Origin of the sequence: Stenotrophomonas sp. CC22-02, from assembly GCF_004365115.1 — a bacterium.
Taxonomy (GTDB): Bacteria; Pseudomonadota; Gammaproteobacteria; order Xanthomonadales; family Xanthomonadaceae; genus Stenotrophomonas; species Stenotrophomonas forensis.
Genome location: NZ_SOCO01000001.1, coordinates 1356917 through 1564883, shown reverse-complemented (window position 1 = coordinate 1564883; position 207967 = coordinate 1356917). Strand labels below are relative to the sequence as shown.

169 protein-coding genes, 1 tRNA gene and 1 pseudogene are annotated in these 207967 nt (G+C 66.4%); 66 read left to right on the top strand and 105 right to left on the bottom strand.

Annotated features, from left to right (window positions below; genetic code table 11):
- Positions 1–536: 536 nt before the first annotated feature.
- From N440_RS07315 to N440_RS07295, 5 genes are all read left to right on the top strand, one after another.
- Positions 537–2810 (top strand): methyl-accepting chemotaxis protein, encoded by a 2274-nt coding sequence (locus tag N440_RS07315; RefSeq protein ID WP_133934580.1) that lies wholly within the window; start codon positions 537–539, stop codon positions 2808–2810.
- A 37-nt stretch (positions 2811–2847) separates the two neighbouring features.
- Positions 2848–3717, top strand: a complete 870-nt coding sequence (locus tag N440_RS07310) for a CheR family methyltransferase (protein WP_040007811.1) — start codon at positions 2848–2850, stop codon at positions 3715–3717.
- On the top strand, positions 3714–4310 hold the full coding sequence (gene cheD / locus N440_RS07305; RefSeq protein WP_008264676.1) for a chemoreceptor glutamine deamidase CheD: 597 nt from the start codon (positions 3714–3716) through the stop codon (positions 4308–4310). The genes N440_RS07310 and cheD overlap by 4 nt, the downstream gene beginning before the upstream one ends.
- Complete coding sequence (locus N440_RS07300; RefSeq protein ID WP_008268640.1) at positions 4307–5380, top strand: chemotaxis response regulator protein-glutamate methylesterase; 1074 nt, start codon at positions 4307–4309, stop codon at positions 5378–5380. The genes cheD and N440_RS07300 overlap by 4 nt, the downstream gene beginning before the upstream one ends.
- 83 nt (positions 5381–5463) lie before the next feature.
- The gene (locus N440_RS07295) at positions 5464–7449 is read left to right on the top strand and encodes a hypothetical protein (RefSeq protein ID WP_133934579.1); all 1986 of its coding nucleotides are present in this window, start codon (positions 5464–5466) and stop codon (positions 7447–7449) included.
- Between the two features lie 70 nt (positions 7450–7519).
- On the opposite strand, the gene N440_RS07290 is transcribed toward N440_RS07295, so the two are convergent.
- On the bottom strand, positions 7520–7945 hold the full coding sequence (locus tag N440_RS07290) for an energy transducer TonB (RefSeq protein ID WP_133934578.1): 426 nt from the start codon (positions 7943–7945) through the stop codon (positions 7520–7522).
- Positions 7946–8510: 565 nt separating this feature from the next.
- Here N440_RS07290 and N440_RS07280 point away from each other — a divergent pair.
- From N440_RS07280 to N440_RS20440, 3 genes are read left to right on the top strand one after another with little or no spacing between them, the layout of a single operon-like run.
- Entirely contained in the window at positions 8511–9149 is a 639-nt protein-coding gene (locus tag N440_RS07280) for a hypothetical protein (protein ID WP_133934577.1), read from the top strand.
- Positions 9146–9853: a hypothetical protein gene (locus N440_RS20445; protein ID WP_243831300.1), complete on the top strand. Its 708-nt coding sequence runs from the start codon at positions 9146–9148 to the stop codon at positions 9851–9853. Before N440_RS07280 ends, N440_RS20445 begins: the two co-directional genes overlap by 4 nt.
- Entirely contained in the window at positions 9850–10620 is a 771-nt protein-coding gene (locus N440_RS20440) for an XVIPCD domain-containing protein (RefSeq protein ID WP_243831299.1), read from the top strand. Before N440_RS20445 ends, N440_RS20440 begins: the two co-directional genes overlap by 4 nt.
- Positions 10621–10712: 92 nt before the next feature.
- Here N440_RS20440 and acnB read toward each other — a convergent pair whose 3' ends face one another.
- The 3 genes from acnB to N440_RS07260 are packed head-to-tail and all read right to left on the bottom strand — an operon-like array spanning position 10713 to position 13978.
- Positions 10713–13304 (bottom strand): bifunctional aconitate hydratase 2/2-methylisocitrate dehydratase, encoded by a 2592-nt coding sequence (gene acnB, locus N440_RS07270; RefSeq protein WP_133934576.1) that lies wholly within the window; start codon positions 13302–13304, stop codon positions 10713–10715.
- A gap of 44 nt (positions 13305–13348) precedes the next feature.
- Positions 13349–13747, bottom strand: coding sequence for a type II toxin-antitoxin system VapC family toxin (locus N440_RS07265; protein WP_008267153.1), 399 nt, complete (start codon positions 13745–13747; stop codon positions 13349–13351).
- Positions 13748–13753: 6 nt separating this feature from the next.
- The gene (locus N440_RS07260) at positions 13754–13978 is read right to left on the bottom strand and encodes an AbrB/MazE/SpoVT family DNA-binding domain-containing protein (protein ID WP_008268694.1); all 225 of its coding nucleotides are present in this window, start codon (positions 13976–13978) and stop codon (positions 13754–13756) included.
- Positions 13979–14279: 301 nt separating this feature from the next.
- Here N440_RS07260 and acnA point away from each other — a divergent pair, with 301 nt between their 5' ends.
- Complete coding sequence (gene acnA / locus N440_RS07255; protein ID WP_053449655.1) at positions 14280–17033, top strand: aconitate hydratase AcnA; 2754 nt, start codon at positions 14280–14282, stop codon at positions 17031–17033.
- Positions 17034–17159: 126 nt separating this feature from the next.
- On the opposite strand, the gene N440_RS07250 is transcribed toward acnA, so the two are convergent.
- Together N440_RS07250 and N440_RS07245 are read right to left on the bottom strand one after the other, a co-directional pair.
- Positions 17160–17603: a hypothetical protein gene (locus N440_RS07250; RefSeq protein ID WP_133934575.1), complete on the bottom strand. Its 444-nt coding sequence runs from the start codon at positions 17601–17603 to the stop codon at positions 17160–17162.
- Positions 17604–17869: 266 nt separating this feature from the next.
- A complete protein-coding gene (locus tag N440_RS07245) occupies positions 17870–19420 on the bottom strand; it encodes a BCCT family transporter (protein WP_006441902.1) in 1551 nt (516 codons plus the stop codon).
- Between the two features lie 170 nt (positions 19421–19590).
- Between N440_RS07245 and betI the strand changes: the two genes are divergently transcribed.
- The 5 genes from betI to N440_RS07220 all read left to right on the top strand — a co-directional run bounded on the left by betI (position 19591) and on the right by N440_RS07220 (position 26397).
- Positions 19591–20181 carry a transcriptional regulator BetI gene (gene betI, locus N440_RS07240; RefSeq protein WP_049455864.1) on the top strand — a complete coding sequence of 197 codons (591 nt, stop codon included), beginning with the start codon at positions 19591–19593 and terminating at the stop codon, positions 20179–20181.
- 39 nt (positions 20182–20220) lie between these two features.
- Positions 20221–21693: a betaine-aldehyde dehydrogenase gene (gene betB, locus N440_RS07235; protein ID WP_133934574.1), complete on the top strand. Its 1473-nt coding sequence runs from the start codon at positions 20221–20223 to the stop codon at positions 21691–21693.
- 101 nt (positions 21694–21794) lie between these two features.
- The gene (betA, locus tag N440_RS07230) at positions 21795–23474 is read left to right on the top strand and encodes a choline dehydrogenase (protein ID WP_133934573.1); all 1680 of its coding nucleotides are present in this window, start codon (positions 21795–21797) and stop codon (positions 23472–23474) included.
- 177 nt (positions 23475–23651) lie between these two features.
- Positions 23652–25328 (top strand): long-chain fatty acid--CoA ligase, encoded by a 1677-nt coding sequence (locus N440_RS07225; protein WP_133934572.1) that lies wholly within the window; start codon positions 23652–23654, stop codon positions 25326–25328.
- A gap of 199 nt (positions 25329–25527) precedes the next feature.
- Positions 25528–26397: a crotonase/enoyl-CoA hydratase family protein gene (locus tag N440_RS07220; protein WP_133934571.1), complete on the top strand. Its 870-nt coding sequence runs from the start codon at positions 25528–25530 to the stop codon at positions 26395–26397.
- 12 nt (positions 26398–26409) lie between these two features.
- On the opposite strand, the gene N440_RS07215 is transcribed toward N440_RS07220, so the two are convergent.
- The 8 genes from N440_RS07215 to N440_RS07180 form a co-directional block, all read right to left on the bottom strand.
- Entirely contained in the window at positions 26410–29133 is a 2724-nt protein-coding gene (locus N440_RS07215; RefSeq protein WP_133934570.1) for a response regulator, read from the bottom strand.
- Between the two features lies 1 nt (position 29134).
- Positions 29135–30274 (bottom strand): two-component system response regulator, encoded by a 1140-nt coding sequence (locus N440_RS07210; RefSeq protein ID WP_133934569.1) that lies wholly within the window; start codon positions 30272–30274, stop codon positions 29135–29137.
- A gap of 217 nt (positions 30275–30491) precedes the next feature.
- The gene (gene lysS / locus N440_RS07205) at positions 30492–32003 is read right to left on the bottom strand and encodes a lysine--tRNA ligase (protein ID WP_133934568.1); all 1512 of its coding nucleotides are present in this window, start codon (positions 32001–32003) and stop codon (positions 30492–30494) included.
- 213 nt (positions 32004–32216) lie between these two features.
- The gene (locus N440_RS07200; protein WP_133934567.1) at positions 32217–33857 is read right to left on the bottom strand and encodes an acetolactate synthase large subunit; all 1641 of its coding nucleotides are present in this window, start codon (positions 33855–33857) and stop codon (positions 32217–32219) included.
- 63 nt (positions 33858–33920) lie between these two features.
- Positions 33921–35306 carry an NAD-dependent succinate-semialdehyde dehydrogenase gene (locus N440_RS07195; RefSeq protein ID WP_133934566.1) on the bottom strand — a complete coding sequence of 462 codons (1386 nt, stop codon included), beginning with the start codon at positions 35304–35306 and terminating at the stop codon, positions 33921–33923.
- 811 nt (positions 35307–36117) lie between these two features.
- Positions 36118–36900: a helix-turn-helix transcriptional regulator gene (locus N440_RS07190; RefSeq protein ID WP_133934565.1), complete on the bottom strand. Its 783-nt coding sequence runs from the start codon at positions 36898–36900 to the stop codon at positions 36118–36120.
- 152 nt (positions 36901–37052) lie between these two features.
- A protein-coding gene (gene prfB / locus N440_RS07185) for a peptide chain release factor 2 (protein ID WP_099551678.1) occupies positions 37053–38178 on the bottom strand; the annotation gives its coding sequence in 2 pieces (ribosomal slippage) (positions 37053–38102 and positions 38104–38178; 1125 coding nt in all).
- Positions 38179–38248: 70 nt separating this feature from the next.
- On the bottom strand, positions 38249–39109 hold the full coding sequence (locus N440_RS07180) for a LytTR family DNA-binding domain-containing protein (RefSeq protein WP_133934564.1): 861 nt from the start codon (positions 39107–39109) through the stop codon (positions 38249–38251).
- Positions 39110–39284: 175 nt separating this feature from the next.
- Here N440_RS07180 and N440_RS07175 point away from each other — a divergent pair, with 175 nt between their 5' ends.
- Complete coding sequence (locus tag N440_RS07175) at positions 39285–40490, top strand: acyltransferase family protein (protein WP_133934563.1); 1206 nt, start codon at positions 39285–39287, stop codon at positions 40488–40490.
- Between the two features lie 40 nt (positions 40491–40530).
- Here N440_RS07175 and N440_RS07170 read toward each other — a convergent pair whose 3' ends face one another.
- The gene (locus tag N440_RS07170) at positions 40531–43425 is read right to left on the bottom strand and encodes a VIT domain-containing protein (protein ID WP_133934562.1); all 2895 of its coding nucleotides are present in this window, start codon (positions 43423–43425) and stop codon (positions 40531–40533) included.
- On the opposite strand from N440_RS07170, the gene N440_RS07165 reads away from it, so the two are divergent.
- Complete coding sequence (locus tag N440_RS07165) at positions 43349–44623, top strand: DUF1176 domain-containing protein (protein WP_243831297.1); 1275 nt, start codon at positions 43349–43351, stop codon at positions 44621–44623. The two genes, N440_RS07170 and N440_RS07165, sit on opposite strands and share 77 nt — an antisense overlap.
- Before the next feature lie 53 nt (positions 44624–44676).
- Here N440_RS07165 and recJ read toward each other — a convergent pair whose 3' ends face one another.
- The 6 genes from recJ to N440_RS07135 all read right to left on the bottom strand — a co-directional run bounded on the left by recJ (position 44677) and on the right by N440_RS07135 (position 53488).
- A complete protein-coding gene (recJ, locus tag N440_RS07160; RefSeq protein WP_133934561.1) occupies positions 44677–46434 on the bottom strand; it encodes a single-stranded-DNA-specific exonuclease RecJ in 1758 nt (585 codons plus the stop codon).
- A gap of 158 nt (positions 46435–46592) precedes the next feature.
- Positions 46593–47510 (bottom strand): phosphoglycerate mutase, encoded by a 918-nt coding sequence (locus N440_RS07155; RefSeq protein ID WP_133934560.1) that lies wholly within the window; start codon positions 47508–47510, stop codon positions 46593–46595.
- A 4-nt stretch (positions 47511–47514) separates the two neighbouring features.
- The gene (gene greA / locus N440_RS07150; protein WP_026347191.1) at positions 47515–47979 is read right to left on the bottom strand and encodes a transcription elongation factor GreA; all 465 of its coding nucleotides are present in this window, start codon (positions 47977–47979) and stop codon (positions 47515–47517) included.
- Positions 47980–47987: 8 nt separating this feature from the next.
- Entirely contained in the window at positions 47988–51230 is a 3243-nt protein-coding gene (gene carB, locus N440_RS07145; RefSeq protein ID WP_133934559.1) for a carbamoyl-phosphate synthase large subunit, read from the bottom strand.
- 149 nt (positions 51231–51379) lie between these two features.
- Positions 51380–52507, bottom strand: coding sequence for a glutamine-hydrolyzing carbamoyl-phosphate synthase small subunit (gene carA, locus N440_RS07140; RefSeq protein ID WP_133934558.1), 1128 nt, complete (start codon positions 52505–52507; stop codon positions 51380–51382).
- 309 nt (positions 52508–52816) lie between these two features.
- On the bottom strand, positions 52817–53488 hold the full coding sequence (locus tag N440_RS07135) for a 4-hydroxy-tetrahydrodipicolinate reductase (RefSeq protein WP_243831368.1): 672 nt from the start codon (positions 53486–53488) through the stop codon (positions 52817–52819).
- 120 nt (positions 53489–53608) lie between these two features.
- Between N440_RS07135 and N440_RS07130 the strand changes: the two genes are divergently transcribed.
- The 4 genes from N440_RS07130 (at position 53609) to N440_RS07115 (ending at position 56037) form a co-directional block, all read left to right on the top strand.
- Positions 53609–54388: a 3-oxoacyl-ACP reductase gene (locus N440_RS07130; protein WP_208322798.1), complete on the top strand. Its 780-nt coding sequence runs from the start codon at positions 53609–53611 to the stop codon at positions 54386–54388.
- Between the two features lie 4 nt (positions 54389–54392).
- Complete coding sequence (locus N440_RS07125) at positions 54393–54788, top strand: MerR family transcriptional regulator (protein ID WP_133934556.1); 396 nt, start codon at positions 54393–54395, stop codon at positions 54786–54788.
- A gap of 67 nt (positions 54789–54855) precedes the next feature.
- On the top strand, positions 54856–55437 hold the full coding sequence (locus N440_RS07120; RefSeq protein ID WP_049457466.1) for an NAD(P)H-dependent oxidoreductase: 582 nt from the start codon (positions 54856–54858) through the stop codon (positions 55435–55437).
- A 138-nt stretch (positions 55438–55575) separates the two neighbouring features.
- Entirely contained in the window at positions 55576–56037 is a 462-nt protein-coding gene (locus N440_RS07115) for a DUF4304 domain-containing protein (RefSeq protein WP_133934555.1), read from the top strand.
- Positions 56038–56141: 104 nt separating this feature from the next.
- On the opposite strand, the gene N440_RS07110 is transcribed toward N440_RS07115, so the two are convergent.
- Genes N440_RS07110 through N440_RS07100 form a run of 3 tightly spaced genes read right to left on the bottom strand, consistent with a single transcriptional unit; the run spans position 56142 to position 58503 of the window.
- Positions 56142–56387, bottom strand: coding sequence for a DUF6587 family protein (locus N440_RS07110; RefSeq protein WP_008266517.1), 246 nt, complete (start codon positions 56385–56387; stop codon positions 56142–56144).
- Entirely contained in the window at positions 56387–58252 is a 1866-nt protein-coding gene (locus tag N440_RS07105; protein WP_133934554.1) for a ferrous iron transporter B, read from the bottom strand. The genes N440_RS07110 and N440_RS07105 overlap by 1 nt, the downstream gene beginning before the upstream one ends.
- Complete coding sequence (locus N440_RS07100) at positions 58249–58503, bottom strand: FeoA family protein (protein ID WP_005409473.1); 255 nt, start codon at positions 58501–58503, stop codon at positions 58249–58251. Before N440_RS07100 ends, N440_RS07105 begins: the two co-directional genes overlap by 4 nt.
- A 119-nt stretch (positions 58504–58622) precedes the next feature.
- On the opposite strand from N440_RS07100, the gene N440_RS07095 reads away from it, so the two are divergent.
- The 5 genes from N440_RS07095 to yeiP all read left to right on the top strand — a co-directional run bounded on the left by N440_RS07095 (position 58623) and on the right by yeiP (position 62194).
- Complete coding sequence (locus N440_RS07095) at positions 58623–59411, top strand: enoyl-CoA hydratase/isomerase family protein (protein ID WP_049457462.1); 789 nt, start codon at positions 58623–58625, stop codon at positions 59409–59411.
- Between the two features lie 2 nt (positions 59412–59413).
- A complete protein-coding gene (locus N440_RS07090; protein WP_133934553.1) occupies positions 59414–59815 on the top strand; it encodes a VOC family protein in 402 nt (133 codons plus the stop codon).
- A complete protein-coding gene (locus N440_RS07085; RefSeq protein WP_133934552.1) occupies positions 59812–60708 on the top strand; it encodes a hydroxymethylglutaryl-CoA lyase in 897 nt (298 codons plus the stop codon). The genes N440_RS07090 and N440_RS07085 overlap by 4 nt, the downstream gene beginning before the upstream one ends.
- A 100-nt stretch (positions 60709–60808) precedes the next feature.
- Positions 60809–61579 (top strand): SDR family NAD(P)-dependent oxidoreductase, encoded by a 771-nt coding sequence (locus N440_RS07080; RefSeq protein ID WP_133934551.1) that lies wholly within the window; start codon positions 60809–60811, stop codon positions 61577–61579.
- Between the two features lie 48 nt (positions 61580–61627).
- Entirely contained in the window at positions 61628–62194 is a 567-nt protein-coding gene (gene yeiP, locus N440_RS07075) for an elongation factor P-like protein YeiP (protein WP_005409468.1), read from the top strand.
- 82 nt (positions 62195–62276) lie between these two features.
- Here yeiP and N440_RS07070 read toward each other — a convergent pair whose 3' ends face one another.
- The 4 genes from N440_RS07070 to N440_RS07055 all read right to left on the bottom strand — a co-directional run bounded on the left by N440_RS07070 (position 62277) and on the right by N440_RS07055 (position 67769).
- Positions 62277–62978, bottom strand: a complete 702-nt coding sequence (locus N440_RS07070; protein ID WP_133934550.1) for an MliC family protein — start codon at positions 62976–62978, stop codon at positions 62277–62279.
- An 83-nt stretch (positions 62979–63061) separates the two neighbouring features.
- A complete protein-coding gene (locus N440_RS07065) occupies positions 63062–63454 on the bottom strand; it encodes a nuclear transport factor 2 family protein (RefSeq protein WP_133934549.1) in 393 nt (130 codons plus the stop codon).
- Positions 63435–66584 carry a multidrug efflux RND transporter permease subunit gene (locus N440_RS07060; protein ID WP_133934548.1) on the bottom strand — a complete coding sequence of 1050 codons (3150 nt, stop codon included), beginning with the start codon at positions 66582–66584 and terminating at the stop codon, positions 63435–63437. Before N440_RS07060 ends, N440_RS07065 begins: the two co-directional genes overlap by 20 nt.
- 36 nt (positions 66585–66620) lie before the next feature.
- Positions 66621–67769: an efflux RND transporter periplasmic adaptor subunit gene (locus tag N440_RS07055; protein ID WP_133934547.1), complete on the bottom strand. Its 1149-nt coding sequence runs from the start codon at positions 67767–67769 to the stop codon at positions 66621–66623.
- A gap of 129 nt (positions 67770–67898) precedes the next feature.
- On the opposite strand from N440_RS07055, the gene N440_RS07050 reads away from it, so the two are divergent.
- Together N440_RS07050 and N440_RS07045 are read left to right on the top strand one after the other, a co-directional pair.
- Complete coding sequence (locus tag N440_RS07050) at positions 67899–68615, top strand: response regulator (protein ID WP_008267289.1); 717 nt, start codon at positions 67899–67901, stop codon at positions 68613–68615.
- Positions 68615–69691, top strand: a complete 1077-nt coding sequence (locus N440_RS07045; protein WP_133934546.1) for an ATP-binding protein — start codon at positions 68615–68617, stop codon at positions 69689–69691. The genes N440_RS07050 and N440_RS07045 overlap by 1 nt, the downstream gene beginning before the upstream one ends.
- On the opposite strand, the gene N440_RS07040 is transcribed toward N440_RS07045, so the two are convergent.
- From N440_RS07040 to N440_RS07030, 3 genes are all read right to left on the bottom strand, one after another.
- A complete protein-coding gene (locus tag N440_RS07040; protein ID WP_243831296.1) occupies positions 69669–71432 on the bottom strand; it encodes a DUF4105 domain-containing protein in 1764 nt (587 codons plus the stop codon). The genes N440_RS07045 and N440_RS07040 overlap by 23 nt on opposite strands.
- 145 nt (positions 71433–71577) lie before the next feature.
- Positions 71578–71877 (bottom strand): DUF2388 domain-containing protein, encoded by a 300-nt coding sequence (locus tag N440_RS07035; RefSeq protein WP_006439835.1) that lies wholly within the window; start codon positions 71875–71877, stop codon positions 71578–71580.
- Positions 71878–71939: 62 nt separating this feature from the next.
- Entirely contained in the window at positions 71940–73328 is a 1389-nt protein-coding gene (locus N440_RS07030) for an FAD-binding oxidoreductase (RefSeq protein WP_133934544.1), read from the bottom strand.
- 169 nt (positions 73329–73497) lie between these two features.
- Here N440_RS07030 and serA point away from each other — a divergent pair, with 169 nt between their 5' ends.
- Positions 73498–74739 (top strand): phosphoglycerate dehydrogenase, encoded by a 1242-nt coding sequence (gene serA, locus N440_RS07025; RefSeq protein ID WP_133934543.1) that lies wholly within the window; start codon positions 73498–73500, stop codon positions 74737–74739.
- Between the two features lie 79 nt (positions 74740–74818).
- Here serA and N440_RS07020 read toward each other — a convergent pair whose 3' ends face one another.
- Positions 74819–75433 carry an NUDIX hydrolase gene (locus N440_RS07020; protein WP_133934542.1) on the bottom strand — a complete coding sequence of 205 codons (615 nt, stop codon included), beginning with the start codon at positions 75431–75433 and terminating at the stop codon, positions 74819–74821.
- A 133-nt stretch (positions 75434–75566) separates the two neighbouring features.
- Here N440_RS07020 and N440_RS07015 point away from each other — a divergent pair, with 133 nt between their 5' ends.
- From N440_RS07015 to mtnC, 5 genes are all read left to right on the top strand, one after another.
- Positions 75567–77042: an amino acid permease gene (locus N440_RS07015; RefSeq protein WP_006439800.1), complete on the top strand. Its 1476-nt coding sequence runs from the start codon at positions 75567–75569 to the stop codon at positions 77040–77042.
- Positions 77043–77124: 82 nt separating this feature from the next.
- Complete coding sequence (locus N440_RS07010) at positions 77125–78552, top strand: amino acid permease (protein ID WP_133934541.1); 1428 nt, start codon at positions 77125–77127, stop codon at positions 78550–78552.
- Between the two features lie 543 nt (positions 78553–79095).
- Entirely contained in the window at positions 79096–79737 is a 642-nt protein-coding gene (locus N440_RS07005; protein WP_008267983.1) for a methylthioribulose 1-phosphate dehydratase, read from the top strand.
- Between the two features lie 92 nt (positions 79738–79829).
- Entirely contained in the window at positions 79830–80387 is a 558-nt protein-coding gene (locus N440_RS07000) for an acireductone dioxygenase (RefSeq protein WP_133934540.1), read from the top strand.
- A 3-nt stretch (positions 80388–80390) separates the two neighbouring features.
- Complete coding sequence (mtnC, locus tag N440_RS06995) at positions 80391–81086, top strand: acireductone synthase (protein WP_133934539.1); 696 nt, start codon at positions 80391–80393, stop codon at positions 81084–81086.
- A 73-nt stretch (positions 81087–81159) separates the two neighbouring features.
- Here the strand turns inward: mtnC and N440_RS06990 are convergent, their stop codons facing one another.
- The 6 genes from N440_RS06990 to N440_RS06965 all read right to left on the bottom strand — a co-directional run bounded on the left by N440_RS06990 (position 81160) and on the right by N440_RS06965 (position 91050).
- Complete coding sequence (locus N440_RS06990; protein ID WP_133934538.1) at positions 81160–83778, bottom strand: glycoside hydrolase family 2 protein; 2619 nt, start codon at positions 83776–83778, stop codon at positions 81160–81162.
- A 61-nt stretch (positions 83779–83839) separates the two neighbouring features.
- Positions 83840–85066: an AGE family epimerase/isomerase gene (locus N440_RS06985; RefSeq protein WP_133934537.1), complete on the bottom strand. Its 1227-nt coding sequence runs from the start codon at positions 85064–85066 to the stop codon at positions 83840–83842.
- Entirely contained in the window at positions 85063–86058 is a 996-nt protein-coding gene (locus N440_RS06980) for a carbohydrate kinase (protein ID WP_133934536.1), read from the bottom strand. The genes N440_RS06985 and N440_RS06980 overlap by 4 nt, the downstream gene beginning before the upstream one ends.
- A 7-nt stretch (positions 86059–86065) precedes the next feature.
- A complete protein-coding gene (fucP, locus tag N440_RS06975; protein WP_008265126.1) occupies positions 86066–87379 on the bottom strand; it encodes an L-fucose:H+ symporter permease in 1314 nt (437 codons plus the stop codon).
- A 59-nt stretch (positions 87380–87438) separates the two neighbouring features.
- Positions 87439–88488 carry a LacI family DNA-binding transcriptional regulator gene (locus N440_RS06970; protein WP_008265359.1) on the bottom strand — a complete coding sequence of 350 codons (1050 nt, stop codon included), beginning with the start codon at positions 88486–88488 and terminating at the stop codon, positions 87439–87441.
- 96 nt (positions 88489–88584) lie between these two features.
- The gene (locus N440_RS06965) at positions 88585–91050 is read right to left on the bottom strand and encodes a GH92 family glycosyl hydrolase (RefSeq protein ID WP_133934535.1); all 2466 of its coding nucleotides are present in this window, start codon (positions 91048–91050) and stop codon (positions 88585–88587) included.
- 1071 nt (positions 91051–92121) lie between these two features.
- On the opposite strand from N440_RS06965, the gene N440_RS06955 reads away from it, so the two are divergent.
- Positions 92122–95199 carry a TonB-dependent receptor gene (locus N440_RS06955; protein ID WP_133934534.1) on the top strand — a complete coding sequence of 1026 codons (3078 nt, stop codon included), beginning with the start codon at positions 92122–92124 and terminating at the stop codon, positions 95197–95199.
- A 184-nt stretch (positions 95200–95383) separates the two neighbouring features.
- Positions 95384–95578, top strand: coding sequence for a heavy-metal-associated domain-containing protein (locus tag N440_RS06950; RefSeq protein ID WP_006436926.1), 195 nt, complete (start codon positions 95384–95386; stop codon positions 95576–95578).
- 75 nt (positions 95579–95653) lie between these two features.
- Here N440_RS06950 and cueR read toward each other — a convergent pair whose 3' ends face one another.
- The 19 genes from cueR to hisS all read right to left on the bottom strand — a co-directional run bounded on the left by cueR (position 95654) and on the right by hisS (position 116464).
- On the bottom strand, positions 95654–96109 hold the full coding sequence (cueR, locus tag N440_RS06945) for a Cu(I)-responsive transcriptional regulator (RefSeq protein ID WP_133934533.1): 456 nt from the start codon (positions 96107–96109) through the stop codon (positions 95654–95656).
- Between the two features lie 13 nt (positions 96110–96122).
- On the bottom strand, positions 96123–98615 hold the full coding sequence (locus N440_RS06940) for a heavy metal translocating P-type ATPase (protein WP_133934532.1): 2493 nt from the start codon (positions 98613–98615) through the stop codon (positions 96123–96125).
- 150 nt (positions 98616–98765) lie between these two features.
- Positions 98766–101723, bottom strand: coding sequence for a TonB-dependent receptor (locus N440_RS06935; RefSeq protein ID WP_133934531.1), 2958 nt, complete (start codon positions 101721–101723; stop codon positions 98766–98768).
- 337 nt (positions 101724–102060) lie between these two features.
- Positions 102061–102792, bottom strand: a complete 732-nt coding sequence (locus N440_RS06930) for a copper homeostasis protein CutC (RefSeq protein ID WP_133934530.1) — start codon at positions 102790–102792, stop codon at positions 102061–102063.
- Positions 102789–103787: a N(4)-(beta-N-acetylglucosaminyl)-L-asparaginase gene (locus N440_RS06925; protein WP_133934529.1), complete on the bottom strand. Its 999-nt coding sequence runs from the start codon at positions 103785–103787 to the stop codon at positions 102789–102791. The genes N440_RS06930 and N440_RS06925 overlap by 4 nt, the downstream gene beginning before the upstream one ends.
- 51 nt (positions 103788–103838) lie before the next feature.
- The gene (locus N440_RS06920; protein ID WP_133934528.1) at positions 103839–104861 is read right to left on the bottom strand and encodes a glucokinase; all 1023 of its coding nucleotides are present in this window, start codon (positions 104859–104861) and stop codon (positions 103839–103841) included.
- Between the two features lie 84 nt (positions 104862–104945).
- Positions 104946–105230 (bottom strand): hypothetical protein, encoded by a 285-nt coding sequence (locus tag N440_RS06915; RefSeq protein WP_006436871.1) that lies wholly within the window; start codon positions 105228–105230, stop codon positions 104946–104948.
- Between the two features lie 35 nt (positions 105231–105265).
- Positions 105266–106855 (bottom strand): calcineurin-like phosphoesterase family protein, encoded by a 1590-nt coding sequence (locus N440_RS06910; protein WP_133934527.1) that lies wholly within the window; start codon positions 106853–106855, stop codon positions 105266–105268.
- 97 nt (positions 106856–106952) lie between these two features.
- Positions 106953–107573 (bottom strand): bifunctional phosphoribosyl-AMP cyclohydrolase/phosphoribosyl-ATP diphosphatase HisIE, encoded by a 621-nt coding sequence (gene hisIE / locus N440_RS06905; protein WP_040007863.1) that lies wholly within the window; start codon positions 107571–107573, stop codon positions 106953–106955.
- Positions 107563–108339: an imidazole glycerol phosphate synthase subunit HisF gene (hisF, locus tag N440_RS06900; protein ID WP_133934526.1), complete on the bottom strand. Its 777-nt coding sequence runs from the start codon at positions 108337–108339 to the stop codon at positions 107563–107565. The genes hisIE and hisF overlap by 11 nt, the downstream gene beginning before the upstream one ends.
- Positions 108333–109067 carry a 1-(5-phosphoribosyl)-5-[(5-phosphoribosylamino)methylideneamino]imidazole-4-carboxamide isomerase gene (hisA, locus tag N440_RS06895; protein ID WP_133934525.1) on the bottom strand — a complete coding sequence of 245 codons (735 nt, stop codon included), beginning with the start codon at positions 109065–109067 and terminating at the stop codon, positions 108333–108335. The genes hisF and hisA overlap by 7 nt, the downstream gene beginning before the upstream one ends.
- Complete coding sequence (hisH, locus tag N440_RS06890) at positions 109064–109666, bottom strand: imidazole glycerol phosphate synthase subunit HisH (protein WP_133934524.1); 603 nt, start codon at positions 109664–109666, stop codon at positions 109064–109066. The genes hisA and hisH overlap by 4 nt, the downstream gene beginning before the upstream one ends.
- Positions 109663–110736: a bifunctional histidinol-phosphatase/imidazoleglycerol-phosphate dehydratase HisB gene (gene hisB / locus N440_RS06885; protein WP_133934523.1), complete on the bottom strand. Its 1074-nt coding sequence runs from the start codon at positions 110734–110736 to the stop codon at positions 109663–109665. Before hisB ends, hisH begins: the two co-directional genes overlap by 4 nt.
- A complete protein-coding gene (gene hisC / locus N440_RS06880; RefSeq protein WP_133934522.1) occupies positions 110733–111824 on the bottom strand; it encodes a histidinol-phosphate transaminase in 1092 nt (363 codons plus the stop codon). Before hisC ends, hisB begins: the two co-directional genes overlap by 4 nt.
- Positions 111821–113116, bottom strand: coding sequence for a histidinol dehydrogenase (gene hisD, locus N440_RS06875; protein WP_133934521.1), 1296 nt, complete (start codon positions 113114–113116; stop codon positions 111821–111823). The genes hisC and hisD overlap by 4 nt, the downstream gene beginning before the upstream one ends.
- Positions 113113–114024 (bottom strand): ATP phosphoribosyltransferase, encoded by a 912-nt coding sequence (gene hisG, locus N440_RS06870; protein WP_049458387.1) that lies wholly within the window; start codon positions 114022–114024, stop codon positions 113113–113115. The genes hisD and hisG overlap by 4 nt, the downstream gene beginning before the upstream one ends.
- Before the next feature lie 34 nt (positions 114025–114058).
- Entirely contained in the window at positions 114059–114367 is a 309-nt protein-coding gene (locus N440_RS06865; protein WP_008267046.1) for a YerC/YecD family TrpR-related protein, read from the bottom strand.
- A gap of 406 nt (positions 114368–114773) precedes the next feature.
- The gene (locus N440_RS06860) at positions 114774–115070 is read right to left on the bottom strand and encodes a hypothetical protein (protein ID WP_133934520.1); all 297 of its coding nucleotides are present in this window, start codon (positions 115068–115070) and stop codon (positions 114774–114776) included.
- Positions 115067–116464 (bottom strand): histidine--tRNA ligase, encoded by a 1398-nt coding sequence (hisS, locus tag N440_RS06855; RefSeq protein WP_133934519.1) that lies wholly within the window; start codon positions 116462–116464, stop codon positions 115067–115069. The genes N440_RS06860 and hisS overlap by 4 nt, the downstream gene beginning before the upstream one ends.
- Before the next feature lie 126 nt (positions 116465–116590).
- Here hisS and N440_RS06850 point away from each other — a divergent pair, with 126 nt between their 5' ends.
- Complete coding sequence (locus N440_RS06850) at positions 116591–117343, top strand: helix-turn-helix domain-containing protein (protein ID WP_006436589.1); 753 nt, start codon at positions 116591–116593, stop codon at positions 117341–117343.
- A 131-nt stretch (positions 117344–117474) separates the two neighbouring features.
- Here N440_RS06850 and thrC read toward each other — a convergent pair whose 3' ends face one another.
- The 6 genes from thrC to N440_RS06825 form a co-directional block, all read right to left on the bottom strand.
- Entirely contained in the window at positions 117475–118761 is a 1287-nt protein-coding gene (gene thrC / locus N440_RS06845) for a threonine synthase (protein ID WP_133934518.1), read from the bottom strand.
- A 29-nt stretch (positions 118762–118790) separates the two neighbouring features.
- On the bottom strand, positions 118791–119705 hold the full coding sequence (locus tag N440_RS06840; RefSeq protein WP_133934517.1) for a homoserine kinase: 915 nt from the start codon (positions 119703–119705) through the stop codon (positions 118791–118793).
- Positions 119702–122206, bottom strand: coding sequence for a bifunctional aspartate kinase/homoserine dehydrogenase I (gene thrA, locus N440_RS06835; protein WP_133934516.1), 2505 nt, complete (start codon positions 122204–122206; stop codon positions 119702–119704). The genes N440_RS06840 and thrA overlap by 4 nt, the downstream gene beginning before the upstream one ends.
- 84 nt (positions 122207–122290) lie before the next feature.
- Positions 122291–122434, bottom strand: a complete 144-nt coding sequence (locus N440_RS20330) for a hypothetical protein (RefSeq protein WP_166671540.1) — start codon at positions 122432–122434, stop codon at positions 122291–122293.
- Between the two features lie 139 nt (positions 122435–122573).
- A complete protein-coding gene (locus N440_RS06830; protein ID WP_133934515.1) occupies positions 122574–123524 on the bottom strand; it encodes a DMT family transporter in 951 nt (316 codons plus the stop codon).
- 158 nt (positions 123525–123682) lie between these two features.
- Complete coding sequence (locus tag N440_RS06825; protein WP_133934514.1) at positions 123683–124381, bottom strand: AraC family transcriptional regulator; 699 nt, start codon at positions 124379–124381, stop codon at positions 123683–123685.
- A gap of 81 nt (positions 124382–124462) precedes the next feature.
- On the opposite strand from N440_RS06825, the gene N440_RS06820 reads away from it, so the two are divergent.
- Positions 124463–125242 carry a DUF6491 family protein gene (locus N440_RS06820; RefSeq protein WP_133934513.1) on the top strand — a complete coding sequence of 260 codons (780 nt, stop codon included), beginning with the start codon at positions 124463–124465 and terminating at the stop codon, positions 125240–125242.
- On the opposite strand, the gene N440_RS06815 is transcribed toward N440_RS06820, so the two are convergent.
- The 3 genes from N440_RS06815 to N440_RS06805 form a co-directional block, all read right to left on the bottom strand.
- Positions 125239–126291 (bottom strand): linear amide C-N hydrolase, encoded by a 1053-nt coding sequence (locus N440_RS06815; RefSeq protein ID WP_133934512.1) that lies wholly within the window; start codon positions 126289–126291, stop codon positions 125239–125241. The genes N440_RS06820 and N440_RS06815 overlap by 4 nt on opposite strands.
- Positions 126292–126358: 67 nt before the next feature.
- Entirely contained in the window at positions 126359–126772 is a 414-nt protein-coding gene (locus N440_RS06810) for a DUF6691 family protein (RefSeq protein WP_133934511.1), read from the bottom strand.
- A complete protein-coding gene (locus N440_RS06805) occupies positions 126769–127206 on the bottom strand; it encodes a YeeE/YedE family protein (protein ID WP_133934510.1) in 438 nt (145 codons plus the stop codon). Before N440_RS06805 ends, N440_RS06810 begins: the two co-directional genes overlap by 4 nt.
- 86 nt (positions 127207–127292) lie before the next feature.
- Here N440_RS06805 and N440_RS06800 point away from each other — a divergent pair, with 86 nt between their 5' ends.
- Positions 127293–127613, top strand: coding sequence for a metalloregulator ArsR/SmtB family transcription factor (locus N440_RS06800; RefSeq protein WP_133934509.1), 321 nt, complete (start codon positions 127293–127295; stop codon positions 127611–127613).
- A gap of 2 nt (positions 127614–127615) precedes the next feature.
- Here the strand turns inward: N440_RS06800 and N440_RS06795 are convergent, their stop codons facing one another.
- From N440_RS06795 to N440_RS06775, 5 genes are all read right to left on the bottom strand, one after another.
- Positions 127616–128044: a BLUF domain-containing protein gene (locus N440_RS06795; protein WP_133934508.1), complete on the bottom strand. Its 429-nt coding sequence runs from the start codon at positions 128042–128044 to the stop codon at positions 127616–127618.
- A gap of 83 nt (positions 128045–128127) precedes the next feature.
- A complete protein-coding gene (locus N440_RS06790) occupies positions 128128–129261 on the bottom strand; it encodes a hybrid sensor histidine kinase/response regulator (protein WP_133934507.1) in 1134 nt (377 codons plus the stop codon).
- Positions 129258–129833 carry a chemotaxis protein CheB gene (locus tag N440_RS06785; RefSeq protein ID WP_133934506.1) on the bottom strand — a complete coding sequence of 192 codons (576 nt, stop codon included), beginning with the start codon at positions 129831–129833 and terminating at the stop codon, positions 129258–129260. Before N440_RS06785 ends, N440_RS06790 begins: the two co-directional genes overlap by 4 nt.
- Positions 129833–130657, bottom strand: a complete 825-nt coding sequence (locus N440_RS06780; protein ID WP_133934505.1) for a CheR family methyltransferase — start codon at positions 130655–130657, stop codon at positions 129833–129835. The genes N440_RS06785 and N440_RS06780 overlap by 1 nt, the downstream gene beginning before the upstream one ends.
- On the bottom strand, positions 130654–133767 hold the full coding sequence (locus N440_RS06775) for a response regulator (RefSeq protein WP_133934504.1): 3114 nt from the start codon (positions 133765–133767) through the stop codon (positions 130654–130656). Before N440_RS06775 ends, N440_RS06780 begins: the two co-directional genes overlap by 4 nt.
- Before the next feature lie 151 nt (positions 133768–133918).
- Between N440_RS06775 and N440_RS06770 the strand changes: the two genes are divergently transcribed.
- Together N440_RS06770 and N440_RS06765 are read left to right on the top strand one after the other, a co-directional pair.
- Positions 133919–135082: a PAS domain-containing sensor histidine kinase gene (locus N440_RS06770; RefSeq protein ID WP_133934503.1), complete on the top strand. Its 1164-nt coding sequence runs from the start codon at positions 133919–133921 to the stop codon at positions 135080–135082.
- The gene (locus N440_RS06765; protein ID WP_006436191.1) at positions 135072–135431 is read left to right on the top strand and encodes a response regulator; all 360 of its coding nucleotides are present in this window, start codon (positions 135072–135074) and stop codon (positions 135429–135431) included. The genes N440_RS06770 and N440_RS06765 overlap by 11 nt, the downstream gene beginning before the upstream one ends.
- A 66-nt stretch (positions 135432–135497) precedes the next feature.
- Here N440_RS06765 and N440_RS06760 read toward each other — a convergent pair whose 3' ends face one another.
- The 3 genes from N440_RS06760 to N440_RS06750 form a co-directional block, all read right to left on the bottom strand.
- Complete coding sequence (locus N440_RS06760) at positions 135498–139187, bottom strand: hypothetical protein (protein WP_133934502.1); 3690 nt, start codon at positions 139185–139187, stop codon at positions 135498–135500.
- Entirely contained in the window at positions 139184–145243 is a 6060-nt protein-coding gene (locus N440_RS06755; RefSeq protein ID WP_243831295.1) for a CshA/CshB family fibrillar adhesin-related protein, read from the bottom strand. The genes N440_RS06760 and N440_RS06755 overlap by 4 nt, the downstream gene beginning before the upstream one ends.
- A gap of 453 nt (positions 145244–145696) precedes the next feature.
- Entirely contained in the window at positions 145697–146260 is a 564-nt protein-coding gene (locus tag N440_RS06750; RefSeq protein ID WP_133934501.1) for a TetR/AcrR family transcriptional regulator, read from the bottom strand.
- A gap of 168 nt (positions 146261–146428) precedes the next feature.
- Between N440_RS06750 and N440_RS06745 the strand changes: the two genes are divergently transcribed.
- Entirely contained in the window at positions 146429–147259 is an 831-nt protein-coding gene (locus N440_RS06745) for a universal stress protein (protein WP_133934500.1), read from the top strand.
- On the opposite strand, the gene N440_RS06740 is transcribed toward N440_RS06745, so the two are convergent.
- Complete coding sequence (locus N440_RS06740; RefSeq protein ID WP_133935989.1) at positions 147207–148100, bottom strand: helix-turn-helix domain-containing protein; 894 nt, start codon at positions 148098–148100, stop codon at positions 147207–147209. The two genes, N440_RS06745 and N440_RS06740, sit on opposite strands and share 53 nt — an antisense overlap.
- 97 nt (positions 148101–148197) lie before the next feature.
- On the bottom strand, positions 148198–148662 hold the full coding sequence (locus N440_RS06735) for a GNAT family N-acetyltransferase (RefSeq protein ID WP_133934499.1): 465 nt from the start codon (positions 148660–148662) through the stop codon (positions 148198–148200).
- Positions 148663–148825: 163 nt separating this feature from the next.
- Between N440_RS06735 and N440_RS06730 the strand changes: the two genes are divergently transcribed.
- The 3 genes from N440_RS06730 to N440_RS06720 all read left to right on the top strand — a co-directional run bounded on the left by N440_RS06730 (position 148826) and on the right by N440_RS06720 (position 151618).
- Entirely contained in the window at positions 148826–149716 is an 891-nt protein-coding gene (locus N440_RS06730; protein ID WP_133934498.1) for a dihydrodipicolinate synthase family protein, read from the top strand.
- A gap of 559 nt (positions 149717–150275) precedes the next feature.
- A complete protein-coding gene (locus N440_RS06725) occupies positions 150276–151160 on the top strand; it encodes a hypothetical protein (RefSeq protein ID WP_133934497.1) in 885 nt (294 codons plus the stop codon).
- A complete protein-coding gene (locus N440_RS06720) occupies positions 151157–151618 on the top strand; it encodes a hypothetical protein (RefSeq protein ID WP_133934496.1) in 462 nt (153 codons plus the stop codon). The genes N440_RS06725 and N440_RS06720 overlap by 4 nt, the downstream gene beginning before the upstream one ends.
- Positions 151619–151903: 285 nt before the next feature.
- Here the strand turns inward: N440_RS06720 and N440_RS20435 are convergent.
- Positions 151904–152341 (bottom strand): annotated as a pseudogene (locus N440_RS20435) (hypothetical protein).
- Positions 152342–152692: 351 nt separating this feature from the next.
- Here N440_RS20435 and N440_RS06710 point away from each other — a divergent pair.
- Entirely contained in the window at positions 152693–153784 is a 1092-nt protein-coding gene (locus N440_RS06710) for an acyltransferase (protein ID WP_166671539.1), read from the top strand.
- A 9-nt stretch (positions 153785–153793) separates the two neighbouring features.
- On the opposite strand, the gene N440_RS20325 is transcribed toward N440_RS06710, so the two are convergent.
- Complete coding sequence (locus N440_RS20325) at positions 153794–153940, bottom strand: hypothetical protein (protein WP_166671538.1); 147 nt, start codon at positions 153938–153940, stop codon at positions 153794–153796.
- Positions 153941–154216: 276 nt separating this feature from the next.
- On the opposite strand from N440_RS20325, the gene N440_RS20430 reads away from it, so the two are divergent.
- Entirely contained in the window at positions 154217–154852 is a 636-nt protein-coding gene (locus tag N440_RS20430) for a hypothetical protein (RefSeq protein WP_243831293.1), read from the top strand.
- Between the two features lie 93 nt (positions 154853–154945).
- Here N440_RS20430 and N440_RS06695 read toward each other — a convergent pair.
- Positions 154946–155022: transfer RNA gene (locus N440_RS06695), tRNA-Arg, on the bottom strand.
- A gap of 183 nt (positions 155023–155205) precedes the next feature.
- On the opposite strand from N440_RS06695, the gene N440_RS06690 reads away from it, so the two are divergent.
- The 7 genes from N440_RS06690 to N440_RS06660 all read left to right on the top strand — a co-directional run bounded on the left by N440_RS06690 (position 155206) and on the right by N440_RS06660 (position 161834).
- Positions 155206–156738: an aldehyde dehydrogenase family protein gene (locus N440_RS06690; RefSeq protein ID WP_053510056.1), complete on the top strand. Its 1533-nt coding sequence runs from the start codon at positions 155206–155208 to the stop codon at positions 156736–156738.
- Complete coding sequence (locus N440_RS06685; RefSeq protein ID WP_208322781.1) at positions 156738–157541, top strand: SDR family oxidoreductase; 804 nt, start codon at positions 156738–156740, stop codon at positions 157539–157541. The genes N440_RS06690 and N440_RS06685 overlap by 1 nt, the downstream gene beginning before the upstream one ends.
- Positions 157542–157719: 178 nt before the next feature.
- Positions 157720–158004: a DUF4190 domain-containing protein gene (locus N440_RS06680; protein ID WP_006435840.1), complete on the top strand. Its 285-nt coding sequence runs from the start codon at positions 157720–157722 to the stop codon at positions 158002–158004.
- Between the two features lie 5 nt (positions 158005–158009).
- Positions 158010–158780 (top strand): class I SAM-dependent methyltransferase, encoded by a 771-nt coding sequence (locus tag N440_RS06675; RefSeq protein ID WP_133934493.1) that lies wholly within the window; start codon positions 158010–158012, stop codon positions 158778–158780.
- A gap of 8 nt (positions 158781–158788) precedes the next feature.
- Positions 158789–159844 carry a quinone-dependent dihydroorotate dehydrogenase gene (locus N440_RS06670; RefSeq protein ID WP_133934492.1) on the top strand — a complete coding sequence of 352 codons (1056 nt, stop codon included), beginning with the start codon at positions 158789–158791 and terminating at the stop codon, positions 159842–159844.
- Positions 159845–159852: 8 nt separating this feature from the next.
- Complete coding sequence (murB, locus tag N440_RS06665) at positions 159853–160914, top strand: UDP-N-acetylmuramate dehydrogenase (protein WP_133934491.1); 1062 nt, start codon at positions 159853–159855, stop codon at positions 160912–160914.
- Positions 160915–160946: 32 nt separating this feature from the next.
- Positions 160947–161834 (top strand): DMT family transporter, encoded by an 888-nt coding sequence (locus N440_RS06660; RefSeq protein WP_133935986.1) that lies wholly within the window; start codon positions 160947–160949, stop codon positions 161832–161834.
- 76 nt (positions 161835–161910) lie between these two features.
- On the opposite strand, the gene N440_RS06655 is transcribed toward N440_RS06660, so the two are convergent.
- The 4 genes from N440_RS06655 to N440_RS06640 form a co-directional block, all read right to left on the bottom strand.
- Positions 161911–162915 (bottom strand): aminoglycoside phosphotransferase family protein, encoded by a 1005-nt coding sequence (locus N440_RS06655; RefSeq protein ID WP_133934490.1) that lies wholly within the window; start codon positions 162913–162915, stop codon positions 161911–161913.
- Between the two features lie 98 nt (positions 162916–163013).
- Complete coding sequence (locus N440_RS06650) at positions 163014–164048, bottom strand: heparan-alpha-glucosaminide N-acetyltransferase domain-containing protein (protein WP_133934489.1); 1035 nt, start codon at positions 164046–164048, stop codon at positions 163014–163016.
- The gene (locus N440_RS06645) at positions 164045–164635 is read right to left on the bottom strand and encodes a TetR/AcrR family transcriptional regulator (protein WP_133934488.1); all 591 of its coding nucleotides are present in this window, start codon (positions 164633–164635) and stop codon (positions 164045–164047) included. The genes N440_RS06650 and N440_RS06645 overlap by 4 nt, the downstream gene beginning before the upstream one ends.
- Positions 164636–164717: 82 nt before the next feature.
- Positions 164718–165527, bottom strand: coding sequence for an APH(3')-II family aminoglycoside O-phosphotransferase (locus tag N440_RS06640; RefSeq protein WP_133934487.1), 810 nt, complete (start codon positions 165525–165527; stop codon positions 164718–164720).
- 184 nt (positions 165528–165711) lie between these two features.
- On the opposite strand from N440_RS06640, the gene N440_RS06635 reads away from it, so the two are divergent.
- Together N440_RS06635 and N440_RS06630 are read left to right on the top strand one after the other, a co-directional pair.
- Entirely contained in the window at positions 165712–166428 is a 717-nt protein-coding gene (locus N440_RS06635) for an SDR family oxidoreductase (protein ID WP_133934486.1), read from the top strand.
- Between the two features lie 96 nt (positions 166429–166524).
- Entirely contained in the window at positions 166525–168471 is a 1947-nt protein-coding gene (locus N440_RS06630) for an EAL domain-containing protein (RefSeq protein ID WP_133934485.1), read from the top strand.
- Here N440_RS06630 and N440_RS06625 read toward each other — a convergent pair.
- Positions 168468–169079 (bottom strand): TetR/AcrR family transcriptional regulator, encoded by a 612-nt coding sequence (locus N440_RS06625; protein WP_053449559.1) that lies wholly within the window; start codon positions 169077–169079, stop codon positions 168468–168470. The two genes, N440_RS06630 and N440_RS06625, sit on opposite strands and share 4 nt — an antisense overlap.
- A gap of 104 nt (positions 169080–169183) precedes the next feature.
- Between N440_RS06625 and N440_RS06620 the strand changes: the two genes are divergently transcribed.
- From N440_RS06620 to N440_RS06605, 4 genes are all read left to right on the top strand, one after another.
- Entirely contained in the window at positions 169184–170260 is a 1077-nt protein-coding gene (locus N440_RS06620) for an MBL fold metallo-hydrolase (protein WP_133934484.1), read from the top strand.
- Between the two features lie 223 nt (positions 170261–170483).
- Positions 170484–171227, top strand: coding sequence for an SDR family oxidoreductase (locus N440_RS06615; protein ID WP_133934483.1), 744 nt, complete (start codon positions 170484–170486; stop codon positions 171225–171227).
- Between the two features lie 16 nt (positions 171228–171243).
- Positions 171244–171741: a DUF1097 domain-containing protein gene (locus tag N440_RS06610; RefSeq protein WP_133934482.1), complete on the top strand. Its 498-nt coding sequence runs from the start codon at positions 171244–171246 to the stop codon at positions 171739–171741.
- Positions 171742–171764: 23 nt separating this feature from the next.
- Positions 171765–172658 (top strand): SDR family oxidoreductase, encoded by an 894-nt coding sequence (locus N440_RS06605; protein WP_133934481.1) that lies wholly within the window; start codon positions 171765–171767, stop codon positions 172656–172658.
- A gap of 93 nt (positions 172659–172751) precedes the next feature.
- Here N440_RS06605 and N440_RS06600 read toward each other — a convergent pair whose 3' ends face one another.
- Positions 172752–173249, bottom strand: a complete 498-nt coding sequence (locus N440_RS06600) for a DNA-binding protein (protein WP_133934480.1) — start codon at positions 173247–173249, stop codon at positions 172752–172754.
- A 33-nt stretch (positions 173250–173282) separates the two neighbouring features.
- Positions 173283–173525, bottom strand: a complete 243-nt coding sequence (locus tag N440_RS20535) for a hypothetical protein (RefSeq protein WP_006435629.1) — start codon at positions 173523–173525, stop codon at positions 173283–173285.
- 222 nt (positions 173526–173747) lie between these two features.
- Here N440_RS20535 and N440_RS06590 point away from each other — a divergent pair, with 222 nt between their 5' ends.
- Positions 173748–176864, top strand: a complete 3117-nt coding sequence (locus N440_RS06590; protein ID WP_133934479.1) for a discoidin domain-containing protein — start codon at positions 173748–173750, stop codon at positions 176862–176864.
- Between the two features lie 97 nt (positions 176865–176961).
- Here N440_RS06590 and N440_RS06585 read toward each other — a convergent pair whose 3' ends face one another.
- From N440_RS06585 to N440_RS06545, 9 genes are all read right to left on the bottom strand, one after another.
- Positions 176962–177936 (bottom strand): ABC transporter substrate-binding protein, encoded by a 975-nt coding sequence (locus tag N440_RS06585; RefSeq protein ID WP_133934478.1) that lies wholly within the window; start codon positions 177934–177936, stop codon positions 176962–176964.
- 16 nt (positions 177937–177952) lie between these two features.
- Positions 177953–179698, bottom strand: a complete 1746-nt coding sequence (locus N440_RS20530; protein WP_133934477.1) for an amino acid ABC transporter permease/ATP-binding protein — start codon at positions 179696–179698, stop codon at positions 177953–177955.
- Positions 179695–180246, bottom strand: coding sequence for a GNAT family N-acetyltransferase (locus N440_RS06575; RefSeq protein WP_133934476.1), 552 nt, complete (start codon positions 180244–180246; stop codon positions 179695–179697). The genes N440_RS20530 and N440_RS06575 overlap by 4 nt, the downstream gene beginning before the upstream one ends.
- Positions 180243–181463 (bottom strand): M20 aminoacylase family protein, encoded by a 1221-nt coding sequence (locus tag N440_RS06570; RefSeq protein ID WP_133934475.1) that lies wholly within the window; start codon positions 181461–181463, stop codon positions 180243–180245. Before N440_RS06570 ends, N440_RS06575 begins: the two co-directional genes overlap by 4 nt.
- Before the next feature lie 4 nt (positions 181464–181467).
- Positions 181468–182811 carry an LLM class flavin-dependent oxidoreductase gene (locus N440_RS06565; RefSeq protein WP_133934474.1) on the bottom strand — a complete coding sequence of 448 codons (1344 nt, stop codon included), beginning with the start codon at positions 182809–182811 and terminating at the stop codon, positions 181468–181470.
- A gap of 18 nt (positions 182812–182829) precedes the next feature.
- Positions 182830–183807 (bottom strand): MsnO8 family LLM class oxidoreductase, encoded by a 978-nt coding sequence (locus N440_RS06560; RefSeq protein ID WP_133934473.1) that lies wholly within the window; start codon positions 183805–183807, stop codon positions 182830–182832.
- 14 nt (positions 183808–183821) lie between these two features.
- Entirely contained in the window at positions 183822–184184 is a 363-nt protein-coding gene (locus tag N440_RS06555; RefSeq protein ID WP_133934472.1) for a DUF3088 family protein, read from the bottom strand.
- A 156-nt stretch (positions 184185–184340) separates the two neighbouring features.
- Positions 184341–184922 (bottom strand): FMN reductase, encoded by a 582-nt coding sequence (gene msuE / locus N440_RS06550; RefSeq protein WP_133934471.1) that lies wholly within the window; start codon positions 184920–184922, stop codon positions 184341–184343.
- 122 nt (positions 184923–185044) lie between these two features.
- Positions 185045–187621 (bottom strand): TonB-dependent receptor, encoded by a 2577-nt coding sequence (locus tag N440_RS06545; protein WP_133934470.1) that lies wholly within the window; start codon positions 187619–187621, stop codon positions 185045–185047.
- A gap of 225 nt (positions 187622–187846) precedes the next feature.
- Here N440_RS06545 and ftrA point away from each other — a divergent pair, with 225 nt between their 5' ends.
- On the top strand, positions 187847–188848 hold the full coding sequence (ftrA, locus tag N440_RS06540; RefSeq protein ID WP_133934469.1) for a transcriptional regulator FtrA: 1002 nt from the start codon (positions 187847–187849) through the stop codon (positions 188846–188848).
- A gap of 5 nt (positions 188849–188853) precedes the next feature.
- Here the strand turns inward: ftrA and N440_RS06535 are convergent, their stop codons facing one another.
- The 4 genes from N440_RS06535 to N440_RS06520 form a co-directional block, all read right to left on the bottom strand.
- Positions 188854–191619 carry a PAS domain S-box protein gene (locus N440_RS06535; RefSeq protein WP_243831292.1) on the bottom strand — a complete coding sequence of 922 codons (2766 nt, stop codon included), beginning with the start codon at positions 191617–191619 and terminating at the stop codon, positions 188854–188856.
- 243 nt (positions 191620–191862) lie between these two features.
- Positions 191863–192366, bottom strand: a complete 504-nt coding sequence (locus N440_RS06530) for a hypothetical protein (RefSeq protein ID WP_133934468.1) — start codon at positions 192364–192366, stop codon at positions 191863–191865.
- Positions 192367–192460: 94 nt separating this feature from the next.
- Complete coding sequence (locus N440_RS06525; protein ID WP_133934467.1) at positions 192461–193048, bottom strand: TetR/AcrR family transcriptional regulator; 588 nt, start codon at positions 193046–193048, stop codon at positions 192461–192463.
- 104 nt (positions 193049–193152) lie between these two features.
- Entirely contained in the window at positions 193153–194103 is a 951-nt protein-coding gene (locus tag N440_RS06520) for an AraC family transcriptional regulator (protein WP_243831291.1), read from the bottom strand.
- Positions 194104–194205: 102 nt separating this feature from the next.
- Here N440_RS06520 and N440_RS06515 point away from each other — a divergent pair, with 102 nt between their 5' ends.
- Positions 194206–195045: an oxidoreductase gene (locus N440_RS06515; RefSeq protein ID WP_133934466.1), complete on the top strand. Its 840-nt coding sequence runs from the start codon at positions 194206–194208 to the stop codon at positions 195043–195045.
- A 48-nt stretch (positions 195046–195093) separates the two neighbouring features.
- Here N440_RS06515 and N440_RS06510 read toward each other — a convergent pair whose 3' ends face one another.
- The gene (locus N440_RS06510) at positions 195094–196863 is read right to left on the bottom strand and encodes an oleate hydratase (RefSeq protein ID WP_133934465.1); all 1770 of its coding nucleotides are present in this window, start codon (positions 196861–196863) and stop codon (positions 195094–195096) included.
- A 213-nt stretch (positions 196864–197076) separates the two neighbouring features.
- On the opposite strand from N440_RS06510, the gene N440_RS06505 reads away from it, so the two are divergent.
- The 3 genes from N440_RS06505 to N440_RS06495 are packed head-to-tail and all read left to right on the top strand — an operon-like array spanning position 197077 to position 198319.
- Positions 197077–197532: an SRPBCC domain-containing protein gene (locus tag N440_RS06505; protein ID WP_133934464.1), complete on the top strand. Its 456-nt coding sequence runs from the start codon at positions 197077–197079 to the stop codon at positions 197530–197532.
- An 11-nt stretch (positions 197533–197543) separates the two neighbouring features.
- Positions 197544–197858 (top strand): metalloregulator ArsR/SmtB family transcription factor, encoded by a 315-nt coding sequence (locus N440_RS06500; protein WP_005416268.1) that lies wholly within the window; start codon positions 197544–197546, stop codon positions 197856–197858.
- Between the two features lie 2 nt (positions 197859–197860).
- Positions 197861–198319: an SRPBCC family protein gene (locus tag N440_RS06495; RefSeq protein ID WP_133934463.1), complete on the top strand. Its 459-nt coding sequence runs from the start codon at positions 197861–197863 to the stop codon at positions 198317–198319.
- A 111-nt stretch (positions 198320–198430) separates the two neighbouring features.
- On the opposite strand, the gene N440_RS06490 is transcribed toward N440_RS06495, so the two are convergent.
- From N440_RS06490 to N440_RS06480, 3 genes are read right to left on the bottom strand one after another with little or no spacing between them, the layout of a single operon-like run.
- Positions 198431–198850, bottom strand: coding sequence for a hypothetical protein (locus N440_RS06490; protein WP_133934462.1), 420 nt, complete (start codon positions 198848–198850; stop codon positions 198431–198433).
- A 3-nt stretch (positions 198851–198853) separates the two neighbouring features.
- On the bottom strand, positions 198854–202735 hold the full coding sequence (locus N440_RS06485; protein WP_166671536.1) for an RHS repeat-associated core domain-containing protein: 3882 nt from the start codon (positions 202733–202735) through the stop codon (positions 198854–198856).
- Positions 202735–205137, bottom strand: coding sequence for an RHS repeat domain-containing protein (locus N440_RS06480; protein ID WP_133934460.1), 2403 nt, complete (start codon positions 205135–205137; stop codon positions 202735–202737). The genes N440_RS06485 and N440_RS06480 overlap by 1 nt, the downstream gene beginning before the upstream one ends.
- 268 nt (positions 205138–205405) lie before the next feature.
- Here N440_RS06480 and N440_RS06475 point away from each other — a divergent pair, with 268 nt between their 5' ends.
- On the top strand, positions 205406–206170 hold the full coding sequence (locus N440_RS06475; RefSeq protein ID WP_133934459.1) for a hypothetical protein: 765 nt from the start codon (positions 205406–205408) through the stop codon (positions 206168–206170).
- Here the strand turns inward: N440_RS06475 and N440_RS06470 are convergent.
- Both N440_RS06470 and N440_RS06465 read right to left on the bottom strand, forming a co-directional pair.
- The gene (locus N440_RS06470; RefSeq protein WP_133934458.1) at positions 206167–206949 is read right to left on the bottom strand and encodes a 3-hydroxybutyrate dehydrogenase; all 783 of its coding nucleotides are present in this window, start codon (positions 206947–206949) and stop codon (positions 206167–206169) included. The genes N440_RS06475 and N440_RS06470 overlap by 4 nt on opposite strands.
- A 169-nt stretch (positions 206950–207118) precedes the next feature.
- On the bottom strand, positions 207119–207958 hold the full coding sequence (locus N440_RS06465; RefSeq protein ID WP_133934457.1) for a type 1 glutamine amidotransferase domain-containing protein: 840 nt from the start codon (positions 207956–207958) through the stop codon (positions 207119–207121).
- Positions 207959–207967 lie beyond the last annotated feature (9 nt).

The following is a 207967-nucleotide window of genomic DNA, read 5'->3' as shown; positions in this document are numbered from 1 at the left end:
CGGACACCCCTGCGCAACCCACCCTCCCGGCCACGGACAGGTTCCGTGCGCGTCCACCCCGGATTGAAGAAAGAAGAGCAAGAGCAACAGCCGCACCGCGTTCGGGGTCAGATCCGTTTTCCCCAGGAAAACGGATCTGACCCCTCTTTCCACCTGGAAACCCAACGCTCTTGCCGTCCGACACCGAAATGCCGAGAGGGCTGGGTCGGGGTGGGCTGGCGGGACCGTGGGCACCATGGATGGCGCCATCGAGCCCCCAAGGACGGGTTTACGGCGTGTCCCGCCATCCCACCCCGACCCAGCCACCCACTGAAAATTCAGAGCCGACCAACTGCCGTTGATGTTGCTGTTGCTGTTGCTGTTGCTTCAAAAGCCTGCCGCAGGCAGCGCCGCAGCCGCCGCTGCAAGGAAACCTGAATACGTTCGAACACCACACCTCAATCCCCCGCCCCCGCGGCCGATAACGGGGTTGTCACGGCGTATCCCGCCGCTGACCGGCTCGGCGCCGCCCGCCCGTTTCGACCTGGTCCTGCTCGATGAATCTCCTGCATCGCTGGCAACACTACTTCAGCAACCTCTCCGTCCGGCGCAAGCTCAACCTGCTGACGCTGCTCATCGCGCTCGGCGTGATCGCGCTCTCGGTGATCGCCGCCCGCATGCAGTACCTGGACCTCACCGAGACCCGCAAGACCGCGCTGAAGACCCAGGTCGAACTGAGCTACGGCATCCTCCAGCACTATCACCGCCTGGCCGGTACCGGCGAGCTCAGTGATGAGGCCGCCAGAGGCGCCGCGCTGCAGGCGCTGGAATCGATGCGCGCCGAGAACGATACGTACTACTTCAACATCTACGACACCGGCTACCACCTGCTGATGCACCCGTTCCGCAAGGACCTGGTCGGCAAGGACATGAAGGACTTCCGCACCGACGACGGCGTGCGCATCTACTACGACCAGGTCGAAGCAGCCAAGGCCGGCGGCGGCTTCGTCAACTACCGCTGGGCCAAGCCCGGCAGCAAGGGCGACGTCGAGAAGGTGGCCTACGCCGGTCTGTTCGCGCCCTGGAACTGGGTGGTCAGCAGCGGCGTCTACATGGATGACGTGCAGAAGCAGGCACTGGTATTCACCGCCATCATGGCAGTCGCCGGCGGCGTGCTGGTGCTGATCGTGCTGGCCCTGAGCTGGGTCATCGGCAACCGCATCGCGCGCCCGCTGAAGCAGGCCACCGCCGTCGCCGAAGGCATTGCCAACGGCAAGCTGGACAGCCACATCGGCCCGCAGCCGCACGACGAACCCGGCCGCCTGCTGCACGCCATGTCGGGCATGCAGCAGCAGCTGCACGCGGTGATCGGCGGCCAGCGCGAAATGGCGCGGCGCCACGATGCCGGCGAACTGAGCTACCGCATCGACGCCACTGCCTTCCCCGGCGAATACGGGCTGATGGTGCAGGAGACCAACGCCCTGGTCGGCGGCCATGTGCAGACCCTGCACGACGTGCTCGACGTGGTGCAGCAATACGCCGTCGGCGACCTCAGCCGCGACATCGCGCGCTATCCGGGCGAGAAGGCCACCATGACCGCCACCGTCGATACGGTGAAAACCAATCTCAGCCGCATCAATGCCGAGATCAAGCAACTGGCCAGCGCCGCCGCCGCAGGCGATTTCAGCCGCCGTGGCGACGCACAGCGCTTCGATCACGATTTCCGCCTGATGCTGGAAAACCTCAACGCGATGATGGCGGTCAGCGATGACAACCTCGGCAAGCTCTCGCAGCTGCTGTCGGCCATCGCCGAAGGTGACCTGACCGCACGCATGCACGGCGACTACCAGGGCGTGTTTGCACGCATGCGTGATGATGCCAACACCACCGTCGCGCAGCTGACCCAGATCGTCGGCCAGATCCAGGCCAGCGCCTCCAGCATCACCCTCGCCGCCGGTGAGATCGCCTCGGGCAACGGCGACCTGTCGCGCCGTACCGAGCAGCAGGCCGCCAACCTGGAAGAAACCGCCGCGTCGATGGAGGAACTGACCTCCACCGTGCGCCAGAACGCCGAACACGCCCGCCAGGCCAACCAGCTGGCCATCGGCGCGCAGGGCGTCGCCTCGCAGGGTGGCGAGGTGGTCGGCCAGGTGGTCACCACCATGTCGGCCATCGAAGCCTCGTCGAAGAAGATCGCCGAGATCATCAGCGTCATCGACGGCATCGCGTTCCAGACCAACATCCTGGCACTGAACGCCGCGGTCGAAGCGGCCCGTGCCGGTGAACAGGGCCGTGGCTTCGCCGTGGTCGCCAGCGAAGTGCGCACCCTCGCCCAGCGCTCGGCCGCCGCCGCCAAGGAGATCAAGGGCCTGATCGACGATTCGGTCGGCAAGGTCGCCGAGGGCTCCAGCCTGGTGCACCAGGCCGGCAGCACCATGGGCGAGATCGTCGCCTCGGTGCAGCGCGTGACCGACATCATGGCCGAGATCTCCGCCGCCTCGCAGGAGCAGTCGGCCGGCATCGAGCAGGTCAACCAGACCGTGGTGCAGATGGACGAAACGACCCAGCAGAACGCTGCGTTGGTGGAAGAAGCCACCGCTGCCGCCCGCGCCATGGAAGACCAGGCCGGCCAGCTGGCCGACGCGGTGGCGATCTTCCGCCTCGACAACCAGGTCTCGGCCGCGATGAAGGCGGTGGCCGCCCACGTCGAGCCGGCCCGCGTCACCGCCAGCGCGCCGCGCCCGCAGGCGGCGCCCGCGCCGGCAGCGGTCCGCCACAGCAGCAACGCCAGCACCTTCGTCGCCAGCGACAGCGACTGGCAGGAATTCTGAGACCCACCCGCGGCGGCTTCGGCCGCCGCCTCTGCCGATGGACACGTCCCCCGTGCAAAGTCCTACTCCCATCGTCACCGGCCCCCGCGAATTCGAGTTCGCCGACCGTGATTTCCGCCGCGTCTGCGACCTGATCTACCAGCGCGTGGGCATCGCCCTCGCGCCGGCAAAGCGCGACATGGTCTATGGCCGCCTGTCGCGGCGCCTGCGCACGCTCGGCATGCGCAGCTTCCAGCAGTACCTGGACCATCTGGAACAGGAGGATGGCGATGAATGGCAGGCGTTCACCAATGCGCTGACCACCAACCTGACCTCGTTCTTCCGCGAGCCGCACCACTTCGACAAGCTGCGCGAGGAACTGCAGCAGCGCAACGGCCGCACGCCGCTGCTGCTGTGGTCGTGCGCCGCGTCCACCGGCGAAGAGCCCTACTCGATGGCGATCACCGCCTGCGAAGCGTTCGGCACCCTGAAGCCGCCGGTGCGCATCGTCGCCACCGACGTCGACACCCAGGTACTGGCCACTGCAGGCCGCGGCGTCTACAACATCGACCGTGTCGCCAACCTCGATCCGGACCTGCGCCGCCGCTACTTCCAGCGCGGCAGCGGCCCCAACGAGGGCCAGTGCCGCGTGCTGCCGGCGCTGCGCGACCTGATCGAGTTCCGTCCGCTAAACCTGCTGGCCCCGCGCTACGACGTCGGCGGCCCGTTCGACGCCCTGTTCTGCCGCAACGTGATGATCTACTTCGACAAGCCCACCCAGCGCGCCATCCTCGGCCGCCTGGTGCAGCACCTGGCCGACGACGGCCTGCTGTACACCGGCCACTCGGAGAACTACCTGCACGCGGCCGACCTCATCCAGCCCTGCGGGCGCACCCTGTACCGCCGTGCGGCAAAGGCCGGCGCATGAATGCCTCGCTGCGTACCGACGATGTGATGCGCTACCAGGACGCGCGCTTCAAGACCATCGCCGCCAAGCTGCTGCCCACCCAGTACCTGGTCGTCGATGACACCACCGCGCTGACCACCACGCTCGGCTCATGCGTGGCGGCCTGCCTGCGCGACCCGGTGCTGAAGATCGGCGGCATGAACCACTTCCTGCTGCCCGAAGGCAACGCCGGCGATGGCGCGCCAGCACGCTACGGCAGCTACGCGATGGAACTGCTGATCAACGACATGCTCAAGCGCGGCGCGCACCGCAAGCGCATCGAAGCCAAGGTGTTCGGCGGCGCCAACGTGCTCAAGGGCTTCACCAGCAACCCGGTCGGCACCCGCAACGCCGAGTTCGTGCGCCAGTACCTGCAGGCCGAGCACATCCCGATCATCGCCGAGGACCTGTGCGGCATCCATCCGCGCAAGATCTGGTTCTTCGCCGATACCGGCCGCGTGGTGGTGCAGCGCCTGCCGCACGCCCATGAAGCCGAAGTGGCCGCGACCGAATCGGCCGTGCGTGCCCGCCTGTCCAAGGCCCCGGTCACCGGTGGCGTGGAGCTGTTCGAATGACCCTGACCGGCAACGCCCCCTGCCGGGTCCTGATCGTCGACGACTCTGCCGTCGTGCGGCAGATGCTCACCGAGATCCTGTCCAGCGATCCGGCCATCGACGTGGTCGGCACCGCCGCCGACCCGCTGCTGGCGCGCGAGAAGATCAAGCGCCTGGCCCCGGACGTGATCACGCTGGACGTGGAAATGCCGCGCATGGACGGGCTGGCGTTCCTGGAAAACCTGATGCGCCTGCATCCACTGCCGGTGGTGATGATCTCCTCGCTGACCGAGCGCGGCGCCGACACCACCCTGCAGGCACTGTCACTGGGCGCAGTCGATTTCGTCTCCAAGCCCAAGCTCGATGTGGCCCGTGGGCTGCAGGGCTATGCCGACGAGATCATCGCCAAGGTGAAGATGGCGGCACGCTCGCGGGTGCGCCCGCTGGTGCGCGCCGCCACGCCAAAGCTCACGCTCGAAGCCGCCCCGGCGATGCGCCCGGCCGCGCCGCAGTTCCGAACCACCGACCGCCTGATCGCGATCGGCTCATCCGCCGGTGGCACCGAAGCCCTGCGCGTGGTGCTGGAGGGCCTGCCCGCCGACGCGCCGGCCGTGGTGATGACCCAGCACCTGCCGGCCAGTTTCAGCACGGCCTTCGCCGAGCGCCTGGACCGGCACTCGGCGATGGCCGTGCGCGAAGCCAGCGACGGCGAAGCGGTGCTGCCCGGGCATGCCTACCTGCCCCCGGGCGGCAAGCATCTGCGCATCATCCGTGACGGTGCGCGCTGGCGTTGCCGGGTCGACGACGGCCCGGCGGTGAACCGGCACAAGCCGGCGGTGGACGTGCTGTTCCGCTCGGTGGCGCAGAGCGCCGGTGGCAACGCCATCGGTGCCATCCTCACCGGCATGGGCGACGATGGTGCACGCGGCCTGCTGGAAATGCGCCAGGCCGGCGCGCCGACGCTGGTGCAGGACGAGGCCAGCAGCGTGGTCTGGGGCATGCCCGGCGCTGCGTTCAAGCTGGGCGCTGCCGAAGAACAGGTTCCTCTCGAGCGGATTGCCGAACGGCTGCTGGCGCTGGCGCGCGGCTGAGCCCACGCGCACCACACCTTTCCCGAACGGCCGGCCAAGGGGACCCGGCCGTTCTTCATCGCGTTTCCCCAAGGAGCTCCACTGTGGCACTACGCCTGACCTGCCTGCCTGCCGCCATCGCGTTGGGCCTGATGCTGTCTCCGCCGGCATCGGCAGAAGAACCCGCTACCGTCCCGGCACACGACGCTGCACTTGCCACCGATGCGGCCCGCACCCACCCGGTCGACGGCGCAGCCGCTCCGCCCTCTCCTGATGACTGGAGCACCCGCATCCAGGTGGTACAGGGCGCGCCTTCCAGCCTGCCTGGACACCGCGATGTCGATCTGAAGCTGCGCCTGGTCTCGCGCGGCGACACCGGCAAAGTGGTCACGCTCAAGCTTGTTCAATTGGCGGCCGCCGCCAAGGCCGGCGGTGGCCGCGTCGATGGCTTCTCGAAGAAGAACCTGCGTGGCACCGTCATCGACTCAGTGCCCAGCCCGGCCGTCGACGAAATCCCCGCACTCCTGCGCCGCCATCTGGCCGAGTACTTCATCGCACATCCGGATGCGCTTCCCGAGCATGCGCAGATCGTCAGCGCAAACGCCGGCCTGTGGTCGCTCACCTACCAGTCGCTGTCGGGCAACGCGGTTCCGTACGATCTGCAGCATGAGGCCACCCTCACCATTGCACAGTCGTCCCCCATCAGCCCGCCCTGGCTGAGCATCACCTGCAGCGATCCCGTACAGACGGCGCCGCTGGAAGACTGGCAGGCAGATGACTACGCGCAGGTCAGGACCGCGGCACGCCAGTTCGCGCAGCGCTGTGTCGACCGGCTCGTCGAGCAGCTGCCCACCGTGTTCCCTTCGCCAGGCGCCCAGCTGGCCGCTGCCATCAGTGCCGCCTCGCCCGATCCAGTGCCACCCCAGGACGAGGCCGCAACGGCCACAGGCGCCGGCCATCCGGCACCGGTTCTGTCCACGGACTGGATGAAGGCGGTCCACATCGACCATGGCACCGGCACCGATGCCAAGGGCAAGCGTTCCGGCGACGCAGACCTGCGACTGGTGACCCGATCGGATATGGGCGTGGCCACGCTGGCCAAGATGAACGTCTTCGCCCTGGCCGTGGTCGGTGCACGCAAGGCGCGTGGCTTCTCCAAGGACACCCTGCGCGGCGACACCGTCGAAGGCGTGTCCAGCCCCGCAGTGGAGCGGGTCCCGGCACTGCTGCAGCAGCGTCTTTCCGAGTACTTCAATGCCTATCCCGACGCAGTTCCCAGCGCCCCCGTGACCGTGCGGGCCGACCCGCACGAATGGGCGCTGGTCTACGGGCAGCTCAGTGGCTCGCAGATCCCCTACGAGCTCAAGCACCGCACCACGATCGAGGTGCTGCCGGCCTCGGGCGCATCGGCCATGACCGTTGACTGCACCGATGGCACCCAGTCGGCTGCGCTGCCACAGTGGCAGGCGGATGACTATGCCGAAGTGAGGAGCGTGTCCGACGAGCTGGCCGAGCAGTGCGTGGCACGATTCGTCGCGCGCCTGCCAGAAGCGTTTCCGTCCGCGATGCGCGCCGCCGCGCCTGCCAGCGCCGTTGCCGCTGCCCTGCCCGCCGGCAATCGCTCCCGCATCCGCATCTTCGGTGCCAACGGCCGCAGCATCACCATGCATATCGGTGGCCAATGCCATGGCGACGCGCGAAGGAAAGTCGTGGTCGCGCGCAGCAACAGCGCAGCCGTAGGCAGCCTGGTGGGCGGCAGCCCGCAGAACATTTCCATCGGAATGCCGGAAACCGACACCGTGCGTGCGATGAAAAGCGTCCTGTTCTCTAACCCGAACTTCCAGGAGTATTCGGTGGAGGCCGGCAAGCCGTTGATCTTCGACGCACAATTCCAGAACGTCGCCCACCTCCGCTGCGGAGCAGCACCGGACTCGCTGTCGATCCAGTTCGTGCCGAAGGCGGGTCAGGACTACGAAGTGATGATGCGGCTCGAGAACGAGATGTGCGTACTGGAGAGCAAGCAGGTGGCTGCCGATGGCAGCCTGCGCGTCAACCTCGTGCACGCCCCCAAGGCGTGTGCCGCGCAGTAAGTCGCCGGCACCGCGGCAGGACCAACGCCGTTGCCAGGCAGTGCCGGGCAACGGCATCACCAACGCGTGATCACAGCTTGAACGACACCGGTACGCGGATCTCGCCAGGCGCGGGTACGCCATCCTCGCTGGCCGGCAGGTAGCGCCACCTGCGTGTCGCCGCCTGCGCCGCCTCATCCAGCTCCGGCCAGCCGCTGCTCTGCAGCACGGTCACGCCGGCCCACTGCCCGTCGGCTGCCACCTGCACCATCAGGATCGCTTCCCCCTCTTTCTCATCACGGAATGCCTGCGACGGATAGCGCGGCGGATTGCTGTGCTTGGTCTCCATCACGATCGACGCCGGCACGTGCGCCGGCCGAGCAAGCTCGACAACGGCCTGCTGCACCGTCTGCTGCGCCATCGCGGCGTGCCCCATCATCAGCGTGGCCAGCACCACCACACTGCCAGTCCAGTGCCAACGGTGAATGCAACGGCCCTTCAATCGATCCTGCAACATCCCTGCACTCCAACAAGCGAGGCGGCAAGTCTAGCGCTGCACGCACAAAGAACCCCAGTTTTCACCGGGGCTCTTCGTTTCAACGGGCTACCGGGCAGTGGCCGGCCATATCTCCACCCTGGAGAATCCGGCATTCGCCAGCGTGCACATTGATGCATGGTTGCAGCAGTCGCTGCACGTCGCCTGCCAGCAAGCGGCCGGATGCTGGACGGCGTCCCATGGGAGGCCCCTGGCGCTGCACCTCGGCCTTTGAGCACAGCTGCACCGGGTCGTATAGTCAGACGTCACAGAGCAATGGAACGCCGATGAACGATACGCCGCAACGCCCCGTGGCACCGGCGCACAAGGATGAAGTGCCGGCGTGCCTCCAACATGAAATGCGCAATCTGTCGCATTTGCCCCGAGATGCCCTTCATGGCACCGTCGTCTGCGGCGTAGCCCCCTATTCCGCCATTCAACGAGCAGGACAATCCATTCGGTGTTCTCGGACGCAGAGAACCATGCTCTGTAGTAGCGCTTTACCGGCGCACCCGTGTAATACCTCCATCAGCGACGTGGACCGCTCATGCTGAAATCCGCCCCCAGCCTTGCTCATGTTGCGTTGATCGCTCTGATCACACTGGCCGTTCCAGGCTGCAACAAGGAACGCTCATATCCGGTCTACCGCGAGAATCCTGCGCCCAAGCATGCGCTGCCGATTGTGATTCGCGTCCACGATGCACCCGTGGAAATTCCGGTCCCCAAGGTCTTCGTCACGTACGAGATAGACCCACTCTGTCTCCCTCCGATCAATAACTACGAGGGAGTTCAGTACGAACCGAACCAGCACAAGGTTGAGCTTCAGGCACATCGCCTCAGTTCTACTGAATTCAGCAGTGTTGTATTCAACGACGGCATGGAAGTTGCAGACTATTACGGTCGCGGCCCGTGCACTTGGACACCCGTGCTCGTGGAAGCTTCATTCGCCTTCATCAACGATGATCGCCCTATCCAAGCAACCGCATGGACTTCATTCACAAAGCTTGAAACCGAGAAACTCTCTACTACCTACGTACATCGCGCCTTACGCCCCATGACTTCAGGGGGATCGCCAGAGTGGACGCCTACCGAGCCTTCGACTTGGTACGAGAAGATGTCTCCAGATAAGCGAAAGAATTACTTCCCAATCGAAATCTCCACGCGGACTGAAGGAACAGCCCAATGAATCCTGGAGCAAATGCAGCCCTCTCAGATCATGTCTACAAGGATCCGCTCCCTGAGCCCAGAGCCATTGTTACCATTGCCGGGACGGAATATCGTGTATTGGCCAGCCTAAACTCCGCCACCGGCTACCAAGGCGTCATTTACCATAATCTCGAATCCAAAGAAGTCATCGTCGCCCATCGCGGCACCGAATTTGATCGTCAGCCCATGCTTGACGGCGGCATAGACGCCGCGATGGTCACCGCCAGGGTCAACGCACAACTCGGTGATGCCCTCGCCCTGACCAAGCAGGCCATCAAGCTGGCTGAAGAAAATGCGTATGGTCCGGTGCACGTCACCGGCCACTCCCTGGGCGGTGCCCTCGCGCAGATCACCGCCCATCACTACAACCTCCCCGGCGACGCCTTCAATCCTTACGGTGCCGCCGGGCTCGCGTATCGCCTACCTGAAGGCCAGCCGGCCAATGCGGCGCCCTTCACCAACCATGTGATGGCAGGCGACCTGGTCAGTGCGGGTGGCCCTCATTACGGCACGGTCGAGATGTATGCGCTGCCCAAGGAACTGGAGGTTCTGCGCAACGCCGAGCACGGCCAGCGTGTCGCCTCGCTCGGAACGCTTGGGATGAAAAGCGGCCATGTCATGTCCGCCGCCGTGGCGGTCAGCTGGGCGACTCCCATCGATTGGTTCATTTCCTTGATCGCATGACCGACAAGGGTCCCGTGCAGTCTGTACTGGACAACCCCCAGGCCCGGGTCACGGATCCTGAAGACCTGCGCCGGATTGCCGACTACCGCAACGATGTTCATCAACTGCGCGCGGCGGCGACCGTGCTTGTCGGCGGCGGACCTGGTCTGCTGCGCGACGGGGTCAATTACCTGCGCGGCACCGGGGAAGCCGGTGCGTACGCCCGCAACGAAGCTGAAGCGGAGCAGCAGGCCCACACTGCGCTCAAGCCTGGGGGGCAACTGATCCAGGATGCAACCGACCGGGGCTCGCCCTCTCTCGGCAATCCCGGCTTCTCTCCCAGGAACCCAGTGCAGGAGAGCATCGAGTCCACCTTGGATAAGGCAGGCCTGGATCCCAGGAAGGAAGGCCACCCAGACCAACCTCTCTACCGGCAGATTCGCGACGGTGTATCCGCCGTGGATGCCAGGCACGGGCGCAGCTTCGATGAAACCAGCGAGCGGGTGACGGCCAGCCTGCTTGCAACGGCCAAGAGCAGCGGCCTGGAACGCGTCGATCATGTGGTCCTGGGCAATCCACCCAGCGACGGCTCCGGCCCTCGCATGTTCGTTGTGCAGGGAGCACTCGACAATCCGGCACACCTGCGCGCGTCGGTCGCGGTCAGCGAGGCAATCAGTACGCCCGTGGAGCAATCGCTCGCCAAGGTCGAACAGATGTCGCAGGCACAGCAGGTTGCCCAGCAAGACCACGCCCAGGAGCAGACCCGGACGGCGATGCGCATGGGCTAGGCCATCTGGCCCGGCGCACACAAAAAACCCCCGGCTTTCACCGGGGGTTCTTCGTTTCAACGGGGTGCCGGCCAGTGGCCGGCACTACCGCATCAGGCAGCGACCGTCTTGGCCACGTCCTGATATTCCTCGATCTGGTCGAAGTTCATGTAGCGGTAGATCTCCGCGCCGCTGGCGGCGATCACGCCCACATCGGCCATGTACTCTTCCTTGGTCGGGATGCGGCCCAGACGCGAGCAGATCGCGGCCAGTTCGGCCGAACCCAGGTACACGTTGGTGTTGCGGCCCAGGCGGTTCGGGAAGTTGCGGGTCGAGGTCGACATCGCGGTGGAACCTTCACGGATCTGCGCCTGGTTGCCCATGCACAGCGAGCAGCCCGGCATTTCCATGCGTGCGCCGGTGGCGCCGAAAGTGCCGTACACACCTTCCTTGGTCAGCTCGGAGGCATCCATCTTGGTCGGCGGGGCCACCCACAGGCGGGTCGGCAGGTCACGCTTGCCTTCCAGCAGCTTGGCGGCCGCACGGAAGTGACCGATGTTGGTCATGCACGAACCGATGAACACTTCGTCGATCCTGGCACCGGCCACTTCGGACAGGGTCTTCACGTCGTCCGGGTCGTTCGGGCAGGCCACGATCGGCTCGTGGATGTCGGCCAGGTCGATCTCGATGACGGCGGCGTACTCGGCGTCGGCATCCGGCTCCAGCAGCTCCGGGTTGGCCAGCCACGCTTCCATCTTCTCGATGCGGCGCTGCAGCGAACGCGGATCCTGGTAACCCTCGGCAATCATCCACTTCAGCAGGGTGATGTTGCTGGTCAGGTACTCGATGATCGGTTCCTTGTTCAGGCGCACCGAGCAACCGGCGGCCGAACGTTCGGCCGAGGCGTCGGACAGCTCGAACGCCTGTTCGACCTTCAGCTCCGGCAGGCCTTCGATTTCCAGGATGCGACCGGAGAAGATGTTCTTCTTGCCGGCCTTGGCCACGGTCAGCAGGCCCGACTTGATCGCGTACAGCGGGATCGCGTTGACCAGGTCACGCAGGGTCACGCCCGGCTGCATCTTGCCCTTGAAGCGCACCAGCACCGATTCCGGCATGTCCAGCGGCATCACGCCGGTGGCAGCGGCGAAGGCGACCAGGCCGGAACCGGCCGGGAACGAAATGCCCACCGGGAAACGGGTGTGCGAGTCGCCACCGGTGCCGACGGTGTCCGGCAGCAGCATGCGGTTGAGCCAGCTGTGGATCACGCCGTCGCCCGGACGCAGAGAGACGCCGCCACGGGTGGAGATGAACTCCGGCAGGGTGTGGTGGGTCTTCACGTCCACCGGCTTCGGGTACGCAGCGGTGTGGCAGAACGACTGCATCACCAGGTCGGCCGAGAAGCCCAGGCAGGCCAGGTCCTTCAGCTCATCGCGGGTCATCGGGCCGGTGGTGTCCTGCGAACCGACCGAGGTCATCTTCGGTTCGCAGTAGGTGCCCGGGCGCATGCCCTGGCCTTCCGGCAGGCCACAGGCGCGGCCGACCATCTTCTGTGCCAGCGAGAAGCCCTTGCCGGTATCGACCGGCTGCACCGGCAGGCGGAACAGGTCGGTCGGGGCCAGGCCCAGCGCTTCGCGCGCCTTGCCGGTCAGGCCGCGGCCGATGATCAGCGGAATGCGGCCACCGGCACGCACTTCGTCGAACAGCACTTCGCTCTTGACCTGGAATTCGGCGATCACTTCGCCATTCTTCAGCGCCTTGCCTTCGTACGGACGCAGCTCGACCACATCGCCGTGCTCCATCTTCGACACGTCCAGCTCGATCGGCAGTGCACCGGCATCTTCCATGGTGTTGTAGAAGATCGGGGCGATCTTCGAACCCAGGCAGACGCCACCGGCACGCTTGTTCGGGATGAACGGAATGTCATCGCCGGTCCACCACAGCACGCTGTTGGTGGCCGACTTGCGCGAGGAACCGGTGCCGACCACGTCGCCCACGTAGGCGACCAGGTGGCCCTTGTCCTTCAGCGACAGGATCTGCTGGATCGGGCCGCGCTTGCCGTCTTCTTCCGGGGTGAACGGCGCGTCGTCGCGCTTGTTCTTCAGCATCGCCAACGCGTGCATCGGAATGTCCGGGCGGGTGGTCGCGTCCGGCGCCGGCGACAGGTCGTCGGTGTTGGTCTCGCCCGGCACCTTGAACACGGTGACGGTCAGGCTCTGCGGCACTTCCGGGTTGCCGGTGAACCACTCGGCATCGGCCCAGCTCTGCAGCACGGCCTGGGCGTTGGCGTTGCCCGCCTTGGCCTTTTCCTGCACGTCATGGAAGGCATCGAACACCAGCAGGGTCTTCTTCAGACCGTTGGCGGCGAGGGTGCCGACGCTGGCGTCGTCCAGCAGCTGCACCAGCGGGGCAACGTTGTAACCGCCGAGCATGGTGCCCAGCAGTTCGGTGGCGCGCTCACGGCTGATCAGCGGGTTCTGCTCGCTGCCCAGGGCGATCGCCGCCAGGTACGAGGCTTTGACTTTGGCAGCGTCATCAACGCCGGCCGGCACGCGGTGGGTCAGCAGGTCGAGCAGGAACTCGGCCTCGCCCTGCGGCGGGTTCTTCAGCAGTTCGATGACATCGGCCGTCTGCTGCGCGCTCAGCGGCAGCGGCGGGATGCCAAGCGCAGCGCGCTCGGCGACGTGGTGGCGGTAGGCTTCCAACATGACAACTCCCGGGTAATGCGTAGGTTGAAAAAACAAAAGTGGGCTCAGGCTTGCGGCACGATCAGCTTCAGGCCCTTGAAGTAGTCGCGGTAAAACGTATCGTTCCAGGTGATCAGGCCGTCGCACTGCAGCAGTGCGTGGGCGCCGACCATGAATTCGTCCAGGCTGCGGCGGCTGCCGCTGCGCTGGCGGTGGCGGCGGTGCATCTCGCCGGCGCGCAGCGCCGATTTGGCTTCCATCGGGTTGAAGTGCACGCCCATTTCTTCCAGCGCTTCGAGCACCTCGGCACCGCCGCGCAGCGAGGCGCAGACCTCGGCCAGGGTCGCGCCACAGACCACCACGCGGCCGCCGACCAGGCTCTGGCGCAGGATGGCTTCCACCGCATCGGCCTGCGGGCCGTTGCTGAGCAGCTCGACCAGCACCGGCGAATCGACGGCGATCATCACCGGTCAGTCCTCGTCGCGGACCGAACGCACGGCGGCGTCGGACGATTCAAAGCCGTCCAACGCGAACTTGCCGCGCGCCCGTGAAATGGCATCGTCAACACTCTTGCGCAGGATGATGCGGCTGCCGTCCAGCTCGACCTTCAGCAGCGTGCCCTTGGTCAGGCCGAGGGCATCACGCACCGCCTTGGGCAGGGTGATCTGTCCGCGTTCTGCAACAGTGGCTTCCATCGGTAGGCCCTCCAGAGTATGCACAAATTATACATACTTCCTCGGGCATACTTCCACCCTGGCCCGGACCGGCACCCCGCCAGCCCTTGCCTCGCAAAGGATCGGCCACAAACGTGACATACGCCATACACCTTCCCCTGTAGTCTGGAACCGATGCCGCAGGCCGGAACCGGTCCGGGTGAATCCATTCAGTTTCGGGTTCATACTGGAACCACCGGGGCCACCAGGCCCGCGGCGACCGCAAGCAGGCCCGCCCATGCGCGAGCCACTGCAAGCCATCCGCAAGAAGGAGTTACCCCGCATGAGCGATTCGTTCTCCACCCGCAGCCAGCTGAACGTCGGCGGCAAGACCTACGACTACTTCAGCCTGCCCACGCTGGGCCAGCGCTTCGATATCTCCCACCTGCCCTACTCGATGAAGATCCTGCTGGAGAACCTGCTCCGGCATGAGGACGGTGGCGCCACCGTCGGCCCGGATCACATCGAAGCCGTGGCCCGATGGAACCCGTCCGCCGAACCGGACACCGAAATCGCCTTCATGCCGGCGCGCGTGGTCCTGCAGGACTTCACCGGCGTGCCCTGCGTGGTCGACCTGGCCGCGATGCGCGACGCCGTGGTCAAGCTGGGCGGCTCGCCCGAGCAGATCAACCCGCAGATTCCCTCCGAACTGGTCATCGACCACTCGGTGCAGGTCGATGTGTTCGGCAAGCCCGATGCGCTGGACCTCAACGGCAAGATCGAGTTCCAGCGCAACCAGGAACGCTACGGATTCCTGCGCTGGGGCCAGAAGGCATTCGACAACTTCAAGGTGGTGCCGCCCAACACCGGCATCGTCCACCAGGTGAACCTGGAAAACCTGGCCCGCGTGGTGATGACCGCCGACAAGGACGGCACGGCCATCGCTTATCCGGACACCGTGTTCGGCACCGACAGCCACACCACGATGATCAATGGCATCGGCGTGCTCGGCTGGGGCGTGGGCGGCATCGAGGCCGAGGCGGCCATGCTCGGCCAGCCATCGTCGATGCTGATTCCGCAGGTGGTCGGCTTCAAGCTGACCGGCAAGCTGCCCGAGGGCGCCACCGCCACCGACCTGGTGCTGACCGTCACCCAGATGCTGCGCAAGCTGGGCGTGGTCGGCAAGTTCGTCGAGTTCTACGGTGACGGCCTGCAGCACCTGCCGCTGGCCGACCGCGCCACCATCGGCAACATGGCCCCGGAATACGGCGCCACCTGCGGCATTTTCCCGATCGACGCCGAATCACTGAACTACCTGCGCCTGTCCGGCCGCAGCGAAGAGCAGATCAACCTGGTCGAGGCCTACGCCAAGGCGCAGGGCCTGTGGCACGAGCCGGGCAGCCCGCATGCCCAGTACAGCACCACGCTGGAACTGGACATGGGCACGGTGAAGCCGTCGCTGGCCGGCCCGAAGCGCCCGCAGGACCGCGTGCTGCTGGAAGACGTGCAGAAGAACTACCGCGAAGCGCTGGTGGGCATGACCGCCAACCGGGACAAGCGCAGCGAGGATGTGTCCTCCTTCGTCAATGAAGGCGGCGGTGCGGCGGTCGGCAACGAGCAGCTGGCCAAGGGCTTCGCCGACATCGAGATCGAGAACCGCAAGGTACGGCTGAAGGACGGCGCAGTGGTCATCGCCGCCATCACCTCGTGCACCAACACCTCCAACCCGGCGGTGATGATCGGCGCCGGCCTGCTGGCACGCAACGCGGCGGCCAAGGGCCTGAACCGCCAGCCCTGGGTGAAGACCTCGCTCGGCCCAGGCTCGCGCGTGGTCACCGACTACCTGGAAAAGGCCGGCGTGCTGAAGGAGCTGGAGAAGATCGGCTTCTACGTGGTCGGCTACGGCTGCACCACCTGCATCGGCAACTCCGGCCCGCTGCCGACCGAAGTCAGCGCCGGCATTGCCGCCGGCGATCTGGTGGTCACCTCGGTGCTGTCGGGCAACCGCAACTTCGAGGGCCGCGTGCATCCCGAAGTGAAGATGAACTACCTGGCCAGCCCGCCCCTGGTGGTGGCCTACGCCATCGCCGGCACCACCGACATCGACCTGACCACCCAGCCGCTGGGTACCGGCAGCGATGGCCAGCCGGTGTTCCTGCGCGACATCTGGCCGAGCAACAAGGAAATCGGCGACGTCATCGCCGCCACCATCGGCCCGGAGATGTTCAAGCAGAACTATGCCGATGTGTTCAAGGGTGACACCCGCTGGAACACCATCGCCTCGCCGGACGGCAACCTGTACGAGTGGAGCGATGCCTCCACCTACATCAAGAACCCGCCGTACTTCGATGGCATGACCATGCAGACCGGCAGCATCGACGACGTGCACGGTGCACGCGTGATGGGCCTGTTCGGCGACTCGATCACCACCGACCACATCTCCCCGGCCGGCAACATCAAGAAGGACTCGCCGGCAGGCCGCTTCCTGCAGGAGCGCGGCGTGCAGCCGGCCGACTTCAACAGCTACGGCAGCCGCCGCGGCAACGATGACGTGATGGTCCGCGGCACCTTCGCCAACATCCGCATCAAGAACCTGATGTTCGGTGGCGAGGAAGGCGGCAACACCCTGTACTACCCGGCCGGCGGTGGCCAGCCGGAGAAGCTGGCGATCTACGATGCGGCCATGAAGTACAAGGCCGACAAGGTGCCACTGGTGGTGCTGGCCGGCAAGGAATACGGCACCGGCTCGTCGCGTGACTGGGCCGCCAAGGGTACCCTGCTGCTGGGGGTGAAGGCGGTCATCGCCGAGAGCTTCGAGCGCATCCACCGCTCCAACCTGGTAGGCATGGGCGTGCTGCCGCTGCAGTTCCGCAATGGCGAGAACGCGCAGAGCCTGGGCCTGGACGGCTCGGAAGTGATCGACATCACCGGCCTGCAGGACGGTGCCAGCAAGCGTGCCACGGTCACTGCCACCAAGGCCGATGGCACGAAGAAGACCTTCGAGGTTTCGGTGATGCTGCTGACCCCGAAGGAGGTCGAATACTTCCGTCATGGTGGCCTGCTGCAGTACGTGCTGCGCCAGCTGGCCAGCAAGTAACGCTCCGCTCCCGGTAGCGTCGGCTGCTGGTCGACGACCCGGCAAAAGGGCCGGATCCTCACGGATCCGGCCCTTTTCGTCTGCACACCGTCCCGCCGGCATCAGGTCACGCGTCCACCCTCCAGATCAGGGCCGCACGCCGAACAGGTGCCACGACCTTTTCACTGCGGGGCCCGTGGTGTCCAGCGACCACAGGCCTTCCTCCCACTCAAGATGCCCATCCGGCGCATCCTCGTTGAACACTGTCACCGACATCTCACCGGCGGGATGCGGCGTATCCTCGATGCGATAGCACACCGCACCGGCGTTTCCCTGGTAGACGTTGGAGAGGAAGCCCGGCGGGCAGCGCACATCCAGCACCCGGTAGCCGCTGCTCTCCTCGCTGGCATAGACATTGGTGTGGATCGAATAGGTCACCAGCCCACCCGGATGTGGTTCCAGCTCCAGGTTCAGTTCTGCCGTTTCACCCAGCGCGATCACCGGGAAATTCAATTGCACCATCGCGCCCGGCACCGCATGCGCACTCATCGAAAGCGAAACCATCAACGCACAGCTCAGGATTCGGGCCATTGCTCAACTCCGGAAATGGATCGTTGAACGATGATTACCGCGAACGGCCCTGCCTGTCTTTCAGAGTGCTACGAAATTCCGTGCGGCCGGTTGCCTCCAGCTGTCCAGCAGCGAACGCTTCACCCTGGGTGGCGTCGACTGCTGGTCGGCCATCCAACAAGAGGGCCGGGTCCTCGCGGATCCGGCCCTTCTGGTTTCTTCGCAGCCAGGCATGGCCTGGCGCTACTGCGTCACCGGCAACGTCGGGATACGTGCCAGATGCCCGGTCACCGGCGCGGTGCGTCCGGGTCGGTGCGCAGCGCCTTCAGCAGGCCCCACATGTAGAACGCCAGGGTGAACGAGAACGGCAGGCCGCACAGCACCACTGCCGTCTGCATCGCACTGAAGTTGCCGGCCAGCAGCAGGCCGACACTGGCCACGGTGATGCCGGCCGCCCAGAACACGCGCAGCCAGATCGGCGCGTCGTGGCCATCTTCCACGCCATCGTCGACGCGACGCGTGCACAGGTTGGCGATCATCAATGTGCCCGAATCGACCGGGGTCAGGAACAGCACGAAGCCGATCACCACCGCGGCACCGGCCACGTACGGCGCGGCAGGCAGGTATTCCAGCAGCTTGAACAGCGTCATCGCCGCATCGTGCTGGGCCACCTCGCCCAGCACCGCCTGGCCGTGGTTCAGTACCAGGTCGATGGCGGTATTGCCGAAGATCGACAGCCACGCCAGGGTGAAGCCAAGCGGGATCAGCAGCACGCCCATGATCACTTCGCGGATGGTGCGGCCACGCGAGATGCGCGCCACGAAAAGACCCACGAACGGTGCCCAGGCGATCCACCATGCCCAGTAGAACAGCGTCCACGAGCCCATCCACTCACGCCCCTTCGGGTCGTTGAGGTACATGTCGAAACTCTTGCGCACGAACGCGCCCAGATAGTCGCCGGTGTTCTGGATCAGGCCGTCGAACAGGTGCAGGGTCGGGCCGGTCACCAGCACGAACAGCAGCAGGCCGCACAGCAGGCGCACGTTGAGGTTGGAGAGCCAGGCGATGCCCTTCTCCACACCCGCCACCACGCCGATGGTGGCCACCACCATCATCACCAGCACGATCGCCACCAGCACCTGCGGCGTGTCCGGAATGTGGAACAGGTAGACCAGGCCGGACTGCACCACCAGCGCGCCGATGCCGAGGTTGGTCACCATCGAGATCAGCGTGGCAAGGATGCCGAAACCATCGACCATGTCGCCGATGCGGCCATGGATGCGCTCACCGAAGATCGGGTACAGCGCCGAGCGCAGCGCCAGCGGCAGGTCACGGCGGTAGGCGAAATAGCCCAGCGCCACGCCCACCAGCGCGTACAGCGCCCAGCCGTGCAGGCCCCAGTGCAGGAAGGTCAGCACCATCGCCTCGCGGCCGGCGGCCACGGTACCGCCGGGCTGGCCGGGCGGATTGAGGAAGTGATCCAGCGGCTCGTAGGCGCCGTAGTACAGCAGCGCGATGCCGATGCCGGCCGAGAACAGCATCGATACCCAGGGCACGTAGCCGAAGGCCGGCGATTCCTCGTTGTGGCCCAGGCGGATGCGGCCATACGGCGAGAACGCCAGCCACAGCACGAAGCCCAGGCACAGCACGATCAGCAGCATGTACCACCAGCCGAACGCCGCCGACACCTCGGCCTGCGCCCATTGCAGCCAGTGCTCGCTGCCTTCGGGATAGAGAACGGTAAGCAGCCCGAGGATGCCGATCGACACCGAGGAACTGAAGAACACAAAACGGTTCAAGCGCAGGGGCGAACGCTTGGGATGAGCCAGGGAAGACATGGGGTCGTCTCATCAAGTCCGAGGGAGCACATGGGCGGGGCCGGACCGGTAAACCGGGCCCATGGCGTGGGGCGCGAGCGCATCCTATGGTTTATTGATTGAACGTTCAATCAATAAAAAGCATAATGGCGGGCAGCCCAATCCTTCGGGTCGCAATCCGTGGAGAGACAATGCCGAAGAAAGGCGTGGAACCGGTACGGCGCGAGCAGCTGATCCGGGCCACTTTCCAGACCATCGACGAGATCGGCATGGCCGATGCAACCGTCGCCACCATCGCGAAGAAGGCAGGGCTGTCCAGCGGCATCGTCGCCCACTACTTCGGCGACAAGGACGGCCTGCTCAATGCTGCAATGCGGCAGATCCTGCGCGAACTGAAGGACGCCGTTGCGCGCTATCGCGCCGACGTCGGCGATGACCCGCGCGACCAGCTGCGCGCCATCGTCGATGGCAACTTCGATGACAGCCAGATCAACGGCACCGCCATGCGCGTCTGGCTCACCTTCTGGGCCGCGAGCATGCACCAGCCGGAACTGGCCCGGCTGCAGCGCGCCAACGACCAGCGCCTGTTCTCCAACCTGTGCCACCAGTTCAACCGCCTGCTGCCCCACCCGCAGGCCCGCCTGGCCGCGCGCGGCCTGGCCGCGATGATCGATGGCCTGTGGCTGCGCGGCAGCCTGGTCGGCGGCCAGTTCAATGCCGAGAAGTCCCGGCGCATCGCTTACGGCTACATCGACTTCCAGTTGCAGGCTGTCGCGCTATAAGCGCTTCAGCACCCGCCCCCTTCCAAGGAGTACGCCCCCATGACCACCCTGCCCGTCCAACAGCTCTACATCCACGGCCAGCGCGTCGATGCCACCAGCAGCAAGACCTTCAAGTCGGTGAACCCGGCTACCGGTGAGGTGATCGCCGAAGTGCAGGTCGCCAGCCAGGCCGACGTCGAGCGCGCCGTGCAGAGCGCGGCCGAAGGCCAGAAGGTGTGGGCCGCGATGACCGCGATGGAGCGTTCGCGCATCCTGCGCCGCGCCGTCGAGATCCTGCGCGAACGCAATGATGAGTTGGCCCACCTGGAAACCCTGGACACCGGCAAGGCGCTGGCCGAGACCACCACCGTGGACATCGTCACCGGTGCCGACGTGGTCGAGTACTACGCCGGCCTGGCCACCGCCATCGAAGGCATCCAGCTGCCGCTACGCGAATCGAGCTTCTTCTACACCCGCCGTGAACCGCTGGGCGTGGTCGCCGGCATCGGTGCCTGGAACTACCCGATCCAGATCGCCATGTGGAAGTCGGCCCCGGCCCTGGCCGCCGGCAACGCGATGGTGTTCAAGCCGTCCGAAGTGACCCCGCTGACCGCGATCCGGCTGGCCGAGATCTACACCGAAGCCGGCGTGCCGGCCGGCGTGTTCAACGTCGTGCAGGGCCCGGGCCGCGAGATCGGCCAGTGGCTGACCGAGCACCCGGTGATCGAGAAGATCTCCTTCACCGGCGGCGTCGCCACCGGCAAGAAGGTCATGGCCAGTGCCGCCTCTTCGTCGCTGAAGGAAGTGACCATGGAGCTGGGCGGCAAGTCGCCGCTGGTGATCTGCGATGACGCCGACCTCGACCGCGCCGCCGACATCGCGGTGATGGCCAACTTCTTCAGCTCCGGCCAGGTCTGCACCAACGGCACCCGCGTGTTCGTGCCGCGCAGCATGCTGGCCGCGTTCGAAGCCGCCGTTGTCGAGCGCGTCAAGCGCATCCGCATCGGCGACCCGATGGCCGCCGAGACCAACTTCGGCCCGCTGACCAGCTTCCCGCACATGGAAAACGTGCTGCGCTACATCGAAAGCGGCAAGGCCGAAGGCGCCCGCCTGCTGACCGGCGGTGGCCGTGCCACCGAAGGTGCGCTGGCCAACGGTGCCTACGTGCTGCCGACCGTGTTCTCCGACTGCCGCGATGACATGACCATTGTCCGCGAAGAGATCTTCGGGCCGGTGATGAGCATCCTGGCCTACGACGACGAAGACGAAGTGGTGCGCCGTGCCAACGACACCACCTTCGGCCTCGCCGCCGGCGTGGTCAGCAAGGACGTCAGCCGCGCCCACCGCATCATCCACCGCCTGGAAGCCGGCATCTGCTGGATCAACACCTGGGGTGAATCGCCGGCCGAAATGCCGGTCGGCGGCTACAAGGAATCCGGCGTCGGCCGCGAGAACGGCATCTCCACCCTCGGCCACTACACCCGCATCAAGTCGGTGCAGGTCGAGCTGGGCGACTACGCCAGCGTGTTCTGATCGGCGCGCCCTGAGCGCGCCCCATCGTCCGGCCACCGTGCCGGTCCGACATTCCGCCGGGACGCCTGCATGCAGCGCGCCCCGGCCTGCAGGAGACACCCATGAGCACCCATAACGAGTACGACTACATCATCATCGGCGCCGGTTCGGCCGGCAACGTGCTGGCCACCCGCCTCACCGAAGATGCCGATGTGAGCGTGCTGCTGCTGGAAGCCGGTGGCCCGGACTACCGGCTCGACTTCCGTACCCAGATGCCGGCCGCGCTGGCCTTCCCGCTGCAGGGCAAGCGCTACAACTGGGCGTACAAGACCGATCCCGAGCCCTTCATGAACAACCGCCGCATGGACTGCGGCCGCGGCAAGGGCCTGGGTGGCTCGTCGCTGATCAACGGCATGTGCTACATCCGCGGCAACGCGATGGACTACGACAACTGGGCCAGCATGCCGGGCCTGGAAGACTGGACCTACCTGGACTGCCTGCCGTACTTCCGCAAGGCGGAAACCCGCGACATCGGCGCCAATGACTACCACGGTGGCGACGGCCCGCTGCGCGTGACCACGCCGAAGGCCGGCAACAACGAACTGTTCGCGGCGATGGTCGAGGCCGGCGTGCAGGCCGGCTACCCGCGCACCGACGACCTCAACGGCTACCAGCAGGAAGGCTTCGGCCCGATGGACCGCACGGTGACCCCGAAGGGCCGCCGTTCCAGCACCGCCCGCGGCTACCTGGACCTGGCCAAGCCGCGCCCGAACCTGACCATCGTCACCCACGCGCTGACCGACCGCATCCTGTTCTCGGGCAAGCGTGCGGTGGGCGTGCAGTGGCTGCACAACGACCAGCCGCAGCGCGCCACCGCGCGCCGCGAAGTACTGCTGTGCGGCGGCGCCATCGCCTCGCCGCAGATCCTGCAGCGTTCGGGCGTCGGCCCGGCCGACCTGCTGCGCAGCCTGGACATCGACCTGGTGCACCACCTGCCGGGCGTCGGTGCCAACCTGCAGGACCATCTTGAGATGTACCTGCAGTACGAGTGCAAGAAGCCGGTGTCGCTGGCCCCGGCACTGAAGCTGTACAACCAGCCTGCGATCGGCGCCGAGTGGCTGTTCCTGGGCACCGGCATCGGCGCCAGCAACCAGTTCGAGGCCGGCGGCTTCATCCGCAGCGACGCCGAATTCGACTGGCCGAACCTGCAGTACCACTTCCTGCCAGTGGCGATCAATTACAACGGCTCCAACCCGATCAAGGCGCACAGCTTCCAGATGCACGTCGGCTCGATGCGCTCGCCCAGCCGCGGCCGCATCCACGTGCGCTCCAAGGACCCGCGCGAACATCCCAGCATCCTGTTCAACTACATGTCGCATGACCAGGACTGGCGCGAGTTCCGCGCGGCGATCCGCATCACCCGCGAGATCTTCGCGCAGCCGGCGCTGGCACCGTACAGCGGCCGCGAGATTTCGCCGGGCAGCGCGCTGCAGACCGACGCGCAGATCGATGCGTTCGTGCGCGAGCACGCCGAAACCGCCTACCACCCGTCCTGCTCGAACAAGATGGGCCACGCCGATGATCCGATGGCGGTGGTCGATGGCCAGGGCCGCGTGCATGGCCTGGAAGGCCTGCGCATCGTCGATGCCTCGATCATGCCGCAGGTGGTGACCGGCAACCTCAACGCGCCGACCATCATGATGGCCGAGAAGCTGGCCGACGTGATCCGCGGCCGCACCCCACTCGCCCGCAGCACCGCGCCGTACTACAAGGCCAATGGTGCACCGGTGCGCAAGGGCTGAGTCAGGCGACCGGTCCGGGCCAGAGGTAGTGCCGGCCGCTGGCCGGCATCCGTCCGAACAACGAGGCCCTACGGGGCCTCTTCGCGTTTTCCCTACGGCGGGGTATGCTGCAATGACCGGCCATTGTCGATACGCTCAGGCCGGAACCTAATACACCACGATTCCTGGAGGGGGAATATGAGTCTGGATCGTCCCTGGCTGCAGAGCTATCCGAAAGGCGTTCCCGCCGAAATCGACGTCAACGAGTTCCATTCGGTCGCCTCGGTCTTCGACGCCTCCGTCGCGAAATTCCGCGACCGTCCCGCCTACTCCAGCTTCGGCAAGGTCATCACCTATGGTGAGACCGATGCGCTGGTCACCCAGTTCGCCGCCTACCTGCTGGGCGAGCTCAAGCTCAAGAAGGGTGACCGCGTCGCCCTGATGATGCCCAACTGCCTGCAGTACCCGGTGGCCACCTTCGGCGTGCTGCGCGCCGGCCTCACCGTGGTCAATGTCAACCCGCTCTACACCGCGCGCGAACTCAAGCACCAGCTGGTCGACGCCGGCGTCAGCGCGCTGGTGGTGGTCGACAACTTCGGCGACACCGTCCAGCAGGTCATCGCCGACACGCCGGTCAAGCACGTGATCACCACCGGCCTGGGCGACCTGCTCGGCGCCAAGGGTGCGATCGTCAACTTCGTGCTGAAGTACATCAAGAAGATGGTGCCCAACTACCACGTCAAGGGCGCGGTCCGCTTCAAGCAGGCGCTCAAGCTGGGCAGCCGCCACACGCTTCCGAAGATCGAGATCGACCACGACGACATCGCCTTCCTGCAGTACACCGGCGGCACCACCGGCGTGGCCAAGGGCGCGATGCTGACCAACCGCAACCTGATCGCCAACATGCAGCAGGCGTCGGCGTGGCTGTCCACCTCGGGCATCGAGCCGGGCAAGGAAGTCATCATCACCGCCCTGCCGCTGTACCACATCTTCGCGCTGACCGCGAACGGTCTGGTCTTCATGAAGTTCGGTGGCTGCAACCACCTGATCACCAACCCGCGCGACATGAAGGGCTTCGTCAAGGAGCTGAAGGGCACCCGCTTCACCGCCATCACCGGCGTCAACACGCTGTTCAACGGCCTGCTCAATACCCCCGGCTTCGACGAGATCGATTTCTCTTCGGTCAAGTTCACCCTGGGCGGCGGCATGGCGGTGCAGCGCGCGGTGGCCGAGCGCTGGAAGAAGACCACCGGCGTCACCCTGGTCGAGGCCTACGGCCTGACCGAAACCTCGCCGGCGGCCTGCATCAACCCGCTCACCCTGCCCGAGTACAACGGCTCGATCGGCCTGCCGATTCCGTCCACCGATGCCTGCATCAAGGACGACAATGGCAACATCCTGCCGCTGGGCGACGTCGGTGAGCTGTGCATCAAGGGCCCGCAGGTGATGAAGGGTTACTGGCAGCGCCCGGATGAAACCGAAAAGGCCATCGACGCCGACGGCTGGCTGCATACCGGCGACATGGCGAAGATGGACGAGCACGGCTTCTTCTACATCGTCGATCGCAAGAAGGACATGATCCTGGTGTCCGGCTTCAACGTGTACCCGAACGAGGTCGAGGACGTCATCGCGATGATGCCGGGTGTGCTGGAAGTGGCCGCAGTCGGCGTTCCGGACGAGAAATCCGGCGAAGTGGTGAAGGTCGTGATCGTGAAGAAGGACCCGAACCTGACCGCCGAAATGGTCAAGGAGCACGCGCGGGCAAACCTGACCGGTTACAAGCACCCCAGAATCGTAGAATTCCGAAAAGAGCTGCCGAAGACCAACGTCGGCAAGATTCTCCGTCGCGAGCTGCGTGATACGCCCGCCCAGTAAGGGTTTGCGGGCAAGCAGGCAGAACAGGGGCCCCGCCGGCGACGGCGGGGCCTTTTCATTGCCGGAACATGGCCGGCCCAGCGCTTGCGGGCGGTTCACGACAGGTGCATAGAATCAGTCGCCGCCGCACGTTCAGCTCGCCCCCTCACTCTTCTCCGTCCGCTCTGCGGTTGGCCGGACGGTCACACGGAGAACTCCCATGTCTGCAGTACGCCCCATCATCACCCGCACCGCCCAGCACCCTACCCTGCGCATCACCGAAGAGACGGAGCGGGATGTCTACTGGATCCACATGCACGCCAACCTGGTCAACCAGCCGGGCCGGCCATGCTTTGCGTCACGCCTGGTCGATGACATCGTCGACTACCAGCGCGACCTGGGCGATCGCCTCAGTGCTTCGCATGCTCTGTCACCCCATGTCGTTCTGGCCTCGGACAGCGACGTGTTCAACCTGGGCGGCGATCTCGAACTGTTCTGCCGCCTGATCCGCGAAGGGGATCGCGCCCGCCTGCTTGACTACGCGCAGCGCTGCGTGCGCGGCGTGCATGCCTTCCATGCTGGTCTCGGCGCCCGCGCCCACAGCATCGCGCTGGTCCAGGGCAATGCACTCGGTGGCGGCTTCGAAGCGGCGCTGAGCTGCCACACCATCGTTGCCGAGGAAGGCGTATTGATGGGCCTGCCGGAGGTGCTGTTCGACCTGTTCCCCGGCATGGGCGCCTACTCCTTCCTGTGCCAGCGGATCAGCCCGCGCCTGGCCGAGAAGATCATGCTGGAGGGCAATCTCTACACGGCCCGCCAGCTCAAGGAGATGGGCCTGGTGGACATCGTGGTCCCGGTCGGCGAAGGCGTGGCCGCAGTGGAACAGGTGATCAAGGACAGCAAGCGGATTCCGCACGCCTGGGCGGCGATGCGCGAAGTCAATGAGATCGCCACCATGGTGCCGCTGCACGAAATGATGCGGATCACCGAGATCTGGGTCGACACCGCCATGCAGCTCGGCGAGAAGTCCCTGCGTACGATGGATCGGCTGGTGCGGGCGCAGGCCCGGCGCAATGGCGACCCGGCCTGACAGCCCGGGGGTTCAGGACGGGCTGCGCTCACTGTCGTCGCGGTGCGGTGCCCCTGCACTACGCGCAGCCAGCGCATTCCTGCCGTTGCGCAGGGCGGCCGTCAGGTTGCCGAGCCGGGTGGTCCACTCGCCCATCAGCTGCCAGTCCGCCATGCGCATGATCTCGCCACTGGAGGCGGCAACCTGGACCAGTCCCAGGTTGCTCGCCACACCGCGCAAGGCGTGGGCATGCTCGCGGAAGTCTTCCCAAGCCTGGCGCTCACCGCAGGCCTGCAGCTGGCCCATGCTGGCGTCGACATCCGCCAGGCACTGGTCGATGAACTTGCGCTCGAAGCCATCGCCCATGCCCAGCGCAGCCAGCTCGTCCAGCACGGCGGTGTCGAGCACGCCATCGCCGACCGGTAACGCGGGCACCGACTGGATGCCGGTTTCGGCACGGGTATTGGCCGCAACGTCGGCCAGTACTTCCAGCAACCGGGTGGCGACCACCGGCTTGGCCAGGAACGCGCGCGCGCCCGCCTGTTCGCAGCGCAGGATCGACTCGGGGGTGACATCGGCACTGAGCACCATCACCGGCACATAGGGCATGCCACTGGCCTGCATCACCCGCAGCTGCTTTAGCAGGTCCAGGCCGCTCATGCCGGGCATGTGCAGGTCGACGATCGCTGCGTCGTAACTGGCCTGCTCAAGCGCGTCGAGCACTTCGGCGCCACCATTGACACAGGTGACCTTGTGGCCGGCCTTCTCCAGCAGGCGCTGCAGCACCATCCGGTTGGCTTCATGGTCATCGGCCACCAGCACCCGCAGGCTGCGCACCCGTGCACGATGGCGCAGGAACGGATTGGAGAACGCAATGACGTTGCCGGCTTCGGCCACCTCGGACGCCGCCACCGGCGCCGCCACGGGGTCTGCAACGTCCAGCGTGATTTCGACCCAGAACACGCTGCCGCGCGGGTTGTTCGGGGCGTAACCGACCTGGCCGCCCATCGACTCCACCAGGCCCTTGGCAATGGCCGTACCCAGGCCGGTGCCCTCGTGGCGCCGGGCCAGGCCGACATCGCCCTGCTCGAATGCATTGAACAGGCGGCCGCGCAGGGCCACCGGCACACCGATGCCGGTATCGACGATCTCGAAGCGCAGGCGTACCCGCTCGCTGCCCAGTGCATCAGGGCTGGACACGTGCAGTTGCACGTAGCCGCTGTCGGTGAACTTGACCGCGTTACCCATCAGGTTCAGCAGGATCTGTTGCAGATGGCCGGCATCGCCCAGCAGGCGCGGCGGCACGTTCTCGTCCACCTGGACGCGGTAGTCCAGCGATTTCGAGCGGGTCTGCGGGGTCAGGATCAGGTTGATCGCCTGCAGCACATCGGCCAGCGCGAACTCGTGCCACTCCACCCGCACCTTGCCCGCCTCGATCGCGGAGATGTCCAGCACCTCCTCCACCAGCGCCAGCAGACTGCGGGTCGAGGCCTGGATGGTGTTCAGGCATTCGCGCTGCTCATCGTCCAGGCGGGTGGTGGCCAGCACTTCGGTCATGCCGGCCAGGCCGTTCAGCGGTGTGCGGAACTCGTGGCTCATGTTGGCCAGGAAACGGCTCTTGGCCTCGTTGGCCTGGCGTGCTTCGGCCACGGCGCGGGTCAGGGCGTGCAGCAGCGAGTCGAAGTACAGCGGGATCGCGCCCAGGCCCAGCAGCAGGCCCCAGCCCAGATAGTCGTGGCCCCGCCAGTACGGCGACAGCATCACCGTGCACAGGAAGGCCAGGCAGCCCATCGCGGTGGCCACGCGCAGATAGGTGCTGCCGTAGCGCATGCCGTTGCCGATCGTCACCCACAGCATCACCGCGTACAACGGTGCCGCCGGCTCGCCCTGGATGGTCATGATCCAGGCCATGCAGGTGTAGTCGGTCAGCATGCCGATCACCCGGCGCACATGCGACACGCCCGGATGCACCAGGATCGCCGCCAGCAGGCCGGCGGAAATGGTCAGTTCGAAGGCCAGGATCAGCCAGGTGGCCGTCAGTGCTTCACCGCCACCACTGAGTGAGCGCCAGCCCAGGTAGCTGATGAACAGCGCGGTGATGACGATGCGGATCAGGTTCTGTGCGTGCTCGCTGTCTTCTCGCCCGGACAGGCGCTGCCTGAAGCGGGCCAGCAGCGAACGCGAGCCGGCAGCGACGGCGGGGGTCGTATCCATGGTCGGATGTCGCATCCTTCGGCGCAGCAGGGAAGAACAGCACAACGGAACCGCCAGCAGGCCCAGCCACAGGGAAAGGGCCAGGCCTGGATTGGCCCGCCAGTAAGGGGTCATCAGTACGGTGGCACCGAAACTGGCCATTGCCAATACGATGGCGGCCAGCAGATAGCGGGGGCCGAAACGCAACCCATTGCCGACCGTCACCCACATCACCACGGCATAGACCCAGGCCAATGGCTCGCCCATCTGGATCATGCCGACGGCGATCAACCCGTAGTCGGCCAGCATCCCGGCCACCCGTCGCGGGTCCGAGCGACCCGGCTTCCACAGCAGCCACGCGAACAGCAGCAGCGACAGGCCGAGCCCGGTCACTATGGTCGCCAATACGCCCTGATACTGCTCCAGCCGATGCAGCCGGGCGCCCGACAACAGCACATAGACCAGGATCAGCGAGATCAGCACGATCCGCACGATCGCCTGGCCATGCTCCGAATCCGGACGCTGCGCCAGCCGGCGCTTCACGCGTGCGAACAGGTCCTGCATGTCACCCACCCGGTCGCGTCGATGCCGTCGAGTGCTGGGCGCAGATATCCATCAGCTGCGGGTGGCCGCGCATCAGCGCATCCACGCAGCGCGGGTCGAACAACCGGCCACGCTGGGCGTACAGATAAGCCAGTGTGGCTTCCATGGTCCATGCTTCCTTGTACGGACGGGGCGAAATCAGCGCATCGAACACGTCGGCCACGGCCACGATCCGCGCCTCCAGCGGAATGGCCTCGCCCACCAGGCCATCCGGGTAACCGCTGCCGTCATAGCGCTCGTGATGACGCAGCGCGATCAACGCACCGACCTGGATGAAGCGGTTCTGGCTGCCGCTGAGCAGCTCATGGCCGATCCCCGGGTGCCGGCGCATGATCGCCAGCTCTTCGTCGTTGAGCTTGCCCTGCTTGAGCAGCACGGCATCGGGAATGGCGATCTTGCCCATGTCATGCAGCGGTGCCGCCATCTCGATCAGCTTGACGTCATCCTCGGGCAGGCCGAGCTGCTCTGCGATCAACCCGGCCACCCGTGCCATGCGCTCCAGATAGGCACTGGTGCCGGCATCACGGAACTCGATCGCACGAGCCAATCGCGACAGGGTTTCGCGTTCGCGTTCCTCGACCTCGTGCATGCTGGCCAGCAGCCGCTGTTCCAGCGACAACGCACGCTGTTTCACGTTCTCGGTCTGCTGGCGCAGCTGCAGCAGGTTGTAGCAGCGCGCGCGCAGTTCGCGCGGTCGGATCGGCTTGACCAGGAAATCGATGACACCCGCTTCCAGCGCCGCCTGCCGGATCGGCTCGTCGCCGACCACGGTGATCAGGATGACCGGAATGTCGCGGTGCTTGGGCAGGCGACGGAAACGACGGGCGAACTCCAGCCCGTCCATCTCCGGCATGCGGTAATCGAGCAGCAGCAGGTCGACCGGATGCGCCTCGCACCAGGCCAATGCGGTCAGCGGGTCACCGAAGTCATACACGCTCAGTTCCGGCGCGATGTCCTCGATGACATGACGCAGCATCGTCCGCGCGGACGTCTGGTCGTCAACAATGACGATGTTCAACGCGTACTCTGCCTGGCTTCTCGACCATGCTGGATCATCAGCAGGCGAGGATACTCTGCCGCTGCGAACGCTCGCACCCTGCATCGGCCTGACTCCCGTGTCATACGTCCCGGTTCATGATCGTCATCACATTGTGAAGCGGACGCTTCACAATGCACCATCCCCCTGGCGCCGATCAAGCCATAACAGGCGTCAAGGTAGTGCATTAACGATACGCCGAGTGCGGGACGCGTCAATCGCGCCGTCTCGTTTCGCGACGGCGCGCACAATCAGGAGTCAGAAAAGTGACCTGCTGCTCCGGTTACTGCTCCGGACGCATGTACGGGAACAGCAGCACGTCACGAATCGAGCTGCTGCCGGTCAGCAGCATCACCAGGCGATCGACACCGATGCCGAGGCCGCCGGTCGGGGCCATGCCGTACTCCAGCGCACGGATGTAGTCGGCGTCGTAATGCATCGCCTCGTCGTCGCCACCCTCCTTCGCGGCCACCTGGGCCTGGAAGCGCTGGGCCTGGTCTTCCGGATCGTTCAATTCGGAGAAGCCGTTGGCCAGCTCCTTGCCGTTGACGAACAGCTCGAAGCGGTCTGTGTAGCCCGGATCGTTGTCGTTGGCGCGGGCCAGCGGCGAGACCTCCACCGGATGATCGGTGATGAAGGTCGGCTGGATCAGGGTGTGCTCGACGGTGGCTTCGAAGATCTCCAGCAGCAGCTTGCCCCAGCCATAGGACGGCTTGACCTTGATCTTCAGGCGCTCGCAATGGCGCAGCAGCGCCTCGCGGTCGGTGCAGTCGGCCGCCGAGATTTCCGGATTGTGGTGGCGCACCGCCTCGTCCATGCGCCAGCGGCGGAACGCCGGGCCCAGGTCGATCTTCGCGCCGTCCCACTCGACCTCGGTGCCACCGTTGACGGTCGTGGCCACGTCACGGATCACGCCTTCGGTCAGGTCCATGATCTCGTTGTACGTGGCATAGGCCTCGTACAGTTCCATCATGGTGAACTCCGGGTTGTGCCGGGTGCTGACACCTTCGTTGCGGAAGTTGCGGTTGATCTCGTACACGCGCTCCAGGCCACCGACGGTCAGGCGCTTGAGGTACAGCTCCGGCGCCACGCGCAGGTACAGGTCCAGGTCCAGCGCGTTGTGGTGGGTGGTGAACGGCTTGGCCGCTGCGCCGCCGGGGATGTAATGCATCATCGGCGTCTCGACTTCCAGGAAGTCGCGGTTGTCGAGCCAGGCGCGCATGGCGCGGATGATCTTCGAGCGCTTGATGAAGACCGCGCGCGATTCCGGGGTCACGATCAGGTCGACGTAGCGCTGGCGATAACGCTGCTCGACGTCGGCCAGGCCATGCCACTTGTCCGGCAGCGGGCGCAGCGACTTGGTCAGCAGGCGGATCGATTCGGCCTTGACCGACAGCTCGCCGGTCTTGGTACGGGTCAGGCCGCCTTCGACGGCGATGATGTCACCCACGTCCCAGCCCTTGAAGGCGGTGTAGGCATCACCGAGGACCGTGCCCTGCAGGAACAGCTGGATGCGGCCGGACTCGTCCTGGATCTGCGCAAAGCTGGCCTTGCCCATGATGCGCTTGGCCATCAGGCGGCCGGCCATCTTCACCTGGCGGCCGTTGCCTTCAAGGGCCTCGGCGGTCCACTGTTCGGCATCGGCGAATTCTTCCTGCAGTCGGCCAGCGAAGTCCTCGCGACGGAAGTCGTTCGGGTACGCGATGCCCTGCCCACGCAGCGCTTTGAGTTTCTCACGGCGCTCGGCGATCAACTTGTTTTCGTCGACGGGGGGGGTATCGGTAGCTTCGCTCATGGATCTGCGGGAATCGTGTAGTGAGGGGGGATGCTGCGCCCGGCACAGCCGGTTCCACAGCATACCAAAACCGCCCTGCCCCCGGCCCCTGGCGGCCCCGCCCGGTAGCCGCCAACCCTGGTTCGCGCCGACAAGCCCCGGTAGTCGCCAACCTTGGTTGGCGCTTCGTGTGTCGACCAAGGTCGACACCTACCGGGCCGCGCGGCGCTGGCGTCAGCGGGTGCCGGGGAACGCCTGCCGCAGTTCGTCCACCAGCACCCGCTCGTTCTCCGAATAGTCGATCGGCACCGACACCAGGTGCACCCCACCCTCGTTGAACGCCGCTTCCAGGGTCGGGATGAACTGCTCGATGGCAGTCACCTCATGGCCCCTGCAGCCATAGGCCTCGGCGTATTTGACGAAATCCGGGTTGCCGAAGGTCATGCCGTAGTCGGTGAAGCCATCCACTGCCTGCTTCCAGCGGATCATCCCGTAGGCGCCGTCGTTGAGGATCAGCACCACCAGGTTCAGGCCCAGCCGGCGCGCCGTTTCCAGCTCCTGGCTGTTCATCATGAAGCCACCATCGCCGCACACCGCCAGTACCCGCCGCTGCGGGTACAGGATCGAGGCCATGATCGCCGACGGCAGGCCCGCGCCCATCGTCGCCAGCGCGTTGTCCAGCAGCAGCGTATTGGCCACCTGGGTGCGGTAGTTGCGCGCGAACCAGATCTTGTACATGCCGTTGTCCAGCGCCACGATGCCGTCCGGTGGCATCACCTGGCGCACGTCATGCACCAGCCGCTGCGGAGTGAACGCTTCCTCCTCGGCACGATCGGCCAGATGCTCCAGGATGGTCGCGCGCAGCGGCAGCAGCGCATCGGCGTTCGGCACCGCACCCTCGATGCGATCGGCCAGCTGGGTCAGCGCACGGCCGATGTCACCGATCACCTCCACCTGCGGGAAGTACACCTGTTCCACCGCCGCCTGCGAGTAGCCGATATGGATCACGGTCGGGCCGCCCGGGCGCATCACGAACGGCGGCTTTTCGGTGACCTCGTGGCCGATGGTGACGATCACGTCGGCCTGGTCGATCGCCATGTGCACGTAATCGCGCTCGGTCAGCGCCGCGGTGCCCATGTACAGGCCCGAGCCACCGGCCACCGCACCCTTGCCCATCTGCGTGGTGAAGAACGGAATGCCGGCACGCAGCACGAACGCCGACAGCGCCTCGCTGGACTGTGGCCGCGACGCCGCCGAAGCGATCATCAGCAGCGGACGCTTGGCGCTGCGGATGATCTCCGCCGCACGGTCGAGGGCCTCCGGGCTGGCAATGGGACGATCCACCGCTTGCGGGGGAATCAATGCCACGCTCTCGACCTCGTTGGCCGCGATGTCTTCCGGCAGTTCCAGCAGCACCGGACCCGGCCGCTCTTCCTGGGCCACACGGAACGCCTCGCGGACAATGGTCGGGATGGTGCGCGCCGAGACGATCTGCCGCGCCTGCTTGGTCAGCGGTTTCATGGTGCTGACGATATCCACGATCTGGAAGCGCGCCTGCTTGCTGGCGACGATGCCCTTCTGGCCGGTGATCATGATCACCGGCCACGCACCCAGCAACGCATACGCCGCGCCGGTGGTGAAGTTGAGCGCGCCCGGGCCAAGCGTGGCCAGGCACACGCCGGGCTTGCCGGTCAGGCGCCCATAGGTGGCCGCCATGAACACCGCCGCCTGCTCATGGCGGGTGACGACCAGCTCGATGCTGGAATGGCGGAGCGACTCGACCACGTCGAGGTTTTCTTCGCCGGGGATACCGAAAATACGCTCGACGCCTTCGTTCTCAAGCGCGGCGACGAGCAGGTCTGAACCCTTGGACATTGGAATGCCGTCCTTTTCGCTGGACTGATGGTGGATCGTTGCAGGAAGGATGAGAGCCGCGCGTCAAGGCTTGTCGAACCACACCGTCTGCGCGTTGACGAATTCACGGATGCCGAAGTGCGAGAGCTCGCGGCCGAAGCCGCTCTTCTTCACGCCACCGATCGGCACGCGCGGGTCGGACGCCGAGAAGCCGTTGACGAACACGCCGCCGGTCTGTAGCCGGCGCGCCAACTGCATGGCCCGCGCGCGGTCGCCGGTCCACAGGTTGCCGCTGAGGCCGAACTCGCTCTGGTTGGCCAGTTCCACCGCATGGTCGGCATCGCGCGCGCGGCTGATCGAGGCCACCGGGCCGAAGGTCTCGGTATCGAAGGCCTGCATGCCCGGCGCCACGCCGGCCAGCACGGTGGGCGCATAGAACGCACCCGGACGATCCAACTGGTGGCCGCCGACCAGCAGCTGCGCGCCGGCCTCCACCGAAGCGCGCACCTGCGCATCGAGCTGCTCAAGCAGGTCCTGGCGCGCCATCGGGCCGATGCGGTTGCCGGGGTCGCGGCCATCGCCAATGGTCAGCGCCTGCACCTTCTGGCAGAACTGCGCCACGAACCGGTCGTAGACCGCGTCTGCGACGATGATGCGCTTGCCGGCGATGCAGACCTGCCCGGTGTTCTGGAAGCGCGAGGCCACTGCGGCATCAACGGCGGCATCGAGATCGGCATCGGCCAGCACGATGAACGGATCGGAGCCACCCAGCTCCAGCACCACCTTCTTCAGCGCCTGCCCGGCCTGGGCGGCGATGCTGCGACCGGCCGCCACGCTGCCGGTCAGGGTCACCGCGGCGATACGGTCATCGGCAATCGCGCGGCTGGTGCCCTCGCGGCTGATGTTGGCGGCGATGAAGGTGCCGTCCGGCAGCCCGGCATCACGCCAGGCGGCATCCAGCAGCTGCGCGGTACCCACGATGTTCTCTGCCGGCTTCAGCAGGAAGCCGTTGCCGCCCATCAGGATCGGCACCGCGGCACGCATCACCTGCCAGTACGGGAAGTTCCACGGCATGATGCCCAGCACCACGCCCAGCGGCAGGTAGGACACGTAGGCCTTGTCATCCGGCACCTGGGTCGGCTCGTCGCGCAGGAACTGCGCGCCGTGGTCGGCGTACCAGTCGCACAGCACGGCGCACTTTTCGATCTCGGCCAGTGATTCGGCCTGGACCTTGCCCATCTCGGCGGTGGCCAGCGCGGCCAGCTTCTCACGGTCACGGCGCAGTACGGCAGCCATCGCGCGCAGAACCCCGGCGCGCTGTTCAAGGCTGGTTGCGCTCCAGGCGGCAAAGCCGGCCTGGCCGCGGTCGAGGATCGCCTCCAGTTCGGCGTCGGTGGCGAAGGGATGGCTGGCGATGAGCTGGCCGGTGGCCGGATCGCGGGAAATGGCAGTGCTGGGGGCAGCGGACATGCAGGTCTCCTGGTATCTCGACGACGGGCAGTGGCCCGTCTCCTGCACAGGAATGTGGACCCGTTCGATGGCAGCAACAAGGCGTCTGCTTATCCTGTGACCTGCACTTACCTGCCTGAATGGGGTCTCTTGGCAGGGCTGCGCCCTGCACCCGCCGAAGCAACAGCAACAGCCCAAGCAACAGCCCAAGCAACGGCACAAGCTGGTTTCCTGTGGGATGGCGGGGTGGGTCCGGTTGCGGGAGACGCCGTAAACCCCCAGACCGGCCCAGCCGCTGGCGGCTGTGCGTTCGGGCGCTTGCGAAGCAGTGCTTCGCAAGCAAAGCGCCCTCACCCTTGGGGGCTTGGCCGCGGCATCCATGCCGCGGACACTCCCGCAACCGGACCCACCCCGCCTTCGACGGTTTCCTGCTGCTGTTGGTGGATGCCGACCTTGGTCGGCACGGGGTCGGATCACATCATGAATATCGATATCTGACAGATGTGTCGACCAAGGTCGACACCCACCAAAAGCCGCGGGAAATTGTCAGAGGTGGGGCGGTGTCGGAGTGCGGGGTGTCAGCCGCATGGGCCCGAGGCATGCCTCGGGCGGGTTGGGCAGGACGCCCAACCCCGGTCTTGCCGTGTGCGCAGGAACGCGCACACGAGCAAGCGGCTGCCAAGCCCCCAAGGACGGGTTTACGGCGTCCCCGCACTCCGACACCGCCCCGCCAAACCACGGATAACCCGCTGTTGCTGTTGCTGTTGCTGTTGCTGTTGCTGTCGCTTCGGCCTCTGCAGGTGCAGGGCTGCAAGCCCTGCCGAACAACCCCCTACTTCCGCGGCAGGTAGGTCACCAGCGAGAGGTCATGCCGGCTCTCCGGCACCAGCGCCACGTACTGCAGGTCCAGCAACCCGCGCGTGGGATGGTTCAGCTTCTTCGCACCCTCGTCGAACCGGCGCACGTCGTGCTCCGGCCACCATTGGCGAAACTCCTCGCTGTGCGCCGCAATGTCCTCGACCAGTGCCAGGAACGGCGCCTTGTCCGGTGCCTGCGCCATCGCCGCACGGAAGCCTGCCAGCAGGCCGCGGGTCATTTCTTCCCAGTTGAGGATCAGCGTGCGGTACGGCGGGTATAGGAACATCAGCCGCAACGTGTTGCGCTCGTGCGGCGCCAGCTGGCTGTAGTCGACGAACAGTTCGGCGATGGCCGGGTTCCAGGCCAGGATGTCGAAACGGGTATTGCGCACGTAGGCCGGGATCGGCTGCATCGCCTCCACCAGCTGGCGCAGGCCATCGGTCACGCTCTCGTCCGGCGATTCCAATGGCACGCCATAGCCGGACAGCGCGAACGCATAGGCGCGCTCGTCGTCGCTCATGCGCAGCACCTGCGCCAGGCGCTCCAGCACCTCGGGCGAGGCGCGCACTTCGCGGCCCTGTTCGATCCAGGTGTACCAGCTGACGCTGACCCCGATCGCCAGCGCGACTTCCTCGCGCTTCAGGCCCGGGGTACGCCGGCGCCCGGCCGGCAGGCCAAGCGTGGTGGGGTCGACACGGGCGCGGCAGGCCTTGAGAAAGCCACCCAGTTCCTTGCGTTCAGCTTCGCTGCGCATCATCGCCCCGTCCTACCCTTTGTAGCGTCGAGCCATGCTCGACGCATCCGCTAGCTCGCGAAAAGCAGCCGAGCATGGCTCGGCTCTACAGAAAGCCGGTTCAACCACCCTCGGCGTTGCGCACGAGGGCGATGATATCCGCGCAGGCGCGTCGATCAGGCATCGACGCGCTTGGAACCCACGGCCAGGCCGGCCTTCAGGCTGGCCTCGACGAACTCGTCCAGGTCGCCGTCGAGCACCTTCTGCGTGTCCGAACGCTCGATGCCGGTGCGCAGGTCCTTGATACGGCTCTGGTCAAGCACGTAGTTGCGGATCTGGCTGCCCCAGCCGATGTCGGACTTGGTGGCTTCCACCGCGTCCTTCTCGGCGTTGCGCTTCTGGATTTCCAGCTCGTACAGCTTGGCGGCCAGCATCTTCATCGCGTTGTCGCGGTTCTGGTGCTGGCTGCGGCCGGTCTGGCAGGCCACCACGATGTTGGTCGGGATGTGGGTGATACGCACCGCCGACTCGGTCTTGTTGACGTGCTGGCCACCGGCACCAGACGAACGGTATACATCGGTACGCAGGTCGGCCGGGTTGATGGTGATGTCGATGTTGTCATCGATTTCCGGCGACACGAACACCGAGGTGAAGCTGGTGTGGCGGCGGTTGTCCGAATCGAACGGCGACTTGCGCACCAGCCGGTGCACGCCGGTCTCGGTCTTCAGCCAGCCGTAGGCATAGTCGCCTTCCACGCGCAGCGTGGCCGACTTGATGCCGGCAACGTCGCCACCGGACACTTCCATCAGCTCGGTCTTCCAGCCGCGCGATTCGCACCAGCGCAGGTACATGCGCAGCAGGATCTCGGCCCAGTCCTGGGCTTCGGTGCCACCGGCACCGGCCTGGATGTCGACGAATGCGGCCGCATTGTCCATCTCGCCGGAGAACATGCGCTGGAATTCCAGCTTCTCGACGTGCGCCTGGTGCTTGTCCAGGTCGGCGACCACGGCCAGCGCGGTGTCTTCGTCCTGCTCGGACTCGGCCAGCTCCAGCAGTTCGGTCGCGTCGGTCAGGCCGTCCAGTACCGAGGCGATGCCGCCCACGGTCTTTTCCAGGCTGGAACGCTCGCGGCCCAGGTTCTGGGCGTACTCGGCGTTGTTCCAGACGTCGGGGCTTTCCAGCTCCCGCGTTACTTCTTCAAGACGCTCTTTCTTGGCGTCGTAGTCAAAGATACCCCCGAAGCGACAGCACGCGATCGGTCAGATCGGTGATGCGCTGGCGGACAGGATTCAGTTCGATCATGTCGGCGGTTATGCATTCAAAAGATGACTGGTAATGATACCGCAGGCCGGGGATGCCCGGAATGAGGGGCTCAGCTCCCGCCCAGCGCCTGCCGCAACAGTGGCAGCTGGCGCCGGCTGCAGGGGACTTTCGCCCCGTCGGCCATGTGCAGCAGGGCCTCGCCGCCGTCCAGCGGCTCGATCGAGCGCAGCTGGTCGCGGTTGATCAGCCAGCTGCGGTGCGGGCGCAGGAACTGGCCCGGGTCCAGCCGCTGCTCCAGCACCGCCATGGTGATCCGCAATGGATAGTCATGGCCGCGTACCCGCAGGTTCACGTAGTTGCCGGCCGCCTGTGCGTACTCCACGTCCCCGGTGGCGACCAGGAACTCCTTGCCCAGCTTGCGTACCAGGAAATGCTGCGGGCGTTCGACCGGCTCCACCGCGGGGCCCACGTCGGGCTCGGCCAGCAGGCTTGCCTCGCCCTGCCTGCGCCGGCCAAACCAGCTGGCAAAGTGTTCCAGTGCGACGAACATTGCAAACGTGCGTACATCCTTCAGGTATTCGTACGCAAAACGCTCCAGCCAGCCGGCATCGTCCTGGTAGCGGTAGCCCAGCGACGCATAAGCCAGATGCCTTACCAGCATCATGCCCACCACATGCAGCAGCGACCAGCCCACGCTCGCCAGCAGGTACAGCGGCAACCGTCGCTTCCAGGTATCGGCATGCAGCGGCCAGCGCTCGCAGCCCCACCACACCAACGGCAGGGTCAACAGGAGCAGGCTGAGGCTGCTGAATTCCCAGATCATCGGCTCCCACAGGCCAAGGTCGGCACCGCGCCGGCCGGCATCCATCACCTCCACCAGGGCATTGGTCACCGCCGAGGCCGACAGGATCGCCGTCCATACCAGCAGTGGGGTTGAGGTACGCCAGCGCGGTGGGCGGCCCTGGGTCATTGCTGCATCCATGTCGTCGCGGTGCTCCAGCCTGCCTCAATGGGCCGAGCGTAGCGGCTCCATTGGTCCCACCACCCCCGCCATTGGTCACTGGATGGGTTCCGGCCAGCCCTTGGCGGTCGCCACGGCAGGTGGCCCGCGTCACGTTGCAGTGACTTTTCGGCACGCCACGACCATGACCCGACGCCACGACATCGACGCCCTGCGGGTATTCGCCTTCGCCCTGCTGATCCTCTACCACACCGGCATGGCCTACGTGGACGACTGGGGCTTCCACCTCAAGAGCGTACATACCGCCGAATGGCTGCAGTGGCCGATGGTGTTCGTCAACCGCTGGCGGATGTCGTTGCTGTTCCTGATCTCGGGCATCGCCATTGCGTTGATGCGGCCGGAAGGCAGGCTGCTGCGCTTTGCAGGCCTGCGCACGTGGCGGCTGCTGCTGCCGCTGCTGTTCGGCATGTTCGTGATCGTGCCGATCCAGCCCTACTGCGAAGGCGTGGCCAATGGTCATGTGGCGCCGGGCTTCGGCCATTTCCTGCTGCGCTACTGGCAGGTGCGGCCGTGGCCGGAGGGTAGCTTCGCCGGCTGGCAATACGGCATCACCTGGAACCATCTGTGGTACCTGGCCTATCTGTGGAACTACAGCCTGGCGCTGGCGCTGCTGATGCCGGTGCTGGGCAGGCCCGGGGTGCGCAGGACCCTGGCCCGCGTTGCCGCGTCGCCCACGCTGCTGATCGGCATTCCGTTCGTGCTGCTGCTGGCCTGGGTGATCTGGCTGGAGCCCATCTACCCGTCCACCAATGCGCTGCTTGGCGACTGGTACCAGCACGCGAAGTACGCGACGGTGTTCCTCGCCGGCTACCTGTTTGGCCGCGAGCCCACATTCTGGGAACGGGTGGTCACCCTGCGCCGCACCACGCTGTGGCTGGCGCTGGCAGCCATCAGCTGGTACATGGGCCTGCGCATCCTCGGCCAGGTGCTGCCGTCGGATTCCCCGCTGCGGCAATGGCCCGAGCCGTTCTGGGACCTGCAGGTCCGGACCAGCCAGTCGCTGTACGTCTGGACCGCGCTGCTGACCATCCTCGGCTGGGGCAAGGTCTTCCTCGATCGCCCGTTCCGTTGGTTGCCGTACTGCACCGAGGCGATCTACCCCTGGTACATGCTGCACCAGAGCCTGATCATCGCCCTGCTGTTCTGGCTAAAGCCGCTGCAGCTGGGGCCATGGATGGAACCGGCCCTGCTGCTGGCCGGTACCGTGGGCGGCTGCCTGCTGATCCACGAGCTGCTGATCCGGCGCTCGCGCTGGCTGCGCCCGCTGTTCGGCCTGCGTGCCCCGCCACGATCATTGCCGACCGTGCGCGACGCGGCGGCGGCCTCATAGAGCCGAGCCCCTGCTCGGCTCCGCATCGGCCCAGGGTGACTCATTCCACCGTGAACTCGCCCACCAGCACGGTCTCGGCGCGGTCCTTCAGCCGCATCGTGACCCTCTGGTCCTTCTGCCTGGGCGTGCCCCAATGGGTGGTCAGGCGCAGCATCAGGGTCGTCGCGCCGGTCACCAGCTGCTGGCGGCTGCCAAAGTAATTCGCCTCTACCTTGTACGTGCCTGGCTTGGCGTTGCGCAGCGAGAACTGCTCTGGACCATAGCCGCCGGTGAAGTCCTGCGACATCTGCCCGCCCTGGTAGGTCAGGCGATTGCCGTAGTAGGCGCGCTCGCCGTTCGGGTCAGTCACCCACAGGTCCATGTCGCTGTTGTCGGCATCCCATGACAGCACCACGCGCAGGTCCAGTGGCATCGCCTGCAACAGCCGAGGGTCGATGCTGCGGGTATCCAGGCGCGGCGTACTGCGTGCGACCAGGTCGGTCAGCTCATCCAGCGCGATCAGGGCGATGCCATCGAAGCGGCTGTCCCACGACCGCACCACCACCTGGTACAGCGGCACCAGCGCCTGCTGTGGCTTGCCTGCGGCCGCCAGTGCCAGGCCCAGGTCACGGAAGCTCTGCGGTTCTTCCTGGCCCATCGCCAGCACCTGCTCGAACACCGGCACCGCCAGTGCAGAGGCGTCGGCCTGCATCAGCCGGTAGCCGAGCACGCGCAGCAGGTGGCGGTTGTCGAGGTCCATCTCGGCCAGGTTCGACAGCACGCGCAGTGCCAGGTCGCGCTGGCCCTGCTCCAGCAGCAGGTCGGCCACGTCGAGGAAGAATGCGCTGCTATCAGCATGTGCCTCACGTTCGGCCAGGTAGCGGTCGTACAGCTGCGACGGCGGCCCCTGGCGCAGGCGTCGGGCGATGGTCGAATCCGGCTGCCATGCCGCCAGCTGGATGCCGAGCTGGCCATCGTTGGCAGCAGCGGATGCGTCGACGAACCCGCTGGTGACTGCGATCGCATCCAGCGCCTTGTTCGATGCAGGTGCTGAGCGGCGCGCGCGTGCGCTGCTGGCGTCCATGCGCTGCTCGGCAGCCGCTGCCATCGGTGAAGGCGCAGCCGGCGGGGCAGGCGCAGGGGCTGCCAGCATCGCCACGGGTGCGGATTCGGCTGCGTAGCCTGCGGATGCCACTTCCAGCGCCATTTCCTTCGCCTGCGGCGGCGCGCCCTTCGGCCAGCTGCGGTTCCACCACTGCTGGCGCTCCTTCCAGCGAGCGGCCACCTCATCCAGGCGCTGGCGATCGGCTGCGGCGCGGTCGCTCACTTGCCGTGCAAAGCGTGCATCGTAGTCGGCGCGCAGCGTGCCGGACGGACGGATTGCATAGCGCAGGTAGTCTTCCAGTGTTTCCAGAACGATCAGCGAAGTATCCGGGCCGACCAGGCCGAACTGCTGTGACAGCAGCTGCATCACCTCGCGGTTGCCACGGCGGTCCACGGCCAACTGCTGCAGGCGTGCCTGCGCCCACAGTCCAGCCAACAGTGCACCGTCCTCGCTCTTCTGCGTCGGCGGGAGCGCCAGCCATTCACTCCCGTCAACACGTACCCGCATCGGCACACCGTCGGCCGCCAGTCGTGCATGCAGCCACAACCAGCCCTGGGCTTCACTGCGACGATCGATCACCACGTCCTGTACGCCACGGCCCGCATCGACCTGCACGTCCAACGGCGACGACAGTAGTTCGCGAGCGGCCGCATCAACATCATTACCCAGCGCGACGAAGCGTCCGCCATGCGCTTCGCTCCAGCCACGCAGTCGCACGGCATCGGTACGCGCGCCTGCACTACTGATCGCGAACAGGCGTTGATCCGGCGCCATCGTCGGCAGCTGTTCCGGCCCATAGGTCAGCAGACCATCGCTGACCAGCAGGTATTCCTTCACGCTGGGCTGCGGCTGCCATTGCGCCAGCGCGCTGGCGCCGTCCGGGCGCACCGCCTGCAGCGCTGCGCGCAGTTCGCTCCAGTTGCCACCATGGATGCGGAAGCGGCGCATTGGCTCGGCACGATCGCGCAGTACGGTCAATGCCACCGTGCCTTCGCCCATCGCGGCGAAGTAGCGATCCAGCAGTGCGAATTCGCGCGTGCGATCGCGCTGACCGGCCGAGCCGGAACCATCCCACAGCAGGCCGATCTCACTGGGCAGCGTGCGGGGCACACGCCGGACCGGCACCGGCAGTTGCGCCAGCAGGTAGTAGCCGTCCTGCCAGGGCGCCACCTGTACCTGTGCCTGCCGTGTCGCCGGCAGGCTCCACTGCAGTTGCGTCGGCAGCTGTGCACCGCGGCCCTGCCACTGCAGCTGGCCTGCGCTGATGCGGAATGGCGCGGTACCTGCCGTGACCGTGCCCGGCGCCTGCAGCTTCAGCTCGACCGATGCGGCATTGGCAGCGAACTGCAGCGGCAGCGCCCATTGCCAGCCCTGGGCAGTGAACACCAGCGGCTCGCGGATCACCAGCTGCACACGACGGCTGCCACCGGCCGGCAGCGGATAGATGCGCAGCCGGAACTGATTGCCGGCGGTCTGTTCCAGCAGGCCGGGGTCGACACCACGGCGGGCGATCTCCTCGAACACCTGGCGGCCACGGTCCTTGGGCACCGGAACGGCATCACGAAGCTCACCATCGATGTCCAACGCGAAGCCGGTAATCTGCTGGCCCTCGGCCAGCGGGAACTGCAGCTCGCCCTCCAGCACGCGCCGGTTCGGGTTGTGGAACTCGAGGGTGATCCGGGTCTGGGCAATGCCGGCCAGCGCTTCACCTTCAATGCGGGCACGCTGCAGCTGCACCGGTTGTTCGGCGGCAGGCGCGGTCAGCAGCGGCGTAATGCGTGGCATCTGGGCGCCAGCGGGCCAGATCGCGAGAGCGAGCATCAACACGGCGCAGCAACGGGCGAAGACCATGACGGGACTCCAGTGGGATCGTGGACCGTTGAACGCACGAACGGCCTGGACGGGGTTGGACCCCGCGCCGCTTTTCTTTGCCTGCGCTGGCAGGCACCATCCGCACATTCCCCCACGCGCAAGGATGCCGATGCGATTCTGCCTGCCCGCCGCCCTGCTGGCACTGGCCTGTCCGGGGGGCGTCGCGGCTGCAGCCGCGGCCGGTAGCCTGTATTTCCAGCACCACGACTGGGTTGTGGCCTGTGACAACACCCTGACCTGCCGAGCCGCGGGTTACGCGGCCGACGAGGACAGTACGCTGAGCGTCCTGCTCACCCGCAGGGGCGGCCCCGGGCAGGCCATCGAGGCACGCCTGTCGCTGCAGCCGGATGAGGGCCAGGCACAGCCCGAGGGCGCACTCCGCCTGCACATCCGGCAGCGGGATCTCGGCGCGCTCGCTCCCGTCAAGGGTGAAGGTACCCACAGCTTGAATGCCGCGCAGACCAGCGCACTGTTGTCGGCTCTGGTACGTGACGGCGGAATCAGCGTGACCGATGCCGCCGGCCACCGCTGGCCCCTATCGGACAGCGGTGCGGCAGCAGTGCTGCTGAAGATCGACGAATATCAGGGCCGCCTCGGCACGCCCGGCGCCATGATGCGCACGGGCAGCAGGCCGGAATCCAGCGTACCCGCCGCACTGCCTGTACCGCTGGTGTACAGGGCCGCTACCGTGGACTCGCCCCCTGACGACGCGGCGTTTGCACGGCTGGCCGCCGCACCCGCCCTGCGCGCGGCACTGCGTGCGACGCTGAAGGACAACAGCTGCGAAGGACTGCTGGAGGCCGACGCCGATGCTCCGCTCAGCAATTCCCCGCTGCAGATCCGGCGCCTGGACGCGCAGCACGTACTGGTCAACGTGCCCTGCTGGCGCGCGGCCTACAACACCGGCGACGGCTACTGGGTGGCCCGACCGCAGGCACCTTTCCACCCGCAGTGGGTGACCAGTGATGCGATTGATTACGCCGACGGCCAGATCATCGCGGCGCAGAAGGGTCGCGGCCTGGGTGACTGCATTTCGCAGAACACCTGGACCTGGAATGGCACCGCCTTCGTCGCCACCTCGGAAATTGCAGCAGGCCTGTGCCGCGGCGTACCCGGCGGCACCTGGAACCTGCCGACGCGGGTGACCGAATTGGAAAAAGGGGACGGAGGGAATTAAGTCGCTTATACCTTGTTTGCCGTTTACGACTTAATCCCCTCCGTCCCCTTTTTTCATGCGGGCAGGCAGTGCTCGACGATCAGCTGGATCGCGCTGCCACCACGATAGTCATCGCAGGCCAGGCGATAGGCCAGATGCACATGGCGCGCCGGTGCATTGCCGTGCCAGCCGCCGAAGTGGATGGCGTTGATCGTGCCGGGCACGCCCGGAAGGCGTAGTTCCAGCTTCAGGTGGCGCTCCTTCAGCACGCGCCAGTTGGCCACTTCGAAATGGCCGTCGAACAGCGGTTCCGGGAAGCCCTGACCCCACGGCCCGGCCAGGCGCAGCGCGTCGGCATGGCGATGGTCGAGCTCGTCCGCCGCCAGTTCGCCGTCGCTGAGGACCTGCTGCTGCAGGGCCGCCGGGTCGAGCATTTCCAGCACCACGGCGATGAAGGCGGCCTTGAAGTCGTCAACGTGATCCAGGCGCAGGCTGAGGCCGGCGGCCATCGCATGCCCACCGAAACGTTCGATCAGGCCCGGATGGCGCGCGTCGACCAGCGCCAGCGCGTCACGGATGTGCAGGCCGGGAATCGACCGGGCCGAGCCACGCAGCGTGTCGGCGCCCGGTTCGGCCGGGGCGAAGGCGATCACCGGGCGATGCAGGCGGTCCTTCATCTTCGACGCGACCAGGCCCACCACGCCCGGGTGCCAGTCAGCATCGAACAGGCAGGCCGCCACCGGCCGCTGTCCATCCATGTCCAGCACCACGCGGGTCAACGCCTGCTCGGCGTCGTCGGTCATCGACTGCTGCACCGCGCGCCGTTCCGAATTGATCTGCTCAAGTGTCTGCGCGATGTCGCGTGCCTGCCGCGGATCCTCGGTCAGCAGCAGCGCGATGCCCAGCGCCATGTCCTCCAGCCGGCCTGCAGCGTTCAGGCGCGGCCCAAGTGCGAAGCCGATGTCGGTGGCGGTCAGCCGTGCGGCATCGCGGCCACTGGCTTCGATCAGCGCTCGCAGGCCGACACAGCCCTGCCCGGCACGCAGCCGGCGCAGGCCCGCGCTGACCAGCGCACGGTTGTTCGGATCCAGCGCCACCAGGTCGGCGACGGTACCGACCGCCACCAGGTCCAGCAGTGTGGTCAGGTCCGGGCCCTTGCCATCGGCGAAGACGCCGGCCTCGCGCATCTGCCGGCGCAACGCCATCAGCACGTAGAAGATCACGCCGACACCGGCCAGCGATTTGCTGGGGAAGGCATCGCCATCCAGGTTCGGATCGACGATGACATCAGCCGGCGGCAGCTGCGGGCCCGGCAGGTGATGGTCGGTGACCAGCACCTGCCAGCCACGCGCCTTGGCCGCGGTCACGCCCGCGTGGCAGGCAATGCCATGGTCGACCGTGACCAGCAGGTCCGGCCGCAGCTCGGCCAGCTCCTCCACCAGCGACGGCGACAGGCCGTAGCCGTGCACCATGCGGTTCGGCACCGCGTGGAAGACATGTTGCGCGCCCAGCATGCGCAGGCCGCGCACGCCCACCGCGCAGGCGGTAGCGCCATCACAATCGAAATCGCCGACCACCAGGATGCGCTTGTCATTGGCGATGGCCTCGACCAGCAGGCCCACTGCATCATCGATGCCGGTCAGCAGCTCGGGCGCGTGCAGATTGCCCAGTTTCGGCAGTGCCAGCTCCGGCGTTTCCGCGCCACGCGCTGCGTACAACCTGGCCAACAGCGGCAGCGTGCCCTCCGGCCAGCGGCCGGGTGCGACCGCATCGCGGCGGCGGATCGTCGGGGTATCAGGGGATGGCTGTACAGCATCGGCGGCAAGGGACATCGGCATCGCCGGTTACGAAAGACAGGAGGATGATACCCCCACAGCCACCGGCGGGTAGAGCCGACTGTTGGTGGATCATCGCGCAACGCGCGCGGCTTCCTGCATCCGGGCGAAAGGCAGTCGGCCAACGGTCGACTCTACTGGATCCAATCGGGTGCTCAGTCGTGCAGCTGCCGCGGCTTCTTCCAGAACTGCCAGCGCTGGCCACGGTCCAGCTGGAACTGCAGGCCGTCTTCGAAGTCCAGCACCAGTCGCTGCAGCTCGCCTCGCTTCAGCGCGGCCAGCAGCGGCCGGATCGCATCATTGCCCAACTGCTGCGATGAACGCAGTTGGCGCAGGTCGACCAGCGCATCCACCGCCTGCTCGCCATCCACCGCCACGCCAGCCGCCAGCGCCAGGCCCTGCAGCAGGGCATCACGACTGCGCACCTGCGCATGCGCCGTGCTGACCGACACCGGCATCACGCCACCACCCCAGAACCAGAGTGAATTGATAGGTTGTTGTCCCTGGGCCACGCGCTGCTGGTTCCAGGAATGGTTGTGCAGCAGCACCTGCGCCTCGGTCATCAAGGCCCGCCAACGGCGGCCACCCTCGCCTTCCGGCAGGTGCGAGAACAGGTCATCGCCCAGCACTTCGTCCGGGTTGTCGAACTCGGGCAGCGCCAGGTCGATCGGAAGCCGCAGGTACCAGCGCGAAGGATCCGGTGCGTCGAGCACGAACCCGGCATCGGCAAACAACGGCTGCAGCACCGGCAACAGGGCCAGGCTGTCGGCCAGGGTCGGCCGCAGCGTTTCGCCGTAGGCCATCATCCGCGCGCCGTGCATGTCCGGCACCATGCAGGCCGGATCGGCGCGCAGCCAGCGGGCGCCGGCGGCATCGCCGACGTCACGCTGGCGGGTCAACGCAGCCACCGGCCACTGCGGCGCGGCCACTGTGAAATGACGCTGCAGCTGGGCGCGCTCACCGGCGTCCAGCTGCAAAGCAGTGGCGCGCCCCAGGGCGCGCGCCACGTCGTCCGGCAATGCAGCCGCCGCAAGGCGGCTGCGCGCCGGCAACAGCAGGGTCGCCGTTGCCACCTCGTCAGTCCACGTAGCTGACGCTGACGATCTCGTACTCGCGCTGGCCGGCCGGCGCGTCGATCACGATCGAATCGCCTTCCAGCTTGCCGATCATCGCGCGCGCCACAGGCGAGGAAATGGCGATCAGGCCCAGCTTGATGTCCGCTTCCAGGTCACCGACGATCTGGTACTTCTTCTCTTCGTCGGTTTCCACGTCGGCCAGGGTCACGCTGGCACCGAACACCACCTTGGAGCCGGCATTGAGCTTGCTCACGTCGATGATCTCGGCGTGCGACAGCTCGCCTTCCAGCTGCTTGATGCGACCTTCGATGAAGCCCTGTTCCTCGCGCGCGGCGTGGTACTCGGCGTTCTCCTTCAGGTCACCGTGCTCACGCGCTTCGGCGATCGCGGCGATCACCTTCGGGCGCTTGACCGACTTCAGGTGATCCAGTTCGTCGCGCAGCTTCTGCGCGCCCTTCATGGTGATGGGGGCTCTCATGCATTCAACTCCTTGTGCAGCTCCTGCAACGACCAGACGGGGCCGGTGCCGCGGAATTCCAGTGAATCCACCAGCGCCTTGGCGCCGGCAATGGTGGTCGAGTAGGTGACGCGGTGCTGCAGCGCCTCGCGACGGATCGAGAACGAGTCGTTGATCGCCGAACGACCTTCGGTCGTGTTGACGATGTAGACGATCTCGCCGTTCTTGATCGAATCGACGATGTGCGGGCGACCTTCGACCACCTTGTTGATGATCTCGCAGTCCATGCCGTGCTGCTGCAGCCATGCGGCGGTGCCACGGGTGGCGACCAGGCTGTAGCCACGCGCCAGCAGCGCCTTGGCCACCGGCAGCACGCGCTTCTTGTCCGGATCGCGGACCGAGACGAAGGCCTTGCCGACCGGCGGCGCCTTGATGCCACCGGCTTCCTGCGCACGCGCGAAGGCGGCGTTGAAGGTGCGGCCCACGCCCATCACCTCGCCAGTGGAGCGCATTTCCGGCCCAAGGATCGGGTCGACGCCCTGGAACTTGGCGAACGGGAAGATCGCTTCCTTCACCGAGTAGTAGTCCGGCACGATTTCCTTGGTCGCGCCCTGCTCGGCCAGGGTCGTGCCAGCCATGCAGCGCGCGGCGATCTTGGCCAGCGGCATGCCGGTGGCCTTGGACACGAACGGCACGGTGCGCGAGGCACGCGGGTTCACTTCCAGCAGGTAGATGGTGTCATCGCCCTCTTCGCTGGTCTGGATAGCGAACTGGGTGTTCATCAGGCCGACCACGTTCAGGGCCTTGGCCAGCTCCACCACCTGGCGGCGCAGTTCGGCCTGGGTCTTGGCCGACAGCGAGTACGGCGGCAGCGAGCAGGACGAGTCACCCGAGTGCACGCCGGCTTCTTCGATGTGCTCCATCACACCACCGATCAGGACGTTGCCGTCCTTGTCGGCGATGATGTCCACGTCGCACTCGACGGCGTTGTCGAGGAAGCGGTCCAGCAGCACCGGCGAATCGTTGGACACCTTCACCGCGTCACGCACGTAGCGGGCCAGGTCGGATTCGCCGTAGACGATTTCCATCGCGCGGCCACCCAGCACGTAGCTCGGGCGCACCACCAGCGGGTAGCCGATCTCGCGGGCCAGCAGCAGGGCTTCCTGGTCGTTGCGGGCGATGCGGTTCGGCGGCTGCTTCAGGCCCAGCGTATCGACCAGCTGCTGGAAGCGCTCGCGGTCTTCGGCCAGGTCGATCGAGTCCGGGCTGGTGCCGATCACCGGCACGCCGTTGGCTTCCAGCGCACGTGCCAGCTTCAACGGGGTCTGGCCGCCGTACTGCACGATCACGCCCTTCGGCTGTTCCAGCTCGACGATTTCCAGCACGTCTTCCAGGGTCAGCGGTTCGAAGTACAGGCGGTCGGAGGTGTCGTAGTCGGTCGACACGGTTTCCGGGTTGCAGTTGACCATGATGGTTTCATAACCATCCTCGCGCAGTGCCAGCGCCGCGTGCACGCAGCAGTAGTCGAACTCGATGCCCTGGCCGATGCGGTTCGGGCCACCGCCCAGGATCATGATCTTGTCGCGGTTGGTCGGCGCGGCCTCGCACTCGTCCTCGTAGGTCGAGTAAAGGTAGGCAGTACCGGTGGAGAATTCACCGGCACAGGAGTCCACGCGCTTGTAGACCGGGCGCACCTTGTGCGCACGACGCAGAGCGCGGATGGCCGCTTCATTGGTGCCGGTCAGCTGGGCCAGGCGGGCGTCGGAGAAACCGGCGCGCTTGAGCTTGCGCAGGCGCGCCGCGTCGAGTGCATCGATGCCGCCCGCAGTCACCTCAGCTTCGGCCGCGATGATTTCCTCGATCTGGTCCAGGAACCAGTGGTCGATGAACGACAGCGCGTAGATCTCTTCCACGCTCATGCCGGCGCGGAAGGCATCGGCGACGAAGAACAGGCGCTCCGGGCCCGGCGCCTTCAGCTCGCGGCGCAGGGTCTGCAGGTCTTCTTCGTTGGCCAGGTCCAGGCCGGTCGGATCGAAGCCGACCTTGCCGGTTTCCAGGCCACGCAGGGCCTTCTGCACCGACTCCTGGAAGGTGCGGCCCATCGCCATCACCTCGCCCACCGACTTCATCTGGGTGGTCAGGCGGGCGTCGGCAGCCGGGAACTTCTCGAAGGCGAAACGCGGAATCTTGGTGACCACGTAGTCGATCGACGGCTCGAACGAGGCCGGGGTCAGGCCGCCGGTGATCTCGTTCTTCAGTTCGTCCAGGGTGTAACCCACGGCCAGCTTGGCGGCGACCTTGGCAATCGGGAAGCCGGTGGCCTTGGACGCAAGCGCCGAGGAACGCGACACGCGCGGGTTCATCTCGATCACGACCACGCGGCCGGTCTTCGGGTTGATGCCGAACTGCACGTTCGAACCACCGGTATCCACGCCGATCTTGCGCAGCACGGCGATGGAAGCATCGCGCAGGCGCTGGTATTCCTTGTCGGTCAGGGTCTGCGCGGGGGCCACGGTGATCGAGTCGCCGGTGTGCACACCCATCGGGTCCAGGTTCTCGATCGAGCAGACGATGATGCAGTTGTCCGCGGTATCGCGGACCACTTCCATCTCGAATTCCTTCCAGCCCAGCACCGACTCTTCGACCAGCACTTCGGTGGTCGGCGAAAGTTCCAGGCCACGGCTGACGATCTCGACCAGCTCTTCGCGGTTGTAGGCGATGCCGCCACCGCTGCCGCCCAGGGTGAAGCTGGGGCGGATGATGGTCGGGTAACCGACGCGGGTCTGGATCTCCAGCGCTTCGTCCAGGGTGTGGGCGACGGCAGCGGTCGGGCATTCCAGGCCGATCTCACCCATGGCCACGCGGAACAGCTCGCGGTCTTCGGCCATGCGGATCGCTTCGCGCTTGGCACCGATCAGTTCGACGTTGTACTTCTCCAGCACGCCGTGGTCGGCCAGGTCCAGCGCGCAGTTCAGCGCGGTCTGGCCACCCATGGTCGGCAGCAGGGCATCAGGCTTTTCCTTGGCGATGATCTTCTCGACCGTCTGCCAGTTGATCGGCTCGATGTAGACGGCGTCGGCCATCTCCGGGTCGGTCATGATCGTGGCCGGGTTGCTGTTGACCAGCACCACGCGGTAACCCTCGTCGCGCAGGGCCTTGCAGGCCTGGGCGCCGGAGTAGTCGAACTCGCAGGCCTGGCCGATGACGATCGGGCCAGCACCGATGATGAGGATGGTCTTGAGGTCAGTGCGCTTGGGCATTTTCTTCTCTAAGTCAGTACAGCGTGACAAGGGGGGTGATCGCACGCTGTCGATCAGGAATCTTGATCCGCAGCGCCGCGCCAGCGGCAGCAGCGATGCGGGGGCTTACGGTCCATCGCGACGCCACCGGCAAGCCGGCGACGTACTGATCACGCCTTGCTCTGTTCCATCAGGGCCACGAAACGGTCGAACAGCGGACCGACATCGGTCGGGCCGGGCGACGCTTCCGGGTGACCCTGGAACGAGAACGCCGGCACGTCGGTGCGGGCGATGCCCTGGTTGGTGCCGTCGAACAGCGAACGGTGGGTCACGCGCAGGGTCGCCGGCAGGGTCGATTCATCAACCGCGAAGCCGTGGTTCTGCGAGGTGATCATTACCCGGCCGTTGTCCAGGTCCTGCACCGGGTGGTTGGCACCGTGGTGGCCGTGGCCCATCTTCATGGTCTTGGCGCCCGAGGCCAGGCCCAGCAGCTGGTGGCCCAGGCAGATGCCGAAGGTCGGGATCTTCACGTCGATGAAGGTCTTGATCGCTTCGATGGCGTAGTCGCACGGTTCCGGGTCACCCGGGCCATTGGACAGGAACACGCCGTCCGGCTTCAGCGCCAGCACTTCGGCGGCCGGGGTCTGCGCCGGCACTACGGTCACTTCGCAGCCGCGCTCGGCCAGCATGCGCAGGATGTTGGTCTTCACGCCGAAATCGTAGGCCACGACCTTGAACTTCGCCGGCACGCTGGCGAAGGCGTTGGCATCCAGGTCCAGCTGGCCCTCGGTCCAGGTGTAGGTCTTCTCGGTAGTGACGACCTTGGCCAGATCCATGCCTTTCAGGCCCGGGAACTTGCGGGCGGCTTCCAGTGCCTTTTCCACGTCGATGTCGCCGGCCATCAGCGCACCGTTCTGCGCGCCCTTCTCGCGCAGGATGCGGGTCAGCTTGCGGGTGTCGATGCCGGCGATGGCGACCACGCCACGCTGGATCAGCCAGTCCTGCAGCGACACCTGGCTGCGCCAGTTGCTGGGGCGGCGCGGCACGTCGCGCACGATCAGGCCGGCCGACCACACCTTGGACGCTTCATTGTCCTGGTCGGTCATGCCGGTGTTGCCGATATGCGGATAGGTCAGCGTGACCATCTGCCGGGCGTAGGACGGGTCGGTCAACACTTCCTGGTAACCGGTCATGGCGGTGTTGAACACCACCTCACCGACGGACAGGCCGGGCGCGCCTACGGATTCGCCCTCGAATACGGTGCCGTCTTCGAGGACGAGGATTGCGGCTTGGGTCACGGAAATCTCACTTTGGCTACCGAGGGGGCTGCCGAAGTCACGCCTGCGCTTCACGGAAATCCGGTTGCAAAAAAGCGCGGACGTACGGTCTGGGACCGGTCCGGCTTTCGTGATTCGGCGAGTGCGAATTGTAGCGCTGCCGGGGCGCTCGCGCCAGCGGTTATCGCTGTTCATGAACAGGCGATTGCGCATTCATTTCAATCCGGCGGCGTATGCGCGGGCCGCCGCCTGGTCGTGCCGGCCGCTGGCCGGCAATCCCCCTGCCATCGGGCGCCCGGACGTTGCCGGCCAGCGGCCGGCACCACCGCCTTACGCCAGCAGGTCCCGCACCCGGTAGCTGCCGGCCGCCCGGCCGTGCAGCTGGCGGGCGGCGAACAGCGCGCCGCGGGCAAAAATGTCGCGGTTGGTGGCCCGGTGCACCAGCTCGATGCGCTCACCGAGGCCGGTGAACTGCACCAGATGCTCGCCGACGATATCGCCGGCACGCAGGCTGGCGTAGTGCGGCTGCGCCCCACCCCGCTGCGCGGCCGCCCCCAGGGTCAGCGCGGTGCCCGACGGCGCGTCCTTCTTCTGGGTGTGGTGCGATTCGACGATGTCACAGTCCCAGCCGGCCAGCGCCTGTGCGGCGCGCTCGACCAGCTCGTCCAGCACCGCCACGCCCAGGCTGAAGTTCGAGGCCCAGACCAGCGGGATCTTCGCTGCCGCGGCCTCCAGCGCCTGGCGCTGCGTACTGGAGATGCCGGTGGTGCCCGACACCAGGCCCGCGCCCCGCTCCACGCACAGCGCCAGCATCGGGTCGAAACCCTCCGGCAGGCTGAAGTCGATTGCCACATCGAACACCGGCGCGCCGGGCAGCTCGCTGGCGGCGAAGAACGGCACGCCGTCGACCACGCGCTGGGCCGGCGCGCGGCCGGTCACCGCCGCCACGATCTGCAGGGTTTCGGGGTGTTCAGCAGCCAGCCGCAGCAGGGCCTGGCCCATGCGCCCGGAGGCGCCGTGAATGAGCAATCGCAGGGGAGTCTGGTTCATGCCCGCAGGCTAGCGGCAGCGCACCCGCTCCGGCAAGCGCCATCGCTGCTACGCTGCATGCCCTTTCACGCAATGGATGGCAGTTCCACCATGCAGATCAGCGAACAACTGGTGCTGGTCACCGGCGCCGGCCGCGGCCTTGGCACGCACATCGCCCGCGCCTTCGCCGCGCAGGGCGCGCGCGTCATCGTGAACTACCGCCGCAGCGAGGTCACTGCACGGGCCCTGGCTGCCGAACTGGGCGGACAGGCGATCGCGCTGCCGGCCGACGTCACCGACCGCGCCCAGGTCGACGCCATACTGCAGCAGGCGCTGGCGCACTTCGGCCAGGGCGTCACCACCGTGGTCAACAACGCGCTGGCGAGCTTCTCGTTCAATGGCGATGCGCGCGACAGCGCTGCCGATATCGGCTGGCCGGCCTTCCAGGCGCAGTTCGAGGGCAGCGTGCGTGGCGCGCTCAACACCGTGCAGGCCGCGCTGCCCGGCATGCAGGCGCGCCGTTTCGGCCGCGTCATCAACATCGGCACCAACCTGTTCCAGAACCCGGTCGTGCCCTACCACGACTACACTGCGGCCAAGGCCGCGCTGCTGTCACTGACCCGCACCCTGGCTGGCGACCTCGGCCCGCATGGCATCACCGTCAACATGCTGTCCGGCGGCCTGCTGCGCACCACCGATGCCAGCGCTGCCACGCCCGAGGCGGTGTTCGACTACATCGCCGCCAACACCCCGCTGCGCGGCGTCACCACCCCGGTCGAGTTCGCCGATGCGGCGCTGTTCTTCGCCAGCCCCTGGTCGCGCGCGGTGACCGGCCAGAACCTGGTGGTCGATGGCGGGCTGGTGCGGGACTGAGCCGATGCGCATCTCCGAGGTCAGCCGCCTGACCGGCGCCAGCGCCAAGGCCATCCGCCTGTACGAGGCGCGCGGCCTGCTGCCCCCGGTGCCGCGCGTGAACCGCTACCGGGATTACAGCGAGCAGGACGTGGCCTGGGTGCAGCTGATCCGCCAGGCACTCGCACTGGGCATCTCCCTGGCGGCGGTCTCGCAGCTGCAGGGCCGCGATGGGCGGCTCGACTGGCCGGCCGTGCTGGCCCTGCTGGAGCAGCAGCGCAGCCGCATTGCCAGCGAGCGCGCACGGCTGGAACAGGTCGAGCTTGACCTGCAGCAGGTCAGCGACGAACTACGGCAGTGGCTGCACTCCGGCAGTGGCGACTGCGTCCTGCAGCCCAGCGGCTGCCCTGTCGGCGCCTGACCCGGCGTTTGACTCTGCCCCTGGGGCATAGCCCACCCTCGCGCACTTTCCATTGCCCGAGGTTGCCGTGTCCCGCTCCATCCTTGTCCTGCTGGGCCACCCCGACCGCGACAGCCTGTGCGGCGCCCTCGCCCAGCGCTACGCCACCGCTGCCGAAAACGCCGGCCACCGGGTGCGCCTGATTGCATTGGGCGAGCTCGAATTCGACCCGGTGCTGCGCCACGGCTACCGCCAGATCCAGCCACTGGAAGCCGATCTGCAGGACGTCGCCGATGCGATCGAAGCCTGCGATCACCTGGTGCTGGTCTATCCCACCTGGTGGGGCGCGATGCCGGCCCTGCTGAAGGGTTTCTTCGACCGCGTGCTGCTGCCGGGGTACGCCTTCCGCTACCGGCGCGATTCGGTGTGGTGGGATCGGCTCCTGGCCGGCCGCAGCGCACGGGTGATCACCACCCTGGACACACCGCCCTGGTATTACCGCTGGATCTACCGCGACCCGGGCATTGCGCAGATCCGCGCCACCATCCTGGCGTTCTGCGGCTTCCGCCCAGTGAAGATCAGCCGCCTCGGTGCGGTGCGCAGCAGCACGCCGGCGCAACGCAGCAGGTGGCTGGCGCTGGCAGCGGAGCTCGGTTCCCGCGCCAGGTAGATTCAGGCCAGGGGCAAGGCGTGCGAACCAAGGTTCGCACCCACCTGGGGCGCTCGTTGCGCGTGTCGCGTTTGCCAATTGACCCTCGCGCACGGCGCGACAAGGCTGTGGGCCCTTCCTCCAGCCCAGGCGGGCCCCATGAAATCCGCGACGGTCTTCAGCAGATGCGCAAGGAAGACAGGCTTTGCCGGGACCACCACCACCCGCTACCGGCTGCTGGAGGGCGCCTTGCTTGTCGTGAACCACCAACGCGCCAGCGAACACCGGGGCTTCTATGTGAATGCCGGGCTCTACTTTCCAGAGCTGCTTGAGTATCCGCTTGCACCTTCCGATCTGGAAACTGCGTTCAGGTACCGCTCCAGCATTCCCACGCCGCATGTCGACTGGCGGATCGAAGAGACGCCCGGTCTGCGCCGGGCCTTCATCCAGCAGGATCTGGATGATCTGCTGGAGGCCGGCAATCGTGATGCGCTGAAAGGCCTGCTGCTCGGGGCCCTTGCCGATGTGGCGGGCTTCGCGGCAGCCCACGGAAACCGCGAGTCGGTGCGGCGATTGAATCGGGACGGAAGCTTCCGGGCGATCATCCGTAGAGAGGTCTGAACCCGGGAAGCGTGCGAACCAAGGTTCGCACCCACCGGGAGAAGTTCGCGCCCACCGGGTGAAGTCCGCGTCCACCGGGCGTCCGCCGTCGAGCAAGCTCGACGCTACTTCTTGGTCGGCCCACAGCTGTCGCAACCGCCACATGCGCCACCGCCGCCCGTCGCCGGCGGCGCGATCTTCCGCCCCAGCCCCTGCAGCCAGGCGGCGCGGCCCGGCTTCAGCAGGGCCAGCGCCAGTGCGCCGCGCACCCTGCGCACGGTGCCTGGGAACTGCTTCTTCAACACCACCCAGGCACTGACCAGCACGGCCACCGCGATGATCAGGTATTGCAGCAGCAATCCGCTGTCCATCAGCCGCCTCCCAGCGCCCGGGTCACCTGGTAGGTGATCAGCGCCGCCACGTAGGCCGCGGCGAACAGGTAGAACGCCGAAAAGGCCATCGTCTTCCACGAATTGGTCTCGCGCTTGATGGTGGCCAGCGTCGAGATGCACATCGGGGCGTAGATGTACCAGACCAGCAGCGACAATGCAGTGGCCAGCGACCAGCCGTCGCTGATCAGCGGGGTCAGCGCCTGGCTGGCGGCATCGTCATCGGCCGCCGACAGCGCATACACGGTGGCCAGCGAGGACACGGCCACTTCGCGCGCGGCCAGGCCCGGGATCAGCGCGATGCAGATCTGCCAGTTGAAGCCCAGCGGCGCGAAGAACACCGCCATCGCGTGGCCGATCTGGCCGGCGTAGCTGTAGTCGATGGCCGGCATCGTGGCGCCCACCGGCGCCGCCGGGAACGACAGCAGCACCCACAGCAGGATGGTCAGCGCCAGGATGATGCCGCCGACGCGCTTGAGGAAGATCATGCCGCGCTCGTACAGGCCCACCGCCAGGTCGCGCACATGCGGCAGGCGGTACGACGGCAGCTCCAGCATCAGCGGATGCTCGCTCTTGTCGCGGCGCCACTTCTTCATGATCCACGACATCGCCAGCGCACTGAGGATGCCGGCCGCATACAGGCCGAACAGCACCAGGCCCTGCTGGTTGAACACGCCCCACACCGTCTTCTGCGGGATGAACGCACCAATCAGCAGCGCATACACCGGCAGGCGCGCCGAGCAGGTCATCAGCGGCGCGACCAGGATCGTGGCCAGGCGGTCGCGCGGGTCCTGGATGCTGCGGGTGGACATGATGCCCGGCACCGCACAGGCGAAGCTGGACAGCAGCGGGATGAACGAGCGACCGGACAGGCCGGCGGCCGCCATCATGCGGTCGAGCAGGAAGGCCGCACGTGGCAGGTAGCCGGACTCTTCCAGCACCAGGATGAAGAAGAACAGGATCAGGATCTGCGGCAGGAACACCACCACGCCACCGACGCCGGCGATGATGCCGTCGGTCAGCAGGCTGGCCAGCGGCCCTTCCGGCAGCACGCTGCCGACGAATGCGCCGAGCCAGGCGAAGCCGGCCTCGATGGCATCCATCAGCGGCGTTGCCCAGGCGTACACCGCCTGGAAAATCAGGAACATCACCACCGCCAGGCTGACCAGGCCGAACACCGGGTGCAGCAGCCAGCGGTCCAGTGCGTCATCGATCTTGGCGGTACGTGCCGGCATGCGCACGGCCACCGACAGGATCTGGCGCACCTTGGCGTGGTAGTCGATGCCGCCTTCCGGGCCCGGCACCGGTGCATCCAGGTGCGGCACCATCGCATCCAGGCGCTCGACCAGCGCCTTGGCACCCTGCTTGCGCACCGCCACGGTTTCCACCACCGGCACGCCCAGCTCGCGCTCCAGCGCGGCCACGTCCACCTGGATGCCACGGCGCTGGGCAGCATCGACCATGTTCAGCGCCACCACCATCGGCTTGCCCAGCTCGCGCAGTTCCAGCGCGAAGCGCAGGTGCAGGCGCAGGTTGGTGGCGTCGATCACGCACAGCAGCACGTCCGGCGCGGCTTCGCCCGGGTAGAAGCCACGGCACAGATCGCGGGTGATCGCCTCGTCCAGGCTGGCCGGCTGCAGGCTGTACGCGCCCGGCAGGTCGAGCACCGCGAATTCACGACCAGACGGCGCGCGCAGGCGGCCTTCCTTGCGTTCGACGGTGACGCCGGTGTAGTTGGCGACCTTCTGCCGGCTGCCGGTCAGCTGGTTGAACAGGGCGGTCTTGCCACTGTTCGGGTTACCGACCAGCGCGACGCGCAGGGGGGCGGTGGAGGCAGTAGAGGTCATGCACGTCGTTCCTGGCTGGCGGCGTCAACCACGACGCGCTTGGCTTCACTGATGCGCAGCGCGAACCGGGTGAACCCGACCTGCACCAGCAGCGGCTCCCCGCCTACCGGGCCCTTGGCCACCAGGCGCACTTCCTCGCCCTTGACGAAACCCAGCTCGCGCAGGCGACGGGCAATGGCATCGTTGGCATGCAGGTCCTGCACGGACTCGACCACGGCCGAGGTGTGCAGCGGCAGTTCGGACAGCGTCATCTAGCGTAATCTCTGCTGGATGTAAATGGTTCTCGATTCTAACATTCCCGCGTCGCGTCATGGCCCATGACCAATGGCCCGCTATGATCCATACAGGTATGGAGTGACCCTGGAATCCCATGAACGATGCTTTGCAGATCGAGCGCCGTGGCGCCGTCCTCACCCTCTGGCTGAACCGGCCGGAGCTGCACAACGCCTTTGATGCCAGCCTGATCGCCCGGCTGACTGCCGCGCTGGAAGCCGCCGGCCGCGATGATGCGGTCCGCGCGGTGGTGGTGGCCGGCCACGGCGCCTCCTTCTCGGCCGGGGCCGACATGCAGTGGATGCGTGGCATGGCCGCCGCCAGCGAGGCGGACAACCGCGAGGACTCGCTGGCCCTGGCAAGGCTGATGCGCACCCTGGACGAGCTGCCCAAGCCGACCCTGGCCCGGGTCCACGGCGCCGCCTTCGGCGGCGGTGTCGGCCTGGTCGCCTGCTGCGACATCGCCATCGCCAGCACCTCGGCCCGCTTCGGCCTGACCGAAAGCCGCCTCGGCCTGCTGCCGGCGGTGATTTCGCCCTACGTGATCGAGGCCATCGGTCCGCGCCAGGCCCGGCGCTGGTTCGCCACCGGCGAGCACTTCGACGCCGATACCGCGCTGCGCATCGGCCTGGTCCACCAGCTGGTCGAGCCCGAGCGCCTGGACGAGGCACTGGAACGCCAGCTGGCCCTGCTCGACAAGGCCGGCCCGATCGCCTCGTCCACCGCCAAGCAGCTGGTCCGGCAGGTCCGCGACAGCCATGATCGCGACGCGCTGGATCGGGATAATGCCGCGCTGATCGCGCGCCTGCGGGTCTCCGCCGAGGGCCAGGAAGGCCTGGGCGCGTTCCTCGACAAGCGCGCTCCCCACTGGGTCACGGAAGCCTGAACATGCTCGATCATCTTGGTTTGACCAGCGCCGACCTGGCGCGCAGCAAGGCCTTTTTCCTGCGGGCGCTGGCGCCGCTGCAGATCGGCGTGGTGATGGAAGTGACCGCCGAACAGACCGGCGCCCACGACCACATCGGCTTCGGTAGCGACGGCAAGCCGTTCTTCTGGCTCGGCAATGGCGGCACCGCCAGCCACGGCATACACGTCGCCTTCGCCTGCGCCAGCCGCGCGCAGGTGGACGCCTTCCATGCCGCCGCCCTCGCCGCCGGCGGCCGCGACAATGGCGCCCCCGGCCTGCGCCCGTGGTACCACCCGGATTACTACGGCGCCTTCGTGCTCGACCCGGACGGCAACAACATCGAAGCGGTCTGCCACCGCCCCGGCTCCGAGGTAGAGGTATGAGCGACTACGTCCGCATCGTCGAAGTCGGTCCGCGTGACGGCCTGCAGAACGAAAAGCAGTCGGTGTCCACCGCCGACAAGATCGAACTGATCAACCGGTTGTCGGCCACCGGCCTGCGCAGCATCGAAGCGACCAGTTTCGTCAGCCCCAAGTGGATTCCGCAGCTGGCCGACGCCGCCGAGGTCTATGCCGGTATCCAGCGCAGGCCCGGCATCCATTACCCGGTACTGGTGCCGAACGAACAGGGTTACGACCGTGCGCGTGCGGTCGGCGTCGAGGAAGTGGCGGTGTTCACCGCCGCCTCCGAGGCATTCAACCGCACCAACACCAATGCCGGCATCGACGAGTCGCTGGCCCGTTTCGAGCCGATCCTGCGCCGTGCCGCCGCCGATGGCGTGCGTGTGCGCGGCTACGTGTCCACCGTGCTCGGCTGCCCCTACCAGGGCGACGTGCCGCTGGCCGACGTGGTGCGCGTGGCCCGTGCCCTGCACCAGATGGGCTGCTACGAAATCTCGTTGGGCGACACCATCGGCGTCGGCACCCCGCGCAAGGCACGGGCGATGCTGCAGGCGGTCGCCGCCGAGATTCCGATGACGGCGCTGGCCGTGCACTTCCACGACACCTATGGCCAGGCCATCGCCAACATCGCCACCTGCCTGGAAGAAGGCGTGCGCGTGGTCGACAGCGCGGTGTCGGGCGCCGGGGGCTGCCCGTATGCCAAGGGAGCCAGCGGCAATGTGGCCAGCGAAGACGTGGTCTACCTGCTGCAGGGCCTGGGCCTGGACAGCGGCGTGAACCTGCCGGCACTGGCCGAGACCGGCCGCTGGCTGGCCGGCCTGCTTGGCCGCGCCACCGCCAGCCGCACCGGACAGGCGCTGGCGGCCGCCGGCTGACCGCCGCACCGCGCCGCACCGCAAAGGCGGCGCAGTGCACAACAGCGACGGTCGTGGCTTCCGTTAGAATCGGCGGTTCTCGAACCTGCAGGACCGTTCAATGCAGCTGTCTTCCGTACGTGCCGTGATCACTGGCGGCGTCTCTGGCCTCGGCCTGGCCGTGGCCCAGCACCTCGTCGCCCAGGGCGGCAAGGTGGCCCTGTTCGACCTCAACGACGACAAGGGCGCAGCCGCCATTGCCGGACTGGGTGCAGACAAGGCCCGCTATTTCAACGTCAACGTCAGCGATGAGGCGGCCGTGGCCACCGCCATCGACCAGGCCCACGATTTCCTCGGTGGCCTGAACGTGGCGATGAACTGCGCCGGCATCCTCGGCGCCGGTCGCGTGCTCGGCAAAGAGGGCCCGATGCCGCTGGCCGACTTCCAGGGCACGGTGATGGTCAACCTGGTCGGCAGCTTCAACGTGGCCAAGGCCGCGGCCAACCGCATGCAGCACAACGAGGCCGGCACCGACGGCGAGCGCGGCGTGATCATCAACACCGCCAGCATCGCCGCCTATGAAGGCCAGATCGGCCAGGCCGCGTATGCCGCCAGCAAGGGCGGCGTGGTCTCGATGACGCTGCCGATGGCACGCGAACTGTCGCGCTTCGGCATCCGCGTCAACACGATTGCGCCGGGCGTGTTCTGGACGCCGATGGTCGACGGCATGCCCGAAGCCGTGCAGCAGTCGCTGGCGGCCTCGATCCCGTTCCCGTCGCGCCTGGGCAAGCCGGAAGACTTCGCCAGCCTGGTCGGCTTCATCCTTGGCAACACCTATCTCAATGGCGAGACCATCCGCCTGGACGGCGCTACCCGCCTCGCTCCGAAGTGATTCCCCCGGGCGCCGGGACGGCGCCCTCCCCCAACGACCAACATCATCATGAAAGCCAACGACATCAAGAAGGGCAACGTCGTCGAGTACAACAACGGCGTGTACCAGATCCGCGACATCGAGCGCAGCTCGCCGCAGGGTCGCGGCGGCAACGTCCGCTTCCGTTTCATCATGTACAGCGTGCCGGGCGGCAACAAGCTCGACGCCAGCTTCGATGCCGACGACAACCTGGTCGAGGTTGAACTGCTGCGCCGCCAGTCCACCTACTCGTACAAGGACGGCGACGCTTTCGTGTTCCTCGATGACGAGGACTACACCCCGTACACGCTGGACGCGGACGTGATCGGCGACGACGCCGGCTACATCACCGACGGCCTGACCGGCATCTACGTGCAGGTGATCGACGAGCAGCCGGTGGCGATCCAGCTGCCGGCCTCGGTGGTGCTGGAAGTGATCGAGACCCCGCCGGAACTGAAGGGTGGCACCGCCACCAAGCGCCCGAAGCCGGCCAAGCTCAACACCGGTATCGAGATCATGGTGCCCGAGTACATCGTCAACGGCGAACGCGTGCTGGTGAACACCGCCACCGGTGAATTCGCCGGACGCGCCGACTAAGCGCCTCGTGCTGCCTGCGGCGCACGCCGCCGCAGGCAGCATCTTCCATGCAGCCGGGCACCGTCCCGGCTGCATGGATCACTTACGGCTGCTGGGCGCCGAAGTTGCCGCAGCCGTGGTACTGGCGGGTGCCGATGGTCAGATTCACCTTGGCGTCGAATGATTCGCCACTCATGTCGTCCTGGCAGGTGGTGCGCTGGAAGCTGAGCTTGACGTCGGTGCCATCGGACGCCTTCCCGCTCCAGCCGTCGGCACCTTCGGTGGGCTTGGCCACGTCGAAGCGGCGCTCACCGTAGTCCACTTCCACCTGCAGACCAGGCTTGTCGCCATCCACGACGGCCAGCCAGCCCGGCTCGTTGCCGGTGGCACGGAACGCAGCGTTGCCGGCGCTGCCATCGCCCTCGGTGGCTTCCACCGCGTGGCATTCGCGGTCCGGCTCGCCCTTCAGGCTCAACAGGCCGTCATCGCTGCCCTTGGTCCAGAAGCTGTTGCCCTGGCCATCCCCATACTTCGCGCCCGACGCCGCACGCTCGGAGGTCATCGCAAAGGTGCGATCGCCGATCACCACCGTGGCCGCATCCTCGCCATTGAAGGTCGCGCGCACGTTCAGATCGCCGCATTGGTACAGGGTCTCGCTGCCGACGCCGGTGCCGGTGCTGGCAGCCGGTTCGGGCGCGGCCGGCGGCGCGGCATCATTGCCGCCCGCGGCGGGCGGCTGTGCCGGCTGGCACGCAGCCAGCACCAACGCCAGGGAGGCTGCCAACAGACTGGGAACTACACGCATGGCTCGACTCCTTGTCGACACTACTGAGAGGATCGACCCTATCACCTGGCGGTGAGCGGGGCCTGAAAGCGGCCTGACCACGCTCACGCGGCCAGCACCGCCATCGACAGCAGTTGAGCGCCGCTGTCGCCGGAACTGCAGGTCCACACCCGCAGCAGGCGCAGTTTCAGTTCGCGCTCGCGGTCCTGCCGGCACACCGCCAGGCGCACGTCGCTGGACAACAGCGCCAACCGCCCGCACAGCAGCGTCTCCACCGTGTCCACCTGCAGGCCGCGCACCTGCAGATGGCCTGCGAGCCACTCGCCCAGCCAGGGCAGCTCGAGCATGCGCCCGCCCTGTCCATCCATCATGAACAGCGCTGGCGATACCAGCGTGCCCAGTGCATCGTGGTCGCCGGCCAGCAGCGCCTGGCACAGACGCTGCTCCAGTGCGATCAACTGCAGTTCATGCAGGTCGTCAACGATGTCCCGTTCCATCCACGGATCCTTCCGGCATCGGCCGGCGCCTGCGCAGGCGTTGCGCGATCCATTGCCGCGCGCCCTGCACCACTACATAGAAGACCGGCACGAAGAACACCGCCAGCACGGTCGCACTGACCATGCCACCGAACACACCGGTTCCGATCGCCTGCTGGGTTTCCTTCGACGCGCCCTGCGCCAGCATCAGCGGCACCACGCCCAGCGCGAACGCCAGCGAGGTCATCACGATCGGCCGCAGGCGCAGCCGCGCCGCCTCCAGCGCCGCTTCGGCCAGGCCGCGCCCCTGCTGCTGCAGCTGCCGCGCGAACTCGACGATGAGGATCGCGTTCTTCGCCGACAGCCCGATCACCGTGATCATGCCCACCTTGAAGAACACATCATTGGGCATACCGCGCAACAGCACCGCCGCGACCGCCCCGAGCAGGCCCAGCGGCACCACCAGCATCACCGCCAGTGGAATCGACCAGCTCTCGTACAGCGCCGCCAGGACCAGGAACACCACCAGCATCGACAACAGCAGCAGCCACGGCGCCTGTGCCCCCGACTCGCGCTCCTGCAGCGATTGGCTGGTCCACTGCAGGGCGAAGCCGGAGGGCAGCTGCCTGGCCAACCGCTCCATCTCCGCCATGGCCTGACCGGTCGAGACGCCCGATGCCGGTGCGCCGGACAGATTCAGCGCCGGGAAACCGAGATAGCGCTGCAGCTGCAGCGGCGCCTCGGTCCAGTGTGGCGTGACCAGTTCGGACAGCGCCACCATGCCGCCTTCGCTGTTGCGCACGTACAGCTTCAGCACGTCCTCCAGTTCCATCCGGTGCGGCGCATCGGCCTGCAGGATCACCTGCTGCAACCGGCCCTTGTTGGGGAAATCGTTGACGTACTGCGAGCCCATCGCTGCCGACAGCGTGCTGCTGATGTGCTCGAAGCCCACCCCCATCGCCTCGGCCTTGGCGCGGTCGATGTCCAGCCGCACGCTGGTGCCGGCCGGCAGGCCATCGGCATGCACCTCCGACAGCAGCGGGCTGGCCTCCGCCAGTTTCAGCAGTTGCTGCAGGGCTGCACGCAACTCGGCCTGGCTCTGCCCGGTGCGTGCCTGCAGGGCCAGCGAGAAGCCGGACGAACGCCCCAGGCTGTCGATGGCCGGTGGCATCACGCTCATCACCTCGCCCTCGGCGACGGCCGCCATCGCCTCCTGCGCCGCCGCCACCTCACCGGCTGCGGTGGCACCGGCGCGCTCGCCCCAGTCCTTCAGCATGGTGTAGGTCAGCGCCGCGCTTGGGCCGGAGCCGGAGAAGCTGTAGCCCAGGATCGACTGGTTGGAACCGATGCCCGGGCGCGACGCCACGTGCCGTTCGTAGGCTTCGACCACCGCAAGGGTGCGCTCGGCCGTGGCTTCGGCGGGCAGCTGGATCGAGGTCATGAAATAGCCTTGGTCCTCTTCCGGCAGGAACGCGCCGGGCAGCCAGTGCAGGCCCAGCAGCAACGCGGCCACCAGCGCGGCGAACACGCCCATCACCCGCCCGCTCCGCTGCAGCACCGAGGCCACGCCGCGCTGGTAACGCCCGGTCATCCTCTCGAAGCCACGATTGAAGGCGCCGAACAGCCCGCCACGACCGTGATGGCCATGGCTGTTCGGGCGCAACAAGGTCGCGCACAGCGCCGGGGTCAGGCTCAGCGCCAGCAGCGCCGAGAACAGGATCGACACCGCCATCGCCACGGTGAACTGGCGGTAGATCGCGCCCACCGAGCCGCTGGCCAACGCCATCGGAATGAACACCGCGGTCAGTACCAGGGTGATGCCGATCACCGCACCGGTCAGCTCGCGCATCGCCTTGATGGTGGCCTCACGCGGTGGCAGGCCCTCCTCGGCCATGATCCGTTCCACGCCCTCGACCACCACGATCGCATCGTCGACGATGATGCCGATCGCCAGCACCATCCCGAACATGGTCAGCACGTTGATCGAGAAGCCCAGCGCCAGCATCACCGCGAAGGTGCCCAGCAGCGCGATCGGGGCGACCAGTGCCGGAATCAGCGTATAGCGCCAGTTCTGCAGGAACAGGTACATCACCGCGAACACCAGCAGCATCGCTTCCAGCAGCGTCTGCACCACCTTCTGGATCGAGATCTTGACGAACGGCGCGGTGTCGAACGGAATGCTCGACTCCACGCCACGCGGCAGCAGCGGTGCCAGCTCGGCCATGCGCTCGCGCACTGCGGCGGCGGTCCGCACTGCATTCGCGCCCGGGCGCAGCTGCACGCCGGCCGCCGTCGCCGGGTGGCCGTCTTCCCGCGTGCCCCAGGCGTAACTCTGTGCGCCCAGCTCCACACGGGCGACATCACCCAGCACGACCCGTGAACCGTCGCTGCCCGCACGCAGCACGATGGCGGCGAACTGTTCCGGCGTGGACAACTGGCCATCGGCGCTCAACGGCACAGTGATGCGCTGGCCGGGGACGCCCGGCGAATCGCCGATGCGGCCCGGCGAGATCTCCAGGTTCTGCTGCTCGATGGCCGCGGCCACATCGCCCATGGTCAGGCCGTAACCGGTCAACCGGGTCGGGTCCAGCCACACCCGCATGGCCTGCTCGGCACCGAACAGCTGCACGCGGCCGACGCCATCGATGCGGCGCAGCTCTTCGATGATGTTGCGCGCCATGAAGTCACCCAGCGCCGCCTCGCTGACACTGGCATCCGGCGAGCGCAGGCCGACCAGCATCAGGAAGCCGGAATCGGCCGCTTCCACGAACAGGCCGTTCTGGCGCACGCTGCGCGGCAGTCGCGGCTCGATCGCCTTGATCCGGTTCTGCACGTCCACCTGCGCCAGCTCCGGGTTGGTCCCCGGCTTGAAGGTAGCGGTGATGGACGCCTCGCCGGAGGTGTCCACCGACGATTCGAAATACAACAGGTGCTTGACGCTGGACAGCTCGCGCTCGATCAGGCCGACCACGGCATCGTTCAGCGTCTGCGGGCTGGCACCCGGGTAGCTGGCATAGATGCTGACACTGGGCGGCGCGACGGCCGGATAGCGCTCCACGGCCAGGCGCGGAATCGCCAGTACGCCCGCCAGGATGATGAAGATCGCCAGCACCCAGGCGAATACCGGGCGATCGATGAAGAAACGTGCCATGTTGGATTTCCCTGGAGAGACTGGCCCGGGAAAGGCTCAGCCCTTGCTGCCGGCCTGCACCGCACCGGCGCTGGCGACCGGTCGCTGCCAGTCGCGCGCATCGACCACCACGCCTTCCTGCAGGCGCTCCTGGCCCTCGACCACCACCCGCTCGCCGGCCTTCAGCCCGTGCCGGACCAGCCACTGGCGATCAACGCTGCCGTCGACTTCCAGCGTGCGGATCACCGCCTTGCCATCGCCCGCGATTACCCAGGCATAGGCCTGGCCGCCCGCGCTGCGCAGCACCGCCTGCTGCGGCACGGTCAATGCGCTGGCCGGGGCACCACGCGGCACCCTGGCACGCACGTACATGCCGGGCAGCAGCTGGCGCTGCGGATTGTCGACCAGGATGCGCAGGATCACGTCACCGGTGCGCGCATCGACGTTGATGCCGGAGAACAGCAGCTGGCCGCGTTCGGACAGCGGCTTGCCGGCCGCGCCGATGATCGTCACCGGCAGTTCGCCACGGCCGGCGGCGCTGCGCTGCAGCGACTCCAGCTGCGCGGCCGGCTGGCGCACGTCGACGTAGACCTGGTCGATCTGCTGCACCACCGCCATCGGCTCGGCATCGGCGACCCCGACCAGCGCGCCTTCGCTCACCAGTGCCTGGTCGATGCGGCCGGCAATCGGCGCACTGACCGTGGCGTAGCGCAGGTCGAGCTGGCGGCGGGCCAGGATCGCGCGTGCTTCATTCACTGCCGCGCGCGCCTGTTCGTACTCGGCACTGGCATCATCGCGATGCTGCTGGCTGACCGCCTGCGCGGCGGCCAGCGCATGCAGGCGCTGCGACTGCACGCGGCTGCGGCCCAGCGCTGCTTCACTGCGCTGCAGCGCAGCCAGCGCCGAATCGACGTCGGCACGGAATGCCGCCGGATCAATCTGGAACAGGGCCTGGCCAGCACTTACTTCGGCGCCCTGCTCGAACAGGCGGCGCTGCACGATGCCGCCCACCTGCGCGCGGATCTGCGCGGTGCGCACGGCGGCCACGCGGCCGGGCAGTTCGTCGTCACGCTGCACCACCTGCGGGCCGACGGTGACCACGCTGACACGCGGTGCAGCTTCGGGCGGGGCTTCGGGGGACGAGCAGGCCGTCATGGCCAGAGCGAAGGCCGCGATCAACGCGGCCGGAGTCCTGAAGGTTCTCATTGCTGTGCACAATGCCGCGCGGGCGGCTGAAAGGTTCCGAAGAACGCAGTGTGCGTGGCGATGATGGGGTTTCGATGGAGGAACTGTGGAGATACGATGGAGGCAAGCACCTTAAGGCCCCGCCCCTGCATGCATGCCTCCCCTGCCCTCGCCGCCCTCGTCCTGATCGTCGAGGATGAGGCCGAGATCGCCGATATTCTTACCGCCTATCTGGAACGCGAAGGATTGCGCACCCTGCGTGCCGCCGATGGCCACGGCGCGCTCGACCTGCACCGCAGCGCCCGCCCCGACCTGGTCCTGCTGGACGTGCAGCTGCCTCGCCTGGATGGCTGGAGCGTGCTGACCCAGCTGCGCCAGCGCGGCGATACGCCGGTGATCATGCTGACCGCACTGGACCAGGACCTGGACAAGCTGACCGCGCTGCGCATGGGCGCCGACGACTACGTGGTCAAGCCGTTCAATCCGGCCGAGGTGGCCGCGCGCGTGCGTGCCGTGCTGCGGCGTACGCTGCGTGCCTCGCGCGTGGATGCGCCGAGCGCGCTGCGCGTGGGCCCGCTGCTGATCGACTCGGCAACGCATGCGGTGCACGTGGAGGGCGACGGCTACAGCCACGAAGTGCTGCTTACTCTCACCGAGTTCAAGCTGCTGCACTGCATGGCGCTGGCGCCCACGCGCATCTTCAGCCGCAGCGAACTGATGCATGAATGCCTGCCGGAAAGCGAAGCGCTGGAGCGCACCGTCGACAGCCATGTCAGCAAGCTGCGCCGTAAGCTGGACGAAGTGGGCATGCTCAACGTGCCCGCCAGCGTGCGTGGCGTCGGCTACCGGTTGATGGCCGACCGCTGATGCGCCCCCTGCGCCGCTCCGGGCTGAGCCGTCACATCATCGTCTCGATGTCGCTGATGGTGATCGGCGTGATCGTGATGATGATCCTGTCGTCGTGGCTGCTGTACGCGGTGCTGGTCGAGTTCTTCCCCGGCAGTGCCGAGGAACCGGAGAGCTGGCTGCCGACCGGGCCGGAACTGGCATGGATGGTCGGGGTGATCCTGACCGGACTGGCCCTGGCCATCGCGGCCTCGTTCCGCCTCGCACATCGCATCCTGTCGCCGCTGAACTCGCTGGTCGACAGCGTGCGCGCGCTGGCCGGCGGCGATCTCGGTGCACGCGCCAGTGTCGAAGAGAACTCGCCGGGCGAAGTGGCCACCCTGGTCGAAGACTTCAATGCGATGGCGCGGCGCCTGCAGCACATGGAGAGCGAGCGGGCCATGTGGCACGCCGCCATCGCCCACGAGCTGCGCACGCCGGTGACGATCCTGCGTGGCCGCCTGCAGGGGCTGGCCGAGGGCGTGTTCCAGCCTGACGAATCACAGTTCCGCAGCCTGCTTGCCCAGGTCGAGGGCCTGTCGCGCCTGATCGAGGACCTGCGCGTGCTGAGCCTGTCCGACAATGCGCGGCTGGACGTGCGCCGCGCGCGCACCGACGTGGTGGCCGAGGTGCATTCGGTGATGACCCTGGTCGACCCGCAGTTCCGCGCTGCCGGCTTCGTGCTGGAACTGGAAACCAGCCGCGAGGAACACACCGCGCACTGTGATCCGACCCGGCTGCGCCAGGCGCTGCTGGCACTGCTGGAGAACGCGCGGCGCTATGCCAGCCCGGGCAAGGTGCGGATTGCGGTGCATGACACGCCGGGGCATGTACAGGTGGCCATCGAGGACGAGGGACCGGGCATCGATCCCGCCCTGCACGCCGATATCTTCACTCCGTTCATGCGCGCCGACGGTTCGCGTTCGCGCCAGGGCGGCGGCAGCGGGCTCGGCCTGGCGGTGGTCAAAGCCATCGCCGACGCGCACGGTGGCCGCGTCTACTGCGTCCCGGGCAGCGCCGGCGGCAGCCGCTTCGTCATCGAACTGCCGCGCCAGTAGGCGAACTGGCCGCCTGCGTGCGCAGGTGTGCACCCAGTGCGGCCAGATTGGCATCGATCGCATCCATTTCCTCGCGCTGGTTCACCGGCAACTGCTGGCGCAGCTGCAGGCGCAGCGCCTGCCATGCCGGTACCGCCTGCGCGCTGGCAGTGGCCACGGCCTGCATCAGGAGCGCCTGCTCGTCGGCCAATGGCAATCCATAGCCATCGTCCTGCAGCAGCGTACCCGGACGCAGCCATTGCCCGCTCTGCTCCAGCAGCCCGCGCAGGTTGCGGGTCTGGGTACTGTCCGGTGCGCCCAGCAGCTGGCGCTTGAGCACATCGCGCGCGCGCAGTTCGGCACGTCGTTGCGCGGCCTGCTCCAGCAACAGCAGGCCTGCACTGGCGCGCAGGTCACCCTGCAGCAGCCACGGTGTGCGCTGCCGTGCGGGCAGCTTCAGCCAGCCGCGCACATCGCGCGCGGGCAACGCCAGCTGGGCGGCAGCCACATCGAACAACTGCTGGAAGTGGTCACGCGCCGAAGCGAAGTAGTAGCCCTGCGCCTGTGCTGATTCGCGATCGGCCAGCACCTGCTCATCCAGCACCTGCAGGCGCGCCAGCCGGCGCTTCAGCCCGCGCGGGCTCAGCTGCGCCAGGCCGGCGCTTCCGAGCCGCGGCACACCGGCCTGCAGCAGCTTGGCGGTTTCCACCGCACAGTTGTTGCTGACGAAGTAATAGCGCCCGTCATAGCTCCAGTGCACCTGCGCGGTGCGCTCGAGCAGGCTGGCGATCTCGTCGCGTTCCAGCTGCAGGGGCAACGACTGCAGCCCGCGAAGTTCGACCTTGGTGTACTCGTCCACCACCTGCTGCAGCGGCAGCACGAACAGCCGCGAGGGATAGCCCCCGGTCAGGCCGCGCCAGTTTGAAATCTGCACGTCGCCGACAAAGGCACGGAACGACAGCACGCGGTGATACTCCAGGTCCATGCGACAGTCCGGGCCTGGCGCGCGGCCGGGCCGGCAGATCACCAGCCGCAGCATGCTGTGGCCCCAGCGGCTCATCGGCTGCGCGCTGCCTTCGGCGAACAGGTAGTCCACCGCGTACACCCGTGAGGGATCCAACTGCAGCAGTGATGCCGCCCCCTCCTCCGGCTCCGCCTGCAGCAACGGAACACTGCTGTCGCACTGCGGCTGCGGCAGCGACGGTGGTGTGCCGAAGTGTTGCTGGTACCACTGCGCCAGTGCCGGCCGACGGCAGGTGAACTCGGCATCGAGCACGAAATGCTCGGCATTCACCGCGAGGTATTCGGCCGGGTTCTTCAGCTCATAGCCATCCGGGCTGCGATCACGGAAATCGTTGTGGCCGCGACCGAGATGCCACGGCTTGCGTTGCCACCCGGCCAGATCGCGCCAGCGCGCACTGCGCGACCAATCGGCGCCACTGCGGTCGGCGACGTGGGTCAGCTCGTGCACCAGTGCGCTGCGTCGTGCCCGTCGCGCACCGGGCACGCGGTCGTCCAGCAGGTCGCGGCGCAGCGTGATGCGGCCGGCGAAGGCACGGCCATGCACCTCGGCGGGCAGGTCAGCGCCCCAGCGCACCTGCACTTGCATCGGCAAGGCGCGTAGCAGGCCGTCCGGCAGCAGTGACTGCACATCGGCCAGGGTCTGGCGGGCCAGCTGCTGCTGCGCAGGGCCCAGCCCTGCCGGGTCGAGCTGCAGGCGGTCGGCTGCGTGCGCGACGTGGGCGATCAACAGTAGAGCCACGCCAAGCGTGGCTGCGTTCCACCGCCCAATCCACTGTAGAGCCGAGCCATGCTCGGCTGCTGTTGCAATCCACGTGCGCTGGGCGTTCAGCCGAGCATGGCTCGGCTCTACAGAAAGCGATGACGCCGAGGTCATGCAGCCCGGATCAGCGTGCCAGCAGCGCGCGGGCCAGCTGCAGGTCGCTCTGCTGCTGGGCAGCGGCATCCTGTTCGCGCAGGTGGACCAGCGCGGCCTGCAGGCGTGCGCCGCGGATCTGGCCGTCGCTGGCGACGAACGCAGCAGCATCATCGCGTGCGGCCTGCACCACCTTGTCGTCGCCCGAGCTGCTGGCCGAGGAACCGGAGGAAGCGCCGGTGGCCGAGCCGGCCGAGGTGCCTGCGAAGCTGGAAGCGAAGCCGGCCAGCGGCAGGGACAGCAGAGCGAGCAGAACAAGCGGACGGGTCATCGATTCAAAGCCGGTTGTGGGAATGCGTGGAGCGTAACGGGTACGTGAAGGATTTGCCCGGCTCAGACGTCGAACAGCTTGCCGGGATTCAGCCGCGCTTGGGGATCGAACGCGCGTTTGACTGCCTTCATCAGCGCGATCTCGGCCGGGCCGCGGGTGCTGTCCAGGTAGCCCTTCTTGACCAGGCCGATGCCGTGCTCGGCGGAAATGCTGCCATCGAAGCGGGCCAGCACCTGCGCCAACAGCTTGGTGACGTGCTCGCACTGCGACACGAAATCGGCGTCGCGGGTGTCGTCCGGCTTGAGCACGTTGATATGCAGGTTGCCGTCACCGATGTGGCCGAACCAGACCACGTCGAAATGCGGATAGGCCTGCCCGATCAGCGCCTGGGTCTCGGCCAGGAATGCCGGCATCGACGAGATCCGCACCGAAACATCGTTCTTGTACGGCGTGTAGCGGGCAAGCGACTCGGTGATGCCTTCGCGCAGGCGCCACAGCTGGGCAGCCTGGGCGTCACTGGCACTGATCACGCCATCGCTGACCCAGCCGTTGCCCATGCAGTCCTCGAACGCCGCCATCGCCGCCGCTTCCTGCGCCTCATCATTGGCCGCGAACTCGGTGACCACGTAATAAGGGTGCACCTCGTCGAACGGCGCCTGCGCACCATGCGCCAGCACGTGCTCCAGCGCCCGCTCGGTGAAGAACTCGAAGGCCTGCAGCTGCAGGCGCGCGCGGAACGCGGCGAACACCTGCATCAGCACCTCGAAGCTGGGCACCGCCAGCAGCATCACATTGCTGGCCGGCGGCGGATCGGTCAGCTTCACCGTCGCCTCCACAATCACCCCCAGCGTACCTTCCGAGCCGATCAGCAGCTGGCGGAAGTCATAGCCGCTGGAATTCTTGATCAGGCCCTTGTTGAGTTCCAGCAGCTCGCCGCTGGCGGTGACCACTTTCAGCCCGGCGATCCACTCGCGGGTATTGCCGTAACGGATCACGCGGATGCCGCCGGCATTGGTGGCGATGTTGCCGCCGATCGAGCAGGAACCGCGCGCCGCGAAATCGACCGGGTAGATCAGGCCGTGGTCGAGCGCGGCATTGTGCACGGCTTCCAGTGGCATGCCGGCCTGCACCACCAGCGTGCGATCGACCGCGTCGTAGGCCAGCGCCTTGTTCATCCGCTCCAGGCTGAGCACCAGTTCGCCGTTGGCCGCCACCGCGCCACCGGACAGGCCGGTGCGTCCACCCGACGGCACCACCGGCACGCCCTCGGCCGCGCTCCAGCGCATCACCGCCTGCACTTCCTCAACCGTGGCCGGCAATGCAATCGCCAGCGGCGCCGGCGTCCAGCGCCGGGTCCAGTCGCGCCCGTAATGTTCCAGGTCGGCCGGATCGGTCTTCAGTTTCAGGCCGGGACAGGCCTGCTGCAGCGAGGCAATGCGGGAATCGGTCATGACGGTCCAGCGCGGTGCGTGAAGAACGGGCAAGCGTGCCAGTGGCACGCGCCAGCGTCCAGCCCCACACCGGTACAGATAGCTACCGATGCAACCAATTGCGCACTGCACCATGGGCTTCGCGATCTGGCATAGTGATTGGCCCCTGTCCCACTGGCCGTGTTGCCCCATGTCGCCGAAGAAGACCTCGTTCCCGAAGCAGGATATCCGCGTGCTGTTGCTGGAGGGGGTCAGCCAGACCGCCGTGGAGGTATTCAGCGCCGCCGGCTACAGCCAGATCGAAGCGCACACCAAGGCGCTGCCCGAGGACGAACTGAAGGCGCGCATCGCCGAAGCGCACATCGTCGGCATCCGCTCGCGCACCCAGCTCAGCGCCGAGGTGCTGGCCGAGGCCAAGCGGCTGATCGCAGTGGGCTGCTTCTGCATCGGCACCAACCAGGTCGACCTGGACGCGGCCGAACTGGCCGGCATCCCGGTATTCAACGCCCCCTATTCCAACACCCGCAGCGTGGCCGAGCTGGTGATCGCCGAGGCGATCATGCTGACCCGCGGCATCCCGCAGAAGAACGCCGAATGCCATCGCGGCGGCTGGTCGAAGTCGGCCAGCGGCAGCCATGAAGTGCGTGGCAAGACGCTGGGCATCATCGGCTACGGCCACATCGGCACCCAGGTCGGCGTGCTGGCCGAATCGCTGGGCATGCAGGTGATCTTCCACGACGTGGAAACCAAGCTGGCGCTGGGCAATGCCCGGGCCGCGGCCAGCCTGGATGATCTGCTCGCCCGCGCCGACATCGTCACCCTGCACGTGCCGGAAACCCCATCCACGCAGTGGATGATCGGCAGCACCGAGCTGGCCAGGATGCGCAAGGGCGCGCACCTGATCAACGCCGCGCGCGGCACCGTGGTCGACATCGATGCGCTGGACGCGGCGCTGGCCAGCGGCCACGTCGGTGGCGCCGCGCTGGACGTGTTCCCGGTCGAACCGAAGGGTAACGGCGATATCTTCGAATCGCCGCTGACCCGCCACGACAACGTGATCCTGACCCCGCACGTGGGCGGCAGCACGCTGGAAGCGCAGGACAACATCGGTGTGGAAGTGGCGGCCAAGCTGGTGCGCTACAGCGACAACGGCAGCACCCTGTCGGCGGTCAACTTCCCGGAAGTGACCCTGCCCGAGCACGCCGACAGCCTGCGCCTGCTGCACATCCACCAGAACGTGCCGGGCGTGCTGTCCAAGGTCAACGAGATCTTCTCGCGCCACAACGTCAACATCGACGGCCAGTTCCTGCGCACCGACCCGAAGGTGGGTTACGTGGTGATCGACATCACCGCCAGCGAGGAACAGGCCGCCGCCGTGCGCGACGAGCTGGCCGCGATTCCGGGCACGCTGCGCACGCGCATCCTGTATTGAAAAAAGGGGACGGAGGGGATTAAGTCGTTTGTGGCACATGCGCTGTAAACGACTTAATCCCCTCCGTCCCCTTTTTATCTCAACGTGCCAGCCATCTGTGTGCCATGCGCTGCATGGATTCATCGGACTGTGGGTCGGCCGCGACCTCGGTCACCGGTCGCCAGGCCAGCTCCAGCGATTCCTCGCTGAGTACGAAGGCTTCGCCACCCAGCGCACGGATCACGAAACGCACGTCGTAGTGCCAGTGTCCCGGCACGTCCTTGCGCTCCGGAATCCAGTGCTTGTCCAGATCGAAGATGGCCTGGTCTTCCAGTACCAGGCCGCTCAGTCCCGATTCTTCCTCGGCTTCCTTCAGCGCCACCCGTGCCAGGTCACGGTCGCCGTCGGCGTGGCCGCCCAGCTGCAGCCAGCGCTGCAGCTTCCGGTGGTGGGTCAGCAGCAGGCGCTGGCCATCGGCACTGACCAGCCAGCAGCTGGCGGTGAAGTGGCCGGCCAGCCGTTCGCGCCGGAACGGATCTTCCGGATCGTCCAACAATGTGCCGAATTCGGCAGCCAGTGCGTCGTGAGCGGGCTCGATGCGGGCGTAGTCCCGCAGCAGGCCACGCAGGCGATCGTCAAGCACGGCAAGGGTTTCGGCGGTCTGGCTCATGAATGGGCGGCGTCTGGAAAAATACTGCTCATTATCGCCGTTCATTGTTGCGATTGCGCTTGTGCGTTGGCTTCAGCTTTGGCTAAGGTACAGCGGGCCGTTCGCGCGGCCTTCACCATTCCAGGGTTGCCGGCAACGTATCGGCGGCCCACCCAATCCGATCACTAGGAAGTACTGCATGCTGAAAGCTCTGTTGAGGGTCAAGCCGGTCCAGCCGGCCGGGCACGTCGATGCCGGCGAACCCATCGAAGGCAGCCTGGACGGCGAAGCCACGTTGAAACGGACCCTCACGGCTAAACACCTCATCCTGCTTGGCGTGGGTGCGGTGATCGGCGCAGGTATCTTCGTGCTGACCGGCCAGGCCGCGGCCAACCACGCCGGTCCGGCAGTGATGCTGTCGTTCGTCATCGCCGGTTTTGCCTGCGCCCTGGCGGGCCTGTGCTACGCCGAGTTCGCGGCGATGATGCCGGTCTCCGGCAGCGCCTATTCCTACTCCTACGCCACCCTCGGCGAAGGCATGGCCTGGTTCATCGGCTGGTGCCTGGTGCTGGAGTACCTGTTCGCCTCGGCCTCGGTCGCGGTGGGCTGGTCGGCGTACCTGATCAGCTTCATCACCACTACGCTGCACATGCCGTTCCCGGACCTGCTCAGCGCCGCGCCCATCGCCTGGACCGGCAGCGAGTTCGTCTCCTCCGGCAAGCTGTTCAACCTGCCGGCGGTGCTGATCGTGGCAGCGGTGTCCGGCCTGCTGTACGTGGGCGTGACCCAGTCGGCCTTCGTCAACGCGATCATCGTGGCGATCAAGGTCACCGTCATCTGCCTGTTCATCGGCATCGGTGCGGCCCACATCGACCCGGCCAACTGGCAGCCGTTCATCCCGGAAAACACTGGCGTGCCGGGTGAGTTCGGCTGGAGCGGCGTGTTCCGCGCGGCCACCATCGTGTTCTTCGCCTACATCGGCTTCGATGCGGTTTCCACCGCCGCCGGCGAGACCAAGGACCCGCAGCGCAACATGCCGATCGGCCTGCTCGGCTCGCTGGCGGTGTGCACCATCGTCTACATCATCGTCTGCGCGGTGCTGACCGGCATGATGCCGTACCACCTGCTGGGCACCGACAAGCCGGTGGCCACCGCGCTGGAGCCCTACCCGACCCTGTCGTGGCTGAAGACCCTGGTCGAGATCGGCGCCATCGCCGGCCTGTCCTCGGTGGTGCTGGTGATGATGATGGGCCAGACCCGCATCGCCTACACCATATCCCGCGACGGCCTGCTGCCGAAGTTCTTCGGCAAGGTCCACGCCCGCTTCCGCACCCCGTACGTCGCCACCATCGTGGTCGGCGTAATCGCCGCCGCATTGGCCGGCCTGGTGCCGCTGAACGTGCTGGGCGAACTGGTCTCGATGGGCACCCTGCTGGCCTTCGCCACGGTCTGCATCGGCGTGCTGGTGCTGCGCTATACCAAGCCGGAGATCCACCGCCCGTTCCGCGTTCCGATGGTGTGGATCATCTGCCCGCTGGGCGCGGCCACCTGCCTGTTCCTGTTCTGGCAGGCGTTCGTGGTGCACTGGCACCTGTTCGTTGGCTGGACGCTGCTCGGCCTGCTGATCTACCTGGGCTACGGCATCCGCAACAGCAAGCTGGCCAAGTCGCCCTGATCCGCCTACGGGCCGGCCTCGCGCCGGCCCGTCCGTTTTCCCCGCGCGCCCCTGGCGGCGCGCTTCGACAAGACCACCACACATGTTCAAGCAACTGTGGGCCACCAAGCACCCGCATGCCGCCCATGAAGACGCCAACGGCCTCAGCCTGCGCCGCCACCTCGGCCCCTGGGGGTTGACCGCCCTAGGCATCGGCGCGGTGATCGGCGGCGGCATTTTCGTCATCACCGGCCAGGCCGCCGCCAACCACGCCGGCCCGGCGATCATGCTGTCGTTCGTGCTGGCCGCGGTCTGCTGCGCCTTCTGCGCGCTGGCCTACGCAGAGTTCGCCTCGATGGTGCCGGTGTCCGGCAGCGCCTACACCTATACCTATGCCACCTTCGGCGAGCTCTCAGCCTGGTTCATCGGCTGGATGCTGGTGCTGGAATACGGCGTCTCCGCGTCAGCCGTGGCGGTCAGCTGGACCGGTTATTTCCTCAGCCTGCTCAGCCAGTTCGACATCCATCTACCGGCGGCGCTGGTCAGCGCACCACTCGACGCGCAGCTGCGCCCGACCGGCGCGATCGCCAACCTGCCGGCCGCCGCGCTGGTACTGCTGCTGACCTGGCTGTGCTACGTAGGCATCAGCAAGTCCTCAGCGATGAACATGGCGATGGTCGTGCTCAAGACCGGCCTGATCGTGCTGGTCATCGTGGTCGGCTGGAAGTACGTCGACACCAGCAACTGGACGCCGTTCATTCCGGCCAATGAAGGTCCGGGCAAGTACGGCATGGAAGGCGTGCTGCGTGGCGCGGCGATGGTGTTCTTCGCCTACATCGGCTTCGAGGCGGTGTCGGTGGCGGCGCAGGAATCGAAGAACCCGCAGCGCGACATGCCGTTCGGCATGATGCTCTCGTTGGTGATCTGCACCGTGTTGTACATCGCGATGGCGGCGGTGATGACCGGCCTGGTGCCGTACCCGCTGCTGGGCACCGACGAGCCGGTGGTGACCGCGGTCGCCGCGCATCCGCAGCTGGGCTGGCTGCGCTGGGTGGTCGAGGTCGGCGCGCTGGTCGGCCTGTCGTCGGTGGTGCTGGTGATGATCATCGGCCAGCCGCGCATCTTCATGATCATGGGCCGCGACGGCCTGCTGCCGCCGGTGTTCACCAAGATCCATCCGAAATACCGCACCCCGCACATCAACACGGTGATCACCGGCATCGGCATCGCGCTGCTGGCGGCGCTGTTCCCGCTGGACATCCTCGGCGAGCTGACCTCGATGGGCACGCTGATCGCGTTCGCCGCGGTGTGTGCCGGCGTGCTGATCCTGCGCCGCACCCAGCCGGACCTGCCGCGTCCGTTCCGCATGCCGATGGCGTGGCTGATCTGCAGCCTGGGCGTGCTGAGCTGCCTGGCGCTGCTGTCGGCGATGACGATGCACAACTGGATGCTGATGGGCGTGTGGACGTTCGTCGGCTTCGTCATCTACTTCTGCTACGGCTTCAAGCACAGCCGTCTGCGGGTGAAGTAAGGGGTTTTGCATTGCAGGGCCTGCGGCCCTGCACCCGCCTTTGAAGCCGGAGCAACGGCAACGGCAACAGCTGGGTTGAGGGTTTGGCGGGGAGGCATGGGTTCACGGGGGACGCCGTGAATCCGTCCATGGAGGCTTAGCCGCGCCATCCATGGCGCGGATACCCCCGCGAACCCATGCCTCCCCGCCCCTGACACTATCCCGGAACTTCCGGTAGATCCACGCCATGCGTGGATGAATTCTGTCCGGGGAATGAATCTTCTGTAGAGCGGAGCCATGCTCCGCTCCGAGCAAGCGCAGCGAAGCGACCCGCTTTTCGCTTTTCCTTCTTCACCCCGTGGCTGGCGCACGACGGAACGTGTCCGTGGCCGGTTGGGTGGGCTGCGCAGGGGTGTCCGCGGCATGAATGCCGCGGCCAAGCCCCCATGGACGGGTTCACCGCGTCCCCTGCGCAGCCCACCCAACCGGCCAACCCCCGGAATCTGCTTCTGACGCCAGCCACGAGGGGCTCAGCCGTTGGCCGAATCCAGTAAAATCGCCGGCATGAACGCCCCCACCTTCCCGTACGACACCGCGCGTCTGAGCGAACTGGCCCAGCTGCTGATCGACAACGTCCGCGAACTGGCCCACGCCGGCTGGACCCCGGCCACCAGCAGCAACTTCTCCCACCGCCTGGATGACCGCCATGCCGCGATCACCGTGTCGGGCAAGGACAAGGGCCGCCTGATCGAGGACGACATCATGGTGGTGGACTTCGACGGCAAGGCCGTCGGCCGCCCGCTGCGCCCATCCGCCGAAACCCTGCTGCACACCCAGCTGTACCGCCGCTTCCCGGAGATCGGCTGCGTCCTGCACACCCATTCGCCCGTGCAGACCATCGCCTCGCGCCTGTATGCGCCGCAGGGCCATGTGCACCTGGAAGGCTACGAGCTGCTGAAGGCCTTCGCCGGCAACAGCACCCATGAAATGGCCGTGGATGTGCCGGTATTCGCCAACACCCAGGACATGAATGTGCTCTCGAAACAGGTCGACGACCTGTTGGACCGGCAGAACCTGTGGGGTTACCTGATCGACGGCCACGGCCTGTACGCCTGGGGCCGCGACATGGCCGAGGCGCGCCGCCACCTGGAAGCCTTCGAGTTCCTGTTCCACTGCGAGCTGGAACTGCGCAAGCTGCGCGGCTGAACCCGCGCTCAGGTGCAGATGCCGATCCGGAATCTGCACCCTGCCGCCACCCTGCTACCCTGTCTTCCCCCCGAGACGTTCAAGCTGCCGCCATGAGCCGACTGCGCATCTACGACGAAACCCGCCCCGAATCGCCGCTGCTGGACAGCCAGGACGGCGCGATCATCGCTGCCGAACTGCAGAAGATCGGCGTCACCTTCGAGCGCTGGCAGGCCACCGCGCCGGTCGCACCGGGCGCCAGCCAGGATGAAGTGTTCGCTGCCTACCGCGCCGACATCGACCGCCTGGTCGCCGAGCGCGGGTTCAAGAGCGTCGACGTGGCCTCGATCGCCCCGGACAACCCGAACCGGGCGGAACTGCGCAAGAAGTTCCTCGACGAACACTTCCACAAGGAAGACGAAGTGCGCTTCTTCGTGGCCGGCTCGGGCCTGTTCACCCTGCACGTGGGTGACAAGGTCTACGAGATCGAGTGCGTGAAGGACGACCTGATCGCGGTGCCCGATGGCACTACCCACTGGTTCGACATGGGCGATGAGCCGAGCTTCGTGGCCATCCGCTTCTTCACCGAGCCGGACGGCTGGGTCGGTCACTTCACCGGCACCGACATCGCGCAGAAGTTCCCCCGTTACGTACCCACCCAGGCGTCCTGATCCATGCAGCCCCGCGTCATCCTGACCGACATCGAAGGCACCACCAGCAGCATCTCGTTCGTCAAGAACGTGCTGTTCCCTTATGCCCGCAAGGCGTTGCCTGCCTTCGTGGCCGAGCATGGCCAGCAGCCGGAGGTCCGCCGCTGGCTCGATGCGGTGGCCACCGAGATCGGTGGCGCCTGCCAGGACAGCCTGGTGGCCGAGACGCTGCAGGGCTGGATCGACCAGGACCGCAAGCACACCGCGCTGAAGGCGCTGCAGGGCATGATCTGGGACGAAGGCTACCGCCGCGGCGACTACACCGCGCACTTCTACCCGGAAGTGGCGCCGGTGCTGAACGGCTGGCACGCCTCCGGCCTGCCGCTGTACGTGTACTCCTCCGGCTCGGTACCGGCGCAGAAACTGTTCTTCGGCTTCAGCGATGCCGGTGACCTCAGCCCGCTGGTGTCAGGCTGGTTCGACACTGAAGTGGGCGGCAAGCGTGAGGCCGACAGCTATCGCCACATCGTGCAGGCGATCGGCGTGCCGGCGGGTGAGATCCTGTTCCTGTCCGACGTGGTCGAAGAACTCGACGCAGCCCGCGAAGCCGGCCTGCAGACCCGTCTGATCGACCGCCTTGACGACTACCCGCTGCCGCGCACCGGCCAGGCCGCCAACGGCCACGAGCGGGTCGAGAACTTCCAGCAGATCCAGCTGTAATCAAAAAAGGGGACGGAGGGGATTAAGTCGTTTGTGGCACAAACGACTTAATCCCCTCCGTCCCCTTTTTTGTTCAACGATCGTTGAGGGTCTTCAGCTTCAGCGCTTCGCGCAGGGCAGCCAGGTCCACTGGGCCGCGTACGGCGATATCGCGCGTCTCACCCGGTAACAGGTCCAGCAGGTTGTCTTCGACCTGCACATCCAGCGCGCCGAAATCGATCCACGTCGCGCGCACATACGCCGCGCTCTCCAGCCGCAGGCGATAGTGGTCGCCTTCGATGGACAGCGTGGCCTTCAGCGTCTGCCGCGGCAATACCTGGTCCTTGGCCTCGACGAAGCCAATCACCTGGCGCGCACTGACCTGGCCATCCTGCAGCAGCTCGAACACGGCCACGGTGCGCTTCGGGTCGGCACCGGCCAACAATTCGGCATCGCGGAAATCACCGATCGAGGTCACTCCGGCCGGCGCCAGCGTCACCGCTTCCTCGCGACGGCGCAGCACCTTCCCTTCCACGTCCATCACCCGCAGCCGCCAGCGTGCATCCAGTGCGGCACCGTCGTTGATCAGGCGCACCCGCGTGCTGCCCTCGTCGCGCAGCGCGGCCACGGTGACCGGCGCGAAGAAGCGCCGCGCGGCGAAGTGCAATGCCTTCCAGCGGCCGAAGTAGTCCACGCTGGACCACGAAGCCCCCGGCCAGACATCGTTGAGCTGCCAGTACAGCGAACCCATCGTGTACGGCCGCGAGGCGCGATGATGCAGTGCCGCCAGCGCGATGCCATCGGCCTGCATCACCTGGCTCAGGTAGACGAAATCCTCGAAGTCCTTCGGCGTGCCGTAGCCCAGCTCGATGTAGTGCAGGAGCCGGGTGTTGCCCTCACCGGCCATGAACTTCTGGTGCGCTCGGATCACCGGGCTGTCGATGCGCTGCTCGGCGCGGGTGGCGATCTGGTCCACCGTCGCCACCGACGGCCACGCCTGCAACCCGTACTCGGACATGAAGCGTGGGGTCTCGCGCAGATAGGCCTGCACCGGCAGCGCCGGATTGCCCCAGACCTGCCAGTAATGCTTGTCGCCGCGGGTCGAGTCGTTGGCCTTCTCATCCAGGTCATTGCTGGGCGAGCTGGACCAGTACGGTACGCCCAGCCCTTCCTCACCCACGACCTTCCGCAGGTCGTTGCCGAACAGGTCGACATAGCCCTGCCAGACCTTCGCCGCAAATGCCGGGTCGGCCGCCTTCAGATCACGGCCATGGCCCCAGTCCTTCCACGCGGTCTCTTCTTCGTTGTTGCCACACCACAGGACGATGCTGGGGTGATGCCGCAGGCGGCGCACGTTGTCGCGTGCTTCGGCCACCACGCTGGCGCGGAACGCCGGATCGTAGCCCGGCTGCATGCCACCGCCGAACATGAAGTCCTGCCACACCAGCAGGCCGAGCTCATCGGCGATGTCGAAGAACGCATCGTCCTCGTAATAGCCACCGCCCCAGTTGCGCAGCATGTTCATGTTGGCATCGCGGGCCGCCGTCAACACCTGCCGCAGTCGCGCCGCATCGACGCGCGCGGGGAACGCGTCGAACGGGATCACGTTGGCCCCCTTGGCGAAGATCGGCACGCCATTGATGACGAAAGCGAAGCCCTTCCCGTCCTTGCCATCCTCCTCGCGGCGCAGTTCGACCGTGCGCAGACCGATGCGCTGCTCGCGCGCCAGTTCCGCAGTGCTGCCGCCGTCAAGGCGAGCCTGCACGGTATAGCGATCCTGCGCACCATGGCCAACCGGCCACCAGCGCCGCGGCTTGCTCAGCTCAAGCGGCAGCTCAACGGTGTTGTGGCCGGGCTTCAGCAGCACCGTGCGTTGCACCTGGGCCACGCTGCGCCCTTCCGGATCGTGCACATCCACAGTGACCACCCCAGAACCGGCGGTGCCACCCTGCTCCACCTGCAGCAGCACCGCCAGCGTTGCCTGCTGGGCGTCCAGTGCATCGGTTCGCACGGCCAGATCGGTCAGGCGGTGCGCATCCCAGGCCTGCAGGTCGACGCCACGCCAGACCCCGGCGGTGACATAACGCGGGCCCCAGTCCCAGCCGAAGTGGTAGGCCGGCTTGCGCGCGAAGTTGCCGACCATCGCGTCCTTCGGCTCATCACCATAGGGCGACGGATAGTTGCCAGCGATCTTGTGCGGCATGGCCTGTACGCCCGGCAGCAGCGTGCGGATCGGCGAACGGAGCACGATCTGCAGCTCATTGCCCTTGGCCCGCAACCGGCCCTCCACGCGCGCGCGCCAGGTGCGATGTGCATTGTCCGCACGCAGCAGCGGTTTGCCGTTGAGGAGAACCTCCGCATAGGTATCGAGCCCATCGAAGCGCAGCTCGGCATTGGGCTTGGCCAGCGTCGCTGCATCCACGTCGAATCGGGCGCGGTATTCCCAGTCTGCCAGGCCGATCCATTGCAGCTCGGCTTCCGGCGCACCGACATAGGGATCGCGGATCAGCGCATGGGCGAGCAGGTCGGTGTGCACGCTGCCCGGCACCTTCGCCGTGCGCCACTGTTGCAGGCCCGGATGCGCCGCGCCCTGCGCGTCGCCGGGCAGCATGCGGAACTCCCACTGCGCCTGCAGCGGGGCTGCGGTCACCGGAAACACGGATGCTGCGATCAGCAGCAGGAGCAGACGGACAACGAGGGAAAGGCGATGCACGTGATGCTCCTGTTCTTGCGCCGAGCGAGGCCCAGCGCTACCGGTTCCAATACATCGCGCCTCAGCGCACGACGTTCAACACTTCGTAGCAGGCACCCATGGTGTGGTAATCCACCTTGCCGGCCGGGCTCTTCTCGTCGCTGTACTTGCGGTTGTCGGCATCGAGGATGCGGAACCAGGCGCCGTACCGGTGGTCGACGAAGTGCTCCCACGAATATGCCCAGAGGCGCTCGTACCACTGCCAATAGCGGTCATCGCCGGTACGCCTGGCCATCAGCGCGGCGGTCGCCAGGGTCTCGGCCTGCACCCAGAAGTACTTGTCGTCATCGCAGACGAAGCTGTCGCCGCCGATCGGTGCGCCGTCCATGCCCGGCTGCCGGCGCGATTCCGGTGCGAAGCCGTAGTACAGGCCACCCCGCGCGTCGTCCCAGCTGCGCGCCACGGCCACGTCGAACAGGTGCTGCGCGGTCGGCACCAGCCAATCGGCCTGCACGTGGCGATCGAGGATCAGCAGCAGCTTGGCCCACTCGGTCTGGTGGCCCGGCTGGAAGCCCCAGGGGCGGAACAGGTGCTTGGGATCGTCCAGGTTGTAATCCCAGTCGATCTCCCAGTTCACGTCATAGTGCTCCCAGACCAGACCACCGGCCTTGGCGGCCTGGCGGCGGGTCATGTTGTCAGCCAGCTGCAAAGCACGCTCGACGTAGCGCTGCTCGCCACTGGCCTCGAATGCGGCCAGCATCGCCTCGCACATGTGCATGTTGGCGTTCTGGCCGCGGTAGCCGGTGAAGTTCCACTGGCCATCAGCCTCGTCCTTGTACAGGCCGTGCTGCGGCTCCCAGAAGCGCGCTTCCAGCAGCTGCCAGGTCTCGTCCATCCACTCGCGGGCCTGCTCGATGCCGGCCTTCAGCGCACAGCTGTAGGCCAGCAGCACGAACGCCACGCCGTAGCAGTGGTTCATGTCGTCCTCGACCTTGCCGTCGCGCAGGGTCCAGGCGTAGCCACCGGTGGCCGGGTTGCGGTGCACCTCGCGCAGATAGCGCACGCCGTGCTCGACGGCCTCGCGGTACTCGGCGTTGCCGAATTCACGGTAGGCCATCGCATAGTTGAAGACGAAGCGGGTGCTGCTGACCAGGTGGCGATGGCTCGCGTCGTAGATGCTGCCGTCATCACGGAAGTAGTGGAAGAAGCCGCCGTTCGGATCGATGCAGCGCGGGTGATAGAACGCCATCGTGTCGGCGATGTGCGCGCGCAGGAACGCGGGCGAACGGAAATCGGGCGAGGTGCTCATGCGGTAATGTCCTGGGCCTGCAGCAGCTGCTGCACTTCATCGAGCGAGGGCATCGCGGCGAACGCGCCCTTGCGGGTAACAGCCAGCGCACCCACGGCTGCGCCGAAGCGCAGCGTGGCGGCGATCGCCTCCGGGTCGCGGCAGAACGCAGCAAAACCTGCACCCGCCCCGCCGCGCTCGAGCAGGCCGACCAGCACGCCACCGACGAAGGCATCGCCGGCGGCCGTGGTATCGACCGTGGCCACGCGGAAGCTGGTGACCGTGCCGTGGTTGTCGCGGGTATACCAGTGCAGCGTGGCTGCACCATCGGTGACGATCACCCAGCGTGCCTGCGCGGCCAGCAGGCGTTTCAGCACCACCGCCTCGCCGTCGGCACCCAGCGGTGCCGCCAGGTAGTCCAGTTCCTCGCGCGACAGCTTGACCAGGTCGGCGCGCTCCAGCGCCTGCCACAGGCGCGGCGTCGGATCGACGTCGGCAGGCCACAGGGCCGGACGCAGATTCAGATCGAGACTGACCACCGCGCCGGCCTTACGGGCCCGGTCCATGCCGGCGAAGGTCGCCTCGGCGATGGCCGGCTCGGTCAGGCTGTTGGAGCAGACGTGGAAGCACTGCGCGCTGTCGAGGCAGGCGGCCTGGAAATCGCTGTCACGGAACAGCAGGTCGGCTGCCGGCGGGCGGTAGAAACTGAAGCTGCGCTCGCCGCTGGCGTCGAGGGCAACGAAGGCCAGTGCGGTCTTCGCCGCATCGGTACGCACGATGTAATCCGTGCCCACGCCGTGCTCGACCAGGCTGTCAGCCAGGAAGTCGCCGAACATGTCGCGGCCGAGCATGCCGACGAACTGGGTCTTCGCCCCCAGCCGCGCGGCGGCCACGGCAACGTTGGCCGGCGCACCGCCGGCGTACTGCAGGAACGCGCGCGGGGTATCGGCCGAGGCCGGCGGCTGCGCTAGTAGATCGATCAAAATCTCGCCGAAGCAAACGATGGCACCCATTCCGGACTCAGCCTCCCTGCGTTGCGGAGGCCGGCGTACGCGCGCCGACCAGTCCGTAGAAAATGATGTAGCCGTAGCACAGCAGCGGCAGGATGAAGCTGGCCTGCACACCGATGTGGTCGGCCAGCACGCCCTGCAGGTACGGCACCACGGCACCGCCGACGATGGCCATGATCAGCAGGCTGGAGCCCTTGTTGGTCAGCGGGCCGAGGCGCTCGATGCTCAGTGCGAAGATGGTCGGGAACATGATCGAATTGAACAGGCCGATCGCCACCACCGAATACAGCGCGACATTGCCGGAGCTCAGCATGGTCGTGACCAGCAGCCCCACGTTGACCAGCGCGAAGATCGCCAGCAGGCGGCTGGGCGAGAAGCGCGCCAGCAGCGCCGAACCGGCGAAGCGGCCGATCATCGCCATCGTCCAGTAGGCCGACACATAGTGCGTGGCCTGCTGCTCGCTGAAGCCGCCGATGTTCGGCATCGACAGGTAGTTGACCAGGAAGCTGCCGATCGACACTTCGGCACCGACGTAGAAGAAGATGCCCAGCACGCCCAGCAGCAGGTGGCGCTTGCGCAGCGCATCCAGGTAGCTGTGGTGGTGGCCCTGGTCGGCCTGCTCGGTGGCGTCGCTCAACGCCGGCAGTCGGAACAGGAACACGAACAGCGCCAGCAGCACCAGCGCCACCGCCAGGCCCACGTAGGGGCCCTGCACGGCCTGCGCCTCGGCGGCACGGTAGGCCAGCTGCTCGGCAGCCGGCAGTGCCGCGATGTCATCGGCACTCTTCACGGTGTTGGACAGGATCAGCATGCCGCCGAAGATCGGCGCGATCGCCGTGCCCAGCGAGTTCAGCGCCTGCGCCAGGGTCAGGCGGCTGGAGCTGGTCTGTTCCGGACCGAGCAGCGCGACATAGGGGTTGGCGGCGACCTGCAGCACGGTGATGCCGCTGGCCAGCACGAACAACGCGCCGAGGAAGGCGCCATACACGCGCAGCTCGGCCGCCGGCCAGAAGCCCAGCGCGCCGATGCCGGCGATCACCAGGCCGGCCACGATGCCCTTCTTGTACCCCAGCGCGGCGACCAACCGGCCCGCCGGCAGCGACATCAGGAAATAGGTGCCGAAGAAGGTGAACTGCACCAGCATCGCCTTGGCGTAGTTCAGCTCGAACACCGCCTTCAGGTGCGGAATCAGGATGTCATTGAGGCAGGTCAGGAAGCCCCACATGAAGAAGATCGTGGTGACCACGGCCAGCGCCTTGCCGTTGGTGACGGCAGGTGCGTTGCCCGAAGAACCCGAAGGACGGGGCGTTGCGGAGATCGGCATGCGGTACGCGCCTCGATGCGCGGAAGGTCGTTGTTGCGTGGAAGGGGGTAGGAAAGGAATCAGTTCGGTCGTGCGGCGCTGCTTTCACGGATGCGCAGCTGCACCGGCGCGACCGTGCGCCGCGGTGGCGCATCCGGTTCGTCCAGCCGCTGCAGCAGCAGCGCCGCGGCCTGGCGACCGCGCTCGCGCGGGTCGGCCGTCAGTGTGGTCAGCGGCGGCACCGCCACCGACGCCTCGGAAATATCATCGAAACCGGTAACGGCGAAGTCACCGCCCGGACGGATGCCGCGCGAGTTCAGGCCCAGCATCAGGCCCAGCGCCACGGTGTCGTTGTAGCAGACCGCCGCACTGGGGCGATGGCCATCGGCAAACAGTTCATCGGTGCGTGCCGCGGCTTCCAGGCGGTTCGGTGCCGACTCGATCATCCAGCCCGGCGGCAGCGACAGACCGGCCTCGGCCAGCGCCTGCTGGAAACCGGCGCGGCGCTGATGGCATGAACTGGAGGCGGCATGGCCACCAAAGAACGCGATCTGGCGATGTCCGCGCTCGATCAGGTGGCGGGTGGCCAGGTAGGCACCGTGCTGGTTGTCCAGGGTCAGGAAGTCCCAGTCGGCACCTTCCAGTTCGCGGTTGAACAGCAGCACGTTGGCGTTGGCACCCAATGCCTGGCGCAGCTGCGTGGTATCGCTGCCTTCGGCCGGCGACAGGATCAGGCCGGCCGGAGTGTGCTCCATCAGCGTGGACAGCACCGCCTGCTGGCGCTCGGGCGATTCACCGGTACTGCCCAGCAGGGTCACGTAACCGCGTCCACCCAGCGCCTCGTCCACGCCGGACGCGAATTCGGCGAAGAACGGGTTGGACAGATCGTTGATCACCAGCGCGATGCTCGACGAGGTGCGACGGCGCAGGTTGGCCGCGGCGCGGTTGTAGACATAGCGCTGGCGACGCAGTTCGGCCTCGACCTTGGCCCGGGTATCGACGTTGACCAGAGGGCTTCCGCGCAGCACCAGCGACACGGTGGCCCGCGACACGCCGATGGCACGCGCGATGTCGGTCACCGTCACCGCCTTGCCGGCGCGCTTGCTCGAACTGCTGCCGTTGTCGTTCATCGTCTTCCCGGACTCCGCTGGAGGCTCAAGCCTAATGGATCAGGGCCGTGTCGTGCCGTGCCGTTCGCTGGGTCACCGCGAACGGCACAGTCCGGCTCAGCGCAGCTGGCTGCCCGGTGCCGCGCACCAGGACACCGGCAGGTCCTTCACCGCCGTGCCCCAGCCCTGCTCAGGCGCCTTCGCGTCCAGCGCGAACTGCAGGCGCGGGCCCTGCTGCAGGCGGGTCCAGTCCAGCCAGACCGGCGCATGCGCCTGGCCATCGACCTTCACGCCCTGCACGTACTGCAGGCGCCGGCCATCCGCACCCGGAGCGTCGATGCGCAGCGTGCGGCCATTGCCCATGTCCACTTCCACCTTGCTGAAGCGCGGGGTGTGCAGCAGGAACTGGCCGCTGCCCGGCACCGCCGGGTACACGCCGATGGCACTGAACAGATACCAGGCCGACATCGTGCCCAGGTCATCGTTGCCGGTCACGCCGTTCGGCGCATTGGTGAACAACTGCTGCGCGGCGCGCACCACCGCCGCGGTCTTCCACGGCTGGCCGATCAGCGTGTACAGCCACGGCGAATGCAGGTCCGGCTCGTTGTTCGGGTTGTAGCGGAACTGGTTGTAGTAGCTGTACGGCCCGACCACCCATTCCTTGCGGGCGGCATTCAGCGGGTCGGCCTGCAGCGCATCCATCGCGAAGAACGCGTCGAGGCGGCGGCCGGCCTGTTCGCGGCCGTCCATCGCTTCGACCAGGCCCGGCACGTCCTGCTGCGCCAGCCACTGGTACTGCCACGCCGTACCTTCATGGAAGCCGTGGTGCGAGCGCGGGCTGTAATGGCCATCGGCCGGCGTGTACCACTGGCCATCCTCGGTGCGCGGGCGCGGGAAGCCGGTGAAACCGGTCTCGGCATCACGCACCTGCGGGTCCCACACCTTGCGCCAGTTGCGGCCGCGCTCACGCAGCGTCGCTGCGTCCTGCGCATGGCCGAGGCCATCGGCCATCTGCGAGAGCGCGCAGTCGGCCAGCGCATACTCCAGCGTGGCCGAACCGCCGTGGTGCGGATCGACGTCCATGCCCTTGGACGGGAACGCGCGGTCGTAGACCACGTAGCCCTTGTCCAGGTAGGTCGGGTTGCCGGAGCGGCCGGCCATGCGCGAGTTCAGCGGCGGCGTACCGAAGGCGTTGCGGCGCAGCGCATCCCACGCCTGCGATTCACGGCCCTTGAGCGCACCGAAGCGCCACAGGTCGACCATGAACGGCGTGACCGGATCGCCGGTCATGATGTTGGTCTCGAAGTTGGCATAGCCCCAGCGCGGCAGCCAACCACCCTGCTCGTCGATCGCCAGCAGCGTGCGGCCGATATCGCGTGCCACGTCCGGGCGGGTCAGTGCCAGCCACTGGTTCTGCGCACGGTAGGTATCCCACAGCGAGAAGTACTCGTAGTAGGTCCAGCCATCGGCGCGATGGATGCCATCGTCATAGCCACGGTAGCGGCCGTCGGCATCGTTGCCGGTCATCGGCTGCAGCAGCGCGTGGTAGACCGCGCTGTAGAACACCGCGCGGTCGTCGGCGTTGCCGCCCTGCACGCGCACCCGGCCCAGCTGCTCGCGCCACGACTGCTGCGACAGCGCGCGCATGCGGTCGAAGCCGAGCAGCGCCCCACCCTGCATGCCGTCGGCGCGCAGGTTGATGCGCGCGCCCTCGGCGTCCACGTGCGAGATCGCACTGACTGCGGTCACCGACTGGCCCTTGGCGAGGTCGAAGCTGAGCCAGGCGCCATTCGGTTTCTGCTCGCCTTCCATGCTGTGGCGCGCACCCGGCAGGCCACCGCCCTCGCCCCAGGTGCCATGCGCCTTGAACGGGCGATCGAACTCGATGCGGAACCAGGTGGTGTACTGATGGCCACCACAGAAGCTCTTGGTCACCAGCTTGCCTTCGACCACGCGGTCGCCCACCACATCAACCACGCTGCCGATCACCGAATGGCGTTCGTTGGCCTGGCCGACATTGACCAGCACGTGACCGTCGCCCTGGCGCTGGCTGAAGGTATAGCGTTCGGCGGCGGCGCGGGTGCGCGCGGTGGTCTCGGCATCGATGCCGCCGTAGCTGGTCAGGCGCACCTTGTAGTAGCCGGCCTGGCCGATCTCGCCGTCGTGGCTATAGGACGCGGCGTAGGCCTTGTGGTCGAACTGCTTGGGGTTGGCGGTATCGAAATCGCCGCCGGGGCCGATCGAGCCGGTCACCGGCAGCACCGACACCTGGCCGCCCTGCTCCCAGCAACCGGCGCCGGAGATGAACGAATGGCCGAAGCCGCGGATCTTGTCATCGTCATAGCGCCAGCCGGAATAGTGGCTGCCGATCGGGCTGACCTGGATCAGGCCGAACGGTGCCGACGCGCCCGGGAAGGTGTTGCCGTCGTCCTTGCTGCCGATGAAGGTATTGACCTCGCGTTCCAGCGCCGCCGGCGCCGCCTGCAACAGCATCGGCGTGGCCGACAGGGCGAGCAGGCAGGCCAGGCGCACCAGCGGGCGCGAAGACGATGGGACGGCGGGAGCGGACGGCACTGGACGCATGTCGGGTTCCTGTAGTCGATGACGCGGTGGCAGACGGTGCGGGCCGTCCGGCACCGTTCCACCGAGCCCCGCCTTTGATCGGCAGACAGCTTCCCCTGGAATGACGCGCGACCCGTTGAACCGTGAATTTAGATCGATTCAAGTAGAGCATGGCGATTCCGCCGAATGCATTCTGCGCCGCAGCATGAGGGGGTGTGTTCGGCAGGGCTGCCGCCCTGCACCTGCTACGAGCCGAGGCAACAGCCGAAGCAACAGCAGGCTGTCCGTGGGTAGGCGGGGTGGGTCCGGTTGCGGGGGACGCCGTAAATACGTCCATGTAGGCTCGGTCGCCGCATCCATGCGGCTCACGCCCCCGCAACCGGACCCACCCCGCCTTCGACAGATTTCCGCGAGCTGGAGATCCACGCCATGCGTGGATGAATCTCTGTCAGATAACGAAATCAATCGGGGTCAGATCCGCTTTCCAACGGAAAACGGATCTGACCCCATGACCCCGTGCCGCTCCAAGATCAATCCAACCGTCACCGGGAAACTGTCAAAGGTGGGGCGGTGTGGGCTGGCAGGACCGTTGGCGCCATGGATGGCGCCATCGAGCCCCCAGGGACGGGTTTACGGCGTGTCCTGCCAGCCCACACCGCCCCGCCAAACCAGCAGAAAGCCAGAGCCGCTTTGGCTTTGGCTTTGGCTTTGGCTTTGGCTTTGGCTCCGGCTTTGGCCGTTGCCCTGGCTTCAAGCAGGTGCAGGGCGCAGCCCTGCCGACCCGCCCTGCCCTGCGCACGAAAACGTTTTCACTGATTTCAGAAAACCGTCATCCCTTCGCCACGCCAGTACCATATTGCGCAGCAGCATGCGCCCGCGGGCGACCCATGCTAAAAATCGCCCGCCCATCGCTTAGATCGATCCAAGACGACATTGCGATGGCCGGGAGTTGGGGAGGCAGTCACAGGACGTACCAGGCCACGCGCACGGTGCTACTGCCACTGCATGGCGATAGCGACAATGTCACTTCAAATTAGATCGATTCAAGTTGTCCGTGCCACGTCACCGGATCAATCCAGGAGAGAGGGAGAGATGGGAATGAAGCATTCAACACGTACGCACGGCCAGGACGCATTGTCGCTGGCCATCGCGCTGGCCCTGGCCGCCGCCGTCATTCCGGCTGGCGCCGCCGCGCAGCAGGCCGCTTCCACCGGCTCACAGGACGCCACCACCCTGGACAGCGTCCAGGTCACCGGCTACCGCTACGCCATTGAAAAGAGTCTGGAGCAGAAGCGCGACGCCAATGCCGTGGTCGAAGTGATCACCGCCGAGGACGTCGGCAAGTTCCCCGACAAGAACGTGGCCGATGCACTGCAGCGCGTGCCCGGCGTGGTCATCACCCGCAGCGGTGGCGAAGGCAAGAGTGTCAGCGTGCGCGGCCTGGCGCCGGACCTGACCCTGACCCAGTTGAACGGAAACTATGTCGCCACGTCGGAAACCAACGACGAAGCGACCCGCTCGTTCAACTACACCCTGCTGCCGTCGAACATGCTGTCCAGCGCAGAACTGTTCAAGTCGCCGGAAGCACGCATCGACGAAGGCGGCATCGGCGGTACGGTCATCCTGCACACCCGACGTCCGCTGGACATGGAATCCAACTCCGGATTCGTCACGCTTGAGGGCACCTCCTCCGACACCCACCACGATATCGACCCGCAGGCGTCGGCGCTGTACTCGTGGCACAGCAAGGACGAGCGGTTCGGCGTCCTGGTCGGCGTGACCCAGCAGAAGCGCACCACCCGCACCATGGAAGCCACCACCGAGGACTACCAGTGGTATGGCGCCGGCAAGGCGCGTGATGCCTATGGCAACGTGCAGTCGCAGGATGGCATCCACTACTGGTGGGGCAAATCCGGTTTCAACAACCAGACCGGCGGCAACTACAGCGATTTCTTCATGCCGACGTCGGTCAACTTCGCGGTGAAGGAAGAAAAGCGCGAGCGCAAGGGCGGCCAGCTGACCTTCCAGTTCAAGCCGGTCGACAACGTCACGATGACCGCCAATTACTTCCGCTTCGAGCTGCAGGGTGACTACACCCAGAACATGCTCAAGATTCCGGAATGGAGCATGGCGCGCTACAAAGAGGACGGCAACTGGGCCGGCGGCCGGCTGCTCAATGGCCTGGACTTCGACCCCAGCGGCAGCATCGTCACCGGTGGCCAGTTCGAGAAGCTTCCGGGCAAGGCCTACATCTGCAATGAAGACGAGGCCTGGGCCGCCCATCTCAAGCCCGGCGGCTGGGGGCCGGACGACTGCACCATGCCTACCCCGCAGCTGACCGGTGGCTACAGCAAGGAAAAGGCGCTGTCGCAGACCGCCGACCTGACCATCGACTGGGACATCAGCCCGTTGTGGAAGGCATCGTTCACCGGTGGCCGCACCTGGTCCGAGGGTGGCCCGTCGATGAACTTCCGCATGTCGGCCAAGCCGCGCCGCAAGGTCGGCAACGACTACCTGTCCGGCAACCAGTACAGCGCCTGGGACTTGACCGGCACGCCCTCGGCCACCTTCTCGCCCGACCTGCAGCAGCAGTTGATGAACGGCATTGCCGAGGTGGACACCGGCTCGACCGATTCGTCATGGAAGCGCACCGAGGTCAAGCAGAACTACTTCCAGGCCGACGTCACCAAGCTGTTTGAATCGGGCTGGCTGGACTCGATCCAGTTCGGTGCCAAGTACCGCGACGGCAAGGTCCACCGCAACACCGGCAACACCTACTGGGTGTGCCCGGGCCGTGATACGGCCGACTACAAGAACGGCCGCTACCAGGCCGGTTGCGACCCGACCGCCGGTGATGCGCAGCCGGGCTTCTTCCTGTCCAATCCGATCAGCAACATCGCCGGCGGTTTCAACGCCAACGTGTTCCCGGGCATCAACTATCCGGCCTACATCGATTACCTGAACAAGACCTACGGCGGTTCGCACAACCGTACCGAGGACGACTTCGTCTACAACGTCAACGAGAAGATCTACTCGGGCTACTTCCAGGCCAACTTCCGCACCGAGCGCCTGCGCGGCAATGTCGGCGTGCGCGTGGTGCGCACCAAGCAGTTCGCACAGTCTTCCGACTCGATCGAGAAGTTCAACGACTACTTCCTGGACAACGCATCCGGCGCGCCGATGGCATGCACCGACCCGGCTGCCGCGGCTTATCCGACCTATGGCTGCGAGAGCGGCTTCGTGCGCCTGCCGTACGATCTGGCGCAGAGCAAGACCTACGACCTGATCGGCGTCGACCGCACCTATACCGACGTGCTCCCGAGCTTCAACATTGCCTGGGACATCACCGACACGTTGGTGCTGCGCGGCGCCGCGTCGAAGGTGATCGCCCGCCCGGGCTACACGGATATCGCAACCCCGGGTGCGTTGAGCTACTACAGCGCAGAGTATGTCGACGATCGCCGCGTGGCGGGCGGTGCACCCAATCCGGGCTGGGCGGGTGAGGGCAGCAACAAGCAGCTGCAGCCCTTCAAGGCCACGCAGTACGATCTCGGCCTGGAATGGTACTTCCAGCCGGGCGCCGTGGCCGGTGTCGGCCTGTTCCGCAAGGACGTCAGCAATTTCACCGTGCCGGTCGTGCGCGACATGCAGATGAATATCGGCGGTGAAATGGTGACCGTGCAGAATTACAAGACCAGGGCCAATGGCCAGGATGGCGTTTCGCAGGGCGTCGAGCTGTACGGCCAGTACACCTTCGATTTCGGCTTCGGCGTGCAGGCCAATTACACCTACAACGACACCAACCTTGCATCGATCGTGCTGGACGGCCAGAACATCGGTTCGTCGCCGTTGGTGGGCAGCGCCAAGAACCAGGCCAATGTCACCGTGTTCTACGAGAACGACAAGTTCCTCGCGCGCGCGTCGTTCAACCGTCGCGGCCAGGTGGTGGGCGGCCTGCAGAACGGCATGACGGTCTACACCGAGCCGTATGACCAGCTGGATCTGAACGTGGCCTACAACCTGACCCCGGACTGGACCCTGACCGCGTCGGTGATCAATGCCACCAAGTCCGAGCAGCGCGTGCACCTGGGCAACGACAGCAAGGCCCGCCTGATCTCCAACACCTACGCAGGCCGCCAGCTCTACTTCGGCGCCACCTGGAAGTTCTAAGGCCACACCGGGTTGCCCGGGCCTGCCCCGGCGCAATCCACGCCCCGCTCCGGCGGGGACGTTCCTCCACGGCAGCCGCGCTGGTACAGGTGGCTGCCGTTTTCTTTTTCAGCCCGGTGCTTGACCCTGCCATCGTTGGAAGGTGCACACTGGCCCTACCCCAAGAGCACCGAAGGAGCTACAGATGGAATTCCATGTCGATGGCATGACCTGCGGCGGCTGCGCTCGCAGCGTGACCCGCGCGATCCAGCAGGTCGATCCGAACGCCAGCGTGGTGGCCGACCCGCCGACCGGCCTGGTCAAGGTGCAGACCACCGCCTCGCAGGAGCAGGTCTTCGCTGCGGTGAACGATGCCGGTTTCCCGCCGCGTAGCGCCTGAGCCCCTGCCTTCAGAATGCAAAGCCCGCCCGGTGCTGCTGCACCCGGCGGGCTTTTTCGTGCCTGCGCCAACAACTCAGTGCTTGTGCGCGCGCCGCCGTACCGCCCCGGTCTTCGCGGTATCAGCCGGCACCGGCAACTCGTCGCCGTCACCCAGCCGCTGCAGGATCGGGCACTCCGGGCGCTCGTCACCCGCGCAGCAACTGATCAGCGACTTCAGCGTGTCGGCCATCTGCCGCATGCTTTCGATACGCTGTTCCAGGTCGGCAATGTGCTGCTCGGCCAGGCGCTTGACGTCGGCACTGTGCCGCGAGGTGTCGTTCCACAGACCCAGCAGGTCGGTGATCTCGGCCACCTGGAAGCCGAGATCGCGGGCGCGGCGGATGAAACGCAGGCGGTGGATGTCCGCCTGCGAGTACGCGCGATAGCCCGACTCGGTACGATCGGCCGCGGGAATCAGGCCGATCTGCTCGTAGTAGCGGATCATTTTCGCCGAAACACTGGAGGCCTTGGCAGCTTGACCGATGTTCATGCGGCCCTCTCCTTCAATGGGTCGTGGCGGGAGCGTCCGCCATCGGCGGCTGGAAGCGGCGCAGGCGCAGCGCGTTGCCCAGCACGAACACGCTGGACAGCGCCATCGCACCGGCAGCGAACACCGGCGACAGCAGCACGCCCCAGACCGGGTACAGCACACCGGCCGCGACCGGGATCAGCGCGGTGTTGTAGGCGAAGGCCCAGAACAGGTTCTGCCGGATATTGCCCAGCGTTGCCTTCGACAGCGCAATGGCATTCGGCACGCCCTGCAGGTTGCCCGACATCAGCACCACATCGGCCGACTCCACCGCGATGTCGGTGCCGGTACCAATCGCCAGGCCGACGTCGGCCTCGGCCAGCGCGGGTGCATCGTTGATGCCGTCGCCGACGAAGGCGACGTGCCCATGCGTGGCCTTCAGGCGGCGCACCGCTTCGACCTTGCCTTCCGGCAGCACCTCGGCCACCACCTCATCGATGCCCAGTTGGCGTGCGATCGCCTGCGCGGTGCCGGCGTTGTCGCCGGTGATCATCGCCACCTTCAGGCCCAGCTGGTGCAACGCCGCGATTGCGGCCGGCGTGCTCGGCTTGATCGGGTCGGATACCGCGATGATCGCCGCCAGGCGGCCGTCGACAGCGGCAAACAGCGGCGACTTGCCCTGCGTGCCGAGTTCCGCCGCCAGCGTCGAGAACGCGGTGATGTCCACGCCAAGATCGCGCATGAAGCGATCAGCACCGACCTCGACCCGGGCGCCATCGACACGGGCGCGCACGCCCATGCCGGTGACCGATTCGAAGTCGAGCAGGGCCGGCAGCGCAATGCCCTGCCCGGTCGCCGCGTCAACAATGGCACGGGCAATCGGGTGCTCCGAGCGTGACTCCACTGCCGCCACCGCAGCCAGCACGGTACTGCGATCAAAACCCTCGGCGATCTCAAGATCGGTCAGTCGCGGACGCCCTTCGGTCAGCGTGCCGGTCTTGTCCACCGCCACCACCTGCGCATCCTTCAGCAACTGCAGCGCTTCACCCTTGCGGAACAGCACGCCCATCTCGGCGCCACGACCGGTACCGACCATGATCGACGTCGGCGTAGCCAGCCCCATCGCACAGGGGCAGGCGATGATCAGCACCGCTACGGCATTGACCAGGGCGAAGCTCAGCGCCGGCGACGGGCCGAAGATCAACCAGACCAGGAAGGTCGCCAGTGCGGCCAGCATCACCGCCGGCACGAACCACAGCGTGACCTTGTCGACCACCGCCTGGATCGGCAGCTTCGAGCCCTGCGCCTGCTCGACCATGCGGATGATCTGCGCCAGCATGGTCTGCGCGCCTACCGCCGTGGCCCGCACGGTCAGCGCCCCCTTCTGGTTGACGGTGCCGCCGACCACGCTGCTGCCCGGCTGCTTCTCGACCGGAATCGGCTCGCCGCTGATCATCGACTCGTCGATGTAGCTGCGGCCCTCGACCACCTCGCCATCGACCGGCACGCGCTCGCCCGGACGCACGTCCACCACGTCGCCACTCATCACTTCATCGACCGGGATATCGACCGCGCGGCCGTCACGGATCACATGCGCGACCTTGGCCTGCAGGTTGACCAGGCGCTTGATTGCCTCGGACGTACGGCCCTTGGCGCGCGCCTCAAGGAAGCGACCGAGCAGGATCAGCGCGACGATCACCGCCGCGGCCTCGTAGTAGACGTTCACCGTGCCCGCTGGCAGCAGCCCCGGCGCGAAGGTCGCCACCACCGAATAGCCGAATGCCGCAGCGGTGCCCACCGCCACCAGCGAGTTCATGTCCGGCGCAAGCCGCAGCAATGCCGGGAAACCCTTCTGGTAGAAACGGCGGCCGGGAATGGCCAGCACCAATGCCGTCAGCACGAACTGCAGGTACCAGCTGGTCTGCATGCCGAGGGTGGTCATCACCCATTCGTGCATGCCGGGAATCAGGTGCGAGCCCATTTCCAGCACGAACACTGGCAGCGCCAGCGCGGCGGCCACGATCAGGTCGCGCTTCAGTTGCACGCGCTCGGCGTCCTTCTTCTCGGCAACCTCATCGTCCGGCCGCACGCCCGCCTCGATCACGCGTGCGGCATAGCCGGCCTTGTCGATGGCCGCCACCAGCGCACCCGCGTCGGCCACGCCACGCACCGTGGCGCGCTCGGTGGCCAGGTTCACGCTGGCTTCGCTGACGCCGGGCACCGCCCGCAGCGCGCGCTCGACACGACCGACGCAGGACGCGCAGGTCATGCCCTCCACGGCCAGCTCAAGGGTCGCAGCGGGTACGTCGTAGCCCACCCGCTCCACCGCCTGGATCAGCGCGGCGCGATCGACCGGACCGGACGCACGGATATCCGCACGTTCGGTGGCCAGGTTGACCGAGACGCTGCCCACGCCCTCGACCTTGGACAGTGCCGCTTCGACCCGGCCCACGCAGCTGGCGCAGGTCATGCCCTCGATGGGGAGGCTGATGGTGGGCAGGCTGGCGGTGGCGCGGGGCGTACTCATGATCGGATTCCCATGGATTCCTTCTGGATGCGGACAGGCTAAACCTTGCCATCGTGGGAAGGTCAAATCCAGCCTGTCCGCATTTCCTGAATGGGCACCCAGGTGTCCGCATCCACGCATGGCGTGGATCTACTGACGATGGCGGTCTCGTCAGAAGGTGAACACATACTCCAGTGCGAATTCGCGGCCGACCGCGCCGAGCAGGCGGGTCGGGGCGAAGTCATAGTCCAGCTTGTACGGGTCCTTGTGATTCCAGCTGGCCGAGTTGAACGCGTTGTTGACGTAGACATTGACCTTGGCGTGCTCGGTCACCTGATAGCCCACGTTGAAGTTCCAGGTGATGAACGGTCCGACCCGCCCGAAGTAGCGCGCGGTCTTCTGGCCAGCGTTCGGGTTGGGATTGGGCGAGCCGTCAGGGCGCGTCGCCGGCTCCAGGCAGTTCAGCGACGGGCTGTCACTGGGCACGTAGCCATCGGCGAACGGCAGGCAGCCACCGGGGTTGTCCAGGCGGTCGGTACCCCAGTGGTAGCGCACGCCCGGCACCGAACCGATGCGGTCGGCATAGACGTTGGCATTCCAGTTGCCACGCTGCCAGGCCAGGCTTGCGCGCAGCTTGCTGCGCAGGTCGCGGTCGCGGCGTTCCGGGTTCGGGTCGGCGGCGTAGCGCTGTTCCTTGGTCGAGATCTGGTTGGTGTAGTTCACGCCCAGCTGGAAGCTGCCCCACTGCGCGGTCTCCAGGCGGTAGCGCGCGGTCAGGTCGATGCCGCGTACCTCGCGGCTGGCCAGGTTGAACGGACCACGCTCGATCGACACCAGGCGTCCGTTGCTGTCACGGTTCACGCGCGCCAGGATGCCCGCGCAGTACTCGCCGCCGGCCGGATTGGCCCACGGCGTGCCGTCCATGTTCTTGCCGGTCAGGCAGCCGGCCTCGCTGGCCAGCACTTCGTCGGCACCGACGTCGACGATCATGTCTTCCAGCTTGATCGCCCAGTAGTCGGCGCTGACCGACAGGTTCGGCATCACGTCCCAGACGAAACCGACCGTCCACGAATCGCCGGTCTCCGAACGCAGCAGCGGCGTGCCACGCCGGTTCACATCGAACGTGTACCAGACGTCGGTGTTGCCCACGCCGCAGTTGTTGACCAGGTAAGCACCGCTCTGGATGCAGTGCAGGCGGTCATAGGTCTGTACTTCGGAGCTGCTGGGCTGGCCCAGCAGGTAATGCATGTCCGGCGCATGGAAGCTGGTGGCATACGAGCCTCGCACCAGCAGCGATTCGACCGGGCGCCATTCCAGCCCGACGTTCCAGGTGGTTTCCTTCTGGCTGCCGATGTTCAGGGCCTCGGCGCTGTCATCGGCCTTGTAGCTGCCATAGCGGTCATAGCGCGCCGCTGCGGTGGCGATCACACTGTCCAGCAGCGGGATCTTTAACTCGACGCCGGCCGAGTAGCGCGTGCGCTCGCCGCCACCGCGGTCGACGTTCTGCAGGTCGAAGTCGATGCCGGCGCGTGGATCGGGACTGAGGTGATAACCCTGCTGCGCCACTTCGGCCACGGCGGCGAACGAAATCGGGCCGGCCCAGCCCTGGAACAGTTCACCGGTGATGTCCGCCGACGCCTGGTTGACCCAGGAACTCGCGCGATTCTTCGCCACGGTCCCCATCTGCCAGTACTGCTCCGGCGTCAGCGGATTCCACCAGCGCGATTCGTTCAACGCATAGATTGCTTCACCCCCGGCGGTGGTGCCCAGCCGTGGGCCGAGGAAGTAATCGTAGGACTTCTGCTTGTCCACCACGTTCTGCCGCTCTTCCACGCGATAGTAGGAACGCCCCACCGTCGCACTCCAGTCGAAGCGATCGGCGAGGCGGCCACGCAGGCCCGCGCTCCAGTCCCAGGACAGTTCGCGGTTGGTGTTGCGCAGCGTATCCAGGCCGCCCACTTCGTTCGGAGTGAACTGGCGCACGCCGAGGATCGGGCGGTTGCGGTTCGCATCCCAGTAATAGCCGTTGTCATCGTCGATCAGCGACACGCCGGGCGGATTGGTGCCCCAGATGGCTTCGGAGTGATACACCGCCAGGTTGGTCCAGGCCTGCAGGTCATTGCTGAAATCGAAGGTGGCGTACAGGTTGCCGGAGACGTTCTCGGCGCCGCCGGTCAACAGCCAGTTGGCGTAGTCGGCGCTCATGCCGCACAGGCGGCCGGTGTTGGTGATGGTGTTGGCGGCGTAGTTGTAGACCAGGCGATCGGCAGTGTAGTACTCGCCGTTGAACTTCTCGCAGGTGCCTGCCGGTGGCGCCAGGCGCTGGCCGGTGGTCGGATCGATCAACGCCAGGCCGGCGGTGGGGCGGAAGCCGACCTTGCGCTGCTCCATGTTCCAGGAGGAGTACGGTGCATCATCGGCGTCGTCCATCTGCGGGCGATCGCGGCCGAACAACGGATCGCGCTTGGTGTACTGCAGCGCGTAGGTCACGCTCCAGTTGTCGCCGGTCTTGCCACCGGCCCAGGACAGATCCCAGGTATCGCGACCGCCTTCAGTGGAAGTGCCGCCGCGCACGCGTACTTCGTCGCCGTCATAGTTGGTTTTCAGGATGACGTTGACCACGCCTGCGATCGCGTCCGAGCCATAGATGGCCGAGGCACCGCCAGTCAACACTTCGATGCGCTCGACCGCCGCAGCCGGAATGTTGCCGTAGTTGGAGAAGTTGGTTTCACCGCCATAGGGCAGCGGGTAGTCGGCCACGCGACGGCCGTTGACCAGCAGCAGCGAGCGGTTCGGGCCCATCCCGCGCAGGTTCAGGCCACTGGCATTGGGCGTATGCGAGCCCCACTGCGAGGCCGCTTCAACCGTTCCGGTCGCTTCGGTGAGGGTCTTCAGCGCGTCGTACACGCTGACAAAGCCTTCCTTCTGGATCTGCGCGGCGGTGATCACGTTGACCGGCGCCGGGCCTTCGACGCTGGCGCGCTTGATGCGCGAGCCGGTAACGGTGACCGCATCGAGATCCTTGGTGGACGAACTGGAACTTTCCTGCGCGCTGGCCGCCAGGGGCAACAGAGCCAGGACCAGGGCCTGGGACAGCAGGTGACGGCGCTTGCGGACGGACTGAGCCATGGGTGGTTGCTCTTCGAAGGTGTGGACGCACGGACGGGTGGTGGCGCGGCACTACGGCTGATCCGGGCGCCTGGATCGGTCCAGGACCGATGCGGCACCCTCCCCTGTGGATCGATCCAAACTAAAGCACAGCTGAACCACATCCGGCATGCGGCGACGCAGCAACAGACCATTGAACGCCGCTTCTGGCCCGGCCAATCATTACGAATCAAATGGTTAGGGGGCGCAACTCAACAAGAGGCACACGCGCCGATGACACGATTACGACAATTGCGCGCGGAACGTTCTTGTCCGTCGTCAGCGTGCGCGCTCGCCAGGCATGGCCCGGCCAACTCCATCAGGCGTCCAGCGCCTGCCGCAGTGCCGCCACGGTCGCGGTGGCGGTCTGGCTCCAGTCCGGGTCCAGGCCGCGCAGGGCCGGGTTGTGGAACTGCATCGCCGAGCGCCGCAGGCCCTTGGCCGAGGCATGCAGTTCGGTACAGCCGGTCTGCCGTGCGACGCTTGCGATGTTGCCCGGGGCCAATCCGGCGCCGGCCATCACCGCAATACGCCCCGCCGCCTGGGTGACCAGGCCCGCCAGCACCTCAGCCCCGGCCTCGGCGCTGACCTGGCCGCCCGAGGTCAGCACCCGCTGGCAGCCCAGCCCGATCACCTGCTCCAGCGCCACCGGCAGATCGCGGGCGGCGTCGAAGGCACGGTGAAAGGTCACCTGCAACGGCCCGGCAGCCTGCACCAGTTCACGACACAACGGCAGGTCGATGCCACCCTGCACGTCCAGCGCACCGATCACCACGCCATCGCAGCCGAGCGCACGGCACTGCGCGACGTCCCGTAGCATCAGTTCGGTTTCCAGCGCGTCATAGTGGAAGTCGCCCGCACGCGGCCTCACCAGCACGAACAGCGGAATCGACAGGCGTTCGCGGGCGATCGCGATGCTGGCGAACGACGGCGTGGTGCCACCCTCGGCCAGGTTGTCGAACAGTTCGATGCGGTCGGCGCCACCGGCCTGCGCGGCCAGCGCCGAAGCCACCGAGTTGCTGGCGATTTCCAGGCGCAGCCGCGTGCTCATGCCTGGGTGCTCGTGTAGATCGATGGCGAATCGCGCAGGTCATCCTGGCGCTGCGCATCGCACACCGCGTAGACGAATCCGCGATGCAGTGCATAGGCACCCACCTCGCCCTGCTTGTTCATCGCCAGGAAGCACACCTGCAGTGTCCTGCTCGCTTCCGGGCGCTTGCGCACCACGCGGTCGATCGCCTCGCGGCAGGCCTGCGCCGGTGAGCGCCCCTGGCGCATCAGCTCGACCACCAGGAAAGAAGCGGCGTTGCGGATCATCTCCTCACCCACACCCGACGCGGTGGCGGCGCCGACCTCGTTGTCGACATACAACCCGGCACCGATGATCGGGCTGTCGCCGACCCGGCCGTGCAGCTTCCAGGCCATGCCGCTGGTGGTGCAGGCACCGGCCAGGTGGCCCCTGGCATCCAGCGCGAGCATGCCGATGGTGTCGTGGTTATCGCTGTTGCCGGGGATGCCCCGGCGCTCGGCATTGATCTGTGGCTGGTACTTCTCGGTCTTCAGCCATTCCCGCCAGGCGGCTTCGGCCTGCGGCGTCAGCAGGCGCTTGCGCTCGAAACCCTGCTGCACCGCGAACTGCTGCGCGCCCTCGCCCACCAGCAGGACGTGCGGGCTGTTCTCCATCACTTTGCGCGCCACCGACACCGGATGCAGGATGTCCACCAGCGCGGCCACCGCACCGCAGCGGCCATCGCCGTCCATGATGCTGGCGTCCAGGCTGAGCACGCCGTCGCGATCCGGATTGCCGCAATGGCCGACGGTGGAGTTGCACAGCTCGCTCTCGGCCCAGCGTGCGCCCGCCTCGACGGCATCCAGTGCGTTGCCCCCCTGGGACAGCACTTTCCATGCGGCCTGGTTGGCTGGCACGCCGAAGTCCCAGGTGGAGACCACCTTGGCCCCACCCTGCGTGCGCGCCTGCACACCCGGCAATGCCGCCATGCCTGCGGCCAGCGCACCGGCCTGCAGGAACTGCCTGCGATCCACCATCTTCCCCTCCCAGTCTGCAATGCACGACCGGCCCGATGCCGGCCTTGCCAATCAGTCGTGCGCGGGCTGCCGCGCGGCGTGCCAGACCGCCGCACCGAGCACGCCGAGCTGGCCATGCTCAACCCGCCACACCGGTACCTGGCGCAGCACCTCGGTCAGCACGCCCTTGTTGAGGAAGCGCTCGCGGAAGCGGCCATCGGCCAGGAAATCCTGCACATGCGCGGAAATACCGCCGGCCAGGTACACCGAGCGCGCGCCGACGGCGATCGCCGCGTCGCCGGCCAGGCTGCCCAGCCAGGCGCAGAACACCTGCAGCGTCTCCACCGCCAGCGCATCCTCGCCGCTGCGGGCGGCGCCGATCAGCGCCTCGGTGCTGGTCCACACTGGAGTGACGCCGCGCAGTTCGCACAGGCACGGGTACAGGTTCATCAGGCCGCTGCCGGACAGTACGCGTTCGTTGTCCACGTGCGCCCAGCGCTGCAGCAGCTTGCCCAGCACCTGCAGTTCCAGCGCATTACCGGCGCCGAGCGCGGCGTGGCCGATCTCGCTGGGCAGCACCGGGCGCTCACCATCGGCGAAGCGCAGCGCGGCACCCAGTCCGGTGCCGGCACCCAGTACCAGTGCCGGGAACGCCTGCGCCGGATCGGCGTCGCCGTTCAAGGGCACCAGGGTATCGGCCTGCAGGTAAGGAATGGCCAGCGCCACCGCTTCGAAATCATTGATCAGCTGCAGTTCGTGCAGCCCGGACTGCGCGCGGGTGGCCGACAGCGACACCGTCCACGGCAGGTTGGAGTTGATCAGCACATCGCCATCGAGCAGGCCGGCAATGGCCACCACTGCGGTCCGCACCGGCTGGCCAAGGCCCAAGGTGAAATCAGCCAGGATCGCGGCCAGGCTTGGATACTCGGCGCAGGCATAGGTGCGATGGCTGCCCAGGCGCGGCGGCTGCCCAGCCAGCGTCTCGGCCAATGCCAGACGAGCGAAGGTGCCGCCGACATCGGCGACAACGAGACGGCGCGGAAGACCGCCGCGGGCGGAGTCGGTGGAAACCGGGGACGCTGCTGCGATGGTCACGCGGGCCTGCTTGGATCGATTGAATCGCCCCGATTCTCAGGCATCGGGGCGGCTTTGCCTAGCGCGCTGGTGGTTCAGGTTGGCCTACATGCCTTCCTGCTCGGCCACCTGCACACCGTCCACCAGTACGCGCAGGCGCTGCGGGCGGAAACCGGCGAACAGCAGTGGCCGGGTACGTTCGACCAGCACTTCATGGCCGGCGATGTGGCGCAGCCACGACTGTACCAGCGAGAACGAGAAATGCGTGCCCGGGTGCCACGGATGCTGCACCCACACCTTCTCGGTGGCGCTCTGCAGCAGCATCGCGCCGGTGAACCAATGGCGGCTGAGGGTGACCGGCGTAGTGCCGGCCATGAAACGGATATCCATGCGGGGTCCTTTCGCTGGAGCGGCACTGCCGCGGGTCAGGGCTGGGCAGTCTGCAGACTGTAGCTGGTGGTGGCGGTGAACACCGCACCGTCGGGCTGGGTGGAACGCACCTCGACCTTGTGGCTGCCCACGGCCAGGTCGGTCGGCAGCGCGCCACGCCACAGGTGCGGCGACGCGGTGGCCTCCGGCGAGCGGTCGTAGCCACGCAGGCTGCTGGCCAGGTCGTCGGCGACGTTCTCCACCATCAGTCGCGGATCCGGCTGGCTGACCTGCTTCATCGGCTGCCAGGCACCGCCATCGACGCGGTACTCGACCACGCTGGCATCCTCACCCATGTAGACATTGGCGTAGATACCCCACGCCGGGTAGGCGCCCTGGCGCAGTACCTTCGGTGCATGCAGGCCGATCTGCTCGCTGGCCGGCCTGCCGGCCACGCGGTACTGCAGGCGATAGCTGCCGTTGCCAGCGACGTCGAGCAGCGCGTAGCCCTTCGGCGTGCCATCGCTCATGGTGCTGTCCGGTACCCCGGCGGCATTCTTCACCCCCGACCAGAACGCACCGCAGTTGGCACCGACGTTGTATTCGTGCAGCGGCTTGTCGCCGTTCCAGCCCTCGGCCTTGCCGTGGTAGACGTGCTGCTGGGTGTGGCTGTGGCCGCTGAGCACCAGCACGTTGCGGAAGTCCTTGAGCAGATCGAACAGACGCTGGCGGTCGGCGTGACGGAACGTCTCGCGCCCCGGCGCAGCGTCGAACAGCGGGATGTGCATGCCCAGCACCAGCAGGCGGTCCTTGTGCAGGCCCTTCAGGTAGCTGGCGAGGAAGGCGAACTGGTCTTCGCGCAGGCCACCGACATACTTCGGCCTGGCCTTGGGGTCGTACACCACGTCGTCGAGGAACACGAAACTGGCGCCGCCCTCTTCCACCGCGTAGGTGTCCGGACCATAGATGTTGCGCCAGCTGTCCAGCGAATGCGCGTCGCTGGCCGCGTCGAAATCGAGGTCGTGGTTGCCTGGCACATGGAACCACGGCACGCCCAGCGATGTGGTGACCTTGTTGATCGCCGGGTACAGGGTCAGGTCGTCGTTGACGATGTCGCCCAACGTGGTACCCATGCGCGCCCTGGTCTGGCCGACCAGCGGGGCCACGATCGACTGCTGGTAGTAGCCGATGTCCTTCAGGCTGGCAGTCTGCGAATCGGTGAACACCAGCATCTGGAAGCCGCGACGGCTGTCATGGCGGTCCGCCTGCAGGGCGAAATCCCAGTTTCGGGTGACGTCACTGGTAGCGGCGATGCCGCCGTACTTCAGCGCCGGCGAACCATTCGGGCGATAGTGCCGCCAGAACGACGGCAGGCCGTCGGCCGCCTTCGGGAAGGCATAGGTATCGGGCTTGATCACGAACACAGTCTGGCCATCGCGCACCGGCAGGCTGTAGCTGCCGTCGGCGGCGGTCTTGACGATGGTCTCGCCATTGGAGACCTGCACCCCGGCCAGGCCCGGATCGGTCGCGCCCCGGCCCGGCTTGCCGTCGCGCTCCAGATAGACCTTGCCGCTGACCATGGTATCCGCGGCCCAGGCCGGCGAGGTCAACAACAGGCAGCACAGCCAGGCGGCAGGCAGTTTCATGGGACGGTCCGGGAAAGAAAGACCGCCTATTGTAGAGCCGAGCCGTGCCCGGCTGCATTTCAATGGTGGGTGCGGACCGTTGGTCCGCACACCGTCGTCAACGATGGCGCTTTTCCAGCACCGCCCGCGCATCGTCCAGTGACAGGCCGCGCGCACGCAGCAGCACCAGCAGGTGATACAGCAGGTCCGAGGCCTCGCCCAACAACGCCTCGTCATCCTGCGCGACCGCCGCCAATGCGGTCTCCACGCCCTCCTCCCCCACCTTCTGTGCGATACGGCGGATGCCGCCCTCGAACAGGCTCGTCGTGTAGCTGCCCGGAGGGCGCTGCGCCTCGCGCATCGCCACCAGCTGGCCCAGCCCGCCCAGGAAGTCCTTCGGCGCCTGGTCGAAACAACTCTCGGCACCGGTATGGCAGGTCGGGCCCGCCGGGCGTGCCATCACCAGCAGCGTATCGGCATCGCAGTCGACACGGATCGACTGCACCACCAGCACGTTGCCGGACTGCTCGCCCTTGGTCCACAAGCGCTGCTTGCTGCGGCTGAAAAAGGTCATGTGACCGATGGCCAGCGTGGCCGCCAGCGATTCGGCACTCACGTAGCCCAGCATCAGTACCTGCAGGGTATCGGCATCCTGCACCACGGCCGGCAGCAGGCCCTCGCCCTTGCCCCAGTCCAGCGCCTGCAGCGCGTCCGGTGACGGCCTCACTTCAATAGACATCCCGCACCTCGATCTGCTGTCCGCGCAGGTAGCGCTTCAATTCCGGAATGGCGATGGCACCGCTGTGGAACACGCTGGCCGCCAAAGCGCCGTCAACGTCGGCCTGGTCAAAGGCCTCGGCGAAATGCTCCATCGCTCCGGCGCCCCCCGAGGCGATCAGCGGCACCTGGCACAGGGCCCGTGCCTGCTGCAGCTGGGCGACATCGTAGCCACGGCGCACGCCATCGCTGTCCATGCAATTCAGCACGATCTCGCCGGCCCCGCGCTGCTGCGCCTCCACGATCCAGTCCAGGGTGCGCAACGGTACCGCCTGGGTCTTGTCCGGGTCGCCGCTGAAGCGACGCACGCGCCACTGCCCATCGGCCTCGCGCACCGAGTCGACACCGACCACCACGCACTGCACGCCGAACTCGTCCGCCAGCTCGGTGATCAGCTGCGGTCGGCCCAGCGCCGGCGAGTTGATCGACACCTTGTCGGCGCCGGCGAACAGCACGCGGCGCGCGGTTTCCACGCTGTCGATGCCACCTGCCACGCAGAACGGGATGTCGATCAGGCGTGCGATGCGCTCGATCCAGGCCACGTCCACCGAACGTGCCTCGGGGCTGGCGCCGATGTCATAGAACACCAGCTCGTCGGCGCCCTGGTCGCGGTAGCGCTGCGCCAGCTCGGCGATGTCGCCCATGTCGACGTGGTCGCGGAAGCGCACGCCCTTGACCACGCGCCCATCGCGCACATCCAGGCAGGGAATGATGCGGCGGCTCAACATGCCAGCGCCTCCGCCAGGTCCATGCGCTGCTCCAGCAAGGCCTTGCCGAGGATGGCGCCGCCACAGCCGGCGTCACGTGCCTCGCCGACATCGGCCACGTCGCGGATGCCGCCTGACGCCTGTACGGCCACGCCCGGCAACAGCGCCGAGAGATGCGCGTACAGCCCGATGTTCGGCCCGGCCAGCATGCCGTCGCGGGCGATATCGGTGCACAGCAGGTGGCGCATGCCGGCACGCGCGTAGCGCAGGGCCAGATCATCCAGGGTCACCCCGGCGTTCTCGGTCCAGCCGTGCACCGGCAGCTGCCACTGGCCCTGGTCATCCTGGCGGGCGTCCAGCGCAATCGTAATGCGCTCGGCGCCGAACTCATCGAGCCATCCGACCACCTCATCAGGGCGGCGCACCGCCAGCGAACCGACCACCACGCGACCGGCGCCGGCATCGAGAATGCGTGCCACGTCGTCGCGGCCACGCACCCCGCCGCCGGTCTGCACCTGCAGCGTCGTCTGCGCGCGGATCGCCGCCAGTAACGGCGCCAGGGTATAGCCACCGGCACGCGCCGCATCCAGGTCAACCAGGTGCATCCACTGCGCGCCCTGCGCGGCGAAGGCCTGTGCGCGCGGCAATGGATCATCGCCATACGAGGTTTCCTGCGCGTAGTCGCCCTGGCGCAGACGCACCACGCGGCCATCACGGATATCCAGCGCGGGGTAGACGATGAAGCTCATGCAGCAGTGCCCTCGAGGAAGTTGCGCAGCATCAGCGAACCGGTTTCGCCCGAGCGCTCGGGATGGAACTGCGCGCCGTAATAGCGCCCCTGCTCCACCACGGCGGTGAACAGACCCCCGTGGTCGCAGGCAGCAACGGTGTGCGTATTGAGTGGCGCGGCATAGCTGTGCACGAAGTAGGCGCTGGCACGCTCCGGCACGCCCTGCAGCAGCAGCGACTCGCGCAGCGGCAACAGGCGGTTCCAGCCCATGTGCGGCACGCGGATGCCACAGGCGGGTACCAGCTTGCGCACCACCCCGGGAATCAGCGCCAGTGTCTCCACGCCGGCTTCCTCGGAACGCTCGAACAGCAGCTGCATGCCCAGGCAGATGCCCATCAGCGGCACCTCCAGTCGCTGCAACGGTTCCACCAGCCCCTGCGCATGCAGGCGCTGCATGCCCGGACCGGCCGCACCCACGCCGGGCAGAATCACCCGCTGCGCGCCGACCAGGCCGTCCGCATCACGCACCAGCCGCACCGTCGCCCCCAGGCGCTCGAGCGCATAGCGCACCGAGCCCAGGTTGGCCCCGCCGGCATCGATCAGCGCGACGTCGCTCACAACGCCCCCTTGGTGCTCGGCAACGCCGTACCCTGCCGGGCCAGTGCCGGGCGCAACGCGCGCGCCAGTGCCTTGAAGCAGGCCTCCACCTTGTGGTGGTCGTTGTCGCCGCGTACCTGCAGGTTCAGATTGAGACCACTGGCATCGCACAGCGAGCGGAAGAAGTGCGGTACCAGCTCGGTTGGCATGTCACCCACCCGCTCGCGCTTGAACTCGCCCTCGAACACGAAATAAGGGCGGCCGCTGAAATCCAGCGCGGCGCTGGCCAGGGTCTCGTCCATCGGCAGGGTGAAGCCGTAGCGGCCGATGCCGCGCTTGTCGCCCAGTGCTTCGCGCAGCGCTTGCCCCAAGGCAAGACCCGTGTCTTCGATGGTGTGGTGCTCGTCAATGTGCAGGTCGCCCTCGGCCTGGATGTCCAGCGCGAAACCACCGTGCTTGCCGATCTGTTCCAGCATGTGGTCGAAGAACGGCAGGCCCGTGGAGATGCGCGCATCGCCCGCGCGATCCAGGTCCAGCTCAACGCGGATCCTCGTTTCTTTCGTATTGCGCTGGACCACGGCGGTACGCGGCGCGTCGGCCAGCGCGTGGGCAATGCCCGGCCAGTCCCACTCACCACCAAACTGTTCGGTGCGCAGCTGGAAGCCACGGATGTTGAGATTGTTGGCGAATTGCAGGTCGGTGATGCGGTCCCCAACCATGCCCGAGCGCGCCCAGTCGATGCTGCGGTCCTGCAGGTAGGCGGTCATCAGGCCGATGCCCGGCTTACGCGTGGGCGCGTTGTCCTGTGGCCAGCTGCAGTCGATCAGCACGTCACGGAAGGTGATGCCCTGGCTTTCGAAGATCTGCAGCATCAGATCGTTGGGACCCTCGAAGCTGGCACGCGGATAGCTCTCGCTGCCCAGCCCATCCTGGTTGGTGACAATCACGAACTGGTAGCCGGCGTCGCGCAGCTTCAGCAGCGCCGGGATCACCTGCGGCACGAAGCGCAGCTTCTCGTAGGCATCGATCTGGAAGTCGGCCGGCTCCTCGATCAGGGTGCCGTCACGGTCGATGAACAGGATTGGGGTCATGCCGCGGCCCTCCGCGCCGACAGGGCCGCAAGCACGCGGTCATTCTCTTCAGGACTGCCGATGCTGATGCGCAGCGCGTCGCCCAGCTGCGGCGCGGCGCGCTGGTCACGCACCACCACCCCGGCATCCAGCAGCGTATCGAATGCGGCCTGCGCGTCGGCGAAGCGGACCAGCAGGTAATTGCCGGACGAGGCATACACCCGGCGCACACCGGGCAGGCCGGCCAGTGCCATGCGTAGGCGCTCGCGTTCGGCGATGACCGTGGCCACGCGCTCGGCGGTGCGTGCCAGAGCAGCCGGTTGCAGAGTCTGCACGGCCAGTTCCGCACATGGGGTCGGCACCGGGTACGGCGCCTGACAGCGGCGCAGCACGGCAATCAGTTCCGGCGCGGCGATCAAGGTGCCGATACGGGCAGCGGCCAGTGCATGCGCCTTCGACAGCGTGCGCAGCACCGCCAGGTTGGCATGCGCATCCAGCAGCGTGGTTGCCGACGGTCGCTGCGCGTACTCGACGTAGGCCTCGTCCACGACCACCAGCGCTTGCCCGCGCAACGCAACCGCCACACGCTCGACCTCGTCCAGGGCGATGTCACTGCCGGCGGGGTTCGACGGTGCGCACAGGAATACCAGCTTGACGCGCTGCGCCTGTGCCGTGCTGATGACAGCGTCGAGGTCGGCGCGCAGGCCGTCCTCGCCGTCCACCAGCGGCGCGTCGATCAGCGGCGCACCCTGCAGCCGCGCGCAGACCGCATACATGCCGAACACCGGCGAGGTCACCAGCACGCCGTCGCGGCCCGGCACGCACAGGGCGCGTACCAGCAGATCGATGGCTTCGTCACTGCCACGGCCGATCAGCAGCTGCTGCGACGTCACGCCGTACAGCGCCGCCAGGCCCTCACGCAGTGCCAACGGCTGCGGTTCCGGATAGCGCCGGCTGCTGCCTGTGGCATCGGCCGGATTGGCCCAGGCCGATTCGTTGGCGTTCAACCAGACCTTGCCCTGCACGGCCGCACTGCGCGCCGAACTGTAGCCGGCGAAGGCCTGCAGATCCGGGCGCACCAGCGCCAGCACATCGTCAAGGGTGCTCATGCCACCACCTCCATGCGCAGTGCCACCGCACGCTCATGCGCATCCAGTCCTTCGGCACGGGCGATGATGCGCGCGCAGCCACCAATCGCTGCCAGGCCGGCGGCGCTGGCACTCTGCACGCTGATCAGGTTCTGGAAGCTGGCCACGCTGACACCACTGTAGGCACGCGCGGCACCGGCGGTAGGCAGCACGTGGTTGGTACCACTGCAGTAGTCGCCCAGTGCTTCCGGGGTGTAATCACCGAGGAACACCGAGCCGGCGGCCCGCACCTGGCCCAGCCAGTCGCGCGGTTCGCGCAGGGCCAGGATCAGGTGCTCGGGCGCATAGCGGTTGCTGATCGCAAAGGCCTCTTCCAACGTCTCGACCTGGATCAGCCGCGACGCCGACAATGCCTGGCGCGCGATCTGCTGGCGCGGCAGCAATGCCACCTGGCGCTCTACTTCCGCCTCAACCGCGGCCAGCATCGCCGCGTCGTCGGTCAGCAGCAGCACCTGCGAATCCGGGCCGTGCTCGGCCTGCGACAACAGATCGGCAGCGACGAACGCCGGGGTGGCGCCGGCATCGGCAATCACCAGTACTTCCGATGGGCCCGCCGGCATGTCGATGGCGGCGGCGCCGTCCTGCGCGACCTGCTGCTTGGCTTCGGTGACGAAGCTGTTACCCGGCCCGAACAGCTTGTCGCAGGCCGGGATGGTGGCGGTGCCATAGGCCATCGCGGCGATCGCCTGCGCGCCGCCCAGCTTGAACACGCGCTGCACGCCGGTCAGGCGGGCGGCTACCAGCACCGCCGGATCGGCGCTGCCATCGGCACGCGGCGGCGTGCACAGCACCACCTGCGGGCAACCGGCCAGCTGTGCCGGCACGCCCAGCATCAGTGCCGTGGACGGCAGCGGCGCGCTGCCCGCCGGTACATACAGACCGACGCGGCCGATCGGCCGCAGCATGCGTTCACAGACCACGCCCGGCGCGGTCTCCACCGCGTACCCCGTGCCCATGCCAGCGGCGTGGAAGCGCGCGATGCGCTCGGCAGCATCCACCATCGCCTGGCGCAGTTCGGCCGGCACGGCGGCTTCGGCAGCAGCGAATTCGGCCTCACTTGCTTCAAAGGTAGGCAGCTCGACACCATCGAAGCGTGTGGTGATCGCACGCAGCGCATCGTCACCCTGCGCACGCACCTGTTCGATCAGTGCAGCCACCGCCTCGCGGGTCTGCTGGGCCACGGTCTGCACCGGGCGCGTCAATGCCGCGCCGCGGGCGGGCTCATCAAGTTGCGACCAGATCAGACGATTCATGCCAGCGACCGCTCCACGCTCAACACCATCAGGCCCTGCGCACCGGCGCGCTCGAGTTCTTCCATGCGCTGCCAGCTCAACGGACCCGGGCACATGGTCTGCAGGCGCAGCGCGCCGCCATCGGCCGGCAGCCGCACCAGTGGTTCGGCATCAGCCAGCAGCTGTGCCAACGCATCGACACGATCCTCGCTGGCGCGGAACATCAGCAGCTTGCGGTCCTGGCGCTGCACCACGCCATCCAGGCGGCGCAGCAGCATCGCGCGCAGCGAGGCGCGCGCATCGTCCGGCACGCGCACCGCGCCGGCCAGTACCGCCTCGCTGTCGAGCAGGTTGTGCACCGGGGTCAACTGGTTGGCGCGCAGCGTAGCGCCACTGGACACCAGGTCGCAGATCAGGTCGGCGGTGCCCAGGCGCGGAGCGATTTCCACCGAACCGGACAGCTCGACCACCTGCGCATCCACGCCCTGCTCGGCCAGCCATTGCTTGAGGATGGCCGGGTAGCTGGTAGCGATGCGGGTACCGGCCAGCTGCGACGGGCCCTGCCACTGCCATTCCTCGGGCACCGCCAGCATCAACCGGCACTGGCCGAAGCCAAGTCCGCGCAGCGCCTGGTAGGCGTCGGGCAGGCCGATCTGGCGGCGTGCCGCTGCCTGTTCGTCCAGCTCGTTGCGGCCGACGATGCCAAGGTCGCAGACGCCATCGGCGATCAGGCCGGGGATGTCGTCGTCGCGCACCAGCAGCAGGTCCACCGGCAGCGATTCGCCGTAGCAGAACAGCTTGTCGCGGCTCTCGCGCCAGCTCAGGCCACAGGCGCTGAGCAGGTTGCGGGCGGGTTCGGCCAGCCGGCCACTCTTCTGGATGGCGATACGCAACCGGTCTCGTGCCGGCGCTGCCTGGGTTGCACTCATGGGGGAGGTCTCGAAGGTCGGAACGGGGCGCGGATCAGCGCGAAGCAAGGCGGTCGATGGCGGCGGCATAGCCTCGATGGCCATGCTCGAGCGTGCGCGCCACCCGTCCGGTGGTGGTCACGCTGACGCCGGTACGCTCGTGGATCTCGCGGTATGGCACGCCCTGCTGCAGCAGCGGCACCACCTTCCAGCGGTCGGCCATGGCTTCCAGCTCGGCCGGGGTGCACAGGTCGCGCAGGAAGGCCTCGACCTGTTCAGGCTCGCGCAGTGCGGCAAAGGCCTGGGCCAGGGCCTGCAGGTCGGCCTTCGGGTCTTTGGCGGCAATCTCGGGGCGGGCTTTCACGGGGTCGTTTCCATGCATCAATGTAATAGCGCGTTAGTACATTAACGCATTCTTGCGCAGTGCGTCAAATCGTGGATTGGGGGCATGGCAGGGCTGCCGCCCTGCACCCGCAGAGGCCGGAGAAACGGCAAAAGCCGGCCTACTGAGTGTTGGCGGGCTGGGTCCGGTGGCAGGGGACGCCGTGAACCCGTCCATGGGGGCTTGGTCGCGGCATCCATGCCGCTCACACCCCTGCCACCGGACCCACCCCGCCTTCGACAGCTTCCCGCGAACTTTCAGAACGGCGTGGATCGGATCGAAACCGGCTTTTGTAGAGTCGAGCCATGCTCGACTGCTGTTGCCCTGAAACGCAGAACGCCCACCAAAGGGCGGGCGTTCTTCTTTCAGATCAATAACCTGGCTCGAATCAAGGCTGGCAGCGCACCTCCGCCTGCAGCGCGCCGCGCCGCAGGCACTCACCGAACAGGCTGCCCTGCCGGCTCGGCAGGGACTGGATGTTCTCCAGCTCACCTGCGCCCGTCGGGCACTTCCGCGAGGCCAGCGCCCGCAGGTCCAGCTCCAGCTGCGCGCGATCGATCACATGGCAGCGATCGACCTGCAGCCGATAGTGCGCCGGCCCGATCCGCGTGCTGTGCAGCACCGGATCACTCTGGCAACCCGCCAGCAGGAGCGCACTCAACGCTCCTGCGGCGGCTCGCTTCATGCCATCGCCTTCGACTGCTCCAGCTCGACCTGCAGCGTGCTGGCCAGCTCGTCACGGGACACCTCGAACTGCTGCTCGCGCAGCAGGTCCTTCACCGCCACCACGCCGCGCGCCAGCTCGTCCTCACCCGCCAGCACCACGAAGCGGATGCCGGCCTTGGCCGCGTACTGGAACTGCTTGCCGATCTTCTTCGGCTCCATCTGCACTTCGGTGTTGATGCCACCGGCACGCAGGCGGCGGGCGATATCCAGCGACTGCGGCATGCCCTGCTCGTCCATCAGCGCGACCAGCGCCTGCACGCTGCTGCTTTCGATGCCTTCGATCAGGCCAGCCTCGCGCAGCTGCCAGAACAGGCGCGACAGGCCGATGGAAATGCCCACGCCCGGCAGCTTGGACTTGCTGTAGTGGCTGGCCAGGTCCTCATAGCGGCCGCCCGAGCAGATCGAGCCGATCTGCGGGTGGTCGGTCAGCGTGGTCTCGTAGACAGTGCCGGTGTAGTAATCCAGGCCGCGGGCGATGGAGAAATTCAGGCAGTACGCGGATTCCGGCACGCCCAGCGCCTGCACCAGCTGCAGCACTTCGCGCAGCTCGGCCACGCCGGTACGCAGGGTTTCCGACGAAGCCGCACCGGTCTCCAGCGCGGCCAGCTGCGCCAGCGCATCGGCATGGCCCTGCGAACGCACGGCGACGAAGGCCAGGATCTTCTCGACCTGCTCGGCCGGAATGCCGAAGTCGTCGCCCACCAGCGTCTCGCGCACGTAGTCGGCACCGCGCTTGTCCAGCTTGTCCACTTCGCGCAGCACCGCCAGCTGGCGTTCGCCCTCGGCCACGCCCAGGCTCTCGAAGAAACCGCGCATCAGCTTGCGGTTGTTCAGCTGGATGCTGAAGTCACCGATGCGCAGTTCCGAGAACACCGCGTGGATGACTGCCAGCACTTCGGCGTCGTAACGCACGCTCAGGCTGTCCTTGCCGATCACGTCGATGTCGCACTGGTAGAACTCACGGAAGCGGCCGCGCTGGGCGCGCTCGCCGCGGTAGACCCGCTGCATCTGGTAGCGGCGGAACGGGAACGTCAGTTCATGCTCGTGCTCGGCGACATAGCGCGCCAGCGGCACGGTGAGATCGAAGCGCAGCGCCATTTCCGGCAGCGAGCGGTCGCCCGATTCGGCGGCATTGGCCAGCGCACCGGTGGACTGCACGAAGTACACCTGGCGCTCGGTCTCGCCACCGGACTTGGTCAACAGCACGTCGGACAGCTCGAACACCGGCGTCTCCACCGGCAGGAACCCGAAGCGCTCGTAGTTGCGGCGGATCACGTCCAGCATGCGCTGGAACGCAATCTGCTCGCGCGGCAGCAGTTCAAGGGTGCCGGGCGGGGTACGGGGCTTGATCACGGGCGGAACTCCTGCTGGAACGGGACGTGGGAGGGGGCGACATTCTAGCGCCCCCGCCTCGGGCAGGGTCGAACGGCCGCTTGAAGTATCATAAGGCCCTCCCCGACCGCGATACGCCCCCGCAACATGTCACGGCCTTCCGGCGCTCCGCCCGCCAACAACGATCCCGCCTCGCCGTCCTGCCCCACGCTGGACTGCCTGCACTGCTCGGTTCGCCACCTGGCGGTGTGCTCGGCGCTGTCGCCCGACGAAGTGCAGGCGTTGGAGCAGGTCACTGTTTCACAGCAGGTCAGCATGGGCAGCACATTGGCCCGCACCGGTGAAGAGCGCGACCATGTCTATACATTGACCGCAGGCGCGCTGCGCCTGGTCCGCACCCTGGCCGACGGCCGCCGCCAGATCAACGGTTTCGTGCTGCCCGGGGACTACCTCGGCCTCAGCAGCAGCGATCATCACCGCTACGACATCGAGGCGATCGCCGACAGCCGCGTCTGCCGCGTCGCACTGCCGCAGATGAAGGTGTTGCGCAGCCGTTTCCCGCACCTGGAGCGCAAGCTGCTGCAGCGCGCCTGCCAGGAACTGGATGCCGCGCAGGACGCCGCATTGGCACTGGCGCGCCTGCAGCCGGCCGAGAAGCTGGCCGACTTCCTGCTGCGCCTGGCCGCGCGCGAGGCCCGTCTTGGCGGCGACGGCCTGCGTGTGTCGTTGCCGATGGGCCGTGGCGACATCGCCGACCATCTCGGCCTGACCATGGAAACAGTCAGCCGCACCTTCACCAAGCTGCGCCAGCAGGGCCTGATCGCCCTGCCCCACCTGAACGTGGTGGAGATCCTCGACGAGGACGGTTTGCGCGAGCTGGCCGGTGAAGGGTTGATCTGACCGCATCGCAATTCATGGGGTTGCCGGCCAGCGGCCGGCACTACCCCTGCTGCATCCATCCGGTCGTGCCCAACCCGTGTGCATCCCTCCGGTAGTGCCGGCCGCTGGCCGGCAACCGTGCTGCTCTCCGGTCAGCGCATCAACACCTCACGCAGTGCCGCGTAGTCGGCGGCCAGTGGTTCAGCGTGCGCTGGCCGCTGCAACAGCGCATCCAGTGCCGGCGGCACCGCCACCGGCCCACCGATCAATGGCTCGACCACCGCCTCGAACTTGGCCGGATGCGCGGTGGCCACCACCGCCCAGTCGCCCTTGGCGCCGCGCGCACGCAGGTCCTGCAGGACCTTGACCGCCGTGGCGGTATGCGGGCAGAACAGCTCGCCGCTGCTGGCGTGCGCCGCAGCAATGGTGGCGCGGATGGTGACGTCGTCCACCGCGAACGCACGGAAGGCTGCGCGCAATTCGGCATCGTCGCCGTGGTACAGCCAGCGCAGGCGCTCGAAGTTGCTCGGCGCGCCCACGTCCATCGCATTGGCTACCGTCGCCACGCTGGATTGCGGCTGGTAGTCACCGCCATTGAAATACGCCGGCAGCACCGCATTGGCATTGGTGGCCAGTACGATCTGCCCGATCGGTACACCCAGTGCGCGCGCCAGCACCGCGGCCATCGCGTTGCCGAGGTTCCCGGTCGGCACGACCAGATTGAGCCGGCGACGCGTCTCAGCGTGATGGGTCAGTGCCGCATGCGCGTAGTAGCTCATCTGCGGCAGCAGGCGGCCCAGGCTGATGCTGTTGGCCGAGCTCAACGGTATCTTCGCCTGCAGGTCGCGGTCGGCCAGCGCCTGCTTGGCCATCGCCTGGCAATCGTCGAATGCACCGGCCACCCGCAGGGCCTGGATGTTGTCGCCGAAACAACCGAGCTGGTGCGCCTGCCGTGGCGACACGCGGCCATCCGGATACAGCACCACCACGCGCACGCCGGGTTGGCGATGGAACGCCGCTGCCACGGCGGCACCGGTATCGCCCGAAGTGGCAACGACAATCGTCAGGTCGCGGCCCTTGCCAGCCTGCAGCCGCGACAGCGTACCAGCGAGGAAGCGTGCACCGATGTCCTTGAACGCCGCCGTCGGCCCGTGGAACAGCTCCAGCACATGGTCACCGCCGCCAAGCGGACGCAGCGGCACCGGGAAGTCGAAGGCCTCGCGGCAGATCGATGGCAGCGCGGATTCCAATGCATCACCCGCGAAGAACGGCGCCAGCAGATCGGCAGCCGTCTCAGCCAGGCTGGCACCGGCCTGCAGTTCGCGTGTCGCCGGCAGGTTCTCCGGCACGTACAGCCCGCCGTCGGAGGCCAATCCTGCGGCGATCGCCGCGCCGAGGCCAACGGCCGGAGACTGGCCGCGGGTCGAAACGAAGTGCATGGGTTCGATATCCAGTAGAGGGGAGGAATTCAGCACAGGCGGGCTCCCGGCGCATCCAGCGGCGACACCCAGGCATCACTGTCGAAGCCGGCAGCCGCGAATGCGGCCTGCACGGGTGCCATGGCGGCGTGGGCCTGGTCAGCATCCTCGAACCAGGCGAACACGCTGGGGCCTGCACCAGAGATGCCCGCGCCCATTGCATCGGCCGACAGCGCTGCATCGCGGGCGGCCTCGAAACCGGCGATCAGGCCTGCCCGTCGCGGCTCCACCAGCACGTCGCGCAGCCCGGCGCGGACCAGCCCCGCGTCACTGCGATGGCAACCACTGAGGACCAGCGCGAGGTTCGCGCTCTGCGCGACGAATTCGCCCAGCGCGTAACTGCCCTGCAATGCCTGACGCGCGCGTCGCGTTTCCAGCACCGCGTGCGGATGCACCAGCAGGCTGTGCCAGCTGGCAGGCACCGGGATCGGCAGCAGGCGATCGGCGGTGCACAATGCCAGCCCACCCAGCAGCAGCGGACCAACGTTGTCACCGTGGCGGCCGCCACTGGCCACCGCCTCGCCATCCAACGCATGCGGGTACAACGCTTCGCGTGGCAGCGGCGCATCCAGCAGCGCATTGGCCGCGACCAGCGCCGCAACACTCGACGCCGCCGAACCGCCCATGCCGGAGCCGAACGGAATGCCTTTGTCGATCTCGACGGCGAAACCGAAGTCCAGGCCCTGCCCTTCGCGCAGCGACATCAACGCAGCACCCGCCGTGTTCCCGGCCGCGTCCAGCGGCAGTTCGACCGCGCTGCCACGGATCGCCTCGATGCGCACCACCGGTTCGTCGATCCGACGCACGCATACGGTATCGCCGACCCCGGCGATGGCATGGCCAAGAATGTCGAAGCCCACTGCCACGTTGGCCACGGAGGCGGGAGCGTACGCACGTGCGATCACAGGCGCGCTCCTTCACCAGCGGCCACGCGCAGCAGATCGGCGAACACGCCGGCCGCGGTGACTTCCGGCCCGGCACCCGGCCCCTGCACCACCAGCGGGTTGTCGCAGTAGCGGCGGGTGCGGAACTGCACCACGTTGTCGGTCAGCCGCAGGTTGGCGAAGGCGTGGTCGGCCGGCAACTCCTGCAGGCCCACCGAGGCACCGTCGGCACCGAGCTTGGCGACATAGCGCAGCACCGCGCCGCGCGCGCGTGCCTCCTGCAGCCGCTGCAGCAGACTGGCGTCAGACTCGCCCAGCCTGGCCATGAACGCATCCACGCTGCCGTCGCGCAGCAGGGCCGGCACCAGGCTTTCCACCTGCACCTGCTCCAGGCTGAGCGCGTGGCCGGCTTCGCGGGCCAGGATCACCAGCTTGCGCGCCACGTCCACGCCCGAAAGATCATCGCGCGGATCCGGCTCGGTGTAGCCCATCGACCGTGCCTGCGCGACCAGCACCGAGAACGGCTGGCTGCCATCGAAACGGTTGAACAACCAGGCCAACGTGCCGGAGAAGATGCCCTCGATCGCCAGCACCTCATCACCGGTATCGACCAGATCGCGCAGCGTGGTGATGACTGGCAGCCCGGCGCCGACCGTGGCCTCGTAGCGGAAGCGTGCGCCGCTGGCAGCGGCGGCCGCACGGATGCGCTGGTAGCGCGGCAGCGGCCCGGCACCGGCCTGTTTGTTCGGGGTGACCACGTGGATGCCGGCGGCCAGCCAGTCCTCGTAGCGCTCGGCCACCTCGGCACTGCCACTGCAGTCGATCACCACGGCATGCGGCAGGTGCGCGGCCAGCAGGTGCTCGGTGAAGCGATCCAGGTCGCTGGACTCGCCGGCGTCCTGCAATGCCTGGCGCCAATCGGCATGCAGGCCATCCACTTCCAGGCGCATGCGCGAACGCGAGGCCAGCGCACGCAGGCGCAGGTCGACATTGGCCTTGGCCAGCAACTGCGGGCGCGCTGCCAGCAGCTGATCCAGCAGCGCGGCACCGACATTGCCCGGCCCGATCACCCCCACCGCGAAGGTCTGCGGCGACAGCCAGAAGCCGGCATGTGCGGCGCGCAGCGCACGGGTGGCATCGGCACTGTCCACTGCCACCGAGATGTTGCGTTCGGACGAGCCCTGCGCGATCGCCAGGATGTTCACCTGTGCACGGCCCAGCGCCTCGAACAGGCGCGCCGCCACACCCGGCTGGCCGGCCATGCCGTCGCCGACCGCCGCCAGCACGCTGACGCCGTCGCTGACCTGCACGCGCTGCACCTGGCCCACCGAAAGCTCATGGGCGAACGCATGCAACAGCGCCTCCCTACCGCGCGCGGCTTCGGCGGTACGCACCACGCAGCAGATCGAATGTTCCGACGAACCCTGCGAGATCATCACCACCGACACCTGCGCCTGGCGCAGGGCGGCGAACACGCGCTCGGCGGTACCCGGCACGCCGATCAGACCGGTGCCTTCCAGGTTCAGCAGGGCCAGTCCGGGGCTGAGGGTCAGGCCCTTCACCGGCCCGCGCGGCGAGCGCTCGGCGCTGATGCGCGTGCCCGGATGCGCCGGCTGGAAGGTGTTGCGGATGAAGATTGGCAGCCCGAGGCGGATGGCCGGTGACATGGTCTGCGGATGCACCACCTTGGCGCCGAAATAGGCCAGTTCGCAGGCCTCGTCATAGCTCAGCGATTCCAGCTGCACCGCCTCGGGCACCAGCCGTGGGTCGGCCGACAGCACGCCATCGACGTCGGTCCAGATATGCAGTTCATCGGCGTTGAACAGCGCGGCGAAGATCGCCCCGGAATAGTCGCTGCCGTTGCGGCCGAGCGTGGTGATGCGGTCATGGCGGTCACGCGCCACGAAACCGGTGGCGACCAGGCGCAGTTGTGGATGCTGCAGGCGCCATTTTGCCAGGCGGTCCGCACTGGCCTCCCAGTCGACATCCACGCCCAGTTCGCCATGCCCGACCACCAGCACGTCGCGCGCGTCGAGCACCGCGCAGTCTTCGCCCCGTGCACGCAGGTGCGTGCCAAGCAGTTGCGCGGAAAATACTTCACCCAGGCCCTGCACGCGATCGAGCACTTCACGGGGCAGCTCGCCGATCACTGCCAGCGCGGCCAGCACCTCGGCCAGCTGCTCGAAGCGCGCGTCGATCCATTCCACAGTCTCGCCCACCTGCTCGCCCAGCAGCGCCACCGCAGCGCCACGATGGCGCGCGCGCAGCGCATGCCAGGCCTCGCGCCAGCCTTCGTCACCCTTGGCGGCCAGCTGGGCCAGCTCGATCAGCGCATCGGTGACACCCTTCATCGCCGAGACGACGGTGACCTGCAGCGATTCGGGGCGGGCCAGCAGCAGCTCGGCAACATGGCGATAGCGTTCGGCATCGGCCACCGAGGTGCCGCCGAACTTGTGCACGACAGTGGACGGCGCAGCCAGATCGGCCGGGGCAACGGGATGGGCGGGGGCGTGGGAAGACATGCAGACCTCGGTAGGAGGCCCCGTCGCATGCAGATGTCGAGTTTCCCCGCCACCTGGATGGTGCGGGGCCGTGGTTTTCGGGAGTTACACGAAGACGACGGGCCGCACCAGGGCAGTGGTGACGGTGGTGGTGGTAATGGTGGTAATGGTGGTGGTGGCGACCGGCGCAGTCGAACGGCCCGCGGTGGCGGGTGCGATCAGGCTGGCGTGGGCGGCATCAAGGACCATGGCGCACAGAAAACACCGTGCGCCGGGCCGCTGTCAAGTGCTGCGATGCAAAAAACACGCTGCCGCGATCATCGGCCAACGTGCCGGCATTTGGTTGCATCTGAGACAAAGCAGCCATCAGCGCGCTTGACGGTCGCATTCAGCCGGCATGTTCGGCGATCGCTCGGGGCGCACGGTGGGCGTGCGCGCACAGCATCACCCCGGCCACCAGGAACACGATCGCCAGGGCTTCCAGAAGGGTGGGCCAACGGCCCTGCCAGGCAAACGCGTACAGCAGCGCGAACAAGGTCTCGAATACGATCATCTGCCCGGTGAGGGTCAGCGGCAGCAGGCGGCTGGCGCGGTTCCAGAACGCGTTGCCCAGAATCGAGGCGATCACCGCCACACCGGCACTGATCGCCCAGAACCCGCCCCACTGCGCCGGCGTGTGGCTGCCGGTGTGGCCGATGAAGGCCATCGGCACCAGCAGCAGGGCCAGGCCACCGGTGGTGACGCCTGTCAGCAGCGACCAGTCGTGGCTGGACAGATCGGGCCGCCGCGCCAGCCAGCGGCTGTTGCCGATCGAGTACAGCGCCCAAGAGAACAGCGCGCCGAACGCGCACAACAGGCCGATCAGGCGCTGCCGCCAGGGCGTCGCCATATGTTCGGACATCAGCGCTTCCCAGCCGACCACGGCTACACCGAGCACGCACAGGCCCAGTGCCGGCAACAGCTGCTTCAGCGGCACCGCGCCCTTCTCGCGCACGCCCACCAGGGTCACCACCACCGGGATCAGGCCGACGATGAGCGAGGCCGCCGCACCACCGGCCCACTGCACGGCGGTCGCCAGCAGCAGGAAGTAGACCAGGTTGCCGGCCAGGCTCAGCCACAGCAGACCGGTCCATTCAGCACGCCCCAACTGTGGCGCCAGCCGCTTCCAGCGCGGCAGCAACAGCGCAACCGCGATCAGGCCATAGACCAGGTAGCGACCGGCGGACAGTTGCAGGGCATTGAACGACTGCAGCACGGCGGGGGCGAGGAAGACCACGCCCCATAGCGCGCCAGCGGCAACGCCATTGGCGATGCCCAGGGCCATCGGGTTGTTGCGCATTGGGATTCTTCGTGGGGGAAGAGGCCGCGCAGTGTAGTCGGTGGGCGGCGGAGCCCTCTTGACCCAGGCTACTGCGTAACCGCCTTTGTAGCGTCGAGCCATGCTCGACTGCTTTTGCACCGGCTATCGCGCGAACGGTAGTCGAGCATGGCTCGATGCTACAGATCGGTGCCCCTGCGCCACGCGGCCGGCGTCTGGCCGCACTCGCGGCGCAGCGCGCGGGTCAGTGCGCTCTGCTCGGAATAGCCTGCAGACAGCGCGATGTCACTGATCGGCGCGGCGCTGGTGCGCAGCTGGTGCTTGGCCCAGCGCAACCGGCTGGCGCTGAGCCAGGCCTGGGGACTGAGCCCGAATTCCCGCTGGAACAGCGCATGCAGGCGGCTCTCGCTGACCCCAACGAACGCCGCCATGCGGGCCACCGGCCACGCCTGGCCCGGGTCGGCCTGCACTGCCGCGCACAGCCCCTGCATGCGAGCGCCACTGCCGGCCGGCGCGAACGTCTGCAGCAACTGCGGAAGCAGGGCCGGCATCGGCCGGCCGGCCTGCACATCGGCCAGGCACCGGCGCAGCGCCAGCGGCAGGTGCAGCCAGCGCTGCCGGCACAGATGCTCCTGGGTGCCGTCATCCAGCACGCCTGGCGCACAGTCGACGATCACGAAACCGTTCGGGCCATCGGCCATCTGGTCATGGGCCTCGCCGGCGGCCACGAAAGCGCCCTGCAGCAGGTCCAGGCGGCCGCCACGCCCTTCCATCTCGAACTGCAGTTCGCCCTGCAACGGCAGCACCCACTGCGCGTACTCATGACGATCCAGGCCGGTGGCCTGGCCGTAGTGCCGCAGGTGGAAGATCGCGCCCATCCGGGCAGTGTGCGCGTGTAACACAGGCCGTGCAAACCGTTGCTATAGTCGAGGTGTCAACCCACGCAAGGAGTGCAGGTCATGACCCATCAGCACATGTATTTGCTGCTCGCCGCCAGCGTCGGCCTGGCGCTTGCTGTTCCGGCCCTGGCACAGGAACGTACCCCACCCGCTCCGCACTGCATGGACGCCGTTGGCGTGCAGGAAGTGGAACAGGCCTCACCTCGCTCGATCGCACTGCGCGCGGCCTCCGGCCAGGCCTATCGCATCGACTTCAGCCAGGATTGCCCCGGCGTCCGCACTGCCACCACGCTGAAGCTGGAAGCACCGGCGGGCTGGGCCTGCGGTCGTCCCAGCGAGCGCGTGGTAGTCGATGGCCGCAGCTGCGCCGTCAGTGCGGTCACCCCGGTTCAGAACCGGGACTTCGCCAGCGTCGCCCGCGACAGTGACCGCCTGCGCACGGCCACCCTGCCCGCAGTGACCATCCGCGAGCGCAAGGAAATCCGTCGCGGCTTCGGCGGCTCGCCGTCGTACTGTTTCGCCACCCGCAACGTCCGCGCGTGGTCTTCCGACCCGCAGGGCATGCTGGTGGAGACCAATCCGCGCCGCAATGGTGGCCATCGCTACTACCGTGTCGAGCTCGGCAGCCACTGCCGCCAGCTCGATCGTGCACCGCAGCTCAGCTTCCGCTCCGGCATGCAGAACGGCCTGATCTGCGGCAATCCCGGTGACCGCGTCCTCACCGCGGGATTCGAGAATGGTGACCTGCGCAGTGATTCGCTGGCTCCGCTGCCGCAGTACACCCGCGGCGCCTGCGCCATCCAGGCGGTGTACCCGGCCTCCAGCCAGGCGTCGAACTAACCGTCGACGCCGAGGAAGGTGAACGGCGCGCTGGGCACGAAGTGGCCCAGCGCATCGCCGGCGAAGGTGTTGCGCTGGTCCTTGCCAAGGTCGAGCTTCAGCACCTGGCCACCGAAATCGACCTTGTTCAGATCGACCCAGAACGTGTTCGGGGTCAACGCCGACTCGAAGAAGTACAGCCGCCGCTTGTGGTCGGCCACGGTACGCCAGCGCGTTGAGGAGATGTTCGGTTCACCCGGCGTGGTGATGCCGTATGGCACCGAGGCGTTGCGGATCACACTGAACACACTGGCCAGCGCCTCCACCGGATCTTCGGCCTTGGGAATGGCGTTGATGTAGAACGAGGCGCGCGCGAAGCGATCGGAAGAGCGGTTGGTGCCCGGCAACATCACCGTGCCGCCGATCTGCTGCCAGTAGGTGTTGAGCGCCAGCTGCTGATCGAACACCGGCGAGTTGGTCATCACCTGGTAGCGCCGATCATGATGGATGACCTGGCGCCCACCGATGTACTCGACGATGGCACTGTCACCCGTGGCATCGGACAGCGACAGATGCAGCGTCGCCTGCCGATCCTCGCCGGGCACCTTGTCGGTGACGATCGAGAACGGCTCACGCTTCAGGGCGGCCACCGCCTCGTCCACCGTCGCAAAATTGTCGAGCACATACTGCGCCCACAGCGAGATCGCCAGGCCCGGCTTGTTGCCGCGCTGCTGCGGGTACTCCGATTCGACCAGCCACAGCAGGTTCGCGACCAGGCCTTTTTCGTTCATGCCGTCGGTGGTCGATACGTCGTAGCCGGTGGCCACCACGCTGCCGTAGCGGGCGGTCCAGGCCAGCGACTTCGGGCCGGCCTGCCCGGTGCGTGCGATGCCACGCGGCAGAACGTAGAGATTGGTGGCGACATCCACCTTCCAGTCCATCGAGCGCCCGGTGATCACATCACCGTTGTCGCCCAGGTACACTGCGCGCGTGCAGGCCAGCGCCGGTGCGATCGCCGACGCCAGCGCCATGGCCAGCATCGCCCTTCCCTTCCACTTCATCCGTGCCATGCCAGTGCGCTCCGTTCCCCGTGGTCCATGGATCTGACCCGATCCATCGTGACACAGGGGTGAAGCCTCAGCGCACGAGGCGATCGTGAAGCCAGAAGCCCAGCAGCATCGCCGGCACGAACCACAACGCTTCACGCGATGCCACCGCCAATCCGGCGATGGCCGGCCCCGGGCAATAGCCGGCCCATCCCCAGCCGATGCCGAACAGTGCCGCGCCCAGCAGCAGGCGAGCATCCACATCATGTGCCGTGGGCAGCTGGAAGCGAAGGGCAAACCAGGGCTGCACGCGACGCAGCACCCAACGCTGACCGATCGCACTGACCAGCAGTGCCGACCCCAGCACCCACATCAACGTGGGATCGAACGCGCCAAGGATGTCGAGGAAGCCGAGCACGCGCCCTGCATCGGTCATTCCGGAAAGCGCCAGCCCGGCACCGAACAATGCGCCCGCCACAGCGGCAGCCCAGAGGGCGCGGCTCACAACAGCGCTCCGCCGTGACGAACCACGAAGGTGGTCAGCATCGCGCAGGCCATGAACACCAGCACCGCCAGCAGCGATCGCCTCGAACCGCGGGCCATGCCGCATACGCCGTGGCCACTGGTGCAGCCACTGCCCAGGCGAGTGCCAAAGCCGACCAGCAGACCGGCGCCGATCAGCTGCCAGGCGGGCAAGGCATCACGCAGCAGCACGCGTGGGGCGCTCCCGGGCACCGACGGCCACCACAGCACCAGCCCTGCCGCTGCCAGCAGGCCCATGAGGAAGGCCCAACGCCAGCCGCGCTCGCCTCTACCGGCGCGCAGGCTGCCCGCAGCGATGCCGCTGATGCCGGCAACGCGCCCGGTGGCAGCCAACAGCCACACCGCAGCGGCGCCGATCAGCGCGCCACCCGCCAGCGCGCTCCATGGCAGGTTCATGCCCTACCCTCTCTGACGCCATGCATGGGATTGCCCGATTATTTAGATTTCTCTAAATTAGATCTTTCTAAACAAAAAGGTCAACCATGGCCCGCACGCCGCTCGACACTGCCACGATGGCCGAGCACGCCACGCAGGCGGCCGCCCTGCTCAAGAGCCTGGCCCATCCCGCTCGCCTGCAGGTGCTGTGCCGGCTGGTCGAAGGTGAAACGCCCGTGCCGGAACTGAAGGCGCTGACCGGTTTGAGCGCGTCGGCGCTGTCCCAGCACCTGGCGGTGCTGCGTGGAATGCAGATCGTGGCAACCCGGCGCGAGGCGCAGGCGATCCACTACCGCATGCAGGAAGGTCCGGCGCTGGAGGTGCTGCAGGCACTGCACGCCGCCTATTGCGGCGGCGCTGCGCGCTGATCTCAACCGGCGTGCAGTACCGGTTGCACTACCGCATCCAGCAGGTCGACCGGGGTCGGCGCCGAACGATCTCCTTCCAGGGCCCTGCTGAAACCGGACCAGTCGCTGCTCGAAAGCTGCCGCAGCAACGCGGGCTCCACCGGCAAGGCACGCATCGACCAGTACGGAAACTGGCGCTGGCCGAGGCGACCGCGCGCCAACTCGATGATGTCGATGTGGCTGCCCGCCTGCAGGATGCGCTCATACACCGAATCGATGCCGTCTGGCGGACCTTCGATGTACTGCAGGAAGCGATCACCGTCATGCAGCAGCACGCCGGTCACGCCCGCCATCTTGTTGAAACGCGCGGCATCCTCGACCAGCGCCTGCAGCCGCTCAACGGAAAGCTCCGGCAGCGCCCGGCTGACGTAGGCGATGGCGCGCAATGGCATGGTGCGTCCTTGGCAGGGTGTGAATGCACGGTAGCAGTTGCGGACGAGTCCGTCTCAATGCGGGCGCACCCAGGCTGAAGAGTTCAGCTTTCGGTGCCGCCCGCTGCGTCCCACCGCCGCGGGAGCCTCGCTTCGAATACGACCTGCCCTGCCTCGTTGCGCGCGCCGATACGTCCACCATGTGCGCGCACGAACTGATCGACGATATACAGGCCAAGGCCCAGGCCTTTGCTCTGGTGGAAGCTGGCCTTGAACGGCTCGAACAGGCGCGGCAACAGCGCGTCATCGATGTGGCCGGCATTGCTCACCCGCATCACTACCGTGCGCACATCGCGTCCATCCAGCTGCACCAGGGCCTCGCTGCCGTGCGTCAACGCGTTGCCCACCAGGTTGGCGGCGATCTGCCCCAGCCGATCCATGTCACCCTGCAGGCGGGTATCGCCGATGGCGTCGAAATGGATGCGCTCATGACCGTGCGCGCTGCCCGCCTCGGCAATGACCGCATGAGTGACCTCGGCCAGGTCGCAGGCACTGGTCTCAAGGCGCAGGCCACCACTGCGGATTCGCGAAAAGTCCAGCAGCTGCTCCACCATCCGCGCCATGCGCAGCGTGCTGGCCTCCAAGTGCTGCAGCGTCTGCTGTGCCCCCGCGTTGTCCTCGGGAAGCTCCAGCGCCAGCTTGTCGGCACAGAGCAGGATCGCCGACAGCGGCGTGCGCAGGTCGTGGGTCAGCACCGCGGCCATCGTCTCATTGAGTTTGAGCGCACGCTCCAGCGCTTCATTGCGCGCCTTCAGCAGCTGCCGCTGCTGGTACAGCTCGATGAAGACGTTGACCTTGCTCAGGATCACCTGCGGCGCCACCGGCTTGTGCAGGAAGTCCACCGCACCGGTTTCGTAGCCCTTGAACGCGCGCACCGGATCGTCCGGCGAGGCAGTCAGGAAGATGATCGGCACCGTGCGGCTGCGATGCGAACCGCGCATCAGCTCGGCCAGGGTAAAGCCATCGATCTCCGGCATGTGCACGTCCAGCAGGGCCAGGGCGACCTCGTGCTCGAGCAGCAACTCCAGGGCCTGCGCACCCGAGCCCGCCAGCAACAGGTTCACACCCTCGCGCTGCAGCAGGGCCTGCATGGCTACCAGGTTCTGCGGCACGTCATCGACGATCAGCAGGTTGACCGGGGTCTGCGACTGCGCAGGGTCCGGTGGCAGCAGATTCATGCAAACAACTCCTTCAGGCGACGACACATCAATTCAAGGGGCAGCACGGCGTCGGCGCCGGCGTGCTGCAGAGCGGAAGCCGGCATCATCGATGCTTCGGCTTCCTCGGGGCATTGCAGCCAGGCACGGCCGCCCGCGGCGCGCACCGCGGCAACGCCTTCGCTGCCGTCGCTGCTGGCACCGGTCAGCAACAGCGCCAGTACCTGCGCACCGAACACGGCAGCCGCTGATTCAAACAGGGGATCGATGGCCGGACGCGAGAACAGCACCGGCGCATCGACCGACAACGCTACGGCATCGAAGTCTTCCACCAGCAGGTGGTAGTCCGGCGGTGCGAAGGTCACGGTGCCCGGCTGCAGCGGCTGCTTGTCCTCCGCTTCGCGCACCGGCAGTGCGCAGTACGGCGCCAGCACCTCGGCAATACGGCTGGAGCGATCGCGTGGCAGGTGCAGCACGGCCAGCACCGGCGCGGGCAACCTGGCCGGAAGCGCCCCGAGCACGGCCTGCAGCGCTGCAACGCCTCCCGCCGACGCTCCCACCACCACCACCGCAGGGCGAGCCTGCACCACCATCAGGCCACCTTCCGGTACAGGCGGTGTTCGCGCGAGCAGACGTCGAAGGCATCGTGATGATGCCCGAACTGCAGCGATTCCTTGCTGCCCAGGCCGAGGAAGCCGCGGTGCACCAGCGCCTCGCGGAACAGGCCGACCGCCCGGTCCTGCAGGTCGCGGTTGAAGTAGATCAGCACGTTCCGGCACGACACCAGATGCACTTCGGAAAACACGGTGTCGGTGGCCAGGCTATGGTCGGCGAACACCACGTTGCGGCGCAGCTGGCGGTCGAACACCGCGCCATCGTAGGCGGTGGCGTAATAGTCCGACAGCGATGCCGTGCCACCCGACGCCAGGTAGTTGCGGCTGAACTGCGCCATGCGGTCGATGCCGTAGGCTCCGGCTTCGGCGGTGGCCAGTGCCGCCGGATTGATGTCGGTGGCATAGACGATGCTGCGCTCGAGCAGGCCTTCCTCGTGCAGCAGGATCGCCAGCGACCACACTTCCTCGCCGGTACTGCACCCGGCCACCCACAGCTTCACCGAGGGATAGGTGCGCAGCACCGGTACCACCTGTTCGCGCAGCTCGCGGAAATAGGCCGGGTCACGGAACATTTCCGAGACCTGCACGGTGAAGAACTGCATGGCCTGGGCGAACAGCTCCGGCTCGTGCAGCAGGCGGTGCTGCAGATCGACCAGGCGATCGCACTCGTAACGCTGCATGGCCTGGCGCATGCGACGGCGCAGCGACGACACCGCGTAGCTGCGGAAATCGTAGTGGTAGCGCTGGTACAGCGCCTCCAGCAGGATCTTCAGCTCCAGGTCGAACAGCGCCTGCTCGTTCATTGCCGCGAGCACCAGACGCGGCACAGCGAGACCAGCTTGTCGACGTCGATGGGTTTGGCGATGTAATCGTTGGCACCGGCCTGCAGGCAGCGCTCGCGGTCGTCCGGCATCGCCTTGGCGGTCAGCGCGATGATCGGCAGGTCCTGCAGGTGGCGCTGCGCACGGATCTCGCGCATCGCCGCCAGGCCGTCCTTCTCCGGCATCATGATGTCCATCAGCACCAGGTCGACCTCGCGCTCGGCCAGGCGATCCACCGCCTCCTGGCCATTGCGCGCGATCTCCAGGGTCACGCCCAGCGGTTCAAGCACGCTGGACAGCGCAAAGATGTTGCGTACATCGTCCTCGGCCAGCAGCACGGTGCGGCCATCAAGCACCGTGTCGCGGCGCCGTGCTTCGCGCAGCAGGCGCTGCTGGTCGCTCGGCAGGCTGGCCTCGACGCTGTGCAGGAACAGGGTCACTTCGTCCAGCAGGCGTTCCGGCGAACGTGCGCCCTTGATGATGATGCTCTTCGAATAGCGGCGCAGGCGCTGCTCTTCCTCGCGGTTGAGCGCGCGACCGGTATAGACGATCACTGGCGGGAAGCCGACCTCGTCGTTGCCGGCCATGTGCTCCAGCAGGTCGTAGCCACTGCCGTCGGGCAGCGACAGATCCATCACCATGCAATCGAAGGTGACGGTGCTGAGCTGCTCCAGCGCGCCGGCCAGGGTGCCGACCGCGATGATCTGCAGCTGCTCGCGGCCGAGCAGCAGCTCCAGGTTGTGGCGCAGCTCGCTGTCATCTTCGACGATCAGCAGGCGCCGCACATCACGCTGGCTGGTCTGCTCCAGCTGTTCGATGGCCACCACCAGCCGCTCGCGCGTGGTCGGCTTGATCGCAAAACCAATCGCGCCCAGTTCGCGCGCCACCTGGCCACGGTCCATCGCCGAGACCACGTGCACCGGAATATGGCGTGTGTCGGGATTGCGCTTCAAGCGCTCCAGAACACTCAGGCCGGACACATCAGGCAGCCCGATATCGAGCAGGATGCCGTTGGGACGCAGTTCCGCGGCCAGCGACAGGGCTTCCTCGGCCGTGGTCGCGACCACGCAGTCGAAATCCAGCTCATGGGCCAGCACCACCAGCGCTTCGGCGAAGGTGGCGTCGTCCTCGACCGCCAGGATCAAGCGCCCGGCGCGTTGGCGACGGCCGCGATCATCAGCCACAGTGGCGATGGCCGGCGCCGCCACCGGGGCGACCGCAGGCGCGGCAGCCGTGCGTGCGGTGACCGCTGCCGCAGGCTGCGGCGAAGCTGCGATGACCGCCGGGGCCGGCGCTTCAGCCGACGCCGCTACCGGCGCGCCCTGCAGCGGCAGTTCCAGGATGAAACAGCTGCCGCGGCCCGGCTCGCTGTCGACGTGGATGCTGCCACCCATGCGCTCGGCAAGGTCGCGCGAGATCGACAGGCCCAGGCCGGTGCCGCCGTAACGGCGACGGGTACTGCCATCGGCCTGGCGGAACGCTTCGAAGATGACCTGCAGCTGCTCACGGGCAATGCCGATGCCGGTATCGGTGACTTCGAAGCGGATGCGGCCGCTGCCAGCGGCACGAACGTGCAGGCTGACCTTGCCGTGCTCGGTGAACTTCAGCGCATTGGCCAGCAGGTTCTTCAGGATCTGCTGCAGGCGCTGGCTGTCGGCCACCAGCTGGCTTGGCGCCAGCGCATCGGCCTCGATCTGCAACGCCAGGCCCTTCTGCCGGGCCATCGGCTCGAAGGTCTCGCGCAGGCGCTGCACGACGCTGTCCACCACCACCACTTCGTCGGCCAGCTCGACGTGGCCGGCCTCGATGCGTGACAGATCCAGGATGTCGTTGATCAGTGCCAGCAGGTCGTTGTTGGACGACAGGATGGCGCGCGCATATTTCACCTGCTCGTCGGTCAGGGTACCGTCCTTGTTGTCGGCCAGCAGCTTGGCCAGGATCAGCGAGCTGTTCAGCGGTGTGCGCAGTTCGTGCGACATGTTGGCCAGGAACTCGGACTTGTAGCGCGAGGTGGCCGCCAGTTCGTTGCTGTTGCGCACCAGCTGGCCCTGCGCCACCAGCAGCGCCTGCTTCTGCGCCTCCAGCTCGTGGGTGCGCTCTTCCAGCTGGACGTTGCTCTGCTCCAGCTCGGCCTGTTGTTCTTCCAGGTGGCTCTGCGACTGCTGCAGGCTGCGGCTCTGCTCTTCCAACTCCTCGTTGGCCACCCGCAGTTCTTCCTGCTGCGCCTGCAGTTCCTCGCCCTGGCGCTGCGATTCCTCCAGCAGCACCACCAGCTGTGCGCGCAGCAACGAGGCCCGCAAGGCCATGCCGATCGTCTCACCACAGCGTTCCAGCAGCTCGCGATCCAGGTCGCGCTGCCCGCCCACCTGGGTGCGGCCCAGTTCGATGACACCGACGACGGTGCCATCGCTGCTGATCGGTGCCAGGATGCGCTCGCTGACCGGCAGTCGTCCCAGGCTTGTCTGCAGTTCAAGCACGGCGGCCTCACCGCCGTGCAGGTGCCGGATGCGTTCGTCACGGGCTACCTGCCCGGCCACGCCTTCCTGCAATGCCAGCGACGCCGGCATGCCCGACGGCAGCGCCATGCCACCGGTCAGCTGCAGGCGCCCACCATCCAGCCGGTACACCGCGCCAATGTCTGCCTGAAGCTGGTCGGCCAGCTGGGTGGCCGCCGCCTCGGCGATCTGCTCAGGCCCCAGGTCACCACGCAGGCTCATCGCCACCGCATTCTCTGCTTCCTGCAGCCACAGTGCCCGCATCGCCTGCCGCCGCGCTTCGATGGCGCGGGAGACGATCAACGCGATCATCAGGAACGCGCAGCCACCAATACTGCGATTGACGAACGAGAACGATGAATTGTTGCTGGCCGGGGCCACATTGAAGCCGATCACCAGCAGCACACAGGCGATCGCGGCAACGATGAACGGCGCGCGCACGCTGCGCTGGAATACCGTCACGCCTACCGCGAGGAAATAGGCCAGCCACACCGCATAGCCCAGCGGCACCACCAGCTCCAGGGCGATGGTGGCCGCCAGCAATACGGCGGAGGTCATCCAGATCCAGCGGTCACGCGTGGTCGCACCAGGACGCATGCAGGTCGGTTCCAGAGAGCAAAGGGTGGGTGATGGTACTCCGTGTCGCATTCAGCCGCACAGGACATTTGGCACGTGCCGCACCTGCACGTATCCTTCACACTTCAATGCCTAGCTTCACGTCCCTCACAGGGGTAACACTTATTTCCACGTGGACGCTGCAGCCTCTACGACGTCCGTACTGACGGACCCTTCCCGACAACTGCGACTGCTGATCGACAGCGTGCGCGATCATGCGCTGTACCTGCTTGATCCCGAAGGCATCGTCTGCAGCTGGAACCCCGGCGCCGAGCGTATCAAGGGCTATTCAGCCAACGAAGTGGTGGGAACGTATTTCGGTCGTTTCTACCTGCCCGCCGAGCGCGATGCCGGTGAGCCACAACGCCTGCTTCGCCTCGCGGCGCAGCACGGCCATGTCGCCAGCGAGGGCTGGCGGGTGCGCCGCGACGGCTCGTCGTTCCGCGCCAGCGTGGTCATCGAACCGGTCATCGAGGGCGGCGAACTGCTCGGGTTCGTCAAGATCACCCGCGACATCACCGAACACTGGCAGGCACAGCGCCTGCTGCGCGATGCCCAGCGTGCGCTGCGCAACACCCAGCAGTTCGAAACGGTCGGCCGGCTCAGCCGCGGCCTGTCGCACGAGTTCAACAATCTGCTGACCACCATCGGCAACGCCCTGGACCTGCTGTCACTGCGCGTGAGCGGTGAGGACGTGCGCGCCGCCGAACTGCTCGATGCCGCGCAGGCCGCGACCGACCGCGGCGCCCTGCTGACCCGCCAGCTGCTGGCCTTCAGCACCGGCCAGACCCTGATCCGCGAGCCATTGGACATGAACACGCTGGTGCGGCAGTGGTTGCCGGATCTGCAGCGTGCCTGCCCGCCCACGGTGACCCTGGATGCACGCCTCACACCGGGCCTGCCGCCGGTGAGCACCGATGCGCTGCAGCTGCAGACCGCGCTGGCCAACCTGGTGGCCAATGCGGTGGAAGCCACCGTGGATGGCGGCCGCATCCTGATCGGCACCGCACTGGAACATCGCCTCGACCCGGATGCGGACACCACGCTGCAACGCGGATATGTCACCCTCAGCGTCTGCGATGAAGGCCACGGCATGGCCGCCGACATCGCCGAGCGGGCGACCGAGCCGTTCTTCACCACCAAGGACATCGGCAAGGGCAGCGGCCTGGGCCTGAGCCAGGTGTTCGGATTCACTACCCAGAGCGGCGGCTTCGTCGACGTGTCCACCACCCCCGGTGTTGGCACCACGGTCAGCCTGCTGCTCCCCGCAACAGAGGAAACACCCGATGACCGATGACCCGATCCGCGTACTGATGGTGGAGGACCAGACTGATCTTCGCGAGATGATCGGCCTGGCCCTGCGCGACTTCGGCATCGAGGTGGCCACCACCGCCGATGGCCACGAGGCCGCGGAACTGCTCAAGGGCGAAGCGCGCTTCGATGTGGTGTTCAGCGATATCAGCATGCCCAACGGCATGTCCGGAATCGAGCTGAGCGAGCACGTGGCACGCGAACAACCGCAGGCACGGATGATCCTCTCATCCGGCTACGCGCGCTCGCAGCTTCCGCCGCTGCCGGAGAAGGTCGAGTTCCTGCCCAAGCCCTACCGCCTGCGCCAGCTGGTGCAGCTGCTGAAACAGGATTGAGAGTCCGCCGGGCCTGGCCCGGCGCATCCGTTCCTGTAGCGCCGAGCCCACGCTCGGCAGCGGTGCTCAGTAACGCCCCACCAGGTTCAGGTACCACCCGCGATGGGTGTAGTCGAACTTGGTCAGGTCGTCGCTGAAATCGGTGAAGTTGTAGCCCACGCCGACGCGGAAATTACGCCCGATATCACGGTCGACACCGGCCAGCCAACCCTGCCGGGTACCGCCGTCGCGCACGTCCAGCAGGCGGTACTCCAGCAGCCCATGCCACTGGTAGTACAGGTCGTAGCGCAGCTGGCCGGAGGCGAAGTTGGTGGCCGAGTCGAACCACGGACCGGTACCGCGCCCATAGCGCACTTCGCCTTCGCGGCGGGCCGCCTTCGCCGCCACTTCCCAGCGCTGGTCGATGCGATACACGCCCTCAAGTGACAGCACCTGGGTGCGCTGGTCGTAGTCGACACCATTGACCTGCCCCATCGTCGACAGGTCATACAGGTAGCTGTAACGGCCGAACAGTGCCCAGCGATCGTTGTCCCACGGGCGATAGGCGAAGCCGAGGTTGCCCTCGATGAAACGCGCGCCCGCCACCGGATTGATCGCATCATCTGTGTCGGCGTAGTTGAAGCGCGCCGCGATCCGCCAGCTGTCGTTGAGGCGGTGGCTCAGGCGGTTGGTGCTGACCCACTGCGTGCGACGCTCCGCGCCGGTGTCGCGGCGCCATTCCAGCTTGCTCTGCCATTCGGTGCCCGGCGAGGTCCGCCCGCCGGACAGGCTCACCGCCTTGCGATCGACCTGCCCGGTGCTGGCGTCGAGCTTGCCGTTGCTCAGCGTGAAGCCGGCGTTCCAGCCCACGGCAGGATAGAAATCCATGCCGAAGGTGTGCGCCAGCCCGGATTCCTGCCCGGATTTGAGGAACTGGCTTTCGTTGAACACGTTGACCTGGTCGGACAACCGCCAGCGTTGGCCCAGCGTCCATCCATCCTGCGCATTCGGGCTGAACAGCGGGTCGTACTCGCTGCGGTCGGTCGACTGGGTGAATGCACCATAGAAGCTGTGCTGCGGTGTCAGCCGGTACTCGGCATTGACCTGCGCCGCCGTGCCACGGTCGCCATCGCTCACCTCTGCACCGACAGTGGACAGGTTGGCGAAGGTCCAGGTGCCGCCGGCCACCACCGCATCGTTGTCGGCATAGCGGCCATGGTCGTCGTCCACGGTCAGCTGGCCGCCACCGTAGACATCCAGCGACGTGCCGATGCGGTGGGTGTAGCGTGCTGCAGCCAGCACGCCGGCCACGTTGCTGCCACTGCCGCGGTCCTCCTGCACCCGGCGCAGCTCGGCCGACAGGCGGTCGTTCTCACCGATCCGCCATTCGGCTGTGGCCTGTGCCTGGATCAGCGACTGCGCACCACGACGTGCCTCGCTGTAGCGTGCGTACAGACTGAAGTCGTCGGTCACATAACCGAGCAGCTCGGCGCCCTGTTCGCGCACCCGCTGACCGGTATCGAAGCGTCCGACCGAATAGCCACCGTCCACCTGCCGCCACCAGGCACCCGCGCTCCAGTCGCGCTGGGTCCAGCCCAGCTCACGCAGGTTGACGCGTGCTTCGACGGCGGTCGCCTCGCCTTCGCGCGGCCCTTCCGGATTCAGGCGGCTGAAGCTGAGGCCGCCGTTGTCGGAGAAGAACACCGGTGCACTGGTCGCCTCGCTGCGGCTGTGTTCGACCTTCAGATAGGTGCCACGGCCGGCCTGCAACGTCAGGTCCGCGCCCTTCAGCGAATAGTCCTGGCCGGCGCGCTGCTCATCCACATAGGTGGCACCCACCGCGACATGATCGCCAAACCAGTGCTTGCCACGCACGCCCGCGGTGATGTCATCGCTGTCGAACCCGGTCGGCACCCACTCGTAATCCACGATCAGGCGCTGTTCGTAACCATCCAGCGGCACATCACGGCTGATCCGGCGCAGGTTCTCGCGGCTGACCTGCGCCAATGGGCGGGTCAACAGGATGCGGCCCTGCAGGGCGTCGATCTCGTAGTCGGCACCGCGCACCATCGGTACACGTTGCTCGACACGGCCGGTGGTGCGGTCACGGATTTCCAGCACCACCTGGTCCGAACCACTGAGGATGCTGGCGTGGCGCAGGTAGTACAGGCTGCCACCGGTACCGATGAACTCGCTGTGGCCAGGCGCGGTCTCGGCCTGCGAGCCGAACAGGCGCAGCTCGCTGCGCGCGTCGCCCCAGGCGTTGGCGCCACGCGAGCGCCACGACAGGGCCGCACCGTACAGCGAACGCACGTACTGCGCATACTCGGTGCCGGTCAGCCCGGTGTTGTAGTTGCCCCACAGCGCCTGGTTCTTGTCCCAGTCCATGCGCAGGTAGAAGCGCCCCATGCTGTCGACATCGCGCTGGGTCAGCGAATCATCGCCATAGGTCGGGTAGTACAGGTCCGGATCGAGGCTGCGGAACAGATCGCGCGGATCGGCCGTGGTAAAGCCGGTGAACAGCTCGTCCAGCGGGCGATTCTGGGTATCGGCCTGCGCGGTCAGCAGGTAGCGACCACGGGTCTTGGCCTTCAGGTAGAAGGCCAGGCGCCCATCGCTGAGCACATCATCGTTGCGCTCGCCACGTGCCAGGTCCTGCCCTGCCCCGCTGGCTTTGTTCTGGTACACGGTGATGTCGGCCAGGCCGACACCGAACAGGTACTGGCCACTGACATCGACCTGCAGCGTGCGCGCGATCGCCGGTGCATCCGGCCGCTCCACACGCACATCGAAGGCGTGGTGGCCGATCGGCATCAGGTACTCGGCGGCGAACTTGCGATCCTGGTCCAGTGGATAGCTGTCGCCGTTGATCTTCAGCGAGGCCCCCAGCGGCAGGTCCCGGCCACGCAGGCGCACCCGCGAGCCGTACACCGGAATGTTCTGCTGGCGCAGGCCGTTGCTGTCGAACACCTGCTGCAGCAGCGACAGCGACGCCGCCTGGTTGGCATCGACGGCGGTGCCGCGGCGATCTTCCAGCGCATCGCGCAGCTGCTGGTTGCCCCGCTCGAACTCCGCCGGAGTGACCAGCTGCATCGACTGCGCGGTGGTTTCATCGACATTGCCTTCGGCGTCGAAGGCACGCAGCACATAGACCAGGCGGTCGCCGCGACGCAGCGGTGTCGATGCCGGCAGGGTGCCATCCCAGGTGCCCTGCGCAACGGCGGCCACCGGCAGTTCGAACGTTGCCAGCGGCGCCACCCGGTCAGAGTCGCTGCCGCGGTAGACACTGACTTCCAGGCGCTGGATGAAGGCGGTGTAGTTGCCGCGCACGTAGAACTCGACCGGGCGCACGATGCGTCCCTCATCGAAGGCCACCATGCCCGGCGCCGACACCGACAGCTCCGGTTGGCCCATCGCGGGGTCTTCGGTGGCCCAGATCGCGCCGCCTTCCGGCAGGCGGATCATGAACTCGCCACGCACGGTCGCCTTGCCCGGCTCATCGATGGCCACGCTGACCCGGCGATCCGGCTGCAACGCCTGCGAGCTGGAACGCGTGGACGTTCCTTCGGTCACCGGCTCGTCGTAGCTGCGCGAGCGCAGGCTGAACAACAGTTCGCCCTCGGCATTGCACTGGCTGCCGTCACACCGGATCGGCGCCGGCTCGGCGGTGGGCGGGGCGGCCTGGGCGGTAGCGGCCAGGCCCAGCAGCAGTGCCTGGTACAGCGCGGCACGCGGCAGGCGGGCCGCGCGACGGGCGGCAGAGTGATGCGCGCTCATCGGCGGGTCTCCTGTTGGCGGGCGGCCGCACGGGTAGCGGCGCTCTCCTCGTTGCGAACGCGCAGGCGCTGCTGCACGGCGGGGCTGAGCTGGCTGCGCAGCGCATCGAACACGGCGCTGGCACGGCGCAGGCCCAGTACCTGGTTGTAGGCATGGCTGCCGCGCACATCGGTGTGCCCGACCAGGCTGACCTGGCCACCCCCCATCTTCTCCAGGCGCGCAGCGATCGCCGCCAACAACGGCTTGAATTCCCCGCGCACGGTGGCCTTGTCAGTGTCGAACAGCACGTTGCCCAGCAACGCGCCATTCGCATCGACACCGGCCAGCAGCGAATGCGGGTCCTGCACATCGGTGCGCAGCTGCACGGTCAGGCCGGCGCGCGCGCTTTCGGCCACTTCGGCCTGCATCGCATCGCGCACCACTACGGCACGGGCGAAGGCCAGTGCCTGGCTTTCACCATTGGCTGCGATCACCACGTCACCGCCCTGGTAGCGGTTCACCACCTCGGCCATCTTCACCAGCACCGGGCGGTAATCGGCACGCAGCGCGCTGCTGCCCGGGGCAAACAGCACTTCGCCCAGGGCCAGCTCCATGCGCTCGGCCGGCGCCTGTGGCGACGGCGGCAGGCGCACGCCGAAGCTGAAGCGCGTCGGCACGCCCTGGGTCACCCGCCGCAGCAGCGGATTTTCGGTCGTCAGCTCCGCACCGGCCGGCACCGTGGCCGGGTCCAGCTTGATGATGAAGTTGCGGCCCAGGCGCGCATCACCGCCGTGGACGTCGGCAAGGTGGTAGCGGCCGAACGGATCGGTCTCCACCAGCAGGCCCTCAACCGTGGCCAGGCGCACGCCGGGGATGCCCTGCTCCTGGATGCCCTCGTTGCCGATCACATAGGCCACTTCATAGCCCTCAGCGACGCGGGCAATTTCGCGGCGCACGGTCGGCTCGGCGGCGGTCAGGCCCTTACCGGCCTCGCCACTGCGCTGCACGTCCGTGCCGCCCTGCGCGTCCATCCGCAGGCGGTGACCCTGCGCGCTTTCCAGCACGAAGTCATCGGTGAAAGCCAGTTCGCGCAAGCGCTGCCGCACCACCACCTGGTGTGACTCGGTGCTGTCGGACGTCGACGCGCGGCCGTGCACCGTGCCGATCTGCACGCCGTGCAGCAGCGGTGCGCTGGCATCGGCCAGCGGCTGCGGGCCATCGCCGCGATCCAGCGTGGTCGAGCCGGCCACATAGGCCGAGGCCGCGAAGCCGCCCTGCACGCGCACACCGGTCAGCTCGGCACTGTCCTGCCAGCCGTCACCATCGCGGTCATCGAACACGGTACCGAACACCAGGCTGTCTTCCAGCAGCGGATCGGCATCCATCGCCACTTCGGCGGTGGCGATGTTCGACAGCGGGCTGCCATCATCGGCCGTCGCCACGGCCTGGTTCACGTGATTGCCACTGCGTACGCCAGCGCCGACGCGCAGCAGGTAGGTGATGGTGGCGCTGCGGCCGACCGCGATATCCACCGCGCCGATGCGCAGCGGCGACTGGCTGCTGGCCAGCGAGAACGCGCCGTCATCGTCGGCCACGCGCATCGAACCATCCACGTAGCTGAAGCCTGGCGGCGGCGTATCGACCACCACGCCATCGCGCCAGTGGCTGCTGCCGACGTTCTCGACCACCAGCTGGTAGCGCACCAGATCGCCCACTTTCACCCGGCGCGGACTTGCGGTCTTGGTGATGCGCAGCGCGAAATCGGACACCACCTTGTGGCGCGTCTCGCAGGTCGTGCACTCGGGCGGCGGCGAGCCATCCGGGTATTGCCCGCGCAGGCGGTTCAGCACCTCGGTGCGCGCTTCCTGATTGACGATCGCCTGGTAGACCCATTCATGGCGGCCAACCGCGGTTCCCGCCGGCAGCGTGCACACGATGTCCGTTGCCTGCTGCACGCATCCGGCGGGCAGGCTTTCGATGCTCAGCCCGGCATCGGGGGTGTCCACCAGCTGCAGCGGCTTGCGCAGGGATGCGCGCTCGACCGTGGCGACCAGGGTATAGCGCAGGCGGTCGCCAGGACGCACCTCGGTGCCACTGGCCGGGCCAGCCTGCTTCTCCAGCACCACGCGCGGCTCTGCAAGTGCGTGCTCGGTGCTGCAGTCGCCGCTGCAGGTGGGCGTATCACCGCCACTGCCCAGTACGGCGTTGCGCACGCTGCCACTGGCCTGTGCATTGACCAGCGTGCGATAGCCCAGCGTGTAGGTGCCCGGCGCAGTGCCGGCTGGCAGCGAGCAGACCAGCGGATTGCTGGCGTTGCAGGTGAACGGTCCGGGCTGCGTGACCGACTGCAGATCCAGGCCCACGCCCAGCGTGTCGGTCAGCACCAGCGTATCGGTGGTCTGCGAGTTCGCGATGGTCACTTCAACGCTGTAGTCCACAGCATCGCCGACGCCGACCGGCGCAACGGTGGAGGACTGCTTGCGGTAGGTCACCACCGCTGCCAACACCGGTGTGGTGGTGCTGCAGTTGCTGGTGCAGGTATTGGTACCCGTGCCACCACCCAGCACCGCGTTGCTCACGCTACCCTTGGCTTGGGCGTTCACCTTCGCGGTGTAGTCCACGCTATACGTGCCCGGCGCGGTGCCGGCCGGCAGCGTGCACACCATCGGGTTGGCCGCGCTGCAGCTGAATCCCTGGCTGGCAGTCACCGCGCCGAAGTCCAGGCCGGGGCCCATCGTATCGGTCAGGGTGAACACCGCCGTGGTGCGCGAGTGGCTGACCACGGCGGTCAGCGTGTAAGCGATGCTGTCACCCACCTTGACCGGACCTGCCGCAGCCGAGGTCTTGCGATAGTCGATCTGGCTACCGGTGACCGGCGTGGTGGTATCGCAGTTGGCGGTACAGGACGGCTTGTCGCCGCCGCTACCCAGCACGGCATTGGTGACCTGGCCGCTGGCCTGCGCATTGACGACTGCGGTGTAGGACAGGCTGTAGCTGCCCGGCACAGTCCCCGCAGGCAGGGTACAGACCAGCGGATTGGCCGCGTTGCAACTGTAGGCACCCGCACTGGTCACTGCGCCGAAGTCCAGGCCGGTACCCAGGGTATCGGTCAGGGTCACTACATCGGTGGTGCGCGAGTTGGTCACCACCGTGGTCAGCGTGTAGGTCAGGCGATCGCCCACCGAGACCGGGCCGGTGCCGCTCACCGACTTGGCATAGCTTACGCCGGGCGCCGCCACCGGGGTGGTGGTGTCACAGTTGACACTGCACGACGGATTGTCGGTGCCGCTGCCGAGCACGGCGTTGCGGACACTGACGCTGGCCTGCGCATTGACGGTGGCGCGGTAAGTCAGGCTGTAGGTGCCCGGCACGGTACCGGCCGGCAACGTACACACCAGTGGATTGGAACCATTGCAGGTGAAGATGCCGGCACTGCTGACGCCGCCGAAGTCCAGGCCACTGCCCAGGGTATCGGTCAGGGTGACCACGCCGGAGGTACGCGCACGCGTCACGGTCGCACTCAGCGTGTAGTCGATGACGTCGCCGATCTGCACCGGACCACCGGTGGACGCCTGCTTGGCATACACCACCAGCGCGCTGGCCATCGGCGTGGTGGTATCACAGCTGCCCACGCAGGAGGGATTGTCGGTGCCGCTGGGTACCACCGCGTTGCGCACCTGGCCGCTGGCCTGCGCGTTGACGATGCCGGTATAGGAGAACGCGTAGCTGCCCGGAACGGTACCCGCCGGCAGCGTGCAGACCAGGGGATTGCCCGGCGTGCAGCTGAAAGCGCCTGCGCTGGTGATGCCACCGAAATCCAGGCCGGCACCCAGCGTATCGGTCAGCGTGGTCACCGCGCGGGTGCGCGCGTCAGCCACCACCACCGTCACGGTATAGGCCACCGCATCACCGATCGCGACCGGGCCGGCGGTACCACTCGCCTTGGACACCGAGATCCTCGGCGCGGCCACGGGCGTAGTGGTGGTGCAGTTGCTGCTGCAGGTGGGGGTATCGGTGCCGCTACCGACCACGGTGTTGACCACCTGGCCGCTGGCCTGCGCATTGACGGTGGCCGTGTAGCTCAGGCTGTAAGTGCCGGGCACGGTACCGGCCGGCAGCGTGCACACCAGAGGATTGGCCGCGTTGCAGGTGAACGCACCGGCGTTGCTGACACTGGCGAAATCCAGGCCGGTGCCCAGGGTATCGGTCAGCGTCAGCACGTCGCGGGTGTTGCCATCGGCCACGGTGACATCGACGGTGTAGCTCACCGTCGTGCCCACCGCGACCGGGCCGGGCGTGTTGGAGCGCTTTGCATAGCCCACGCGGGTCACCGGCACGGTTACATCGCTGCGCGTGCAGTGGTCGGCATCGGTGCAGCTGGCGCCCGGTGCGGGCGCGTTGCCGCTGTTGAAGGGGTCGTAGCCACCGCCGACACTGGCGTGATTGGTCAGCACACCGGTCGCCGCTGCAGTGACGGTCACCGGCAGGGTAAATACCGAACTGGACCCGGCGCTGCCTGCCGCTGCAAGGACCTGGGTGCTGGTGCAGGTGACGTCCTGGCCACTTGCGGTGCAGCTCCAGTTGCCACTGGCATGCGTGCCGCTCCAGTTCGGCGCGATGCCGGCCGGCAGCTGGTCACGCACGGTGATCGTGCCCGCCGCCACATTCGGCGGATTGCCGGTCGGCACATCGCTGGTGTTGCTCACTGTCAGCGTGTACTCGGTACCGGCCTGGCCATAGTTCCAGACGCCGCCGGTGGCATTGTTGCTCTTCACCACCTTCAGCGACGGCGCGGTGATGGTGATCCGGTGGTCCTCAACCTCGCCGTCGTCGGCCACGCCGGTCGGGTTCTGGATCTGGACCGCGTTGGTGGAGTAGCGCAGGCGCACGTAGCTGGTACCCGCCAGTACCTGGGCGGGCACGGTCCAGGTCAGGTTCGCCTGGCCGCCACTACAGGCCGCGATACCGCTGCGCTCGTTGGCATCGAACACCCCATTGCGGTTGAAGTCGATCCAGCCGGCCACGCTGCCATTGCCCACGCAGGCGACCGGCTGGTTGATCTGGGTACCGGCCTGCATCACCGTCAGGCGGTAACTGGTCGGCCAGGCATCTTCTTCGCGGCTTCCCACCTGCGGGAAGTTGTCATCGCCCAGCGCATCCAGGCTGTAGCTGCTGCGCTGCTCGGTATCCGGGCCGAGGCTGCCGAGGAAGTCGGTCAACGGCGGCGCCAGGCCACCCGGCGTGTAGCCTGCGGTGTTGATGTTGAAGTTGCTGGCGCCCTGCGGGATGCCGTCGGAACGGAACTGCAGATCGTCCACCACGTGCATGGCATCGCCATAGCTCTGCGGCGCGTCGCCGAAGTCGGCGTAAGGCACCAGCAGGCCGATCGCGATCGCGGTGGTGCCGCCGCCGCGCATCGAGAAGCCCATGTTCACTGCCAGGTTGCCCGGCGCGTGTGCGGCGTTGTCGAAACTGAGGAAGGTGACCGCTGCGGTGTTGTCGTCGTTGCCGGGGCCGAAACGGATGACCTGGTTGGCGCCGCTGGTCGATTTGTTGACCAGGTACGGCGTGGCGTTGGACAGGTTCTTGCGGACCTCGACCACGTTCCAGGTGCCCTGCGCGCTGGCCTCGACGAATTCGCCGCTGTTGTTGATCGACTCGGCATCGGCCATCACTACGCCGCGCAGGCGGTACGGGGCGCCGCCCAGGGTCGACGTACAGGTGATGCTGAAGCTGGAGGTGCCGCTGGCACGTGCGATACCGGCGATCAGCTGGTTGCTGGTGCCAGTGCCGCCGATGTTGTAGAGGTCGTCAAGGCTGTCGCCACCGAAGTTGCCGGGACGATAGCTGCGCAGCACATTGGTCTCGGCCGTGTTCAACCGGCAATCGACGCGCAGGTTCACCCCGGCCGCGACCGGCATGTCGATGGACGACATCGCGCCATCGTTGAGTGCGACGTTGTTCACGCCATTGGCACCGCCCCCCCAGGTCAACCACAGCACGGTGTTGCGGTACGGGCTGCTGCCGCCGGTGGCGTAGGCGGCGGCCCAGGCCAGCGACGGCATCGTCAGCGACAACAGGGCCAGCAGGCCGGCCCTCAGCCAGCCGCTGGATCGCCCTGTCCGGGCACGTTTTTTGGGATGAACGCATCCACCGCCCGCGCTTTCGCGCGACGTCGTCGACTGCCACATGGTTGATTTCCCCGTCGTCGACCCTTGCCGGGCCGAAGGTCAGTGGGTGACCAGCAACGAATTCCCCGGTGCGGCGGTACACATGACTGCGTGTTCCGCCGGGTCCGTGGCGATCTGCTTCGTCCCTTGTCCCCGGTTGGTCAGGCACATATAACTGTGACGACCATAACATATTGCAAACAATTATGTGATGAAGAGCACATTCACATTTGCAGAGTCTGGCGTCAGCTCCACGTGTCCAGTTATAGCGGGCACACAGGTTCGGGCCGGGCACGATTCCGGCAGCCGCCGCCTACTTTCCGGCAAAACACCACGCAGATTCGGCAGCGCTGTGGGGCGTCAGGGCTGCTTCGCGCCCTGCAGGAAGGACGCCAGCAGCGTCGACGACGCCATCGCCGGCGCCAACCGACCACGTGCCAGCGACCAGGTGATGCCGTAGAAGCAGGTCCAGTAGAAGTCGGCCAGCCACACCGCGGTGAATCCGAGATTGAATACGCCGGCTTTCTGGCCGCGCAGGAAAAAAGCCTCAAAACGCTCGCCAATCGGCGCCCAGCGCCCGGGCAGCAGATGCAGGTCGCCCTGGCGCTGCTGCTCTTCCATCATGCGGGCGAACAGCAGCGTCACCAGCTCCCAATCGGCCAGCAGTACATCGGTCACCCGCTCCAGCACCTGCATCGCGTCGGCATCCGCGTCGAACCAGGTGGCCGCCGCCTCCAGCCGCTCAAACCCCGCCACAAACAACGCCTCGTCGATCGCTTCGCGGGTGGGCGCGAACCGGTACAGCGTCGCCCGGCTGATACCGGCACCGCTGGCCAGTTCGCTGAGCGTGCAGCGCGGGTGGCTAACCAGCGTGGCTGCGAGGGCATGGTGCAGGTCGCGGCGGGAACGTGCTGCAGGACGCATGGAAGTACCGGATTCGAGACCCCCTCACGCTAGCATGAATCATAAATTAATGAACTGAATCACAAATGATTCATCAGAATCACGATTGCGCTACAACTGCAGTGCGTCCGGTGCACCCGGGTCGGTGCACGCAGGGATCGCGTCACAGGCATCGAAGGAGACAACGCCATGCTGCATCCGCTACGCGACATTGCCGTGCTGTTCGATGCCGGCGACACCGGGCACCGGGTCCTGAACATCGCCGCCCGACTGGCGCAGGTCCAGCAGGCCCACCTGATCGCGGTCTCCACCGCCCAGCATCCCAGCGACATCGCCAGCGGCTTCGCCCGGGGTGCCGGCATTGCCGCGGCACTCGACCATGAAGCACGTGCCGATGCCGCCTGCACCGCACAGCTGATGCAGAACCTGCGCGCGACCGCCGAGCCGCTGCGGATCAGCACCGAGCTGCGCATCGTTTCAGACTATCTGGGCGGCGCTGATCTGTCCCTGCACTCGCTGTACTGCGACCTGATCGTCGCCGGCTATCCACACACACCGGGTGCACCCAGTGGCTGGCACCCTCTCGGCACGCTGCGCCAGACCGGCGTGCCGATGCTGCTGGTGCCGCCGCACTGGCGCGGCGAACAGGTCGGCCAGCGCATCGTGGTCGCCTGGAATGCCAGCAAGCAGGCACGCCGCGCGGTGGCCGATGCGCTTCCCCTGCTTGCGCGCGCGCAGGCCGTGCACCTGCTGATGGTCGACACCCCCAAGGCAGAGGCCGCACCGGGCGCCGAAATGGCCCAGCACCTGGCCCGGCATGGTGTCGAGGTCGAGATCCAGGCGATCAGTTCCACTCAGGGTGGCGTTGCCGCAACCATCCGCCAGCATGTCCTCGATGCCGAAGCGGACCTGCTGGTACTGGGCCCCTACAGCCGCAGCCGGGTGGTGGAGCGCGTGCTCGGTGGAGTCACCGAGAACCTGCTGGCCGAAGTTCCGGCACCGCTGTTCGTATCCCACTAGCGATGCCCTGCCCCGCGCGGCGGTAGGCGGTCAGCGATTGCCCGGTATGCCGCCGGAAATAGCGGCACAGGTAGGACGCATCCTCGAAGCACAGGCGCTCGGCGATGCGTCCGATCGGCAGCTCGCTGTAGCTCAGCCATGCTTTGATCTCCAGCACCACCTGACGGTCGATCAACGCCTTCGGGGTTTGGCCAAAGCATTCGCGGGTCAGCTGTGACAGATAGAACGGGGTGATGCACAGCGCTTCGGCGTAGGACTGCACGTCACGCTGGCGCGTGCTGCGCTGGCCGACCAGTTCCCAGAAGTTCCAGGCCAGGCGCTCACGCCGGCTGATCGGCGCCATGGGCGCGCCCTTCGCCGGCAGCAGCGTGGCCAATTTGAGAAAGAAGATCTGCAGCAAGGAGCGCAGCATCACATGCCGGTACCGGCCTCCCGTGTGGTGTGCGTCCATCAACTGTTGCAGCCACCCCTGCAGCAACGGCACCTCCAGCGGAGACGGCGTGCAATGAGGCTGCTGATGCAGAAACTTGAACAGCGCGTTGGGCAGTACATAGCCCACTTCGGACGCCACCGCCTTCGGCATCAGGCAGACCACCGCAAGGAAGCCGCGCGAACGCTGCCGCAACAGCGCCAGCGTGTCCTCGGCCAGCACCAGCACGTCGTGCCGCTGCACCGCCACCTCACGGAAGTTGAGGGCGAAGCGCGCGCGCCCCGACACACAGACCAGCAGCGCCAGGCGGGCGTGCCCGAACGACAGCGGGACGCCCTGGCCCTCGGCCAGCGTGCTGACCTCCAGGCGCGTGGATTCGTCCTGATCCAGAAGCTGGGGTATGCGGTCCATGAGCGGATCCGGCTGGATTCCGGCACCCAGCATACGGGGCCCGGTCAGCCTGTTGTGAAAAGTACCGAAGGCATCAAGGTCCGGTACGTTGCGCCCGTCATCCGCCACCGCGCTGCATGAACAGCAAGTCGGGCGTCGAGGCACCGTCCACGGGCTGGAATCCGAGGTCCCGATACAGGGCTATCGCCGCGGCATTGTCCCGATAGACCCGCAGGGTCAGGCGCTGTACGCCCGGTGATTGCAGGGCCTCGGCGCCCAGCAGCTGCATCAGCACGCGGCCCAGCCCGCGCCCCCGTGCCTGGGGCGTAACGATGATCCGGCCCAGATGGGCGGTGCCAGGTTCGCTCAACCAGTATTGGCCGAAGCCTACGCAGTCGCCCTGCCCGTCCAGCAGCACTCGCCCCGGACGAGTGCCCAGCCCAAGCACCTGCGCGAACGCTCCGGCCGGTACAGGGAATGCAACACCCGGGCCGGCCCAGCGCTGCGTCGCTGCGACCGAATCGAGCCAACGGGCGATGCGCGCGTAGTGCGAAGGCTGGACCGGCTGCAGCTGCATGGGCATGGCGATACGGGCATGACGTGGCTATCCATTGTGGGCGTCCTGGAACGCGCAGTCACGCCACGCCGCAGCGCTTGAATTTTGTCCTAGGACAATAAACAATTCCGGGTATCCACACGTCCGCCGCCCGACGGCAGCCCGTCTCTTTCACATTCCCGGGTATCCCATGTTCAAAGGTCTCAGCGCGTTTCCGCTTACTCCGCTTGGTGGGGATGACATCGACACGCGCGCTTTTGCCGCACTGGTCGAGCGCCTGGCCGCATCCGGGGTGGACTCGATGGGCATTCTTGGCTCCACCGGCAGCTATGCCTATCTGGAGAAAGCAGAGCGCAAGCGCGTGCTGCGCCAAGCCCTCGCCCATGCCGGCGGCGTACCGGTGATCGTCGGCGTCGGCGCCCTGCGCACCCGCGACGTGCTGGAGCTGGCCAGGGATGCCGAAGATGCCGGCGCTGCCGGCCTGCTGCTGGCCCCGGTGTCCTACCAGCCGTTGAAGGAACATGAGGTCTACACCCTCTTCGAATCGGTGTGCATGGCGGTGCGCACCCCGATCTGCGTTTACGACAATCCCGGCACCACCCGCTTCCACTTCTCCGATGAACTGCATGGGCGGATCGCCGCGCTGCCCAACATCGGCTCGATCAAGATCCCCCGCCTCTCCGACAATCCGGTGGAAGCCGCAGCAAGGGTCGCAACGTTGCGCGCCCACCTTCCTGCGCATGTCACGCTGGGGATCAGTGGTGACGCCGCCGCCGTGCGCGGACTGGCCGCGGGCTGTGATGGCTGGTACTCGGTAATCGCTGGCCTGTTCCCCGAGGTAGCGCTGCGGATCACCCAGGCAGCGCGCAGCGGTGACATGGCCTCGGCCGAAGCGGCCTCTGCGCAATTGGCACCGCTCTGGGCGCTGTACGATCGCTTCGGCGGCATTCGCGTGATGGCATGCGCTGCCGCGCTGATGGGCCTGTGTAACGACGACTGCCTGCCGCGACCGCTGCTTGGGCTGCAGGGCAATGACCGGGCGCAGGTGGCCGAGGTGCTGGAAGGGTTGGGGCTGCGCTAGACGCGGGAAACGTGTGCGAAAGCAGCCCTGCAGGTGATCACGCCGGCTCGATTGGCATGAGCGACCGTTCCCCGAGCAGGACGACGGCGCCAGTGGCATCAATGGTTTCGAGTGGTCACCCCTGGCAACCAGTCACCGCACCACTGCAGCGTGCAGAAGCAATCCTGATTGCGCCTGACCGCAGACCACAGTTCGGCCTGGCGCTTGACCTGGGGCAGGCGCACGGCCCGCACGCCCTCGGCCTCTCTCATCTTCCAAGCATTCCGGAGGTCTCATGCGCCGCCGTCTTTGGCAGACGCGATAGTGAAGAACTACCGGCCGCTTCCCACAGCACACAACTTTCGCCCAGCTGCAATCAGCCACGGGCATGGGCGCAGAGCGGAAACCTCGATAGCCGTGCAATCAAGCAGAGACGGCCAAATTATGAACGCAATTTAAACAAAACCAGTATCCACTGGGGGGAATCAAGCGATCAGTCGTTAGCAGGAGCTTGTTGGTGCAGGTGGATGTGGGCTGACGTGGACTGTCGAAGTGGTGGCGGTAGAAGAATGGAGAAAACATGAAGTCATCCACGCTGTCAGGATTAGCAGTTGTCGCAATCCTCATTGGATCAACCGCCATCGGTCTGGCTTTTCGCAAGGGTGAGACCAATTCCCCTTCGCCAGCGGCAGTGGTTGACCGGCAAGAAGCGGTACATAACAAAACCACCGAGTCCAATGACGTAGCACTACCTCCCTACGCAAGAAGAGAGATAGGCCGTTCGTTCGTATTCGCTCGCAGCCCGGAGTTGAGGCCGTCGGGCGACCCGCGCGCGTGGATCGACTCGCTCATGCCAGCAGCTGAAGCAGGCGACGCTGAAGCTTCCTACAGCATCTACCTGGCCCTGATGGACTGTGAGATGTACCTGAAGGCGAGCGCGCCCGAGGAACTTGCCGAATCCGAGTCAATTGGCGCCTCAACCGAGTATCAGAGAACGGTGCTTAGAAAGCTCCTGGAGTGCGAATCAATCCTGCCAGGCCAAGCCGCCCGGACTGGATACTGGCTGTCAAAGGCCGCACGCCAGGGATCCATCGAAGCCCTGGTCGCATATGCAGCCAATCCGAGCGCCGTACTTGGACCGGCGCCGAACATGGAATCGGAAGAGTTCCGCGCCTGGCAAAGCAACTCCATTTCGTACCTTCATGAGGCCATTCAAAAAGGGAGTATCGACGCACTCGCACAGCTTTCAAACATATACATGGCTGGCTACGCCACCTCTCGCGACCCCCAAAAGGCATATGCCTTGCAGCTTGCGCTGAGCGAATTCGGCCCGAGCTTCTCCAGCGATTCCTACAGGAACAGCATCGCCCGAGAACTGACACCGAAGCAGATTTCGCAGGCGCGCGAAGCAGGAAGGGAATTCTTTCAGATGACAACCCATAACAAAAGGACGATATCACCATGACGCTTCGCAATGCCGCAATTTCCGGCCTGTTCCTGTTGATCGGAGCAGCAACAGCCACGCCCGCAAGTGCAGGACCAATGGTGTCTCGATTCGGCCCATTCACCTGCCGTGAATGCCTGCTTCAAACTCCCCTGCCTGATGCCGCAACACTTGCGTACATACATAGCAGCCCTGCATTCACAGCCATGACCCACGGCAACGTAATCACCATCTGCAGCGGTAGCAATTGCGTTTCTTACACGAAGACCGATGGTCGCAACTTTGAAGGCGGCCCCATCAAGCCGCTTGAGCAGGGCAACCCCCGCGGCGGCGGCGGCGGCTCAGGCAAGTCGGGCGGGCCATACGATGGATCAAGTGCTGATGGTCGAGATCGCAAGGGCGGCAATGCCCGTGAGAACGAGCGAGACGGCAAGGACTACACCGGAAGGGTCACTGTAGGAAAGTGGACCAGAAAGTGACGGCTCTGTATTGAGATCCATCTGAACTACAACGCTGGGTTGGATCAATCGCGATCCAACCCAGTCAGTTTCGCCCTGGACCATCACACATGGACGCGCATGGAATCACCATCTTCTGCGTCCTGATCGCCTTGACAGCACACTTGGCGGCAAACATGGTGACCCGGCAAACATGGTGACCCCGGCCCGATTCGAACGGGCGACCTTCCCCTTAGGAGGGGGATTGCACGGCCTTTTGATTCAACAACTTGCGGCGCGACTGTGACCAGGCTGTGCCCATTTGCCTCAAGCGCCTCGCTGCATCTGCTGCAGCCCTGCCCTCACCCACGCCTTGCGCGCGTCCTTCGGGCGGGGCTTGGTCTCTGCCGGCGGCTTGCGCGGCTCCAGCGCCGCCTTGATCCGCTCGACCTCCTTCTCCGGCCTCGGCCAGGCGCAGAGCCTGTTGCTGCTGCTCGCGGGTCGGCGGCAGGCCAGGCAGTGGTGGCGGGGGCTGGATCGGGGTGCTGTCGGTCAGCGAGCGACGACCTCACGAAGGGGCAGATAGGGACAGAGCCTGGCCGCGCACCAGCGCTCTGCGTAGCGCTTCGCCTGCCGGACGCCAGGACCGCCATCGAACGTGACGTTCGCCGTTCCCCGGCCGTGGTACCAGAGCGCCCACAGCTCGCCGGCCTGGACCCAGCCAGAGGAAATCGGGGCAGTCCGGAAGCCGTGGGAGGAATACATGGCCGAAAGGATACGACTGGCCGTCGCAGATGCTGCGAACGCGGCGGCCATCTGTCTGAATCGTTCGGAATCGGTGCCGACGCGGCGCTGCTCACGCGCCCCCCGGGTTGAGCTGCCTGCGGCCCCGGATCCGGCAAAGTCAGGATGACCGCCATGGCCGGCCGGCACCATCGGGCTGCATGGCCCTGTCAGGCTGGACGGCCCCCACATACCCCGAGCATGGTGCAGGGCTACCCTACGGCCAGGGAGTTCTGTCGCCTCAGCCGCTCGGTCAACACGCCGCTGGGCTCTGCCGGATAGGCACCAATTCCGGGCCATGGGAGAATGCCGCCTCTTTGGGGGGCTCGAGCTGTGAACAGAAAGAACGAAGACATCCAGGTGCTACGAGCGGTTGCCATCGTGATGGTGGTCCTGCAGCACTATCGCAGCCGCCTTCCAACTCCAGATTGGTATCAAGGGATGTTCGAGCATGTCTCGTTCTGGGCCGGCGTCGACGTTTTCTTCGCGATCTCTGGCTACCTGATCTACCGGACTTTTTCTCGCGATATGCAGCGTGCTGACACCAAATCGTCTGCTCTCGGAAGCTTTGCCGTCCGTCGTTTCCAAAGGCTCTATCCGGCATGTCTGCTCTGGGTGATTGTGTCTATTGCATTGGCTTTCGTACTTACGACCGCCCCTAATGGTGATCCATGGCCAATCATCAAGAGCGGTATTGCGGGCTTAACGGGTTGGTCGAACCTGTATTACGTCATGTGCATACCTGACCTCGTCGTCTGCGGGAATCCGGACTTCAACGGGGTGACTTGGTCGCTGTCAGCCGAATGGCAGTTCTACGCTGTCCTTTCTGTTGCCATGCTCTTCATGGGGAAGCGGGTTGCGGTGCTCGGCCTACTGGGAGTCGCTGTGGTGATGTCCGCCTTCCCCGCTCCGTCCTGGTCCTTCTTCTGGGCCTTTCGACCGCTTGCATTCGTTCTCGGCGCGCTTATAGCAATGACCACAGAGGAAAAGCAGTTCAACCTGCGTCCGGTGGTCAACCGCTTGCTACTTCTCATTGGGGTGGCGGTGACCCTCATTGCGCCGGTTAGCCTCCCGCAACCTTTCGTCGTTCCAGCCATTTCCATGGGTGGTGCGCTCTGCTTATTCTCAGCTCTGTCTGGCAACAGCTACTCCGGACGACTCAGTGGGCTGGCCCGTTGGATTGGTGAAAGATCGTATTCGATCTACCTCTGCCACCTTCCTTCAATTTTGGTGGTGCGCGAGATCCTGACCAGAACCATCGGCACCGACGTCACCTTCGGAAATGTCGCATTGGCAATGGTCATTACCGTTACCATGATCGCCCTACTCTCTGACCTGTCCTATCGCTTCGTAGAGCTTAGATTCCAGCGATCGGCACATGCGCGATCGACACCACCCATTCCTGCGAGGGCCACCGATTCCTAACATCGCGGCTCAGGCGATCCTGGCGTCGATTTCTTCCATGCGAGCGATCAGGCCACGCAGGATGAAGGAGTGCAGGCCGTCCCGCCGGAAGCTGTAAAGATCGCCGGCCGGACGAGCGGGCTGCACCAACTCCCGGCGTGCCTCCTGCGTCACCACTCCGTCCTCGTTGCGGACTTCTGCCAGTTCATCCCACTTTTCCTCCTGCGGGCCCCAGCTATCGTGGCAGATGAATCCATGGGCGAATGGATCCAGGATGTGGCGGCAGCCTGATCAGGTCATCCAGCCTTGGCAGTTCGGGCATGGCGAGACGAAGGCCATGGCGCTGTGGTTGAAGGGTTTGTCACGCCCGACGCCTACCAACTCTGTGGAAGGCCGCGAGGATCGTATCCACCCACTACGCACGGCAAGGCCAAGAGCGAGGTCCGGCTGTTTATGGCCCGCTTCGGCCATCGGCCCATCGACACGCTGCACCCGATGGAAAGGGATTCCTACAAGACGGACCGCCTGACCAAGGACAAGGTGTCACCGGAGACTGTGGGGAAGGAAGTGCGCAGACTGCAGGTCGCGTTTCGGCGTGGCGTGCAGTGGAAGGAACTGGACTTCAACCCGCTGGAGGAAACCCAGGCACCCCGCGGGGTCCGTAGCGTGGCGGTGCGGTTCTACGACCGGACGGCGATGCGTAAGCTGTACCGGGCGAATCCCACCCGGGCACCCCTGTGGTTGTTCATGGCCCACACGGGGCTGCGCCGCGGCGAGCTGGTTGGACTGGGCAAGGATTCGGTCGCCGGGAGCAGGCTCAGGGTCGAGAGCGATCCGGACGAAGACGGCCAGGGCCGTACGAAGTCGGGCAAGTGGCGCGAGGTACCGCTGAACCGGTATGCGCGCTGGGCGCTTCGCCACTTACCCGATCCGCTGGTGGCCGTGCACAGGGACACGCTGTCAGACTGGTTCGCCTCGGATGCCAAGCGTGCGGGAATCGGTGGCAGCCTCCACCGGCTACGGCACACGTTCTGCGCCCAACTAACGCCTGTGCGCGACGACGGCGCGATGGCGAAGCTCAAGTACTGAGTCTGGTCGCTGGGACCACTGGGACCAAACCCTGTGGATATGCGGGAAACAGTGGGAAATACGCACCACCGATACAGCCCAAGTCGTTGAATTTGGTGACCCCGGCCCGATTCGAACGGGCGACCTTCCCCTTAGGAGGGGGACGCTCTATCCAGCTGAGCTACGGGGCCATGCAGCCGGGAAGTTTACAGGCAACACGCCCTGCCCTCCAAGCATTCATGTTCCGGCTGGCTTCGCTGGCGCGTTGCACCATGGCCGCGCGGGTCGCTCTGCTACCATCGGCGATTCAGTTCATCGCGTCCCCCACCTGCCCGCGATGGCGCCAAACAACGTAACGAAACACAGGAGTCTGCATGTCTTCCGAGCTGCTCAAGTCCCTTGGCCTGGACGCGATCAACGCTGGCACGTACCTGGGCAACGGGGAGTGGTCGAGCGCGACCAGCGGTGAGCTGATCACCCCGGTCAACCCGACCACCGGCGAGCCGATCGCGCAGGTCCGCGCGACGACTGAGGCCGAGTACGACACCGTCGTCGCCCGCGCCCAGGAAGCTTTCAAGGTCTGGCGCACCACCCCGGCCCCGCGCCGTGGCGAAGCCGTTCGCCTGTGCGGTGAAGCGCTGCGCAAGCACAAGGACGCCCTCGGTTCGCTGGTCGCCCTGGAAATGGGCAAGAGCAAGCCGGAAGGCGACGGCGAAGTGCAGGAGATGATCGACATCGCCGATTTCGCCGTTGGCCAGAGCCGCATGCTCTACGGCTACACCATGCATTCCGAGCGCCCCGGCCACCGCATGTACGAGCAGTACCACCCGCTGGGCCTGGTCGGCATCATCTCGGCCTTCAACTTCCCGGTCGCGGTGTGGAGCTGGAATTCGTTCCTGGCCGCCATCTGTGGCGACGTGTGCATCTGGAAGCCGTCCAACAAGACGCCGCTGACCGCCATCGCTTCGCTGAAGATCTGCAACGACGCGCTGCGCGAAGCCGGCTTCCCGGACATCTTCTTCCTGATCAACGACGCCGGTACCGCGCTGTCGGAAAAGATGGTCGATGACCGTCGCGTGCCGCTGATCAGCTTCACCGGCTCGACCCAGGTCGGCCGCACGGTCAACGAGAAGGTGGCGCGCCGCCTGGGCCGCTGCCTGCTGGAACTGGGCGGCAACAACGCCATCATCCTGGACGAAACCGCCGACCTGAAGCTGGCCGTGCCGGGCATCGTGTTCGGTGCGGTCGGTACCGCCGGCCAGCGCTGCACCACCACCCGCCGCCTGATCGTGCACCGCTCGATCTACGCCGACGTGCTGGCCACGCTGGTCAAGGCCTACAAGCAGGTGGAAGGCAAGATCGGCGACCCGACCGACGCCGCCAACCTGATGGGCCCGCTGAACAGCGACGGCGCCGTGCAGCAGTTCCTCGATGCCATCGCCCAGGCCAAGGCCGCTGGCGGCACCATCGAAACCGGTGGCACCCGCATCGACCGTGCCGGCAACTTCGTCCTGCCGGCGATTGTCTCGGGCCTGAAGAACAGCGACGCCGTGGTCCAGCATGAGACCTTCGCGCCGATCCTGTACGTGATGCCGTACGACAGCCTCGACGAAGCCATCGACATGCAGAACGGCGTGCCGCAGGGCCTGTCGTCCTCGATCTTCACCACCAACCTGAAGACTGCCGAGAAGTTCCTGTCGGCCGCCGGCAGCGACTGCGGCATCGCCAACATCAACATCGGCACGTCCGGTGCGGAAATCGGTGGCGCCTTCGGTGGCGAGAAGGACACCGGCGGTGGCCGCGAGTCCGGCTCGGATGCGTGGAAGGTCTACATGCGCCGCCAGACCAACACCATCAACTATTCGGATTCGCTGCCGCTGGCCCAGGGCATCAAGTTCGACCTGTGATGGACAACGCCGCACCCTCGGCACCGGATCGGATCCCCGCAGGGGCTCCGATCCTTGATTACAGCGGCCGCCGCGTGCTGATCGCCGGTGGCAGCAAGGGCATCGGTCGTGAAATGGCGCTGGCGTTTGCCGGCGCCGGTGCGCAGGTTTCGGTCTGCGCCCGCGGCCAGTCCGGCCTGGACGCGCTGCGCGCCGATGCAACCGCACAGGGCGTCGCGCTGCACACGTTCGCCGCCGACCTGGCCGACACCGGTCAGATCCAGGGCTGGCTGCAGGCCGCCGCCGACGCACTCGGTGGCATCGACGTGCTGGTCAACAATGCCACCGGCTACGGCATGGCCGACGACGAGGACGGATGGGCGGCCAGCCTGCAGGTGGACCTGATGGCGGCGGTGCGGGCCTCGCGGCTGGCCTTGCCGTTGTTGCGCATGTCCGACGACGCCTGCATCCTCAATCTGTCTTCGATTGCCGCGCAGCAGCCGCGCCCCGGTGGCGCGCCCTATGCCGCGGCCAAGGCCGCGCTTTCGCACTACACCACCTCGCAGGCGCTCGCGCTGGCCAAGGACCGGATCCGGGTCAATGCCATCGCGCCCGGCTCGATCGAGTTCGACGACGGCCTGTGGGACCGCCGCCGCAGCGAAGATCCCGCGCTGTACCACGGCACGCTGGCGAAGATTCCGTTCGGCCGCTTCGGCCACCCGCGCGAGATCGCCGACGCTGCGCTGTTCCTGTGCTCGCCGCTGGCGCGCTGGGTCACCGGCAGCGTGCTCAACGTGGATGGCGGCCAGGTGCTGATGGGCTGACACCGGCATCCCGGTAGCTGCCAACCTTGTTTGGCATGCCTTTCGTCGACCAAGGTCGACGCCTACCTGGCTGAAATGCCGTTCGTCGACCAAGGCCGACGCCTGCCATCGCATTCACCGGGCATGGGATTGCCGGGGCAGAGGCACTATCATGTGCACACTGCCAAGGAGGACCCCGATGAGCGTGGCACCCCGACAGACAAGCGCCCTGGCCGTGGTCAGCCTGGTCATGGGCATCGCCAGCTGGACCGTCCTGCCCTTCGTGGCCAGCATCGTCGCCATCGTCACCGGCCACATGGCCCGCGCCGAGATCCGCCGCCGCCCGCTTGAACTTGAAGGTGACGGCCTGGCCGTCACCGGGCTGGTGCTGGGCTGGGTGATGGTCGGCGCGGTGATCGCTGCGATCCTGGTCTTCATCCTGTTCTTCGGCGGCCTGGCCTGGCTCGCCGCTGTATCGAACTGACCGCCATGACCGCCTCCGACAGCACTGAACGCTTCAGCAGCCGCGTCGCCGACTACGTCCGCTACCGGCCCGATTACCCGCCCGCGCTGCTGCAATGGCTGCACGGCCCGATGGGCGTCAGCCATCAGGCGCAGGTGGCCGACATCGGTGCCGGCACCGGCATTTCCAGCCGCCTGTTCCTGGCCACCGGCCATCCGGTGGTGGCCGTTGAACCGAATGCGGCCATGCGCGGCGCCGCCGAAGCATGGCTGGCACCGCAGTATCCGCAGTTCCGCGCGGTCGACGGCCGCGCCGAAGCGACCGGCCTGGACGCTGCCAGCATCGATCTGGTCAGTGTCGCGCAGGCCTTCCACTGGTTCGACACCGTTGCGGTGCGCGCCGAGTGGCAGCGCATCCTGCACCCGGGTGGACTGGCGCTGATCTACTGGAACTCGCGCCTGCTCGACGCCAGCCCGTTCCTGGTCGGCTACGAGCAGCTGCTGCTGGACTACGGCACCGACTACAGCGCGGTGGCCGAACGCTACCAGGACGACGCCACCATGCAGGCCTGGTTCGGCACCGGGCTGCGCGGCATGGTGCAGCTGCCGAACGTGCAGTACCTGGACCTGGATGCCCTGCGCGGTCGCCTGTTGTCTTCTTCCTACGCACCGCAACCTGGTCATACGCGCCACGCGCCGATGATCGATGCCCTGCAGGACCTGTTCGCCGCCCACGCGGTCGACGGCCAGGTCGCTTTTGAATATCAAACCCGAGCCTTCCTCGGCACGCTGGACTGAACCGACGCATGTATTCGCTTGCCCGCCCCTTCCTGTTCTCGCTCGACGCCGAGCGCGCCCACGGCCTCGGCCTGTCCGCACTGGACCTGGCTTATCGCACCGGCACCACGCCGCTGCTGGCCGCCCGCATCGCGCCGCTGCCGAGCACCGTGTTCGGGCTGACCTTCCCCAATCCGGTCGGCCTGGCCGCCGGCCTGGACAAGAACGGCGAGCACATCGATGCGTTGTTCGCGCTCGGCTTCGGCTTCGTCGAGATCGGCACCATCACCCCGCGCCCGCAGGCCGGCAATCCACAGCCGCGCCTGTTCCGCCTGCCGGAACACAACGCGATCATCAACCGCATGGGCTTCAACAATGCGGGCGTGGACGCGCTGGTGCGCAACGTCGAACGCGCGCGCAACCGCCGTGGCCTGCTGGGCATCAACATCGGCAAGAACAAGGACACCCCCAACGAACAGGCCGTGGATGACTACATCGCCTGCCTGGACAAGGTGTACCCACTGGCGGACTACATCACCGTCAACATCTCCTCGCCCAACACCGCCGGCCTGCGTGAACTGCAGGAAGAAACCGCGCTGCGCCAGCTGGTCAGCCAGCTGCGCGACCGCCAGGAGGCGCTCGCCGCCCGGCACGGCCACCGCGTACCGATGCTGGTGAAGGTGGCACCGGACCTGAGCGAGCGCGACATCGATGCTGCCGCGCGCGTGCTGGGCGAACTGAAGGTGGACGGCGTGATCGCCACCAACACCACCGTCGACCACAGCAAGGTGGCCGGCGACCCGTTGGCCAATGAAGCCGGCGGCCTGTCCGGCGCCCCGGTGCTGGAGCAGTCCACGCTGGTGCTGCGCCGTCTGCGCGCGCGCCTGCCCGAATCGGTGCCGCTGGTCGGTGTCGGCGGCATCCTGTCCGGTGCCGATGCGGTGGCCAAGATGGCCGCCGGTGCCGCGCTGGTGCAGTGCTACAGTGGCCTGATCTTCCGTGGCCCGGCGCTGGTTTCCGAGTGCGTGGAGGCGATCCGTCGCCGCCGCGAAGCGCCCAGCCGCGGCGCGGTGGCGCCGCTGTGAGCGCGCCCATGGACACCACCGACGGCACCGCACCGCTGCGCTGGACGCTCACCCGCAATGCACCGCTGCAGGCGCTGAACACCTTCCACGTGCAGGCCAGCGCCGCACAGCTGCTGGAACTGCACGACCCCACATTGTTGCCGGACGTGCTGGCACTGCCCGAGGTGGCCAACGGCCCGCTGCTGGTGTTGGGCAGCGGCAGCAACGTGCTGATCGCCGACGACCTGCCCGGCACCGTACTGGTGTTCGGCAACCGTGACATCAGCTTCCTCGAACACCGCGCAGACCATGCGGTGATCCGTGCCGGTGCCGGCGTGCCCTGGCACGGCCTGGTGATGTGGTCGCTGCAGGAAGGCCTGTCCGGGCTGGAGAACCTGGCGCTGATTCCCGGCACTGCCGGTGCCGCGCCGATCCAGAACATCGGCGCCTATGGCGCGCAGGTCGGCGAATTCATCCAGGCCGTCGAGGCCTGGGACTGCCACGAGCAGGCCTGGGTGCGGCTGGACAACGAACAGTGCGGCTTCGCGTACCGCGACAGCGTGTTCAAGCAGCAGATGGACCGCTACCTGATCACCGCCATCGAACTGAAGCTGCCGCTGCTGCATGACCTGCGCATGGACTACGCCGGCATCCGCGAGGAACTGCAGGCGCAGGGCGTGGAACTGCCCGGTGCGGTGGACGTGGCCAATGCGGTGATCGCGATCCGCCGCCGCAAGCTGCCGGACCCCGACGTGCTCGGCAACGCCGGCAGCTTCTTCAAGAACCCGGTGCTGCCGCTGGAGCAGGTCGATGTGCTGCTTCAGCACTTCCCCGATCTGCCGGTGTTCCCGTCCGACCAGGAAGGCAAGCGCAAGGTCTCGGCGGCCTGGATGATCGAATCCTGTGGCTGGAAGGGTTTCCGCGAAGGCGATGCCGGTGTGGCCCCCAGCCATGCGCTGGTACTGGTCAACCACGGCAACGCCACTGGCGCCGAACTGCTGGCATTGGCGCGCCGCATCTCGGCCTCGGTGCTGGAAAAATTCGGCGTGCCGATCGAACCGGAGCCCCGCCTGCTCGGCGCACAGTGGTGAACACCCCCACCCTCTCCCCAGGCGCCACCCCGATGCGGGCGGCGCTGCTGATGCTCGGCAGCACGATGGCGTTCGGCCTGATGGCGGTGGCGATCCGCTATGCCACCCGCTACGTGCCCACCCAGGAAGTGGCGTTCTTCCGCAATGCCTTCGGCCTGCTCGCGCTGTTGCCGATGCTGCTGCGCCCGGGCCACGCGCCGCTGAAAACCCAGCAGTTGCCGCGCTATTTCCTGCGCAGCGCGATCGGCCTGGGCTCGATGCTGTGCGCCTTCTGGGCGCTGGGCCATCTGCCGCTGGCGCAGGCGGTTTCCCTGTCCTACTCCACCCCGCTGTTCGTCACGATTGCGGCGGTACTGTGGCTGGGCGAAACCGTGCGTGTGCGTCGCTGGGCGGCGGTGGTGGTCGGCTTCATCGGCGTGCTGGTGATCGTGCGCCCAGGTACCGCCGGCTTCACCGCCGGCAGCCTGGTGGCCGTGGCCGCCGCCCTGCTCAGTTCGCTGGTTGCGATCCAGATCAAGCAGCTGACCCGCGTCGACAGCGCCGACACTGTAGTGCTCTACACCTACGTGTTCTGGGTGCCGCTGTCGCTGGTTCCCGCCCTGTTCGTCTGGGTCTGGCCGACCGGCGCCGCCTGGCTGTGGCTGCTGGCCACCGGCGTGCTGGGCACCATCGGCCAGCTGTTGTGGACACGCGCGTTGCGCCTCGGCGAAGTCTCGGCACTGACCCCGATCAGCTTCCTGCAGCTGCCGTTGGTGACGCTGTTTGGCTGGCTGCTGTTCAACGAAAGCGTGGACCGTTGGACGATCATCGGCGCCGGCATCATCCTTGCCGCCAACGCCTACATCGCCCACCGCGAAGCGGTGCTGTCGCGCCGTGCCGCCAGTGCGGCCGCCTCCGCCGCAGCCAAACCTGCCGAGTAGGTCCCCCTGTAGCGTCGAGCCATGCTCGAGGCATCGCGCGCAGCGCGAAGCCTCATCAATGGCAGGTGACGTGCGTTTACAGCGCCCGATACGCCCGCTCCGCCGCATCGAACACATTACCCGGAGCAAACTGCTCGCCCAGGTAATGCAGTGATTGCCGGCGCAACTGCGGAGAACGCTCTTCTCCATCGCTGCCCAGCAGGACCTGCTGGAACTCGATCAGGTCCTGCAGGATGCGCCAATGCCGGTACCAGGCGATCCAGCGCGGATCTCCCAGGTCATTGCCATAGCCTGCTGCGAAATCAAGCGGATTCTCGCGACCCCAACGCCCGCCCACAGCGCCACCGATGAACATCAGGTCGCGCTCGCGTGGCGCCAGCGACAGGCCATCCCAATCGATCAGATGCAGGCCGCCATCGCTCCCCATCAGTAGATTGCCGGCATGCAGGTCGGTGTGGCACAGGTGCAGATCGACCGGTGCATCCTTCAATGCGGCGTGCAGCTCCAGCGCGCTCGCATGCAGCGCCGCGATGCGCGCATGCTGCTGATCCCAGACCGAAGCGAATGCGCGGCCCAGCCCATCCTGCGCTACCGCCAGCCCTTCACCCACCAGCCACTGCCCCACCGTTTCCAGTGCGGCGGTTTCCATCCGCACGGTGGGCAACGCCTGCTGCAGCTCCGCTGGCAGCTGCGCCGCGTGCAGGCGTCGCAGCACTTCGCCCAGTCGCTTCCACTGCGTGCGGCTCAGTGCCGCCTCGAAGCCGGACTGCCCCTCGATGTAGGGGAACAAGGTGAACTGCAGCCCCCAGCGCTGTACCGACGCGCCCCCCGTCAACGCCGGCCAGGGCGCGACGATCTCCTCGATACCCAGGGTGCCGCGCAGCCAGTGCAGGCTGTCCCAGACTGCCGGATCGACCTGGTAGGTGCGGCACTTCAACCACCATTGCCCGCGCCGCGCATCGACGCGATACACGCTGGCGCTGGCATCGGCGCCCACCGGGCGCGGCACCACTGCGTTCGCCGTGATGGCATAGGACTGCTGCAGGACTTCGCCGAGATGCTGCGCCGAAGCGAATGACATGGATGCAAACGGAAAGTATTACCTGCCGCTACTATCGCAGATGCGTTCGCTGCGACACAGACATGTCCGTCACAACATCGTGCGTCGCGACCCGAGGGCTAGCCCGCAATGCGCCGCATCACCATTTCCAGAGGGCCGCGCGCGAACTGCCATGACCACAGCCACGCCGCCCCGGTCGCCAGCAGCAGGAACAGCAGCGCCCACAGCAGCACCGAGGCGAGCGAGGCACGTCCATCCAGCAGGCCCAGGCTTTCCAGCGTGCCCATGCCCAGCAGGATGTGCCCGACGTACAGGGTCAGGGTCATTCGCCCGGCCGCGGTGAACGGTGCCAACCACTCGCCCGAGCGTAGACGCGCCAGCCACAGGCAGGCTGCGATGACACTGCAGGCCGCTCCCGCGCCCGTCAGCACATAGGCCGGTCCCGGCGGCATCGGCTGCGTTCCCAGCCACGGCTGCCAGGGCGTTCCCTGCGCCAGCTGCTGCACGCCATGCCCGGCCCCGATCAGCAGCAGGCCCAGCACCAGCAGTGCGCGCTGCACCCGAGGCTGCGACAACGGCAGGCGCGCCAGCAGCATGCCCAGCAGGAAGAAGCACAGCCACGGCAGCAACGGATGGAAGCCGTTGAACAACAGGTTGCGCGCCATGCCGGGCCACTGCCACAGGCCGGCATACTCCAGCGTCTGCCAGTTCCAGCCTTCGCTGTAGTCCCACTGCAGCAGCGCCCAGAACGAACCGGCGGCCAGGCCGACGATGCTGGCCAGCAGCAGCCGTGGCGACGCACGCAGCCACAGCACCGCCAACGCGAAGTACACCGCGTAGTAGTGCAGGATATCGGCCGGGAACAGGGTCAGATTGAGCAGGCCCAGCACCAGCAGGAACAGTGCGCGCCGCCAGGTCTGCACGGCGGCCGGCCACCATCCCTGCCGCTGCGTGGCCAGCACCAGTCCCAGCCCGGCCAGCGTAACGAAGGTGGCCGAGGCCTTGCCTTCCAGCAGGTGGAAGAAGCCTGCCAACCCACCCGTACCCTCTGCGGGCACAGCCATCGCCAAGCGGAAATTCACCAGTACCATGCCGGCCAGTGCGAGGTAGCGTGCCAGGTCCAGACCGTGCAGGCGCCGGTCATCGGCGCTCATGCGCGCGCACCCAGCAGCAGTACCAGCAGCCCGATATCCAACGGCTCGGCATCCGCATCACGGGCCTCGCCCAGCCCCTGGCGCAGTGCATCGCTTTCGATGGCATCCAGCAGCACCTGCGCCTGCAATGGCGCGGCCAGCGCCGGGCGCCGCCGCTCGCGCCGTGCCAGTCGCTGCAGGGCGTCGGCCAGAGCCCGCTGCAGCTGCCTGCGATTGGCCGCGAAAGCCTCGGCCACGGCAGGGGTGCGTGCACTCTCGGCCAGCACCTCGACCGCAAGCGTCGCCCACTGCGGCTGCCGGCACAGCGCATGCAGATCCAGCAGGAACGCCATCACCTGCGCGCGCTCGCCGTCGGCGGCCGCCAGCCGCTGAAGCATCGGTGCCAGTTCTTCGCTCTCGGCCACCGCTACCGCAAGGATGATCGCCTCCTTGCCCGGAAAATGGTTGTAGAGGTTGCCCAGGCTGACGCCGGCCGCCTGCGCGATGTCGCGCATGCTGGTCTGGTGGAAGCCCTTGGCCAGGAAGCACTGCAGCGCCGCCTGCAGGATCAGGGCCACGCGCTGCCCATTGCGGTCGATTCGGCTCATGGCGCGAATAGTGAACGAACGTTCGTCCATTTCACAGTGCGCGCGAAGCCACCAGCAGGGCGGCGTTCAGCCCCCGCTGGCTTCAGAAGAACTCGTCGAGCAACCGATAGAACGCCAACCGCCGCTCATCGGCGATCACGCCGTAACGCTGGAACAGCGGCGCCACCCAGCGCGTGTCACCCAAATTGTGCACGAGGCTGCGCGCGGCCAATGCCAGATCCTGGTAGCGGTCGGCCACGCCCAAGCGTCCGCAATCGATGAAGCCGCTGAAGCGACCGTCGGCCACCATCAGGTTGGGCAGGCAGGCATCACCATGGCAGACCACCCGGTCTTCGTGCGCCGGCCGGCTGGCACAAAGCTCGACAAAGACCTGTTGCGCGCTCTGGCCCAGGCGTTCGTCATCGAAGTCGTCGGCGTCGACCACACCGGCTTCGACGCGTGCCTGCGCGGCATGAAGACGCGACGCCAGCCCTTGGTCGAACGGACACGCTGACACCGGCAAAGCGTGCAGGTCGCGCAATGCGTCGGCCAGCACCTCCACCACGTGTTGCGGTGGTAGATCCGCTGACGTGGCCAGGTCGCGGCCGGGCAGCGCACTCATCAGCAGCCAGCGCCGCCCCGCTTCTTCGGCAGTGGCCATCACCGTCGGTGCGGGCTGCCCCTGTGCCTGCAACCAGCGCAGGCGCGCGATCTCATCCCCCAGTTCGCTGAAGGCATCGATCACTTCAGATTTCAGGAACGCATCGGCCTGCCCGGGCCGGTGCACGCGGGCAACATCCGCGCGCGAAACGCCGATCGACTGCCGCTCAAAACGCGCGCCGGCCAGGACCTGCTGCCACGCCTGCGGCAGCGGCAGCGGCAGATCGCCAGGAGTGGATCCGGTTTCGTCCATGCACATGCGCAGGTCCAGCGTCGGTCGGTGACGATGGCGATTGTCGCGCACTTCCGGCAGACGCGTCGCCGCGCTGAACCGGGTCCGTACGCCAGCGCGCGGGTCGATGGACGAATCACGGCAAGCCGTCCACAGTGGCCGGCGCCGCGATGGTCGCTGCAACTCCCGCATACAAGGAAGCAACATGAAGTTGATGGTCATCGGCGCCAGCAGGGGCCTCGGTCGGGCATTCGTCGAAGGCCTGTGCGGCCCGGGTGACACCGTCATCGGCGTCTCGCGCAGCCGCCCGCGCGACATTGCCTGTCCCGAAGGCGTCGAGCTGCAATGGATCGAAGCGGACCTGTCGCGGCCAACCGACGCTGCCGACCATATCGCAGCGCACGCACCGGCCGATATCGATGTGCTGATCCACAACCTGGGCATCTGGGAAGACAAGGCCTTCAGCGAAGAATACGCCTTCCTCGATGAGAGCGACGCCGCGCTCGCGCAGCTGGTCGACGTCAACATCACCGCCACCCTGATGCTGCTGCAGCGCCTGTTGCCCCGTGTATTGAATGCAGCACGGCCACAGCTGGTGCTGACCGGTTCGACCTCGGCACTGCCGCGCAGCGGCCGCCCGGAAGTGGCCTTCGGCGCTTCGAAGTTTGCCCTCAACGGCATCGCCGATGCGCTGCGCGAAGGCTTCCGCGAGCGCCGCCTGGCGGTCACCAGCCTGCAGCTGGGTTATCTCAATACCGACGATGCACTGTCGGTACCGGTGGCTGACGCCGCAGCGCGCGGCGAAGGCGAGCTGGTGCCCGTACACGACGTGGTGACCATGGTGCGTGCACTGCTGCAGCTGTCGCCCTCGGGCTTCGTGCGCGAACTGGTGCTGCCGGCCATCGCCGACCCGCGCTACTGACCTCGGCGGCCAGCGCCGGGAGGCGTCAGTGGCCGCGCGCGCGGCCGTGGTTTACCCTGCTCTTCACTGGCCGTCGGTCACAGGCGGGAACCTGCTATGGATGCGCTTTCACGGGTTACGGCCCAGGTCCTGGACAGTGCCCTGCCCAGCCTGCCGCTGTACCTGCTGCAGGCCACCGCCGTCATCGGCATGATCGGCGTGCTGCTGATCGCCACCCGCCGCGCCGGCCATGCCATCGAAGGGCGCCGCCTGTATGTGGGCGTGGCGCTGGGCCTGATCTATCTGTTCAATTCCTGGTTCGTAGCCCGCTATACCCAGGGCGTGGTCAAGCTCCATCTCGGCTTCGACATCCTGCTGGTCAGCGGCCTGCTCGGCGGCTGGCGCGGTGGCCTGGCCTGCCTGGCCGCCAGCCTGCTGGCCCGCTACCAGTTCTCCGGCACCCAGTTCTTCCTGCCCGCGGCCCTTGAATCCCTGCTGCAGATGCTGGCCGGCATCTGGCTGCGCAGGCGCCTGCACCCGCGCATGCTCAACGAACTCTCGCTGCCGATGATCCTGCAGGCCTGGAGCGTGCGCATCGGCGTGACCGCGCTGGGCCTGGCCCTCGGCGTGGCGATCATCGGCGCCGATCAGCTGCCGGTAACAGAACTGGCGATTCAGCGCCTGCTGGCACTGCCCGTGTCGCTGTTGATGCTGGGCGCCGTATTCGCACTGGTCTACAACGATGCGCAGATCGATGCCCAGCGCCAGCGCGAGCAGGCCTGGCTGCGCATCGACCCGATCAGCGGCCTGCCCAACATGCGCGCGCTCGGCGAACGCCTGCAGCACTATTGGCGCTACAACGACGGCATGGGTCATGCGTGCCTGATCGTCGCCGAGATGGGCAACCTGCGTGATCTGCGGCTGCGTTATGGGCCGCTGCAGGATAGCGGACCATGGCGGCGCGACAGCGGCGACGATGTGCACCGCCTGCTGCCATCGATGCCGGCGGACAGGCTGGAGATCTACCAGTTCGGTGATGCCGCGCTGGCGATCCTGGTCCAGGGCCTGTCGTTGCCGGAACTGCGCACGCAGCCTCGCATCACCGAACTGGCGTCCGGGCTGGCCAAGCGCATCAGCGAGGAGTGGCCAGGCTTCCGGCCGCTGGTCCGCTGCGCGGTGGTCGAACTGAAGCCGCCCGGTGACGCCGACGACGGGCACCTGCCCTTCCGCGCGATCACCCTGGCATTGAGCGCGATCGAGTCGGGCGTCGTGTTCTTCGACGATCCGATCCAGCGTGACAGCGAGATCGACGTGCTGATCGAAGGTGCACTGGAACGCTGGCTCCGTCACGGCGACGCGCCGTTGTGCTACCAGCCCAAGCATCGCCTGCAGGACCGGCGCCTGGTCGGTGCCGAAGCACTGCTGCGCATGCGCGACGGCGAGGGCCGGATGGTCACGCCGATGCGGGTGATCTCGCTGCTGCGCCGGCAGGGCCGCCTGGCCGACCTGGAATGGGCCACCCTGCAGTCGGCCATCCACTTCCTGCAGCAGTGCCGGGGTGACGGCCTGCAGCTGACCGTGGCGGTCAATGTCTCCGCCGAGTCGCTGCGCCTGCCCGGTTTCGGCCTGCGCCTGCAGGAGCTGCTGCAGCTGCATGATGTGCCCGGGACGATGCTGCGCCTGGAAATCGTCGAGTGGACCGAGATCGTCGAACGCGATGTGGTCGATGCCAACATCGCGCAATTGCTGGCGGCCGAAGTGACCCTGTCATTGGACGATTTCGGTGCGGGCTACTCGACCCTGATCCTGCTCTCGCAGCTGGCCATCGCCGAGGTCAAGATCGAGCAGGCGTTGATCGCCACGTTGTCCGATGCCAAGTCACGGTCGATCGTGCGTTTCATCGTCGAAGTCGCGCATCGCTGCGGCGCGATCGTGGTGGCCGAAGGCACCGAGACCCTGGCACAGGAACAGCAGCTGCGCGCACTGGGCGTGGATGTCGGCCAGGGCTATCTGTACTCGGCTGCGCTGCCGGCGGATGAATTCCGTCGTTTCGCCGCCAGCTAGATCGCGTAGTAGCCCAGGAACATCGCCACCGCCGACTCGGCCACGCGCGCGCGTTCCTCGGCGTTCAACGGTGCCTGCCCCATCGTCACCTGCGGCCAGAACGCAAAGCTCTTCACCAGGCCGTGCAGCTGGTGCCCGGCAAATTCCGGATCGACCGCGCGCAGGCGCCCATCGGCAATCGCGGCACGGATCCACGCACTCTCGCCGCTTTCCTTCTCGCCCATGCGGCACACGATCGCCTGCGCGCGTTCCGGCGAGTGGATGATCTCGGCCATCGCCACCCGCGCCAGATCGATGAAGTTGGCGTCGCTGAGCAGCTCCAGCTTCTGCCCCACAAGCTGCAGCAGCTGTGCCGGCAGCGGCTGGTCGGCGCGGTACGGCAGGGTGTCGCTGGCCACGCTGCGCTCCCACAGCTCCTCCAGGATCATCGAGAACAACGCTTCCTTGCTTGGGAAGTGGTTGTAGACGGTGCGCTTGGAGACCCCGGCCGCTTCGGCGATGCGGTCCATGCTGGTGGCCTCGTACCCCGACGCGCGGAACTCCTCCACCGCCGCGCGCACGATGGCGTCGCGTTTGCGGTCGGTCAGGCGTTGCGGGGCACGGGGCATGGCAGGGACCAGTCAGCTGAACGGATGCGTACATTTTACACCGACCAGTGTACTTTTGAAAAACACGAAACTACACTGTGCAGTGTACCCAGCGGACGTCACCCATGAAGCGCCTGCTCCTTGTCCTTTTGCTTGGAATCCTCGCCGTGACCGCCTACACCTTCTGCAAGTCCTGGTCCCTCCCCGACTTCCCCGATTCACCGCAGTACCGCGACGGCAAGTTCCGCAACGCCCTGCCGCGGCCGGCAATGGGCCTGCGCGACGGCGCGGAGATCTGGTGGACGTTCCTGTTCAACAAACCCAAGGGCACGGTGCCGGCGCACCCCATTCCAGTGCTGCCGCTGGACCGCGCCCGCCTCGATGCCGCGCCCGACCGCAGCCTGTTCCGGCTCGGGCACTCGACGATCCTGCTGAAGCTGCGCGGCCAGTATTGGCTGACCGACCCGGTATTCTCCGAGCGCGCCTCTCCGGTGCAGTGGATGGGCCCGGCGCGTTTCCACGCGCCCCCGATCAGCATCGACGAACTGCCGCCGATCGCCGGTGTGATCCTCTCGCACAACCACTACGACCATCTCGACCACGCCGCGGTGATGCAGCTGGCCGGCAAGACCGCGCGTTTCATTGCGCCGCTGGGGGTGGGCGACCAGCTCATCGCCTGGGGCGTGGATGCCGCCAAGGTGGAACAGCTGGACTGGTGGCAGTCGACCGAAGCCAGCGGCCTGCGCCTGACCGCCACCCCGGGCCAGCACTTTTCCGGCCGAGGGCTGGGCGACAGTGATCGCAGCCTGTGGGCGTCATGGGTCATCCAGGACGGCGACTTCCGAATCTTCTTCAGTGGCGACACCGGCTACTTTGATGGCTTCAAGGCCATCGGCGAGAAGTACGGCCCGTTCGACCTCACCATGATCGAAACCGGTGCCTATGACCCTCGCTGGGCGTTCGTGCACATGCAACCGGAACAGACCCTGCAGGCGCACCTGGACCTGCGCGGCAAGTGGCTGCTGCCGATCCACAATGGAACCTTCGACCTCGCCCTGCATGCCTGGCAGCAACCATTCGAGCGCATCACCGCCCTGGCGAAGGCAAACAACGTGCCGGTCGCCACGCCGATGATGGGCGAAGCGCTGGACATGCAGGCGCCGAGCGCCGGCACGCGCTGGTGGGAGCAGGTGCAGTTGTAGCCTGCCATCGCGCCCTGCCTGGAACCCTCTGCCGCACCCGCCTCGCGCGGGTGTTGCAGCAGGCACAGCCGCCTGTGGCGGCCCTGACGCGGACGTACAGCGGGTCGGCGGCCTGATTGTTCGGCTACCCGGATGATGTTGCCGGATCAAGGGGGATTATCCGTCCGGCAATTACGCTCAGGATGATCGTGCGCCATGTGGGTGCGCCTTCCTGGATCTGAACATGAACATCGCTTCCTCAGCCCCCGTTGCTCTTGTTACCGGCGGCTCGCGCGGCATCGGCGCCGCCATCTCCCGCCGCCTCGCCGCCGACGGCTTTGCCGTTGCCATCAACTATGCCGGCCGTCACGAAGAGGCCGAAGCACTGGCCAACGAGCTGATGGCCAAGGGTGGCCAGGCCGTCGCGCTTCAAGCCGATGTCGCCAACCCGCAGTCCGTGCAGTCCCTGTTCGAAGCGATCGAGGCACGTTTCGGCGGTGTCGATGTGGTCGTGAACAGTGCCGGGGTACTGGAACTCGCTTCGCTTGCCGAGAGCGAAGACACCCTGTTCGACCGCCTCATCGCCATCAACCTGAAGGGCGCGTTCAATGTGCTGCGCGAGAGCGCACGCCGTGTTCGCGATGGCGGCCGCATCGTCACCCTGTCCACCAGCGTGGTCGGATTCAAGCTTGAGCGCTACGGCGTCTATGCCGCAAGCAAGGCGGCGGTGGAAACCATGAGCGCCATCCTCAGCAAGGAACTGCGCGGCCGCGGCATCACCGTGAACGCGGTCGCACCGGGCCCGACGGCAACGAGCCTGTTCCTGGAAGGCAAGTCAGCCGAACTGATCGACCGGTTGGCAAAGATGAGCCCGCTTGAACGCCTGGGTACGCCGGATGACATCGCCGCTGCCGTGGCCTTCCTGGCCGGTGCCGACGGCGGATGGATCAACGGTCAGGTCCTGCGTGCCAACGGCGGCGCGGTCTGAACCACGGAGAGACGCCATGAATCCGATCCCCGTTTCCCGTAGCGCTTACGCCCTCGTCACCGTGACCGCGGCGCTCACTGCGGCCTTCGCCGCTGCCGGTGCGCTGCATGCCGGCTGGCCGGTGTGGACGATGTTCATCGGTTGGATTGCCTTTTTCACGCGGCTGCAGGGCACCCGCTCCACGATCGAAAACCTGGCCTGCGTCTGGTTCGGGCTGGGCATCGGCGCATTGGCAACACTTGCAGTGGGCCTGCTCTCGCCCTCATTGGGTGCCTCGTTGGCCGTGCCCGTCGTTGTACTGGTCGTAGCGCTGTGTGTGGTTGCCCTGCGTGGCCTGCCGGTGCTGAACAACCTGCTGGGGTACTTCCTCGGACTGGTCAGCTGGTTCGCGGCCCACCTTGAGCCCTCGCTGGCCCATCTCTCCGAGCTGGCCGCGGCCAGCGCCCTCGGCTCACTGGCCGCCTGGACCGCGCACACCGTGCCGCAGCGCCTGTTGGCCCGCGCCCGGCCATGACCCTTTCTTCTTCTGGAGCTCCCATGTCACACACCATCCTGATCACCGGCGCATCCTCCGGCTTTGGCCTGATGACCGCCAAGGCACTGGCCCTTGCCGGCCACGTCGTCTACGCCTCGATGCGCGAAACACGCGGGCGCAATGCAACCCGCGTGGCCGACATCGCACAGTGGGCAGACGCGCATCACGCCGACCTTCGTAGCGTCGAACTGGACGTACAGTCGGACGCGTCCAGCCAGGCGGCGGTCGAACATGTGCTGGCCGACGCAGGCGCGCTCGACGTCATCGTGCATAACGCCGGGCACATGGTGTTCGGGCCGGCTGAAGCATTCACCCCGGAACAGCTGATGCAGCAGTACGACGTCAATGTGCTGGGCACGCAGCGGGTGAACCGCGCCGCGCTTCCGCACCTGCGCCGCCGTGGCAACGGCCTGCTCGTCTGGATCGGCTCGTCCTCCACACGCGGTGGCACTCCTCCGTTCCTTGCGCCCTACTTCGCCGCCAAGGCCGCAATGGATGCACTGGCCGTGTCCTATTCAACCGAACTGTCGCGGTGGGGCATCGAGACCACCATCATGGTGCCGGGTGCATTCACCAAGGGCACCAACCATTTCCTGCATTCGGGCACACCCGCCGATAGCGCCATCGCGGCCGACTATGAGAACGGTCCCTACGCCGGTGTCGCCGACCAGGCACTGAAGGGCCTGGCAGGATTGGAGCCTGCAGATGCCGATCCCGAGGAAGTCGCGCGGCAGATCGTGCGGGTGGTGGGCCTGCCACACGGACATCGGCCATTCCGGGTACATGTAGACCCCTCACAGGACGGCGCCGAAGTTGTCAATGCCGTTGCCGATCGCATGCGACGCGAAATGTACTCCTCCATCGGTCTTGCAGACCTGCTCTCGCCACGAGGTTGAGCCCGGAAAACCGGTGCACTTGCAGGGCGCCTTCGGGCGCCCTTTCGCAGGACGCCAGCGCGCGGGTGACTGCGTTGATGCGGTAGCCCGGCACTACGCCTTCGGCTGCAACCTGCGCCCTTCCCGGGCCAGATTCAACTGCAATGCGGCCGCGGCCAATTCGGCCATTTCCGTGGTGACCTTCTCGCTGCCACGCGCACGCAACCAACCCAGAATGTCGGCCAGGTGCCAGATGGAGGTTGAGCCGTCATGCACCGGGGACGGAAACGACTGCGGGTTGGCCAGCATCAGCTTCCGCATGTTCTGTCGCGACATCCCGAGCAGATCGGCCACATCCGTAAGCCCCACCAGATCGGGGCTCACCTCCACCAGTTCGGCACCCGGCACGGCCCGCTGCACATCATCCACTGCCGAGCACAGCGCGACCACCGCGCTGTCGGCATCACGGCAGAAGGCCAACGCCATCCTTCCCGGCAAGCCGCTGCCCAGAAGCGCGTCGTCACACCCCGCCTCTACCAGCCGCCGCTCAAGCACTCCGACGTCATCGTAGCGTGCGGGCAAGCGGTACTTCAGGGTGAAATTGAATTCCATCATCTGCCACCTCGCTTCCATCGAAGACTGATTTCATTGCTCACGACTGCAGTTCTCGACCACGCGGCGCAAGGCGCGCGCATGATTGCCAGGACTGCGCGGCGTGCTCCAGATGCTCACGACACAGAATTCTCCGCATCGGCAGTCGGTGTCGTTGTAAGGGCAATACATCCGGCCCCACGCGTGGCTCCCACCTACACGGAGGCTCCAGCCTCGAGCTTCCGCGAACCGCAGCACCGATTCGATGTCCTTGTCGGGATGACGAGCACGAGACATTCCTTGTTCTCCCTAGTCTGCACATGACAGGCCCAGGTTGTCAAATGACAACCTGCATGACTTTGCCTTGAGCAATGACCCTAGCCAATCCCGGTCATGCGTCCAGAGCCACATCCGTCAGCACTCGTTGCATCGCCTACCGCAGCGCGTCATGTAAACGATTACAACCCTTGCTAGCGTAGCGCTCGCCCGATCCCGGCCGAACCTGCGAGGCTGTCTGTAATGGCATTGCGCGCTGAACGCTCCACGGACCTCAAGTGGCCCTCCTCTTTCCGCCTCACCGCAGCCCTGCTGTTTGTAGGGCTGACCTTTTCCACGCAGGCCCAGAACCTGCCGGCCCGCGACCAGTGGCGGGCAAGTGCTTCATCGCAGCAGGTCCCGGCCATGGCCATCAGCCACCTGATCGACAACGATCCGAGCACGGTGACCGGCGGCGCGTTCAGTCCCGGCCACTGGTTCCAGGTCGACCTCGGCGCGCCGGCCACGCTCGCTGGCGTGCGCCTGACCTGGGATGTCTCCAATCCCGAGGGCTACACGTTGCAGACCTCGCTGGACGGGACGCAGTGGCAGACCGCCTACACCATGGGCGATTCACTCGGCGGCGTCGAAACGCTGTACTTCGCGCCACGCCAGGCCCGCTACCTGCGCCTGGCCAGTCCGCAGCGCACCTCCGACTGGGGCGTGTCGATCTTCGAAATGGAACCGCTCGATACGTCGCTCAGCGCGCGCGTGGTAGGACTCGATGCCACGCAGTCCGCGGCGCTGTGGCAAGGCGGCAGTGCGGTAGCCATTCCCGCTGGCAAGGGCGGTGTCCATACGCTCGACATCACCTTGCCACGGCCGCAGCCGAGCACCGGGCTGGCGGTGGACTGGGCCAACGTGCATGGCGCCGCAGCGCTGCAGGCCCAGGATGCAGAAGGCCGCTGGCATGCGCTGGCGATGGATGCGCAGGCCGCGACCCGGCAGCAGAGCTGGCTTGCCGCCAGCGCGCCGCTCGACATCCAGGCTCTGCGGCTGACGGTGCACGGCGACGCTGCGCAGATCGCCCGCATCCGCCTGCTGGGCCCGAAGGCGGTGATGACGCCGATGAAGCGTTACCAGATTGCCGCCAGCGGTGCGCAACGTGCCTTGTTCCCCGCCTCGCTGCAGATGCAGCAGACCTACTGGACCGCTGTGGGCGTGCATGCGGGCCGGCAGAAATCGATCTTCGACGAATATGGCAATCTCGAAGCCTTCAAGGGCGCACCGCTGGTGCAGCCGATCTGGCGCAATGCCGACGGGCACGCTGCAGGTGCGGCGGGGCAGACTGTGCAGCATGCCCTGCGCGATGGCTGGAAGCCGATGCCGTCGGCCACCTGGGCGCCGCAGCCCGGACTGGAGCTGCGCAGCGAGGCCTTCGCCATTGAGCGCGACGGGCAGCCGGTCACCCTGCTTCGCCACCGGCTGCACAACAGCGGCACGACCGCGATCAACGGCACGCTGACCCTGGTTGTACGCCCGATGCAGATGAACCCGCCGTGGCAGAACGGTGGCCTGTCACCCATCCGCGACGTGTCCGTCGAAGGTCAGGCGGTGCGCATCAATGGCCGCACCCTGCTGCATTCACTCACCCCGGTGACGGCGTCGGGCGCCGCGCCCTTCGGAGCGGAAGGTGCAACGGAAATCACTGCCGCCATCGCCGCCGGCACGCTGCCCAGTACGCAACGGGCACGCGATGATCAGGGGCTTGCCGCCGCGGCCCTCAGCTATCGCGTTTCGCTGGCGCCCGGGGCCAGCGAGGCCATCGTGGCCGCCTTCCCGTTGGGTACCGCCGCCGCCGATGCCAACGGCGCGCTGCCAGAAGCGCCACCTCTCGACCTGTCCTCGCTGCCACACGGGGCCGATGCCGCGTTCGACGCGCTGTCCGCGCAGGCCTCGGCGGATTGGCAGGCACGGCTGGGCCAGGTCGGCCTGCGCCTGCCCGATCCCTCGCTGGTCGACATGCTGCGCGCGCAGGCCGCCTACATGCTGATCAACCAGACCGGGCCGGCCATGCAACCGGGGCCACGCAACTACAACCGTTCTTTCATCCGCGACGGCATGGCCACCTCGGCGGTGCTGCTGCGCATGGGCGAAGCCAAGGTCGCGCGCGACTACCTGGGGTGGTACAGCGAGCACGGCGTGCACGCCAATGGACTGGTCTCGCCGATCCTCAACGACGATGGCAGCGTCAACACCGGTTTCGGTTCGGACATCGAGTACGACAGCCAGGGCCAGTATGTGGCGCTGGTTGCCGATGTCGCCCGGCTCGATGGCGGGCCAGAGTCGGTGCGAGCGTACCTGCCGAAAGTGAAGGCGGCGCTGCGCTTCCTGCAGCAGTTGCGCGAACGCACCCTGGTGCCCGGCTACATGGCCGGCCAGCCGGCGCCGGAACGCTTCGCGGGCATCCTTGCGCCATCGATCAGTCATGAGGGCTACCCCTCGCCCACCCACAGCTACTGGGATGACTACTGGGGCCTGAAGGGCTGGCACGATGGCGCGTGGCTGGCCGATGCACTGGGCGATCACGAAACCGCGGTGTGGGCGCGTCAGCAGTACAGGGCCCTGTACGACGCGCTGCACGCCTCGATCCGCGCGACGATGGCGTGGAAGGGCATCGACTTCATCCCGTCCTCGGCCGATCTGGGTGATGGCGATCCCACGGGCGTCTCGATCGCCCTGGACCCGACCGGCGCGCAGAGCGTGTTGCCTGCCGATGCATTGCGGACCACCTTCGCCCGCTATCTGGAGGACGTGCGCAAGCGCAAGCAGCCCGGTGCGCTGTATGCCTACACGCCGTATGAGATCCGCAACGTACTGAGCTACGTGCACCTGGGCCGGCCCGAGGCTGCCGATGAACTGCTGCAGGGCCTGCTGCATGACCGGCGCCCGCTGGAGTGGCAGGTGCTGGCCGAAGTGGTGCATTCGCGGCTGCGCTTTCCGCGCTACCTGGGTGACATGCCGCACACCTGGATTGGTGCCGAGTACGGCCGCACGCTGTTCGGCATGTTGATGCGCGAAGACGATGATGCGCTGTCATTGCTGCCGGGCACTCCGCCGTCCTGGGTGGCCGGTGATGGGCTGGCGGTGGAGCGACTGCCCACTGCGTATGGCACTTTGCAGATGCAGGCGCGGCAGCGCGACGGCACGCTGGTGGTCACCCTGGGCGACGGACTGCGCAACGGCACGGCGGTGAAGGTCTGGTGGCCGGAGCGGAAGGTGCCGAAGGCGGTGCGGGTGGATGGTCGCTCGGTCACCGCGTTCGATGCCGAAGGTGTGCGCCTGGAGAAGCCGTTCCGGACGCTGGAAGCGCGCTGGTAGCGTCGAGCCATGCTCGACGCATCGCGTACCGAGCGAACTGCAGCCGAGCATGGCTCGGCTCTACAGAAGCGGCGGTAGCGCCGGGACATGCCCGGCGTCAGAGTGCAGGCAACCCCGGCGGGTTCGTCTGCGACTGCGGCACCGCTTCCTCGGCCACGTTCCAGCGCGCCAGCGCCTGCGCATACGTGCCGCTGCCGATCTGGGTGTTCAGCGCCTGTGTCACTGCATCGGCAAGGCCGCTGCCCTTGCGCGTGGTCACCGAGATCGCCGCAGCGTTCGGCCAGCCACCGGGGAACAGGCCGACGCGCCGTACCTTGCCGTCGCGCGCCGAGTAGGCGCCGGTGGCATTGGGCTCGAACGAGACGTCGGCACGGCCGGTGATCACCGCAAGCCGCCCCACCACCGCATCATCGAAGTACTGGTATTCCACCGGCTTCAGCCCGACCGCAATGTTCTGCTGGTCCCACTGCCGCAGGATCTGGTCCTGGTTGGTGGCCGCACCGACCACCACCTTCAGCCCGGCCACATCGGCAGGTTTTTCGATCTTCCGGATCGGCCCATCGCTGCGCGTATAGATGCCCAGCAGGTCGTAGCGGTAGCTGGAGAAATCGAACTTCTTCTTGCGCTCCTCGGTAACCGTCACGTTCGACAGCACTGCATCGTACTTGCCCGATTCCAGCCCCAGCGGCCAGTCGGCCCAGGCCACCGGCACGATCACCAGCTTCAGGCCCAGCGCATCGGCAATCAGCCGCGCGATGTCTGGCTCGATGCCGACCACCTGCTTGCTGTCAGCACCATAGTCGGCCAGTGGCAGCTGCCCCGGGTGGGTGGCCACGGTGAACGTACCGGGCGTGACGAAGCGGTAGCCAGCGGGAATCAACGCCTGCGCCTTCGGATCGAGCGTGCCTTTCAGCACGGCGGTGTTCGCACCGGCCAGGCTGGCTGCTGCCACGGTGCCGGCATCCGGTGCCTGGCGCACGCGCGAATAGACGATGCCAGCGATGCCGATGACCAGCACGCCCACGATCAACAGGGTGCTGCGCGACGGTCCACGCGGTGCTGCAGGGCTCATGGCGTTCCTTTCAGGGTTACGGAGTCTTGGCCAGGAAATCGGCGGTGCGTTGCTGCCGCGGGCGCTGGAACAGGGCCTCGGGCGTGCCCTGCTCGATCACCCGCCCCTGGTCCATCATCACCACGTGGTCGGCCACGCGGCGGGCGAAGCTCAACTCATGGGTAACGATCACCAGCGTGGTGCCGGAGCGGGCCAGTTCCTCGATCACGCTGAGTACCTCGGCGACCAGTTCCGGGTCCAGCGCCGAGGTCGGCTCGTCGAACAGCAGCACCTTCGGTTGCAGGGCCAGCGCGCGGGCAATCGCCACGCGCTGCTGTTGACCGCCCGACAGTTGGCGCGGGAAGGCATCGGCCTTGTCGGCCAGGCCCACCCGCTCCAGCAGCGTGCGCGCCTGCTGCTCGGCCTGCGCGCGCGGCACGCCGCGCACGGCGATGGGCGCCTCGATGATGTTCTCCAGCGCGGTCAGGTGCGGGAACAGGTTGAAGCCCTGGAACACCATGCCCACCTCGGCGCGGCGGCGGCGGATCTCACGCTCCGGCAGCTCGTACAGAGTGTCACCGTCACGGCGGTAGCCGATCAGCTGGCCGCCGACGGTCACGTAGCCACTGTCGGCGCGTTCCAGGTGGTTGATCAACCGCAGCAGCGTGGACTTGCCGGCACCGGACGGGCCGATCAGTACGGTCACGCTGCCCGCGCGCAGGTCCAGGTTCACGTCTTCCAGCACCGGCTGGTCGCCGAACACCTTGCCTACGCCATGCAACGACACCGATGCACCCTCGCCCGCTTCAACCTGTGCTGCGATGCGCGGGCGGCTGGTGGCGCGCGGCGTGGGATCGTGCTGTGTACGCCTCGGCGACGAGACACGCGATACCGAGCGCTCGCGCTGCAGCTGGCCGCGCGCGAAGCGCTGCTCCACCCGCCGCTGCAGCAGCGACAGCACGGTCAGGATCACCAGGTACCAGACCGTGGCCACCATCAGCAGCGGCACCACCTCAAGGTTGCGGCGGTAGATCACCTGCACGGTGTAGAACAGCTCCGGCAGCGCCAGCACATAGACCACCGACGTGCTCTTGGCCAGGCCGATCACATCGTTGAACGCCGCCGGCAGGATCGAGCGCATCGCCTGCGGCAGGATGATGCGGCGCACCTGGCGGCCACGCGGCAGGCCAAGCGCGGCTGCCGCCTCGTACTGGCCATGGTCGACCGACAGGATGCCACCGCGGATCACTTCGGCCGAGAATGCGGCCTGGTTCAACGTAAGGCCCAGCACCGCCGCCGTGAACACACCGATCAGCTGGGTGGTCGGGTACGAGAACAGGCTGATGCCGGTGAACGGCACGCCCAGCTCGATGGTGCTGTACAGGTAGCCCAGGTTGTTCAGCAGCAACAACAGCACCAGCAGCGGGATCGAACGGAACAACCAGACGTAGCCCCACGACACCGCCGACAGCAGTGGCGAGCCGGAGACGCGCGCCAGCGCAAGCAGGGTGCCCAGCGCGAAGCCAAGGCCGGTACCCAGTGCGGTCAGCAGCAGCGTGCGGCCCAGGCCTTCCAGCACCGGGCGCGCGAAGAACCACTCGGCGAACGTGCCCCAGCCCCAGCGCGGATTGCCCAGCACCGATTGCAGGGCAATCAGGATCAACGCCAGCGCCAGCACCGTTCCGAACACCTGCAGTGGATGCCGGGCCGGCACGATCTTCAGCGCAGGTGCTGGCGCCGGGTGTGCGGCAATGCCATCCAGCGCGGTCGAGGGCGTGCTCATGCGTGGGCTCCATGCAGTACAGCCTGCACCTGCGCGACCCGTGACGCGGGCGCCTGCAGATACTTCTCGAACGGCAGGTGAGCGATGGTTTCCGGATCCGCCTGCAGATCGAACAGCGCGGTGTAGCCATGGCTGAGGTACAGCCCGACCGCCTCGGGCTGGCGGAAGCCGGTGGTCAGGAACACCCGCCGGTAACCCTGGCGCGCCGCCTGGTCTTCCAGTTCCTGCAGCACGCGCCGCGCGATGCCCTGGCGGCGCAGCCCCGGCAGCGTCCAGATCCGCTTGAATTCGGCGGTCTCCGGATCGCGGTGCGGCATGAAGGCGCCACCGGAGATCGCAACGCCGTCGCGCAGCAACAGCACGAACGCCCCTACCGGAGCGGCGAACGCCTGCGCCGGGTAGCGCTGCAGCTCCTCGCGGGCACTGCCACCGATGCGTCGGCGCACATCCGCATAGCGACTGTCGTACTCCTGCTCCAGGCCATCGAACAGGGGCCGTGCCAGCGGATCATCCACCGAGGTATAGAGGAAGCGTTCGTTGCTGCTCATGCCACGTCCTTCACCAGGTAGTCTTCGGCCAACCGCGCCCACAGGCTGGCGGCCGGCGCGATGGCGGCGTCGTTGAACACATAGCGCGGGCTGTGCAGCGGCGCGCTGTCGCCGTTGCCGACGAACACGAAACTTCCGGGCCGTGCCTGCAGCAGGAAAGCGAAATCCTCGCTGGCCGTGCGCGGCGCGAAGTCAGGCACCACCTGTTCGGCGCCGAAGCCCCGCAGTGCCACCTCGCGGATATAGGCGGTCTGCTGCGGATGGTTGATCACGCTGGGGAAGCCACGCGGGAACGCAATCTCGGCCCGCGCACCGAAGGCGGCGCCGGTCTGCTCGGCAATCTCGATGGTCCGACGGCGCAGGGTGTCGCGCACCTCGGGCAGATAGGCGCGCACGGTCAAGGTCAGTTCGACCACGTCCGGAATCACATTGGCGGCCTGCCCGCCATGGATCGAGCCGACCGTGACCACGCCCATCTGCCGCGGATCGACATTGCGCGACACCACGCTCTGCAGCGCGGTGATGATGTGCGCCGCCACCAGGATCGGATCGACACTGCCTTGCGGCTCGGCACCATGGCCGCCCTTGCCGATCACCTTCAGTCGCGCCCAGTCCACCGACGCCATCGCCGGACCATCGACGAAGCCGAAGTGGCCCACGGGTACGCCCGGCCAGTTGTGCAGCCCATAGATCGCATCCACCGGGAAACGCTCGAACAGGCCATCGGCAATCATCTTCGACGCACCCGAGCCGGTTTCCTCGGCCGGCTGGAACACCAGCTGCAGGGTGCCGTCGATACGGCCATGGTGAGCCAGGTAATGCGCGGCCGAGAGCAGGATGGCGGTATGCCCATCGTGGCCACAGGCGTGCATCAGGCCGTCGGTCTGGCTGGCATAGGCCAGTCCGGAATCCTCGTGGATCGGCAGTGCATCGATGTCGGCGCGCAGGCCGAGGCGACGACTGCCCTGCCCGCGCTGCAGCGTGCCGACCACGCCGGTGCCACCCAGACCGGTTGTGACTTCATATCCCCACTGCTGCAGCAGTTCGGCTACGCGGGCACTGGTGCGGTGTTCCTCGAAGGCCAGCTCCGGGTGCCGGTGCAGGTCGTGGCGGATGGCGATGGCCGCGTCGGCGCGTGCTGCGATTTCGGGCAGCACACCGCTCGACGTGAGTGTCCGCCGGACCTGGTCCTGCACTGCCGCGATTTCTCCGCTCATCGCCCTACCCCGCCTTCCGCGCCGGTTCGGCGTCGGTCGCATGGCGACTGGCCTTGTATGGCAGGCCCAGATGCTCACGCAGGGTCTGCCCCTCCAGCTCACGCTGGTGATAGCCGCGCGCCTGCAGGATCGGCAGCACCTGGGTCACGAAATCGTCCAGGCCTTCGCGCTGTGCAGCGAAGCCAAGGATGAAGCCATCGCTGGCGCCGGCATCGAACCAGCGAATCAGTTCTTCGGCTACATGCTCCGGCGTGCCGATGAAGTTTGGCCGCGGGCTCACGGCTTCCAATGCCACCTGGCGCAGGCTCAGGCCCTTTTCGCGCGCGTCCTGCTTGATGCGGTCGGTGGTGGAACGGAACGAATTGCTGCCGATCCCGCCCAGTTCCGGGAACGGCGCATCCGGGTCGTACTGGCTGAAATCATGGTGGTCGAAGAAGCGGCCGAGATAAGCCAGCGCGTCCTCAAGCGTGGCCAGCGCGGCAATCGCCTGGTACTTGGCTTCGGCCTCCTCGGCAGTATGGCCGACGATCGGGCCGATGCCCGGGAAGATCTTCACGTCGTTGCCGCTGCGGCCGTGCGCGATCGCCGAATTCTTCACCTTCTGGGTGAACGCACGGGTTTCTTCCAGCGACGGCGAATGGGTGAACACCGCATCGGCATACTTGCCGGCCAGCGCGATGCCATCATCGGACGAACCGGCCTGGAAGATCACCGGCTGGCCCTGCGGCGAACGCTGGATGTTGAGCGGCCCTTCCACCTGGAAGAAGCGGCCCTTGTGGTCGAGGCGGCGGAACGTCTCCGGCGTGAAGAACGTGCCGGTGTCGCGCTCACGCACGAAGGCACCGTCATCCCACGAATCCCACAGCCCCTGCACCACCTCCAGGTACTCGTCGGCAATCTGGTAGCGCAGCGCATGTTCGGGGTGTGGCCGCCCGTAGTTGCGCCCCGAACCTTCCAGCGGCGAGGTCACCACGTTCCAGCCGGCGCGACCGCCACTGAGCAGGTCCAGCGAAGCGAACTGGCGCGCCACCGTGAACGGATCGCTGTAGGAGGTCGACAGCGTGCCCGCCAGGCCGATCTTCTTCGTTGCCGTGGCCAGCGCCGACAGCAGCGAGATCGGCTCGAAGCGGTTGAGGAAGTGCGGAATCGACTTCTCGTTGATGTACAGCCCGTCGGCGACGAAGCCAAAGGCGATGCCGTTGTCCTCGGCGGTACGCGCGATGTCGATGTAGAACTGCAGGTTGACGCTGGCATCGGCCGGGTTGGACGGATGCTTCCAGGCATGCATGTGGCTGCCGGGGCCCTGCAGCATGATGCCGAACGGAATGTTGCGCGGGGTCGTGCTCATGGGAATCGCTCCTGCAGGTCAGGCCACCGCCACGCGTGGCGCGGGCGACAGCAGTTCAAGGGATGCCAGGCGTGCGTCCAGGTCGGCCACCGGCGCGTCGAGGATGAACTCGCCCACGCCGAAACGCCGGTGCAGCGCATCCAGTTCGTCACGCACATGCTGCGCATCGCCGGACAGCACGCTCGGGCGTGTTTCTTCGATGCGGAAGTCGGCCACGCCTACCTGGCGTGCGTACTCGGCGGCGGCTTCCGGACTGGGAAGATTCACCGTCTGGCCGGGGCCCAGGTGCAGCTTGTAGACGCGCAGCGCACCGATATGACGCGCCGCGGCTTCGGCAGACGGCGCGGCAAAGGCTACGGTGGCCAGCAGTGGGGGCTGCGTCGACACGCTGCGGTAGGCGTCGAACGCGGCCTCGATATGCTTCGGATCACCATCGAAGTGCGCGGCGTAGACAAAACGCCACCCGAGCTCGGCCGCCTGCTTCGCACTCTGCGGGCTGGCCCCCAACAGGAAGCGTTCCGGTGCCTGCTGCGGAAGGGGCCGGGCCAGTGCGTCGCCCTCGGCGCCAGACAGATAGCCTTCCAGATCGCGCAGCTGCTGGTCGAAATCGGCGAAGGCCGGTCGCCCTGCGGCCAGCGCGGCGGTCGATGCCGGCAGTCCTCCGGGCGCCTTGCCCACACCCAGATCCACCCGTCCCGGCGCCAGCGCCGCCAGCAGGTTGAAGTTCTCGGCCACCTTGTACGGTGCATAGTGGCGCAGCATCACGCCGCCACTGCCGATGCGGATGCGCCGGGTCTGCGCCAGGACCCACGCCGCCAGCACTTCCGGTGAAGGGCTGGCCAGCGTGGGTGCGGCATGGTGCTCGGCAAACCAGTAGCGGTGGTAGCCCAGCTGCTCGGCACGCTGCGCCAGCTGCAGGCTGTGGCGCAGCGCCTGTTCGGGCGACGCACCCTCGGCCACCGGGCTCTTGTCCAACACGCTGATCAGGTAGCTCATCGTCGCGTCCTCGCTCAGGGGTGGGCCACGGGAATGCCAAGCAACCCGTTCAGCGCAGCCAGGATCGGCTCGGCACCGGAGATGTACTGACGATCCTGGTGGGTACCGCTGGCAAGCTCACTACGAACGCCCTGCGGCAGCACCAGCTTCGGCAACGACTGATCCTGTTCACCGATCTCGGCGATCACCTCGCGGCGCGGCCGCGCAAAGCCGATGCGGCGCACATCCAGCTGTGCATCGAGACCATCGATGCTCGACAGCGCACCTTCCAGCAACAGGCTGTGCCGGCAGAAGAAGCGCTGGCCGGGAAGCTGGCCGTCCTCGAACTCACGGTCGAGCAGGAACAGGATGGGTCTATCGGTTGCGTGCAGACTCACGGGGTCGTCCTCATCAGGGCCGGCAATGCAATGCCGATTCGATTTCGATGCTAGAGAAGCCAGCGCCGGCAACAGCGATGCCAGGCGACAATCGGCGGTCAGATCCGGCCATGCAGATGCGCCTTGGCCATAAGCAAAGCGCCGCCGGTTATGGCGTCAGGCAATGCGCCGAAGGGGCGCCGGCAACACCCGCGCCTGCGTGGCCAGATGCCCGACCGCACGCTCGGCCGCAAGCGCGATCCGGGCCTGCAAGGCAGCGCCGTGGATGCGCTCAGCGTCGAAGTCGGCCGGCGTGGCATACACCCCGATCGGCAGCGTGTGCGCCTGCAGGAAGCTGAACAACGGCCGCAGCTGGTGATCGATCACCAGCGCATGGCGCTCGCTGCCCCCGGTCGCCGCCAGCAGTACCGGCGTATCCACCAATGCCTCCAGTTCGATGAAGTCCACCAAGTGCTTGAACAAGCCGGGATACGAGCCGCGATACACCGGCGCGGCCACCACCAGCAGTTCGGCAGCCTCGATGGCCTGCAGTGCCTGTTTCACTTCCGGCTGCGCCTCGGCGCGCGTCAGCGACTGGCCCAGCGAACGCGCGATCGGCGCCAGCTCCACCAGGTCCACGCTGGCGTGCACCCGCTGCTGCAACGATTCCAGCAGGTGCCGGACCAGCAGCAACGTGCGCGACGTCGCGGAACTGGTCGGCGACCCGACCAAAGCAACCACCTTCAATGCAGAAGACATGAAACGCTCCCATGTAGAGCCGAGCCCTGCCCGGCTGCTTTCGCCGTTGTAGAGTCGAGCCATGCTCGACGGCTTTCGCCGTTGTAGAGTCGAGCCATGCTCGACTGCCGTTGGCCTGAACCTCAGAACCGGTAATTGATCCGCCCGTACCAATACGCACCAACATTGCCCAGCACATCGCCGCTGTCCCAGGTGGTCTCGATGCTGGCCACATCGGTGGCACTACGCGCGTACTCCGGCACCTTGCGGGTGCGCTCGTCGAACACGTTGTTGATCCCCAGCGCCGCGCTCCAGCCCGCACCCAGCTCCACGCCACCGGACAGGTTTGTCACCAGCACCGGCGGCTGCTTGTATTCCACGCCATTGTTCAGCCGCTTGATCGGGCCGTAGTAGGTGAAGTCCACGTTCGAGCGCCAACGCCCGTTCTGCCAGCCCAACCCTGCCACCTGCGTGTAGCTGGGCGTGCGGAAACGCAGCGCGTACTCGCTGGACTTTGTCAGCAGGTTGATGTTCGGCAGACCCTGCAGTGCCGCCGGAATGTCGCTGACCTTCTGGATGGTGGTACGGCCGACGTTGGCCGCATAGCTCCAGCGCAGCTTGCCCCAGGCCGTTTCCTGGTTGGCTTCCAGGGTCAGCTCGACGCCGCGCGTGCGGGTGTTGCCCACGTTGGTGAAGTAGCTGGCGTAGAACGCATCACCGGGCAGGATGCTGATGCCGGCCGAACCCAGCAGCGCATCGATGGTGTTCTTCTGCGCCGCGCTCAGCACCGTGCCGCTGTTGTCGGTCACCCGCGCCGGGTCCTGTGCGTTGTAGCCGATCTGGCTGGACTGGCCGAGCTGGCCGCGGATGTCGATCTGGTATGCATCCACCGCCAGATGGAACGCCGGGCTCGGGTCCCAGGTCACGCCGAGGCTGTAGTTGGTGGCCTTCTCCGGCTTCAGCGGCGTTGCGCCCAGCGCGATCGCCGCCGGCGAGGACACCTGCGCCACCAGCGTGGTGCCGCACGGGCAGCTGCCGGTGGCCTGGTAGAACTGCGCGCCCAGGCTGGGGGCATGGAAGCCGTTGCTGACCGTCGCGCGCAGGCCCAGTGCATCGGTGAAATCAAAGCGCGTGGTCAGGCGCCCGGTCGAGACACTGCCGAAATCCGAATGGTCTTCCCAGCGCGCGGCCGCATCCAGGTACCAGCGCGAGGTGATGTTGGTCGCTGCGCCCACATACACCGCTTTGCTGTTGCGCGTGGCCTTCACCGCATCGGCGGTGGAGTAGCCAACGAACGCGGCGGCACCGAAGCCGGTGTACGACTCCCACTGCCCAGCTCCACGCTCGTACTGCTCGTGCTGGTATTCGGCGCCCGCGCTCACTTCCAGCGGCGATGCGAACGCCCCCACTTCGAAGCCTCGACGCAGATCGAGATTGGCGATGCCCTGCTGGTAGTCCAGCTTGCCGTCATAGAAATCGGTGGGCGAGCCCGGGTACGGCAGTGAGTAGTTCACCGAGTTGCGCGTGTAGGTGCGCACGGTGCTGCGGTTGCCGGTCAGGCTGGCGTCGTAGTCCCAGCCGGCGAGCTGGCCTTTCACGCCCGCCGTACCGGTGTACTGCTTCTCCTTGGTTTCCAGCACCGGCAGGAAGCCGTCCGGAAACACGCCCAGCACGCCCGGCGCCTTGTAGGTGGTGAAGATGGTCGCGGGCAGGCGGAAATTCTGGATCGCCTGCGCGGTGCGGTCGCTGGCGGTCGCGTTGGCATAGAACTGCGCGCGCTCGCCCAGGCCATGACCCACATTCACGGCGAAGGCCTTCAACGCATACGACGGCGAACTGAGGATGGTGTTGGCCTCGGCATTGCGGTTGGCCTCGGCCGGGTTCGGCGAAGCCCCCGCCGGCAGCCGGTTGTTGGGGCGCAGCGCCACCAGGTTGCCGTTCGCGTCTACCGCCGGGTAGCTCAGGTAACCATCGATGTAGCGGCGGGTTCGGATTGCATGATGCTGGCGCGTGGTCTCACCAGACAGGTTGACGAAGCCATCGGCGCCCCACGGCAAACCGACGTTGGCACGCACACTGGTACGCGAGCCATCGCCATCGATGCTCTGCCCGCTTTCCACCGACAGATCGCCACCGTGCGCCTGCGATTTCAGGATCACATTGACCACACCGGTGATCGCGTCCGAGCCGTAGATTGCCGACGCGCCATCGCGCAGCACTTCCACATGGTCGATGGCCGATACCGGAATCAGCGCCAGATCGGCCCAGGCATGCCCGGGAAACCCACCACCGTTGGCCCCGCTCACATAGGCACTGGCATTGCGGCGTTTTCCATTCACCAGCACCAGCGTGTAGCCCGGCGACAGGTTGCGCAGCTGGTAGCCGCGGATCAGGCTCTCCTGATCGCTCTGGTAGCCACCGATCTGGCTCAACGAAGGAAGCGCACGCTGCAACGCTTCCAGCAGGTTGCCCTGGCCGGTGGCGGTGAGGTCTTCGGCGGAGATCACATCGATCGGCGTGGAGCTGTTTTTCACTGTGCGCGTGCTGGTACGCGAACCGGTCACCACCACGGCATCCAGCGTGGACGCGGCCACATTGGCGGTCGCTGCGGTGGTGGCGGGCTCCGCATCGGCTTCAGCGGCATGGCTGGGCGAGACCGCCAGGGCCGCGGCGATCAGGACAGCAAGCGTGCTCAGTACGGGGGCGTGGGCGGCAGGCATGGGGGCTCGTTGGGGGTGGGCCGGAAACACGCTTCCATTCAAGAGCGTGTTCATCCGCCACGACAGGCGTGATCGCGTCACCCAGCCGTAACATCCGGCCACCCACATGACCGCTGGTCATGACGTTAGGCGGCAACGCGGTCTGCAGCGCTACATGCCCCAGAGGCATCACCTCATGCCCGCGCACCACGCATCGCCACGCACCGCCGCCCGTAGCATCAAGCCATGCCCATCCTGCCCGCCGATCCCAACGCGCCACTGGTCGCCATCGTCGCCTGCCACGGCCAGGGGCTGTTCGAGTTCGGTTGTGCGGTCGGCCTGTTCGCACCAGTGCGGCCGGAACTGGGCGTGGCCTGGTACCGCACCCAGCTGTGCGCAGGCGAACCCGGCGCACTACGCATGCTCGGCAACACCCAGGTGCAGCTGCCCTACGATCTCGGCAGCGTCGATGACGCCGACATCATCGTCATCCCCGGCTGGCGCGAACCCAGCGAGCGCCCGCCACAGGCACTGCTCGATGCGCTCATCCGCGCCCACGCACGCGGCGCACGCATCGCCTCGATCTGCTCCGGTGCATTCGTGCTGGCCTGGGCCGGCCTGCTCGATGGCCGCCAGGCCACCACCCACTGGCGCCTCACCGAAGCGCTAGCGCGTGACTTCCCCCGCATCGACGTGCGCGAGGACGTGCTGTACGTGGATGCCGGCAGCATCATTACGTCGGCCGGCTCGGCCACCGGCATGGACATGATGCTACACATGGTGCGCAAGGATTACGGCGCGCGCGTGGCCAACCTGGTGGCCGAGCGGCTGGTGCTGGCGCCGTGGCGTGATGCCGGACGCAGCCAGCGCGTCAGCCGCGCCATTCCCAATGGCGAGCCCAGCCGCCTGGCGAAACTGATGGAATGGATGCGCCGCAACCTGCGCGAGCCGCACTCGCTCGGCAGCCTCGCCGAGCAGGCCGCGCTCAGCCAGCGCACCCTGCAACGACAGTTCCTGGACGCCACCGGCCTGTCGCCGATCGACTGGTTGATCCGCGAGCGCGTGGCCTTCGCCCGCGAGCTGCTGGAGACCACCGACCGGCCACTGCAGTGGATCGCCGAGCAGGCTGGCTTTGGTTCGCAGGAGTCGTTCCGGCGCCACTTCCGCAGCCAGGTCGACGCCAGCCCCACCGAGTACCGCAGCCAGCATCGCAGCGGCATCGGTGCGGATCGCCTGGTCGGCTGCTGACCCCGTTACGCGGCGGGCAGATCCTGCGCGGCGACGTTCCATTCCGTGGCCGACCGGGACAGCAGCTGATCGACCCGCCGTTCCAGCTCCACGGCCTTGAACGGTTTGGTCAGGATCTCCATGCCCGGCTCCAGATGCTCGCCACCCACCGCAGCACTCGCGGCATAGCCGGTGATGAACAGCACGGGCAGGTCGCAGCGTCGCTGTCGTCCGGCGTCGGCAACCTGCCGCCCATTCAACGTGCCGGTCAGGCCCACATCCGTCACCAGCAGATCAAAGTGCTGCCCACTGTCCAGCAAGGCCAACGCCTCACTGCCATTGGCCGCCTCGGTCACCGCGTGGCCCAGCCCCGAAAGCACATCGCGCACCAGCCCACGAATGGCATCCTCGTCCTCCACCAGCAGCACCGATCGGCTGGCCGAGGCCGGCTTCACTGGCATCGCACTCGGCAGGGCGACATCGACCGCCTGCGCCGGATCGGACTTTGGCAGGTACAGATGCATGGTCGTGCCCGCACCCGGTGCCGATTCCACGTCCACCTGGCCGCCCGACTGGCGGGTAAAGCCATAGATCATCGACAGGCCCAGCCCGGTTCCCTGCCCGATCGGCTTGGTGGTGAAGAACGGCTCGAAGACTTTCTCCAGCACGCTGGCATCCATGCCCGTGCCGGTATCGCGCACGGAAAGGCGCACATAGTCACCAGCCGGCAGTCCCAACCGTTCGCTGCGCGTTCCTGCCAGCGCTTCGGTGCTGCTGGAAATGATGATCGTGCCGCCTCCCGGCATGGCATCGCGCGCGTTGATGCACAGATTCAGCAGCGCGTTTTCCAGCTGCGGTGCATCGACCAGTACCGCATCCTCGAGGTGCTCAAAACGGGTTTCAATGCTGATCGAAGGGCCGATGGAACGGTTCAGGATATCCAGCATGCCGCTCACCAATGCGGCAACGCGCACCGATGACGGCGCCAGCGTCTGCCGCCGGGAAAACGCCAGCAGGCGCTGGGTCAGCGCAGCGGCACGGTCGGCACCGGAGCGCGCCATCTCCAGGTAGCGCTCCAGCCCATCCACACGGCCCTGCTCCACGCGCATTTCGAGCAGCTCCAACCCCATCGATACCGCGGTCAGCATGTTGTTGAAGTCGTGCGCGATGCCGCCGGTCAACTGCCCCAGCGACTCCATCTTCTGGCCCTGCCGCAGCCGCTCTTCCATCGCCATCAGTTCGGCCGTCCTGGTCTGCACCCGTTCTTCCAGCGTCAACGTCAGCTGCTGCAGGCGTTGCTGGGCAATGCGCCGGTCGGTGATGTCCGAGGCCGCGCCGAACCATTCCTTCACCCGCCCATGGTCATCCAGCAGGGGCACCGCGCGCAGCTGCACCCAGCGCACCGAGGCGTCCGGCAGCAGCGTGCGGTGTTCCACCTCCAGTGCGGACGTGGCCTGCAGCGCCTCATCGATGGCCGTATCCACGGCCAGGCGGTCGCCCGGGTGAACCAGCTGCTCGCGCCAGGAACCCTGCGCATCGCGCAGTTCCGCCGCGTCGCCCTGCCGGTAGATCAGGCTCATCTGCTGCCAATCGGCGGAGATGGAATACAGCGACTGGGTGGCCGCCGAGACCAGCGCCGCCAGGCGCCGCTCGCTCTGCGCCAATGCATCGGCCGCGGTGCGTTCGGAGGTGCGATCGCGGAACACCACCACAAATCCCACCGCCTCGCCTTCCCCGCCGCGCAGCAGCGTCATCGAGCCCTGAGCCCAGAAGCGCCCGCCATCGCGGCGGCGCAGCCAGCGTTCGCCACTCAGCCCGCCGTGCAGCAGCGCATGCTGCATGTTCTGCTGGAAACGGTTCGCCTGCAGATCGTCCTGCAGATACAGCAGCCCGGCATGCTGGCCCAGCACCTCGCTTTCGTGCCAGCCCAGCGTCTCTTCCGCGCCGCGGTTCCACAGCGTGATCAGACCGTCCATGTCGGTGGCGATCATGGCGTAGTCGCGTGCGCTGTCCATGATCTGCCGGTGGCGTGCCTCGGTCAGCGAAAGATGCTGTTCCAGCGCAACCTGCGGCGTCAGATCCAGGCCCTGCACGAAGATGCCGTTGACCTGCCCGGCTTCGTCCTTGCACGGCTGGAACACCACATCAACAATATGCCGTGGGCCAAACCCGGGCTGCGGCACCCCGCTGTCGTAGGACACCTTGCGCCCGATATACGGCTCGCCGGTGCGGTACACCTCATCCAACAGATCCACGTAGCCCTGGTCCAGAGCTTCGGGAAGGGCCTCGACCAACGGCCGGCCAACCACCTCGCGGTGGCCGATCAGTTGCTCATAGCCCGGGTTGACCAGTGCAATGCGGTGCTCGGGGCCGGTCAGGAAGGCCATGAACATCGGCGACTTCTCGAACAGCGCGATCAACCGCTCATTCTCGCGGGCCAGCTTCTGCTGGGCCACGATCATCCCGGTCACTTCCTTGGTCACGCAGAAGGCACCCGCCACCTGCGTGTCGTCGCCGTACAGGGGCGAGAACGAGAACGTCCACCAGGTATCTTCCGGTTGCCCGTAGCGGTTCATCGCCACCGGCACGTTCTCGAAACGCGATCCCTGCCCGGCGAACGCGCGCTCGATCGGCTCGCGCACGGCAGGCCAGGCATCCGCCCACAGGCTGCGAAGCGGTGCACCCATCGCCTGCGGCAGGCGCGGCCCCAGGATCGGCGCATAGGCATCATTGAACAGGAACACCAGCTCCGGGCCCCAGACCAGGTACATGCTCTCGGGGGAGTTGAGCATCAGTTCAACCGCGCAACGCAGCGACGCGGGCCAGTGGTCCGACGGGCCGAGCGCAGTCGCCGACCAGTCATGGTTGCGGACACGCTCGGCAGCAGGCCCCGTCGCGCGGGGGAAAACAGATCGACTCGGTTGCACTTCACATCCTGACGGGGGGCGGGGGTCGCAGCGCCCCAGCGGCATTCAAGCCGCTGCAGGAAATGAGACTGGCCTCGCCAATCTACGCGATCCGCCCACCCGAAAGCGTCAAGACATCGCAACGCGCGCCCGTTGCCGCCAGATCCGAACGCATTGCGCGGCAAACCCCAGCACGAATACCACAGCACACCCCAGCAGCGTCTGCAGGATCACCGGCGCCAGCGGTGCCGCGGCGATCGGGTGCGACAGCGGTACCCGGGTCAGCGTTTCGTTCACGCCCGGCACCAGCGACAGCAGGAAGCTGAAAGACAGCCCGAAGGTCGACAGGTACGGCCGCGCGCGGCCGAGGAACTGCAGCCGCCCGGCCAGCACACCGCCGAACGCGGCCAGCAGCACGATCACGCCGAAGGCGTGGCCGGGATTGAGCCCACCGGTGCTGGACACGGTGAACGAGGTCGCCACCGACAGCACCAGGCCAACCAGATAGGCCTTGCCCGAGCGCGTGGCCAGGTCGATGGCGCGGTGACGGATGAAGCCATACAGACCGGCAAGCACCGGAACCAGACTGACAGCGGTGTGGATCACCCCGAGGGCGGAAAGGGCGTGTGACATGGGTAAACTCCTCTGGATTCTATGAACCTACTAGTAGATAGACTCAATACTCAAAAGAAAGGCCCGCGAACCTCGCAGGCCTCAACAACCAGGTTCAGCGGACGGTGCTCACCCGCGCAATCGCCAGCCGTGCCAGCGTGGCAAACGTGCCGGCATCGCCGAAACCGCGCGCGGCCAGCATCGCGCCATGCACCGCCGACATGAATGCCTTGGCCTCATCGGCCGCGGAGCCCTGCAGGTGCAGCTGCCCCGTCGCCGCGCCCTTCTGCAGGGTCAGCGCCAGCCAGCCGCTCAGGTCCTCGAAATGGCCGCGCACTTCCTCGGCAATCTCCGCGGGAATCATCGGCGACTCGGCCGCCAGCATCGCGCAGATGCAGAACGAGGACGTGCTGCCGGCGATGCAGGCCGACCAGTAGTCCACATAGGCATTGAGTTCCTGCAACGGGTCATCCAGCTGCCGGTCCAGCAGTGCCAGACCTTCGCGGGCTTCGGCCCGGTACAGCTCGACCACCGTGCGCACCAGATCCGCCTTGCTGGGGAAATGGTGGTGGATGCTGGCCTTGCTGATGTTGACCCGTGCCGACACGTCGGCATAGCTGAAACCGTTGTAGCCGCCGGCCTCCAGCAGCGAACGGGCGTGGGCCAGGATCTCCAGGGCCTTGGGCGAGAGCGACTCTTTCATGGACATAAACCTACTAGTAGGTAGACCGACAGTCAATACCCCACCGATAGTACCGGCCGCTGGCCGGCATCCCAGCAAACCAGGCCGGTCCTGTTCCGAGGCCCTCAATGCGAAGACACGTACACCGCCTCTGCCGGCCCCGGCGGCACGGAAAAACTGCGCCGCATGCGTGCCACCTCGGCTGCCGGCGGCAGCGCGAACAGGCGCTTGAACTCGCGGTTGAACTGCGAAGGGCTGGCGTAGCCCACCGCCAGCGACGCGGCCTCGGCCGTCATGCGCTGCCGAAGCATCAGCAAACGGGCCTGATGCAGCCGGGTCGACTTTACGTACTGCATCGGCGACGTGCCGGTAACCGCGCGGAAGTGGTCATGGAAGGTCGCCACGCTCATGCCCGCCTCGGCCGCCAGCTGGCCCACATCCAGCGCCGTGGCATACGCCGCATGAATGGTACGCAGCGCCTTGCCGATGCTGCCGAAGCGCCCGCGCATGGCCAACGCCTCGCGCATTGCAGCGCCCTGTGCGCCGGTCAGCACACGGAAGTACAGCTCACGCACCAGCGCCGGCCCGAGCACCGCGGCCTCCAGCGGATCGGCCAACGCTTCCAGCAGGCGCAGCACCGTGGCCTGCATCGGTGCCTGCATCGGGCTGGACATCATGCTCTGTGCCGGTACCTGCCCCGCACCGGCCTGCTCGCCCAGTTCGATCATCAGGTCCGCTGCCAGCTGCAGGTCCAGGTGCAGATAGATTGCCAGCAGCGGCGCCTGTTCCGACGCCTCGGTTTCCATCGTGAACGGCACCGGCACCGACACCGCCAGGTAATGCTGCGCGTCGTACTGGTACACCTGCCCGCCCAGATAGCCGCGCTTCACGCCCTGGCAGACGATCACGATGCCGGGGTCATACAGCACCGGCGTGCGCGCCAGCGGGCGGTTCGAACGCAGCAGGCGCACCCCGGGCAGCGGCGTGAGCGTATAGCCCTCTTCCACCGCCAGGGTCTGCAGCAGGCCGACCATGCGTGCCTGCATCTGCGCCTGCGGCGAATCGACCACGGACATGAGCGCTCCAGAGGAATAGGCAAGAATGGGCGAATCCTAGACCTGTGGCGCGGATCGCTCAAGCACTAACGTGCAAGCCCTCCCCCAACGAGCCTGATCGCCATGACCTCCTCCCGCCTCATCCTCATCACCGGCGTCAGCAGTGGTTTCGGCCGCGCCCTGGCCCAGCAGGCCCTGCAGGCCGGCCACTGCGTGGTCGGCACCGTGCGCAACGACGAAGCGCGCGTGGCATTCGAGGCGCTGGCACCCGGCCGCGCCTTCGGCCGGCTGCTGGACGTGACCGATGCCAATGCCATCGATGCGCTGGTCGCCGATGTCGAAGCAAACGTGGGCGCCATCGACGTGCTGGTCAACAACGCCGGTTACGGCCACGAAGGCATCCTCGAAGAATCCACGCTGGCCGAGCTGCGCCACCAGTTCGAAGTGAACGTGTTCGGCCCCGCCGCAATGATCAAGGCAGTGCTGCCGCACATGCGCGAGCGCCGCCGTGGTCACATCCTCAACATCACCTCCATGGGCGGCTTCATCACCCTGCCCGGCATCGCCTGGTACTGCGGCAGCAAGTTCGCGCTGGAAGGCATCAGCGAAGTGCTGGGCAAGGAAGTGGCAGCGCTCGGTATCCACGTCACCGCCGTTGCACCCGGTTCCTTCCGCACCGACTGGGCCGGGCGCTCGATGGCACGGGCACCGCGCAGCATTGAAGACTACGACGCGCTGTTCGACCCCATCCGCAGCGCGCGCGAGGCGAAGAGTGGCCATCAGCTTGGCGATCCGGTGAAGGCCGCGCAGGCCATGCTGCAGATCATCGAAAGCGACGCACCGCCCACCCATCTGCTGCTGGGCAGCGATGCACTGCAGCTGGTGCGGACGAAGCTGGCGTCGATGGCCGGCAGCATCGACGCGTGGGAAAAGCTGAGCCGCTCCACCGACGGCATCGCGTGAAGCGTGGGGGCAGCCGATGCGTTCACCGGCTGCCTCCCTCCCGCCTGCTCAGTCCTCCTGCACCAGCTTGAACTCGCGCAGCAGGCCACCAATCTGCGTCTTGTCCAGCTTGTTCATCAGCAGGTTGCGCACGAACGCCGGCCCGGGAATGTCCAGCTCCTTGCCATCGCGCAGGCGGCCGGTTGCAGCCAGCAGCGAGCGCACGTCATAGGTGGAATTGAACACCTCCGGCACGCCGCGTTCGATACCCAACAGCGTGTACACCGCTTCCATCGGCGTGCGCACCGAATACTCGGTGGTGAAGATGCAGTCGCGCTGCTTCGACTCGGCGAACTGGCCGATGAAGGCAAAGTTCACCGCACCCTCCGGCACCACGTCCGGGCGGTCACCGGCCTGGCGCGGCATGAAGAACGCAGTCACGTACGGCATCATCACCGGCACCGTCTTCGCACCGGTCGCAGCCAGTTCGTCGATCTCGTCCAGCGGCACGCCCAGGTGGTACAGCCACTCGCGGGTGATCTCCTCGCCGGTGCAATCCTGCATCGGCTTCTTCACGTAGTCGCCGGGCGTATCCACGAACAGCGAATACACCCACACCACGATCTGGTCCTTGGGTTGGTTCTTGAAATGCGGCTGCCGGTTCACCGTCCAGCTCATCAGCCAGCGCGAGTCGCGCACGCTCACGATGCCGCCGGTCACCACCCTGCCACTGAACGGGTCGCGCTTGGCGATCTTCTGGATGTAGGCGGGAATGCGCGCATCCAGCGTGGTCACCGTTGCCGATTCCCACTTGGTCTCGGGAACATGCGCACCGAACACATCCGGGCGCCCGAACGCCGCATCCTTCGCGGCGATGCGCCGCCACAGGTCCCACGCCGGTGCCGGGCCTTCATTCAAGCGCGCCGCCGTGTGGTGATCGCCGTTGTCTGAATTCTCGGTCAGCGAACCAATGGTCATGAACACCAGGTCATCCGCGCCCAGATCGACGCCACCGGCCACACCGTCGCGGGTCCAATGGAGGCGCGTCGCCTGCTTGCGGCCGGCCTGCAGATCGAAGTCGACGTCGGTCACTTCGGTGCCGTACTGGAACACCACGCCACGGTCCTGCAGCCACTTCACCAGCGGCAGCACCAGCGACTCGTACTGGTTGTACTTGGTGAACTTCAGCGCCGAGAAATCCGGCAGGCCGCCGATGTGGTGGATGAAGCGATGCAGGTACAGCTTCATTTCCAGCGCCGAGTGCCACTCCTCGAACGCGAACATGGTGCGCCAATACAACCAGAAGTTGCTGTCCAGGAAATCGCGGCCCAGCACCTCGTCGATGCGCTTGTTCTCCATCTCGTGCCGGGTGGCCAGGAACAGCGCGATGATGTCCTTCTGCGCCTGCTCGGTCAGGGTGAACAGGCCATCGGTATGCGCATCCTCGCCGCGATTGATCGTGGCCCGCTGCAGCGAATAGTTCGGGTCATCCTTGTTCAACCAGTAGAACTCGTCCAGCACACTGGCATCGTCGATCTCCAGCGACGGGATCGAGCGGAACAGGTCCCACAGGCACTCGAAGTGGTCTTCCATCTCGCGGCCGCCACGGATCACGAAACCCTTCTCTGGCACCTTCAGGCCGTCCAGCGCGCCGCCGGCAATCTGCTGCTGCTCAAGGATGGTAATGCGCTCACCGGCCATCCGGCCATCGCGCACCAGGAACGCCGCACCAGCCAGCGACGCCAGTCCCGAACCAACAAACCAAGCGCGCTTGCCATCAACACCCGCCGGCTTGCGCGGGCGCGCGAAGGCTTCGTAGTTGCCACTGCTGTAGTACATGCACTGCTCCTTCCTGGAGGGGGTAACCCCACTGTAAACGCCCCATGCGTCAGCACCGCTTAGGAATAGTTGCGGGCGCTTGCGACCAAATGCCGCAGCAGTGCCCAGCCCTGCCTGGTAATCCCTTCCGCAACCACGGTTAACATGCAGGTATTTGCCTGCCTATAGTCCACCCAAGGACGGCACCTGCCCGCCCATCGCGAGGAACCTGCCATGGTGGATATCGCACACAGGGTCGGCATCAAGGCCCCCGCAAGCCAGGTGTACCAGGCCCTCGCCACCCCCGAGGGCGTCGCCGCCTGGTGGGCCGAAGACAGCCATGGCGACCGAGATGTCGGCGGCACGGTCAAGGTTCGCTTCACCAATAACGGGCAGGAAATCGGCGCCATGGAAATGAAGCTGGAACAGCTCATTCCCGGCCAGCTTGTGCTTTGGGAATTCCTCGCCGGCCCCGCCGAATGGATCGGCACCCACGCACGCTTCACGCTGAAACAGGAAGGCGACTACTGCATCGTCCTGTTCACTCACGAAGGCTGGAAAGAACGCGTCGAATTCACCTCCCACTGCAGCACCAAGTGGGCGGTGTTCCTGCTCAGCCTCAAGGCCCTGCTGGAAACCGGCACGGGCCAACCCAACCCGCACGACGTCAGGATCGACAACTGGAACTGAAGACGCCCCGCATGAATGCAGACAAGGTATTCAAGGCACTGGCCGACCCCACCCGCAGGACGCTGCTGGACCTGCTCTGCGAAGACAACGGCCAGACCCTGGGCCAGCTCTGCGAACACCTGGACATGGCCCGGCAATCGGTCACCCAGCACCTGGGCCTGCTGGAAGACGCCAACCTGATCAGCACCGTGCGCCGTGGCCGCGAGAAGCTGCACTTCATCAACCCGGTGCCGCTGCATGAGGTGTACGAGCGCTGGGTACGCAAATTCGAGCAGCAGCGCCTGAGCCTGCTGCATGACCTGAAACGAGAACTGGAAGGAGAATGACGATGTCCGCAGCGTCCACCCGCTTCATCCACGTGATCTACATCGCCTCCACCCCGCAGAAGGTGTTCGAGGCCATCACCCGCCCCGAGATCGCCAGCCGCTACTGGGGCCACGAAAACGTCTCGGACTGGAAGCCCGGCTCGCGCTGGCAGCATGTGCGTGCCAACGAAGCGCGCTCGGTCGAACTGGTCGGCGAGGTGGTGGAAAGCACCCCGCCCTCGCGGCTGGTGATCACCTGGGCCGCCGCCTCGCAGGCCGACAACCCCGATGCCTACAGCCGGGTCACCTTCGACATCGTGCCCTACCAGGACATGGTGCGGCTGACCGTCACCCACGATGAACTGGAACCGGGCAGCGGCATGGATACCGGCATCCGCCAGGGCTGGCCGATCGTGCTGTCGAGCCTGAAGTCGTTGTTGGAGACGGGCAAGGGGTTGGATGTGTTTGCGAAGCCGAGTTGAGATGTGCAGCTGTGCAGGTTGGCTAAGCAACCCGCACAGCTCAGTTATCGCCATCCTATCTAGGACGTGTGAATGCGGTTGCGGCTGCGACAAGAGCGCGAGAAGGCAACGCTACTTGCACACCCCAACCTGTCTTCCCTGCCATACAGCCTGCGAAGGAGCTAGCTTCTCATTGGCAGAACCGGCGGGGCTTAGCGCCCCATCAAGATAGGTTGCACGCATGCCGCTTTTCTCCCTTAACAGCGCGATGGACTCTGTCTTCCCATTCAGCAAAATAAGTTGATCTCCACGAACCTCGATCTTCATGACCTCGGGGGTACTAACTTCTCCCTCGTATCTTTGCACAAGGACGTAGCCTCGGTCTGCGCCGCCGATGAACGACAATTCCAGTCCCAACAGGTCGCCGGATTCGGGATGCCTGCAGACGTTCGAATAAGTAGGTGCAGGAATTTTAGAACCATCGCCTATCGCGACTCCAGGCAAGAGCAACAGAGTCAGCGTGATGATTCGTGACAGTTGCAGGTTGATCATTTCTTAGTCTCCATTCCTTAATGCGCGAACTTGACGGGCCGCTTCATCTATAAGTGGCTGCCTATCTCCACCTGGCGTGGGATCGAAATAGAAGTGAGGCGGATCACTCGGCCTGAAAGCCCCCCCCCAAGACAATCCTGCATCCGCAGCCGTACTCCTAATCACACTGCGCTGCTCGTCACCACTAAGGCCTCCCGGAACGTTTCGCAAGCTGGAATAATTCACATCCACAGCAAACCCAGCCGAATGGAGACTCAGGCGCGCCGGTGTAATAGCGTTCGGATCTCCTCTCAGACCTGCCTGCCGTGCCGCATCTCGATATGCAGAGTTGAAACGAAGCTCAACTCCCTGACCAGAAGCTGAGTCCACCCATTCATCAACGCGCGCCGCCATACCTGAATCAAGATATGACGAACCGAGTCCCGACAGCGTCACCCTTTGCATGTGCACGAGTCCTGAAGCCCCAGCCTCAGCAGGAACCCCGCCTGTTACGGTACCGGCAGTTCCTCTGGCAACTCCTGCATCACCTGATCGAACGCTTGGTGGCGCAACCTGCATCACTGTCAAGTTGCCTACAGCGGACCCACAAATACGGGAACCCGTCTGGACCGCGCATCTGCCGTCAGGATCCGTGAAGCGATATGGGTTGTTCGCGGCGTATCTGTAACGATTGAATGCACCGAGTGGATTGCTGTGCGCGGTTACTGGATCCACGCTCAAGAAGGCACCCAGGGTTGGGTCATAGTAGCGCTGCTGCATATACGAAAGCCCATTAACCGCATCCGATATGTGCCCAGCGTAGCCGACCCCGTCGGCGACAGGCTTGTTGAGCACTTCCCCATATGGGTCATAGAAGCTCCGCTCCAGAACCGCCCCGGACGCATCCGTCACAGCAACAGGAGAGCCGATCACGTCCAGGTGCTGATACTTTGGTCGTGTGACTCCATCGCCCCCCGTTTCCAATGTGGCGACGAGCAGCCCACCCAAATACAGATACTCTCTTGATTTCCCGTCGCGCTCACTCTGCTGGCGACGCAGCCGACCTTCGCTGTCGTACATCGAAAGAATGGAACCACTACCCTGAAGCCAAGCTAGGACCCGGCGACCCTGGGCGTCGTAGCGGTAGTTTTCCGGACCTGGAGCAGATCTGAGTCGATTCCCGAGATCAAAGACGAAGGCCTGCCCATTGCGCATTGAGAGATTGCCTTGAACATCGTAGGCCAGCCCAATCGTGGTTGCCCCGTCGGTTGAACGAACGTTCGTCAATCGATTGTTCGCGTCATATGTGTAGGCGTGATCCTTACGCCCTGCAACCTTGGCGCTGCGAATATTGTCCAGAGCATCGTAGGTATAGCGCACAATTCCGTCCCCGCCGAATGCCGGAGATACCGCCTGCACCAGACGACCCTGCCCGTCATACTGCATCTTCCGATCGCGAGAACCATCCACCGCATCAACAATATCGATGACATTACCGATCGCGTCATACGAATAGCTCAAACTACTAACATTCGTCGATGCAGTAATCCGCGAAGGCAGCTGCCTTCCATTCAGCTCCTGCTCGAAACCTACGCCATTACCATATGTGAATGATCTTGGCGCGCCATTCGGGTGATAGCTCGCGCCGCTTACATAGCTACCAACGCGAGTAGGCTGGCCGAGCGCGTTGGGCTCCAGCGGGATATAGAGCCCGCTTGGATACTGGATGCCCGTCCTTGAGCCATTTGCGTCGTAAGCGTACCCAATTGCCCATGAGAACCATCCTTGCTGAGAAGTCGACTCACTAGTCAACAGACCACGCTTGTTGTAGGTGTACACATTTGTGGTCTTTGATACACCACCGTCATTGGCGGTCACGATCTGCGTCGGCAGACCATTTGAAGCATAGCTCCAAACCTGATTTCCATTACCGTCAGGGAACGCCAGTGAAATCAAACGATTGCGGGAGCTATAGGATCTGTCCACACGCCGACCGGACCCGTTGGCAGCCTCCAGATCGCATCTGGACGAATCGGGCAGATTCAGACCGCTGGCCGACCACAGCATATTGCTCGCGCCATCGTATGCGACAACAGTGCTGCCCGATTCTGGTTCAATAGCTTTGCAGAGCTTGCCTCCTTGCCCGTAGACAAAACTACGGCGCAGCTGCGCAGAGCCATCGGTGCTGCGTCGAATGATCGCCGTAGGCCTACCGTAACGATCGCGTGGAATATCAGTTATTGCTGATTCTGGAGAACTCACGGAAATCGCGCTGGATTGCTCCGGCGTACCGAAGGCCTGGTACTGGGTATTCACCGCATAGCCCATTGCATTGGTTGCCAGGCGGCGGTTCCCGGCTTGATAGCTGATGACACTTGTCGCCAAGCCGCTGTCCGTATCTTCGGACACTGACGTAGGTCGACCAAGCGCATCATACTCAGTCCAGGTTCCCTTCAATGGCGGAAGTGACACGCTGACGGTTGTACTAGGGGTTGCCTGTCCGAATCTTCCAACGCCCTCTTGGTTCATGCGCCACTGCATCGGATACTGCCCAGCCGCCGACGGTGCCGTTACATCAAAAGTGAAGTCTGCAACCCCGTTCGGTGGCACAGGTTGGGTCAGTGGGATCCTGGACGGTGCCCAAACCACATTGTCAGCGGGATTCTCGCTGGCTAGAGCATAGCCTCCACCCGCCGACCATGTAGTCTCGCCTGTGTTCCGGAAGCGCACGTGCATCTGTCTCTTGGTGCCAGCCTGCATGCCGAGCGGAAAGCCGTTTCCCTCATCGATCCGCGCGTCATTGACGGGACTACTGACATCAATAGCTGCAACGGGAGTTGCGGGTCCAAACCAACCCTTCCCATCAGCCCACATCTGTCGCTGGAAGTTGTAGCGCCCCGGCACGCTGGGCGCTTGAACGGGGACAGAGATGTCCACCGTGTCACCAGGAGGAACCGCACGCGGCAACGATGTACGCGCCGGCCCCCAAAGGGTAGAGTCGGCCGGACTCTGAGAGCCAAGCCAGTGGCTCCCTGGCTGCCAGGTTGTATCGCCAGTATTTTTCATTCGAACGACGACTGTCTGGCCGGCTGCGGTTTTCATTGCCGCGGCGATCGTCTGCCCGACAAACTCGGCACCGTTGACTGGTTGCCATACAAAAAAAGTTATCCGCCCGCTACTTAACCCGAACCAGCTGCCATTCTTCTGCATCTGAAACAGCACACCGTACTCACCGCCGTTAGTAGCGCCAGTACTGGGAGTCAACGTCAGGTTGAAAGTTGCGCTTTGCCCCGGATATACATAGCCGGAAACCGGCGCACTCGATGCTTGCCAGGACACTAGCCCGTTGTCTGGCATACTGAGCCCGTAGCCCCCTTCAGGAGACCACGTGGTTTCGCCAGTGTTCTTCATTGTAATGGTCGCGACGAACGGCTGACCCGCCACGATACGATTGGCCGACAGCGAGCCCGAAACCTTTTCAGCTGAATCAATCGGCTGTGGCGGCGCATTAACCGTTATCGTCACAGGACCGCTTTGCAGCGACCTAACCACCTCATCGCCATTTATGTTTCTAATTCCCTGTGCCGTCAGCATATATTGGTAGGTGCCCGGCGGAAGGCCATGCACCGTGTAAGGCCCATTGGCAATATTACTTAACAGTACTCCGTTCTGCGTCAGACGCACGTTCGATATATACTCGGATTTCGCTCCGCCATTAGTGCTTCCATATTCCAATGTCATGGTTACGGTTGCTGGAGCGGTATAGGTGGTCTGCGCCGGCCCGGTCAGTTTGACCCAAGCCTGCGCGTGCACGGCAGGAGCCAGCCCGAACAGACTCAAAGCAACCATAAGCATATAGAACCATTGACGCGACGAAACGCCCGCTCGCTTTCCTGCGATGCTCATCATGGCTCTCCAAGGCGATAGCGGCCGGGATAGGATTGAAAAGTCGTTCGGCCCGCATAATCGTAGGCATTAATCACTTGCCTCAATGACGAACTTCGATTCGTCGCATCGTATTCCTCGGTCAGCACGGGCCGCATCAACGCATCGTGATAAGTAACGCGCCGGGCATTACCGGTCGACTCAACCTTTTTCCAATGGCCGGGAGCCAAGCCACGCTCTGATCCGGATGTTCGTTGATTGCTGATGATAGTGTCATTCCAGCCAGTAACATCGCCAGCTGGATAGTGAATCAATTCGAGACGCCCCATGCTGTCGTAAGAGTAGCCCGTAGTCGCGCCAATCTCGTCAGTTCGACTCAGCACCCAACCGTTGTCGTCGATGGTGGCGGATACAGCCGTTCCATCCGCGTATAGAATTCGGCGAGGCGTGCCGCGCTTGTAATCGAGCAGCTTGGTTACATTGCCATTTCCGTCCGCAACCTGCGAAATATTTCCAAGCGCATCGTACGCAAAAGTCTGTTTGAGCTTGCCGAATTCCCAGGTGGATTGTGGCAGCGCCTGGGCATTGAATTCCGTACGACTCTGAACCTCGCCGGTATCAGCATCTTCCATTCGAGCTACCCCCCCCAAGGTCCAGGTACCGAGATTGTCATAGAAGACGGCTCGATCCTTTGCGACCGCCAGTTCGCTCCCGCTGTATTTCTCGACCGGCCTGGCAAACGAGTCGAACCTATCAACCCTCTCGGTATACTGCGTGCCTTCGCGCGTGGTCACTTTTAGCTTCTCAGGCTCCAGAAGGCCTTCCGTTGGCGTGATGATACTCAGCGACTGTCCAACCAGGGCAGTGAACTGCCCAACGGCCTCTTCCTTGGTTAGATACTGATAGGTGATACTCTCGAGGATCGCTCCAGCAGCATTGGCCGTTCGCATTTCCAATAGCTTTGCCTCATCTACCCGCGGCCGAACTCCGAATCGATAGCTTGAGACGCTGCCGTCCGGCTGGGTTACCGTTGTCCAGCGACCGGTTACGGGCACGCCATCCTGGAAGGCATAGCCCGTCGTCATCGGCGGCAAGCCGGGTCCCATGACAGTGCGTGTTTTCAGGTTCCATACGCCAGTGTAAGGAACCTGTTCGGGCGACGAGCACGGACTAATATCGACCGCTCGATAGAAGTATCGATACTCAAGCGAGTAAGTAGCTGCTGCGCCTGCCGGGTGCCCGACCGTGTAGCTGTAGGGGCCATATACCGTCCCCATATTCGGATCGCACTCACTGCCCTCCTGCGCGGGGCCGAATACCGGCGGGCGCAGCGATCCGACCGAGTTGTAGCTCCAGCGCGTCCCATCAGGCAGCACCACCGCTGAAAGCCCTCCGTCAACCCTGGACCCCAGCGCACCCGGCTCACGATACTGATACGTCCAAGTCCGGCCATTCGCAGCCGCAGTAGCGATGCGGTCTCCGGAGTAAGTCAGGCTGATTGCGCGGCCGTCGCTACTCGTAATGGACGTGAGCTTGTCACCCGAATAACCATAGTCAACCCAGTTTCCAAACCTGTCCTCGACGCGGCTTGCCAAGAAAAATACGTGACTGCGTGTCAGTGTTCGAGTGGGCGCCAGTGGATTGTCTTTGTAGGTGAAGCGAGGCATCTCACGACTGACGACCCAGTTGAGGTAGTACCGGGTCCCATCCGGCGTGATAGCAAGGAATGCTTCACCAGGAGCGCCGTTCTTGGTCTGGGAGAGACACCGGATACGCACGTTTCCGGTCGTAACCCAAGGATACGACTGGCCGTCCGACGGCATGGGAACGTTCGCGGATGCTACCAGTACTTGGTTGGAGCCCTGACCAGGAAGGTTGATACCGTATCCATTCCAGATCAATGTTTCCGGAAAGTAGGAGGCCCCCTCTCCGATGTACGGTTTTTTCTGGAGCGAACAACGCTGATATCTCGATGTGTCGCCATCAGGTCCGACAACCCAGCCTCGCTCACTAAATACTCCTTCCATGTAAGGAACATCAATGTCCCAGTCATAGAAGCCAGCGAGATCACCGGGCTTTGCGCCTTGATGAAGATAGCGCTCGCTGATACTCCGCTTCCGTGCAAGTTCGACCGGAGGACCGACGTTTCCTGGTATGGATACGTCCGTTGTCCGGAAGCTTAGCTGGCCGTTGAAAAGCGAGATCTTCTCTCCAAAGGTTCCATCGTTCAGCCGTCCCATTTGCTGGGCCTTGCCGACCTTATTTGCATACTCGGTCTCCGGTTGCACCGTTTCCTGAGCTACCGAGGAAAAGCTCGCCACACACAGCACCGCTGTCACAGAGCGCCACCAACTGGATCCCATGATGTCCCCCAGATAAAAATGAACGAACCGTTCAGATTTGCGGAGCGATTCTGCGCCCATTGGCAGCTTTGATGCACAGGGGTTCTGCTCAATTTTCTGTAGGACTTTCCCTACCCTGCTGGCCCATCAAGTCCTTCAATGCCCGTGATAGTCATAGGTGGATTGGGCAAAGTCCGCGCACATCCATCCCACGCCTGCAGCCCTTTGATTCGACTTTTAAGATCCTCGGGTAGAGGCAGCGCCAGCTCACCCTCACCAAACCCGGTTCCGACCGCACTCCGACGCCGCCCGCCACAGCATCACCCGCAGGCTCCCCAGGCGACGTTCGATGAGTGCTTCAGAGGCAGATTCCCTGCACAGCAAAGTGGCGGCGGTCACCCTCGGCTTCTGGGTGATGAAGATCGCCGCCACCACCCTCGGCGAGACCGCGGGCGACCTGCTGTCGATGACGCTCAACCTGGGCTACGTGGCCAGCTCGGCCATCCTGCTCACCATCTTCGCCGCCCTGCTGGCCGTGCAGCTGTCGGCGCGGCGCTTCCATCCGGTGCTGTTCTGGTCGGTGGTGTTGGCCACCAGCACCGCTGGCACCACCATGTCCGACCTGCTCGACCGCACCCTCGGCCTCGGCTACGCCACCGGCGCCAGCCTGCTGGCCGGCTGCCTGGCACTGGTGCTGCTGGCGTGGCGGGTGTCGGAGAAGTCGATCTCGGTCAGCAACATCGCATCGCGTCGCGCCGAAGGCTTCTACTGGACCGCCGTGCTGTTCTCCAACACGCTCGGCACCGCGCTGGGCGACTTCCTCGCCGACGATTCCGGGCTGGGCTTCACCGGCGGCGCGCTGCTGATCGGCACCCTCATCGCGCTCACCGCGCTGGCCACCCGCATCAAGGGCATCAACCGGGTCATCCTGTTCTGGATCGCCTTCGTACTCACCCGCCCGTTCGGCGCCACCTTCGGCGACCTGCTCACCAAGCCGCTGGAAAAAGGCGGGCTGGGCTTCGGCACGGTGGGATCATCGCTGGTGCTGTTCACCATTCTCGCCACGCTGGTGGCGCTGCCGATGCTGCAGCGGCGCGCACAGCCCGCCAATTAGCGCGCCGTCCAGCCCCCATCCACCGGCAGCGCCGTGCCGGTGATCTGCGCCGCCGCGTCCGACGCCAGGAACACCACCATCTCGCCCAGTTGCTCGGGCGTCACGAACTGCAACGAAGGCTGCTTTTCAGCCAGCAGCGCACGGGCGGCGGCTTCCTGATCCGTGCCTTCCTTCTCCGCCAGCGCAGTGATCTGCTGCTCGACCAGCGCCGTCCGCACCCAGCCCGGGCAGATGGCATTGGCGGTGATACCGGTGCCCGCGTTTTCCAGCGCGGTCACCTTGGTGAACCCCACCACGCCATGCTTGGCCGCCACATAGGCCGCCTTGTTCACCGATCCCACCAACCCATGCACCGATGCGATGTTGATGATGCGCCCAGCGCCCTGCTGCTTCATGTGCGGCAAGGCCGCCGCCGTTGCGTGGAACACGGCCGATAGATTCAGCGCCAGGATCGCATCCCACTTTTCAGTCGGAAATTCCTCGATCGGCGCAGTGTGCTGAATGCCCGCGTTGTTCACCAGAATGTCGATGCGGCCCATCTTCGCAACGGCGTGCTCGATCATTCCGCGCACCGCCTCGCCCTTGGACAGGTCCGCGCCGTCATGCGCCACCCGCACGCCGAACTCGGTTTCCAACTGGGAACGGATACGTTCGATCTCCGCCGTATCGCCGAAGCCATTCAGCACGATGTCGGCGCCTTGCCGCGCCAGCGCCGTGGCGATGCCAAGACCGATACCGCTGGTGGAGCCGGTAACCACGGCGACTTTTCCACTGAACATGGGCGAGCTTCCATTGGGCGTAGGAAACCAGTGTAGCGCCGAAGATCCACGCCCCGCGTGGATGCGCTCCGTGCCAAGCCACAGCGCCAACCAAGGTTGGCACCTACCGATGGCAGGCCAATCAGCAGTAGTTCCACGCCATGCGTGGAAGCTCTTCCTCAACGCCCCATCACTTCAACCGCTCCACCAACCGCTGCCCCACCTCCAGCGCCGAAGCCGGGTTCTGCCCGGTAATCAGCTCGCGATCCACCACCACATGCCCCGTCCACGGCTTGGCATTGCTGCTGAACGTCGCACCCGCCCGCTGCAACGCGGTCTGCGGGTAGAACTTCATCTCACCGCCACCCAGCAACGGCTTGGCCTGCTCTTCTTCCTGGTTGCTGATCACCGTCATCTGGTAGCCGCTGTAGATCCACTTCGGCGTGGCCGGCATCGCACCCGCTTCCAGCTTTGCCACGAAACCACCCGCATCCGGCAACGTGGACAGCAGCGCGATCGGCCCGTGGCAGACCAGCGCGGTGGTCTTGTTGCGCTGGTGGAAGTCGGCCAGCAACCGGCCCAGCGCCGGACTCTTCAGCAGATCCTGCATCGGCGCGTGGCCACCGGGAATGTAGACCGCATCGAACCGCGCGTAGCCCTGCTGCTCGATGCGCGCCAGGCTGACCACCGGCGAAGCCGTCGGCGAGGTCAGCGACAGTTTCTCCAGCAGGTCCTTGTGCAGTTTCAGCTGCGCGGCATCGTTGCCGAAGTACGCCGGCGTCACCGAGGACGCATCCACCGTCGGCGCCCGCCCCTGCGGCGTGGCGAAGGTCACCTCGTGGCCCGCGTCCAGCAGCAGCTTGACCGGCTGCATCAGCTCGTTGAGATAGAAGCCGGTGGACAGCACCTTGCCGTCCTTCAGTTCCAGGTGGTTTTCGTCGGACAGCACCACCAGCACGTTGGCGGCATGTGCGCCGCTGGCGGCCAGGGTCAGGGCCAGCGCTGCGGCCAGCCGGGTCATCAGGTTCATGGGGAACTC

What these genes read in the sequence shown, in the direction of transcription:
- N440_RS07045 (WP_133934546.1), top strand. Translation starts at nt 68,615, where the DNA reads ATGCGCCCCCTGCGCCGCTCCGGGCTGAGCCGTCACATCATCGTCTCG.
- N440_RS20445 (WP_243831300.1), top strand. Translation starts at nt 9,146, where the DNA reads ATGAATCCTGGAGCAAATGCAGCCCTCTCAGATCATGTCTACAAGGAT.
- fucP (WP_008265126.1), bottom strand. Translation starts at nt 87,379, where the DNA reads ATGCCGATCTCCGCAACGCCCCGTCCTTCGGGTTCTTCGGGCAACGCA.
- N440_RS06680 (WP_006435840.1), top strand. Translation starts at nt 157,720, where the DNA reads ATGAGCGTGGCACCCCGACAGACAAGCGCCCTGGCCGTGGTCAGCCTG.
- N440_RS06485 (WP_166671536.1), bottom strand. Translation starts at nt 202,735, where the DNA reads ATGAGCATCGCAGGAAAGCGAGCGGGCGTTTCGTCGCGTCAATGGTTC.
- N440_RS07260 (WP_008268694.1), bottom strand. Translation starts at nt 13,978, where the DNA reads ATGGAAGCCACTGTTGCAGAACGCGGACAGATCACCCTGCCCAAGGCG.
- N440_RS06850 (WP_006436589.1), top strand. Translation starts at nt 116,591, where the DNA reads ATGTCACGGCCTTCCGGCGCTCCGCCCGCCAACAACGATCCCGCCTCG.
- N440_RS06950 (WP_006436926.1), top strand. Translation starts at nt 95,384, where the DNA reads ATGGAATTCCATGTCGATGGCATGACCTGCGGCGGCTGCGCTCGCAGC.
- N440_RS06575 (WP_133934476.1), bottom strand. Translation starts at nt 180,246, where the DNA reads ATGAGCAGCAACGAACGCTTCCTCTATACCTCGGTGGATGATCCGCTG.
- N440_RS06940 (WP_133934532.1), bottom strand. Translation starts at nt 98,615, where the DNA reads ATGAGTACGCCCCGCGCCACCGCCAGCCTGCCCACCATCAGCCTCCCC.
- N440_RS06765 (WP_006436191.1), top strand. Translation starts at nt 135,072, where the DNA reads ATGACCGATGACCCGATCCGCGTACTGATGGTGGAGGACCAGACTGAT.
- N440_RS06860 (WP_133934520.1), bottom strand. Translation starts at nt 115,070, where the DNA reads ATGAAGCGAGCCGCCGCAGGAGCGTTGAGTGCGCTCCTGCTGGCGGGT.
- N440_RS07000 (WP_133934540.1), top strand. Translation starts at nt 79,830, where the DNA reads ATGAGCCGACTGCGCATCTACGACGAAACCCGCCCCGAATCGCCGCTG.
- N440_RS06650 (WP_133934489.1), bottom strand. Translation starts at nt 164,048, where the DNA reads ATGAGCGCCGATGACCGGCGCCTGCACGGTCTGGACCTGGCACGCTAC.
- N440_RS20330 (WP_166671540.1), bottom strand. Translation starts at nt 122,434, where the DNA reads ATGGTCCTTGATGCCGCCCACGCCAGCCTGATCGCACCCGCCACCGCG.
- N440_RS07190 (WP_133934565.1), bottom strand. Translation starts at nt 36,900, where the DNA reads ATGATGCGCAGCGAAGCTGAACGCAAGGAACTGGGTGGCTTTCTCAAG.
- ftrA (WP_133934469.1), top strand. Translation starts at nt 187,847, where the DNA reads ATGCCCATCCTGCCCGCCGATCCCAACGCGCCACTGGTCGCCATCGTC.
- N440_RS06740 (WP_133935989.1), bottom strand. Translation starts at nt 148,100, where the DNA reads ATGGACCGCATACCCCAGCTTCTGGATCAGGACGAATCCACGCGCCTG.
- N440_RS07135 (WP_243831368.1), bottom strand. Translation starts at nt 53,488, where the DNA reads ATGGGCCAGGCCCTGCTGCGGCTGGCTGCTGAACACCCCGAAACCCTG.
- N440_RS06495 (WP_133934463.1), top strand. Translation starts at nt 197,861, where the DNA reads ATGTCCGCAGCGTCCACCCGCTTCATCCACGTGATCTACATCGCCTCC.
- N440_RS07065 (WP_133934549.1), bottom strand. Translation starts at nt 63,454, where the DNA reads ATGGAACGGGACATCGTTGACGACCTGCATGAACTGCAGTTGATCGCA.
- N440_RS06615 (WP_133934483.1), top strand. Translation starts at nt 170,484, where the DNA reads ATGAACATCGCTTCCTCAGCCCCCGTTGCTCTTGTTACCGGCGGCTCG.
- recJ (WP_133934561.1), bottom strand. Translation starts at nt 46,434, where the DNA reads ATGTCCCTTGCCGCCGATGCTGTACAGCCATCCCCTGATACCCCGACG.
- N440_RS07165 (WP_243831297.1), top strand. Translation starts at nt 43,349, where the DNA reads ATGCGTGGCATCTGGGCGCCAGCGGGCCAGATCGCGAGAGCGAGCATC.
- N440_RS06965 (WP_133934535.1), bottom strand. Translation starts at nt 91,050, where the DNA reads ATGCGTCCAGTGCCGTCCGCTCCCGCCGTCCCATCGTCTTCGCGCCCG.
- N440_RS06910 (WP_133934527.1), bottom strand. Translation starts at nt 106,855, where the DNA reads ATGAAACTGCCTGCCGCCTGGCTGTGCTGCCTGTTGTTGACCTCGCCG.
- N440_RS20440 (WP_243831299.1), top strand. Translation starts at nt 9,850, where the DNA reads ATGACCGACAAGGGTCCCGTGCAGTCTGTACTGGACAACCCCCAGGCC.
- N440_RS06570 (WP_133934475.1), bottom strand. Translation starts at nt 181,463, where the DNA reads ATGAGCGGAGAAATCGCGGCAGTGCAGGACCAGGTCCGGCGGACACTC.
- acnA (WP_053449655.1), top strand. Translation starts at nt 14,280, where the DNA reads ATGAGCGATTCGTTCTCCACCCGCAGCCAGCTGAACGTCGGCGGCAAG.
- N440_RS07315 (WP_133934580.1), top strand. Translation starts at nt 537, where the DNA reads ATGAATCTCCTGCATCGCTGGCAACACTACTTCAGCAACCTCTCCGTC.
- N440_RS06620 (WP_133934484.1), top strand. Translation starts at nt 169,184, where the DNA reads ATGAAGCGCCTGCTCCTTGTCCTTTTGCTTGGAATCCTCGCCGTGACC.
- N440_RS07200 (WP_133934567.1), bottom strand. Translation starts at nt 33,857, where the DNA reads ATGTCCAAGGGTTCAGACCTGCTCGTCGCCGCGCTTGAGAACGAAGGC.
- N440_RS06475 (WP_133934459.1), top strand. Translation starts at nt 205,406, where the DNA reads ATGAGTGCTTCAGAGGCAGATTCCCTGCACAGCAAAGTGGCGGCGGTC.
- hisB (WP_133934523.1), bottom strand. Translation starts at nt 110,736, where the DNA reads ATGACCCCAATCCTGTTCATCGACCGTGACGGCACCCTGATCGAGGAG.
- N440_RS07215 (WP_133934570.1), bottom strand. Translation starts at nt 29,133, where the DNA reads ATGCAGGACCTGTTCGCACGCGTGAAGCGCCGGCTGGCGCAGCGTCCG.
- N440_RS07290 (WP_133934578.1), bottom strand. Translation starts at nt 7,945, where the DNA reads ATGTTGCAGGATCGATTGAAGGGCCGTTGCATTCACCGTTGGCACTGG.
- N440_RS06600 (WP_133934480.1), bottom strand. Translation starts at nt 173,249, where the DNA reads ATGGAATTCAATTTCACCCTGAAGTACCGCTTGCCCGCACGCTACGAT.
- N440_RS07125 (WP_133934556.1), top strand. Translation starts at nt 54,393, where the DNA reads ATGCGCATCTCCGAGGTCAGCCGCCTGACCGGCGCCAGCGCCAAGGCC.
- N440_RS06820 (WP_133934513.1), top strand. Translation starts at nt 124,463, where the DNA reads ATGACCCATCAGCACATGTATTTGCTGCTCGCCGCCAGCGTCGGCCTG.
- N440_RS06610 (WP_133934482.1), top strand. Translation starts at nt 171,244, where the DNA reads ATGAATCCGATCCCCGTTTCCCGTAGCGCTTACGCCCTCGTCACCGTG.
- N440_RS07170 (WP_133934562.1), bottom strand. Translation starts at nt 43,425, where the DNA reads ATGGTCTTCGCCCGTTGCTGCGCCGTGTTGATGCTCGCTCTCGCGATC.
- N440_RS06935 (WP_133934531.1), bottom strand. Translation starts at nt 101,723, where the DNA reads ATGGCTCAGTCCGTCCGCAAGCGCCGTCACCTGCTGTCCCAGGCCCTG.
- N440_RS06655 (WP_133934490.1), bottom strand. Translation starts at nt 162,915, where the DNA reads ATGTCATTCGCTTCGGCGCAGCATCTCGGCGAAGTCCTGCAGCAGTCC.
- N440_RS20535 (WP_006435629.1), bottom strand. Translation starts at nt 173,525, where the DNA reads ATGTCTCGTGCTCGTCATCCCGACAAGGACATCGAATCGGTGCTGCGG.
- N440_RS06545 (WP_133934470.1), bottom strand. Translation starts at nt 187,621, where the DNA reads ATGCCTGCCGCCCACGCCCCCGTACTGAGCACGCTTGCTGTCCTGATC.
- N440_RS06980 (WP_133934536.1), bottom strand. Translation starts at nt 86,058, where the DNA reads ATGGGTGCCATCGTTTGCTTCGGCGAGATTTTGATCGATCTACTAGCG.
- N440_RS06825 (WP_133934514.1), bottom strand. Translation starts at nt 124,381, where the DNA reads ATGGGCGCGATCTTCCACCTGCGGCACTACGGCCAGGCCACCGGCCTG.
- N440_RS07250 (WP_133934575.1), bottom strand. Translation starts at nt 17,603, where the DNA reads ATGGCCCGAATCCTGAGCTGTGCGTTGATGGTTTCGCTTTCGATGAGT.
- N440_RS07220 (WP_133934571.1), top strand. Translation starts at nt 25,528, where the DNA reads ATGTCTGCAGTACGCCCCATCATCACCCGCACCGCCCAGCACCCTACC.
- N440_RS06930 (WP_133934530.1), bottom strand. Translation starts at nt 102,792, where the DNA reads ATGAGCACGCGGCTGCGCCTGGAAATCGCCAGCAACTCGGTGGCTTCG.
- mtnC (WP_133934539.1), top strand. Translation starts at nt 80,391, where the DNA reads ATGCAGCCCCGCGTCATCCTGACCGACATCGAAGGCACCACCAGCAGC.
- msuE (WP_133934471.1), bottom strand. Translation starts at nt 184,922, where the DNA reads ATGTCTTCTGCATTGAAGGTGGTTGCTTTGGTCGGGTCGCCGACCAGT.
- N440_RS06510 (WP_133934465.1), bottom strand. Translation starts at nt 196,863, where the DNA reads ATGTACTACAGCAGTGGCAACTACGAAGCCTTCGCGCGCCCGCGCAAG.
- betA (WP_133934573.1), top strand. Translation starts at nt 21,795, where the DNA reads ATGAGCACCCATAACGAGTACGACTACATCATCATCGGCGCCGGTTCG.
- N440_RS06735 (WP_133934499.1), bottom strand. Translation starts at nt 148,662, where the DNA reads ATGCCCATGCAGCTGCAGCCGGTCCAGCCTTCGCACTACGCGCGCATC.
- N440_RS06635 (WP_133934486.1), top strand. Translation starts at nt 165,712, where the DNA reads ATGAAGTTGATGGTCATCGGCGCCAGCAGGGGCCTCGGTCGGGCATTC.
- N440_RS07245 (WP_006441902.1), bottom strand. Translation starts at nt 19,420, where the DNA reads ATGTCTTCCCTGGCTCATCCCAAGCGTTCGCCCCTGCGCTTGAACCGT.
- N440_RS07100 (WP_005409473.1), bottom strand. Translation starts at nt 58,503, where the DNA reads ATGACGCTGTCCGAACTGCCGCTGCACACCTCGGCCGTGGTCGAGTCC.
- N440_RS06725 (WP_133934497.1), top strand. Translation starts at nt 150,276, where the DNA reads ATGAAGTCATCCACGCTGTCAGGATTAGCAGTTGTCGCAATCCTCATT.
- serA (WP_133934543.1), top strand. Translation starts at nt 73,498, where the DNA reads ATGTCGCCGAAGAAGACCTCGTTCCCGAAGCAGGATATCCGCGTGCTG.
- N440_RS07280 (WP_133934577.1), top strand. Translation starts at nt 8,511, where the DNA reads ATGCTGAAATCCGCCCCCAGCCTTGCTCATGTTGCGTTGATCGCTCTG.
- N440_RS07010 (WP_133934541.1), top strand. Translation starts at nt 77,125, where the DNA reads ATGTTCAAGCAACTGTGGGCCACCAAGCACCCGCATGCCGCCCATGAA.
- N440_RS07105 (WP_133934554.1), bottom strand. Translation starts at nt 58,252, where the DNA reads ATGACCTCTACTGCCTCCACCGCCCCCCTGCGCGTCGCGCTGGTCGGT.
- hisIE (WP_040007863.1), bottom strand. Translation starts at nt 107,573, where the DNA reads ATGTCTATTGAAGTGAGGCCGTCACCGGACGCGCTGCAGGCGCTGGAC.
- N440_RS07050 (WP_008267289.1), top strand. Translation starts at nt 67,899, where the DNA reads ATGCATGCCTCCCCTGCCCTCGCCGCCCTCGTCCTGATCGTCGAGGAT.
- N440_RS07090 (WP_133934553.1), top strand. Translation starts at nt 59,414, where the DNA reads ATGCTCGATCATCTTGGTTTGACCAGCGCCGACCTGGCGCGCAGCAAG.
- N440_RS07015 (WP_006439800.1), top strand. Translation starts at nt 75,567, where the DNA reads ATGCTGAAAGCTCTGTTGAGGGTCAAGCCGGTCCAGCCGGCCGGGCAC.
- N440_RS06605 (WP_133934481.1), top strand. Translation starts at nt 171,765, where the DNA reads ATGTCACACACCATCCTGATCACCGGCGCATCCTCCGGCTTTGGCCTG.
- N440_RS06585 (WP_133934478.1), bottom strand. Translation starts at nt 177,936, where the DNA reads ATGAGCCCTGCAGCACCGCGTGGACCGTCGCGCAGCACCCTGTTGATC.
- N440_RS07115 (WP_133934555.1), top strand. Translation starts at nt 55,576, where the DNA reads ATGAAATCCGCGACGGTCTTCAGCAGATGCGCAAGGAAGACAGGCTTT.
- N440_RS06830 (WP_133934515.1), bottom strand. Translation starts at nt 123,524, where the DNA reads ATGCGCAACAACCCGATGGCCCTGGGCATCGCCAATGGCGTTGCCGCT.
- N440_RS07035 (WP_006439835.1), bottom strand. Translation starts at nt 71,877, where the DNA reads ATGACCCGTCCGCTTGTTCTGCTCGCTCTGCTGTCCCTGCCGCTGGCC.
- N440_RS06505 (WP_133934464.1), top strand. Translation starts at nt 197,077, where the DNA reads ATGGTGGATATCGCACACAGGGTCGGCATCAAGGCCCCCGCAAGCCAG.
- N440_RS07175 (WP_133934563.1), top strand. Translation starts at nt 39,285, where the DNA reads ATGACCCGACGCCACGACATCGACGCCCTGCGGGTATTCGCCTTCGCC.
- N440_RS06560 (WP_133934473.1), bottom strand. Translation starts at nt 183,807, where the DNA reads ATGAGCTACCTGATCAGCGTGTTGGACAAGAGCCCGGTGGCCGAGGGT.
- N440_RS06525 (WP_133934467.1), bottom strand. Translation starts at nt 193,048, where the DNA reads ATGAAAGAGTCGCTCTCGCCCAAGGCCCTGGAGATCCTGGCCCACGCC.
- N440_RS07225 (WP_133934572.1), top strand. Translation starts at nt 23,652, where the DNA reads ATGAGTCTGGATCGTCCCTGGCTGCAGAGCTATCCGAAAGGCGTTCCC.
- N440_RS07080 (WP_133934551.1), top strand. Translation starts at nt 60,809, where the DNA reads ATGCAGCTGTCTTCCGTACGTGCCGTGATCACTGGCGGCGTCTCTGGC.
- N440_RS06790 (WP_133934507.1), bottom strand. Translation starts at nt 129,261, where the DNA reads ATGAATCTGCTGCCACCGGACCCTGCGCAGTCGCAGACCCCGGTCAAC.
- murB (WP_133934491.1), top strand. Translation starts at nt 159,853, where the DNA reads ATGGACACCACCGACGGCACCGCACCGCTGCGCTGGACGCTCACCCGC.
- N440_RS07130 (WP_208322798.1), top strand. Translation starts at nt 53,609, where the DNA reads ATGGATGGCAGTTCCACCATGCAGATCAGCGAACAACTGGTGCTGGTC.
- acnB (WP_133934576.1), bottom strand. Translation starts at nt 13,304, where the DNA reads ATGTTGGAAGCCTACCGCCACCACGTCGCCGAGCGCGCTGCGCTTGGC.
- N440_RS06590 (WP_133934479.1), top strand. Translation starts at nt 173,748, where the DNA reads ATGGCATTGCGCGCTGAACGCTCCACGGACCTCAAGTGGCCCTCCTCT.
- N440_RS06745 (WP_133934500.1), top strand. Translation starts at nt 146,429, where the DNA reads ATGCTGCATCCGCTACGCGACATTGCCGTGCTGTTCGATGCCGGCGAC.
- N440_RS07110 (WP_008266517.1), bottom strand. Translation starts at nt 56,387, where the DNA reads ATGGACAGCGGATTGCTGCTGCAATACCTGATCATCGCGGTGGCCGTG.
- N440_RS07020 (WP_133934542.1), bottom strand. Translation starts at nt 75,433, where the DNA reads ATGAACGGCGATAATGAGCAGTATTTTTCCAGACGCCGCCCATTCATG.
- thrA (WP_133934516.1), bottom strand. Translation starts at nt 122,206, where the DNA reads ATGTCTTCCCACGCCCCCGCCCATCCCGTTGCCCCGGCCGATCTGGCT.
- N440_RS06500 (WP_005416268.1), top strand. Translation starts at nt 197,544, where the DNA reads ATGAATGCAGACAAGGTATTCAAGGCACTGGCCGACCCCACCCGCAGG.
- N440_RS06915 (WP_006436871.1), bottom strand. Translation starts at nt 105,230, where the DNA reads ATGGATATCCGTTTCATGGCCGGCACTACGCCGGTCACCCTCAGCCGC.
- N440_RS06805 (WP_133934510.1), bottom strand. Translation starts at nt 127,206, where the DNA reads ATGAACCTGCCATGGAGCGCGCTGGCGGGTGGCGCGCTGATCGGCGCC.
- N440_RS06670 (WP_133934492.1), top strand. Translation starts at nt 158,789, where the DNA reads ATGTATTCGCTTGCCCGCCCCTTCCTGTTCTCGCTCGACGCCGAGCGC.
- N440_RS06970 (WP_008265359.1), bottom strand. Translation starts at nt 88,488, where the DNA reads ATGAACGACAACGGCAGCAGTTCGAGCAAGCGCGCCGGCAAGGCGGTG.
- N440_RS07195 (WP_133934566.1), bottom strand. Translation starts at nt 35,306, where the DNA reads ATGTCCGCTGCCCCCAGCACTGCCATTTCCCGCGATCCGGCCACCGGC.
- hisG (WP_049458387.1), bottom strand. Translation starts at nt 114,024, where the DNA reads ATGAGTGCAACCCAGGCAGCGCCGGCACGAGACCGGTTGCGTATCGCC.
- yeiP (WP_005409468.1), top strand. Translation starts at nt 61,628, where the DNA reads ATGAAAGCCAACGACATCAAGAAGGGCAACGTCGTCGAGTACAACAAC.
- betB (WP_133934574.1), top strand. Translation starts at nt 20,221, where the DNA reads ATGACCACCCTGCCCGTCCAACAGCTCTACATCCACGGCCAGCGCGTC.
- N440_RS07265 (WP_008267153.1), bottom strand. Translation starts at nt 13,747, where the DNA reads ATGATCGCCGTCGATTCGCCGGTGCTGGTCGAGCTGCTCAGCAACGGC.
- N440_RS06800 (WP_133934509.1), top strand. Translation starts at nt 127,293, where the DNA reads ATGGCCCGCACGCCGCTCGACACTGCCACGATGGCCGAGCACGCCACG.
- betI (WP_049455864.1), top strand. Translation starts at nt 19,591, where the DNA reads ATGCCGAAGAAAGGCGTGGAACCGGTACGGCGCGAGCAGCTGATCCGG.
- N440_RS06625 (WP_053449559.1), bottom strand. Translation starts at nt 169,079, where the DNA reads ATGCCCCGTGCCCCGCAACGCCTGACCGACCGCAAACGCGACGCCATC.
- N440_RS06785 (WP_133934506.1), bottom strand. Translation starts at nt 129,833, where the DNA reads ATGGTGGTGCAGGCTCGCCCTGCGGTGGTGGTGGTGGGAGCGTCGGCG.
- N440_RS06815 (WP_133934512.1), bottom strand. Translation starts at nt 126,291, where the DNA reads ATGGCACGGATGAAGTGGAAGGGAAGGGCGATGCTGGCCATGGCGCTG.
- lysS (WP_133934568.1), bottom strand. Translation starts at nt 32,003, where the DNA reads ATGAGCGAAGCTACCGATACCCCCCCCGTCGACGAAAACAAGTTGATC.
- N440_RS20530 (WP_133934477.1), bottom strand. Translation starts at nt 179,698, where the DNA reads ATGAGCACGCCCTCGACCGCGCTGGATGGCATTGCCGCACACCCGGCG.
- hisA (WP_133934525.1), bottom strand. Translation starts at nt 109,067, where the DNA reads ATGAGCTTCATCGTCTACCCCGCGCTGGATATCCGTGATGGCCGCGTG.
- N440_RS06480 (WP_133934460.1), bottom strand. Translation starts at nt 205,137, where the DNA reads ATGGGCGCAGAATCGCTCCGCAAATCTGAACGGTTCGTTCATTTTTAT.
- carB (WP_133934559.1), bottom strand. Translation starts at nt 51,230, where the DNA reads ATGCCCAAGCGCACTGACCTCAAGACCATCCTCATCATCGGTGCTGGC.
- N440_RS06780 (WP_133934505.1), bottom strand. Translation starts at nt 130,657, where the DNA reads ATGAACGAGCAGGCGCTGTTCGACCTGGAGCTGAAGATCCTGCTGGAG.
- N440_RS06775 (WP_133934504.1), bottom strand. Translation starts at nt 133,767, where the DNA reads ATGCGTCCTGGTGCGACCACGCGTGACCGCTGGATCTGGATGACCTCC.
- N440_RS06955 (WP_133934534.1), top strand. Translation starts at nt 92,122, where the DNA reads ATGGGAATGAAGCATTCAACACGTACGCACGGCCAGGACGCATTGTCG.
- N440_RS07095 (WP_049457462.1), top strand. Translation starts at nt 58,623, where the DNA reads ATGAACGATGCTTTGCAGATCGAGCGCCGTGGCGCCGTCCTCACCCTC.
- hisD (WP_133934521.1), bottom strand. Translation starts at nt 113,116, where the DNA reads ATGAATCGTCTGATCTGGTCGCAACTTGATGAGCCCGCCCGCGGCGCG.
- N440_RS06470 (WP_133934458.1), bottom strand. Translation starts at nt 206,949, where the DNA reads ATGTTCAGTGGAAAAGTCGCCGTGGTTACCGGCTCCACCAGCGGTATC.
- N440_RS06490 (WP_133934462.1), bottom strand. Translation starts at nt 198,850, where the DNA reads ATGATCAACCTGCAACTGTCACGAATCATCACGCTGACTCTGTTGCTC.
- thrC (WP_133934518.1), bottom strand. Translation starts at nt 118,761, where the DNA reads ATGCACTTCGTTTCGACCCGCGGCCAGTCTCCGGCCGTTGGCCTCGGC.
- N440_RS07030 (WP_133934544.1), bottom strand. Translation starts at nt 73,328, where the DNA reads ATGACCGATTCCCGCATTGCCTCGCTGCAGCAGGCCTGTCCCGGCCTG.
- N440_RS06760 (WP_133934502.1), bottom strand. Translation starts at nt 139,187, where the DNA reads ATGAGCGCGCATCACTCTGCCGCCCGTCGCGCGGCCCGCCTGCCGCGT.
- N440_RS06795 (WP_133934508.1), bottom strand. Translation starts at nt 128,044, where the DNA reads ATGCCATTGCGCGCCATCGCCTACGTCAGCCGGGCGCTGCCGGAGCTT.
- N440_RS06630 (WP_133934485.1), top strand. Translation starts at nt 166,525, where the DNA reads ATGGATGCGCTTTCACGGGTTACGGCCCAGGTCCTGGACAGTGCCCTG.
- N440_RS06690 (WP_053510056.1), top strand. Translation starts at nt 155,206, where the DNA reads ATGTCTTCCGAGCTGCTCAAGTCCCTTGGCCTGGACGCGATCAACGCT.
- cheD (WP_008264676.1), top strand. Translation starts at nt 3,714, where the DNA reads ATGAATGCCTCGCTGCGTACCGACGATGTGATGCGCTACCAGGACGCG.
- N440_RS06465 (WP_133934457.1), bottom strand. Translation starts at nt 207,958, where the DNA reads ATGAACCTGATGACCCGGCTGGCCGCAGCGCTGGCCCTGACCCTGGCC.
- N440_RS06645 (WP_133934488.1), bottom strand. Translation starts at nt 164,635, where the DNA reads ATGAGCCGAATCGACCGCAATGGGCAGCGCGTGGCCCTGATCCTGCAG.
- N440_RS06720 (WP_133934496.1), top strand. Translation starts at nt 151,157, where the DNA reads ATGACGCTTCGCAATGCCGCAATTTCCGGCCTGTTCCTGTTGATCGGA.
- N440_RS07085 (WP_133934552.1), top strand. Translation starts at nt 59,812, where the DNA reads ATGAGCGACTACGTCCGCATCGTCGAAGTCGGTCCGCGTGACGGCCTG.
- N440_RS07055 (WP_133934547.1), bottom strand. Translation starts at nt 67,769, where the DNA reads ATGAGAACCTTCAGGACTCCGGCCGCGTTGATCGCGGCCTTCGCTCTG.
- hisC (WP_133934522.1), bottom strand. Translation starts at nt 111,824, where the DNA reads ATGAGCACCCTTGACGATGTGCTGGCGCTGGTGCGCCCGGATCTGCAG.
- cueR (WP_133934533.1), bottom strand. Translation starts at nt 96,109, where the DNA reads ATGAACATCGGTCAAGCTGCCAAGGCCTCCAGTGTTTCGGCGAAAATG.
- N440_RS06750 (WP_133934501.1), bottom strand. Translation starts at nt 146,260, where the DNA reads ATGCGTCCTGCAGCACGTTCCCGCCGCGACCTGCACCATGCCCTCGCA.
- hisF (WP_133934526.1), bottom strand. Translation starts at nt 108,339, where the DNA reads ATGTTGAGCCGCCGCATCATTCCCTGCCTGGATGTGCGCGATGGGCGC.
- N440_RS06675 (WP_133934493.1), top strand. Translation starts at nt 158,010, where the DNA reads ATGACCGCCTCCGACAGCACTGAACGCTTCAGCAGCCGCGTCGCCGAC.
- N440_RS06685 (WP_208322781.1), top strand. Translation starts at nt 156,738, where the DNA reads ATGGACAACGCCGCACCCTCGGCACCGGATCGGATCCCCGCAGGGGCT.
- N440_RS06515 (WP_133934466.1), top strand. Translation starts at nt 194,206, where the DNA reads ATGACCTCCTCCCGCCTCATCCTCATCACCGGCGTCAGCAGTGGTTTC.
- N440_RS06640 (WP_133934487.1), bottom strand. Translation starts at nt 165,527, where the DNA reads ATGGACGAAACCGGATCCACTCCTGGCGATCTGCCGCTGCCGCTGCCG.
- N440_RS20430 (WP_243831293.1), top strand. Translation starts at nt 154,217, where the DNA reads ATGGCCCGCTTCGGCCATCGGCCCATCGACACGCTGCACCCGATGGAA.
- N440_RS07310 (WP_040007811.1), top strand. Translation starts at nt 2,848, where the DNA reads ATGGACACGTCCCCCGTGCAAAGTCCTACTCCCATCGTCACCGGCCCC.
- N440_RS06985 (WP_133934537.1), bottom strand. Translation starts at nt 85,066, where the DNA reads ATGAGCACCTCGCCCGATTTCCGTTCGCCCGCGTTCCTGCGCGCGCAC.
- N440_RS06530 (WP_133934468.1), bottom strand. Translation starts at nt 192,366, where the DNA reads ATGTCACACGCCCTTTCCGCCCTCGGGGTGATCCACACCGCTGTCAGT.
- N440_RS06730 (WP_133934498.1), top strand. Translation starts at nt 148,826, where the DNA reads ATGTTCAAAGGTCTCAGCGCGTTTCCGCTTACTCCGCTTGGTGGGGAT.
- N440_RS06535 (WP_243831292.1), bottom strand. Translation starts at nt 191,619, where the DNA reads ATGCTCAACTCCCCCGAGAGCATGTACCTGGTCTGGGGCCCGGAGCTG.
- N440_RS06660 (WP_133935986.1), top strand. Translation starts at nt 160,947, where the DNA reads ATGCGGGCGGCGCTGCTGATGCTCGGCAGCACGATGGCGTTCGGCCTG.
- N440_RS07060 (WP_133934548.1), bottom strand. Translation starts at nt 66,584, where the DNA reads ATGGCACGTTTCTTCATCGATCGCCCGGTATTCGCCTGGGTGCTGGCG.
- N440_RS07300 (WP_008268640.1), top strand. Translation starts at nt 4,307, where the DNA reads ATGACCCTGACCGGCAACGCCCCCTGCCGGGTCCTGATCGTCGACGAC.
- N440_RS06925 (WP_133934529.1), bottom strand. Translation starts at nt 103,787, where the DNA reads ATGGTGGATCGCAGGCAGTTCCTGCAGGCCGGTGCGCTGGCCGCAGGC.
- N440_RS07180 (WP_133934564.1), bottom strand. Translation starts at nt 39,109, where the DNA reads ATGACCCAGGGCCGCCCACCGCGCTGGCGTACCTCAACCCCACTGCTG.
- N440_RS07005 (WP_008267983.1), top strand. Translation starts at nt 79,096, where the DNA reads ATGAACGCCCCCACCTTCCCGTACGACACCGCGCGTCTGAGCGAACTG.
- N440_RS07210 (WP_133934569.1), bottom strand. Translation starts at nt 30,274, where the DNA reads ATGCAGGGTGCGAGCGTTCGCAGCGGCAGAGTATCCTCGCCTGCTGAT.
- N440_RS06520 (WP_243831291.1), bottom strand. Translation starts at nt 194,103, where the DNA reads ATGTCCGTGGTCGATTCGCCGCAGGCGCAGATGCAGGCACGCATGGTC.
- N440_RS06565 (WP_133934474.1), bottom strand. Translation starts at nt 182,811, where the DNA reads ATGAGCACGACCCCGCGCAACATTCCGTTCGGCATCATGCTGCAGGGC.
- N440_RS07070 (WP_133934550.1), bottom strand. Translation starts at nt 62,978, where the DNA reads ATGCGTGTAGTTCCCAGTCTGTTGGCAGCCTCCCTGGCGTTGGTGCTG.